The sequence below is a fragment of the Aquisalimonas lutea genome, from assembly GCF_030409225.1.
GTDB lineage: Bacteria > Pseudomonadota > Gammaproteobacteria > Nitrococcales > Aquisalimonadaceae > Aquisalimonas > Aquisalimonas lutea.
This window is the reverse complement of sequence record NZ_JAUFPK010000004.1, coordinates 57,982-284,561: the sequence shown is the minus strand read 5'-3', so window position 1 is coordinate 284,561 and position 226,580 is coordinate 57,982. Positions and strand designations below refer to the sequence as shown.

208 protein-coding genes, 2 tRNA genes and 2 other RNA genes (2 of these 212 only partly in view) are annotated in these 226,580 nt (G+C 68.7%); 82 read left to right on the top strand and 130 right to left on the bottom strand.

Translation table 11 applies throughout. From position 1 onward, the window contains the following. Window positions 1-2,013, top strand: partial view of a carboxy terminal-processing peptidase gene (locus QWY84_RS12440; protein ID WP_290203030.1) — the 3' portion only. It extends 81 nt beyond the left edge of the window; 2,013 of the gene's 2,094 nt are visible here — the last part of the coding sequence; the start codon falls outside the window, past its left edge; the stop codon is at window positions 2,011-2,013. 61 nt (window positions 2,014-2,074) lie between these two features. Here QWY84_RS12440 and QWY84_RS12435 read toward each other — a convergent pair whose 3' ends face one another. The 6 genes from QWY84_RS12435 to alaC form a co-directional block, all read right to left on the bottom strand. Further along, the gene (locus QWY84_RS12435) at window positions 2,075-5,260 is read right to left on the bottom strand and encodes a bifunctional diguanylate cyclase/phosphodiesterase (protein WP_290203029.1); all 3,186 of its coding nucleotides are present in this window, start codon (window positions 5,258-5,260) and stop codon (window positions 2,075-2,077) included. A 149-nt stretch (window positions 5,261-5,409) separates the two neighbouring features. Then, complete coding sequence (recJ, locus tag QWY84_RS12430) at window positions 5,410-7,146, bottom strand: single-stranded-DNA-specific exonuclease RecJ (RefSeq protein WP_290203028.1); 1,737 nt, start codon at window positions 7,144-7,146, stop codon at window positions 5,410-5,412. Then, window positions 7,143-8,189, bottom strand: coding sequence for a hypothetical protein (locus tag QWY84_RS12425; RefSeq protein WP_290203027.1), 1,047 nt, complete (start codon window positions 8,187-8,189; stop codon window positions 7,143-7,145). The genes recJ and QWY84_RS12425 overlap by 4 nt, the downstream gene beginning before the upstream one ends. A 25-nt stretch (window positions 8,190-8,214) precedes the next feature. After that, window positions 8,215-9,351 carry a threonine synthase gene (thrC, locus tag QWY84_RS12420; protein ID WP_290203026.1) on the bottom strand — a complete coding sequence of 379 codons (1,137 nt, stop codon included), beginning with the start codon at window positions 9,349-9,351 and terminating at the stop codon, window positions 8,215-8,217. Between the two features lie 37 nt (window positions 9,352-9,388). Next, window positions 9,389-10,699, bottom strand: coding sequence for a homoserine dehydrogenase (locus tag QWY84_RS12415; RefSeq protein WP_290203025.1), 1,311 nt, complete (start codon window positions 10,697-10,699; stop codon window positions 9,389-9,391). After that, the gene (gene alaC, locus QWY84_RS12410) at window positions 10,696-11,901 is read right to left on the bottom strand and encodes an alanine transaminase (protein WP_290203391.1); all 1,206 of its coding nucleotides are present in this window, start codon (window positions 11,899-11,901) and stop codon (window positions 10,696-10,698) included. The genes QWY84_RS12415 and alaC overlap by 4 nt, the downstream gene beginning before the upstream one ends. Window positions 11,902-12,034: 133 nt before the next feature. Between alaC and QWY84_RS12405 the strand changes: the two genes are divergently transcribed. Then, entirely contained in the window at window positions 12,035-12,418 is a 384-nt protein-coding gene (locus QWY84_RS12405; protein ID WP_290203024.1) for an Mth938-like domain-containing protein, read from the top strand. Between the two features lie 25 nt (window positions 12,419-12,443). Here the strand turns inward: QWY84_RS12405 and rpoS are convergent, their stop codons facing one another. The 5 genes from rpoS to surE all read right to left on the bottom strand — a co-directional run bounded on the left by rpoS (window position 12,444) and on the right by surE (window position 16,519). Further along, window positions 12,444-13,472 carry an RNA polymerase sigma factor RpoS gene (gene rpoS, locus QWY84_RS12400; RefSeq protein WP_290203023.1) on the bottom strand — a complete coding sequence of 343 codons (1,029 nt, stop codon included), beginning with the start codon at window positions 13,470-13,472 and terminating at the stop codon, window positions 12,444-12,446. Window positions 13,473-13,684: 212 nt separating this feature from the next. Next, on the bottom strand, window positions 13,685-14,443 hold the full coding sequence (locus QWY84_RS12395; protein WP_290203022.1) for a peptidoglycan DD-metalloendopeptidase family protein: 759 nt from the start codon (window positions 14,441-14,443) through the stop codon (window positions 13,685-13,687). 80 nt (window positions 14,444-14,523) lie between these two features. Further along, the gene (locus QWY84_RS12390) at window positions 14,524-15,105 is read right to left on the bottom strand and encodes a YqaA family protein (RefSeq protein WP_290203021.1); all 582 of its coding nucleotides are present in this window, start codon (window positions 15,103-15,105) and stop codon (window positions 14,524-14,526) included. After that, window positions 15,102-15,770, bottom strand: a complete 669-nt coding sequence (locus QWY84_RS12385; protein ID WP_290203020.1) for a protein-L-isoaspartate(D-aspartate) O-methyltransferase — start codon at window positions 15,768-15,770, stop codon at window positions 15,102-15,104. Before QWY84_RS12385 ends, QWY84_RS12390 begins: the two co-directional genes overlap by 4 nt. After that, window positions 15,767-16,519, bottom strand: a complete 753-nt coding sequence (gene surE / locus QWY84_RS12380; protein WP_290203019.1) for a 5'/3'-nucleotidase SurE — start codon at window positions 16,517-16,519, stop codon at window positions 15,767-15,769. Before surE ends, QWY84_RS12385 begins: the two co-directional genes overlap by 4 nt. 131 nt (window positions 16,520-16,650) lie before the next feature. Here surE and QWY84_RS12375 point away from each other — a divergent pair, with 131 nt between their 5' ends. Continuing rightward, the gene (locus tag QWY84_RS12375) at window positions 16,651-17,187 is read left to right on the top strand and encodes a Smr/MutS family protein (protein WP_290203018.1); all 537 of its coding nucleotides are present in this window, start codon (window positions 16,651-16,653) and stop codon (window positions 17,185-17,187) included. On the opposite strand, the gene truD is transcribed toward QWY84_RS12375, so the two are convergent. The 10 genes from truD to dnaE all read right to left on the bottom strand — a co-directional run bounded on the left by truD (window position 17,163) and on the right by dnaE (window position 29,787). After that, entirely contained in the window at window positions 17,163-18,227 is a 1,065-nt protein-coding gene (truD, locus tag QWY84_RS12370; protein ID WP_290203017.1) for a tRNA pseudouridine(13) synthase TruD, read from the bottom strand. The two genes, QWY84_RS12375 and truD, sit on opposite strands and share 25 nt — an antisense overlap. Further along, on the bottom strand, window positions 18,224-18,703 hold the full coding sequence (gene ispF, locus QWY84_RS12365; RefSeq protein WP_290203016.1) for a 2-C-methyl-D-erythritol 2,4-cyclodiphosphate synthase: 480 nt from the start codon (window positions 18,701-18,703) through the stop codon (window positions 18,224-18,226). The genes truD and ispF overlap by 4 nt, the downstream gene beginning before the upstream one ends. A 1-nt stretch (window position 18,704) precedes the next feature. After that, the gene (ispD, locus tag QWY84_RS12360) at window positions 18,705-19,430 is read right to left on the bottom strand and encodes a 2-C-methyl-D-erythritol 4-phosphate cytidylyltransferase (RefSeq protein WP_290203015.1); all 726 of its coding nucleotides are present in this window, start codon (window positions 19,428-19,430) and stop codon (window positions 18,705-18,707) included. Next, window positions 19,427-19,699 carry a cell division protein FtsB gene (gene ftsB, locus QWY84_RS12355; protein WP_290203014.1) on the bottom strand — a complete coding sequence of 91 codons (273 nt, stop codon included), beginning with the start codon at window positions 19,697-19,699 and terminating at the stop codon, window positions 19,427-19,429. Before ftsB ends, ispD begins: the two co-directional genes overlap by 4 nt. A gap of 63 nt (window positions 19,700-19,762) precedes the next feature. Continuing rightward, window positions 19,763-21,052, bottom strand: coding sequence for a phosphopyruvate hydratase (eno, locus tag QWY84_RS12350; protein WP_290203013.1), 1,290 nt, complete (start codon window positions 21,050-21,052; stop codon window positions 19,763-19,765). 54 nt (window positions 21,053-21,106) lie between these two features. Continuing rightward, window positions 21,107-21,943 carry a 3-deoxy-8-phosphooctulonate synthase gene (gene kdsA / locus QWY84_RS12345; RefSeq protein WP_290203389.1) on the bottom strand — a complete coding sequence of 279 codons (837 nt, stop codon included), beginning with the start codon at window positions 21,941-21,943 and terminating at the stop codon, window positions 21,107-21,109. Window positions 21,944-21,976: 33 nt separating this feature from the next. Next, window positions 21,977-23,605: a CTP synthase gene (pyrG, locus tag QWY84_RS12340; protein WP_290203012.1), complete on the bottom strand. Its 1,629-nt coding sequence runs from the start codon at window positions 23,603-23,605 to the stop codon at window positions 21,977-21,979. Between the two features lie 201 nt (window positions 23,606-23,806). Beyond that, entirely contained in the window at window positions 23,807-25,117 is a 1,311-nt protein-coding gene (gene tilS / locus QWY84_RS12335; protein WP_290203011.1) for a tRNA lysidine(34) synthetase TilS, read from the bottom strand. A gap of 53 nt (window positions 25,118-25,170) precedes the next feature. Further along, a complete protein-coding gene (gene accA, locus QWY84_RS12330; protein WP_290203388.1) occupies window positions 25,171-26,130 on the bottom strand; it encodes an acetyl-CoA carboxylase carboxyl transferase subunit alpha in 960 nt (319 codons plus the stop codon). 150 nt (window positions 26,131-26,280) lie between these two features. Further along, window positions 26,281-29,787: a DNA polymerase III subunit alpha gene (gene dnaE / locus QWY84_RS12325; RefSeq protein ID WP_290203010.1), complete on the bottom strand. Its 3,507-nt coding sequence runs from the start codon at window positions 29,785-29,787 to the stop codon at window positions 26,281-26,283. 186 nt (window positions 29,788-29,973) lie between these two features. Here dnaE and lpxA (QWY84_RS12320) point away from each other — a divergent pair, with 186 nt between their 5' ends. The 3 genes from lpxA (QWY84_RS12320) to QWY84_RS12310 are packed head-to-tail and all read left to right on the top strand — an operon-like array spanning window position 29,974 to window position 32,834. Next, a complete protein-coding gene (gene lpxA, locus QWY84_RS12320) occupies window positions 29,974-30,747 on the top strand; it encodes an acyl-ACP--UDP-N-acetylglucosamine O-acyltransferase (protein WP_290203009.1) in 774 nt (257 codons plus the stop codon). Further along, a complete protein-coding gene (locus tag QWY84_RS12315; RefSeq protein WP_290203008.1) occupies window positions 30,744-31,709 on the top strand; it encodes a Gfo/Idh/MocA family protein in 966 nt (321 codons plus the stop codon). Before lpxA (QWY84_RS12320) ends, QWY84_RS12315 begins: the two co-directional genes overlap by 4 nt. A 24-nt stretch (window positions 31,710-31,733) precedes the next feature. Continuing rightward, on the top strand, window positions 31,734-32,834 hold the full coding sequence (locus QWY84_RS12310; protein ID WP_290203007.1) for a DegT/DnrJ/EryC1/StrS family aminotransferase: 1,101 nt from the start codon (window positions 31,734-31,736) through the stop codon (window positions 32,832-32,834). A 318-nt stretch (window positions 32,835-33,152) separates the two neighbouring features. On the opposite strand, the gene rnhB is transcribed toward QWY84_RS12310, so the two are convergent. From rnhB to rpsB, 15 genes are all read right to left on the bottom strand, one after another. Beyond that, window positions 33,153-33,764, bottom strand: coding sequence for a ribonuclease HII (gene rnhB / locus QWY84_RS12305; protein WP_290203386.1), 612 nt, complete (start codon window positions 33,762-33,764; stop codon window positions 33,153-33,155). A gap of 20 nt (window positions 33,765-33,784) precedes the next feature. Then, window positions 33,785-34,951: a lipid-A-disaccharide synthase gene (gene lpxB, locus QWY84_RS12300; RefSeq protein WP_290203006.1), complete on the bottom strand. Its 1,167-nt coding sequence runs from the start codon at window positions 34,949-34,951 to the stop codon at window positions 33,785-33,787. A 13-nt stretch (window positions 34,952-34,964) separates the two neighbouring features. Then, a complete protein-coding gene (gene lpxA / locus QWY84_RS12295) occupies window positions 34,965-35,735 on the bottom strand; it encodes an acyl-ACP--UDP-N-acetylglucosamine O-acyltransferase (protein WP_290203005.1) in 771 nt (256 codons plus the stop codon). Continuing rightward, window positions 35,732-36,172 carry a 3-hydroxyacyl-ACP dehydratase FabZ gene (fabZ, locus tag QWY84_RS12290; protein WP_290203004.1) on the bottom strand — a complete coding sequence of 147 codons (441 nt, stop codon included), beginning with the start codon at window positions 36,170-36,172 and terminating at the stop codon, window positions 35,732-35,734. Before fabZ ends, lpxA (QWY84_RS12295) begins: the two co-directional genes overlap by 4 nt. A gap of 17 nt (window positions 36,173-36,189) precedes the next feature. Then, on the bottom strand, window positions 36,190-37,251 hold the full coding sequence (lpxD, locus tag QWY84_RS12285; RefSeq protein WP_290203003.1) for a UDP-3-O-(3-hydroxymyristoyl)glucosamine N-acyltransferase: 1,062 nt from the start codon (window positions 37,249-37,251) through the stop codon (window positions 36,190-36,192). A 295-nt stretch (window positions 37,252-37,546) separates the two neighbouring features. Then, window positions 37,547-38,059 carry an OmpH/Skp family outer membrane protein gene (locus QWY84_RS12280; protein WP_290203002.1) on the bottom strand — a complete coding sequence of 171 codons (513 nt, stop codon included), beginning with the start codon at window positions 38,057-38,059 and terminating at the stop codon, window positions 37,547-37,549. A 63-nt stretch (window positions 38,060-38,122) separates the two neighbouring features. After that, entirely contained in the window at window positions 38,123-40,399 is a 2,277-nt protein-coding gene (gene bamA, locus QWY84_RS12275) for an outer membrane protein assembly factor BamA (RefSeq protein ID WP_290203001.1), read from the bottom strand. A 40-nt stretch (window positions 40,400-40,439) separates the two neighbouring features. Beyond that, window positions 40,440-41,795: an RIP metalloprotease RseP gene (rseP, locus tag QWY84_RS12270; protein WP_290203000.1), complete on the bottom strand. Its 1,356-nt coding sequence runs from the start codon at window positions 41,793-41,795 to the stop codon at window positions 40,440-40,442. Further along, window positions 41,792-42,997, bottom strand: a complete 1,206-nt coding sequence (locus tag QWY84_RS12265; RefSeq protein WP_290202999.1) for a 1-deoxy-D-xylulose-5-phosphate reductoisomerase — start codon at window positions 42,995-42,997, stop codon at window positions 41,792-41,794. The genes rseP and QWY84_RS12265 overlap by 4 nt, the downstream gene beginning before the upstream one ends. After that, on the bottom strand, window positions 42,988-43,806 hold the full coding sequence (locus QWY84_RS12260) for a phosphatidate cytidylyltransferase (protein WP_290202998.1): 819 nt from the start codon (window positions 43,804-43,806) through the stop codon (window positions 42,988-42,990). The genes QWY84_RS12265 and QWY84_RS12260 overlap by 10 nt, the downstream gene beginning before the upstream one ends. Beyond that, window positions 43,799-44,563, bottom strand: coding sequence for an undecaprenyl pyrophosphate synthase (gene uppS / locus QWY84_RS12255; RefSeq protein ID WP_290202997.1), 765 nt, complete (start codon window positions 44,561-44,563; stop codon window positions 43,799-43,801). The genes QWY84_RS12260 and uppS overlap by 8 nt, the downstream gene beginning before the upstream one ends. Before the next feature lie 81 nt (window positions 44,564-44,644). Next, complete coding sequence (gene frr, locus QWY84_RS12250) at window positions 44,645-45,166, bottom strand: ribosome recycling factor (RefSeq protein WP_290203384.1); 522 nt, start codon at window positions 45,164-45,166, stop codon at window positions 44,645-44,647. Between the two features lie 41 nt (window positions 45,167-45,207). Beyond that, complete coding sequence (gene pyrH / locus QWY84_RS12245) at window positions 45,208-45,927, bottom strand: UMP kinase (RefSeq protein ID WP_290202996.1); 720 nt, start codon at window positions 45,925-45,927, stop codon at window positions 45,208-45,210. Window positions 45,928-45,951: 24 nt separating this feature from the next. Continuing rightward, window positions 45,952-46,833, bottom strand: coding sequence for a translation elongation factor Ts (gene tsf, locus QWY84_RS12240; RefSeq protein ID WP_290202995.1), 882 nt, complete (start codon window positions 46,831-46,833; stop codon window positions 45,952-45,954). A gap of 123 nt (window positions 46,834-46,956) precedes the next feature. Then, window positions 46,957-47,730 carry a 30S ribosomal protein S2 gene (rpsB, locus tag QWY84_RS12235; protein WP_290202994.1) on the bottom strand — a complete coding sequence of 258 codons (774 nt, stop codon included), beginning with the start codon at window positions 47,728-47,730 and terminating at the stop codon, window positions 46,957-46,959. Between the two features lie 296 nt (window positions 47,731-48,026). Here rpsB and map point away from each other — a divergent pair, with 296 nt between their 5' ends. The 9 genes from map to QWY84_RS12190 all read left to right on the top strand — a co-directional run bounded on the left by map (window position 48,027) and on the right by QWY84_RS12190 (window position 58,425). Continuing rightward, complete coding sequence (gene map, locus QWY84_RS12230; protein ID WP_290202993.1) at window positions 48,027-48,800, top strand: type I methionyl aminopeptidase; 774 nt, start codon at window positions 48,027-48,029, stop codon at window positions 48,798-48,800. Between the two features lie 9 nt (window positions 48,801-48,809). Beyond that, window positions 48,810-51,512, top strand: coding sequence for a [protein-PII] uridylyltransferase (gene glnD / locus QWY84_RS12225; RefSeq protein ID WP_290202992.1), 2,703 nt, complete (start codon window positions 48,810-48,812; stop codon window positions 51,510-51,512). Window positions 51,513-51,516: 4 nt separating this feature from the next. After that, complete coding sequence (gene dapC / locus QWY84_RS12220; protein ID WP_290202991.1) at window positions 51,517-52,710, top strand: succinyldiaminopimelate transaminase; 1,194 nt, start codon at window positions 51,517-51,519, stop codon at window positions 52,708-52,710. 90 nt (window positions 52,711-52,800) lie between these two features. Further along, window positions 52,801-53,619 (top strand): 2,3,4,5-tetrahydropyridine-2,6-dicarboxylate N-succinyltransferase, encoded by an 819-nt coding sequence (gene dapD / locus QWY84_RS12215; protein ID WP_290202990.1) that lies wholly within the window; start codon window positions 52,801-52,803, stop codon window positions 53,617-53,619. Between the two features lie 3 nt (window positions 53,620-53,622). Next, the gene (locus QWY84_RS12210; RefSeq protein ID WP_290202989.1) at window positions 53,623-53,979 is read left to right on the top strand and encodes a Spx/MgsR family RNA polymerase-binding regulatory protein; all 357 of its coding nucleotides are present in this window, start codon (window positions 53,623-53,625) and stop codon (window positions 53,977-53,979) included. Next, complete coding sequence (dapE, locus tag QWY84_RS12205) at window positions 53,976-55,118, top strand: succinyl-diaminopimelate desuccinylase (RefSeq protein WP_290202988.1); 1,143 nt, start codon at window positions 53,976-53,978, stop codon at window positions 55,116-55,118. The genes QWY84_RS12210 and dapE overlap by 4 nt, the downstream gene beginning before the upstream one ends. 26 nt (window positions 55,119-55,144) lie before the next feature. Further along, window positions 55,145-56,182: an LLM class flavin-dependent oxidoreductase gene (locus QWY84_RS12200; protein ID WP_290202987.1), complete on the top strand. Its 1,038-nt coding sequence runs from the start codon at window positions 55,145-55,147 to the stop codon at window positions 56,180-56,182. A gap of 93 nt (window positions 56,183-56,275) precedes the next feature. Further along, window positions 56,276-57,466, top strand: coding sequence for a YeeE/YedE family protein (locus QWY84_RS12195; protein WP_290202986.1), 1,191 nt, complete (start codon window positions 56,276-56,278; stop codon window positions 57,464-57,466). Between the two features lie 272 nt (window positions 57,467-57,738). Beyond that, entirely contained in the window at window positions 57,739-58,425 is a 687-nt protein-coding gene (locus tag QWY84_RS12190) for a haloacid dehalogenase type II (protein ID WP_290202985.1), read from the top strand. Here QWY84_RS12190 and QWY84_RS12185 read toward each other — a convergent pair. The 7 genes from QWY84_RS12185 to QWY84_RS12155 all read right to left on the bottom strand — a co-directional run bounded on the left by QWY84_RS12185 (window position 58,407) and on the right by QWY84_RS12155 (window position 68,086). Continuing rightward, window positions 58,407-60,632, bottom strand: a complete 2,226-nt coding sequence (locus tag QWY84_RS12185) for a tRNA(Met) cytidine acetyltransferase TmcA (protein WP_290202984.1) — start codon at window positions 60,630-60,632, stop codon at window positions 58,407-58,409. The two genes, QWY84_RS12190 and QWY84_RS12185, sit on opposite strands and share 19 nt — an antisense overlap. Then, entirely contained in the window at window positions 60,629-60,880 is a 252-nt protein-coding gene (locus QWY84_RS12180) for a YkgJ family cysteine cluster protein (RefSeq protein ID WP_290202983.1), read from the bottom strand. Before QWY84_RS12180 ends, QWY84_RS12185 begins: the two co-directional genes overlap by 4 nt. Window positions 60,881-60,954: 74 nt before the next feature. Beyond that, entirely contained in the window at window positions 60,955-61,644 is a 690-nt protein-coding gene (locus tag QWY84_RS12175) for a hypothetical protein (protein ID WP_290202982.1), read from the bottom strand. Continuing rightward, entirely contained in the window at window positions 61,641-62,357 is a 717-nt protein-coding gene (gene tsaA / locus QWY84_RS12170) for a tRNA (N6-threonylcarbamoyladenosine(37)-N6)-methyltransferase TrmO (protein ID WP_290202981.1), read from the bottom strand. The genes QWY84_RS12175 and tsaA overlap by 4 nt, the downstream gene beginning before the upstream one ends. Next, window positions 62,344-64,380, bottom strand: coding sequence for an ATP-dependent helicase (locus tag QWY84_RS12165; protein ID WP_290202980.1), 2,037 nt, complete (start codon window positions 64,378-64,380; stop codon window positions 62,344-62,346). Before QWY84_RS12165 ends, tsaA begins: the two co-directional genes overlap by 14 nt. Before the next feature lie 69 nt (window positions 64,381-64,449). Then, window positions 64,450-65,694 (bottom strand): ribonuclease H-like domain-containing protein, encoded by a 1,245-nt coding sequence (locus QWY84_RS12160; protein WP_290202979.1) that lies wholly within the window; start codon window positions 65,692-65,694, stop codon window positions 64,450-64,452. Next, window positions 65,684-68,086, bottom strand: coding sequence for a DEAD/DEAH box helicase (locus QWY84_RS12155; protein WP_290202978.1), 2,403 nt, complete (start codon window positions 68,084-68,086; stop codon window positions 65,684-65,686). The genes QWY84_RS12160 and QWY84_RS12155 overlap by 11 nt, the downstream gene beginning before the upstream one ends. A gap of 315 nt (window positions 68,087-68,401) precedes the next feature. On the opposite strand from QWY84_RS12155, the gene QWY84_RS12150 reads away from it, so the two are divergent. Together QWY84_RS12150 and QWY84_RS12145 are read left to right on the top strand one after the other, a co-directional pair. Next, on the top strand, window positions 68,402-70,576 hold the full coding sequence (locus tag QWY84_RS12150; RefSeq protein WP_290202977.1) for a malate synthase G: 2,175 nt from the start codon (window positions 68,402-68,404) through the stop codon (window positions 70,574-70,576). Window positions 70,577-70,642: 66 nt separating this feature from the next. Beyond that, window positions 70,643-71,578 (top strand): DMT family transporter, encoded by a 936-nt coding sequence (locus QWY84_RS12145; RefSeq protein ID WP_290202976.1) that lies wholly within the window; start codon window positions 70,643-70,645, stop codon window positions 71,576-71,578. A gap of 202 nt (window positions 71,579-71,780) precedes the next feature. Here the strand turns inward: QWY84_RS12145 and dapB are convergent, their stop codons facing one another. The 5 genes from dapB to hrcA all read right to left on the bottom strand — a co-directional run bounded on the left by dapB (window position 71,781) and on the right by hrcA (window position 77,811). Continuing rightward, a complete protein-coding gene (gene dapB / locus QWY84_RS12140; protein WP_290202975.1) occupies window positions 71,781-72,590 on the bottom strand; it encodes a 4-hydroxy-tetrahydrodipicolinate reductase in 810 nt (269 codons plus the stop codon). A 19-nt stretch (window positions 72,591-72,609) separates the two neighbouring features. Then, entirely contained in the window at window positions 72,610-73,740 is a 1,131-nt protein-coding gene (gene dnaJ, locus QWY84_RS12135) for a molecular chaperone DnaJ (protein ID WP_290202974.1), read from the bottom strand. Window positions 73,741-73,954: 214 nt separating this feature from the next. After that, complete coding sequence (dnaK, locus tag QWY84_RS12130) at window positions 73,955-75,886, bottom strand: molecular chaperone DnaK (RefSeq protein WP_290202973.1); 1,932 nt, start codon at window positions 75,884-75,886, stop codon at window positions 73,955-73,957. A 101-nt stretch (window positions 75,887-75,987) separates the two neighbouring features. Then, a complete protein-coding gene (gene grpE, locus QWY84_RS12125; RefSeq protein WP_290202972.1) occupies window positions 75,988-76,623 on the bottom strand; it encodes a nucleotide exchange factor GrpE in 636 nt (211 codons plus the stop codon). 129 nt (window positions 76,624-76,752) lie between these two features. Next, on the bottom strand, window positions 76,753-77,811 hold the full coding sequence (hrcA, locus tag QWY84_RS12120; RefSeq protein WP_290202971.1) for a heat-inducible transcriptional repressor HrcA: 1,059 nt from the start codon (window positions 77,809-77,811) through the stop codon (window positions 76,753-76,755). A 484-nt stretch (window positions 77,812-78,295) separates the two neighbouring features. On the opposite strand from hrcA, the gene recN reads away from it, so the two are divergent. Both recN and QWY84_RS12110 read left to right on the top strand, forming a co-directional pair. Next, a complete protein-coding gene (gene recN, locus QWY84_RS12115) occupies window positions 78,296-79,972 on the top strand; it encodes a DNA repair protein RecN (protein ID WP_290202970.1) in 1,677 nt (558 codons plus the stop codon). A gap of 54 nt (window positions 79,973-80,026) precedes the next feature. Next, a complete protein-coding gene (locus QWY84_RS12110; protein ID WP_290202969.1) occupies window positions 80,027-80,374 on the top strand; it encodes an outer membrane protein assembly factor BamE in 348 nt (115 codons plus the stop codon). Window positions 80,375-80,395: 21 nt separating this feature from the next. On the opposite strand, the gene QWY84_RS12105 is transcribed toward QWY84_RS12110, so the two are convergent. Genes QWY84_RS12105 through QWY84_RS12095 form a run of 3 tightly spaced genes read right to left on the bottom strand, consistent with a single transcriptional unit; the run spans window position 80,396 to window position 82,547 of the window. Next, a complete protein-coding gene (locus QWY84_RS12105; RefSeq protein WP_290202968.1) occupies window positions 80,396-80,695 on the bottom strand; it encodes an RnfH family protein in 300 nt (99 codons plus the stop codon). Next, entirely contained in the window at window positions 80,676-81,119 is a 444-nt protein-coding gene (locus tag QWY84_RS12100; RefSeq protein WP_290202967.1) for a type II toxin-antitoxin system RatA family toxin, read from the bottom strand. The genes QWY84_RS12105 and QWY84_RS12100 overlap by 20 nt, the downstream gene beginning before the upstream one ends. Before the next feature lie 33 nt (window positions 81,120-81,152). Next, window positions 81,153-82,547 (bottom strand): sodium-dependent transporter, encoded by a 1,395-nt coding sequence (locus QWY84_RS12095; RefSeq protein WP_290202966.1) that lies wholly within the window; start codon window positions 82,545-82,547, stop codon window positions 81,153-81,155. 122 nt (window positions 82,548-82,669) lie between these two features. On the opposite strand from QWY84_RS12095, the gene smpB reads away from it, so the two are divergent. The 3 genes from smpB (at window position 82,670) to QWY84_RS12080 (ending at window position 84,739) form a co-directional block, all read left to right on the top strand. Further along, entirely contained in the window at window positions 82,670-83,167 is a 498-nt protein-coding gene (gene smpB / locus QWY84_RS12090) for an SsrA-binding protein SmpB (protein ID WP_290202965.1), read from the top strand. Between the two features lie 86 nt (window positions 83,168-83,253). Next, window positions 83,254-83,617: a transfer-messenger RNA gene (gene ssrA / locus QWY84_RS12085) on the top strand. Window positions 83,618-84,067: 450 nt separating this feature from the next. Continuing rightward, window positions 84,068-84,739 carry a nucleotide-binding protein gene (locus QWY84_RS12080; RefSeq protein ID WP_290202964.1) on the top strand — a complete coding sequence of 224 codons (672 nt, stop codon included), beginning with the start codon at window positions 84,068-84,070 and terminating at the stop codon, window positions 84,737-84,739. Window positions 84,740-84,779: 40 nt separating this feature from the next. Here the strand turns inward: QWY84_RS12080 and QWY84_RS12075 are convergent, their stop codons facing one another. Beyond that, window positions 84,780-85,721 (bottom strand): peptidoglycan DD-metalloendopeptidase family protein, encoded by a 942-nt coding sequence (locus QWY84_RS12075; RefSeq protein ID WP_290202963.1) that lies wholly within the window; start codon window positions 85,719-85,721, stop codon window positions 84,780-84,782. Window positions 85,722-85,923: 202 nt separating this feature from the next. Here QWY84_RS12075 and QWY84_RS12070 point away from each other — a divergent pair, with 202 nt between their 5' ends. From QWY84_RS12070 to QWY84_RS12055, 4 genes are read left to right on the top strand one after another with little or no spacing between them, the layout of a single operon-like run. Continuing rightward, window positions 85,924-86,724 carry a response regulator gene (locus QWY84_RS12070; protein WP_290202962.1) on the top strand — a complete coding sequence of 267 codons (801 nt, stop codon included), beginning with the start codon at window positions 85,924-85,926 and terminating at the stop codon, window positions 86,722-86,724. A 12-nt stretch (window positions 86,725-86,736) separates the two neighbouring features. Further along, window positions 86,737-87,672 carry an AAA family ATPase gene (locus QWY84_RS12065; RefSeq protein WP_290202961.1) on the top strand — a complete coding sequence of 312 codons (936 nt, stop codon included), beginning with the start codon at window positions 86,737-86,739 and terminating at the stop codon, window positions 87,670-87,672. A 41-nt stretch (window positions 87,673-87,713) separates the two neighbouring features. Further along, the gene (locus QWY84_RS12060) at window positions 87,714-88,625 is read left to right on the top strand and encodes a DUF58 domain-containing protein (RefSeq protein WP_290202960.1); all 912 of its coding nucleotides are present in this window, start codon (window positions 87,714-87,716) and stop codon (window positions 88,623-88,625) included. Then, window positions 88,622-90,640, top strand: a complete 2,019-nt coding sequence (locus tag QWY84_RS12055) for a transglutaminase TgpA family protein (RefSeq protein ID WP_290202959.1) — start codon at window positions 88,622-88,624, stop codon at window positions 90,638-90,640. Before QWY84_RS12060 ends, QWY84_RS12055 begins: the two co-directional genes overlap by 4 nt. 52 nt (window positions 90,641-90,692) lie before the next feature. On the opposite strand, the gene QWY84_RS12050 is transcribed toward QWY84_RS12055, so the two are convergent. Both QWY84_RS12050 and ppsR read right to left on the bottom strand, forming a co-directional pair. Then, a complete protein-coding gene (locus QWY84_RS12050) occupies window positions 90,693-91,196 on the bottom strand; it encodes a DUF1249 domain-containing protein (RefSeq protein WP_290202958.1) in 504 nt (167 codons plus the stop codon). 52 nt (window positions 91,197-91,248) lie between these two features. Next, complete coding sequence (gene ppsR / locus QWY84_RS12045; RefSeq protein WP_290202957.1) at window positions 91,249-92,070, bottom strand: posphoenolpyruvate synthetase regulatory kinase/phosphorylase PpsR; 822 nt, start codon at window positions 92,068-92,070, stop codon at window positions 91,249-91,251. 216 nt (window positions 92,071-92,286) lie between these two features. On the opposite strand from ppsR, the gene ppsA reads away from it, so the two are divergent. From ppsA to QWY84_RS12020, 5 genes are all read left to right on the top strand, one after another. Next, window positions 92,287-94,662: a phosphoenolpyruvate synthase gene (gene ppsA / locus QWY84_RS12040; RefSeq protein WP_290202956.1), complete on the top strand. Its 2,376-nt coding sequence runs from the start codon at window positions 92,287-92,289 to the stop codon at window positions 94,660-94,662. Between the two features lie 173 nt (window positions 94,663-94,835). Further along, complete coding sequence (locus QWY84_RS12035) at window positions 94,836-96,329, top strand: FAD-linked oxidase C-terminal domain-containing protein (protein ID WP_290202955.1); 1,494 nt, start codon at window positions 94,836-94,838, stop codon at window positions 96,327-96,329. A 21-nt stretch (window positions 96,330-96,350) separates the two neighbouring features. Further along, a complete protein-coding gene (gene glcE, locus QWY84_RS12030; RefSeq protein WP_290202954.1) occupies window positions 96,351-97,418 on the top strand; it encodes a glycolate oxidase subunit GlcE in 1,068 nt (355 codons plus the stop codon). A gap of 38 nt (window positions 97,419-97,456) precedes the next feature. Further along, window positions 97,457-98,686, top strand: coding sequence for a glycolate oxidase subunit GlcF (gene glcF, locus QWY84_RS12025; RefSeq protein WP_290202953.1), 1,230 nt, complete (start codon window positions 97,457-97,459; stop codon window positions 98,684-98,686). After that, window positions 98,683-99,507, top strand: a complete 825-nt coding sequence (locus QWY84_RS12020) for a sulfurtransferase (protein WP_290202952.1) — start codon at window positions 98,683-98,685, stop codon at window positions 99,505-99,507. Before glcF ends, QWY84_RS12020 begins: the two co-directional genes overlap by 4 nt. Before the next feature lie 21 nt (window positions 99,508-99,528). Here QWY84_RS12020 and orn read toward each other — a convergent pair whose 3' ends face one another. Continuing rightward, window positions 99,529-100,086 (bottom strand): oligoribonuclease, encoded by a 558-nt coding sequence (gene orn, locus QWY84_RS12015; protein WP_290202951.1) that lies wholly within the window; start codon window positions 100,084-100,086, stop codon window positions 99,529-99,531. Window positions 100,087-100,203: 117 nt separating this feature from the next. Between orn and rsgA the strand changes: the two genes are divergently transcribed. Beyond that, window positions 100,204-101,082 (top strand): ribosome small subunit-dependent GTPase A, encoded by an 879-nt coding sequence (gene rsgA / locus QWY84_RS12010; protein WP_290202950.1) that lies wholly within the window; start codon window positions 100,204-100,206, stop codon window positions 101,080-101,082. A gap of 6 nt (window positions 101,083-101,088) precedes the next feature. Here the strand turns inward: rsgA and recR are convergent, their stop codons facing one another. From recR to dnaX, 3 genes are read right to left on the bottom strand one after another with little or no spacing between them, the layout of a single operon-like run. Further along, window positions 101,089-101,685 (bottom strand): recombination mediator RecR, encoded by a 597-nt coding sequence (recR, locus tag QWY84_RS12005; protein ID WP_290202949.1) that lies wholly within the window; start codon window positions 101,683-101,685, stop codon window positions 101,089-101,091. A gap of 19 nt (window positions 101,686-101,704) precedes the next feature. Next, complete coding sequence (locus tag QWY84_RS12000; protein ID WP_290203382.1) at window positions 101,705-102,037, bottom strand: YbaB/EbfC family nucleoid-associated protein; 333 nt, start codon at window positions 102,035-102,037, stop codon at window positions 101,705-101,707. Window positions 102,038-102,085: 48 nt separating this feature from the next. After that, a complete protein-coding gene (gene dnaX, locus QWY84_RS11995; protein WP_290202948.1) occupies window positions 102,086-103,870 on the bottom strand; it encodes a DNA polymerase III subunit gamma/tau in 1,785 nt (594 codons plus the stop codon). Window positions 103,871-104,041: 171 nt separating this feature from the next. On the opposite strand from dnaX, the gene QWY84_RS11990 reads away from it, so the two are divergent. Continuing rightward, a tRNA-Ser gene (locus tag QWY84_RS11990) sits at window positions 104,042-104,130 on the top strand. A 251-nt stretch (window positions 104,131-104,381) separates the two neighbouring features. Next, window positions 104,382-104,478, top strand: an RNA gene (ffs, locus tag QWY84_RS11985) — signal recognition particle sRNA small type. A 34-nt stretch (window positions 104,479-104,512) separates the two neighbouring features. Here ffs and QWY84_RS11980 read toward each other — a convergent pair. After that, window positions 104,513-104,845: a DUF1820 family protein gene (locus tag QWY84_RS11980; RefSeq protein ID WP_290202947.1), complete on the bottom strand. Its 333-nt coding sequence runs from the start codon at window positions 104,843-104,845 to the stop codon at window positions 104,513-104,515. Window positions 104,846-104,938: 93 nt separating this feature from the next. Here QWY84_RS11980 and QWY84_RS11975 point away from each other — a divergent pair, with 93 nt between their 5' ends. Then, window positions 104,939-105,421 (top strand): hypothetical protein, encoded by a 483-nt coding sequence (locus QWY84_RS11975; protein ID WP_290202946.1) that lies wholly within the window; start codon window positions 104,939-104,941, stop codon window positions 105,419-105,421. Window positions 105,422-105,441: 20 nt separating this feature from the next. On the opposite strand, the gene QWY84_RS11970 is transcribed toward QWY84_RS11975, so the two are convergent. Next, window positions 105,442-108,531: an EAL domain-containing protein gene (locus QWY84_RS11970; RefSeq protein WP_290202945.1), complete on the bottom strand. Its 3,090-nt coding sequence runs from the start codon at window positions 108,529-108,531 to the stop codon at window positions 105,442-105,444. A 152-nt stretch (window positions 108,532-108,683) separates the two neighbouring features. Here QWY84_RS11970 and QWY84_RS11965 point away from each other — a divergent pair, with 152 nt between their 5' ends. Further along, a complete protein-coding gene (locus QWY84_RS11965) occupies window positions 108,684-108,896 on the top strand; it encodes a hypothetical protein (RefSeq protein WP_290202944.1) in 213 nt (70 codons plus the stop codon). Between the two features lie 211 nt (window positions 108,897-109,107). Here QWY84_RS11965 and QWY84_RS11960 read toward each other — a convergent pair whose 3' ends face one another. Beyond that, window positions 109,108-109,485: a gamma-glutamylcyclotransferase family protein gene (locus QWY84_RS11960; protein WP_290202943.1), complete on the bottom strand. Its 378-nt coding sequence runs from the start codon at window positions 109,483-109,485 to the stop codon at window positions 109,108-109,110. Between the two features lie 28 nt (window positions 109,486-109,513). Continuing rightward, entirely contained in the window at window positions 109,514-112,537 is a 3,024-nt protein-coding gene (locus QWY84_RS11955) for a PAS domain S-box protein (RefSeq protein WP_290202942.1), read from the bottom strand. 493 nt (window positions 112,538-113,030) lie between these two features. Between QWY84_RS11955 and QWY84_RS11950 the strand changes: the two genes are divergently transcribed. From QWY84_RS11950 to QWY84_RS11900, 11 genes are all read left to right on the top strand, one after another. Further along, window positions 113,031-114,239 (top strand): tyrosine-type recombinase/integrase, encoded by a 1,209-nt coding sequence (locus QWY84_RS11950; RefSeq protein ID WP_290202941.1) that lies wholly within the window; start codon window positions 113,031-113,033, stop codon window positions 114,237-114,239. Between the two features lie 41 nt (window positions 114,240-114,280). Further along, window positions 114,281-114,880, top strand: a complete 600-nt coding sequence (locus tag QWY84_RS11945) for a hypothetical protein (protein WP_290202940.1) — start codon at window positions 114,281-114,283, stop codon at window positions 114,878-114,880. 75 nt (window positions 114,881-114,955) lie between these two features. Next, complete coding sequence (locus QWY84_RS11940) at window positions 114,956-115,183, top strand: hypothetical protein (RefSeq protein ID WP_290202939.1); 228 nt, start codon at window positions 114,956-114,958, stop codon at window positions 115,181-115,183. Window positions 115,184-115,409: 226 nt separating this feature from the next. Then, window positions 115,410-115,610, top strand: a complete 201-nt coding sequence (locus tag QWY84_RS11935; RefSeq protein WP_290202938.1) for a helix-turn-helix transcriptional regulator — start codon at window positions 115,410-115,412, stop codon at window positions 115,608-115,610. Continuing rightward, complete coding sequence (locus QWY84_RS11930) at window positions 115,607-116,086, top strand: hypothetical protein (RefSeq protein WP_290202937.1); 480 nt, start codon at window positions 115,607-115,609, stop codon at window positions 116,084-116,086. The genes QWY84_RS11935 and QWY84_RS11930 overlap by 4 nt, the downstream gene beginning before the upstream one ends. After that, window positions 116,079-117,221 (top strand): helicase RepA family protein, encoded by a 1,143-nt coding sequence (locus QWY84_RS11925; protein WP_290202936.1) that lies wholly within the window; start codon window positions 116,079-116,081, stop codon window positions 117,219-117,221. Before QWY84_RS11930 ends, QWY84_RS11925 begins: the two co-directional genes overlap by 8 nt. 186 nt (window positions 117,222-117,407) lie before the next feature. Continuing rightward, window positions 117,408-117,626: a hypothetical protein gene (locus QWY84_RS11920; RefSeq protein WP_290202935.1), complete on the top strand. Its 219-nt coding sequence runs from the start codon at window positions 117,408-117,410 to the stop codon at window positions 117,624-117,626. Between the two features lies 1 nt (window position 117,627). Next, entirely contained in the window at window positions 117,628-118,161 is a 534-nt protein-coding gene (locus tag QWY84_RS11915; protein ID WP_290202934.1) for a hypothetical protein, read from the top strand. Between the two features lie 50 nt (window positions 118,162-118,211). After that, the gene (locus QWY84_RS11910; protein ID WP_290202933.1) at window positions 118,212-118,688 is read left to right on the top strand and encodes an AAA family ATPase; all 477 of its coding nucleotides are present in this window, start codon (window positions 118,212-118,214) and stop codon (window positions 118,686-118,688) included. Window positions 118,689-118,708: 20 nt separating this feature from the next. Further along, on the top strand, window positions 118,709-119,233 hold the full coding sequence (locus QWY84_RS11905) for a hypothetical protein (RefSeq protein ID WP_290202932.1): 525 nt from the start codon (window positions 118,709-118,711) through the stop codon (window positions 119,231-119,233). 286 nt (window positions 119,234-119,519) lie between these two features. After that, the gene (locus QWY84_RS11900; RefSeq protein WP_290202931.1) at window positions 119,520-119,657 is read left to right on the top strand and encodes a hypothetical protein; all 138 of its coding nucleotides are present in this window, start codon (window positions 119,520-119,522) and stop codon (window positions 119,655-119,657) included. Window positions 119,658-120,003: 346 nt separating this feature from the next. On the opposite strand, the gene QWY84_RS11895 is transcribed toward QWY84_RS11900, so the two are convergent. From QWY84_RS11895 to QWY84_RS11875, 5 genes are all read right to left on the bottom strand, one after another. Then, window positions 120,004-120,900 carry an invasion associated locus B family protein gene (locus QWY84_RS11895; protein WP_290202930.1) on the bottom strand — a complete coding sequence of 299 codons (897 nt, stop codon included), beginning with the start codon at window positions 120,898-120,900 and terminating at the stop codon, window positions 120,004-120,006. A 190-nt stretch (window positions 120,901-121,090) separates the two neighbouring features. Continuing rightward, window positions 121,091-122,152: a helix-turn-helix domain-containing protein gene (locus tag QWY84_RS11890; RefSeq protein WP_290202929.1), complete on the bottom strand. Its 1,062-nt coding sequence runs from the start codon at window positions 122,150-122,152 to the stop codon at window positions 121,091-121,093. A gap of 211 nt (window positions 122,153-122,363) precedes the next feature. Further along, window positions 122,364-122,966, bottom strand: coding sequence for a hypothetical protein (locus QWY84_RS11885; RefSeq protein WP_290202928.1), 603 nt, complete (start codon window positions 122,964-122,966; stop codon window positions 122,364-122,366). A 127-nt stretch (window positions 122,967-123,093) separates the two neighbouring features. Beyond that, window positions 123,094-123,645: a hypothetical protein gene (locus QWY84_RS11880; protein ID WP_290202927.1), complete on the bottom strand. Its 552-nt coding sequence runs from the start codon at window positions 123,643-123,645 to the stop codon at window positions 123,094-123,096. Between the two features lie 335 nt (window positions 123,646-123,980). Then, window positions 123,981-124,056, bottom strand: a tRNA-Glu gene (locus QWY84_RS11875). A 105-nt stretch (window positions 124,057-124,161) separates the two neighbouring features. On the opposite strand from QWY84_RS11875, the gene QWY84_RS11870 reads away from it, so the two are divergent. Then, window positions 124,162-125,844 (top strand): AAA family ATPase, encoded by a 1,683-nt coding sequence (locus tag QWY84_RS11870; RefSeq protein ID WP_290202926.1) that lies wholly within the window; start codon window positions 124,162-124,164, stop codon window positions 125,842-125,844. 20 nt (window positions 125,845-125,864) lie between these two features. On the opposite strand, the gene QWY84_RS11865 is transcribed toward QWY84_RS11870, so the two are convergent. Then, window positions 125,865-126,773, bottom strand: a complete 909-nt coding sequence (locus QWY84_RS11865) for a GGDEF domain-containing protein (RefSeq protein WP_290202925.1) — start codon at window positions 126,771-126,773, stop codon at window positions 125,865-125,867. Between the two features lie 143 nt (window positions 126,774-126,916). Between QWY84_RS11865 and fliK the strand changes: the two genes are divergently transcribed. Next, a complete protein-coding gene (fliK, locus tag QWY84_RS11860) occupies window positions 126,917-128,107 on the top strand; it encodes a flagellar hook-length control protein FliK (RefSeq protein ID WP_290202924.1) in 1,191 nt (396 codons plus the stop codon). After that, window positions 128,094-128,390: an EscU/YscU/HrcU family type III secretion system export apparatus switch protein gene (locus tag QWY84_RS11855; RefSeq protein ID WP_290202923.1), complete on the top strand. Its 297-nt coding sequence runs from the start codon at window positions 128,094-128,096 to the stop codon at window positions 128,388-128,390. The genes fliK and QWY84_RS11855 overlap by 14 nt, the downstream gene beginning before the upstream one ends. Window positions 128,391-128,433: 43 nt before the next feature. Here QWY84_RS11855 and QWY84_RS11850 read toward each other — a convergent pair whose 3' ends face one another. The 35 genes from QWY84_RS11850 to QWY84_RS11680 all read right to left on the bottom strand — a co-directional run bounded on the left by QWY84_RS11850 (window position 128,434) and on the right by QWY84_RS11680 (window position 164,782). Then, on the bottom strand, window positions 128,434-128,817 hold the full coding sequence (locus tag QWY84_RS11850; RefSeq protein ID WP_290202922.1) for a DUF2802 domain-containing protein: 384 nt from the start codon (window positions 128,815-128,817) through the stop codon (window positions 128,434-128,436). A gap of 7 nt (window positions 128,818-128,824) precedes the next feature. Beyond that, window positions 128,825-129,319, bottom strand: a complete 495-nt coding sequence (locus QWY84_RS11845; protein WP_290202921.1) for a chemotaxis protein CheW — start codon at window positions 129,317-129,319, stop codon at window positions 128,825-128,827. A gap of 82 nt (window positions 129,320-129,401) precedes the next feature. Further along, window positions 129,402-130,172, bottom strand: coding sequence for a chemotaxis protein CheW (locus tag QWY84_RS11840; protein ID WP_290202920.1), 771 nt, complete (start codon window positions 130,170-130,172; stop codon window positions 129,402-129,404). Then, on the bottom strand, window positions 130,165-130,962 hold the full coding sequence (locus QWY84_RS11835; RefSeq protein WP_290202919.1) for a ParA family protein: 798 nt from the start codon (window positions 130,960-130,962) through the stop codon (window positions 130,165-130,167). The genes QWY84_RS11840 and QWY84_RS11835 overlap by 8 nt, the downstream gene beginning before the upstream one ends. Before the next feature lie 15 nt (window positions 130,963-130,977). After that, on the bottom strand, window positions 130,978-132,063 hold the full coding sequence (locus tag QWY84_RS11830; protein ID WP_290202918.1) for a protein-glutamate methylesterase/protein-glutamine glutaminase: 1,086 nt from the start codon (window positions 132,061-132,063) through the stop codon (window positions 130,978-130,980). Window positions 132,064-132,111: 48 nt separating this feature from the next. Further along, window positions 132,112-134,301, bottom strand: a complete 2,190-nt coding sequence (locus QWY84_RS11825) for a chemotaxis protein CheA (RefSeq protein WP_290202917.1) — start codon at window positions 134,299-134,301, stop codon at window positions 132,112-132,114. Between the two features lie 74 nt (window positions 134,302-134,375). Then, window positions 134,376-135,140 carry a protein phosphatase CheZ gene (locus tag QWY84_RS11820; protein ID WP_290202916.1) on the bottom strand — a complete coding sequence of 255 codons (765 nt, stop codon included), beginning with the start codon at window positions 135,138-135,140 and terminating at the stop codon, window positions 134,376-134,378. A 13-nt stretch (window positions 135,141-135,153) separates the two neighbouring features. Continuing rightward, complete coding sequence (cheY, locus tag QWY84_RS11815) at window positions 135,154-135,531, bottom strand: chemotaxis response regulator CheY (protein ID WP_290202915.1); 378 nt, start codon at window positions 135,529-135,531, stop codon at window positions 135,154-135,156. A 157-nt stretch (window positions 135,532-135,688) separates the two neighbouring features. Then, entirely contained in the window at window positions 135,689-136,417 is a 729-nt protein-coding gene (locus QWY84_RS11810; RefSeq protein ID WP_290202914.1) for an RNA polymerase sigma factor FliA, read from the bottom strand. Then, entirely contained in the window at window positions 136,414-137,253 is an 840-nt protein-coding gene (locus QWY84_RS11805; protein WP_290202913.1) for a MinD/ParA family protein, read from the bottom strand. Before QWY84_RS11805 ends, QWY84_RS11810 begins: the two co-directional genes overlap by 4 nt. Window positions 137,254-137,344: 91 nt before the next feature. Then, window positions 137,345-138,763, bottom strand: a complete 1,419-nt coding sequence (gene flhF, locus QWY84_RS11800; RefSeq protein ID WP_290202912.1) for a flagellar biosynthesis GTPase FlhF — start codon at window positions 138,761-138,763, stop codon at window positions 137,345-137,347. A gap of 31 nt (window positions 138,764-138,794) precedes the next feature. Continuing rightward, entirely contained in the window at window positions 138,795-140,951 is a 2,157-nt protein-coding gene (flhA, locus tag QWY84_RS11795; RefSeq protein WP_290202911.1) for a flagellar biosynthesis protein FlhA, read from the bottom strand. Window positions 140,952-141,002: 51 nt separating this feature from the next. Beyond that, window positions 141,003-142,193: a flagellar biosynthesis protein FlhB gene (gene flhB / locus QWY84_RS11790; protein ID WP_290202910.1), complete on the bottom strand. Its 1,191-nt coding sequence runs from the start codon at window positions 142,191-142,193 to the stop codon at window positions 141,003-141,005. 176 nt (window positions 142,194-142,369) lie between these two features. Continuing rightward, a complete protein-coding gene (gene fliR, locus QWY84_RS11785; RefSeq protein WP_290202909.1) occupies window positions 142,370-143,149 on the bottom strand; it encodes a flagellar biosynthetic protein FliR in 780 nt (259 codons plus the stop codon). Window positions 143,150-143,165: 16 nt separating this feature from the next. Continuing rightward, window positions 143,166-143,435, bottom strand: a complete 270-nt coding sequence (gene fliQ / locus QWY84_RS11780; RefSeq protein WP_290202908.1) for a flagellar biosynthesis protein FliQ — start codon at window positions 143,433-143,435, stop codon at window positions 143,166-143,168. A 9-nt stretch (window positions 143,436-143,444) separates the two neighbouring features. Then, the gene (gene fliP / locus QWY84_RS11775; RefSeq protein WP_290202907.1) at window positions 143,445-144,182 is read right to left on the bottom strand and encodes a flagellar type III secretion system pore protein FliP; all 738 of its coding nucleotides are present in this window, start codon (window positions 144,180-144,182) and stop codon (window positions 143,445-143,447) included. Beyond that, window positions 144,179-144,526, bottom strand: a complete 348-nt coding sequence (gene fliO, locus QWY84_RS11770) for a flagellar biosynthetic protein FliO (protein ID WP_290202906.1) — start codon at window positions 144,524-144,526, stop codon at window positions 144,179-144,181. Before fliO ends, fliP begins: the two co-directional genes overlap by 4 nt. 266 nt (window positions 144,527-144,792) lie before the next feature. Beyond that, complete coding sequence (gene fliN, locus QWY84_RS11765) at window positions 144,793-145,251, bottom strand: flagellar motor switch protein FliN (RefSeq protein WP_290202905.1); 459 nt, start codon at window positions 145,249-145,251, stop codon at window positions 144,793-144,795. Further along, entirely contained in the window at window positions 145,223-146,257 is a 1,035-nt protein-coding gene (gene fliM, locus QWY84_RS11760) for a flagellar motor switch protein FliM (RefSeq protein WP_290202904.1), read from the bottom strand. The genes fliN and fliM overlap by 29 nt, the downstream gene beginning before the upstream one ends. Before the next feature lie 2 nt (window positions 146,258-146,259). Continuing rightward, window positions 146,260-146,781: a flagellar basal body-associated FliL family protein gene (locus QWY84_RS11755; protein ID WP_290202903.1), complete on the bottom strand. Its 522-nt coding sequence runs from the start codon at window positions 146,779-146,781 to the stop codon at window positions 146,260-146,262. A 384-nt stretch (window positions 146,782-147,165) separates the two neighbouring features. Next, window positions 147,166-148,224: a flagellar hook-length control protein FliK gene (locus QWY84_RS11750; protein ID WP_290202902.1), complete on the bottom strand. Its 1,059-nt coding sequence runs from the start codon at window positions 148,222-148,224 to the stop codon at window positions 147,166-147,168. A gap of 231 nt (window positions 148,225-148,455) precedes the next feature. Next, window positions 148,456-148,908 carry a flagellar export protein FliJ gene (gene fliJ, locus QWY84_RS11745; RefSeq protein WP_290202901.1) on the bottom strand — a complete coding sequence of 151 codons (453 nt, stop codon included), beginning with the start codon at window positions 148,906-148,908 and terminating at the stop codon, window positions 148,456-148,458. A gap of 36 nt (window positions 148,909-148,944) precedes the next feature. Further along, window positions 148,945-150,300: a flagellar protein export ATPase FliI gene (gene fliI, locus QWY84_RS11740; protein ID WP_290202900.1), complete on the bottom strand. Its 1,356-nt coding sequence runs from the start codon at window positions 150,298-150,300 to the stop codon at window positions 148,945-148,947. Further along, the gene (locus tag QWY84_RS11735) at window positions 150,297-151,259 is read right to left on the bottom strand and encodes a flagellar assembly protein FliH (RefSeq protein ID WP_290202899.1); all 963 of its coding nucleotides are present in this window, start codon (window positions 151,257-151,259) and stop codon (window positions 150,297-150,299) included. Before QWY84_RS11735 ends, fliI begins: the two co-directional genes overlap by 4 nt. Continuing rightward, window positions 151,246-152,268, bottom strand: coding sequence for a flagellar motor switch protein FliG (gene fliG, locus QWY84_RS11730; protein WP_290202898.1), 1,023 nt, complete (start codon window positions 152,266-152,268; stop codon window positions 151,246-151,248). The genes QWY84_RS11735 and fliG overlap by 14 nt, the downstream gene beginning before the upstream one ends. Continuing rightward, window positions 152,261-153,994 (bottom strand): flagellar basal-body MS-ring/collar protein FliF, encoded by a 1,734-nt coding sequence (fliF, locus tag QWY84_RS11725; RefSeq protein WP_290202897.1) that lies wholly within the window; start codon window positions 153,992-153,994, stop codon window positions 152,261-152,263. Before fliF ends, fliG begins: the two co-directional genes overlap by 8 nt. Window positions 153,995-154,011: 17 nt before the next feature. Next, window positions 154,012-154,341, bottom strand: a complete 330-nt coding sequence (gene fliE, locus QWY84_RS11720) for a flagellar hook-basal body complex protein FliE (RefSeq protein ID WP_290202896.1) — start codon at window positions 154,339-154,341, stop codon at window positions 154,012-154,014. 70 nt (window positions 154,342-154,411) lie between these two features. After that, window positions 154,412-155,737 (bottom strand): sigma-54-dependent transcriptional regulator, encoded by a 1,326-nt coding sequence (locus QWY84_RS11715; protein ID WP_290202895.1) that lies wholly within the window; start codon window positions 155,735-155,737, stop codon window positions 154,412-154,414. A 332-nt stretch (window positions 155,738-156,069) separates the two neighbouring features. Further along, complete coding sequence (locus QWY84_RS11710) at window positions 156,070-157,566, bottom strand: sigma-54 dependent transcriptional regulator (protein WP_290202894.1); 1,497 nt, start codon at window positions 157,564-157,566, stop codon at window positions 156,070-156,072. 462 nt (window positions 157,567-158,028) lie between these two features. Further along, complete coding sequence (locus QWY84_RS11705; protein WP_290202893.1) at window positions 158,029-158,349, bottom strand: flagellar protein FliT; 321 nt, start codon at window positions 158,347-158,349, stop codon at window positions 158,029-158,031. Between the two features lie 45 nt (window positions 158,350-158,394). Further along, entirely contained in the window at window positions 158,395-158,838 is a 444-nt protein-coding gene (fliS, locus tag QWY84_RS11700) for a flagellar export chaperone FliS (RefSeq protein WP_290202892.1), read from the bottom strand. Between the two features lie 64 nt (window positions 158,839-158,902). After that, on the bottom strand, window positions 158,903-160,921 hold the full coding sequence (gene fliD / locus QWY84_RS11695) for a flagellar filament capping protein FliD (protein ID WP_290202891.1): 2,019 nt from the start codon (window positions 160,919-160,921) through the stop codon (window positions 158,903-158,905). A 150-nt stretch (window positions 160,922-161,071) separates the two neighbouring features. Continuing rightward, complete coding sequence (locus QWY84_RS11690; protein ID WP_290202890.1) at window positions 161,072-161,470, bottom strand: flagellar protein FlaG; 399 nt, start codon at window positions 161,468-161,470, stop codon at window positions 161,072-161,074. Window positions 161,471-161,556: 86 nt separating this feature from the next. Then, window positions 161,557-162,933 (bottom strand): flagellin N-terminal helical domain-containing protein, encoded by a 1,377-nt coding sequence (locus QWY84_RS11685; protein WP_290202889.1) that lies wholly within the window; start codon window positions 162,931-162,933, stop codon window positions 161,557-161,559. Window positions 162,934-163,105: 172 nt separating this feature from the next. Beyond that, window positions 163,106-164,782 (bottom strand): tetratricopeptide repeat-containing sulfotransferase family protein, encoded by a 1,677-nt coding sequence (locus QWY84_RS11680; protein ID WP_290202888.1) that lies wholly within the window; start codon window positions 164,780-164,782, stop codon window positions 163,106-163,108. Window positions 164,783-165,318: 536 nt separating this feature from the next. Between QWY84_RS11680 and QWY84_RS11675 the strand changes: the two genes are divergently transcribed. From QWY84_RS11675 to QWY84_RS11665, 3 genes are all read left to right on the top strand, one after another. Beyond that, a complete protein-coding gene (locus tag QWY84_RS11675) occupies window positions 165,319-166,599 on the top strand; it encodes a DEAD/DEAH box helicase (protein ID WP_290202887.1) in 1,281 nt (426 codons plus the stop codon). A gap of 57 nt (window positions 166,600-166,656) precedes the next feature. Further along, window positions 166,657-167,235: an acyl carrier protein phosphodiesterase gene (locus QWY84_RS11670; RefSeq protein WP_290202886.1), complete on the top strand. Its 579-nt coding sequence runs from the start codon at window positions 166,657-166,659 to the stop codon at window positions 167,233-167,235. A 105-nt stretch (window positions 167,236-167,340) separates the two neighbouring features. Next, window positions 167,341-167,745 carry a hypothetical protein gene (locus QWY84_RS11665; RefSeq protein WP_290202885.1) on the top strand — a complete coding sequence of 135 codons (405 nt, stop codon included), beginning with the start codon at window positions 167,341-167,343 and terminating at the stop codon, window positions 167,743-167,745. 22 nt (window positions 167,746-167,767) lie between these two features. On the opposite strand, the gene QWY84_RS11660 is transcribed toward QWY84_RS11665, so the two are convergent. The 6 genes from QWY84_RS11660 to QWY84_RS11635 form a co-directional block, all read right to left on the bottom strand. Continuing rightward, the gene (locus QWY84_RS11660) at window positions 167,768-168,988 is read right to left on the bottom strand and encodes an ABC transporter substrate-binding protein (RefSeq protein ID WP_290202884.1); all 1,221 of its coding nucleotides are present in this window, start codon (window positions 168,986-168,988) and stop codon (window positions 167,768-167,770) included. A 79-nt stretch (window positions 168,989-169,067) separates the two neighbouring features. Then, complete coding sequence (locus QWY84_RS11655; RefSeq protein ID WP_290202883.1) at window positions 169,068-169,532, bottom strand: MaoC/PaaZ C-terminal domain-containing protein; 465 nt, start codon at window positions 169,530-169,532, stop codon at window positions 169,068-169,070. Continuing rightward, complete coding sequence (locus QWY84_RS11650; RefSeq protein ID WP_290202882.1) at window positions 169,529-170,161, bottom strand: hotdog family protein; 633 nt, start codon at window positions 170,159-170,161, stop codon at window positions 169,529-169,531. The genes QWY84_RS11655 and QWY84_RS11650 overlap by 4 nt, the downstream gene beginning before the upstream one ends. A 183-nt stretch (window positions 170,162-170,344) precedes the next feature. Further along, window positions 170,345-171,526, bottom strand: a complete 1,182-nt coding sequence (locus QWY84_RS11645; protein WP_290202881.1) for a vWA domain-containing protein — start codon at window positions 171,524-171,526, stop codon at window positions 170,345-170,347. A 34-nt stretch (window positions 171,527-171,560) separates the two neighbouring features. Continuing rightward, a complete protein-coding gene (locus tag QWY84_RS11640; protein ID WP_290202880.1) occupies window positions 171,561-172,409 on the bottom strand; it encodes an AAA family ATPase in 849 nt (282 codons plus the stop codon). Window positions 172,410-172,491: 82 nt separating this feature from the next. Beyond that, on the bottom strand, window positions 172,492-173,091 hold the full coding sequence (locus QWY84_RS11635) for a TetR/AcrR family transcriptional regulator (protein WP_290202879.1): 600 nt from the start codon (window positions 173,089-173,091) through the stop codon (window positions 172,492-172,494). Window positions 173,092-173,361: 270 nt separating this feature from the next. On the opposite strand from QWY84_RS11635, the gene QWY84_RS11630 reads away from it, so the two are divergent. The 5 genes from QWY84_RS11630 to QWY84_RS11610 all read left to right on the top strand — a co-directional run bounded on the left by QWY84_RS11630 (window position 173,362) and on the right by QWY84_RS11610 (window position 179,980). Beyond that, on the top strand, window positions 173,362-174,771 hold the full coding sequence (locus QWY84_RS11630) for a cytochrome ubiquinol oxidase subunit I (protein ID WP_290202878.1): 1,410 nt from the start codon (window positions 173,362-173,364) through the stop codon (window positions 174,769-174,771). Window positions 174,772-174,776: 5 nt separating this feature from the next. Continuing rightward, on the top strand, window positions 174,777-175,787 hold the full coding sequence (gene cydB / locus QWY84_RS11625) for a cytochrome d ubiquinol oxidase subunit II (RefSeq protein WP_290202877.1): 1,011 nt from the start codon (window positions 174,777-174,779) through the stop codon (window positions 175,785-175,787). Window positions 175,788-175,799: 12 nt separating this feature from the next. Further along, the gene (cydD, locus tag QWY84_RS11620; RefSeq protein WP_290202876.1) at window positions 175,800-177,533 is read left to right on the top strand and encodes a thiol reductant ABC exporter subunit CydD; all 1,734 of its coding nucleotides are present in this window, start codon (window positions 175,800-175,802) and stop codon (window positions 177,531-177,533) included. Next, window positions 177,526-179,187 (top strand): thiol reductant ABC exporter subunit CydC, encoded by a 1,662-nt coding sequence (cydC, locus tag QWY84_RS11615; RefSeq protein WP_290202875.1) that lies wholly within the window; start codon window positions 177,526-177,528, stop codon window positions 179,185-179,187. The genes cydD and cydC overlap by 8 nt, the downstream gene beginning before the upstream one ends. Before the next feature lie 85 nt (window positions 179,188-179,272). Continuing rightward, the gene (locus tag QWY84_RS11610; RefSeq protein ID WP_290202874.1) at window positions 179,273-179,980 is read left to right on the top strand and encodes a spermidine synthase; all 708 of its coding nucleotides are present in this window, start codon (window positions 179,273-179,275) and stop codon (window positions 179,978-179,980) included. Here the strand turns inward: QWY84_RS11610 and QWY84_RS11605 are convergent. Next, complete coding sequence (locus tag QWY84_RS11605; RefSeq protein WP_290202873.1) at window positions 179,977-180,279, bottom strand: antibiotic biosynthesis monooxygenase family protein; 303 nt, start codon at window positions 180,277-180,279, stop codon at window positions 179,977-179,979. The two genes, QWY84_RS11610 and QWY84_RS11605, sit on opposite strands and share 4 nt — an antisense overlap. Window positions 180,280-180,421: 142 nt before the next feature. On the opposite strand from QWY84_RS11605, the gene QWY84_RS11600 reads away from it, so the two are divergent. The 4 genes from QWY84_RS11600 to QWY84_RS11585 all read left to right on the top strand — a co-directional run bounded on the left by QWY84_RS11600 (window position 180,422) and on the right by QWY84_RS11585 (window position 186,974). After that, the gene (locus tag QWY84_RS11600) at window positions 180,422-181,831 is read left to right on the top strand and encodes a M20 family metallopeptidase (RefSeq protein WP_290202872.1); all 1,410 of its coding nucleotides are present in this window, start codon (window positions 180,422-180,424) and stop codon (window positions 181,829-181,831) included. 307 nt (window positions 181,832-182,138) lie between these two features. Continuing rightward, window positions 182,139-183,212 (top strand): PA0069 family radical SAM protein, encoded by a 1,074-nt coding sequence (locus QWY84_RS11595; RefSeq protein WP_290202871.1) that lies wholly within the window; start codon window positions 182,139-182,141, stop codon window positions 183,210-183,212. An 81-nt stretch (window positions 183,213-183,293) separates the two neighbouring features. Beyond that, window positions 183,294-184,094: an SIR2 family NAD-dependent protein deacylase gene (locus QWY84_RS11590; protein ID WP_290202870.1), complete on the top strand. Its 801-nt coding sequence runs from the start codon at window positions 183,294-183,296 to the stop codon at window positions 184,092-184,094. A gap of 78 nt (window positions 184,095-184,172) precedes the next feature. Further along, the gene (locus tag QWY84_RS11585; RefSeq protein WP_290202869.1) at window positions 184,173-186,974 is read left to right on the top strand and encodes a hypothetical protein; all 2,802 of its coding nucleotides are present in this window, start codon (window positions 184,173-184,175) and stop codon (window positions 186,972-186,974) included. 16 nt (window positions 186,975-186,990) lie between these two features. Here QWY84_RS11585 and QWY84_RS11580 read toward each other — a convergent pair whose 3' ends face one another. Further along, a complete protein-coding gene (locus QWY84_RS11580; protein ID WP_290202868.1) occupies window positions 186,991-187,371 on the bottom strand; it encodes a DnaJ family domain-containing protein in 381 nt (126 codons plus the stop codon). A 133-nt stretch (window positions 187,372-187,504) separates the two neighbouring features. Here QWY84_RS11580 and QWY84_RS11575 point away from each other — a divergent pair, with 133 nt between their 5' ends. The 4 genes from QWY84_RS11575 (at window position 187,505) to mnmM (ending at window position 190,379) form a co-directional block, all read left to right on the top strand. Further along, window positions 187,505-187,948 carry a MarR family winged helix-turn-helix transcriptional regulator gene (locus QWY84_RS11575; RefSeq protein WP_290202867.1) on the top strand — a complete coding sequence of 148 codons (444 nt, stop codon included), beginning with the start codon at window positions 187,505-187,507 and terminating at the stop codon, window positions 187,946-187,948. Window positions 187,949-188,022: 74 nt separating this feature from the next. Continuing rightward, window positions 188,023-188,631, top strand: a complete 609-nt coding sequence (wrbA, locus tag QWY84_RS11570; protein ID WP_290202866.1) for an NAD(P)H:quinone oxidoreductase — start codon at window positions 188,023-188,025, stop codon at window positions 188,629-188,631. A gap of 99 nt (window positions 188,632-188,730) precedes the next feature. Continuing rightward, entirely contained in the window at window positions 188,731-189,804 is a 1,074-nt protein-coding gene (locus QWY84_RS11565; protein ID WP_290202865.1) for an NAD(P)/FAD-dependent oxidoreductase, read from the top strand. Continuing rightward, window positions 189,801-190,379 carry a tRNA 5-(aminomethyl)-2-thiouridylate-methyltransferase MnmM gene (gene mnmM / locus QWY84_RS11560; RefSeq protein WP_290202864.1) on the top strand — a complete coding sequence of 193 codons (579 nt, stop codon included), beginning with the start codon at window positions 189,801-189,803 and terminating at the stop codon, window positions 190,377-190,379. The genes QWY84_RS11565 and mnmM overlap by 4 nt, the downstream gene beginning before the upstream one ends. 15 nt (window positions 190,380-190,394) lie before the next feature. On the opposite strand, the gene QWY84_RS11555 is transcribed toward mnmM, so the two are convergent. After that, window positions 190,395-190,511: a 30S ribosomal protein THX gene (locus QWY84_RS11555; protein WP_290202863.1), complete on the bottom strand. Its 117-nt coding sequence runs from the start codon at window positions 190,509-190,511 to the stop codon at window positions 190,395-190,397. A 130-nt stretch (window positions 190,512-190,641) separates the two neighbouring features. Here QWY84_RS11555 and QWY84_RS11550 point away from each other — a divergent pair, with 130 nt between their 5' ends. Then, complete coding sequence (locus QWY84_RS11550) at window positions 190,642-191,052, top strand: secondary thiamine-phosphate synthase enzyme YjbQ (protein ID WP_290202862.1); 411 nt, start codon at window positions 190,642-190,644, stop codon at window positions 191,050-191,052. A 59-nt stretch (window positions 191,053-191,111) separates the two neighbouring features. On the opposite strand, the gene trhA is transcribed toward QWY84_RS11550, so the two are convergent. Further along, the gene (trhA, locus tag QWY84_RS11545; protein ID WP_290202861.1) at window positions 191,112-191,795 is read right to left on the bottom strand and encodes a PAQR family membrane homeostasis protein TrhA; all 684 of its coding nucleotides are present in this window, start codon (window positions 191,793-191,795) and stop codon (window positions 191,112-191,114) included. A 172-nt stretch (window positions 191,796-191,967) separates the two neighbouring features. Between trhA and QWY84_RS11540 the strand changes: the two genes are divergently transcribed. From QWY84_RS11540 to QWY84_RS11525, 4 genes are all read left to right on the top strand, one after another. Continuing rightward, window positions 191,968-192,789 (top strand): hypothetical protein, encoded by an 822-nt coding sequence (locus QWY84_RS11540; RefSeq protein ID WP_290202860.1) that lies wholly within the window; start codon window positions 191,968-191,970, stop codon window positions 192,787-192,789. Between the two features lie 48 nt (window positions 192,790-192,837). After that, window positions 192,838-192,984 (top strand): hypothetical protein, encoded by a 147-nt coding sequence (locus tag QWY84_RS11535; protein ID WP_290202859.1) that lies wholly within the window; start codon window positions 192,838-192,840, stop codon window positions 192,982-192,984. A 71-nt stretch (window positions 192,985-193,055) separates the two neighbouring features. Beyond that, complete coding sequence (locus QWY84_RS11530; RefSeq protein WP_290202858.1) at window positions 193,056-193,247, top strand: hypothetical protein; 192 nt, start codon at window positions 193,056-193,058, stop codon at window positions 193,245-193,247. A gap of 190 nt (window positions 193,248-193,437) precedes the next feature. Continuing rightward, window positions 193,438-193,926, top strand: coding sequence for a MarR family winged helix-turn-helix transcriptional regulator (locus tag QWY84_RS11525; protein ID WP_290202857.1), 489 nt, complete (start codon window positions 193,438-193,440; stop codon window positions 193,924-193,926). A gap of 14 nt (window positions 193,927-193,940) precedes the next feature. On the opposite strand, the gene QWY84_RS11520 is transcribed toward QWY84_RS11525, so the two are convergent. Further along, on the bottom strand, window positions 193,941-194,726 hold the full coding sequence (locus tag QWY84_RS11520; RefSeq protein WP_290202855.1) for a helix-turn-helix transcriptional regulator: 786 nt from the start codon (window positions 194,724-194,726) through the stop codon (window positions 193,941-193,943). Window positions 194,727-194,820: 94 nt separating this feature from the next. Between QWY84_RS11520 and QWY84_RS11515 the strand changes: the two genes are divergently transcribed. Both QWY84_RS11515 and QWY84_RS11510 read left to right on the top strand, forming a co-directional pair. Then, entirely contained in the window at window positions 194,821-196,518 is a 1,698-nt protein-coding gene (locus QWY84_RS11515) for an FAD-dependent monooxygenase (protein WP_290202853.1), read from the top strand. Further along, on the top strand, window positions 196,515-196,715 hold the full coding sequence (locus tag QWY84_RS11510) for a DUF2783 domain-containing protein (protein ID WP_290202852.1): 201 nt from the start codon (window positions 196,515-196,517) through the stop codon (window positions 196,713-196,715). Before QWY84_RS11515 ends, QWY84_RS11510 begins: the two co-directional genes overlap by 4 nt. A gap of 21 nt (window positions 196,716-196,736) precedes the next feature. Here QWY84_RS11510 and QWY84_RS11505 read toward each other — a convergent pair whose 3' ends face one another. From QWY84_RS11505 to QWY84_RS11495, 3 genes are all read right to left on the bottom strand, one after another. Continuing rightward, window positions 196,737-198,293, bottom strand: a complete 1,557-nt coding sequence (locus QWY84_RS11505; RefSeq protein ID WP_290202850.1) for an alkaline phosphatase family protein — start codon at window positions 198,291-198,293, stop codon at window positions 196,737-196,739. 105 nt (window positions 198,294-198,398) lie between these two features. Then, the gene (locus tag QWY84_RS11500; RefSeq protein WP_290202848.1) at window positions 198,399-199,436 is read right to left on the bottom strand and encodes a TAXI family TRAP transporter solute-binding subunit; all 1,038 of its coding nucleotides are present in this window, start codon (window positions 199,434-199,436) and stop codon (window positions 198,399-198,401) included. Between the two features lie 90 nt (window positions 199,437-199,526). Beyond that, window positions 199,527-201,401: a TRAP transporter permease gene (locus tag QWY84_RS11495; RefSeq protein ID WP_290202846.1), complete on the bottom strand. Its 1,875-nt coding sequence runs from the start codon at window positions 201,399-201,401 to the stop codon at window positions 199,527-199,529. Window positions 201,402-201,525: 124 nt separating this feature from the next. Here QWY84_RS11495 and QWY84_RS11490 point away from each other — a divergent pair, with 124 nt between their 5' ends. After that, window positions 201,526-202,296 (top strand): helix-turn-helix domain-containing protein, encoded by a 771-nt coding sequence (locus QWY84_RS11490; RefSeq protein ID WP_290202844.1) that lies wholly within the window; start codon window positions 201,526-201,528, stop codon window positions 202,294-202,296. A gap of 51 nt (window positions 202,297-202,347) precedes the next feature. Here QWY84_RS11490 and QWY84_RS11485 read toward each other — a convergent pair whose 3' ends face one another. The 6 genes from QWY84_RS11485 to QWY84_RS11460 all read right to left on the bottom strand — a co-directional run bounded on the left by QWY84_RS11485 (window position 202,348) and on the right by QWY84_RS11460 (window position 208,397). Further along, window positions 202,348-203,298 (bottom strand): MBL fold metallo-hydrolase, encoded by a 951-nt coding sequence (locus QWY84_RS11485; RefSeq protein WP_290202842.1) that lies wholly within the window; start codon window positions 203,296-203,298, stop codon window positions 202,348-202,350. Window positions 203,299-203,336: 38 nt separating this feature from the next. Beyond that, entirely contained in the window at window positions 203,337-204,350 is a 1,014-nt protein-coding gene (locus tag QWY84_RS11480) for a fumarylacetoacetate hydrolase family protein (RefSeq protein ID WP_290202840.1), read from the bottom strand. A gap of 26 nt (window positions 204,351-204,376) precedes the next feature. Continuing rightward, the gene (hmgA, locus tag QWY84_RS11475) at window positions 204,377-205,723 is read right to left on the bottom strand and encodes a homogentisate 1,2-dioxygenase (RefSeq protein ID WP_290202839.1); all 1,347 of its coding nucleotides are present in this window, start codon (window positions 205,721-205,723) and stop codon (window positions 204,377-204,379) included. Window positions 205,724-205,824: 101 nt separating this feature from the next. Beyond that, the gene (gene maiA / locus QWY84_RS11470; RefSeq protein WP_290202838.1) at window positions 205,825-206,466 is read right to left on the bottom strand and encodes a maleylacetoacetate isomerase; all 642 of its coding nucleotides are present in this window, start codon (window positions 206,464-206,466) and stop codon (window positions 205,825-205,827) included. Between the two features lie 22 nt (window positions 206,467-206,488). After that, a complete protein-coding gene (locus tag QWY84_RS11465) occupies window positions 206,489-206,698 on the bottom strand; it encodes a DUF2783 domain-containing protein (RefSeq protein WP_290202837.1) in 210 nt (69 codons plus the stop codon). Next, window positions 206,685-208,397: an FAD-dependent oxidoreductase gene (locus tag QWY84_RS11460; RefSeq protein ID WP_290202836.1), complete on the bottom strand. Its 1,713-nt coding sequence runs from the start codon at window positions 208,395-208,397 to the stop codon at window positions 206,685-206,687. Before QWY84_RS11460 ends, QWY84_RS11465 begins: the two co-directional genes overlap by 14 nt. 340 nt (window positions 208,398-208,737) lie before the next feature. Between QWY84_RS11460 and QWY84_RS11455 the strand changes: the two genes are divergently transcribed. Genes QWY84_RS11455 through QWY84_RS11445 form a run of 3 tightly spaced genes read left to right on the top strand, consistent with a single transcriptional unit; the run spans window position 208,738 to window position 211,671 of the window. Beyond that, complete coding sequence (locus QWY84_RS11455; RefSeq protein ID WP_290202835.1) at window positions 208,738-209,802, top strand: TRAP transporter substrate-binding protein; 1,065 nt, start codon at window positions 208,738-208,740, stop codon at window positions 209,800-209,802. Between the two features lie 11 nt (window positions 209,803-209,813). Beyond that, entirely contained in the window at window positions 209,814-210,380 is a 567-nt protein-coding gene (locus QWY84_RS11450) for a TRAP transporter small permease (RefSeq protein ID WP_290202834.1), read from the top strand. Next, window positions 210,373-211,671, top strand: coding sequence for a TRAP transporter large permease (locus tag QWY84_RS11445; RefSeq protein ID WP_290202832.1), 1,299 nt, complete (start codon window positions 210,373-210,375; stop codon window positions 211,669-211,671). The genes QWY84_RS11450 and QWY84_RS11445 overlap by 8 nt, the downstream gene beginning before the upstream one ends. Window positions 211,672-211,742: 71 nt before the next feature. Here the strand turns inward: QWY84_RS11445 and QWY84_RS11440 are convergent, their stop codons facing one another. Next, on the bottom strand, window positions 211,743-212,423 hold the full coding sequence (locus QWY84_RS11440; RefSeq protein WP_290202830.1) for an IclR family transcriptional regulator: 681 nt from the start codon (window positions 212,421-212,423) through the stop codon (window positions 211,743-211,745). 135 nt (window positions 212,424-212,558) lie between these two features. Between QWY84_RS11440 and QWY84_RS11435 the strand changes: the two genes are divergently transcribed. From QWY84_RS11435 to QWY84_RS11425, 3 genes are all read left to right on the top strand, one after another. Beyond that, window positions 212,559-213,617 (top strand): TRAP transporter substrate-binding protein, encoded by a 1,059-nt coding sequence (locus tag QWY84_RS11435; RefSeq protein WP_290202828.1) that lies wholly within the window; start codon window positions 212,559-212,561, stop codon window positions 213,615-213,617. A gap of 101 nt (window positions 213,618-213,718) precedes the next feature. After that, complete coding sequence (locus tag QWY84_RS11430; RefSeq protein WP_290202827.1) at window positions 213,719-216,040, top strand: cytochrome P450/oxidoreductase; 2,322 nt, start codon at window positions 213,719-213,721, stop codon at window positions 216,038-216,040. 85 nt (window positions 216,041-216,125) lie between these two features. Then, complete coding sequence (locus tag QWY84_RS11425) at window positions 216,126-216,416, top strand: DUF6455 family protein (protein ID WP_290202826.1); 291 nt, start codon at window positions 216,126-216,128, stop codon at window positions 216,414-216,416. A 36-nt stretch (window positions 216,417-216,452) separates the two neighbouring features. Here QWY84_RS11425 and QWY84_RS11420 read toward each other — a convergent pair whose 3' ends face one another. The 4 genes from QWY84_RS11420 to QWY84_RS11405 all read right to left on the bottom strand — a co-directional run bounded on the left by QWY84_RS11420 (window position 216,453) and on the right by QWY84_RS11405 (window position 222,861). Then, entirely contained in the window at window positions 216,453-217,658 is a 1,206-nt protein-coding gene (locus tag QWY84_RS11420; RefSeq protein ID WP_290202825.1) for a multidrug effflux MFS transporter, read from the bottom strand. 228 nt (window positions 217,659-217,886) lie between these two features. After that, complete coding sequence (locus QWY84_RS11415; protein WP_290202824.1) at window positions 217,887-219,293, bottom strand: aldehyde dehydrogenase family protein; 1,407 nt, start codon at window positions 219,291-219,293, stop codon at window positions 217,887-217,889. A gap of 34 nt (window positions 219,294-219,327) precedes the next feature. After that, window positions 219,328-220,698, bottom strand: coding sequence for an alginate export family protein (locus QWY84_RS11410; RefSeq protein ID WP_290202823.1), 1,371 nt, complete (start codon window positions 220,696-220,698; stop codon window positions 219,328-219,330). A gap of 141 nt (window positions 220,699-220,839) precedes the next feature. Next, window positions 220,840-222,861 carry a copper amine oxidase gene (locus tag QWY84_RS11405; RefSeq protein ID WP_290202822.1) on the bottom strand — a complete coding sequence of 674 codons (2,022 nt, stop codon included), beginning with the start codon at window positions 222,859-222,861 and terminating at the stop codon, window positions 220,840-220,842. A 231-nt stretch (window positions 222,862-223,092) separates the two neighbouring features. On the opposite strand from QWY84_RS11405, the gene QWY84_RS11400 reads away from it, so the two are divergent. Both QWY84_RS11400 and QWY84_RS11395 read left to right on the top strand, forming a co-directional pair. Further along, window positions 223,093-224,265 carry an FIST N-terminal domain-containing protein gene (locus QWY84_RS11400; protein ID WP_290202821.1) on the top strand — a complete coding sequence of 391 codons (1,173 nt, stop codon included), beginning with the start codon at window positions 223,093-223,095 and terminating at the stop codon, window positions 224,263-224,265. Continuing rightward, window positions 224,262-225,641 carry an ATP-binding response regulator gene (locus tag QWY84_RS11395; protein ID WP_290202819.1) on the top strand — a complete coding sequence of 460 codons (1,380 nt, stop codon included), beginning with the start codon at window positions 224,262-224,264 and terminating at the stop codon, window positions 225,639-225,641. The genes QWY84_RS11400 and QWY84_RS11395 overlap by 4 nt, the downstream gene beginning before the upstream one ends. Window positions 225,642-225,689: 48 nt before the next feature. On the opposite strand, the gene QWY84_RS11390 is transcribed toward QWY84_RS11395, so the two are convergent. Next, on the bottom strand, window positions 225,690-226,340 hold the full coding sequence (locus tag QWY84_RS11390; protein WP_290202817.1) for a response regulator: 651 nt from the start codon (window positions 226,338-226,340) through the stop codon (window positions 225,690-225,692). A gap of 127 nt (window positions 226,341-226,467) precedes the next feature. After that, window positions 226,468-226,580: the final stretch of a DUF6455 family protein gene (locus QWY84_RS11385; RefSeq protein ID WP_290202814.1), read on the bottom strand. 157 nt of this gene lie beyond the right edge of the window; 113 of the gene's 270 nt are visible here — the last part of the coding sequence; the start codon falls outside the window, past its right edge; the stop codon is at window positions 226,468-226,470.

Here is a 226,580-nt window from a genome sequence, read left to right as displayed (position 1 = left end):
GACTCGGGTTCCGGTGAAACGATACGCCCGGCGGAGGGCCATCCGGAGACGGCACGCCTGATCGCGCGTTTGCTGGCCCACCAGCACTTCCGTGAGCAGCCCATCAATGACGCCCTCTCCGCCCAGGTCCTGGACGCGTATCTCGATGCCCTCGATCCGGACCGTTACTACTTCACGCAACAGGACATCGACGAATTCCACCGCCACGAGCACGAGCTCGACGACATGCTCCTCGACGGCGAGCTGGGGCTTCCCTACAAGATCTTCGACCGCCTGACGCGCCGGGCCGTCGAGCGTGCCGAATTCGCCCAGAACGTCCTCGACCAGGGGCTGGACTTCAACACCGACCAGATGCTGGATCTCGATCGCAGCGAGCAGGAGTGGGCGGCGGACGAGGAGGCGCTGGACCGGCTCTGGCGCAAGCGCATCAAGAACGACGCGCTGACCATGCTGCTGGGCGAGGAGGACGAAGAGCGGACCATGGAGCTGCTGCGCAGCCGCTACGACAACGTGGCCGAGAACATGCAGCGCTCCACCCCCGAGGAGGTCTTCGAGACCTACATGGGCGCCTGGGCGCAGGCCTTCGACCCGCACACCAACTATCTGTCGCCCCGCAACTCCGAGGAATTCGATATCCAGATGCAGCTGTCCCTGGAAGGCATCGGGGCCATGCTGCGCACGGAACGCGATTTCACCGAGATCGTCGAGCTGGTGCCGGGCGGCCCGGCCGACCAGAGCGGCGAGCTATCCCCGGGGGACCGGATCATCGGCGTCGCCGAGGAAGGCGAGGAGATGGTCGACGTCGTCGGCTGGCGTCTTCGCGACGTGGTCGATCGCATTCGCGGCCCGAAGCACTCCAAGGTGCGCCTGCGCATCCTCCCTGGAAGCGATTCCGATGCCGCGCCCCGCACGGTGACACTCACGCGGGACGAGATCGAGCTCGAGGAGCAGGCCGCCCAGCGCGAGGTCAGGGAGATCGAGCGCGACGACGGCGTCCACCGCATCGGCGTCATCCGCATCCCGACCTTCTATACCGATTTCGCCGCCGCCCAGGCGGGCGAAGAGGACTACCGCAGCACGACCCGGGACGTACGGCGGCACATCGAGGCCATGAAGGACGAGGGCGTCGACGGCCTGATCATCGACCTGCGCGGCAACTCCGGCGGATCCCTTCAGGAAGCGGTGGACATGTCCGGCCTCTTTCTCCCGGGCGGCCCGGTGGTGCAGATCCGGCGCAGCGACGGCAAGACCGAGACCATGCGCGATCCGGACGCGGGCACTACCTACGACGGACCGCTCGCCGTCATGGTCGATCGCCGCAGCGCCTCCGCCTCCGAGATCTTTGCCGCTGCCATGCAGGACTACGGGCGCGGCGTCATCCTGGGCGAGCGCACGTTCGGCAAGGGCACCGTCCAGACCATGGTGGACCTGGACCGCTTCCGCAATGACCCCGATTCCGACACCGGCCGCCTCAAGCTGACGGTGGCCAAGTTCTACCGGGTGACGGGCAGCAGCACGCAGAAGCGCGGTGTGGAGCCCGATATCTCGCTACCGTCGGTGGTGAATGAGGATACCGTCGGCGAGAGCGCGGCGGACAATCCCCTGCCCTGGGACGAGATCGAGCCCGTCCACTTCACGCGCATGGACCGGCTGGGCGATATCGTTCCCCTGCTGCGCGAGCGCCACGAGGAGCGCATTGCCGATCACGCGGCGTACAACGCCCTCATGGAAGAGTTCGAGTACCTGCGCGCGATGCGGGACGACTCCGAGGTATCCCTCAACCGCGACACGCGCGAGGCCCAGCGACAGCAACGCAACGAGGAACGCCTGGCCCTTGCCAATGAGCATCGCCGCATCCGCGGTCTCGACCCCCTGGACAGTGTCGACGAGCTCGACCGCGAGGACCGCCCCGACACGCTCCTGGACATCACCGCCCAGGTGGTCACGGACCTGCACCTGTTGCAGCAGGAGCCGCGCATGGCCCAGCGCTGGGGGCTGAACACGGACGACTAGCCTTGCGGAGAAAGGCGCTGCCGAGGGCGGGCGATGCGCCGCCCTCGGCGTACAGAGGACGCTAGCCGGAGGCGTCCATCCGGTCGATGGACTGCGGGGCGGCCAGTCCGGTGCCCTGGCCGTAGTCCACCCCGATGCGCTGCAGCGCCTGCCGCACCGCCTCGGACTCGACGAACTCCGCCACGGTCTGCTTGCCCATCACGTGCCCGATCTCGTTGATCGACTTCACCACCGCGTGGTTGATGGCGTCCGTATGCATGTCGCGCACGAACACGCCGTCGATCTTCACCGAGTCCACGGGCAGATTCTTGAGGTAGGCGAACGACGACAGCCCGCTGCCGAAGTCGTCCAGGGCGAAGCGGCAGCCGAGGGCCCGCAGCCGGTGCATGAACTCGGTCGCCAGGGAGAGATTGCGGATGGCCGCGGTCTCCGTGATCTCCAGGCAGATCTTCTCCGGCGGCACCCGCGCGTCGTCGAGTCGCCGCAGCAGCCAGGTGAGGAACTCCTCGTCACCGACGGACAGCCCCGAGAGGTTGATGCCGCAGGAGCCGAGCTGCTCCAGGTGCGCCGGGCGCGCCTCCAGCCAGGACAGGGTCTGGTCGATCACCCACCGGTCCACCAGCGGGATCAGGTTGAAGCGCTCGGCGGCGGGAAGGAATGCGCTGGGCAGGATCATCTCGCCGTTGCGCCCTTCCATGCGCAGCAGCAGCTCGTAGTGCTGCTTCTGCGCCGTTCCGCTCAGCGGCACGATGGGCTGGTAATAGAGCCGGAAGCGGTTGTCGGACAGTGCCTGACGGATGCCGCTGACCCACTGCATCTCGCCGTGACGCCGGGCCAGCTCCTCGTCATCCTCGCGGTAGACGTGGATGCGGTTGCGGCCCTGGTCCTTGGCGGCGTAGCAGGCCGTGTCCGCCACGCTCATGACGTCGTGCAGGGCGCCGACGGTGCGGTCGATGGGCACCAGGCCGATGCTGACGCCGAGCCCGAACGAGCGCCCGTTCCAGCTGAAGTGGAACTCGCTGATGCTCTCCCGGATCTTCTCCGCCACGTGCAGCGCCGCCTCCGGTGAGCGGTGCTCCAGGAGCACCCCGAACTCGTCGCCGCCCAGACGCGCCAGCAGGTCGCCCTCGCCCACCTGCCCGCGGAGCATGGCGCTGAGCTGGCGCAGGAGCTCGTCGCCGGCCATGTGGCCGCATGTGTCGTTGATGACCTTGAACTGGTCCAGATCCAGGTAGCAGAGCACATGCTCGCTGCCGCGATTGTGCGCCTCCTCCAGGGCCGTGTTCAGGCGGCCCTCGAACTCGCGTCGGTTGAACAGCCCGGTCAGGGCGTCGTGCCGGGCCTGGTAGCTGAGCTCCTCGGCCAGCTTGCGCGCCTCGGAGATGTCCTCGCAGACGATCAGCACCGGCGTTCCGCCCGCGGCGTCCTGCTGTACGCGGGCGCTGATGCGCACGCTGACCACGCCACCGCCCCGGCACCGCAGGGACGAGTCCCAGCGATGAACCTCGCCGGGCGTGCGATAGCACAGCTGCAGGTGTCCGTCGACGGCAGCGGCGGCCTCGCCGTCGTGGAGCACATCGAAGGGCAGCCCGACCAGCTCTTCCACTCCGTAGCCCAGCGATTCCGCGGCGAACCGGTTGGCGGACTGGATGAACCCGGTCTCGTCCACGGTGAAGAACATCGACGGGTTGTCGTCGTACAGCGCGCGGTAACGCTGCTCGCTCTGGCGCAGCGCTTCCGCCGCGCTGGCGCGCTCGTGGTTGATCAGCGCCTGGGCGACCTGATCCGCCATGGCGCTGACGAAGCCGATCTCGTCCACCTCCCACACGCGCCTGGTCTGCGCCTGCTCGGCGCAGACCGCCCCGACCACGCGCCCCGAGACGCGGATCGGGGCATCCAGCATCGAGCGGATCCCCCGCGGCCACAGGTACTCGGCGCGCATCCCCGCGACCCGGGAGTCCGTGGCGGTGTCCTCCACGGCAATGGCCCGCCCGCCGCGGAGGCTCTCGATGTACTCGGCGTTGTCGACGACGGGCAGTTCCTCCACCACCGGTGCGGCCCCCTGCTCCGCATCCGCCAGGCCGTCGCACTGCAGTGCCGAGCCGTCCTCCCCGAACGTCCAGATGCTCGCCCGCGCGACGCCGAGGACCGCCTGCACCGCCTCGCAGACCTCGCGGTACAGGGTCGGCAGGTCGCCGTCCGCCAGGGCCCGGCTGGTCGCGATCTGCCCCAGGCGCAGGTGCTGCTCGCGGGTGCGGCGCAGATAGTCGAGCTGTTCCTCCTCGGCCTTCTTGCGTTCACTGACGTCGAGGATGGACAGGCGGATGCGCCGGCCTTCCGTCTCCGGTAACGGTACCGCCCGGACCTCGCACGGAATGCGATTGCCTTCCGCATCCCGGTAGGTCCAGTCGAATACCAGGCGCTCGCCGCCGAGGCACTTGCGGAAGATCTCCCGTGCCCGCTCCAGGGAGTCACTGCCGTCGGGTTGCCGCGGCGGCAGCACCCATTCGGGCGAGGTGGTCAGGAGCGTGGTCCGGTCGGTACGGAACAGCCGCGCGGTGTTGTCGTTGATGTCGACGATGCGATTGCTGTCCGCATCCAGGACGATGATGGCCTCGACGGAGTTCTCCACGAGATCCCGGTACCGCTGCTGGCTGGCCAGCAGCGATTCGTCCATGCGCTGGCGCTGGAGCACGCCCAGCATCATCTGGCCGGTGAGCGTGAGAAGCAGCCGGACCTCCTGGCTCCAGCGACGCGGGCCGCGCGTCATGTCGAATCCCACGCAGCCGATCCGCTCGCCGTCCACTTCCAGCGGCGCAACCAGCAGCGCCCGAACGTCCCAGCGGTGCAGCACCTCCTGGTCCTTGGCGGCCTCGGCAGGCATCTCGGCGGTATCGGCGAGCTGGATCACCCGCCCGGCATCGAGCTCGGCCCGCACCCAGTCGAAAGCATCGGCGGGCACCGGCTGCAGGCGATTCCTGCGCCCGCTGACACCCGGGGCACACCATTCGTGGGTGCAGTGCAGGTCCTGGCCGCCGTCACGCTGGATGACATAGGCCCGATCCACGTCCGCCAGGGCGCCGATATCCGCCAGGGCCCGGTCCATCTCGCGATTGACCTCGCCGGCCGGGACCCCGATGAACCGGCTGGAAAGGTCCGCGATCAGGCGCAGGAACGCGCTTCGCTCACCCCCTTCGCTGCCAGTGCCATCCGCGGCCAGGCCGTAGACCTCCGGGATCTCGGCCACACTCCTTCCTGAGTCAGTCATGCACCACCCGTGAAACCGGAGCGCTTCCGTCTCCGCATTTCATCGTAACCAAGTGGGATCGGCAGTGAAGCGCCGGACAGCCAATCTGCCAGACAGGTCACATTCTGGCGGCCACGGGCAACGGCGAGTTATTCACGGGACGCAGCAGTCGCCATGGCCTCCACCACGAGCTGCAGGCTCTCGCGCCCCTGCCAGCGGTTGACGTCCAGCCGGTACACCGCGTGAATCCGGGACGGCAACCGCTCGTCCCAGCCCGCGTCGAGGGCGCGGAAGGCGATCGCATCCACGACCGTATCGCCCTCCTCGGGCTGCAGGCGCATCTTGAGATGGCGCTGGCCCACCACGCGGGCCTGCTGGACCCGGAAGCAGCCGTCGAACGACGGCTCGGGAAACCCCTGGCCCCAGGGTCCTGCATCACGGAGGACATGCGCGAGCTCCAGGGTCAGCTCCCCGGGCCGCAGCGGGCCGTCGGTCTCGTGGACCCCATCGCGGTCCTCCGCGGGCAGTGCGGCATCCACCGCCGCGACGAAGGCCTCCCGGAACGCGGCGAAATGATCCGTCCGCAGCGTCAGGCCGGCCGCCCCCGCATGGCCGCCGAATCGCTCGATCAGCCCCGGGTGATCCGTTGCCACCCGCTCCAGGACGTCGCGCATGTGCAGACCCGGCACCGAGCGGGCGGAGCCCTTGAGCTCACCGGCGGCCACGGGCGCGAACGCGACCACGGGGCGGTGGAACCGTTCCTTGAGTCGTGACGCCACGATGCCCACCACCCCCTGATGCCATGTCTCGTCGGTAACGCAGATCCCCGGCGGCGCGCCCCCTTCGGCGAGGGTATCCGTGAGCGCGTTGACGCCGGCCACGGCCTCCTCTTCCATCCGGCTCTCGATGCTGCGGCGCTCGCGATTGAGTGCGTCCAGCCGACCGGCGAGCTCCGCGGCTTCTCCCGGTGAGCCCGCCAGCAGGCACTCGATTCCCACCGCCATGTCGTCCAGCCGTCCCGCTGCATTCAGGCGCGGTGCGGCCGCAAAGGCGAGATCGGTGGCGGTGCAGCAGGACGGGTCGCGCCCCGCGACCTCCAGCAATGCGATGATCCCGGGTCGGCCGCGCCCGGCCCGGATGCGGCGGAGCCCCTGCTCCACCAGGATGCGATTGTTGTGATCCAGGGGCACGAGATCGGCCACCGTCCCCAGGGCCACCAGGTCCAGGAGAGTGCCCAGCTGTGGCGGCGCGGCATCGGCGAACCAGCCCTGCCGCTGCAGCTCCTGCCGCAGCCCCGCCAGGACGTAGAAGATGACCCCGACACCCGCCAGGTGCTTGCTGGGGAAGCCGTCGCCCGGCAGGTTCGGGTTCACGATGGCCCGGGCGTCGGGGAGGTGCTCGGGGGGCAGGTGGTGGTCCGTGACCAGCACTTCCATGCCGTGCGCGTGCGCCGCCGCCACGCCGTCGGCACTGGAGATGCCGTTGTCCACGGTCACCAGGAGGTCCGGCGCGGAACGTGCGGCCTCGGCCACGATCTCGGGACTGAGACCGTAGCCGTACTCGAACCGGTTCGGCACCAGGTAGTCGACGTGCCGCGCGCCCATGCCCCGCAGGGCGAGCAGCGCCAGGGCGCAGCTCGACGCGCCGTCGGCATCGAAGTCGCCGACCACCAGGATGCGCCGATCGCCGATCATGGCGCGGGCCAGGCACCCCACCGCGGCCTCCAGGCCGTGGAGTCCGTCGGTCGGCGCCAGCGCCCCGAGCTCCTGGCGCAGCTCGTCCGGGTGATCGACCCCGCGGCCGGCGTACACGCGCCGGAGAACCGGCGGCAGCCCGGACAGCGCGCTCTCGGCCGCGGGGTCGGGACAGCGGCGCCGGATCCTCATGACGTGGCGAGCAACCGCGTGAACGGGCGCGGACGCCGCCAGAACGCGCGCAGGCTCGCCCGCTGGATCACCCGGCGGCCGGCGCTGCCGGCATCGATGGTCAGCTCGCCCAGGCGCCCCTCGCGCAGGGCGGATTCCAGGGGCTGGGCCCACTGGTCGGCCAGCCGGGCGACGGCCTCTTCCCAGGCCGAGAACGACATGCCGTCCCGGACCACCGGCAGCGTTTCCGTGACCACCAGGGTGGACGGCGGCATCGGGCCGTCCAGCAGGGCGCGCGCGTCCGGCGGCCATGGTCCGGTGTCCACGGACCCGGCCCGCGCCAGCCCGAGGAGCAGCGGGTCATCGCCCAGCACCCGATGCCAGTCCGCGGCAATGGACGGCAGCACGCCCCCGCCCCACGGCCAGATGCCGTTGATCATGGGCTGACCGCGGCTCTCGCGCTCCTGATTCACCGGGTGGTCGTGGAGGAACATCTGGATCTCGTTGAGCCGCGCCCGCCACGCCGGGGCATCCGGTCCGGTGGGCAGGGATTCGTCCACCGTCGCCTCCAGGGCCCGGGCCAGGGGGACGGTGGCGAGCCGCGGCTGCGTCCGGCAGCGCAGGTACCACGGCGCCGCCGTGGGCGCCGCCAGCTCCAGGCCGTCGTCGGCATAGAAGTCGTTGAACGCGGACACCAGCGCGTCCGCCTCGTCCTGCCGGACGTCCAGGGCCTCGGGGCCGAGCAGCCGGAGGCGATCGCGGTCGGCGACCAGGTGCACCGGGTCGGCGCGGAACCAGAAGTCCGGACCCGGATCGCCGCCGTCCCCGAGCAGGCCCAGCGGCCCGGCCGGCAGCGCGTCGTCCGTCCCTCCGGGATGGAACCCCGGCGGCGCCGAGCGAGGGTCCACCGGGGGCAGACGCCGGCCCCGGGAGAGCAGCCGTGCCAGGCGCTCGTGCTCGGGCGTGGACGACACCAGCGACACCGCGTCCGACGGCACCGGCCCCAGAAGCCCGGGCAGGCGCAGGTACAGACGCGCCCGCGTTGTCGATCCGGGTGCGGTCATGGTCGCGCCACCGGCCGCATCGCTGTCACAGGCGATCGAGAATCGCCCGGCGCACGTCGTCCAGCTCCGCGGGGATGGTGCGGATGGCGTTGCCGGACTGGCTGATGGCGATATCCGGGTCCTTGAGGCCGTGCCCCGTCAGGGTGCAGACCACGGTACTGCCCTCGGGGATCCGGCCGCTGCGGATGTCCCGCATGGCTCCGGCCACCGATGCCGCCGAGGCGGGTTCGCAGAACACCCCCTCGCGCGCGGCCAGCCATCGCTGGGCCTCGAGGATCTCCTCGTCCGTGCACTCGTCGAACCAGCCGCCGGACTCCCGGCTTGCGCTCCAGGCGTTGTCCCAGGACTGCGGATGGCCGATGCGGATGGCGGTGGCCACGGTGTCCGGCTCCTCCACCATCGCCCCGCGCAGGAACGGCGCCGAGCCCGTGGACTGGTACCCGACCATGGTGGGCCGGTCGCCGACCACGGCGCTGGTGTAGCGGCAGCTGCCGTGACAGAAGTTGCAGGCGTCCGTCAGGTGGTCGGTGCGGCGGCCGGCGGCCTCGCAATAGCCGATCCAGTGGGCGGTGATGTTGCCGGCGTTGCCCACCGGCAGGCAGTGGAAGTCCGGCGCCCGCTCCAGCTCCTCGACGATCTCGAAGGCAGCGGTCTTCTGGCCCTGCAGGCGGTACGGGTTGATGGAGTTGACGATGGTCACCGGGGCGTGGTCCGCCATCTCCTTGACGATGCGCATGCCGGCGTCGAAGTTGCCGGCAATCTGCAGGACCTCGGCGCCGTGCATGATCGCCTGGGCGAGCTTGCCCATGGCGATCTTGCCGTCGGGGATCAGCACGAACGCCCGCATGCCGGCCCGGGCCGCGTAGGCGGCCGCGGAGGCCGAGGTGTTGCCGGTGGACGCGCAGATCACCGCCTGGCTGCCCTCCTCCCGCGCCCGGGTCACGGCCATGGTCATGCCGCGGTCCTTGAACGAGCCCGTGGGGTTGAGCCCCTCGAACTTCACGTACAGGTCCACGTCGCGGCCGAGATCCCCGGGGATGTGGTTCAGCCGGATCAGCGGCGTGTTGCCCTCGCCCAGGCTCACCGGGCGGGCGTCGTCGCTGACGGGGAGGCGGTCCCGGTACTTGCTGATCAGCCCGGTATAGCGCGGTCGGAATGGCATGGTGTGTGTCCGTTGTCCGTGGCCGGCAAACCGGCGTTTACTGCAACTGTTCCTGGCGAATGCGCGTGATGCGCCCCTGCACGGCCTCCAGGGCCTCCATGCGCTCCTGGGCCTCGTCCATCTGGCGCTCGCGCACCGGGTGGGTGAGCAGGATGACCGGGACGTCCTCGGCCCCGGGTGCCGGCTCCTTCTGCAGGATCGCCTCGATGCTGATCCCCGCCTCGCCCAGGATGCGGGTGATATCCGCCAGCACGCCCGGCTGATCCAGGACCTCCATGCGCAGGTAGTACGCCGTCACGATGGCGGACACCGGCAGCACCGGCGCATCGGACAGCGCCGTCGACTGGAATGCCAGGTACGGCACGCGGTTGACCGGGTCCAGCTCGAACTCCCGCACCACGTCCACCAGGTCCGCCACGACCGCGGAAGCGGTGGCATCGGCGCCGGCCCCGGCACCGTAGTAGAGCGTCGGGCCGACGGCGTCGCCCATGACCATGACCGCGTTCATGACGCCGTCGACGCTGGCCAGGAGCTGCCGCTGGGGCAGCAGCGTGGGATGCACCCGGAGCTCGATGCCCTCGTCGGTCTGCCGGCAGATACCCAGGTGCTTGATGCGGTAGCCGAGCTCCTCGGCGTAGGCCACATCCTCCCGGCTGATGTGGCTGATCCCCTCGACGTGGACCTTGTCGTACTGCAGCGGGATGCCGAAGGCGATGGACGCCAGGATAGTCAGCTTGTGGGCGGCGTCCACGCCCTCCACGTCGAAGGTGGGATCCGCCTCCGCGTAGCCCAGGCGCTGGGCCTCGGCCAGCACGTCGGCGAACTGCCGGCCCTCGTAGTACATCTCCGAGAGGATGAAGTTGGCGGTGCCGTTGATGATCCCGGCCAGCCACTCGATGCGGTTGCCCGCCAGGCCCTCGCGAATGCTCTTGATGATCGGGATGCCGCCGGCCACGGCGGCCTCGAAGGCCACGGTGACGCCGTTGTCCCGCGCGTGGGCGAAGATCTCGTTGCCGTGCAGGGCGATCAGCGCCTTGTTGGCGGTCACCACGTGCTTGCCGTTCTTCAGCGCCCGGATCACCAGCTCCCGCGCCGGCTCGTAGCCGCCCATGAGCTCGACGACGATCTCCGTTTCCGGATCGTTGACCACCTCGAACGGGTCCGTGGTCAGGCGGATCCCCTGGGTGGAGCACCCGCGCGGGCGGTCGAGATTGCGCGCCGCCGCCGCGACCACGTTGATCCCGCGGCCGGCGCGGCGGGCGATCTCGTCGTTGTTCCGCTCCAGGAGATTGATGGTCCCGGCACCCACCGTACCGAGCCCCAGCAGGCCTACTTTCACCGCAGTCACGCACTTACCTCCCCCGCCTCGGCATCCCGCCGGAACATCGCCTTGATGCCCCGGAGCGCCTGACGGGTCCGATGTTCATTTTCGATCAGCCCGAAACGCACGTGATCGTCGCCATAGTCGCCGAAACCGATTCCGGGGGATACCGCCACTTTCGCATCCCGCAGCAGCTTCTTGGAGAACTCCAGCGAGCCCATGTCCCGGTAGGCCTCGGGGATCGGCGCCCAGACGAACATGGTCGCCCGCGGCTTATCCACCGCCCAACCCAGGGCGTTGAGCCCGTCGCACAGGACATCGCGCCGGCGGCGATACATCTCGCGGATCTCGTCCACGCACTCCTGGGGTCCTTCCAGGGCCGAGATCGCGGCCACCTGGATGGGCGTGAACATACCGTAATCCAGGTACGACTTCATGCGCGCCAGCGCCGCGATCAGATCGGGGTTGCCGCAGACGAACCCCACCCGCCAGCCGGGCATGTTGTAGGTCTTCGACAGCGAGTACGATTCCACGGCGATATCCTTGGCGCCGGGGATCTCCAGGATGGACGGCGCACGGTAGCCGTCGAAGGTGATCTCCGCGTAGGCCAGGTCGTGCACCACCCAGATCTCGTGCTCGCGGCAGATGGCCACCACATTCTCGAAGAACTCCCGATCCACGCACTGCCCGGTGGGATTGCCCGGGAAGTTCAGCACCAGCATCTTGGGTCGCGGCCAGCTCTCCCGGATCGCCCGCTCCAGCTCCGCGAAGAAGTCCACTCCCGGGACCAGCGGGACATGCCGGATATCGGCGCCGGCGATGATGACGCCATACGGGTGGATCGGATACGCGGGATTCGGCACCAGCACCGTGTCGCCCGGCCCCAGGGTCGCCAGGGCGAGGTGGGCCAGCCCCTCCTTGGAGCCGATGGTCACGATGGCCTCGCCCTCCGGGTCCAGCGACACGCCGAACCGGTCCGCGTACCAGTTGCACACCGCCCGGCGCAGCCGCGGAATGCCGCGGGAGACGGAATAGCGGTGGGTATCAGGGCGCTGCACCGCCTCGGTGAGCTTGTCGACGATGTGCTGCGGCGTCGGCCGGTCCGGGTTGCCCATGCCGAAATCGACGATGTCCTCCCCGCGCGCACGCGCCTCCGCCTTCAACTGATTGACGATGTTGAACACGTACGGCGGCAGTCGTTTGATTCGGGGAAAGTCGGCGTCCACCAGTCACCATCCGTTGAACCCTGCGGAAGGGCAGCATTGTAAATGATCGGGAGCCGGTTCTGCACGGCCGCCCGGTGGCCGGACCGGGCGGCTCGTCCGATTGATCACCTGCGGACAAACTCGTATCGTTCCCGGTATGAAGCTGACCCTGGAACACACCGGCCAATCCAACCGCATCCGCAGCTACGACACGGGCACGGTCACCGTGAACGAGACGGTGCTGACGCGCACGCTGCTGCTGACGCCGGAGCGCCTCCACGACGACTGGGGTCCCGAGCAGCCGCCGGGGCTGACGGAGGCGCATCTCGACGAGCTGGTCGCCATGCAGCCGGAGATCGTGCTGATCGGGACGGGACGCTACCAGCAGTTCCCGGACCGGCGACTGATGGCGCGCGCCATTCAGGCCGGCGTGGGAATCGAGGTGATGACCACCGAAGCCGCCTGCCGCACGTACAACGTCCTGGCGGCGGAGGAGCGGCACGTGGCCGCGGTGCTGTTCATGATCGAACGCGACACCTGACCGCCGCTGCCCCCGCCCGCCGGCTTCAGCCGAACACGGCGTCCTGGGAGAACCCCTCGCGCTCCATGACCTCGCGCAGCTTGCGCAGCGCATCGATCTGGATCTGCCGGACACGCTCGCGGGTGACCCCGATATCGCGGCCCACGTCCTCCAGCGTGGAACGCTCGTGGCCGTGGAGACCGAAGCGACGCTCCACCACCGCCCGCTGCTTCTCCGTGAGCTGCTCCAGCCAGGAGTCGATGTGGTTGTACACGTCGCCGTCCTGGAGCACGGCCGAGGGGTCGGGATTGTTCTCGTCCGGGATCGCGTCCAGGAGCACCCGGTCCGCGTCCTTGCCGATGGGGGTATCCACCGAGGTGGTTCCCTCGTTGAGCCCCAGCATCCGCTGCACGTCCGCCAGGGGCCGGTCCAGCACCCGGGCGATCTCCTCGGCGGTGGGCTCGTGGTCCAGGGTCTGGGTCAGCCTGCGCGCCGTGCGCAGGCACTGGTTGATCTCCTTGATGACGTGGATCGGCAGGCGAATCGTGCGGGTCTGGTTCATGATGGCCCGCTCGATGGTCTGCCGGATCCACCAGGTGGCATAGGTCGAGAACCGGAAGCCCCGCTCCGGGTCGAACTTCTCCACGGCGCGGATCAGGCCCAGATTGCCCTCCTCGATGAGGTCCAGGAAGGCGAGCCCGCGGTTCATGTAGCGCCGCGCGATCTTGACCACCAGACGCAGGTTGCTCTCGATCATGCGCCGCCGCGAGGCCTCGCATCCGTTCTGCGCCCGGCGGGAATAGTAGACTTCCTCCTCCGCTGTCAGCAGCGGCGAGTAGCCGATCTCGTTGAGGTAGATCTGGGTGGCATCCAGGCTGGCGCCGGAACTCTCGCCGGGAGCGAACTGCGTCTCCTCCGCGTCCACTGCCCCGGCCTCGGGGACCACGACGCTCTCCTCCGGGCCGTCCATGGGCAGCTCGTCCTCCCTGTTCTCCTCCGTAGCCTTGTCTGCAGCGATGCCTGAGGCGTCGTCGAAAGCAACCAGCGTTGCTTCCGCGCTTCGTTTTCTTGTCATGGCTTCCCCTCCACCATACCTGCCGCCCGTCCGGGGAACAGATCCCTGGTACGGGGACCCGAATGGACAACCGAAGGGCGTCCGATTCCCACTATATGCCCCTGTCAATGGGCGTGCAACGCCCATGTTGATGCACCGCAATTTTCTTTTTTTACAGAGAGTTACAAACGTTCGGGAAGGCGAGCACGGGCCACCGGAACGGCGGCCCGTGCTCAGGGCAGGTAGCGCAGCGGATCGACCGGCCGACCGTCGCTGCGGAGCTCGAAGTGCAGCCGCGTGCCGTCCTCGCCGATGGCGGAGCCCATCTCCGCGATGGCCTCCCCGGCGCTGACGCGCTGGCCCTCCTCGACGAGAAGGCGCCGGTTGTAGCCGTAGGCGGTAAGAAAGTTGCCGGAATGCTTGAGAATGACGAGATTGCCGTAGCCGACGAGCCCGGCGCCGCTGTAGACCACCTCGCCGTCGGCGGCGGCCCGGATGGACTGCCCGGCTTCGCCGCCGATGCTGATCCCCTGCTTGCCGTCGGCCTCCGCGGAGAACGACTTGACCACCTCACCCTCGGTGGGCCAGCGCCACTCGTCCGGCCCCGGTCCCGAAGCCGCGCCCTCGGTACCCGCCCCGGAGCCGCGGGAAGACGCGCGTTGTTGCCCGGACGAAGCGCTCGTACCGGAGCTCGCCCGCTGCCGGCTGCTGCTGCCCGTGGTCGGCGGCGGCGACAGCCGCAATCGCTGCCCTGCGTAGATCCGGTCGGGCGAGTCCAGATCGTTCCACCGGGCGAGCTTGCGGTGATCCAGGCCGTGGTCCCAGGCGATGCCGTAGAGGGTATCGCCGCGCCGGACCTCGTAGTAGCCGCTGCCGGCCCCGGCCCCGCCGCGACTGCGCTCCGACACCGGGGCGAGATGGTCGCCCGCGCACCCGGCCGTCAGCAGGGCAGCAACGAGCACAAGCGGTGTCAGCGGATTACCACGATCCATGGCATGAATCCATGCTCGGCGAAGCGGCGATGACGCTCATTCTGCCACGCCCGTCCGGCCGTGTGCGCCGGGAAACGCCCTCAGTGAACGAACACGAAATACGCGGCCACGAGCACCGCCACCGACGCCCAGCCGATCCAGTCCACGTACTGGCGCAGCCACGGCTCCACACGGGCGCCTCCCCAGCCCACCAGCGCGGCCACCAGGAAAAAGCGACTGCCCCGCCCGACCAGGGAGGCAAGGAGGAACGGCAGCAGCGGCAGGGCGAGGCCACCCGCCGCCACGGTGAAGACCTTGTAGGGAATGGGCGAGAACCCGGCCAGCAGCACCACCCAGAAGCCGTGAAGACGGAACCATTCCCGGGCCGTGGCCAGCGCGTGCCCGTACCCCGCCTGCCGGATCCAGGGCTCCACCAGCTCCAGGGCGAAGTAGCCGATGAGGTAGCCCAGCAGGCCGCCCAGCACGGACGCCACCGTGGTCAGCAGGGCGAGGTGCATGGCGCGGGCGGGCCGTGCCAGCGCCATGGGCATGAGCATCACGTCCGGGGGAATGGGGAAAAAGGACGACTCGGCAAAGCTCAGCGCGAACAGCCACCGCGGCGCGTGCCGGTGGGCCGCCAGCCGCAGGGTCCGCGTGTAGAGCCGGGAGAAGATCCCGGTCATTGCGTGCCGCCGACCAGGGGAACGAAATTGACCAGGCCCATGCCGTGCCGGCTCAGCTCGTCGCCGTGCCGGTGGTAGGCGACCAGTTCCTGGGGATGGCCCTGCGGGCCTTCCGGCACCACCAGCCGGCCGCCGTCGGCGAGCTGCGCGAACAGCTCCTGCGGCACTCCCCGCGGCGCCGCCGTGACCAGAATGCCGTCGAAGGGCGCCTCCCCCTCCCAGGCCGTGACCCCGTCGCCGTGGCGCACGCGCACGTTGCGGTAGTCCAGCTCCCGCAGGCGCCGCCGCGCCTGGTCGGCGAGCCGCTGGATCCGCTCCACGGTGAACACTTCCGGAACGAGCTGCGCCAGGATCGCCGCCTGGTAGCCGGATCCGGTTCCCAGCTCCAGGACCCGCTGCGGGATGCCGTCGTCGATCAGCGCCTCGGTCATGCGCGCGACAACGAACGGCTGGGAGATGGTCTGGCCGTCGCCGATGGGCAGGGCCGTATCCTCGTAGGCCCGGCTCGCCAGGGCCTCGTCCACGAACAGGTGCCGCGGTGTACTGCTGACGGCGTTGAGCACCGCCTCGTTGCGGATGCCCTCCTGGCGCAATCGCTGGACCAGGCGTTCGCGGGTCCGCTGGGAGGTCATGCCGATCCCCCGGCGTTCGTTCTCGTCCTTCATCGGTTCAGTCCCGTCACCCAGCCTGCCACCTTCTCCAGGGCCTCGTAGCGCGTGAGATCCACCTGGATCGGCGTCACCGAGACGTAGCCCCGGCGCACGGCATGGAAATCCGTACCCGGCCCGGCGTCCTGCTCCGGCCCCGGCGGCCCGATCCAGTAGATCGGGCGGTTGCGCGGATCCGTCGCCGGAATCAGCGGCTCGGAACGGTGCCGCTCCCCCAGGCGCGTGGCCTCGAAGCCGCACAGCTCCTCCCAGGGCCGATCGGGGACGTTGACGTTGAGAATGGTATCCGCCGGCAGCGGGTCCCGGGTCAGGCGCTCCACCAGCAAGGCGGCCACCCGTGCCGCCGTGGCGTAGTGCTGCGGCTCGTGGCTGACCAGGGAAACGGCGATGGCCGGCAGGCCCAGGAACCGCCCCTCGGTGGCCGCCGCCACGGTGCCGCTGTAGAGCACGTCGTCCCCCATGTTGGCGCCGGCGTTGATGCCGGAGACCACCATGTCCGGATCCTCGTCCAGCAGGCCGGTGACCGCCAGGTGCACGCAGTCGGTGGGCGTGCCTTCCACCCGGTAGCGCCGGGCGCTCACCTCCACCGCCCGGATGGGCAGATCCAGGGTCAGCGAGTTGCTGGCGCCGCTGCGATCCCGGTCCGGCGCCACGACGGTGATGCGGCCCAGGTGCTCCAGCCCCTGTGCCAGGTGCTGGATTCCCTCGGCCTGGTAGCCGTCGTCGTTGCTGATCAGTATGTGCATCCGTAATTCCGTGCAGGATAAATGAGCTGCGCGCTGGGTGTGTAGTATACCGACACCTGCCGCCGACGTCGTCACGCCCCCGGCCGGCGCGCTAGACTCGGGAGAAACGCCAACGCCTGCGGAGACGCACCATGGGCCGGGAAGACGACAACGACGACAGCGCCCTGTTCCGCGCGGCCGTCGAGGACGTGCAGCCGCTGCAGCACAACCGCGTGGAACCGCGGAAGCCCCGGCCCAGCCCCGTGCCCCACCAGCGCCACATGGACGAGCGCCGGGTCATGGAGGAGCTCCTGGACGGCCCCCTGGAACCGGACGAGGTGGAGACCGGCGACGAGCTGGCATTCCTGCGCCCCGGGGTGCAGAAGCGTGCGCTGCGCAAGCTCCGCCGCGGCCAGTACAGCGTCCAGGCCGAGCTGGACCTCCACGGCATGACGGCGGACACCGCGCGGCAGGAGCTGCGCCGGTTCATCAACGACTGCCGGGCGCGGGACCTGCGCTGCCTGCGCATCATCCACGGCAAGGGGCTGCGCTCCCGCAACCGCGGGCCGGTCCTCAAGACGCTGGTCGATCGCTGGCTGCGGCAGCTGGAGGAAGTCCTGGCGTTCGCCTCCGCCCGGCCGGTGGACGGCGGCACCGGTGCCGTCTACGTCCTGCTGCGCTCGCGCTGAGCCACGCACTCCCGGAGCACCGCCGTGGCATAGGCCCCGGCCGGCAGCCAGAAGCCCAGCACCAGCGTGCTGCCCTCGCGATACCAGTAGAGATCGCGCACCGGCAGGCGCAGCGCCCGGCGGGCGGCATCCACGCCCAGGCGCTCCAGTCCCCGGCACGCCCCCGGCCAGCGGCCGAGAACGGCGTCCTCCAGGGCGCCTGCTTCGCCGTCCGGCCCGGTGCCGCCGCGCCCGGGCAGCGGCCCCGTCGGGTGAACATCCCCCGAGGCCAGCCGGGGGTCGCCCGGTGCGAGATCGTCGGCCCGGAACAGGCTGGCGCTGGTGGTGAAGGTCATGACGTCGCCGGGCAGCGGCCGGTCCCAGCTCGCCTGCTCCACGCGCCGCGCCAGGGCGGCGTTGAACAGGAACGAGCGCGCCGCCGACAGGTACAGCCCGCGCCGGTGCCGGCTGCGCAGGCGCGCTCCGTCGAACAGGCGCCAGGCCCCGGCGAGATTGCCGCCGTCGTGGCCGAAGCGCTGCTCGCCGAAGTAGTTGGGTACGCCGAAACCGGCGATGCGCGCCAGCCTTGCGCCCAGGGCCGGCCAGGCCCCCTCGCCGTCACGCAGGGTCAGCTCGAAGGCATTGCCGCGCAGCATGCCCGTGCGCAGCTTGCGCGTGTTCCGGGCCTGCTCCAGGATCTCGATGCCGGCAGGCGCCGTGCCGGCTTCCAGGCCCCCCGTGCGCCCCGGCAGATGCATCCCGAACCACTGCTCGGTGACCGCCCGGCGATCCTTGAGCCCGGCCCAGGTGACGTCCCGCGTCCTGCACGCCGCGGCCTCGGCGAGCCACGCGGCCGCATCCGCGGTGTTCCAGCCCGTCTTGCGCACACGCACCCAGAGATGCTCGCCGGCGCCGTCCGGTGCCACCCCCAGATCCTCCCGGACCCGGAAGTCCGCCGGATCGGCCCGCAGCGTCGCCGTGACCGGCGGCGCGCCGTGGGCCCGCGGCAGCGCGTGCCAGGCCTGTTCCAGGCCCGGGGCGGTGCCGTCGTTCCCGCTCACGGGGACACCAGCAGGACCACGGCTTGGGCGGCGATGCCCTCCTCCCGGCCCATGCTCCCCAGCCGTTCCGTCGTGGTCGCCTTGACGCTGATCCGGTCCGTGTCCACCTCCAGCGCGCCGGCGACGACCCCGCGCATGGCATCGATGTACGGGGCCATGCGCGGCGCCTGGGCAACGATGGTGGCATCCACGTTGTTCACCCGGTATCCCTGGTGCCGGACCCGCTCGTGCACCCGCGCGAGCAGCTCCGCGCTGTCGGCCCCCTGCCATTGCGGCGAATCGTCCGGGAAATGACGGCCGATATCGCCGTCGGCCAGGGCCCCGAGCAGGGCGTCGGCAATGGCGTGGAGCAGGACGTCGCCGTCCGAGTGGGCGATCACGCCGCGGTCCCAGGGAATCGGCACGCCGCCGACGACGAGCGGCCCACCGTCGCCGAAACGGTGGACATCGTAGCCCTGGCCGATGCGCAGGTTCATGTCATTCCCCCGTTTCCCGGCGGGCGCGGAGGATGCCTTCGGCCAGGAGCAGATCCTCCGGGCGGGTAATCTTGAGGTTGCCGGCGTCGCCCTCGACGAGCCTCGGGGCATATCCGACCCGCTCCATGGCCTGGGACTCGTCGGTGACGGGCTCGCCCCGGCCGCGGGCCGCCTCCAGGGCATCCCGCAGTGCCCCCAGCGGGAACAGCTGGGGCGTCTGCGCCTGCCACAGGCAGTCACGGCTGGCGGTGCGCGCCACGGTGCCGTCCGGGCTCGCGTACTTGAGCGTATCCCGCACCGGGATGGCCAGCAGGGCACCCTGCCCGTCGCCGGCCAGGCCGGCATCCAGCAGGTTCTCCACCGCCGCCGGCAGCAGGCACGGCCGCACGGCGTCGTGCACCAGCACCCAGTCCCCCTCGCCGGCGAGCTCGCGGGCGAGGAAGCGCAGTGCCGCAAGCACCGAATCCGCCCGCTCCCGGCCGCCGGTCACCCGGTAGGTCGGCTTGCCGTCCGGGGGCTCCGTGCCCTCCCACCAGCCGTCCTCCGGGCTGACGGCAACCACCGCCGCCGCCACCCGGGGGACTGCCAGCAGGGTCTCCAGGCTCCAGGTAATGACCGGTCGCCCGAGCACGGGCTGATACTGCTTGGGTACATGGCTGGACATGCGGCGACCGACACCTGCGGCCGGCACCACGGCCCAGACCCGCGGGGCCATGCCTTCAGTCATTCATCGGCCACCTGGTAGAACACCTCGTCCTCCCGGATCATGCCCAGCTCATTGCGCGCACGCTCCTCGACGGCGTCCAGGCCGTCCTTGAGGTCCCGGACCTCCGCCTCCAGGGCAGCGTTGCGCTGTCGCAGCTCCTCGTTCTCGGCCTTCTGGTCCGCGATCTCGCGCTGGATCTCCCACACCGACGGCAATCCGCCGCTGGCGGACCACAACTGGGCCTGCAGGACCACGAGCAACAATGCCAGTCCGCCGATTACGATGCGCATACCGCCCGTCCGAGAGCTTCTCTGGCGCAACCATACACGATTGCGCCAGAGACCGTCGCGGGGTCACCAGCCCTTGAGGTTCGGGAAGGCCTTGCGGCCCGCGTAGACGGCCTTCTCGCCCAGGTCCTCCTCGATGCGCAGGAGCTGGTTGTACTTGGCGACCCGGTCCGAGCGGCACAGCGACCCGGTCTTGATCTGCGTGGCGCTGGAGGCGACCGCCAGGTCGGCGATGGTCGTATCCTCGGTCTCCCCGGACCGATGCGAGACCACGGCCGTGTAGCCGGCCCGGTCCGCCATGGCGATGGCGTCCAGGGTCTCGGTCAGCGTGCCGATCTGGTTGAACTTGATGAGGATGGAGTTGGCGACGCCCTGATCGATGCCCTGCTGCAGGATGCGCGTATTGGTGACGAACAGGTCGTCGCCCACCAGCTGACAGCGGTCGCCCAGGCGCCGGGTCAGGGCCTTCCAGCCGTCCCAGTCGCCCTCGTCCATGCCGTCCTCGATGGTAATGATGGGATAGCGATCCACCCAGTCCGCCAGGACCTCGCAGTACTCGGCGGCACTGTAGCGCTTGCCTTCCGAGGCCAGGACGTAGGCACCGTCCTCGTAGAACTCGGAGCTGGCCACGTCCAGGCCCAGCCAGATGTCCTGCCCCAGGGTGTAGCCGGCCCGGGCCACGGCTTCGGCGATGGTCTCCAGGGCCGCCTCGTTGGACGGCAGATCCGGCGCGAAACCGCCCTCGTCCCCCACGGCCGTGCTCAGGCCTTTGGCGGCGAGCACCTTCTTGAGCGCGTGGAAGACTTCCGTTCCGGCCCGCAGCGCTTCACGGAAGCTGTCAAAACCGATGGGCAGGATCATGAATTCCTGGAGATCCACGCTGTTGTCCGCGTGCGCACCGCCGTTGAGGATGTTCATCATGGGCACCGGCAGCAGGTGCTCACCCGCCGGCGCAAGATGCCGGTACAGCGGCAGGCGCCGCTCGTCGGCGGCGGCCCGGGCCACGGCCAGGGACAGCGCCAGCAGGGCGTTGGCCCCCAGGCGGCTCTTGTTGTCGGTGCCGTCCAGGGCCAGCATGCGCTCGTCGATGGCACGCTGGTCGCCGGCATCCATTCCCTGCAGCGCCTCGGCCAGGACGGTATTGGCATTGCTCACCGCCTGGCGCACGCCCTTGCCCAGGTAGCGGTTGCTGTCGCCGTCGCGCAGCTCCACCGCCTCGCGGGTCCCCGTCGACGCCCCGGAGGGCACCGCCGCCCGGCCGAACGCCCCGGTGTCCAGGGTGATGTCCGCCTCCACGGTGGGATTGCCGCGGGAATCCAGGATCTCTCTCGCCTTGACAGTCTCGATGGTCGCCATGGGTTCCATTCCTGTTGCTTCGGATTCGGTCCACGAGCCGCCCGGCAGCGCGGCTCAGGGCAGCGTCCGCTCGGCCAGGCCGTTCGCCTTGACGGTGCGATCCAGCGTCAGCAGCGTCTCCAGCAGCTCTTCCATGCGGCTCAGCGGCCAGGCGTTCGGCCCGTCGGACAGGGCCCGCTCGGGATCCGGGTGCGTTTCCATGAACACCCCCGCCACGCCCGCCGCCACGGCCGCGCGCGCCAGCACCGGCACGAACTCGCGCTGGCCGCCGGAGGCATGGCCCTGGCCGCCCGGCAGCTGCACCGAGTGCGTGGCATCGAATACCACGGGCGCCCCGGTATCGCGCATCACCGCCAGGGAGCGCATGTCGGAAACCAGGTTGTTGTAGCCGAAGGAGACGCCGCGCTCGCACACGAGGATGGCGTCGTTGCCCGCGCCCCGGGCCTTGTCCACGACGTTGCCCATGTCCCAGGGGGCGAGGAACTGGCCCTTCTTGATGTTCACGGGCAGGCCCTGCCGGGCCACGTTCTCGATGAAGTTGGTCTGCCGGCACAGGAACGCCGGCGTCTGCAGCACGTCGACGACGCTGGCCACCTCGGCCAGGGGCGTGTCCTCGTGGACATCGGTGAGCACGGGCACGCCGATGTCCCGGCGGACCGTCTCGAGGACCCGCAGCCCCTCCTCCATGCCCGGCCCGCGGAAACTGCTGCGCGAGGAGCGGTTGGCCTTGTCGAAGGAGGACTTGTAGATGAACGGCACGCCCAGGCGCTCGCTGATGGCGCGCAGCTCGCCGGCGGTATCCAGCGCCAGCTGCTCGGACTCCACGACGCACGGCCCGGCGATCAGGAACAGGGGCTCGTCCAGGCCGGCCCGGAATCCGCACAGATCAATGCTTGCCATGGTCGCGACCTCCCGCCGATGGCGTCACGAGGTGTCACGCTCCCGGGACAGCGCCGCGCGCACGAACCCGCAGAACAACGGGTGGCCGTCCCGCGGCGTGGACGTGAACTCGGGGTGGAACTGACAGCCGAGGAACCACGGGTGGTCCGGCAGCTCCACGACTTCCACCAGGTTGCCGTCGCCGGACCAGCCCGAGATCCGCAGCCCCGCGTTCTGCAGCGGCTCGGCGTAGTGGTTGTTGAACTCGTAGCGGTGCCGGTGGCGCTCCACGATCTCCGTGGCGCCGTAGGCGCGAGCGGCCAGGGAACCCGGCTCGAGATTGCACGGCTGCCCGCCCAGGCGCATGGTGCCGCCGAGATCGTCGTCCGGGCCGCGCTGCTCGATGCGGCCGTCGTCGGTCATCCACTCGGTGATCAGGCCGATCACCGGATGCGGCGTATCGGCCCGGAATTCCGTGCTGTGGGCGTCCTGCAGCCCCGCGACGTGACGCGCGTAGTCGATCACCGCCACCTGCATGCCGAGGCAGATGCCCAGGTACGGGATGTCGTTCTCGCGGGCATAGCGGGCCGCGGCGATCTTGCCTTCCACGCCCCGCTCGCCGAAGCCGCCCGGGACGAGGATCGCGTCCACGTCGGCGAGCTGCTCCGGCCCCAGCCGCTCGATCTCCTCGGAATCCACGGAGCGCACCACCACGCGGGTGCGCGTGTGGATGCCGGCATGGATGAGCGCCTCGGACAGGGACTTGTAGGCATCGGCCAGGTTGACGTACTTGCCCACCATGGCGATGGTCACCTCGCCCTCGAGATGCGAGCGGGCCTCGACCACGCGCTCCCAGTCGGACAGATCCGCCGGCGGCAGCTCCAGGCGCAGCTTGTCGGCGACGATGTCATCCAGTCCCTGGTCGTGCAGCGCCAGCGGGACCTTGTAGATGTCGTCAACGTCCAGCGCCGAGATGACCGCGTCCTGCTCGACGTTGGTGAACAACGCGATCTTGCGCCGCTCGTCATCGGGTATGGGCAGGGTGGACCGGCACATGAGAATGTCCGGCTGGATGCCGATGGAGCGCAGCTCCTTGACCGAGTGCTGCGTGGGCTTGGTCTTCATCTCGCCGCTGGCGTCGATGAACGGCACCAGCGTGAGGTGGATGAACAGGCTCTCGCGGCGATGCTCCACGCCCATCTGGCGGATCGCCTCCAGGAACGGCAGCGACTCGATGTCGCCCACGGTGCCGCCGATCTCCACCAGCGCCACGTCGTGCCCGTCGGCGCCCTCGCGAATGCAGCGCTTGATCTCGTCGGTGATGTGCGGGATGACCTGCACCGTGCCGCCCAGATACTCGCCGCGGCGCTCCTTGCGGATGACGTTCTCGTAGATGCGGCCGGTGGTGTAGTTGTTCACGCGCCCGGTGCGCATGCGCACGTAGCGCTCGTAGTGTCCCAGGTCCAGGTCGGTCTCGGCGCCGTCGTCGGTGACGTAGACCTCGCCGTGCTGGAACGGGCTCATGGTACCCGGATCGACGTTGATGTACGGGTCCAGCTTGATCATGGTCACGCGCAGCCCGCGCGCCTGGAGGATGCTCGCCAGCGAGGCCGAGGCGATGCCCTTGCCCAGGGAGGAGACAACGCCGCCGGTGATGAAGATGTATCGGGTCATAGGTACTCTTTGCTTAAGCACGGCGGATCGCGGCAGCCCGCGCTCGGGAGGCAACGAAGGGCGAGCACCTGCTGACGGGGCCGGCCCCGACCAATGCACGCACGCGCAGCCTGCGGCCGGTGACCGCAGACCGGAATTCGCGCTGCCTGAATCGGCGCTAAAAGTAACAGAACGCCCGCCCCGGCACAACGCGACTCCCGGTCAGTCGGGCTCCCAGAGGACCCGCAGCGCCTCCGGCCCCGCCGGCGCAGCGTAGCCCTCGCACACGCAGATGCCGGGGACGGCAACCACGTCGTCGCCGCGGCACAGAAGCGGCCAGTGATCGCGCTGCCACGGCGGGACGCCGGCCTCCTGGAAGAGCTTCTTCAGCGACCGCCGGGGTCGCCCGAGCGGGCGGCAGCGCTCGCCGTAGCGGCGATACCGGACCCGCACGCCCTCGCTGACGGCCGCGGGGTCCAGGCCGCGGGAATCCTGGACCACGCGCAGCCAGCCGTGCCCGAGGTGCACGTCCCCGGTCAGGTCCCAGACCAGGGCATCCCCGTGCGCGGCGCTGCCGCCGCTGCCGGTGTCCGCGTACAGCCAGTCCCGGTAGCGGCGGACCCGCCCGCCCGGCCAGACCATGGCCGGCGCGCGGTCCGCGCCCGCCTCCAGCAGCATGTGCGCACCGGCCTCCAGGCGGGCTCCTCCCGGCAGCGGCAGCCCCCGCCGCTGCAGCCAGCGCCGCAGCACGCGCCGCCGCGCCGGCGGCGGCATCGGGCGCAGCGCCGCGCAGCGCAGCGCCCCCTGCGGGGACTGCGCATCCGTCAGCAGCGCGTCGGCATAGCGGTCGACCAGCTCCTGCTCCTCGCGCAGCAACGCCCCCGAGGCGGCCATGCTCTTCCACGCCGCCGGCCAGCGCTCCCGCAGCACGGGCAGGACCCGCTGCCGCAGGAAGTTGCGGTCGGCGCGGGTATCGTCGTTGCCGGGATCATGCAGCACCGGCAGCCGGTGCTCGGCGGCGTAGGCCTGGAGAGCCTCCCGGGAGCAATCCAGCAAGGGCCGCCCCACCCGCCCCGCACCGAGGCGCCGCACCGCCGGAATGCCGCCGAGGCCGTCCGCGCCGCTGCCGCGCAGCAGGCGCAGCAGCACCGTCTCCGCCTGGTCGTCCCGGTGATGGGCGGTGACAAGCAGCTCGTCGTCGCCCAGCGCGTCGGCGAACAGCCCGTAGCGCACCTCGCGGGCCCAGGTCTCGCCGGCGCCCGCCGGCGGCGCCTCCGGGGCCTGAGCGACATGGAGGGGCACGTCCAGGGCCCGGCACTGTACCCGGCAGTGCTCCGCCCAGGCGGCCGCATCCGGGTGCAGGCGGTGGTTGACGTGCACGGCCCGCAGCGGCGCGCCCAGTGCCTCGCGGCGCCGGGCCAGGGCGTGCAGGAGAACGTGGGAATCCGGGCCGCCACTGTAGGCGACCACGTAGCCGGCCGCGCCACCCAGGGCCCGGACGCGCTCGACAATGGCGGCATCGGTGATGGTCATCGTCCCTCCCGGACACGGGTTCCGGTCAGGAAGCGCCCGCGGTCGGTGCGGGCTCAGGCCGTGCGGAAGTTGCCGTAGCCCTGGATCTTGCGCTCGCGCTCCGCCAGGAGCGTCTCGAAATCCTTGGCGGCCAGCATGTCCAGCTTCTCGATGAGGACCTCCCGCAGCCGCTGGGCCATGCCCGCCGGATCCCGATGCGCGCCGCCCAGGGGCTCCTGGATCACCTGGTCGATGAGGCCGAGCTCGTGCAGCCGCGATGCCGTGATGCCCATGGCCTCGGCCGCATCCTGGGCGCGGTCGGCGCTCTTCCAAAGGATCGAGGCGCAACCCTCGGGCGAGATCACGGAGTAGGTGCTGTAGCCCAGCATCAGGAGCTGGTCGCCGACGCCGATCCCCAGGGCGCCGCCGGAGCCCCCCTCGCCCACCACCGTGGCGACGATGGGGGTGCGCAGGCGCGACATGGCCATGAGATTCCGGGCGATGGCCTCGCTCTGCCCGCGCTCCTCGGCCCCGACCCCGGGATAGGCCCCGGGGGTGTCGATGAGCGTGATCAGCGGCAGATCGAAGCGCTCCGCCATCTCCATGAGCCGCAGCGCCTTGCGGTAGCCCTCCGGCCGCGGCATGCCGAAGTTGCGCCGCACCTTCTCGCGGGTGTCGCGGCCCTTCTGGTGACCGATGACCATCACCGGGCGTCCGTCCAGGCGGGCCGCGCCGCCGACGATGGCCGGGTCATCGGCGAAGCCCCGATCGCCGTGCATCTCCTCGAACTCGGTGAAGATATGGCCGATATAGTCCAGCGTATGGGGCCGCTGTGGATGACGCGCCAGCTGGGCGATCTGCCATGCCGACAGGTTCGAGAAGATCTGCTCGGTCAGATGGACGCTCTTGTCCTGCAGGCGACGGATCTCCTCGCTGATGTTGAGATCGTTGTCGTCACCCACGTAGCGCAGCTCATCGATCTTGGCCTCGAGCTCCGCGATGGGGCGTTCAAAATCCAGAAAATTCAGGCTCATGACCTCGCGATCCGGTTGCTCGACTTGGTACTCATTCATGGCACAGGGCCCTGCTGGCGTTCATGCCGGTCCACGCCGCAGCGAGGCCACGCCGACGAAGCGCATACCGTATGCCAGTCCCGAGCCGGGTGGCAACCGTTACCAGCCCGGTCAGTATTCGACCCGCACGGAGCCCGCCCCGCCCGAGAGGCTGTCCAGCCGCTTGATGAGCTCGTCCGTGGGGCGCACCCGCCAGTCGTCGGCGAAGCGCAGCACGGCGCGCGCATCGGGCCGATGGTACTCCAGGCAGACCGGGCAATGGCCCTCGCGGAAATGCGACAGTGCCTCCTGGAGATGATCCAGGGCACCGTTGCCGAGGCGGTCGCTGTGCATGCGCACCACCAGCCGCCGTGCGTAGACGTTGCGAATCTCGCCGATGTCGTAGACCTTGTCGGCATTGATCCGCCAGGCGTCACTGAAGTCGTCGTAGCCGAGCGCTCCCTCCACCACCAGCAGCTTGTCCTTGCCCAGCAGCGCGCCGTACTTGCGGTAGGCCTCGGTGAACAGGTTGACCTCGATGCGCCCGGTGCGGTCGTCCAGCACCAGGAAGCCCATCTTGTTGCCGCTCTGGGTGTTGCGCACCCGCAGCGACATGACCAGGCCGGCGGTGACGACGTTCTTCTCGCGCCGGCCGCTGCCGCTGTCGCCGCCGCCGGCGAGCTCGCTGATGCGGCCGGTGACGATCCTCTCCAGCTCCGGCTCGTAGCGCGTGATCGGGTGGCCGGTGAGGAACAGCCCCAGCGTCTCCTTCTCGCCGGCCAGCCGTTCCTCCTCGTCCCACTCCGGCAGATCCGGGGGGCGCTCGCCGCTGTCGGCATCGCCGCCGCCGGCCAGGGTCAGCCCGAACATGTCGGTCTGCCCGGCCTCGGCGTTGCGCACGCTCTGCTCCGCCGCCTTGAGCGCCGGGCCGATCTGCGACAGCAGGGTGGCGCGATTGGCGCCGATGCTGTCCAGGCAGCCCGCCCGCACCAGGGCCTCCAGGACGCGGCGGTTGACCCGGCGCAGGTCCACCCGGCGGCAGAGGTCGTACAGGTCGGCGTATGCGCCGTTGGCGTCGCGCTCGCTGACCAGGGCCTCGATGGCCGACTGCCCGACCCCCTTGATGGCGCCGATGCCGTAGACCACGGTGCGCTCGTCCGCGGCCCGGAACTGGAAATCCGAGCGATTGATGTCCGGCGGCAGGACCTCCAGGCCCATGGCCCGGCACTCGTCGATGAGCGTCACCACCTTGTCGGTGTGATCCATATCCGACGACAGCACCGCCGCCATGAACGGCGCCGGATAGTGCGCCTTGAGCCAGGCGGTCTGGTAGGACAGCAGCGCGTAGGCCGCGGAGTGGGACTTGTTGAAGCCGTAGCCGGCGAACTTCTCCATGAGGTCGAAGATGCCCTCGGCGTGCTGCTCGCTGAGCCCGTTGGCCATGGCCCCCTTGAGGAAGATCTCCCGCTGCTTGGCCATCTCCGAGGGCTTCTTCTTGCCCATGGCCCGCCGGAGGAGGTCCGCCTCCCCCAGGCTGTAGCCGGCGAGCACCTGGGCGATGCGCTGCACCTGCTCCTGGTAGAGGATGACCCCGTAGGTGGGCTTGAGCACCTCGACCAGCTCCGGGTGCTCCAGCTCCGGCGTCGGGTACGCCACCCGCGAGTGGCCGTGCTTGCGGCTGATGAAGTCCTCGACCATGCCCGACTGCAGCGGGCCGGGGCGGAACAGCGCCACCAGGGCGATGATGTCCTCGAAGCTGTCGGGCTGCAGGCGCTTGATCAGGTCCTTCATGCCGCGGGATTCCAGCTGGAACACCGCCGTGGTGGCGCAGCGCTTGAGCAGCTCGAAGGTCGGCGGGTCGTCCAGCGGCACCGTACCGATATCCAGCGGCGTCTCGTTGCGCTCGCCGCGGATGGCGTTCACGGCCCTCACGGTCCAGTCGATGATGGTCAGCGTGCGCAGGCCCAGGAAGTCGAACTTCACCAGGCCCACCGCCTCGACGTCATCCTTGTCGTAGTGGGTCGCCAGCCCCTGGCCGTTGGGCTCGCAGTACAGCGGCGTGAAATCGGTCAGCGGCGACGGCGCGATTACCACGCCGCCGGCGTGCTTGCCGACGTTGCGCGCGATGCCCTCGAGCTTCATGCCCAGGTTGAGCAGCGCCGCGACCTCCTCGTCCTCGTCGTAGCGGGCGCGCAGGTCGGGTTCCTGCTCCAGCGCCTTGTCCAGGGTCATGCCCGGCTCGAAGGGGATCATCTTGGCGATGCGGTCCACGAATCCGTAGCCGTGACCGAGCACGCGGCCGACGTCGCGCACCACCGCCCGGGCGGCCATGGTGCCGTGGGTAGCGATCTGCGAGACCTTCTCGCGGCCGTACTTGTCGGCCACATAGTCGATGACCCGGTCGCGCTTCTCCATGCAGAAGTCCACGTCGAAATCCGGCATGGACACGCGCTCGGGATTGAGAAAGCGCTCGAAGAGAAGGTCGTAACGCAGCGGATCCAGGTCGGTTATCTCCAGCGCGTAGGCCACCAGGGAGCCGGCGCCGGAGCCCCGGCCCGGCCCCACCGGGATGTCCTCGCCCTTGGCCCAGCGGATGAAGTCGGCGACGATCAGGAAGTAGCCCGGAAACCCCATCTGGCTGATGACGCCCAGCTCGCGCTCCAGGCGCTCCTGGTACTGAACGCGCCGCTCGTCCGCCCCCGGCGCCTCGAGATCGAGCAGCCGCGGCAGGCGCTCCTCCAGCCCGCGGCGGGCCTCCTGAGCCAGGTACTCGTCCACCGTGAGCCCCTCGGGGATGGGGAAGTCCGGCAGGTAGTCCTTGTCCAGGGTGAGCTCGAGGTTGCACCGCCGGGCGATCTCCACCGTGTTCTCCAGCGCCTCCGGGAGATCCTCGAACAGCGCCGCCATCTCTTCCGGCGTGCGCAGGTACTGCTCCGGCGCGAAGTCCCGGGGCCGGCGGCTGTCCTCCAGGGTTCGCCCCTCGTGAATGCACACCCGGGCCTCGTGGGCCTCGAAATCATCGCTGTTGACAAAGCGCACGGCGTTGGTGGCGACCACGGGCGCATCCGTCTCCGCCGCCAGGGCCACCGCCTGGTGCAGGTGCTCCTCGTCGCCCGGACGCCCGCACCGGTGCAGCTCCAGGTAATAGTCCTGGCCCAGCAGCTCCTGCCAGAAGGCGAGCTTGCGCCGCGCCTGGGCGTGGTCGCCGTTGACCAGGGCCCGCCCCACGTCGCCCTCGCGCCCGCCGGAGAGGACGATCAGCCCGGCGTTGTCCGTGCGCAGCCAGTCCCGCTGCACCACCGGCCGGTCGCCCTGCTGCCCCTCGAGATAGCTGCGGCTGATGAGCCGCGTGAGGCTGGTGTAGCCGGTGCTGTTACGGCACAGCGCAACGCACCGCGAGCGGCCTTCCGGCGCGTCCGGGTCCTCCACCCAGAGGTCGGCGCCGACAATGGGCTTGACGCCGGCGTCCAGCGCCGCCTTGTAGAACTTGACCATGCCGAAGAGGTTGCCCTGGTCGGTAATCGCCACCGCCGGCATGCCGCTGGCGGCCGCAGCCTCCACCAGGGGCTTGATGCGGACGATGCCGTCCACCAGGGAGAACTCGGTATGGACGTTCAGATGGACATACTGCTGCGTCATGCTCCGGCCGTTCCTGTGCGCTGGGGCGGGTAGGGCCGTATTATGAAGCACTCGCACCGGTACGGAAATGCCGGCTCCCACCCGGCCCGTGGAACCCGGACACGGGCGGCCGGCGGGCGGGGTCTGGCCCGTGCCCGCGGAACGCGGTACGGTACCCGGCCATTCCACACACGGCAGTACGACGCAATGATTCACTCCACCGCGGTGATCCACCCGGACGCGGACATCGGCGAGGACGTGGCCGTGGGCCCGTACGCCTGCATCGAGGCGGGGGTCCGCATCGGGCCCCGCTGCCGCATCGGCGCCCACGCCATCATTGAAGGGCCCACGCAGATGGGGCCGGACAACACCGTCGGCCCCCATGCCGTGGTCGGGACGGCGCCCCAGGATATCGGCTACCGCGATGAGCCCACGCGCCTGGAGATCGGCGCGCGCAATCACATCCGCGAGTTCGCCACCCTGCACCGGGGCAGCCCCAAGGACCGCGGCGTCACCACGGTGGGCGACGACAACCTGTTCATGGCCTATGCCCACGTCGGCCATGACTGCATCGTCGGCAATCATGTCATCATGGCCAACAGTGCCATGCTCGGGGGGCACGTCATCGTGGAGGACGGGGTGAACATGTCGGCCATGTGCGGCATCCACCAGTTCGTGCGCATCGGCGAGTACGCCATGCTGGGCGGCGGTACCATGACCACCATGGACATTCCCCCCTACGCCATGGTCTCGGGCAACCACGCGCGCCTGTACGGGCTCAACCGGCGCGGCCTCAAGCGCGCCGGCTTTCCGCCGGAGCACGTCCAGGCCCTGCGGACGGCCTATCGCATCGTCTTCGGCTCCGGCAAGCGCCTGGCCGAGGCGCTGGCCGAGCTGGAACAGCGCCACGACCTGGACAACCCCCGCGTGCGCCACCTGGCGCAGTTCCTGGGTTCGTCGACACGGGGCATCACGCGATGAAGCCCGTGCGCGCCGCCGTCATCGGAGTCGGCTACCTGGGGCGATTCCACGCCCAGAAGTACGCCGCCTTGGAGTCCGTCGAGCTGGTGGGCGTGGTCGACGCCGACGAGAGCCGCGCGCGGGCGGTCGCCGAGGAGGTGGGCACCACCGCGTTCACCGACCACGGGGCGCTGCTCGACAGCGTGGACGTTGTCAGCATCGTGGTGCCCACCCGCTTCCACCACGCGGTGGCGGCTCAGTGCCTCGACCGCGGCGTGCACGTACTGGTGGAAAAGCCCGTCACCACCACCCTGGAGGAGGCGGACGACCTCATCCGGCTGGCGGCGCAGAACAACCTCGTGCTGCAGGTGGGGCACCTGGAGCGCTTCAACGCCGCCGTCCGCGGTCTCGCCGAGCTGGTGGGCACGCCCATGTTCATCGAGTCGAACCGGCTGGCGCCGTTCAACCCCCGGGGCGCGGATGTCAGCGTGGTGCTGGACCTGATGATCCACGACATCGACATCATCCTGAAGCTGGTGGACCGGCCCGTGAGCCGCATCGACGCCAACGGGGCGCCGGTGATCTCCTCCGACATCGACATCGCCAACGCCCGCATCCAGTTCGACAACGGCTGTGTGGCCAATGTCACCGCCAGCCGGGTCAGCCTCAAGGCCGAGCGCAAGATGCGCCTGTTCCAGCGCAACAGCTACATCGCCCTGGACTTCCAGCAGCGCTCCCTGGACATCCGCTCCCGCATCCACACCGACCGGGACGTGCCGGCCATGGAGGACATCCGCAGCGAGCAGCGCGCCTTCGACGACGGCGACGCCATCCGCGCCGAGATCGCGGATTTCGTCGACTGTGTCGTCCACGGGCGTACGCCGCTGGTGACCGGGGCCGACGGGCGGCAGGCCCTGGCCACGGCCATCGAAATCACGCGGCAGTTGCGGGACAATCCCCTGCCCGACCAGCCATCCCAGTAGGAACCCGAGAGGACACGCCGCGCCATGATCCCCATGGTTGACCTGAAGGCCCAGTACGCCGACCTGCGCTCCGAGATCGAGCAGGGCTTCCGGGAGGTGCTCGACAGCGCACAGTTCATCCTGGGCCCGAACGTCCAGGCCCTGGAGGAGGAGGTCGCGCGCTACCTGGGTACGCCCCACGCCGTCGCCTGCAACTCCGGCACGGACGCCCTGCATCTCGCCCTGGCCGCCCTGGGGATCGGCCCGGGGGACGAGGTGATCACCACGCCGTTCACCTTCATCGCCACCGCCGAGGCCATCCACTACGTGGGCGCCACACCGGTGTTCGTGGACATCGACGACGCCACGTTCAACCTGGACCTGGAGCAGGTAGAGGCGGCGATCACCGAGCGCACCCGCGCCGTACTGCCGGTGCACCTGTTCGGCCAGCCCGTGGACATGCCGGAGCTCATGCGCCTGGCCGACCGCCACGGCGTCCTGGTGGTGGAGGACTGTGCCCAGTCCTTCGGCGCCGCGGTGGGCGGACGCATGACGGGCGCCTTCGGCGCCGCCGGGGCATTCAGCTTCTTTCCCAGCAAGAACCTGGGCGCCTACGGCGACGCCGGGCTGGTCGCCACCAGCGACCCAAAGGTCGCCGAGGAGCTGCGCGTGCTGCGCAACCACGGCAGCCGCGAGCGCTACCACCATCACGTCATCGGCTACAACAGTCGCCTGGACGAGGTCCAGGCCATGATCCTGCGGGCCAAGATGCGCCGCATCGATCAGTACAACGCCTGCCGCCGCCGCGTCGCTCATGCGTACAGGGACCGCCTCTCCGGCGTGCCGGGCATCACCGTGCCCCACGAGGACGGCGTGGGCCGGCACGTCTACCACCAGTACACCGTTCTCGCCAGCGACCGCGACGCCATCGCCGCGGCCCTGCGCTCCGCCGACATCGGCTGCGCCGTCTACTATCCGGTGCCGCTGCACAAGCAGCCCGTGTTCCGGGACACCCACGGCCACGTCCAGCTGCCCATATCCGAGAAGATCGCCCGGCACTGCCTGTCCCTGCCCATCTACCCGGAGCTCGCCGACCAGCAGATCCTCCGGGTCACGGAGACCATCCGGCACGCGGTCAACGGCTGACGGGCTGCAGAGTGCCCGTCGTTTCCTGGCGGTGGGCGAGACGCATCGGGCTCCGGAGCTCCGCTTACGGCCCCTGCTTCGGATGAAGCAGGGGCCTATCCTCCGCTCCGGCCTGGCCGGCTGACAGCACATCCCTGTGCTGACAGCCGGTGGCGGCATCCCTGCCGCCACCCCTTCGGGGCCGGACGGCCTGCGCTCCGGCGCTGCGCAAGTCGCCCGATGCGTCTCGCCCACCGCCAGGAAACGACCCGATCGAAGCCCGCTGCCGGAACGGTACGCAGTAACGGGAATCCCGCGTCGGCATTCCGCCGGGACGCCCTACCCTTCCAGCGGCAGCTCGGGCGCCGTCAGGGCCTCGCGGACGGGCGCGAACGAGCGCCGGTGGGCCGGGCAGGCGCCGAGGCGGCGGAGTGCGGCGACATGGTCCCGGGTGGGGTAGCCCTTGTGCCGGGCGAAGCCGTAGCCGGGCCACTGCTCCTCCAGGGCCACCATGTCCCCGTCCCGGGCGACCTTGGCCAGGATCGAGGCCGCACCGATGGCCGGCTCGCTGCCGTCGCCGCCGACGACGGCCTCCGCCGGGCAGTCCAGCGGCGGACAGCGATTGCCGTCGATCAGGGCGCGCCGGGCGGGCACCGGAAGTGCCGACACGGCGTGCTGCATGGCCCGCATGGTCGCCTGGAGGATGTTCAGCTCGTCGATCTCGTGCGGCTCCGCCCGGACGACCACCCATGCCAGCGCCTGCTCGCGGATCACGCCCGCCAGCATCTCCCGCCGCCGGGCCGTGAGCCGCTTGGAGTCCGCCACGCCGGCAATGGGCCGCGCGGGATCCAGGATCACCGCGCCCACCACCACCGGCCCGGCCAGCGGCCCGCGTCCCGCCTCGTCCACACCCACCACGAGGTCACCGGCCAACCCCCGGCCCGCCCCGATCGTGCCACCGCTCTCGTGCCTCACGCCGTACCCTCCGGCATGCGCGCCTCCGTGTGCCGTTCCAGCAGATCCGCGACAGCCGCCGCGGCCTGGGCGCTGGCATTCTGCCGCAGCCGTCCGTGCAGCTCGCCGAACTCCGCCTCCAGCGCAGCACGCCGCTCGGGGTTGTCCAGCAGATCCAGGGTGGCCGGCCCCAGGTTGCCGGGGACGGCGGCCTCCTGGGCGAACTCCGCGACCATGCGCCGCCCGGCGATCAGGTTCGGCATGGCGATGTGCGGCACCCGCACCAGGCGCCGGGCCAGCCAGCCGGTGATGAACGACACCCGGTACGCCACCACCATGGGCCGCTTGTGCAGCATCGCCTCGAGACTGGCCGTGCCCGATGCCAGCAGCGCCACCGTGGCGGCGGCCAGGCATTCCCGGGAGCGCTCCTGCACCAGGGTCACCGGGATGCCGTCGGTGTGCGCCTCGACCAGCGAGCGCATGTGCGCGCGGATGCGCTCGGTGGCACAGGGCACCACGTAGCGGACATCCGGGCGGTGCCGGTGGAGCCAGGCCACGGTCTCCAGGAAGACCGGCCCCAGGTACTTGACCTCGCTCATGCGGCTGCCCGGGAGAACGGCCACCACGGTGGCATCCTCCGCGAGACCGAGGCTTTCGCGCGCAGCACTGCGGTTCGGGACCATGGCGATCTCGTCCGCCAGGGGATGGCCGACGAACGTCGCCGGCACATCCTGCTCGCGGTAGAAGGCGTCCTCGAAGGGAAAGATGCACAGCATCCGGTCCACGGCCCGGCGGATCTGGTGGATCCTGCCGCGCCGCCAGGCCCAGACCGTGGGGCTGACGTAGTGCACGGTGGGGACGCCTGCCGCCCGCAGGCGCTCTTCCAGGCGCAGGTTGAAATCCGGGGCATCGACGCCGATGAACAGATCCGGCGGCCGCTCACGGAAACGCCGTGCCAGGTCGCGCCGGATGCCGAGCAGCCGCGGCAAGTGCCGCAGCACCTCGACAAGGCCCATGACCGACAGGGCCTCCAGGGGGTACAGGCTGGTCAGCCCCTCCGCCTCCATGCGCGGGCCGCCGATGCCCTCGAACCGGATGTCTGGGAACCGGGCGCGCAGCTCGCGCATCAACCCGGCACCGAGATAGTCGCCCGACATTTCCCCTGCGACGATGCCGACGCGCATGGCGCTCCCCTGCCTAGCGAACGATGCCGCGGTCACTCCCCCGGATGAACGCCGCCAGGCGCTCCACCGGGGCATGATCCCGGGCCAGTGCGTCCACCTTCTCCAGGGCCGGCTCCAGGCGCAGCGACGACTTGTAGACAAGGCGATACGCGCGGCGCAGGGCGAGAATGTCGGCGCGCGCGAACCCCTGGCGGCGAAGCCCTTCGCTGTTGATGCCATGGGGGGCCGCCGGATTGCCGGAAACCGTGACGTAGGGCGGCACGTCCTGCTTGATGCAGCTTCCCATGGAGGAAAAGCAGTAGGCACCGATCCGGCAGAACTGGTGGACCAGGGTAAACCCCCCCAGGATGGCCTGCTCGCCCACCTCCACGTGCCCGGCCAGGGAGGCGCCGTTGGCGAACACGACGCCGTCCGCCACCGTGCAGTCATGGGCAATGTGGACATACGCCATGATCCAGTTGCCGTTGCCGATGCGGGTCACGCCCTTGTCCTGGGCGGTTCCCCGGTTGATGGTGACGAATTCCCGGATGGTGTTGCCGTCGCCGATCTCCAGGCGGGTCTGTTCGCCGGCGTACTTCTTGTCCTGGGGCTCGGCGCCCACGGAGGCGAACTGGAAGATCCGGTTGCCGGCGCCCATGCGGGTCGGCCCGTAGACGGTGGCATGGGGACCGACCTCGCAGTCGTCGCCCAGCTCGACGTCCGGCCCCACCACCGCGTACGCCCCGATGCGCACGTTGCGGCCGAGACGGGCGTCCGGGTCCACTCGCGCGGTCGGGTCGATCAAGATTCCACGTCCCGCATGGTGCACATGACCTCCGCTTCCGCCGCCAGCCGGTCGTCGACGGTGGCCCGGCCCGAGAACACCCAGATCCCGCGCCGCACCCGCAGCAGCGACGTCTCGATGCGAAGCTGGTCGCCGGGCTCCACCGGGTGCTTGAAGCGCGCCTTGTCGAAACCCACCAGGTAGAAGATGGTCTCGCCTTCCGGCGCACGCCCTTCGGTCTCGAACGCCAGCAGGCCGCATGCCTGGGCGATGGCTTCCAGGACCAGAACCCCCGGCATCACGGGCTTCACCGGGAAGTGCCCTTCGAAGAAGGGCTCGTTGATCGTGACGTTCTTGATGCCCACCAGTCGCTCGCCCGGCTCGGTCTCGACCACCTTGTCCACGAGCAGAAACGGGTAGCGATGTGGTAGCAGCTTCTTGATTCGATTGATATCCATAAAGTCCGTGCCCAGTTCTATTTCGTTCCGTGGCCGGGCTGATCCATGGGATCGGTCCCGCCGTGGCCGTCCTCCGCCAGGCGCCGCTCCAGCGCCCGCAGCTTGCGCGCCATGTCGTCCAGCTGATGGAAGCGCGCGGCATTCCGGCGCCAGGTCCGGTTCGACTCCACGCCGGTGCCCGACGAGTACACGCCCGGCTCCGTCAGGCTCTTGGTCACCTGCGTCATGCCCGTGATGTGCACGTGGTCGCCGATGACCAGGTGGCCCGCGATGCCCACCATGCCCGCGATGGTACAGTAACTGCCGATGCGGGTGCTCCCCGACACGCCGACACACGCCGCCATGGCCGTGTGCGCGCCGACATGGACGTTGTGGGCGATCTGCACCAGATTGTCGACCTTGACACCGTCCTCCAGGACGGTGTCGCCGATGGCCCCGCGATCGACGGTCGTGTTCGCGCCGATATCCACGTTGTCGCCGATGACCACGCCGCCGACCTGCGGCACGCGCTCCCACTGCATCCCGTCGCGGGCGTAGCCGAAGCCGTCGGAGCCGATCACGGCTCCGGACTGGACCCGGCACCGGGCGCCCAGACGGCATCCGGACAGCACCGTGGCACCCGGATGCACGATGCAGTCCGCACCGAGAACGACGTCGTCACCGATGACGGCGCCCGCGCGCACCTGCGTCCGTTCACCGAGCTGTGCCCGCGCGCCGACGACGGCCCGGGCGCTGACGGCGACACCGTCGGCCAGGACGGCCGACGGATCCACCTGTGCGGATTCGTGCACACCCGGCGTGGCGACGGCGGGATAGAGCATCTGCGCCGCCCGGGCAAAGGCAAGGTGCGGGTTGTCCGCGATCAGGGCATCGCCCGGCACCGCGGCGGCATCATCCGGTGCCACGATCACCGCCGCCGCGCGGCTGTCCGCCAGGTAGCGGCGGTAGCGGGCATCCGCCAGAAAGGTCAGGGCGTCGGGGCCGGCGCCGGTGAGAGAGCCGATGCGCACCACTTCCTTGTCGGGATCTCCCGCCAGGGTCAGGCCGAGTGCCGAGGCGAGCTCTCCAAGACGTTTCATCGCGTGTTACTCCCTGCGTTCGGTCGGCCCGCAGAATCGAACCGGGCCGGACCCCCGGCGCGCTGGTCCGCGCAGGCGATCCGGCCCTGGATCCGCGAATGCCCCTGTCCGCGGCGCCTCGTGTCGTCTCCCGGGATCGCTCGCCATTCCGGATGCCTGTGCGCGCCCACGGCAAGGCGTGGCGAGCAGCCGTAGTACGGCCTACGGCAAGGAGCCGCGACGCCACCGCGGCTCGGGCAATGGCAAGCTACCTGCGGGATGTCGCGTCCTGTGGGTGACAGGACACCAGCAGGCCCTAGTTGTCTTCGTACTCCTGCTCCAGCCGCTCCAGCACCTGATCCGTCACGTCCACCTGGTCGCTGGCGTAAATAACGCCCTCGCTGACGATCAGATCGTAGCCTTCGGCCTCGGCAAGCTCGTTGATGGTCTCGACGATGCGCCGCTGGAGCCGTCCCAGCTCCTCGTTGCGGCGCATGTTGAAATCTTCCCGGAATGCTTCCTCTTCCCGGCGCAGCTCGCGCTGGCGCGTGACCAGCTCGCGCCGCAGGCGCTGCTGCTCCTCCTCGCTCATGGCCGCGGCATCCTGATTGAGCCGGGTCTCCAGCTCCCGCAGTGCCTGCTGCTCCTCGGTAATCGCCCGGTCCCGGGGCCCGAACTCCTCCTCCAGGCTGCTGCGCGCGGCCTCGGCCTGGGGGGCCTCGGAGGTCACGCGCCCCGCGTTGACGAACCCGATCTTGGTCTCTGCTGCAGCGCTGGCGGTACCGCCGGCAAGAATGAGTACCAGGACGACGCGAAGGAACCTATTCATGCCGGCGGCTTTGCCTCTCGTGTAGTGACTGATGCGGTAGCGACCCGGCGCGACACGCGGGGATCAGAAGAACTGACCAAGGGAGAACTGGAACCGCTCGGTCTCGTCTTCAGGCCCGTCATTTAACGGCTCGGCCAGGCTCATTGTCAATGCGCCCAGCGGCGACATCCAGGTGAACGCCAGCCCCGAGGAATAGCGCAGCTCCCCGGAATCGAAGGTGGTCCGCCGGGTGTCATAGACCTGGCCGGCGTCCACGAAGGTGGAGAACCGCACGGCATCGGAATCGATGAACGGCACCGGGAAGTAGAGCTCGGCATTGGCGATGGTCCGCAGGTTCCCGCCCACCGGATCGCCTTCGACGCGCCGGCCCAGGGAGCTCGACTGGTACCCGCGCACCGAGTTGATGCCGCCGGCGAAGAAGTTCTCGAAGAACGGCAGGCGGCTGGTCTCGCCCAGGCCCTCGCCGTAGCCCACGCGGCCCCGCAGCGACAGCGACAGGTCGTCGCTCAGGGGGAAGAAGCGGTTGTGGCTGTAGCTCGCCTTGTAGTACTCGAGGTCGCTCCCGGGGACGGACACTTCCAGCCCCAGCGACTGCTTGGCGCCGCGGGTGGGGAACACGCGCCGGTCCAGCGTGTTCCGCGTCCAGCTCACCTCGGTCTTGTAGTTCTGGTACTGCTCGCCGAACTCGTCGGTGAAGTCGAACATGAACTGCGGCGCGTCGTCGCCCAGGTTCAGGCGCAGGTCCTGGTAGCCCACGTCCAGGCGCACGGAGTCCTCCTCGTTGAGCGGCACGCTGAAGCCGACATCGAGCTCGCCGGAGCGCACCCCGTAGTCCGACAGCCGCGCCTCGCGCGCGTCCGTCTCCCGCAGGCTGGCATTGAAGTGCCGGGTGAGCCCGTCGACGTTGTAGTAGCGATCGGTATAGGTCAGACGATACAGCGAGCTCACCTCGCTGTTGTTCAGGGCCAGGTTAATGCGATCCCCGGTACCCAGAATGTTGTCCTGGGCGACGGAGAAGTTCAGCAGCAGGCCCTGGCCGCTGCCGTAGCCGATGCCGGCCTGGAGGCTGCCCGAGAGGCCCTCGGTGACGTTGACGTTGACGTCCACCTGGTCGTTCTCCCCCGGCACGCGCGGCGTCTCGATCTCCACGCTGTCGAAGAAGCCGAGCTGGTTCAGTCGCTGCCGGGAGCGGTCGATGTTCTCCGAGGAATACCACCCCCGTTCCATCTGCCGCATCTCCCGCCGGATGACCTCGTCGTCCGTGCGGTAGTTGCCGCTGATGTTGATGCGGCGCACGTACACACGGCTGCCCGGATCGACGTAGTACGTCAGATCGACGGTTCCCGCCTCCCGGTTGATGTCCGGCACCGGGTTGATGTTGGCGAAGGCGTAGCCTTCCTCGCTCAGCCGGTCGCGGATGGTGTTGGAGCCCGCGGTGACCTGCTCCTGGGAGAACATGCTGCCGCTGGCCAGCTCCAGGGACTGGCGCAACTCCTCCCGGTCCACCACGGTCTCGCCGACGATCCGAATGTCGCCGAGCTCGTACTGCCGCCCCTCGTCCACGTTCACCGTGACGTAGATGCCGGAGCGGTCCGGGGTCAGCGAGACCTGGCTCGATGTCAGTGAAAAGTCGGCATAGCCGCGGTTCATGTAGAACGAGCGCAGGCTCTCGAGATCGCCCGACAACGCTTCCCGGGAATACTGGTCGCGGCTGGAGAACGGCAGATACCACGGTCGCGGCCCGAGGCTGAAGACGTCCTCCAGCTCGCTGTCGCTGAACGCCTCGTTGCCCACGAAATGGATGTCCCGGATCCGTGCCGTGCGTCCCTCGTCGATATCGATGCGGATCGCCACCCGGTTGCGCTCCAGGGGGGAGACCGTGGTCTCGATGTCGACATCGTAGCGCCCCTGGGAGAAGTACTGCCGCCGCAGCTCGCGCTCGATACCGTCCAGCAGGGCCCGATTGAACGTCTCGCCCTCGGCGAGCCCGGAATCGCGCATCGCCTGCAGCAGCGGATCGGTGGCGATGGCGTTGTTGCCCTCGATCTCGATCTCGGCCACCGACGGACGCTCGACCAGGTTGACGATGAGCACGTTGCCGTCGCGCTGCAGCTCGACGTCCTGGAAAAAGCCGGTGTCGTACAGTGCCCGCACCGCCTCCGCGGCGAGTTGCTGGTCGACCTGGTCGTTGGTGGTGATGGGCAGATAGTTGAACACCGTCCCCGGTGCGATCCGCCGCAGGCCCTCCAGGCGAATGTCTTCCACCGTGAACGGCTCGAAAGCCTTGACCGGCGCCAGCGCGACGACGAACAGCACCAGGGCAGCAACCAGTTTGCGCATACCAACCTTTCTTGTCGTATCGGATTTGGGTTACAGGACACTAGCCGAGCAACCGGGCAAGATCGTTGTAAAACGCCACCCCCATGAGCAGAACCAGCATGAGGATGCCGATCTGCTGCCCGGCGGCCTGCGCCTGCTCGGAGACCGGACTCCCCTTGATGCCCTCGACGGCGAAATACAGCAAGTGCCCACCGTCGAGAATGGGGATGGGTAACAGATTGATCACCCCGAGGCTGATGCTGATCAGCGCCAGGAACTTGGCGAACGGCACGATCCCGCTCGAGGCCGTGTCTCCTGCATACTGGGCGATATTGATCGGGCCGCTGAGGTTCTTCAGCGACGCCTCACCGATCAGCATCTTGCCCAGGACCTCCAGGGTCAGGATGCCGGTGTCCCAGGTATTCCGCGCCGCTTCCCCCAGCGACGCCACGGGGCCGTAGCGCACCGTGTGGAACATCCCGGCAAAGGCATCCTCGGGCACGTCGGGCCGCACGCCCAGCACCCCCCGATCCGAGCCCTCCGCGTTCAGCGCGACCTGGAACGTCTGCCGGCGGCCGTCGCGCTCCACCGCCACGGTGGTGGTCTCCCCGGCTCGGGCACTCAGGGCATCGACGAGTTCCTGCCACTGATCCACCGCGGTACCCGACACAGCGACAATGCGATCCCCCGCCCGCAGGCCAGCGCGGTCCGCAGGCCCGCCGTCGACGATATCCGCGACCTTCGGCGTTATCTCCGGCTGCCAGGGGCGGAACCCGATGACCTCGAGCAGATCCGGGTTGTCGCCGAGCCGCGGCAGGCCGCCGAGATCCAGCTGCCGCTGCCTCTCCCTGCCGTCTTCCGTGCGCACCCGGACAGCGACCATATCGCCGTCCAGGCCGCTGTCCATGAGCTCCATGAGCACCCGATCCCATGCCGGGGTGCGATGGCCGTTCAGTGCCAGGATCTGCTCGCCTTCCTGGAAGCCCGCCTGCGCCGCCGGGGTTTCGGGCTCGACCTGGCCGATGACCGGGCGCAGCTCCTGGGTGCCGACGGTGAACAGGGCCCAGTAGATCACGATCGCCAGCAGGAAGTTCGCCGCCGGGCCGGCGGCGACGATGAGCGTCCGGCGCCACAGGGCCTGGGTATTGAACGCCCGGTGGCGCTCCTCGGCGGCGACCGGGCCCTCGCGCTCGTCGAGCATCTTCACGTAGCCGCCCAGGGGGATCGCGGAGATGGCGTACTCTGTTTGATCCGCACCCCGACGCCAGACCAGCAGGGGCTTGCCGAAGCCGATGGAATACCGCAGGACCTTGACGCCCAGACGCCGCGCGGTCCAGTAGTGCCCGTACTCGTGGAACGCCACCAGGACGCCGATGGCGACGATGAACGCCAGTATGCTGGTGCCGATGGCGGTCATTGCGGTCTCACCTTCGCCCGGGTCTCAATGACGTCTGCCGCCTCGCGGCGCGCATGGCGGTCCGCGTCCATGAGCTCGGCGACGCTGGAGGCGGAACCCGGCCCGGTGCGTGCCAGGGTCTCCTCGATGACGGGTGCGATGCCCATGAATGGCAGTCTCCCCTCCAGGAAGGCGTGGACGGCTTCCTCGTTGGCTGCGTTCAGCACCGCCCCCGACGTCCCGCCCTGCTCCAGGGCCTGGTAGGCCAGGCCCAGGCACGGGAAGCGGCCGGCATCCGGGGCCTCGAAGTCCAGTCGCCCCAGCGTCGCCAGGTCCAGGGGCGCGACGCCGGAGTCCAGCCGTTCCGGCCAGCCCAGGGCATGCGCGATGGGTACACGCATGTCCGGCTGCCCCAGCTGCGCCAGCATGGAGCCGTCCCGGTACGTGACCAGGGAATGGACAATGCTCTGGGGGTGAATCACCACCTCCAGCTCCTCCGGTGACAGACCGAACAGCCAGGAGGCCTCGATGACCTCCAGCCCCTTGTTCATGAGCGTGGCCGAGTCGACGGAAATCTTCCGCCCCATGCTCCAGTTCGGGTGGGCACAGGCCTGGGCCGGTGTCACCGCCGCCAGATCGCCGTCGCTCCAGCCGCGGAACGGCCCGCCCGATGCCGTGAGCACCACGCGGGTTATGCCGCTATCGACGGGACGTCCCCGGGAAAAGTTCCCCGGCAGGCACTGGAAGATGGCGTTGTGCTCGCTGTCCACCGGCAGCAGCTCGGCACCGCTTTGCGCCACCGCGTCCATGAACAGCGGGCCGGCCATCACCAGCGATTCCTTGTTGGCCAGCAGGATGCGGCCGCCGTGGCCCACGGCGCGCAGCGTCGGAGCGAGCCCCGCCGCCCCGACGATGGCCGCCACCGTGATGTCCGCCGCGCGATCCACCGCGGCTTCCAGGCCCTCGGTGTCGTACTGCACCTCCGTCGCCACGCCTTCGGCGCGCAGCCGGCGGTCGAGATCCGCAGCGGCGGCGGCATCCGCCACCACCGCCAGCCCCGGGCGGAACCGGCGGCACTGCGAGGCCAGCAGCTCGACATTGCGGTGTCCCGTGAGCGCGGCGACCCGGAAACGGTCCGGGTGGGCCGCCATGACCTCCAGGGTACTGGTTCCGATGGAACCGGTACTGCCGAGAACGGTGACGCTGATGGTCTCTACAGCCATAGCAGCCCCGCGGCAAAAACCGGCATCGTGGCGGTCAGGCTGTCCACCCGGTCAAGAATACCCCCGTGTCCGGGCAGCAGGGTGCCGCTGTCCTTCACGCCGCAGCGACGCTTGATCATGCTCTCGAACAGATCCCCCACCACCGATGCGACCACCGTCATGACGACCAGGACGACCAGCCACGGCCCGGACGGCAGCTGGACCGGGAACAGCATCGCCATCAGGCCCCCGACCACGAGGGCCGCGGCGAGCCCCCCGGCCGCACCCTCCCGCGTCTTTCCGGGGCTGATCCGGGGCGCAAGCCGGCGACGCCCCAGCCAGCGGCCCAGGAAATAGGCCCCGGCGTCCGCCGCCCAGGTCAGGACCAGGGCCGTCATCACCAGCCAGGGCCCGCCGTCGGGCCGGCCGTGGAGCCAGCACACGGCAAACCATCCGGGCACTAGGAGCAGGACGCCCAGGAGCATGCCGTAGCCTCCGCGTACGGGGGCATCGGACGAACGTCCCGTCTCGAACGACACCAGCCACAGGCCCAGGATCACCCACACCAGGGCGCCCAGCGCGATCACCAGCGCCGAGGCAGGGGCGTACGGGAGGAATACCGCGCTGGCCAGGGCGACGCCGACCAGCACCAGCGTATAGGCGGCCCGTCCGTTGCGCCCCCGGATACCGATCAGGCGGCTCCACTCCCACCCGGCGAGCGCGACCACCGCCGCCATGACGCCGGCGAACGCCGCCGTGGGGAGCAGGAAGACCGCCCCCAGAACCAGCGGCAGCAGGGCAAGGGCGGTGACGAACCGCCACCTAAGCACGACCGAACCGCCCCACCTGGTCGCCGGTTCGTCCGAAACGGCGTTCCCTGCCGGCGAACACGTCCACCGCGTCGCGCAGATCCTCGGCACCGAAGTCCGGCCAGAGCGTGTCGACGAAATGCAGCTCCGCGTACGCCAGGTGCCACAGGAGGAAGTTGCTGATGCGCTTCTCGCCGCCCGTGCGGATCAGCAGGTCGGCGTCGGGCAGTCCGTTGAGACTCAGGTAGGAGGCGACGTCCTGCTCCTGCAGGGCCTCGGGATCGAGGCGGCCGTCCCGGGCGTCGGCGGCAATCCGGCGGGTGGCCTGGACGATATCCCACCGGCCACCGAAGCTGGCCGCAATCACCAGCGTCATTCCGGTGTTGTCCGCGGTGAGCGCCTCCGCGGCCTCGATCTGCTCACGCAGCCGGGAAGACAGCCGGGTGCGCTCGCCGATCATCCGGATGCGGACGTTGTGCTCGTGCAGCCGGATGGACTCCTTCTCCAGGGTGCGCACGAACAGCTCCATCAGCACCGAGACTTCTTCCTGGGGCCGTGCCCAGTTCTCGCTGCTGAAGGCGAACAGCGTGAGCACCTCCACGCCCATCTGCCCGGCCGCCTCGACCACGCGACGCACCGCCTCCGCGCCGGCGCGGTGACCCGCCTGCCGCGGCATCAGGCGGGCGCGCGCCCAGCGCCCGTTGCCATCCATGACGATGGCGATATGTCGTGGCACGCCCTTTCCGGAGCCATGCCTTTCCGCCGTCTCGTCGCTCATCGCTCCTGCCGCCGTTCGCGTACCGCCCCGGCCCGGCATGGGGCGACGGGGGCGACCATCGGTGGAGAATCACTCCGGCCGTCAGACCGCCATGAGCTCCTGTTCCTTATGTTCCAGCACTTCATCCACCTGCGCCACGAACTGGTCGGTGAGCTTCTGGATCCGCTCCTCGCCCCGCTTCTGGTCGTCCTCGGTGATGTCCTTGTCCTTGACCCGGTTCTTGAGCTCCTGGTTGGCATCCCGCCGCACGTTGCGGATGGCGACCCGGGCCTGCTCGGCCTCGTTGCGCACGACCTTCACCAGCTCCTTGCGGCGCTCCTCGTTCAGCGCCGGCATGGGAACACGCACGACCTCACCCTGGGAAGCCGGGTTGAGTCCCAGGTCGGACTGCATGATGGCCTTCTCGATCTTCGGCGCCATCCCCTTCTCGTACGGGGTGACCAGCAGCGTGCGGGAATCACCGGCGGTGACGTTCGCCACCTGGTTGATGGGCACCTGCATGCCGTAGTACTCGACGGTGACATGGTCCAGCAGGCTGGAGTGCGCCCGTCCGGTGCGGATTTTCACGAGCTCGGTCTTGAGTGCCTCGACCGACTTGCTCATGCGGTCGCTGGCATCCTTTTCAATATCCTCGATCACGGCGATTATCCCCTCTCGACAACAGTGCCTACGTCGCCGCCCAGCACCAGGTCCATCAGCGCGCCGGGCCGTGTCATGTCGAACACCTGGATGGGCAGGCCATGGTCGCGGCACAGCACGATCGCGGTGGCGTCCATGACCGACAGCTTGCGGTCCAGGACCTCGTCGAACGTCAGGCGCCGGTAACGGTGGGCATCACGGTCGTGCACCGGGTCCGCGGAGTACACACCGTCCACCTTCGTGGCCTTGAGCATGATGTCCGCGTCCACCTCCACGGCCCGCAGGCTCGCCGCGGAGTCGGTGGTGAAGAACGGATTGCCGGTGCCCGCGGCGAAGATCACCACGCGCCCCTTCTCCAGGTGACGCACGGCCCGGCGGCGGATGTAGTCCTCGCACACCTGGTTGATCTTGATCGCGGACATCACCCGGGTGAACACGCCCTCGTGCTCCAGGGCGTCCTGCAGCGCCAGGGCGTTCATCACGGTGGCGAGCATGCCCATGTGATCGGCGGTGACCCGGTCCATGCCGGCCGCGGCCAGGCCGGCACCCCGGAAGATATTGCCCCCGCCGATCACCAGTGCGAGCTCCACGCCGGTCTCCCGGACCTCGCGGATCTCCCGCGCCAGCCGGCGGCTCACGGCCGGGTCGATGCCGTAGTCGGCATCGCCCATCAGCCCTTCCCCGCTGATTTTCAGTAGGACGCGACGATAAACGGGCGTGCTCATGAGCCGTCTTCCTCTGTCAGCGACTCAGGAACCACGCACCTGGGCCATGACCTCTTCGGCGAAATTGCCTTCCTGCTTCTCGATGCCTTCGCCGACCTCGTAGCGCGTAAAGCCCTGGATGCTGGCGCCCGCGGCCTTGAGGAGATCGCCCACGCTCTGGTCGGGGTCCTTGACGAACGGCTGCCCGAGCAGCGTGTTCTCCCGCAGGTACTTCTTGACGCGGCCGTCGAGCATCTTCTCGACGATCTCCGGCGGCTTGCCGCTGTCTTCCGCCTGAGCCTTGAGGATGGCGCGCTCCTTGTCGACCACGTCGGCCGGCATGCCGGACTCGTCCACGGCCATGGGGTTGCTGGCGGCGATGTGCATGGCGATATCCCGGCCCAGCTGGGCGTCGCCGCCCTCGATCTGCACCATGACGCCGATCCGCGTGCCGTGCAGGTAATGGGCGATATTGCCGCTGTCGGTGCTGTAGCGCTGGAAGCGGCGCAGCTGGATGTTCTCGCCCACCTTCGCCACGAGCTCCTTGCGCGCCGTGTGGACGTCCCGCTCGCCGTCGAAGGGCAGCTCCAGCAGCGCGTCCTCGCTATCCGGCTGCTTCTCCAGGATGATCCGCGCGATGGCATCGGCGAATTTCGTGAAATCGTCGCCGGCGGAGACGAAATCGGTCTCGCTGTTCATCTCCAGGATGACACCGTGCCGCCCGTCATCGCTGACCTGCGTGATGATTTTGCCCTCGGCGGCCACCCGGTCCGCCTTCTTCTCCGCCTTGGCCAGGCCCTTCTTGCGCATGGCCTCGATAGCCTGGTCGATGTCGCCGTCGGCTTCGACCAGCGCCTTCTTGCATTCCATCATCCCCGAGCCGGTACGCTCGCGGAGCTCCTTTACCTGGGCCGCTGTAATCGCCATGGTCCTGTATCCTCTCGCTGCATTCGTTCAGTCCCCGTTCCCGCGCAGCGCAGTCCGCGCACGCAACGGAATCCGGGAGTCGGGCAGCGGCCGGGCGCACGTCCCTGTGCACCCGCCGGCCGCTCACTCTGCGGGGGCGTCTTCTCCCTCGGCCGCCGCACTGGTCTCCCGTACCTCGACGAAATCGTCGGTCTCACGCGCCCCGGGCTGCACGGACGAGGCCTTGGCGTCCTCGACGGCGTCCGCGACACCGCGGGTGTAGAGCTGGATCGCCCGGATGGCGTCGTCGTTGCCGGGGATCACGTAGTCCACGCCCTGCAGCGGACCATTGGTATCCACCACGCCGACCACCGGAATGTTCAGCTTCTGCGCTTCCTTGATGGCGATGTTCTCGTAGCCCACGTCGATGATGAACATCGCGTCCGGCAGGCGCTCCATGTCCTTGATGCCGGACAGGGACCGCTCCAGCTTCTCCTTCTCGCGGGTCAGCTCCAGCGCCTCCTTCTTGACCAGCTTGCGGAAGGTGCCGTCCTCTTCCTGCTGCTCCAGGTCCTTCAGGCGGCGGATGGACTGCTTCACCGTGCGGAAGTTGGTGAGCATGCCGCCGAGCCAGCGATGGTCCACGTAGGGCATGTTGCAGCGCTTGGCCTCTGCCCGCACCGCTTCCCGCGCCGCACGCTTGGTGCCGACGAACAGGATCTTGCCGCCATTGGCGGCCAGCTTGCCCATGAAGTTCAGGGCTTCCTGGTACAGGGGCAGCGTCTTTTCCAGATTGATGATATGGATCTTGTTGCGCTCGCCGAAGATATACGGCTCCATCTTCGGATTCCAGAAACGGGTCTGGTGGCCGAAATGGACGCCGGCTTCGAGCATCTCGCGCATGGTCACGTTGGCCATGGTGTTGGTCTCCCGTGGGTTTGAGCCTCCCCGCATCCCGGTTCAGGAACCCCTGAGGGGCAACCCCGCTGACCGGTTCCAGCGATGCGGGTGTGAATTCAGTCGCCCGGAGGCGACCGGTTAGTGTGCTCCGGCATTTGCCTGAAGAGCGCGCGCTTTATACCATAATTGGCTTGTTGCGACAATTTGCACCTGCCGCAGAGCGCGCCACCGGCGAAGCTCGCCGGCAGCCTGCCCGCTTCCGGCGACGCCCCGGAATCCCGTTCACGATCATAGTCGGAGATCCCCGCAGACTCATGACGGTTACCATCAAGTCCGCAGAAGAAATCGACAAAATGCGTATCGCCGGCGCGCTGGCCGCCGAGGTGCTCAGCCTGCTGGAAGAGCACGTGCAGCCGGGGGTGACCACGGAAGAGCTCGACCGCATCGCCCACGATTTCATCGTCAACGAGCGCGGCGCGGTGCCGGCGCCGCTGAACTATCGCGGCTTCCCGAAATCGATCTGCACGTCCGTCAATCATGTGGTCTGCCACGGGATCCCCGGGCCGAAGAAGCTGAAGAAGGGCGACATCCTCAATATCGACGTCACCGTCATCAAGGACGGCTACCACGGCGACACCAGCCGCATGTACTTCGTCGGCGAGCCCACCATCAAGGGCCAGCGGCTCAGCGACGTCGCCCACGGCGCCCTGTGGGAAGGCATTCGCGTGGTCGAGCCCGGCGCCCGTCTCGGGGATATCGGCGCCGCCATCCAGCGCTACGCCGAGAGCCACAACTACTCGGTAGTGCGGGAGTACTGCGGCCACGGCATCGGCGCCGAGTTCCACGAGGATCCCCAGGTACTGCACTACGGCAACGCCGGCACCGGCATGGTCCTGGAGGAAGGCATGACCTTTACCATCGAGCCCATGATCAACGCCGGCCGCAAGGAAACGCGTGTGCTCAAGGACGACTGGACCGTGGTCACCAAGGACCACAGCCTGTCCGCGCAGTGGGAGCACACGCTGCTGGTGACCGCCGGCGGCCACGAGGTGCTGACACTGCGCCACGACGAAATCGTTCCCGACTGAGGACGGCCCATGTCCACCGCCACGGCCTACCCCAGCGAAGCGGATGCGGTCCTGTTCGACGCCGACGACCTGGAACGCCGGCTCGCCGCCGGCGAGCCGGCCGTGCGCGTCTTCCGCGACGCCCGCCAGCACGGCGACGCCATCCTCAAGGGGCGCTTCCGCGAGGGCGCTCCGGCCCGCATCCTCGTGCCCCTGCGCGCCTGGCTGGTCGACCAGCTCCTGCAGCGGGCCTGGGACCGGATCATGGACGCCGGCTGCGCCGGGATCGCGCTCGTCGCGGTCGGCGGCTACGGTCGCGGCGAGCTCCACCCGGGCTCGGACATCGACCTCATGCTGCTGCTGGACGACGCCGGCCTGGCGGGCCGCGACCAGTGCATCGAGGCCTTTATCACCTTCCTCTGGGACATCGGCCTGGAGGTCGGCCACAGCGTGCGCACCCTGGCGGACTGCGTGGCGGAGTCCGAGCACGACATCACCGTCGCCACCAATCTCATGGAATCCCGCCTGCTCAAGGGCCCGGAGCCGCTGTACCGGGCCATGCGCGAGGCCACTGGGCCGCAGCAGGTCTGGCCCAGCCGCACGTTCTTCGAGGCCAAGTGGCAGGAGCAGCTCCAGCGCCACGCCAAGTACCACGATACCGCCTACAACCTGGAGCCGAACATCAAGGAGAGCCCCGGCGGCCTGCGGGACATCCACATGGTCGGCTGGGTGGCGAAGCGGCACTTCGGCGCCGAAACCCTGCACGACCTGGTGGACCAGGGGTTTCTCACCGAGCAGGAGCACGACGACCTGATCCAGGGCCAGAACCTGCTTTGGGACATCCGTTTCGCGCTCCACACCCTCGCCGACCGCCGCGAGGACCGCCTGCTGTTCGACCACCAGGCCACCCTCGCCCGGCAGTTCGGGTATACCGACCAGGAACACGCGCTGGGCGTGGAACAGTTCATGCAGCGCTACTTCCGCACGGTCATGGAGCTGAGCCGGCTCAACGAGATGCTGCTCCAGCTCTACCAGGAAGTCATTCTCTACGCCGACGACCGCGAGCCCCCGCAGCTCATCAACAAGCGCTTCCAGTCCCGCAAGGGCTTCATCGAGGTCACCCATCCCAACGTCTTCCGGCGCTACCCGTTCGCGCTTCTGGAGGTATTCCTGCTGCTGCAGCAGTACCCCGGGCTCAAGGGCGTGCGCGCATCCACCATCCGGCTCATCCGCTCGCACCGGCACCTCATCAACGACCGCTTCCGCGCGGACCTGCGCTGCCGCAGCCTGTTCATGGAGATCCTGCGCCAGCCCCGCGGCATCACCCACGAGCTGCGGCGCATGCACCGCTACGGCCTGCTGGGCCGCTACATTCCGGCGTTCGGCGCCATCACCGGGCGCATGCAGTACGACCTGTTCCACGTCTACACCGTGGACTCGCACACCATGTTCGTGGTGCGCAACCTGCGCCGCTTCGCCCTGCCCGAGCACGCCGACGAGCTGCCCTTCTGCCACACCATCATGCAGCGGCTGCCCAAGCCGGAGCTCCTGCTGCTGGCCGCCCTGTTCCACGACATCGCCAAGGGCCGCGGCGGCGACCATTCGGAGCTCGGGGCGGAGGATGCGTTCCATTTCTGCCAGGACCACGGTCTCAGCCAGTACGACTCCCGCCTGGTCGCCTGGCTGGTGCGCCATCACCTGCTGCTGTCCATGACCGCCCAGCGCAAGGACATCTCCGATCCCGACGTGATCAACGAGTTCGCCGACCGCATCGGCGACCGCACGCGGCTGGATTACCTGTACCTGCTCACCGTCGCCGACATCCGGGCCACGAACCCGAGCCTGTGGAACTCCTGGAAGGACGCCCTGCTGCTGGAGCTCTACACGGTGACCAAGCGCGCCCTGCGGCGGGGGCTGGAGCATCCCATCGACAACGACGAGCTGGTACGCGAGACCCAGACCCAGGCGCGCCGGCGGCTCAAGGTCAAGGGCCTGCACCACATGACCGTGAAGTCCGTCTGGCGCCATTTCACCGCCGACTATTTCCTGCGCTACTCCGCCGAGGAGATCGCCTGGCATACGGAGGCCATCGCCAGCAGCCGCACCGGGGATCTGCCGCTGGTCCTGCTGGACGGGCACGGCTCCCGCGGCGGCACCGAGGTCTTTCTCTACACCACGGACAAGGACCACGTGTTCGCGCTGACCGTCTACGCCATGGACCAGCTCAACCTCAACATCCAGGACGCCCGCATCATCACCACGCGCAACGGCTATACCCTGGACAGCTACCTGGTGCTGGAGGACGACGGCGAGCCCGTCCAGGACCCGCGCCGCAAGGAGGAGATCACCCGGCGGCTGCGCGAGGCCCTGAGCCAGGACCGGCTGACCGTGCCGACACGGCGGCCGGTACCCCGCAAGGTGCAGCACTTCAACGTCGACACGCGCATCAGCTTCGTCCAGGACCCGGGCAACGAGCGTACGGTACTGGAGCTCATCACCGCCGACCGGCCCGGCCTGCTGGCCCGGGTGGGATACACCTTCGCCCGCTGCGGCGTGCGGCTGCAAAACGCCAAGATCGCCACCATCGGCGCCAAGGCGGAGGACGTGTTCTTCATCACCGGCCAGGACAACCAGCCGCTGCGGGATCAGCAACAGTTCGACGCCATCCGCCATACGCTCATCGAGCTCCTGGACGAGGACCAGGACCTCGCCGAGCAGGCCACCGGGCTGTAGACCCATGAACCCGCACCTCGGCCACCTGCAGCCCTATCCCTTCGAGCGTCTCCGCGCGCTGCTCGAGGACGTCGAGCCGGCCGCCGCTCCGGCCATCAACCTCGGCATCGGCGAGCCCCGGCACGCGCCGCCGGATTGCATACGGCAGGCCCTGGTCGACGCCCTGGACGGCCTCGGCGCCTACGCGGCCACCGGCGGAACACCCGAGCTCCGGGAAGCCATCGGACACTGGCTGCGACAGCGCTTCGACCTGCCCGCGGCGAGCATCGACCCCGAACACAACGTCCTGCCCGTCGCCGGAACCCGGGAAGCCCTGTTCGCCATCGCCCAGGCCGTCGTCGGCGGGCAGGCGGAGGCGCGCGTCGTGATGCCCAACCCGTGCTACCAGATCTACGAGGGCGCGGCCCTGCTCGCCGGGGCGCGCCCGGTGTATCTGGCCACCACCGCCGAGCACGGCTATGTGCCGGACCTGGACGCCGTCCCGGAGGCCGTGTGGCGCGACTGCGGGCTTGTCTACATATGCTCGCCGGGCAACCCCACCGGGGCCGTTGCGCCGGCGGCCTGGCAGGAGCGCCTGATCCGCCTCGCCGACACCTACGACTTCGTCATCGCTGCCGACGAGTGCTACAGCGAGATCTACCCCGACGAGAGCGCGCCCCCCGCGGGCCTGCTGGCCGTCTGCGCGCGCATGGGGCGGACCGACTACCGGCGCTGCCTGGTGTTCCACAGCCTGTCCAAGCGCTCCAGCGCACCGGGCCTGCGCTCGGGGTTCGTCGCCGGGGACGCCGAGCTCCTGGCCGCCTTCCTGCGCTACCGCACCTACCAGGGCTGTGCCCTGCCCCTGCAGGTGCAGGCCGCCAGCCGCGCGGCCTGGGAGGACGAGGCCCACGTAGTGCATAATCGCGCCCGGTACCGGGCCAAGTTCGCCACCGCAATGGAGATTCTCGCTCCGGTGTTGGACGTGGCGGCGCCGGACGCCGGGTTCTACCTGTGGCCGCGAACGCCCCTGGACGACGAGACCTTCGCCCGGCGCCTGTTCGCCGAGGAGAACGTGCGCGTGCTGCCCGGACGCTACCTGGCCCGGGACCGGGACGGCGGCAACCCCGGCGCCGGGCGCGTACGCATGGCCCTGGTGGCGGAGGAGCACGAGTGCGAGGAGGCGATGTGGCGCATCCGGCGATTCGTGGAGCGGCTTTAGGGCCCGGGCGGGGCCGGGTGGCAACGATCCCCGGGCAGCCTTCGGGCGGTTACACAAGCGTGCAGAAACAAACCAATGAGGCAGATCACCATGGACAACGTTCGCTCCGTCATCGAGGACGCCTTTGAACAACGCGGCGAGATCGGCCCGCGCACCGCGCCCCCGGAGGTGGCCGAGGCCGTCGAGCAGGCGATCATGATGCTCGACCGCGGCGAGGCCCGCGTCGCCGAGAAGCGCGACGGCGACTGGGTGGTCAACGAGTGGCTGAAGAAGGCGGTGCTGCTGTCGTTCCGCCTGCACGACAACGAGGTGATGCGCACCGGCGCCGTGAACTTCTTCGACAAGGTGCCGCTGAAATTCACCGACTACAACAGCCACGATTTCCACGCCGGCGGCGTGCGCGTCGTGCCGCCGGCGGTCGCCCGCCGCGGGTCGTTCATCGCCCCCGGCGCCGTGCTCATGCCTTCCTACGTGAACATCGGCGCCTACGTGGGCGAAGGCACCATGGTGGACACCTGGGCCACCGTGGGCTCGTGTGCGCAGATCGGCAAGGGCGTGCACCTGTCCGGCGGCGCCGGCATCGGCGGCGTCCTGGAGCCGCTGCAGGCCAACCCGGTGATCATCGAGGACAACTGCTTCATCGGCGCCCGCTCCGAGATCGTGGAGGGCGTCATCGTCGAGGAAGGTGCCGTCATCTCCATGGGCGTGTTCATCGGCCAGAGCACCAAGATCTACAACCGCGAGACCGGCGAGGTCACCAGCGGCCGCATTCCCCGGGGAGCGGTGGTGGTTCCCGGCAGCCTGCCGGCCAGCGACGGCACGCACTCCCTGTACTGCGCGGTGATCATCAAGCAGGTGGACCAGAAGACCCGCGAGAAGGTGGGCATCAACGAGCTGCTGCGGCCCTGAACCATGACGACGACGCTCTACGGCATCCGCAACTGCGACACCTGCCGCAAGGCCCTGCGCTGGCTGGAGGCGGCAGGACTGTCGGTGACGTTCCACGACTTCCGGCGCGACGGCGTGCCGGCCGGGCGCCTGCAGGAGTGGCTGCGCACGCTCGGCGTCGACGAGGTCCTCAACCGCCGCAGCGCCACCTGGCGCAAGCTGGATGCGGCACAGAAGCAGCGGGCCGAGGAGGATCCGGCGGCCATGCTCCGCGAGCACCCCAACCTGATCCGACGGCCGGTGCTGGAGCACGGTGACACCCTGTGCACCGGATTCCGCGAGTCGGCCTGGCGCGAGATCCTGGGCAAGGACGCGCCATGAGCGACTCCGCCACCCTGGAGCTGGCGCGGGCGCTGATCGCGCGCGCCTCCGTCACCCCCGCCGACGGCGGCTGCCAAGAGCTCCTCCGCACGCGGCTGGAGCCCCTGGGCTTTCACGGCGAGCCCATGCCCTTCGGCGAGGTGTCCAACCTCTGGAGCCGGCGCGGCGACGCGGGCCCCCTGTTCGTCTTCGCCGGCCATACCGACGTGGTGCCCACCGGCCCGGAGGACGCCTGGTCGTCGCCGCCGTTCGACCCGCGGGTCCGCGACGGCCGCCTGTACGGCCGCGGTGCAGCGGACATGAAAGGCAGCGTGGCCGCGTTCGTGACCGCCTGCGAACGGTTCGTGCACCGCCACCCGGCCCACCGGGGCGCCATCGCCGTGCTGCTCACCAGCGACGAGGAAGGCCCGGCCCGGGACGGCACCAAGCGCGTGGTGGAGGCGCTGCAGGCCCGCGGCGAGCGGATCGACTGGTGCCTGGTGGGCGAGCCCAGCAGCGACGCGCGGGTGGCCGACACGGTCCGCATCGGCCGCCGCGGCTCGCTCAACGGCCAACTGCAGGTCCACGGCATCCAGGGGCATGTTGCCTATCCGGACAAGGCCCGCAATCCAGTGCACGCCGTCGCGCCGGCCCTGGCCGCACTGGCGGCCACGGAGTGGGACCGGGGCAATACCAGCTTCCCGCCTACCACGTTCCAGGTCTCCGGCATCCGGGCGGGCACGGGGGCGACCAACGTCATCCCGGGGGACGCGGACGTGCAGTTCAACTTCCGCTTTTCCCCGGAGAGCACCCCGGAAGCCCTGCAGGAGCGGGTGAAGCGGCTCCTGGATGCACACGGCCTGGACTACACGCTGGAGTGGTCGCTGTCGGCGCAGCCGTTCGCCACCGAATCCGGCCCCCTGCTCAGGGCGACCGTCGAGGCCATCCGCGCGGAAACCGGCCGCGACGCTGCGCTGTCCACCGGGGGAGGCACCTCCGACGGGCGCTTCATCGCGCCCACCGGCGCGCAGGTGCTGGAGCTGGGGCCGCTGAACGCCACCATCCACCAGATCGACGAGAATGTCCCGGTCGCCGACCTGGACACCCTGTCGCGCATCTACGAGCGCATCCTCGAGGGGCTGCTTCTGCCCACGCCATGATCCACGACCACGGGAGCATCGCACCCATGAGCCAACCCGTCTCCGTCCCGGTCTCGGTCCTCGATCTCGCCACCATCGTCCGCGACGGTACCCCCGGGCAGGCATTCGAGCGCACCGTCGCCCACGCCCGCGAGGCGGACCGGCTGGGGTTCAACCGCTTCTGGCTGGCCGAGCACCACAACCTGGACGGCATCGCCAGCGCCGCCACGGCCGTGCTGATCGGTCACGTGGCCGGACGGACGCAGCGCATCCGCGTCGGCTCCGGCGGCGTCATGCTGCCGAACCATGCGCCGCTGATCATTGCCGAGCAGTTCGGCACGCTGGAGACCCTCTACCCGGGCCGCATCGACCTGGGCCTGGGGCGCGCCCCGGGCACCGACCCGGCAACCGCCCGGGCGGTACGCGGCGCCGGGGCGAGCCTGGAGCCCGATTTCGGCGAGCTGCTGGCCGAGCTCCGGGGCTACCTGGCACCGGCCCGCGAGGGCCAGAAGGTGCGCGCCATTCCGGGCCAGGGCCTGGACATCCCCGTCTGGCTGCTCGGCTCCAGTGACTACAGCGCGCGCCTGGCCGGCGAGCTCGGGCTTCCCTTCGCCTTCGCCAGCCATTTCGCGCCCCGCCACCTGCTGGACGCGCTGGCGCTGTACCGGGACGTGTTCCGGCCGTCCGCGGTGCTGGACCGCCCCCATGCCATGGTGGCCGTGAATACCATCGTGGCGGACACCGACGACGAGGCCCAGCGCCTGGCCACCTCCCTCCGGCAGCGTTTCCTGCGCATGTTCCGCAACCAGCGGGGCCAGATGGACCCGCCGGTGGCAACCATGGACGGGCTCTGGTCGCCACAGGAGCAGGCCATGGTCGAGAACACCCTCAGCGTCTCCGCCTTCGGCGCGCCGGAGACCGTCCGGGAGCGGCTCGACACCATCATTCACGCCACCGGCGCCGACGAGCTCATGATCACCAACGACGTCCACGACCCGGAAGCACGCCTGCACTCCCTGCGCCTGCTGGCGGACTGCTGCGGCATCCCGGCCGGCGGACGGACCGCCTCTGCAGGGGCGTTCTAACCATAGGCTGAATCAGCCTTTCCGCCGCGCCCGGCGGGTCGTATACACTCCGCCGCCGTAGACGGTTTGCAGGACCCTGCGGGGAAGGAACACATGGCCATATCACAGACCATCACCGGCAGCCGGCCGGGCGGCATCCATCCCGCCGGCTGGCTGGCCGCGGCACTTCTGGGCATCGGGCTGCTGTACCTGGGCCAGGCCATCAGCCTGACCCAGGCGGCGCTGTTCCTGGTCGGCGGCGCGCTGGGCGTGGTGCTCTATCACGCGGCCTTCGGCTTCACCTCCGCCTGGCGGGTGTTCATCACCGACGCCCGCGGCCGCGGTCTGCGCGCCCAGATGATCATGCTCGCCGTGGCCGTGACGCTGTTCTTCCCGGCCCTGGACGCCGGCAGCATCCTCGGGACCAGCGTCTCCGGTTTCGTCGCGCCCATCGGGGTGGCCGTCGTGGTGGGCTCGTTCCTGTTCGGCGTCGGCATGCAGCTGGGCGGCGGCTGCGCCTCGGGCACCCTGTTCACCGCCGGCGGCGGCAACGTGCGCATGGTGATCACGCTTGCCGGCTTCATCCTGGGCTCGGTCATCGCCACCCACCACGTGGACTGGTGGTGGAGCCAGCCCGCCTTCGACGCCGTGTCCCTGGTCAGCACGTTCGGGCTGGGCGGCGGACTGGCCCTGAGCCTGGCCCTGTTCGCCGGCATCTACGGCCTCACCGTGGCCATCGAGAAGCGGCGGCACGGCGCCCTGGAGAAGGCACCGGCCGGCGAGCGGGCGGGCTGGCAACGATTCCTCCGCGGCCCCTGGCCGCTGATCTGGGGGGCCGTCGGCCTGGCGGTGCTCAACTTCGCCACCCTCGCCCTGGCGGGGCGGCCCTGGGGGATTACCTCGGCGTTCGCGCTGTGGGGGGCGAAGCTGTTCCAGTTCCTGGGCATCGACGTCGGCCAGTGGACCTACTGGCAGTACGCCGGCAACGCCAGCGCCCTGGAAGGCAGCATCTTCGCCGACGTCACCTCGGTGATGAACGTCGGCATCATCCTGGGCGCCCTGGCGGCCGCATCCCTGGCGGGCCGTTTCGCGCCCAGCCTGCGCATCCCGTTCCGGCCCCTGCTGGCCGCCGTTATCGGCGGGCTGCTCCTGGGCTACGGCGCACGCCTGGCCTTCGGCTGCAACATCGGCGCCTATTTCAGCGGCATCGCCTCGGGCAGCCTGCACGGCTGGGCATGGCTGATCTTCGGCTTCCTCGGCAACATGGCCGGCGTGCGCCTGCGTCCGTGGTTCTTCGGGCGGTAGCCCACCGGCACCGGCGGTAACCCGGCGGCGCGATGCCCGCCAGGGGTCGCTGCCACGCATCCCGCGGCCATTCCCCTCCTCCCCCCGACCCCGGCACGGATTGCCGCGCACGAAGGCCTCCGTACGCCCTCCGCGGGCCCGGGAGACATCGGCCTCACCTGCTGCAGGAAAAGGGCTCCACGGCTGCTACCATGCGTCCAGGGTGATTCCACCGGCATGCACCGGCCCGGACACGGGCCGCCGGGCCATTCACGATACAACGGGGATACCGCATGAGCCGCATCATCGTCTTCGACGTCAATGAAACATTGCTGGACCTGGCCGGCCTCGACCCGGTCTTCGAGCAATTGTTCGGCACCGCCGACGCGCGCCGCGAATGGTTCGGCCAGGTCCTGCAGAGCGCCATGACCACCACCATTCTCGGGCAGTACCAGGATTTCACCACCATCGCCGGTCACGCGCTCACCCAGATCGCGGCGCGCCGGGCGGTCCGGCTGACCCAGAAGGACCGCGAGGCGGTGGGCGCCGGCATGCGCTCGCTGCCGCCGCATGCCGACGTCGCACCGGCCCTGGCGCGCCTGCGGGACGCTGGGCTGCGGCTGGTCGCTCTCACCAACTCGCCGTCGGCCACGGCGCGGGCGCAGCTGGACCATGCCGGTCTGAGCGACTACTTCGAGGACATTCTCAGCGTGGACATGGCCCAGACCCTCAAACCGGCGCCGGAGGTCTACAACACCGCCGCGAGGAGCATGCTCGCCGCGGCCCGGGACATGCGCCTGGTCGCCGCCCACGCCTGGGACGTGGCCGGGGCCATGAACGCGGGCTGGGAGGGCGCGTTCGTCGCCCGGCCCGGCCAGGTGCTGGATCCGCTGTTCCCCGAGCCCACCATCGTCGGCGACGACATGGAGCAGGTCGCCACGGCCATCCTGGAGCAGGACGTCTACGACGACGACGTATAGTCCGCCTCGCCGGCGATCCGCGCGGCGAGCCGCCGAACATCCGCCGGCGCCCGGGACGCCGCGAGCCCGCGTACGGCGTCGCGGAGGAGCTCCACCAGGCCCGGCCTGCCCGCCTCCCCGGCCGCGGCGGCGGCATCCGCCCAGGGCCGGTGCTGCAGTACCCGCGCCACCAGCCCGCGGCGCGCGCGCTCGCCGGGCTCCGCCGCGCATGCCGGATCGGCCAGCGCCCACAGGGCGACGCGGTGCAGCCCGGCCATGGAAACCTCGTAGGCGCGGTGGCCGTGGGCGAAGCCCACGGCGTCCAGCCAGTCGGTCTCCGACGGCTCCGGAACGTCCAACCCCCGGAGCAGCATCAGCGCCAGCTCCGGCTCGAGCCGTGCCAGCGGGTCGGCCAGCTGCACCGGATAATCACGCGCCATCCGCCCCCGCGCGCGGTCGACCAGGGCGTCGCCGCGCTCGCTGAGGCCCTGCACCATGAGCGCGGAATGCGTGCCGCTGGCCGCGTCCCGCCGTATGCCCAGCCGCACGGGCCGGAAGCCGGCCTGCTCCCAGAACGCGATCAGGCCCGGGGTGGCGCCGAAACTGGCGCCGGTCAGATCATACCCAGCGTCGCGCGCCCGTTCAGCCAGCTCGCCGAGCAACCGGGTCCCCAGCCCCCGGCGCTGGAGCTCCGGGTGCACGGCAATGCGCATGACCCGCAGCGCCCGGGCGGCGGCGCCGTCGAGCACCCCGACATGACTGGCCAGGGACTGGGGCAGGAGGTGACCGCGGGGCCGGCGCCGGCCCGACCAGATGGCCTGCGCAACATCGCCGGTGAAGCCTCCTTCGTCGGCCGACAGGGCGACGCCGGCGACGCGATCGTCCTGCCGGAGGAGGTCCAGGAACAGGTTCGGGCCGTCGAGAAGATTGCGCAGGTCCATCGGCCGGGTGCGGTAGTGCGCGTGAACCAGCAGGCCGAACAGGTCCCGCAGTAACGGCTCGTCGTCCAGCAGGCGATCGCGGTCCAGGCGCTCCAGGAGCAAGGCCCCCTCGCGACCGCCGCTGCCCGCCGCCGGGAGATCCGCATCCAGCAGGAGCGCGCGGAAGAGCACCGCCTCCACCGGATCCCCCGGACGCCAGCGGATGGGCGTCTCCAGCCGGATCTCCTGCCACCGGGGCGTCTCGGCGTCCAGCACACCCCGGAACCGCAGCGAGAATCCCCGGCCGCTGCCCTCGTAGCCATGCACCGTGGTGGCGAACACGATCCGGCTGTGGCGGCGCAGCAGATCGGCCAGGATGGCCGTGGGCACGGCGGCGGCTTCATCCACCAGCACCAGTGCCGGGGGCGAGTCGCACGCCTGCAGCTCCTCGGGTAGCAGAAAGCGCAGCGAGCCGCCGCCGGGAGCCGCTACCCGCCCGCGATGCACGGTCACGCCCAGGCTTCCGGCGGCGTGGCGCAGTACCGCATCCACCGCGGACCGCCGCGGCCCCGTGACCACGATATCGCCGCCGCGCTCGGCGAGAATCTCCGCCGCGGCAATGCCGAGCGCCGCCGACTTGCCGCGGCCGCGGTCCGCCGTCAATACGCTGGGCCGTCGACGGTGCCCGGTGGCAGTGCGCACGACGGCGGCGACAGCCGCCGCCTGGTCGGCCGTCATGCAGCGCCGGTCACCGGCGGCGGCCGGCGCCGGGCCGTGGGGCAACGCTTGCGCTTCGGCGGGCGTTCCTCCCTCCTCCACGACCACGGTATAGGGATCCTCGGCCAGGATGCGGCGCAGTCTCCGGATGAAGCGCCCGGCGACCGCCTCCGGCGCCCAGCCGTCCACGGTGAGGCGCGCTGACTGGGGGTCGGGATGATCCGGCCAGTCGGCCAGCGGCGGCGCCAGGAGCAGAACCAGCCCGCCGGCCCGGACGGTGCCGAGCCCCGCCCCGAGGCCGTCGGGATCCAGGCCGTCATGGGCGTCCACGATCAGGCACGAGGTCTCGCTGCCCAGGTAGCGCACGAGCCCGTCCGGCGGACAGGACGGAACGCCGTCGGGCACGGCGTGCCCGGCCCACAGCGCCGAGGCGGGATCCGCCGCCGCACGGAGCATGGCCTCCCCGCACCGGTGGGTCCACGGCCGGCTGCCCGCCAGGAGCACCAGGCGCCGGTAGCCGGCGGCATGCGCCTCCGCGGCCAGCCGTGCGGCCCGTTCCCCGAGGCTCGCGGGATCGCTGCCGCCGGTCATGCCGTGTCGACCTCCAGGCGGTGCAGCCGAGCGAACGCGTCCTGGCGGCTGTCGCCGCACAGGCTTTCGGTGGCCTGGAAGCGCTCGCACACCGCGGGACGCTCCGGCCGCCCGAACAGGCCGCAGCGATAGTCCGCGGTAAGGTGGATACACGCTTCACCGGCGGGCTTGCCGTCGGGCATGCCGGGCAGGGGCGACGAGATGGAGGGCACGATACAGCAGGCCCCGCAACCAACCCGGCATTCCATCAGTGATTCCTCCGGAAAGTCATAACCATTTATTTATTGTACGGTGCTTTACATCATTTTCCTGATGTCACGCATCAGGTTTCCAGCCGGCGCCCGCAGCCCTCGAAACGGCGCTGCCCGATGCGGATGCGGACGGGCTCCAGGAGCGGCTGAGCGTCACCCCGCCGGCAGGCGCCCTCCAGGCGCTCCAGGTGTACCGTCTCGCCCTCGCGCTCCGCCTCCAGGCGCCGGCCCGTCATCCACGTGGGACTGTCGGCCCGTACCGGATCATCCCCCCGGCGGCGAAAGACCAGCACCTCCTCGCGCACTTCCAGGAGCCAGCTGCCGTCCCGCGCCGTCGCCCGATAGGTCACCCCGTCCAGGCGGGCCGCCTCCCAGGCGCCCACGCCCGGCGTTTCCCCGCAGCGCGTCCGGGTGCCGCTGCCGTGGGTGTACGTCCCCCGGCCGTTCGCGACCTCCCAGCCCACGCGCCCGTCGCTGTAGGACAGGGCCTGGCCGGACCCGTCCCGGGTCAGGCGACGGCTCTCCCCTTCGCGGTGCAGGCGCACCGACGCGCGTCCCTGGCCTTCGACGACCACGCGCGAGCCATCGGCGCAGTCATACACCGTCATGGCCACACCCGGCGGCTCCGGTGCCGGCTCCCGGGGCGGACGCGACTCCGCCTGCGGCGCCCCATCCGTACCGGCACAGCCGGTGACCAGCGCCGCGGCAAAGACAAGCGCAACCGCTCGCACCATCATTGCACCGCAGTCGAAACCCGTCATGTTGCCTGCTCCACCGCGACGACCCGGACCGTCGCCCCGGACACGCGGAAACGCACATTCCAGCTGCCGATCCGGACCCCGTGCACGCGCCCGCTGTCGTTGTCGCGGCGATAGGCGGGGCGCGGATCCGGCGCCAGCGTCTGCTCCGCCAGGGCGCGCCATTGCGGATCGCCGACCGGCTCCGACTCGGCAAGCCCGGGCGCGAACTCGACCCGCAGCCGCTCGGGTGGCCGGTCGAACGGCTGCGGGGCAACCGCCGCGGGCAGGCAATCGCTGTAGGGAAGGTACGGCTTGATATCCAGCACCGGCGTCCCCTCCACGAGATCGTGATTGCTTATCCGCAGGCCGCACCAGCCCGGGCCGGCATGCACCGCGTCCAGTGTGACCACCGACAGACCGATGGGGTTCGGGCGCACGGGCGAGCGGCTGGCGAACACACCCACACGCCGGTTCCCCCCGAGGCGGGGCGGACGCACCGTCGGCGTCCACTGCGCGCCGGGGTTGGCATGGAAGCGATACAGAAGCCAGACATGGCTGAAGCCGTCCAGGCCCGTCAGCGACTCCGGGACGTCGTAGGGCGGCAGCAGGACGACCTCGGCCCGGGCTGCCGGCACCTGGCCGGGCTGGCGCGGCGTGCCGAAGCGCTCCGGGTAGCCGCCGCGGATGATGCCGACGGCGTCGGTGCTGTGCTCCGACGAATCATGCGCTGCCATCGAGGGTCTTCCGCATGGCCGCCAGCCAGTCCCGGGCCTGGCCCGCGGCCGGTTCCGTCGTGCGCCCCCGGCGCCGGTCCACCCGGGTTACCGCCTCCCCCGGGCCGAGCTCGCCCAGGAAGCGCGACACGGACAGCGGCTCGCTGCCCCGCCCCGTGCCCAGGTCCAGGGCATCGGCATGGTGCAGCGTGACCGCGTCCTGGGCCCGGGTCACGGCCACATAGGCCAGCCGCCGTTCCTCCGCCAGGTTCTCCACCTCGCCGTCGCGCTCCATGGGCATGAGTCCCTCGGAGAAACCGTACAGGTGCACCTCCGGCCACTCCAGCCCCTTGGCGCCGTGGACGGTGCTCAGCGTCACCTTGCCCTCGCCGGCGTCGCCCTCCTCGGTACCCGCGGCGACGACTTCCAGGGCGGCCGCCCACGCGGCCTCCGGCGGCGATCCCGCCGGCAGCGACGCCAGCCGGCGATCCATGGCGCGCTGGACCACGGCCATGCGCCCCAGGGCCGGCCGCAGCGCCTGCTCCACGTCGGCGGCGCCGCCGGCGCGGCCGGCCTGCATGCTGCGCCGGGCCCGCTGCGTGAGCCAGTGCCGGAAGAGCCCGTCCTGCTCGCACCAGGCCAGCAAGCCGCCCGGCCCGTCGCCATGGAGTCGGGCCATGCCCGCGCCCAGGCGCTCCACCGCGGCCGCCGCCCGCGGCGCCAGCCGCGCCGCGCGCTGGAGGGGATCGCCGCTGCCCTCGGTCAGGCGCGCGACGCCGCGGGCCCCCAGGCCGGGAATCATGTCCGCCACCCGGGACAGCGCCCGGATGTCATGGCGATTGCTGGCCAGCCGGCCGACGGCGAGCATCATGCGGACGTCGGCATAGCCCAGCAGGTCCGTGCCGGCCTTGATGCGATACGGAATGCCCCGCCGCAGCAGCGCCGCCTCCATGCCGCGGGCCAGGCGGTTCTTGCGGTACAGCACGGCCAGGTCCTCCGGGCCGCGATCGCGGGCCAGGGCCGCCGACAGACGGTCCGCGACGCCCTCGGCCATGGCCTCGCCGTCGTCGTACTCCACCAACGTCAGGGGCGCGTCCTCCCCCGAGCGCACGGCGAACGGGGTCTTCTCCAGCCGCTCCGTGTTGTTGCGCACCAGGGTGGCGCCCCCGGAGACGATCGCGGCGGTGGAGCGGTAGTTGCGCTCCAGCCGGTAGACCGTGGCGCCGTACTGGTCGATGAAGTCGCGCATGTTCTCGGGCCGGGCATGACGCCACTCGTAGATGGCCTGGTCGTCGTCGCCCACGAGCACCACGGTCCGGCTCTCCGGGGCGATCAGCTGCAGCAGCCGGAACTGCCCGGCGTCGGTATCCTGGGCCTCGTCCACGGTGACATCGCGCAGCTCCGCGCGCAGCCGCGCCGCGAGCGCCGGGTCCTGGCGCAGCAGGCGGATCGGCAGCAGGATCAGGTCGGCGAAATCCAGCACGGCCGCGCGCCGCTTCTCTTCCTCGTAGCGGCGCAGCCCCTCCCGGAAGCGCCGGCCGGCGGTGCGGTCCAGGCCGTCGGCCTCGCACAGGCTCATGATCTCCGGGACGTCCGCCTCGTGGGTGACATCCAGGCCGCGCGCGGTGATCTTCTCGCGCAGGCGCAGCAGCTCCTGGCGGTGTCCCTTGTCCGGGAACGGCCGGGCCAGCAGCGCATCGAGCATGCGGGTGGCGTCGTCGGCGTCCATGAGCGTGGCCCGGCGCGGGATGCCGATGGCTTCGCCGTGCTGCCGCAACAGGCCGTTGCCGAAGCTGTGGAAGGTGCTGATCCACGGCAGCGTGTACTCCGCCGGCAGCCGCGCCCGGAGCCGCTCCCGCATCTCCGTGGCGGCCTTGTTGGTAAAGGTGAGCAGCACCATGCCGGCCCCGGGGACGCCCGCCTCCGTCAGGCGGCGGGCCGCCCGTTCGGTGGTGCAGCGCGTCTTGCCCGACCCGGCGCCGGCGAGTACGGCGGCCGGCCCGTCCTCGTGGGCAACGACACGTGCCTGGTCGTCATCGAGCATCGGCGGCATCCCGGTTGGCATGGCCAGGGACCCGGCGCGGGATCCGTGCCGGGCGGAGAAGCGGGCATTCTACGGAGCGTGGGACGGGTCTTCCAGCTCCAGGGGCAGTGTCGCCGCCGCGGGAAGGCGGCGACGCAGCCGCTGGCGCCGGCGTTCGTGCCCGGCACCCTCGGGAAGTCGTTCGGCCAGGGACAGCGCCGCCTGCGGGTCGCGCCGGAAATGCTCGTGGAACTTGGCCAGCTGCTCCAGCGCCCGGGGACAGCCGCACTCGGCCAGGCGCTGCCACAGCGCTGCGGCCTCCTCCAGCCGCCCGGCGCGCCGGTACAGGCGCGCCAGCTCGTGCTGCCCGGCCCGGTCCAGTGCCGGCGCCGCCTCCAGGACCTGCAACGCCCGCGCTTCCTCGCCCTGCTGCAACCACGCGCGCGCCGCCCCCAGCGCGTCCGCACCGAAGGCGCCCGGGTCCCGGAATGCCGCCCCGAGCCGCGGCAGAAGCGCCAGCAACGACAGGATGTCCTGGCGGTTGTGGGCGAGCACGTCGCCCATGCGCGCGCCGTCGCCGCGGTGCAGCCAGTCGAACCACACGCCGGGCACCTGGCTGCCCGGGAGATCGCCGTCCCGGGCCACCCCGAGCAGCAATGCCTCGGCGGTGGCCAGCCGGCAATCCGGCCAGTGAGGCCGGAACAGCCGCCGCACCGGGTGCAGCAGATCCACGTGCTGCGCGGGCAGGGGCGCTGCAGCGGTGCCGTGCAGGCGGTAGCGATCCCGCAGCAGGGGCAGGTCGAAGCTGCCGCCGTTGTAGGTCGCCAGGGCCGCCAGCCCGGCGACATCGGCGGCCAGGGCCTCGAGCATCGCCGCCTCCCCGGCGAAGCCGGTGATGACGTACTGGCGCGCCTGCCAGGCATCTCCCACGCGCCGGACCAGGCCGATGTTGAACGCCACCGTGCCCGTGCCCCCGGCCAGGCCACTGGTCTCGGTGTCCAGGAAGCCCAGCGAGCCCAGGGTGGCATCCGGCATGCCCGGCAGCCCCGCGCGCTCCTCCGGTGCGGGCAGGCGGGCGCCCGCACACACCGCGCCATCGCCGTACTGGTGATCCACGCACAACAGCCCCGGGGCCAGCTCGCGGGCACCGAGCGCGCGTGCCAGGGCCGCGACGTCATGCTCCCGCGTCGGGGCCGCGCGGGCACGGCCCGGCCCGTCACCGACCCGCATCCGGGCCAGCCGCTGCCGCAGGTCGGGCGCGGCGGCGGCCCGCTCCGGGCCCGCCGTCACGCCCGCCTGGCTGCGCAATGTCTGCAGTCGCTGCTTAACCGCCATCGCCCGCGAGCACCTCCAGCACCTGCAGCGCGGCCTGCCGCGGCGAGAACCCGCGCTGCTCGTCGGAGGCCAGGATGGGCCCGACACAGCCCGGGCAGCCGGACTGGCAGCCGCACTCGGCCACCAGCGTCCGGGCGCCGGCCACCACGGCCCGCCGCTGCTCGAACAGTGGCGAGGACAGGCCCACGCCGCCGGGATAATTGTCGTAGAGGAACACCGCCGGCCGGAAGCGCTGCTCCTGCTCCGGGTCCATGGTCCCGTTCTCGAAGCTGCGGATCTGCCCCCGGCCCGCCGGCCCCACGGTGGAGAACCAGCGGGCGTTGCCGTCGCCCACCGCGCGCCCGAGATCCGCCGGCTCGGACATCACCCGCAGCGCCGCCACGTGGTGCATGGCGTGGGCCGCGCCCAGGAAGCCGTCCAGCGCCTCCTGGCGGCTCGGGAACGCGCGCGCCAGCTCGTCCGGGTGGATCTCCCACCAGACCGCGGTGGTGTGCATCTCCTGGTCCGGGAGATTGATGTTGCCGTAGCCGACGTTCTCGTGGGTGTAGTAGCGGATCTTCTTGAACCCGGGGATCCGCCGCACCAAATGCACCTCGCCATTGGCGCACTCGCTGCGCCCGCCCCGGTCGCTGTCGAAGCTCTCCAGGATCTTCAGCCGCGTGTAGTCGATGGCGTCGGTATAGTAGTCCGCGCGCGTCTGGCGCACCCACGCCTTGCGGCCTTCCCAGTCCAGGGTCTCCACCTGGTACGGCTGCGCCTGCACCAGGTAGATGGCGCCCTCGTAGAGCGTCTCCGCGGCGCTGGAGTAGTCCACCTCGGCCACCACCTGCTGGCCGCCCTCGGTGATATCGATGACGACGAAGTTGCCCTCGGCCATCGAGCGCAGGCTGACACTGTTGGCCGGGTAGCTGTCCTCGGTCCAGTGCCACTGGTCTTCCTCCCGGTGCAGCACACCCTGCTCCTCCAGGTACGCGAGCAGCTCCTCCAGATCCTCGCCGCCGAAGCGCTCGCCCTTGCGGAACGGCAGCTCGAAGGCCGCGCAGCGCACGTGATCCAGCAGGATGAGCAACTGGTCCGGGTCGATGCGGGCATGCTCCGGCGAGGCCCCCAGGAAGAACTCCGGATTGCGGACGATGTACTGGTCCAGGGGCTGGCTCGACGCCACCAGCACGCCCAGCGCCGCCCGTTCCCGCCGTCCGGCGCGCCCCAGGCGCTGCCAGGTGGCGGCGATGGTGCCGGGATAGCCGTCCAGCACGCAGACATCCATGGAGCCGATGTCCACGCCCAGCTCCAGCGCCGAGGTGGCCACCACGCAGTCCACCTCACCGCCGCGCAGGGCCTTCTCGGTGTCACGGCGCTCCCCCGGCAGGTAGCCGCCCCGATACGCCGCCACCCGTGCGGGCTTGCGGGGATCGCTGTCGAAGACATCCTTCAGGTACTTGGTGATGACCTCCACCATCAGCCGGCTGCGGGCGAAGACGATGGACTTCAGGCCGGCACGCACCGCCATGCGCGTTATGCGGGTGCTCTGGGACCGGGACGAGGCGCGGATGCCCAGGTCGGCGTTGATCACCGGCGGGTTCCACAGCAGCAGCTGCTTCTGTCCCGCCGGTGCACCGCTTTCCGTGATGGCCGCCACCTCCTCCCCCACCAGCCCTGCGGCCAGCTCCGCCGGGTTGGCAATGGTCGCCGACGACAGGATGAACACCGGGTCGCTGCCGTAGAACCGGCAGATGCGGCGCAGCCGCCGCATGACATTGGCCATGTGCGAGCCGAACACGCCCCGGTAGGTGTGGGTCTCGTCGATGACCACGTAGCGCAGCCCCTCGAAGAACTGCGCCCACTTGGTGTGATGGGGCAGCACCCCCTTATGCAGCATGTCCGGGTTGGTGACCACCACGTCGCCGCGGGTGCGCACCGCCTTGCGGGCATCGCCCGGGGTGTCGCCGTCGAAGGTGTACGCGCGGATGCCCAGCTCCCCGGCGCGATTGAGCTCGGTGAGCTCCGCTACCTGATCCTGGGACAGGGCCTTGGTCGGGAACAGGTACAGGGCCTTGCTGCCCTCGGTGAGCGCGGAATGCAGCACGGGCAGGTTGTAGCACAGCGTCTTGCCCGAGGCCGTGGGGGTGACGACGACGGTATGGCGGCCGGCACTGATGCTGTCCCAGGCCCGGCGCTGATGGCTGTAGAGCCGCCGGATGCCGCGCTCGCCCAGGGCGGCCCGCAGGCGCGGTTCCAGCTCCGCGGGCATGTCGGCAAAGGTCGCCTCCCGCGCCGGCGTGACCAGCTGGCCCGTGATGCGGCCGCCGTACTTGCGCTGCAGGCGCTGCGCCAGGCGGCTGACCGGATCCCGGGATTCCCCCTCAATAGCGTGCTCGGCGGCTGTCGCCATGGTATTGCCCCGCATGGTATCCCCCGACGGTACGATAACACTGTATATAATGCCAGTCTTCGTTGCGTATGCGTGCCGCCGGCACAACGACGACCCGCTGCCGAGAACGGACAACCGGAGGCTGCAGGCTTCCCTTCACGATCCCGTCCTGTTCACCTCAGGCAAAAATCCCGGCGAGGCATGAACGAAAACCACGGATGCGTTATCCTGTCCGCCTTTTCCGGCTGCGGAAGAAACCACCGTTCCCGGCCGCCGCCCGGGATACGGGCACACGGGCGCGGCCAAGGCAAAGACATGGCAACGAGGAGTCAGAGCATGACCGAACGAGTGCAGGAGGGAGGACTTCAGGTCGCAAGGGAGCTGCACGAGCTGGTCGCCAACGAGCTGACCGCGGGCACCGGCGTCAGTCCGGCCACCGTATGGAGCACGCTGGAGTCCCTGGTCACCGACCTCGGGCCGCGCAACCGCGAGCTGCTGGACAAGCGCGACCGCTTCCAGGAGCAGCTGGACAACTGGCACCGGGAGCGCAAGGGCCAGCCCCACGACCACGCGGCCTACAAGCAGTTCCTCAAGGATATCGGCTACCTCCTGCCGGAAGGCGACGACTTCCAGGTGACCACCAGCGACGTGGACCCGGAGATCGCCGAAGTGGCGGGCCCGCAGCTGGTCGTGCCCATCAGCAACGCGCGCTTCGCCCTCAATGCCGGCAACGCCCGCTGGGGCAGCCTCTACGACGCCTTCTACGGCTCGGATATCATTCCCGAGGACAACGGCCTCGAGAAGGGCACCAGCTACAACCCCAGGCGCGGTGCCGAGGTGGTCCGTCACGCCGCGCAGGTGCTCGACGCCGCGGCGCCGCTGACCGGCGGCAGCCACGCCGACGCCACCGGCTACGCCGTTCGCGACGGCAAGCTGGTGGTCCGCACCGCCGCCGGCGAGCAGACCCTCCAGGATCCGGCCCAGTTCGCCGGCTACCAGGGCGCCGCCGAGGCGCCCTCCGCCGTGCTGCTGCGCCGTCACGGCCTGCACCTGGAAATCCAGATCGACAGCAGCAACCCCATCGGCAAGGACCACGCCGCCGGCGTCAAGGACGTGGTCATCGAGTCCGCCATGACCGCCATCATGGACTGCGAGGACTCCGTCGCCGCCGTGGACGGCGAGGACAAGACCCTGGTGTACCGCAACTGGCTCGGCCTCATGCGCGGTGAGCTGGAGGAGACGGTGGCCAAGGGCGACAGCACGTTCACCCGCAGGCTCCATGCCGACCGCGAGTACACGGCCCCCGACGGCTCGCCGCTGAAGCTCCACGGCCGGGCGCTGATGCTGGTGCGCAACGTCGGTCACCTGATGACCACCCCGGCGGTGCTGGACCGCGAGGGCAACGAGATTCCCGAGGGCATGCTGGACGCGGTCATGACCACACTGGGCTTTGTCCACGACCTCAAGGGGCTGGGGCGGTTGACCAACTCCCGCGCCGGCAGCATGTACATCGTCAAGCCGAAGATGCACGGCCCGGACGAGGTGGCCTTCGGCTGCGAGATCCTCAACCGCGTCGAGGACGCCTTCGGGCTCCGGCGCTGCACGCTGAAGATCGGCGTCATGGACGAGGAGCGCCGGACCACGGTGAACCTCAAGGAATGCCTGCGCCAGGCCAGCGACCGGGTGATCTTCATCAACACCGGCTTCCTGGACCGCACCGGCGACGAGATCCACACGTCCATGGAGATGGGACCGTTCAAGCGCAAGGACGACATCAAGGGCGAGCCCTGGATCAAGGCCTACGAGGACTGGAACGTGGACATCGGCCTGGAATGCGGTCTCAAGGGCCATGCCCAGATCGGCAAGGGCATGTGGCCCAAGCCGGACAAGATGAAGGACATGCTCGAGGCCAAGATCGGGCACCCGAAGGCCGGCGCCAACACCGCCTGGGTCCCCTCGCCGACCGCGGCGACGCTGCATGCGACCCACTACCACCAGGTGGACGTGCACGCCGTCCAGGCGGAGCTCAAGAGCCGGCCGCGCGCCAGCCTGGACGACCTGCTCACGGTGCCGGTGGAGCCGAACCCGGCGTGGTCCGCGGAGGAGATCCAGCAGGAGCTGGACAACAACGCGCAGGGCATCCTCGGCTACGTGGTGCGCTGGATCGACCAGGGCGTGGGCTGCTCCAAGGTGCCGGACATCAACGACGTCGGCCTCATGGAGGACCGGGCCACGCTGCGCATCTCCAGCCAGCACATCGCCAACTGGCTCTACCACGGCATCGTCTCCGAAGGCCAGGTGATGGACACCATGAAGCGCATGGCGGAGGTCGTCGACCGGCAGAACGCCGGCGATCCCCACTACCGCAACATGGCGGCGGACTTCGATGGCAGTGTCGCCTTCCGCGCCGCCTGCGACCTTGTTTTCAAGGGGCGGGAGCAGCCCAACGGCTACACCGAGCCGGTCCTGCACCGGCGGCGCCAGGAAGCCAAGGCGAAGTACGGTCAGTAAGGACGCGCACGGCATCACCGAGGCAAGCCCGGCCGCCGCGCCGGGCTTCCTCGTATGGATCGGATGATGAACGCGAAGCCCTTCCGCTCGCCGGGCTCCCTGGTGCTGGTCCTGGCCGGTGCCGTGCTCTGGGGCACGGCCGGCCCGGCGTCACAGTTCCTCTACGACGGCACGTCCACCACGCCCATGGCCGTGGCCATGCTGCGCATGACCCTGGCCGCGCCGCTGCTCCTGCTGATCGCCGCCGACGGGCTGCGCCGGGATTTCCGGGCCCTGCGGGCGCGGACCCCGCTGGTGCTCATCGGTGGCGCCAGCATCGCGCTCTACCAGGTTTTCTACTTCCAGGCGGTGGCCGTCTCCGGGGTGACGCTGGCCACGCTGACGGCGCTGTGCCCCGTCCCCGTGCTGGTGGCGGTCCTCGCGCGGGGCATCCTGGGCGAGCGCGCCACCCCGATTCCCTGGCTGGGGATCGCCCTCGCCAGCGCCGGCACGCTGCTGCTCGTGGGCGCGCCGGAGACGGACGCCCCCGCTGCCGACCTCGCACTGGGCGCGGCACTGGGCCTGCTGGCCAGCCTGTCGTTCGCCGGCATCGCCCTCAGCGGCCGCGCCCTGGGCGATCACCATCCGCCACTGGCCGTGACGGCGACGCTGTTCACGGTGGGCGGCGTGATCCTCCTGCCGGTCCTGCTCATCCAGCCCCGGGCCGTCGGCGCTGCCTTCGGCGGCTGGCCGCTGATCGCGTTCCTGGTGGTGGTTCCCACCGTGCTGGCCTACGCGCTGTTCTACAGCGGCGTCGGCCGGACACCGGCAGCGGTTACGGGGGTCGTCATCGTCGCGGAACCGCTCACCGCGTCGACCCTCGGCTGGGCACTGCTCGACGAGACGCTGGCGCCGGTGCAGCTCGCCGGCGCGGCGCTGCTGTGTGCGGCCATGGTGCGGGCGGCGTGGCAGGAGAACGAGAGGAAGACGGCACCAGGCACACAGATTGGCGGTCGGGGCTGAAGCCCCTCCCACAGGCGAATTCCCCTGGGCGCGAGTCTGTAGCCGGGAGGCGCCGTCGACCGATGTGGGAGCGGCTTCAGCCGCGACCTTTCAGGAAACCCCAACGGGAGGGTCGGGGCTGAAGCCCCTCCCACACGGGGTTCCGGAAGCCCTCTCCGGATCATTCAGGGAGAACCGGCCGGAATGCCGCCGTACCGGGGCGCTACGCCTTCAGCCCCAGAACGTCCTCCATGTCGTACAGCCCGGGCGGCTGCTCGCGGACCCACAGCGCGCTGCGGACGGCGCCGCGGGCGAACGTCATGCGGCTGCTGGCGCGGTGGGTGATCTCCAGGCGCTCGCCCAGCCCCAGGAACATGACCGTGTGGTCGCCGACCACGTCGCCGCCCCGGATGGTCTCGAAGCCGATGGTGCGATGGTCCCGCTCACCGGTATGCCCCTGTCGCCCGTAGACGGCGTTGTCGTCCAGGTCGCGGCCGAGGCTGTCGGCGATCACCCGGCCCATGCGCAGCGCCGTTCCCGACGGCGCATCCACCTTGTGGCGATGATGGGCCTCGACCACCTCCACGTCGTAGTCGTCTCCCAGCGCCCGGGCCGCGGTGGCGAGCAGCTGCAGCGCCAGGGTGACGCCGGCGCTGTAGTTGGCGGCGTGCACCACCGGGATGCTGCCGGCGGCCCGGCGAATGCGGTCCGCACCGGCGTCGTCCAGGCCCGTGGTGCCGATCACCATGGGCACCCCCGCCGCTGCGCAGGCATCCACGTTGGCGGCGGTGGCTTCCGGCAGGGTGAAATCGATGAGCACGTCGACCCGCGACAGAGCCGCTTCCAGGTCCGTCTCCACGGCCACGCCCATCGCCCCCTGACCGGCGAGCTCGCCCACGTCGACCCCGGCCAGGGAGGACCCCGGCCGTACCAGGGCCGCGGTCAGCTCCAGCGCCTGGCGCTCCGCCACGGCCGCCACGAGGTTCCGCCCCATGCGGCCGCCGGCGCCGCAGATGCCGATACGAATGGCCATGTCCCCGTTTCCCCGCTGGTCAGAACTTCAGCTCGTCGAAGAACCGCCGGGCCTTGTCCAGCCAGGAGCTACCCTCCGGCGTGTGCTTGCGCCCGCCCTGCTCCAGGGTCTCGCCGAACCTCTCCAGCAGCTCCTTCTGCTCCCGGGTCAGGTTCACCGGTGTCTCAACGTTCACGCGGCACAGGAGATCGCCCTGGGCCCCGCCGCGCACGGGCTTGACGCCCTTGCCGCGGATGCGGAAGGTCTTGCCCGACTGCGTGCCCGGCGGGATGCGCAGCTGCACCCGGCCCTCCAGCGTGGGCACCTCCAGCTCGCCGCCCAGGGCGGCGGTGACCATGTTGATGGGCACGTCGCAGCGCAGGTTGGCGCCGTCCCGCGTGAAGATGGGGTGCTCCTTGACCAGCACCTGCACGTACAGGTCCCCGGGCGGGCCGCCGCGCTCACCCGGCTCGCCCTCGCCCGAGAGGCGGATGCGGTCGCCGGTATCCACGCCGGCGGGGATCTTGACGTTGAGCTCCTTGGTCTCCTCCACGCGGCCGTCGCCGCCGCAGCTGCCGCAGGGGTCGGTGACCATGACGCCGGTTCCGCCGCAGCGCGGGCAGGTCTGCTGGATGGAGAAGAACCCCTGCTGCACGCGCACGTCGCCGTGTCCGCGGCAGGTGGTGCAGACATCCGGCTCGCGCCCGCCGGCCTGGCCCTTGCCGTCGCAATCGTCGCAGCGGCTCCAGGTCGGGATGTCCAGGGTCTTCTCCACCCCGAACACCGCCTCTTCCAGGGACAGCTCCAGGTTGTAGCGCAGGTCGGCGCCGCGGAACATGCGGCTGCCGCCGCGGCCACCGCCGCCGAAGATGTCGCCGAAGACGTCCGAGAAGATGTCCGAGAAGCTGGCCCCGCCGCCGGCACCGGGACCGCCGCCCATGCCGCCTTCCACGCCGGCATGGCCGAACTGGTCGTAGGCCGCCCGCTTCTGGGGATCGGTCAGGACCTCATAGGCGTTCTTGACTTCCTTGAACAGGACTTCCGCTTCCTCGTCCCCCGGGTTGCGGTCCGGGTGGTACTTCATGGCGAGTTTCCGGTACGCCTTCTTGATCTCGTCATCCGAGGCGTTCTTCTGCAGCCCCAGGAGCTCGTAGTAGTCGCGCTTCGCCATGATCGCGTCGTCCCCCCGCTCGATTTACCCGTGCCTCGTGCCCTCTCGCGACGCGGCACGCGGCACTATCGCTTGATGTCCATGGCGCCGGCCGCAGCCGGCACACCGTTCACTTCCGGGCGGCCGTGGCAGCGCCGCCCGTTGGCACGCACAACGGGCGCAGGGTTGCCCGTGCGCCCGTTGTCGTCACGTCAGGCCACAAAGGCCGGACCGGTCACTTCTTGTTGTTGCTGTCGTCCTCGTTGACCTCCTCGAACTCCGCGTCGACCACGTCGTCCGAGCTGCCCTGGCCCTGGCTCGCATCACCGCTCTCGGTGCCGGCCTCGCCCTGCTGGCCGTACATCTTCTCGGCCAGCTTGCCGGAGACCTCGCCCAGCTTCTGGGTCTTGGCCTCGATGTCGGCCTTGTCGTCGCCCTTGTTGGCCTCTTCCAGCTCGCTGATGGCGTTCTCGATCTCCTGCTTCTCGTCGGCGCCGACCTGATCACCCATCTCGTCCAGCGACTTGCGCGTGGCGTGGATGAGGTTCTCGGCCTGGTTGCGCGCCTCGACGAGCTCGCGCATCTTGCGGTCTTCCTCGGCATGGGCCTCGGCATCCTGCACCATGCGCTCGATCTCGTCCTCGCTCAGGCCGCTGGAGGCCCGGATCTGGATCGACTGCTCCTTGCCGGTACCCTTGTCCTTGGCGGAGACGTTGAGGATGCCGTTGGCGTCGATGTCGAAGTTGACCTCGATCTGCGGCACGCCCCGCGGCGCCGGCGGAATGTCCGAGAGATCGAACCGGCCCAGGGACTTGTTGTCCTTGGCCATGTCGCGCTCGCCCTGGAGGACGTGGACCGTCACCGCGGTCTGGTTGTCCTCGGCGGTGGAGAACACCTGGCTCGCCTTGGTCGGGATGGTGGTGTTCTTCTCGATGAGCTTGGTCATCACGCCGCCCATGGTCTCGATCCCCAGGGACAGGGGCGTGACGTCGAGCAGGAGCACGTCCTTGACGTCGCCGCCGAGCACGCCGGCCTGGATGGCGGCGCCGATGGCCACGGCCTCGTCCGGGTTCACGTCCTTGCGCGGATCCTTGCCGAAGAAGTCCTTCACGGCCTCCTGGACCTTGGGCATGCGCGTCTGGCCGCCGACGAGGATGACCTCGTTGACGTCCGAGGCGCTGAGCCCGGCGTCCTTGAGCGCCGTCTTGCAGGGATCGATGGTGCGCTTGACCAGGTCCTCGACCATGGACTCGAACTTCGCCCGGGTGACCTTGATGGCCAGGTGCTTGGGCCCGTTCTGGTCCGCCGTGATGTAGGGCAGGTTGACCTCGGTCTGCTGGCCGGAGGACAGCTCGATCTTCGCCTTCTCGGCGGCCTCGCGCAGCCGCTGCATGGCCAGCCGGTCACCGCCCAGGTCGATGCCCTGCTCCTTCTTAAACTCGGCGATCAGGTAATCGATGATCGCCCGGTCGAAGTCCTCGCCGCCCAGGAACGTGTCGCCGTTGGTGGCCATGACCTCGAACTGGTGCTCGCCGTCGACCTCGGCGATCTCGATGATGGAGATATCGAACGTGCCGCCGCCGAGGTCGTAGACCGCCACCTTGCGGTCACCGCCCTTCTTGTCCAGGCCGTAGGCCAGCGCCGCCGCCGTGGGCTCGTTGATGATGCGCTTGACCTCGAGCCCGGCGATCTTGCCGGCATCCTTGGTGGCCTGGCGCTGGCTGTCATTGAAGTACGCCGGCACGGTGATGACCGCCTCGGTGACCTCCTCGCCGAGATAGTCCTCCGCGGTCTGCTTCATCTTCTGCAGCACGCGGGCGGAGATCTCCGGCGGCGCCATCTTCTTGTCGCGAACGGAAACCCAGGCATCGCCGTTGTCGGCCTCGACGATGTGGTACGGCATCTCGCGCACGTCGCGCTGCACCACCTCTTCCTTGAACTGCCGGCCGATCAGGCGCTTGACCGCGTGCAGGGTGTTCTCCGGGTTGGTGACCGCCTGGCGCTTGGCCGGCGCACCAACCATGATCTCGCCGTCTTCGGCGAAAGCCACGACCGAGGGCGTGGTGCGGTCACCCTCGCTGTTCTCGATGACTCGGGCCTGTCCGCCCTCCATGACGGCCACACAGGAGTTCGTGGTGCCCAGGTCGATACCGATGATCTTGCCCATTACAATGCTCCCCTAAACGTCGCTGCCAATTTCATTTTCCGGCAAATCTTTCCGCTGATCCCCTAGATTTGGGCGTTTGCGGCTTTTTCAAGCCGCCGGGATCAGGCCTGCTCGTCGATGTGACCGCCCTGCTGCTGATCGGCCTCCTTGGAGACGATCACCATGGCCGGACGCAGAAGCCGGTCATCCAGCATGTAGCCCTTCTGGACCACGTGGATCACGGTGTTCGGCTCATGCTCCGCGGACGGCTGCGTCGCCATGGCCTCGTGCCGCTCCGGGTCGAACTTCTGGCCCATGGGATCGACTTCCGTGATCTCGAACTTCTCCATGGCCTGGCTGAGCATCTTCAGCGTCAGCTCCGTGCCCTCGGTCAGCTTGGCCACGTCCGCATTCGATTCCTGCGCCGCCGCAAGCCCCATCTCCAGGCTGTCCTTGACGGGCAGCAGCTCGCCGGCGAGCTTCTCCAGCCCCTGGCGCCGCGCCTGGTCCACGTCCTTCTGGGCGCGCCGGCGGGCATTCTCCATCTCGGCGCGGGCCCGCAGGAACTGGTTCCAGTTGTCCTCGGCCCGTGCCTCGGCCTCGCGGAGCTTCTCCTCGAGCTCCTGCACGCGGGCGTCCTCCTCCGACTCCGCCGGGACTTCCTGTGCCTCGCCCTGCTCGGACGCGGCCGCCTGCTCCTCGTGCTGGTCCCGCTTGTCCGCCTCGTCCGCTCGCGCGTCGCGATCCTTCTCAGCCATTCGTTCTCTCCATTCCGGTGTTGTCGGAAGCGGACCCGAGCTCCGCCGGGCGGGTCCGCGCGAGATTAAAGCGTTCCGTGATTCGGCCCGCCGCAGCGGGCCGATTCTCCTACCAGCGGGACATGGGGATTAATGGGACTGATTCAAGGCGGACCCGAGCAATTTCGCCGTCATGTCCACGATGGGAATGACCCGGTCGTACTCCATCCGCGTCGGGCCGATGACGCCGAGCACGCCCAGCACCTCGCCCTCGGCGGAGTACGGCGAAGTAACCAGGCTGCAGCCGTCAAAGACCCGGTAGCCGGATTCCTCGCCGATGAAGATCTGCACGCCGTCCGCCGCCAGGCACCGGTCCAGCACATGGAGGATGTCCCGCTTCTCCGTGAACGCCTCGAACAGGCTGCGGAGCTTGTCCACGTTGGACAGCTCCTGGAACTCCATCAGATTGGTCTGGCCGGCGACCACGTAGTCTTCGTGCTCGGCCTCGGCGTCGCTGTCGAAGACCTTGCCGCCGAGCTCGATCACCGACGCCATGAGCGCATTCATGCGCTCCTTGTCCTGCTCCATGCTGCGGAGCAGCTCCTCCCGCACCTGGTCCACGCCGCGTCCGGCGAACTCGCCGTTGAGGAAGTTGGCGACCTGCTGGAGCTCCGCCTGGGTATAGTCGCGGTCGGTATGCACGATGCGGTTCTCCACCTCGTGCTCGTTGAGCACCAGGATCGCCAGCACGCGCCGGTCCGACAGCGGCAGGAACTCGACGTGCCGCAGCGACCGGGTTACGTGCCGGGGCAGCGTGACGACGCCGGCAAGCCGGGTCAGGCCCGACAGCAGATTGGACGCCGAGTCCACCAGGGCATCGGGACTCTGCCCGCCCGTGAGCTGCAGATCCGACTTGCGCACCGCCTCGGCATCGAGGCCCTGGACCGTCAGCAGACTGTCGACGAAGAACCGGTAACCCTTGTCCGTGGGGACACGCCCTGCCGACGTGTGCGGCGACCATACAGAGCCGAGCTCCTCGAGATCCGCCATGACGTTGCGGATCGTCGCCGGGCTGACGTCGAGGCCCGATTCCCGGGTCAGCGTGCGGGAACCGAGGGGCTGACCATCCCGTATATAGCGCCGCACCATCACCTTGAGCAGGTGCTGTGCCCGCTCGTTCAGCTCTGCGTCGGGATTGTGTCTGCTCATGGGTCGATCCGCACTCGCTGGTTGCATGACGCACGCTCATCCGTGCCCCGGCCACAGCCAGGCATCACCCCGCCTCACGGCGTACACGTCGAACGAGGGAATGCGGAACGGGCATCGCCAGGCCGTAGCGGCCAATGGTCTGTCCCTCCCGTACTGGCTGGCGCCGGGACCCGCGCTCCGGCGACGTGCCGGATTTCCCGCGCCACTTAGCACTCGCGCGCACGAGTGCTAGAGTCAAACTACCAACGGCACCCCGGCGAGTCAAACGGGCCCGCACCGCTGCACCGTCCGGGGCCGGGCTGCCGATCCGCAGCCGGCTGGGCCCGTTCGACCGCATCGGCGGTGCCGCGCAACACGGCACGCCTTGTCCGCGGATCCCCGGGCTCGATCCGGAAGCACGCGGGAATGGTTCAGCGTTTCCTGTTTCCTTAACTGCATGAGCGCCCTCCGTTACACTCCTTCCTTCGCGAGGGGAAGGATACCGATGCTCATACACCTGCACGTGCGTGATTTCACCATCGTCGACGAGCTGGAACTCGACTTCCACTCGGGGATGACCACGCTGACCGGCGAGACCGGCGCCGGCAAGTCCATTCTCCTGGATGCCCTGGGCCTGGCGCTGGGCGACCGCGCCTCCGCCGATGTCGTCCGGCCGCAGGCCGACCGTACCGAGATCAGCGCGACCTTCGATGTCGACACGCTGCCGGACTGCGTCGCATGGCTGGAGGAGCAGGATCTCGCCGACGACAGCGACTGCATCCTCCGGCGCGTGGTGCAGAGCAACGGGCGCTCCAAGGCGTTCATCAACGGCCGCCCGGTGCCGCTGCAGCAGCTGCGGGAGCTGGGTGCCTTCCTGGTGGACATCCACGGCCAGCACGAGCACCAGTCGCTCATGCGCCGGGATGTCCAGCGCGCCATCGTCGACGCCCACGCGGGCAACGCGACCCTGCTCCAGGAGGTCCAGCGCCTGCACCAGGAGATCGGCGAATGCGAGCGGGCCAGGGAGGCATTGCGCGGCGGCTTCGAGGACCAGGAAAGCCGCCGGGAGATCCTCGCCTACCAGACCAGCGAGCTGGAAGCCCTGGACCTCACCCCCGAGGGACTCGACGCACTCAACGCGGAGCATCGCCGCCTGGCCAACGCCGGCACCCTGCTGGAGTCGGGGCAGCGGCTCCTGCAGATGCTCTACGAGGACGACCAGGCGGCGCAGTCCGTGCTGGGCCAGGCGCTGCGCGAGCTGGACGACCTGCTCGACAAGGAGCCGGCGCTGGAGGCCGTCCACGAGCAGATCAGCGGCGCCCAGGCCCAGCTCCAGGAAGGCGTCAGCGTGCTGCGCAACTACCTCGACGGCCTGGAGATCGACCCCGCGCGGCTGGCGGAGCTGGAGGAGCGCATCGGCACGCTCAGTGACCTGGCGCGCAAGCACCAGGTTGCCGAGGAAGAGCTCGCCGACGTCCACGAGCGCCTTGCCGCCGAGCTCCGGGAGCTGGACAACAGCGGCGAGCGCCTGGCGGAGCTGGAGCAGCAGCACCGGGCCCTGCTGGAGGACTACCATCGCCGCGCGGCGGAATTGCGCGAGCGCCGCCAGGCTGCCGCGGCGGATCTGGCCGAGGGCGTCACGGGGCAGCTCGCGGAGCTCGGCATGGCCGGCGCCGCGTTCAGCATCCAGGTCAGCCCCAGGGACGAAGGCCGGCCGTCGCCTCACGGCCTCGACGATATCAGCTTCCAGGTTCGCACCAACGCGGGCCAGCCGTACGGCCCCCTGAACCGGATCGCCTCGGGAGGCGAGCTCTCGCGCCTGAGCCTGGCGATCCAGGTGGCGGCCACCGGCAGCACGCGGATTCCCACGCTCATTTTCGACGAGGCGGACGCCGGCATCGGCGGCGGCATCGCCGAGGTCGTCGGCCGGCAGCTGCGTTCCCTGGCCGGGCACCATCAGGTACTGTGTGTCACCCATCTGCCCCAGGTCGCCTCCCAGGCGCACCACCATCTGCAGGTGTACAAGCGCAGCGAAGACGAGCGCACGGCCACGACCGTCGCACCACTGGACCGCGACCAGCGCATCCAGGAAGTCGCCCGCATGCTCGGCGGGATGGAGCTGACACGGGCGACCATGGATCATGCCGCCGAGATGCTCGAGAAGGCGGAATCTACCGCCTAACGGCGTGTCCAACGGAACTCATACGCACCCCGGAACGGAGACAACGGCATCACCATGCGATCCCCGGTTACCAGTACGCTGCTCTTCGCCGCCGCGCTCGCGGTGGGCGGCTGTTCCTACAGCCACATCCCGTTCGCCTACGAAGTACCGGTGCAACAGGGCAACATCATTACCGACGAGATGATCCAGGAACTGGAGCCGGGCATGACCCGGGAGCAGGTCGAGTACGTGCTCGGCTCACCGGCCATCCAGGACATCTTCCGCAACAACCGCTGGGACTACGTCCACACCAAGGCTCCCGGCGGCGGCGGTGAGCCGGACCGGCTGACCGTGTACTTCGAGGGCAACCGGCTGACGCGACTGGAAGGGAATCTGGCACCCGAGGATTTCGGCGACTCGTAAGCCCGACCGCCTCCGGCTCGGTCAGGAGCGCTTCGCCCGCGCCCGCTGGCGGCGTGCCTCGCGGGGGTCGATGACCAGGGGCCGGTACACCTCGACCCGGTCGCCGTCCCGCAGCACGTGCCCGTCCTCCACGTGCCGGCCGTAGATGCCCAGCGGCGCCCGGTCCGGATCGATTTCCGGGAACTCGGCCGCCAGCCCCGAGCGCTGCACCGCCTCGCGCGCCGTGGTCCCGGCCGGCAGCTCGAGCGACCGGATGCGCTGCTTCTCCGGCCGCGCACAGGCCACCTGGATCCGGATGGGGTTATCCGGACTTGCGCCCATAGACAGCATCCGCACGCGTCACGAACGAGTCCACCAGGCGATTGGCGACCTGCTCGAACACCCGGCCGAAAGCCATGCGCACGATGGAGTTGCTGAACTCGAACTCGAGGTCCAGCGCCACCTTGCTGGCATCCTCGCGCAACGCCTGGAAGCGCCAGTAGCCGTCCAGGCGCCGGAACGGGCCCTCGACCAGCCGGACCTCGATCATCTTGCCCGGCTGCGCCCGGTTGCGGGTCGTGAACGAGCGGGAGACCCCGCCCTTGCTGATGGTCACGTAGGCCCGGGTCTCGTCGCCGCTGCGCTCGATCACGCCGCTGTCGCTGCACCACGGCAGAAATTCCTTGTAGCGATCCACGTCGTCGACGAGATCGAACATGGCCTGAGCGGAATGCGGTACCAGGGCGCTGCGCGAGATCGTAGTCATGGGCCGGCTATCGTCTCCAGGGTCATTCAGTGCTCACGACGGCAACAGGCCCGCAACTCTCGCCAAAAGGCCCGCCAGAATCAAGGGGGCGACGTAGCGCAGCATCGGGACCCACAGGTCGAACCGCCAGTCTTCGCGCAGCCGCAGCGCGCCTCGTAGCGTCTCGGGAGGCATGCACCAGCCCCCGAACACCAGCAGCAGCAATCCGATTACCGGGATCAGCCCCCAGAACGCCGCTTCCGTCACCGATACCACGGCGGTCAAGGCGAGGGCCGCATGCCCCGGGGCGATCGCGTCCGCGTGCAGCCACCAGCCGAGTGCACCCGCCAGGAACAGGCCCGCCAGCCAGACGACACCGCCGACGAGCGCGGTTGCCCCGGCGCGGCGCACGCGCCCCTGCTCCACGACGGCGCTGACCACCACTTCCAGGAAGGCCACGGCCGTCGTCGCCACCGCCATCAGGAGCATGGCGAACAACGCCAGCAGCGCCATCCGGCCGCCCGGCAAGCCGGCCATCGCCTGCGGCAGGGAGTGGAACAGCAGAACCGCGCCACCGGGCACTCCGCCCTCCCCGCCCTCCGGCAGCAGCGCCGTGAATACGAACAGCGCCCCCGCCACCGCCGCCACGACCTGCAGGGCCAGCGCCGCTCCCGCCGTGCTCAGGGTGGGGTAGCGGTCCGGCAGGGCGGCCCCGAATGCCGCCGCCACCCCCAGGCCCGTTGCCGTCGAGAAGACGGCATACTCGCCCGCCGCGTGCACGCCCTGCCACGTCAACGACTCCAGGCGAACCGCGAACAGGCGCTGCCAGGCGCCGGCGAGGTCCCCGGCCGAGGCCGCCCAGAATACCAGGGCGACAAGAACGAGCAGCAGGCCCGGCACCATGCACCGCATCAGCGGCTGAATACCCGCGGCCACGCCCCGGCCGACGACCAGGCACACCGCCGCCACCAGCAGGGTGTGCCACAACAGGAAGCGCTCGGCCTCCGCCCAGACCGCGGCGAACAGGGCCGACGTCGTTACCGCGTCGAATTCCAGCTCGGGCTCGATCACCACCGCATGCAGCCACGCACCGATCCAGCCGCCCGCCACGGTCTGTACGAGCAGCACGACGCCGGCCAGGCCGACCGCCAGCCAGCCCAGCGCGGACCAGGAGCGTACGCCGCCCTGCTCCCGGGCGATACGGCGGAGACCGTCCGGCAGCGAGCGGCGCATGGTGCGGCCGACGCCGATCTCGGCGAGCCACAGCGGCAGCACCAGCGCGGCCAGGAAGGCACCGTAGAGCAGCAGGAACGTACCGCCGCCATGGCGGGCGGCCAGCGACGGGAAGGACCAGAGATTGGCCAGGCCGATGGAGGCCCCCGCCAGGGCCAACACGAAGCCGAACGGTCCGGTCCACTCGCCGTGTAACCAGCGCTTCGGTACGCTCACTGATCCCCCGAACCCCGTGGGGTCCCCCCTGCGACGGCCAGGCCGACGGTCCCGGCATTGTCACCAACCCCTCGCACGACGGCAAGGCATACCGGTAGCGACTTGGGCCCGGCGCCGTTACAATGCGCGCCGTGAGCAAGAAGGCATCCAAGAAAAAGACCGGCGACAGCAACGTTATTGCGGTCAACCGTAAGGCGCGGCACGAGTTCTTCATCGAGGAGACCTTCGAAGCCGGCATCGCCCTGGAAGGCTGGGAGGTCAAGAGCCTGCGGGCCGGCCGCGCCAACGTCCAGGAAGCCTACGTGGTCATCCGGCGGCGCCAGGCCTGGCTCATCGGCGCCAACTTCCCGCCGCTGCCTTCCGCCTCGACGCACGTCAGGCCGGAGCCGACGCGCACGCGCAAGCTCCTGCTGCACCGGCGCGAGCTGGCACGCCTGATCGGGGCGACCGAGCGCCAGGGCTATACCCTGATCCCGCTGCAGCTCTACTGGAAGCGCGGCCTCGCCAAGCTCGCCATCGGCCTGGCCAAGGGCAAGCAGAAGCAGGACAAGCGCGAGACCAAGAAGCAGCAGGACTGGCAGCGCCAGAAAGAACGGCTGCTCAAGCACAAGGTGCAGTAACGCCCCTGCGTGGCCCGATCGCCGAGACAGGGCCTTGAGTTTCCCGTATACTGACGCCAGGTTCCGGAATGGAACCGGACCGCTTCGGGGGTGACATGGTCTCGACGCGGGAAGTGAAACCTTAGGTGCATGCCGAGGACGTCATCTCACCTCGTAAAACATGATGGCCAACTTAAAATAGTTGCCAACGACGAAGACTACGCTCTAGCGGCCTAAATCCCGCTAGCCTCTGATCGGCAAGTGCCTGTGCTTCCGTCTCAGGGGTCGTAGATCACAGGACCGCAGCGATCGGGTTCCGCCTGGACCTGGCGCTGTTAAATCAATCAGGCTAGTCGGGCGTGTTCCACTGTCTGCCGGGAAGCGTCCGGCGAATGCAATAGGCGGGCTAAGCATGTAGATCCGAGGGTGGATCTCCCGCGGACGGGGGTTCGAATCCCCCCACCTCCACCAAACACCATGCAGAATCAGGAAGCTGGGAGGGCAAGCAAGCCCCTCCCAGCATTCCTGCACCATCCCTGATACCTGTCGGCCTTTCCGTTTCCGCCCCATTCAACGGGGAGCGTCGACCACTGGTTACAGTGTCTGCATCCCCGGCATGATGGTCGCGACGCTGCCGGTGACTTCGGTATGCTGATGGAAGGGTGGCCGGACCCTCGCGTTGATGGCCCTCGCACGCGCTGAACGGAAAGGCCCCGGCTCCCGGTGGAAGGGGTGCCGGGCGTTGGCCCCGCGGGATACCTTCTGCCAACCAGTTCCTATGGCTTGCCCGGGACCGGCGCTATGCTCATAGCGGCCATGGATCAGGAAACCACCATTCCAAAATCATCGCGGGATGCCGCACGAGGGACTGGCTCTGCCGGAAGCGCGCCGGCTGGAACCCGGCGGGATGTCCAGCGCATCGTGGTCATCAACGGCAAGGGTGGTTGCGGCAAGACGACCGTGTCCACGAACCTCGCCGTGTGGTATGCCCACGAAGGCTATGCCCCTGCACTGTTCGATCATGATCCCCAGACCTCCAGCACCCGCTGGCTGCAGGGGCGCCCGGCGGATCTTCCGGCCATTCACGGGGTTTCCGTCCAGGAGCGGCAGAGCCTCGGCGTGACCCGGAGCTGGCAGCTGCGCGTGCCGCCCGAGACCCGCCGGATCATCGACGATACGCCAGCGGGCCTGGCCGGGCTCGATATCGCCGATCACGTCCAGGGCGCCGACATCGTGCTGATTCCCGTGCTGCCCTCGTCCATCGACATCGGCGCGGGCGCGGACTTCATTCGCGACCTCCTGCTGAAGTCCGGCATCCGCCGGGACCGTCACGGCGCACGCGTGGGCATCATTGCCAATCGGATCAAGGAGCACACGGTGGCGCTGCAATCGCTGGAGCGCTTCCTGCAGTCGCTGCGGATCCCGGTGGTCGCGCGCCTGCGCGACACCCAGAGTTACCTGCACGCGGCGGAACAGGGTCAGGGCATCAACGAGCTGCGCACGCGCAGCCGGGCGGTCGAGCGGGAGCTGCGCGCCTGGCGCAGCCTGGTGAACTGGCTGGACAAGGAATCCGACGACCCGGCACGCCCATAGCCTGCCGGCAGAAAGCGCCGCACAAGGTCCGGAGTCTTGGCTAGCGGACGGTTTCCGAGGCTTCGGTGAGCTCGCTCTGGCGCATGGTGAGCCGGTGCACCGGTGCGTTGAGACGCATGCGCACTGCCTGCAGAAGGCCGTCCCACTTCACCCGGTTGATCTCCTCGAAGATGCTCTTGTAGTCACCCAGACTCCAGTCGAGAAACGGCGTGGGGTCCAGGCGCCTCTGGATATGCATCACCTCGTAGTGCAGATGGGGCCCCTCGGCCAGCCCGCTCTGACCGCTCTGGGCGATCACCTCGCCCTTGCGGACGAAATCGCCGATGTCCACTTCGGCGGCCTTGAGATGGGCGTAGTAGGTGCGGAAGCCGAAGTTGTGGCTGATGATGACCAGGTTGCCGAAGCCGCTGTCCTGGTGCGGCCCGGCGTACTCCACCACGCCGTCGGCCGTGGCCAGGACGGGGGTTCCCACCGGGGCCCGGAGGTCGATTCCGCGGTGGAAGCGCCGGTCCCCGTGCACCGGGTGTGTCCGCCAGCCGTAGTCGCTGGTCACGCCGCGATCCCGCATGGGATAGCCGCTGGGCACGTTCTGCAGGAAGGTGGTGCGTTCCAGGGCGGTGTGACTGGCCGTGTCGAGCCGGGCGGCGATGTCCTGGCTGTCCGTCTGCTCCAGGCCGATCATGCTCTCGATCTGTCCCAGCTCCGTGGTGACCCGGTCAAGCTGGCTGTCCTTGCGCGCTACCGCCTCCTGCAGCGCGCCGTTGCGTTCCTGCAGGCGGGCGTACTCCTCCATGGCCTCGTCGCGCCGGTCCTCCAGCGCGGTGACCTGCTCCTGGAGCCAGAGGATCAGCGCGAAACCGACACCAAGGATGACGACCAGCCCCAGGGCGAAGACCAGCGCGAACGTGCGCACGAGCTGGTGCAGCGAGTACTGCCTCGAGCCGCGGAAATCGGTGATGGTGACCGTCAGTTTCTGCCGCATCCGGAGAGACCCTGGATTGCACCCGACTGGCCGGCCCATCCCTGTCCGGTTCGTTCGTTGTTGTACGTCGCCCGCACCGCGGCGACGCGATGACTTGCCCGAATGCTAACCGACGATCGCACCCCGTGACGCCAACCGGTTCGCATTCCGGGCAGGCGACCATCAGGTATGCTGCCAGAAAATCGCGCGCACCGGGAGCATCATGGAACAAGGCATCGGCATCGAAGATCTGACCATTCTTCTGGTGGAGCCGTCGGGCGCCCAGCGGCGCATCATTGTCAATCACCTGCAGAGCATGGGCATTTCCAAGGTGGACGGTGCCGCCTCGGGGCAGGAAGCGCTTGAGCGCATGCAGCGCCATCCGCCCGACCTGGTCGCCAGTGCCATGTACTTCGAGGACATGACCGGCTCCGACCTAGTGGTGCGCATGCGCGAGGCGGAGGGACTGGCCGATATTCCCTTCATGCTGGTATCCAGCGAGCAGCACCCGCACAATCTCGAGCCCGTCCGTCAGGCGGGCGTGATCGCCATGCTGCCCAAGCCGTTCCACGTCGACGCGCTGCGCACGGCCCTGGAGAACACCATCGGCCTCATCGAGCCGCAGCGCCTGGAGCTGAGCTTCAGCGACGTCGAGGACCTGGAGATCCTGCTGGTCGACGACAGCCCCCTGTCGCGGCGGTTTCTCCGGAGCACGTTCGCGCAAATGGGGGTGGAGCGCATTACCGAGGCGGCCACGGGCACGGAGGCGGTCCAGCACCTGTCCGAGCAGACCTTCGACGCCGTGGTAACCGACTACAACATGCCGGAGATGGACGGGCGCGCGCTGGTGGAGTACATCCGCCAGGAAAGCTCCCACGCCAACGTGCCGGTGCTCATGGTGACCTGCGAGCAGGATGCCGCACGCCTGGCCAACGTCCGCCAGGCCGGCGTTTCCGCGCTGTGCGACAAACCCTTCAACATGGATACCGTGCGGGAGCACCTCGCACGCCTGATCGACGGCTGACGGGGAGCCACCATGTCCGCGCACGCTTCTGTGTCCCGCGCCGGCACGCCGGAGACGGACCGCATCCTCCGGGAAGCCGAGCGCGTCATCCTGGGCAAGCCCCGCACCCTGCGCCTGGCGCTGGCCTGCCTGCTCGCGCGCGGCCACCTGCTCATCGAGGACCGGCCCGGCGTGGGCAAGACCACGCTGGCGCTGGTGCTCGCCCGCCTGTTCGGCCTGGACTTCCGGCGCATCCAGTTCACCAGCGACCTGCTCCCCGCCGACGTCATCGGGGCAACCATCTACGAAAGACAGGCCGAGCGTTTCCGGTTCCAGCCGGGGCCGATCTTCACCCAGGTGGTCCTGGCCGATGAGGTCAATCGCGCCACGCCCAAGGCCCAGAGCGCGCTGCTGGAGGCCATGGAGGAACGTCAGGTCACCACCGACGGCACCACGCGCGCACTGCCCGAGCCGTTTTTCGTCATCGCCACGCAGAACCCGGGCGACCAGCTGGGGACGTTCCCGCTGCCGGAATCCCAGCTGGACCGGTTTCTCATGCGCGTCGACATCGGCGATCCCGACCCGGCGGCGGAGCGGGAGCTGCTGCGCGGCCGGGACCGTCGCGAGCTCATCCGGGAAGCGCCCCCGGCCAGCACGCCCGACGCCCTGGCCGGGCTGCAGCGGGCCGTAGGCCGGGTACACGCCTCGGACGCCCTGATTGCCTACGTCCAGGCGCTGCTGGCGCAGACGCGCCGCACACCCGGACTCGTACACGGCCTGTCGCCGCGAGCCGGCCAGGCCCTGCTGCACGCGGCCCGGGCGTGGGCGCTTCTGGACGGCCGTGAAGCCGTCCTCCCCGAGGACGTGCAGGCGGTGTTCACGGCCGTCGCCGCCCACCGCCTGCAGGGACGCGACCACGACCGGGCCCCGACCGCCGAGTCGCTGCTGTCCGCGGTCGCCATCCCGTAGCCGTCATGCGCGTGCGCCCGGGCCACCTGTTGCGACAGTGGATGGATCGCCGCGCTGTCCGCGGCGCACGGGTCGCGCTGGTCTACCGCACCATCTTCATCCTGCCCACGCGCACCGGGCTGCTGTTCACGGCCGTGGTGATCGCCGTCTGGCTGGGTGCCGTGAACTACAACAACAACATGGCGTTCCTGCTCTGCTTCCTGCTGGCCGGCTTCGCCCTGACATCCATGGTCCACACCTTTCGCAACCTGCTGGGCCTGCGCTTGACCGCCGGCAACGCGGAGCCGGTCTTCGCCGGAGACACAGCCGCCTTTCCCGTCCACGTGGAAAACCCGGCGGCGCGGGTGCGCACCGGGGTCGCGGTCGGGACGACACCGCCGGATTCCGCGACCATGAACCTGCCCGCCGCAGATGCAACGACCTGCATGGTCGAGGTGCCCGCCGGGGCGCGGGGCATCCTGCCTCTGCCCGTGCTGGTGGTGGCCACAGCGTTTCCCGGCGGCCTTTTCCGCGCCTGGGCACGGGTCCGCCTGGAGGCCGAATGCCTGGTCCGGCCCGCCCCGGAGCCGGCCCCGGTTCCCGAGCCGCCCGGCACGCCCTCGCCCGGCAGCGGCTCGTCCAACCGGCCCGGCGAGGACGATTTCGGCGGCCTGCGCCCGTACCAGCCGGGCGACCCTCTCCGCCGGGTCGCCTGGCACACGCTGGCCCGGGGCGACGGCCTGCAGACCAAGCAGTTCACCGGCGAGGCCCCCGACCGGACCTGGCTGGACGACGAGGCGCTCCTCGACCTGCCGGTGGAGCCGCGTCTCGCGCGGCTGTGCCGCTGGATCCTGGACGCCGAGAACGCCGGGTACGCATACGGCCTGCGCCTGCGCGGCCGCACGATCCCCCCGGGGAACGGGTCACGACACGCAGCGCGCTGCCTGGACGCCCTGGCGAGGTTCCCGCAATGACGGCGACCGCAACGGCTGCGGCGCCGAACCTGCGGCGCAGCCTGCCCTGGCTCGCGGCCGGACTGGGCCTGGTCATTGCGCCTCATGCCTTCCACCTCCCGCCCTGGGTAACCGCCGTGGTGGTCGCCTGCGCGGGCGCGCGCCTGCTCCTCGCCCGGCAAGGCAGGCGGCCTCCGGGCCGCTGGCTGCGGGCCCTGGCCGTGGTCACGGGTGTGTCCGGGATCTACCTGGGCTACGACACTCTGCTGGGCCTGCACGCCGGGGTCGCCCTGCTGTGCCTGCTCATGGGCCTGAAGCTGCTGGAGCTCAGGGGCAGCCGCGACATCGTCGTCCTCGTCGTCTTCGGCTACTTCCTGACCGCGACCCAGTTCCTGTTCAACGACAGCCTGCTGATGGCCGCCTACATGCTGGCCGCCGTGTGGGCCCTGACAGCCCTCCTCATCGCCCTTCAGGACCGGACCGCCGCGGACCGCCCGTGGCGATACGGACGGCTGGCGGCGGCCATGCTGGGCCAGTCGCTGCCGGTCATGCTGATCCTGTTCGTCCTGTTCCCGCGGATCCCCGGCCCGCTGTGGGGCATGCCCGATGACGCCTACGCCGGCATGACGGGGCTGAGTGACGAGATGACGCCCGGCGCCATCAGCCAGTTGGGCCGGTCCGACGAGGTCGCCCTGCGCGTCGAGTTCGACGACGCGCCGCCGGCCTATCCCCGGCGCTACTGGCGCGGTCCCGTGCTGGCCCGCTACGACGGCCGCTCCTGGCGCCGCGCCGGCGACAGCGCGCCGGCGGCCGGCGATGCATCGCGGCTGGTGTCCACCCGGGCGCCCACGGACTATACGGTCACCCTGGAGCCCCACAACCAGCGCTGGCTTCTGGCGCTGGACATGCCCGTCGAGGCCGGGCGCGGCAGCCGCGCCCCGCGGGGCGGTTACCTGCAGGCCAGCGGCCCGGTCCGCGAGCGCATCCGCTACGACGCCTCCTCGGTCATCGCATATCGCCTCGGGACCGGACTGACGCGGAAGCAACAGGCGTACTACACGGACCTCCCCGACGGCGCCCATCCGCGAACCCGGCAGCTCGCGTCGCGGTGGCGGGCGCAAACCGGATCCGACCGGGCGCTGGTCGAGCACGGCCTCCGCCACTTCCGCCGGGAACCCTTCCATTACACCCTGCAGCCGCCCCGCCTGGACGGTGACACCACCGATGCCTTCCTGTTCGACACGCGGTCGGGTTTCTGCGAGCACTACGCCGGCGCCTTCGCCGTGCTCATGCGGGCCGCCGGCATTCCCGCCCGGGTGGTCACCGGCTACATGGGCGGGCGCATGAACCCGGCCGGCGACTACATGATCGTCCGCCAGTCGGACGCCCACGCCTGGGTGGAGGTCTGGCTGGACGACCGGGGCTGGCTGCGGGTGGATCCCACCGCCTACGTGGCGCCGGAGCGCGTGGAGCGGGGCCTGGCCGGTGCCCTCCCGGACGGCGAGGCCGGACCCGGTGCCGCCGTCGGCGCCGGCGGGTTGCTGCAGCGGCTCCACCTGCAGTGGGATGCCGTCAACGCCTACTGGCACCGCTGGGTGCTCGCCTATGGGCCCAGCCTGCAACAGCAGCTGCTGCAGCAGCTGCGACTGGACAGCTGGCCGCGCCTGGCCCTTGCCCTGGCGGCCGGCATAGCGCTGACCCTCGCCGCCCTGACCTTCTCCCTGCTCCGCCGCGACCGGCCGCTGCCGCCCGATCCGGCGGCAGCGGCCTGGGGCGAGTTCTGCCGGCTGCTTGCCCGCCGGGGCCTGCCGCGCGCCCCGGACGAAGGACCCCGCGACTACGCCCGCCGGGCCGCCCGTCGCTGGCCCCGGGACGCCGACGCCATCGACACCGTCGCAACCCGCTACGAGATCGCCCGCTACGGGCGCGGCGGCGTCGGCGCCGCGGAGGTACGGGCATTGCGGCAGGCGGTACGGGCGTTCCGGAGCAACAGCCCGGTTTCACGGAAAGGCCGGAGCTCGTCCGGCAAACGCTGAACGATTTCCTGGCGGTACCGGCCTTCGCAGACGTTCGGCCGAGCCTCGGGGATCAGTCGGTGCTCCCCCGGCACGCGGCGCCGCCGGATTCCGCGGCGACGCATCCGCCGGCGAAGCCGTGGCCCTCGCTGAGGCAGTAACGCAGCCAGCGGTTGAGGAAGCGGTTCAGCTCCCAGCGCCACTCCAGGGTCTTGTACGGCGGATGCGGCCCTTTCCAGAGATCGAAGTGGCTCACGTCGGTGTCCGGCAGCACCTCGCCGGCGCGGGCATCGTGGTAGACGCGCAGTCGCAGGTCCGGCTGGGCCGTGCGCGGATTCGGCTGCCGGAAGTAGTGCGTGAGCACCGCCGACGATGTATACGGCGTCTGCTCCAGGATCCGCAGGTGCAGATCGACGCTGCCCGGCACGCGCGAGACGTGGTCCCCGTCCATGTCCTGCAGGTGCGGGGCGAGCCGACGCAGGAGGATGTAGTTGTTCTCGTAGAGCTCCATGAGCGTCGCGAACGTCCGCGCCGGGACCGTCTCCAGGAGCCTGTGCTGGCGGGTATCAGTGAACATTGCGGGAGCATAACACAGGCCCGGGCCGCGCCTGCCAGGCCCCGCAGCCGCCCTAGTAGAGCCGCCGCTTGAGGCCGATATCCAGGATCATGGTGGTGGCGATCTCCTCGATGGAGATGGAGGTCGTCTTCACGAACGGGATGGACTCCCGCCGGAACAGCCCCTCGGCGCGGGCAACCTCCATCTGGCACTGCTGCAGGGACGCGTAGTGGCTGTTCGGGCGCCGTTCGTGGCGGATCTCGCGCAGGCGCTCCGCCTGGATGCTGAAGCCGTAGAGCTTCTTGCGATAGGGCCGCAGTGCCGCCGGCAGCCGCCCGCTGAGCAGGTCCTCGTCGGTCAGCGGATAATTGGCCGCATAAATGCCATACTGAAGCGCAAGGTAGATGGACACCGGCGTCTTGCCCGTGCGTGATACGCCGACGATGATGACGTCGGCATCACTGTAGTGCCGCGTGGAAGCGCCGTCGTCATTGTTGAGGGCGAAATTCATGGCGTCGATGCGCACGTCGTAGAGGCGATCGTCGCCACGACCGTGCGCCTGCCCGATGGCGTGGGACGACGGCACGCCGAGCTCGCGCTCCAGCGGCGAGACAAAGGTCTCGAAGAAGTCGAAGAAGGTGGCGTGACACTGCCGCAGGTGGTCACGCACCTCCGTTTTCACTACGGTACTGAACACGATGGGACGCGCTCCGGACTCCGTGGCCACCTGATTGATCTGCTCCACGGCCCGTTGCGCCCGGTTGACGTCATCCACGAACGGCAGCGTGACCTGCTCCAGCTCCACGTCGAACTGGGTCAGCAGGCTGTGACCCAGCGTCTCGGCGGTGATGCCGGTGCGGTCGGAGATGAAGAACACCGTGCGCATTTCGCTCATGGCCCGCTGGCGGCTCCGTAGGTGGCGCGAAACGGCTTGATGGTAGCAGTCGTCCACGCCCGCGTCCCGGGCGCCGTATTCGTTTTTGCGGTCACGGGGGTTACGCTGGCGCCCTGGTTTTCGTAGGATACGCCACGTTTTGCGGTGCAGCGGCGGTGATCGCGTCCCGGTGGGCGCACCAGCCATCCGCGCTGCCAGCAACAGGGGGAAACCGACTTGAAGGATTACGTACTCTGGTTCGAATCGCTGGGCATGAACGACGTCGACCGGGTAGGCGGCAAGAACGCCTCCCTCGGCGAGATGATCAGCAACCTCGCCGCCGCCGGCGTGCAAGTGCCGGGCGGCTTCGCCACCACCGCCGCGGCCTACTGGGATTTCCTCGATGACAGCGGCCTGCGCCGCCGCATCGAGGAGGCGCTGGAAGGGCTCGACGTCAACGACGTCGACGCGCTCACCGACACGGGCGCCCGCATTCGCCAGATGGTCATCGACACGCCCTTCACGCAACGCCTCCACGACGAGATCGTCACCGCCTACCAGAAGATCGAGGACGAGGCCCCCGGCGAGGCGTCGTTCGCCATCCGCTCGTCGGCCACCGCCGAGGACCTCCCGGACGCTTCCTTCGCCGGCCAGCAGGAGACGTTTCTCAACGTCCGCGGCCTGGACAACGTCCTGCAGGCGATCAAGCACGTGTTCGCCTCGCTGTTCAACGACCGGGCCATCTCCTACCGCGTCCACCACGGCTTCGAGCACGGCCAGGTGGCCCTGTCCGCCGGCGTCCAGCGCATGGTGCGCTCCGACATCGGCGCCGCCGGCGTCATGTTCACCATGGACACCGAGTCCGGTTTCCGCGACGTGGTCTTCATCACCTCGTCCTACGGGCTCGGCGAGACGGTGGTCCAGGGGTCGGTCAACCCGGACGAGTTCTATGTCCACAAGCCGACCCTCGAGGCCGGCCGTCCCGCCGTTCTCCGGCGCACCCTGGGGAGCAAGGCCATCAAGATGGTCTACAGCGACGAGCACGGCCACGGCAAGTCCGTGCGCACGGTGGACGTCGACCAGGCCGACAGCCTGCGCTTCTCGCTCACCGACGACGAGGTGCAGGACCTCGCGCGGCAGGCGCTGATCATCGAGAAGCACTACGGCCGCCCCATGGATATCGAATGGGGCAAGGACGGCCAGGACGGCAGGCTCTACATCCTCCAGGCCCGCCCGGAGACGGTGAAAAGCCGCGACAGCACCCAGACGCTGGAGCGCTACCATCTCAAGGACAAGGGTGACGTGGTGGCCACGGGCCGCGCCATCGGGCAGCGCATCGGCGCCGGCAAGGCCCGCGTGGTGGGCGACATCGGCGAGATGAGCCGCATCGAGGCCGGCGACGTCCTGATTACCGACATGACCGACCCCGACTGGGAGCCGATCATGAAGCGCGCCTCGGCCATCGTCACCAACCGGGGCGGACGCACCTGCCACGCCGCCATCATCGCCCGGGAGCTGGGCATCCCCGCGGTGGTGGGCTGCGGCGATGCCACGGAGCGGGTGAAGGACGGCACCGAGGTGACCGTCTCCTGCGCCGAGGGCGACACCGGCTACATCTACGGCGGGCGGCAGGACTTCGAGGTCCGCGAGATCAGCCTGGAGAACATGCCGGAGCTGCCGTTCAAGCTCATGATGAACGTCGGCAACCCCGACCGGGCGTTCGACTTCGCCAATCTGCCCAACGCCGGCGTGGGCCTGGCGCGCCTGGAGTTCATCATCAACCGCATGATCGGCATCCACCCCAAGGCGTTGCTGAACTTCGACGCGCAGTCCGAGGAGCTGCAGACCATCATCCGCACCCAGACCGCGGGCTACGAGGATCCCGTCCAGTTCTACATCGACCGGCTCGCCGAAGGCATCTCGACGCTGGCCGCAGCGTTCTGGCCCAAGCCGGTCATCGTGCGCATGTCGGACTTCAAGACCAACGAGTACGCCAACCTCATCGGCGGCGCCGAGTACGAGCCGGACGAAGAGAACCCGATGCTCGGCTACCGCGGGGCCGCGCGGTACATCTCCGAGAACTTCCGCGACTGCTTCGAGCTGGAGGTCAAGGCCCTCAAGAAAGTGCGCAACGAAATGGGCCTGACCAACGCCTGGGTGATGATTCCCTTCGTGCGCACGCCCTCCGAAGCCGAGGGCGTGGTCAATCTCCTGGCCAAGCACGGGATCGAGCGCGGGCGTGACGACCTCAAGCTCATCATGATGTGCGAGCTGCCCTCCAACGCCCTGCTGGCGGACCAGTTCCTGGAGTACTTCGACGGCTTCTCCATCGGCTCCAACGACCTGACCCAGCTCACCCTGGGCCTGGACCGCGACTCCGGGCTGATCGCCCATCTGTTCGACGAGCGCGACGAGGCCGTCAAGGCGCTGCTGCACATGGCCATCCAGGCCTGCCGGCGCCAGGGCAAGTACGTGGGCATCTGCGGCCAGGGGCCGTCGGATCACCCGGAGCTCGCCCGGTGGCTCATGGACGAGGGCATCGAGAGCGTCTCCCTGAACCCGGACACCGTTGTCGAGACCTGGCTGTACCTGGCGGGCCAGGAGGTCGGCTAGGCGGCCGCGGTCGAAAAACCGGGTTCCCCCGGCAATCAGCGGGCTGCGGGCGCCTCCGGGTCCACCGGAGTCGTTCTGCGGAAAAAATGGTCTGTTGTTTGTGACCGGAGAATGTGTAACTTGGGAAACCCATTCGTCGAACGGCCGCCGCACGGCCCCGGGAGGTAGAAGCAATGGCCTCGGTCTACCGGACGGAAGACTGCCAGTACACCGTGGACAGGGAGGCCCTTGTGCAGCGCCTGGCCGAGGCGCTGCAGGGGGACAGCCTGCTCGTCGATGACGAGGCCATGCGCCCCTACGAGTGCGACGGTCTCGCCGGCTACCGCCAGATGCCCCAGGTGGTCACCATCCCCGAGACCATCGAGCAGGTGCGTCACGTCCTGCGGGTGTGTCATGACATGAACCTCCCCGTGGTGGCGCGCGGCGCCGGCACCAGCCTCTCGGCCGGCGCCCTGCCCCATCCCCAGGGCGTGCTCCTGAGCCTGGCGCGCTTCAACAAGATCCTCGAGATCGACCACGAGCGGCGCATGGCGCGGCTGCAGCCCGGGGTGCGGAACCTGGCCATCTCGGAAGCGGCGGCACCCTACGGGCTGTACTACGCTCCGGATCCCTCGTCCCAGATCACCTGCTCCATCGGCGGCAACGTCGCCGAGAACGCCGGCGGCGTGCACTGCCTGAAGTACGGCCTGACCGTGCACAACATCCTCGAGGTGACCATGATCACCATGGCGGGCGAGGAGGTCACCCTGGGTTCCGAGGCCCTGGACAGCGCCGGCTACGACCTCCTGGCCGCGGTCACCGGCTCCGAGGGCATGCTCGGGGTCATCGTCGAGATCAAGGTCAAGCTGCTGCCCCAGCCGCCCGCCAAGGACGTGCTGCTGGCCTCGTTCGCCGACGTGGAGACGGCCGGCAACGCCGTGGCCGGCATCATCGGCGCGGGCATCGTCCCGGGCGGGCTGGAGATGATGGACAAGCTGGCCATCCAGGCCGCCGAGGATTTCGTCCAGGCGGGCTACCCCACCGACGCGGCGGCGATTCTCATCTGCGAGCTCGACGGCAGCCCGGACGACGTCAGGGCCCAGCGCGAGCGCGTGTGCCAGCTCCTGGACGAATACGGCGCCGCCGAGATCCGCGTGGCCGGCGACGAGGACGAGAAGGCGCGCTTCTGGGCCGGGCGCAAGGCCGCCTTCCCGGCCGTGGGGCGCATCTCCCCGGACTACTACTGCATCGACGGCACCATCCCGCGCAAGCACCTGGCCTACGTGCTCCAGCGCATGCAGGAGCTCAGCGACGAGTACGGGCTGCGCGTGGCCAACGTCTTCCACGCCGGCGACGGCAACCTGCATCCGCTGGTGCTCTACGACGGCAACGTGCCGGGCGAGTTCGAGCGCACGGAGGAGCTCGGCGGCCGCATCCTGGAGCTGTGCGTGGAGGTCGGCGGCACGGTCACCGGCGAGCACGGCGTCGGCATGGAGAAGATCAACCAGATGTGCGTGCAGTTCGGCTCGCCCGACCTGGAGCAGTTCCGCGCCCTGAAGTACGCCTTCGACCCCAGCGGGCTGCTGAATCCGGGCAAGGCCATCCCGACGCTCAACCGCTGCGCCGAGTTCGGCGCCATGCACGTCCACCACGGGGAGCTGCCGCACCCCGACATCCCACGTTACTGACTTTCGACGGACCCGGCTTCCATGAGTGAGCACGATCAGGCCGAAGACCTCGCGCAGCGGATCGCCGAGGCGGCACGGGAGGGAACGCCCCTGCGGCTGCAGGGCGGTGGCACCCGCGGCTTCCTGGGCCGGGAAACCGGCGGGACCCCGCTGGAGCTGTCCGGCCACCGGGGCATCGTCAATTACGAGCCCACGGAGCTGATCCTCACGGCCCGGGCCGGGACGCCCCTGGACGAGATCGAGGCGGCCCTGGCGGAACAGGGGCAGATGATGCCCTTCGAGCCGCCGCGCTTCGGCGACGGCACGACCCTGGGCGGCGCCATCGCCACCGGCCTGTCCGGGCCGCGCCGACCGTGGGCCGGCGCGGCCCGGGACCTGGTCCTGGGCACCCGGGTCGTCAACGGCAAAGGCGAGTACATGCGCTTCGGCGGCGAGGTCATGAAGAACGTCGCCGGCTACGACGTCTCGCGGCTGGTCACCGGGAGCTACGGCACCCTGGGGGCCATCCTGGAGGTCTCCATGAAGGTGCTGCCTCTGCCCGAGGCCGAAGCCTCCCTGACCCTGGCCACGGGCGAGGACGAAGGCTTCCGCGCGGTGGAGGCCTCCTATCGCGATGGCGTGCCCGTCTCCGGGGCCGCGCACGACGGCAGCGCCCTGCACGTGCGCCTGTCCGGCACCCGCCTCGCCGTCGACGCCGGGCTCCAGCGGCTCGGCGGCGACCGCGACGAGGATCCGGCCGCCTTCTGGCACGCCCTGCGCGATCACCGGCTGGCGTTCTTCACCGCCGACGGGCCGCCCCTGTGGCGGCTGTCCGTGCCCATGCTGAAGGGCGTCCCGGAGCTGCCCGGCGAACGCCTCGCGGACTGGAACGGTCAACTGCACTGGGTGCGCACCGATGCGCCGGCGGCGGACGTCTTCCGGGAGGCCGCCCGGCTCGGCGGCCACGCCACGCTGTTCCGCGGCGGCGACGGGCACGACGAGGTGTTCCAGCCGCTGCCGGCCCCGATCCGGCGGCTGCACGAGCAGGTCAAGGCGGCCTTCGACCCCGACGGCATTCTCAACCCCGGCCGGCTGTACGCGGGTCTCTGACCCCGGCCGTATCGACAGCAAGCGATCCGGAGCCCTCTATGCAGACCTGGCTGACCGACGCCATACGGAACACCCCTGAAGGCCAGGAAGCGGACGCCATCCTGCGCAAGTGCACGCACTGCGGCTTCTGCCTGGCCACCTGCCCCACCTATCAGCTCGTGGGCAACGAGCTGGACAGCCCCCGCGGGCGCATCTACCTGATGAAGCAGGTGCTGGAAGGCCAGCCCGCCACGGAGACCACGCAGATCCACCTGGACCGCTGCCTGACCTGCCGCAACTGCGAGACCACCTGCCCCTCGGGGGTGGAGTACGGGCGCCTGGTGGACATCGGCCGGTCCCTGGTGGAGCAGCAGGTCCCCCGTTCCCGCGGCGATGCCTTCATGCGCGAGGCACTGCGCACGGTGCTCCCCCGCCGCCGCCTGTTCACCGCCCTGCTGCGCACGGGCCAGGTGTTCCGGCCGCTGGTGCCGGGGCGCCTGCGCGGCAAGATCCCGCAGGCCCGAGCGGCCCCGGCATGGCCCCGGGAGGCACGGCACAGCCGGCAGGTCCTGCTGCTCGAGGGATGCGTCCAGCCGGCGCTGGAGCCTCCCATCAATCCGGTCACCGCGCGGCTACTGGACCGCCTGGGCATCGGCGTGGTCCGTACGCCGGAGAGTGTGTGCTGCGGGGCCATCGATCAGCACCTGGGGCATCCCGAGACGGCGAAGCAGCACGTGCGCGCCAACATCGATGCCTGGTGGCCGCACATCGAGGCCGGGGCGGAAGCCGTCGTGGTCAACGCCAGCGGCTGCGGTGTCCAGGTCAAGGACTACGGCCACATTCTCGGCGACGACCCGGACTATGCCGACAGGGCGCAACGGGTCGCCGAGCTTGCGGTGGACCCGGTGGAGCTGCTGCTCGACGAGGAGGCGCGCCTGGCCCCCGCCGCGGAGGCACCGCGCAAGATCGCGTTCCAGTCCCCCTGCACGCTGCAGCACGGCCAGAAGCTCGGCGGCCGCGTGGAGTCGATGCTGCGGCGCCTGGGCTTCGAGCTCACGCCGGTACCGGAAGCGCACCTGTGCTGCGGCTCCGCCGGCACCTACTCGGTGCTGCAGCCGGAATGGGCCAAGGAGCTGCGCAGCAACAAGCTGGACAATCTCCAGTCGGGCAAGCCGGAGCTCATCGCCACGGCCAACATCGGCTGCCTTACGCACCTGAACGAGGCGTCCGAGGTACCCGTGCGCCACTGGCTGGAGCTGCTGGACGCCAAGGAGGACCACGCGCGATGAACCAACCCGCACTGCCGCTGCTGGTGGAACCCGAGCAGCTTCGCGAGCGGCTGGACGACCCGCGCCTGCGGATCGTGGATCTCAGTGACGCGGCCGCCTACAGCCAGCGGCACATCCCCGGGGCCGTGCACCTGACCTACGCCTGGCTGGTGCGCAAGACACCCCCGGCCCTGGGCCTGCTGCCGGACGAGCAGGCGCTGTCCGCGGTCTTCGCCGAGATCGGCCTCACCCCGGAGCACCACGTGGTCGCCTACGACAACGAGGGTAACGGCCGGGCCAGCCGCCTGCTGTGGACCCTGGACGTCTGCGGTCACCGGGCATGGTCCCTGCTCAACGGCGGCAGCCACGCCTGGTTCAACGAAGGGCACCCCGGCGAGACGGGCATGAATACGCCGGAGCCCGGGCACTACCCCGTGTCCCTGCCTGCGGAGCCGCCGGCGCTGGCCGACCGCGACTGGCTGATGCGCCATCTCGACGACCCGGGCGTGGCCGTCCTGGACGCCCGCTCGCCGGCGGAGTTCGACGGCATCGACGTGCGCGCCGCCCGCGGCGGCCACATCCCCGGCGCAGTGAACCTGGAATGGACCCGCGTGCTGGACCGGGAGCGGAACCTGCGCCTGCTGCCGGACGGCCAGCTCCAGGCATTGCTGTCGGAGCGGGGCATTCACCCGGACCAGGAGGTGGTCACGCACTGCCAGACCCACCACCGTTCGGCGCTGAGCTACGTGGTGCTGCGCTACCTGGGCTACGACCGGGTCCGCGGCTATGCGGGCTCCTGGTCCGAGTGGGGCAACGACCCGCAAACGCCGGTGGAGGCCTGAGCCGGAGCGGCGCGCGAGGCCTCAGAGGGCCTGGGGGAGATTGAACAGGCGCTCCCGGTAGAAGCGCAGCTCGCGGATGGATTCCTTGACGTCGTCCATGGCCAGGTGCGCGCCGGACTTGCGGAACTCCTTCACCAGGTCCGGGTTCCAGCGCTGGGCCAGCTCCTTGAGCGTGCTGACATCCACGTGCCGATAGTGGAAGTAGCTCTCCAGCTCCGGCATGCAGCGGTGGAGGAAACGCCGGTCCTGGCAGATGCTGTTGCCGCACATGGGTGACCTGCCCGCCGGCACCCACTGCTCGAGAAACGCCAGGGTCTCGCGTTCCGCCGCGGCCTCGTCGTAGTCGCTGCGCCGTACCCGGTCGACCAGCCCGCTCTGGCCGTGCTGCCGGGTGTTCCAGTCGTCCATGCCCTGCAGCACCTGATCGGGCTGGTGGATCGCGATCATGGGCCCCTCCGCCAGGATGGTCAGCTGACTGTCCGTCACCACCGTGGCGATCTCGATGATGCGATCCCGATCGGTATCCAGGCCGGTCATTTCCAGATCGATCCAGATCAGGTTCTCGGCGCTCTGGGGCATAGGGGAGAAATCCTTGCTTGCGGGTGTGATTGCGGCCGATTCTACCAGAAGCTATGCTCGCGTGCCGGAGCCGCCTGCCGCGGCAGGACCGGCAAGCGTCGTGTCACTGGAGATTGCATGGATCAGGGCCGGGTGCTCGTCACATACGGCACCGAGAGCGTGGTGGAGACCGCCGACGGTACGCTGGTACGTTGCCTGACCCGGCGCCGGACGGGCCGGCCCGTGTGCGGCGACCGGGTGGACTGGAGCGGGCGCCCGCCCGGGGAGTGCGTCATCCAGGCCATTCACCCGCGACGGAACACCCTGATCCGTACCGACTATCGCGGCCACGAGAAGCCGCTGGCGGCGAACCTGGACCAGCTGCTGTTCATGTGCGCGCCGGAACCGGCCCCGGATGCACGCCTCATGGACCGGTACCTGGTCCTCGCCGAGAGCCTGGGGATCACGCCGCTGATTGCGGTCAACAAGCAGGATCTCGCGGCGGATCCCGCACTGGCCATGCCGGGGATGGTGACGGACGCCGCCTCGCGCCACGGGTTCGCGGTCCACGCCGTAAGCGCGGCCTCCGGCCAGGGCCTGGAGGCGCTGGCACAGGCACTGACCGGGATGACCACCCTGCTCGCCGGCCAGTCCGGCGTCGGCAAGTCGTCGCTGATCAATGCGCTCGTGCCGGATCGGCACGTCCGCACCCAGGAGATCTCCGCGACCAGCGGCCAGGGGCGGCACACCACCACTGCCACGACGCTGTACTCGCTGCCGGACGGGGGCGCCATCGTGGACGCCCCCGGGGTGCGCACGCTGCGGCTGGGACACCTGTCGCGCGCGAGCATCCAGCAGGGCTTCCCGGAGATCGCGGCGCTCGCCGCGCACTGCACCTACCGCGACTGCGAGCACGGTGACGAGCCGGGGTGCGCGGTCCGCTCCGCGGCCGCCGAGCAGCGGATCAGCGCCACGCGCCTGCGGAACTTCCGCGAGCTCCTGGCCGAGCGCTCCTGAGAGAATTCAATAGCCGCGACGGCCAGCAAAGGCGTGGGAGAGCGTGCCGCTGTCCACCGTCTCGAGCTCGCCGCCCATGGGCACGCCATGGGCAATGCGGCTGCAGGTCGCACCATTGGCCCGTGCCAGCTCGGCCACGTACTGGGACGTGGCCTCGCCTTCCACGGTCGGGCTGGTGGCCAGGATCACCTCCCGGACCTCGCCGGCGCGCAGCCGCTCCTCCAGCCGGTCGAGCCCGAGCTCGGCCGGCCCGATACCGTCGAGAGGCGACAGCCGGCCGCCCAGCACGAAGTAGCGGCCCTGGTAGTCGGTGGCCTGCTCCAGCGCGAACACGTCCGCCGGGCTCTCCACCAGGCACAGCAGCGCCGGATCCCGCCGGTCGCTGGCGCAGATCGGGCACTGCTCGTCCTCGGTGGGCAGATGGCAGTCCCGGCACTCGCCGACGCGCTCCATGGCCGCAGCCAGGACGTCGGCTAGCGCCGCGCCGCCGCGGCGGTCCCGCAGCAACAGATGGAACGCCATGCGCTGCGCGCTCTTGGGGCCGACGCCGGGCAGGGCGCGCAGGCTGTCGATCAGCTGCTCGATCAGGGGCGAATACGCCATCAGCCGCGATCCGCCCCGCTCAGAACGGCAGCTTCATGCCGGGCGGCAGGCCCATGCCTTCCGTCATCCCCTGCATGCGCTCCTGGGTCGCCTCCTGGACCTTGCGCGCGGCGTCGTTGAACGCGGCGGCGACCAGATCGGCAATCATCTCGCGATCATCGTCGTCACCGAACAGGCTGGGGTCGATCTCCACCCGCTTGCACTCGTGCTTGCCGTTGAGCACCACGGACACCATGCCGCCACCGGCCTGACCGGTGACCTCCATCTGCGCAATCTCTTCCTGCGCCTTCTGCATGTCCGCCTGCATCTTCTGGGCCTGCTTCATCAGATTGCCCATGCCGCCTTTCATGATGTCGTCCTCGCTGTGTCGTGTCCCGATGAAACCGGAATGGCTGACCGTTCAGATCTCCGTGGGCTGGATGGAATCCGGTACCACCTCGGCGCCGAACCGGTGCTGCATCTCCGCCACCGCCGGGTCCTGGCGGATGGCCGCCTCGGCCGCCTCCTGCCGCTCCCGGCGTGCCTCCTCCGCCCTTCCGGCCGGCGTATCCAGCGTCTCCCCGGCCTCGCGCCGGATACGGATCCGCAGCTGCACGGCGCCGCCGAGATGGCTTGCCAGTGCTGTTTCGATACGCTCCTCCAGCTGCTTGTTCCGCAGTGAAGCATGCTGGCCGGCCAGCTCGAGCGTAACGGTACCCTGCTCGAAACCACCCCAGCTGCACTGCATGGCCAGGGCCCGGGCCATGCCCGTGAGGCCGAGCTCGCCGATGAGCTCGTGCCAGGGAGGCAGGTCATCCGTACCACCCCGAGAGGACGCGCCGGCCGCCGGCACGGCAGCCGGCACCGGCTCGGCCACGGCGGTCTCCGCCTCCGGGGCCGCAGCCGGACCCGGGGGCCCCTCCTCGGCCAGCGGCACACCGGGTTCCGGTACGTCGTCCGCCGGCGGTTGCTCCTCGGCTTCGGCGGTCGATGCCGTCGCAGATACCGACGGCCCTGCCTCCGGCGTTGCCGTTGCCGCGGCGCTCCCGGCGGACGCCGAGGCCCGCGCCGGAGCCGTTTGCGCCCAGCCACCGCCGGTGCTCGCGTCTCTGCCAGGGTCGTCGTCGGGCCGGAACGCGAGCATGCGCAGCAGCACCATCTCGAAGCCCATGCGCGGCTCCGGCGCCAGCGGCAGGTCCCGGCGGCCGGTCAGGCCGATCTGGTAGAACAGCTGCACGTCTTCCGGCGGCAGCGCCGCGGCCAGGGCCTCCAGGCGGTCCCGGTCCGGGTGCTCCGGGTCCAGGGCGTCCGGCACCGTCTGCAGCAGGCTCAGGGCGTGGAGCTGGGTCAGGATGGCCGCCAGGACGTCGGCGAAGTCCGGGCTGCGCTCCGACAGGCGTTCCACGATGGCCATCAGCTCCGTGCCGTCCCGGGCGGCGAGCGCCTCGAGGATCTCCAGTACGCTGTGATCCTCGATGCTGCCCAGCATGCCGCGCACGCCGTCGTCGCTGATCTGCCCGCCGCCGAACGCCAGCGCCTGGTCGGTCAGGCTCAGCGCGTCGCGCATGCTGCCGTCGGCAGCCCGGGCGAGCCGCGCCAGCGCCGCGGATTCCGCTTGCACGCCTTCCTGCTCCAGGATCCCCCGGAGGTAGTCGCCGATCAGGCTCGCCGGCAGGCGCTTGAGATTGAACTGGAGGCAGCGCGAGAGAATGGTCACCGGGACCTTCTGCGGGTCGGTGGTGGCCAGCAGGAACTTCACGTGCGGCGGCGGCTCCTCCAGGGTCTTGAGGAGCGCGTTGAAGCTGTGGGTGGACAGCATGTGCACTTCGTCCACCAGGTAGATCTTGTAGCGGCCGTGAGTGGGCGCGTACTGGACGTTGTCCAGCAGCTCGCGGGTGTCCTCCACCCGCGTGCGCGAGGCGGCGTCGACCTCGATGAGATCGACGAAGCGGCCGTCATCGATGGCCGTACAGGCCGAGCAGGCCCCGCACGGCTCGCTGCCCACTCCCTGCTCGCAGTTCAGGCACTTGGCCAGCACCCGCGCCAGCGTCGTCTTGCCCACGCCCCGGGTGCCTGTGAACAGGTAGGCGTGATGGAGCCGGTCATGGTCCAGGCCGTTGACCAGCGCCTGCAGCACGTGCTCCTGCCCCGCCATGGTGGCGAACGAACGCGGCCTGTACTTGCGCGCGAGTACCTGGTAACTCATGAGACCCCGGGCATCCGATTTTGGTATCGCCGAATGGACGCGATTGTAACACCTCGGAGACCACCCGCATCCGCCGGCGACGGAATACGCTGCGGCGCCGGTCTCATTGCACCGGCCGGCGTTGTGGTTTACTCTTGCCGCCTTCGATGGCCACGGGCCATCAGCGCATCCGGAGAGGTGTCCGAGCGGTCGAAGGAGCGCGCCTGGAAAGCGCGTGTACCCAAGCGGTACCGAGGGTTCGAATCCCTCCCTCTCCGCCATCTTTCCTGAGCGGGGCCGCAGGTCCCGCTCAGGAAAGATCGAAGGACCCGGGGATTCGAACCCTCGGTAATGGACAATTCGGGTTCGACTACGCAGCGAAGCGGAGTAGCCCGTTGCCGCGCAGCGGCAACAGCCCGGAGGGCGAGGCGCGTGAGCGCCGCAGCAATCCCTCCCTCTCCGCCATCTTTCCTGAGCGGGGCCGCAGGTCCCGCTCAGGAAAGATCGACGGACCACCAGTCAATGGCGGCCGTGCCGGTCCCCCCGCGACGATACACTGTGAACCCGGTCAGGCCCGGAAGGGAGCAGCCGCAGCAGTGGACTCGGGCGCCGGGGTGTGGCTGGTACGCGTCGCCTCCATCTTGCGTCAGCGGGCGGCGGCGGCTACTCGCTGCCGCCGCCGGGTCCGTACCCGGGCGGGTTCGGGAACGGCATCACCTTGCCGCTGGCATCGGTGACCTTGCTGGCACCGACGCGCTCGACCTCGTCGATGCGCACCACCGAATGCATGGGGATGTACGTCCGGCGAACACCCTCGAACTCGGACTGCAGCCGTTCCTCGGCCGGATCCACGACCACCCGGGTGCGCTCGCCGAAGCTCAGGGACTCCACCTCCACGAACCCCATCATGGCGCCCTGCTGCACGCTGCGGGCATAGATCTCGTAGACTTGCCCCTGGTTGAAGAAGATGATGCGGTAGATACGTTCTTCCGCCATGCTGCCGCTCCAGGCTCTGAATGAACGAGCGGCGGAGGGTACCATACCCGGCGACCGCCGTTGGCACGTCCACACTCCGAGGAGCAGCACAACGTGTTTCCGTGGGAAGGCCGGGACATCGACGACATCGAGGCCCTCATGGGCGAGCGGGATCCGCGCCGCTACCGCCTGGGCGTGCTCACGGTCAGCGAGGTGAGCGCGGGCCCGCCGGCGGCGATGATGTGGTTCCCGGGACGCAGCGAGATGGGACAGTACCTGGCCCGGGTGGAGCCACGCCGCCACGGGCTGGAAGGCATCGGGGCCATCGAGCTGCGGGACGCCCTGCAGAACCTGCTTGCCGGGCTGGAGATCCGCGGCCCTGCGGACACGCTCCGGGTGGCCGCCAATGAGGCCGCCGCCGGCGTATTCCGCGTGCAGTGGTGGGGTACGCTGGAGGAGCTCCGCGAGGGCCGGGACGCGGTCGGCCGCGAGCTCCTGGCCGCGCTCAGCCCGCCGGCGCAGCCGCCCCTGCCGGCCAAGCGCACGGAGGAGCTCATCGAGCTGATACGGGGCCGCTATCCCGTCGCCTCCGCCTAGCGTCCTGTAACCCGGGTTCGCTAGGGCCGCCGGCGCCGGCCCGGACCCGTCCCGGCGCCGGGCCAATCGGCGACGGCTCGCGCCACCACCTGCCGGACCGCCTCCTTCGTCAGGACGCGGGTGAGGAAATGCTGAACCGCCCGTTCCTCGCCGACCTGGGCACCAAGCAGGACATCGCTGGTCTCACCGATGAGGGCCCGGCGCGTCGCCGGGTAGAGAAGGCTGCTGCGGCGGGCGAACTCCAGGGCGTCCATGCTCTCCAGCCCGCGGTCCACCAGTACCGCCGCCATGTCCCGCCGGGCCAGGGTCTCGAAACCGGCCTCCGCCGAGGCAGCCGTGTACAGCTCCGGCGCCGGATCGGGCAGGACATCCCGGACCTCGCCGGCGAGCGAATCGTCGGCGCTCACGACCAGAACGGCCGGGGCCTCGCCCTCCCCCGTCACGCTGACCAGGCAGCCGCCCGCCCCGCCGAGGAGATCGCCGAACCGGGCAGCATCCACCGGTTCGCTGACATAGTAGCCCTGCATCCATTCGCACTGCTGCCGGCGCAGGAAGCGCACCTGGCCGGCGGTCTCCACCCCTTCGGCCACGAGCTGGCATCCCAGGCTGTGCCCCATGGCGATGATGGCGCGAACGATCTCGGCGGTGTCCGGATCGCTGGTCACTTCGGCGATGAACGCCTTGTCGATCTTGATGGTGTCCACGGGGAAACGCCGGAAGTAGCTGAGGCTGGAATAGCCGGTACCGAAGTCGTCCACGGCCAGGCTGATCCCCAGCCCCTTGAGTGCTTCCAGGGTATCGGCTGCCCGTGACGGATCCTGCACCAGCGAGCTCTCCGTGATCTCGAGCTCCATGGACCGCGGGTTCGCCCCGGTGTGCAAGAGGATGCCACGGATGCGCTCGACCAGTCCCGGGTCGTCCAGCTGGCGGGCCGAGAGATTCACGGATACCCGCAGGTCGCGCCCGAGCTCGTGGCGCCAGTAGCGCTGCATCTCGCAGGCGCGCCGGAACACCCACTCGCCGGCATCGAGAATGAGATCGCTTTCCTCCAGCAGCGGAATGAATTCCGCCGGCATCACCAGGCCGCGTTCCGGATGCCGCCACCGCAGCAGGGCCTCGGTACCGCGCAGAACGCCGTCGGCGAGATCCACCTGGGGCTGGAAGTAGACCTCGAACTCCCCGCGCCGCAGCGCGTGGCGCAGGTCCGTCTCCAGTGCCAGGCGCTGGCGCGCCTGCTCGTTCAGGCCGGGCGCATAGTACTGATAGCTGCCCGCCCCGGCCGACTTGGCGGCCTCCAGGGCGCTGGCCGCCTTGCGCAGCAGCTCCTCGGCGGCCTCGCCGTCGTCGGGGTAGACGGCGATACCGGCGCTGGCGCTGACGAAGAACTCCTGCCCCTTGACGCGGAACGGCTCGCCCACGGCGTCGAACAGTGCCCGCACCGCCGGCGGCAGCGCGGCCGTGCCCGACAGCCCGGAGAAGCCGACCACGAACTCGTCGCCGCCGACCCGCGCCACGGCGTCGCTGTCGGCCACGTGCTCGGACAGCCGCTCCCCCACCGCCCGCAGGAGCCGGTCACCCAGCTCGTGGCCGTAGCTGTCGTTGTAGATCTGGAAGCGGGTGAGATTGAGATACACCACCGCAAGCACGCCGCCCACGGCCCCGGCACGGTCGATCCTGTCCGCGAGGGTGGCCAGGAAAAGGTCCCGATTGGGCAGGCCGGTCAGCGCGTCGTAGGCCGCCAGGTATTCCAGCCGCCCCTCGGCATGGACCTTCTCGGTAATATCCGTGAAGAACGACAGGATCGCGTCGTCCCCTTCCCAGAGGATGGTGCCGGCCTTTCCCTCCACCCAGCGGACCCCGCCCGACAGTGTCAGGAAGCGGAACCGGATGGTACCGCTCCGGGGCGCATCGTCCCTCACCGCCCGGTACCAGTCGCGAACCCGGTCCCGGTCCTCCGGATGCACGAAACGCATGGAGGAGCCGCCGATGTACTCCTGCAGGTCGAATCCGAGCATCTCCGAGAGCCGGGGATTGACGTAGCGCACCAATCCCTGCCGGGCCACGGCCAGGCCGTCGTGGGTATTCTCCACCAGCGAGCGGTACTGCTCGCGGGAGGTGCGCAGCGCCTGGTCCATGGCCTTGCGCTCGCTGATATCCCGGGCAATGGTCGAGAGGTAGTCCAGCCGCCCGCGCTCGTCCCGGTGGGCGATAACGACCTGGGAGACCGGAATCTCCCGGCCGCTGGTGCTGATCAGGGCCGTCTCCCCGCTCCACGTGCCCCGCTCCGTGGCTTCCGGGATCGCGCGCTCGGTCACCAGCCGGTTCGCCCAGGCCGGCATGAACGATCCCAGGGCCCGACCGTATCCGCCGTCAGCCTCCTCCAGCCCCAGCAGCCGCTGGCCCGCCCGGTTGAGGTAGTTGATCGCACCCGCGGTATCCGTGGTGGCCACGAGATCCGGCGTCGCCTCCAGCACGGTGGCCAACCTGCGGCTCTGCTGCGCCGCCCGCGCCCAGGCGGTGATCTCCGTCGCCACCAGGGTAAGCCGCCCGGGCACCTGGTCCGCGGGGTGCACGGACCAGTCCACGCGCAGCTCCCGGTCCGCATCACCGGTGCGTGCGAGCCGGGCCCGGAACTGCCCCCGGGCCTGCTCCCCGACTGCCAGGCAACGCAGGGCGCGATCCAGCCTCTGATGGGCTTCCAGGCCGGCGATGCACTCGGCGAAAGGCGTGCCCAGGAGCTCTTCGCGGGCATCCGCGAACAGCAACCGGGCGGCGGGATTGCAGAAGCGCACGCATCCGTGCGCATCCGTTTCCAGGTAGGCATGGTCCAGGTCGTCAAGCCGCTCCCGGTAGCGGCGCTCGGCGGCCACCAGCTGATCAAGGGCCCGCTGCTGACCGGAGACGGCGCGGCGCAACACGCCGTAGACAACCAGGCCGGTCAGCACGACGAAGATCAGGCCCTTGGCGATGCTCAACCACCCGCTCGTGTACGGGGTGTCACCGAGCCGGAACAGGAACACGTCAGTGGCGACGATCCACGCTGCCGCTGCCCCGGCGTACGTCAGGGCCACTCGCGCCGGCAGACCGGCCAGTGATCGCTTCTTCAGCATACGCGTGTCGGCGCCTCGGATCTCCGCCGAACCAGTTGTGACACGGCGGTTGCAGGGAAGCAACCGCAGCCCGATCACCTATCGACGCGACACCCGCGGACGGGCTAGTGTGTTTTCCGTAGCAGGCACAAACCATGACAGGAGGAAGCAGCATGGCCCTGTGGCGGTGCCGGGTTCCCGCCGGCGAACAGATGATCGACGCGGAGGAGTCCGGCGTCGTGGTGGAAGCAGAGTCCATGGAAGAGGCCCAGACACTGGCCAAGCGGGAAATGGAATTCGAGGAGGTTCTGGTGGACGACCAGGGCCGCACCATCCGCTTCGAGATCAAGGACATCGTCTGCGAGCCCATCCAGGACGAGACCTGACCCTGCCGTCCCGCCGGGGCGCCCCGGCGGGACGTCCCTGCCCGCGAGCCGAAGGTGAGTAATAGCCGCCGGACGACCAATCGGCGTCGCGGCGGCCGGTCGACAAAGAGGGAGGAGCGGGCGCTCCTCCAAGTGCCGGTTGTCGGCGCAGACCTGACACCCGTACCCCCGTATATAGCAGAAAGGCGGGCGCTACGCCGCCCCCCGAACGTCAGTCCGCACCCGTGCGCCGCAGAGGCGAGCGGCGCAGCCAGTCGCCGCCGGGGATCTCCGGCAACCGCTGCCCACGCGGCCGGTAGAGGTACATCCAGGCCTCGCCCCAGGGCGTCGCGATCTTCCGCCGGGTATAGCTCCGGGGATAGTCTTCCAGGGCATCCAGCCGGCGGAACCCATCCGGGGTCACCTCGTAGACCTCGCCCCGGATGGCCGTATCACCACCGCTAACGACGCCCGGGTACGGGCCGACATCCAGCATGCGGTAGAGCGGCTCGGTGACGTGATCGCCCAGCCGCCGGGCGCCGGTGAGCACGTGATGGTTGCTCCCTCCCGTGCGCAGAGTGCCGTAGACGAACACACGCTCCCGAAGCACGCTCTCCCCCCTGTCGCCGAACGGCACATCACCCGTCGTTGCGGAAATCATCACGGGAAGCGCCGTCGGCTTCCCGGAAGACCACGACCTGGCCATCGTGCCAGCGTCCTTCCGCCAGACGCGAGACCTGCAGCACGAGCGCCACGGTGGAGCCGTCGTACCTCGTTACCACGGTGCGCCAGGTATCCGCCGCCGTGCCCGGCACCCCGGAGACCGGTTCCGCATGCCCCAGCAGGGCCGCCAGCCGCTGTCCGCGGATCGCGTCGCTGTCCTGCCCGAGCAACCAGGCGCCATGCGGATTGACGTACTCGACGTAGCCGTGGGCATCCACGGCCAGAATGCCTTCGGCGACACTGCGCGTGACGGTGGTGAGAAACTCCAGCTGCTCGCGGTATTCCGCTTCCGCCCGGCGCATGCGGTCCAGCGCATCCGCCTTGTCGAGCACCGCCCCGGCGAGCTGTGCCAGCTGCACGGCCACGGCCTCGTCATCCGGCGTGAATTCCCCGGTATAGCGGTCGGCGAACTCGAGCATGCCCATGGAACTGCCGTCGTGCCGCGACAACGGAACCGCCAGCCACGCCCCGAGGGGCGCGAGGGCCGGGGCGTGCTCGGCGAGCTCCGCCTGCGTCAGCCGGTACGCATCGCCGGTACGTTGCGCCCGGGTGCGCAGCGCCTCCGGCGCCCTCGGCACCGCCCTCGCCTCGTCGGCATACTTCTCCGACCGCGAGACAATCGTCTCGCCGCCCGGCAGCCCCTCGCGCTCGTCGATGGACACCCGGCACAGATGGGCCTCCACCAGGTGGCGCCCGTCATTGACCAGCGTCTCCAGTGTCCGCTGCCGGCTCCGCTGCGTATTCAGGGCCAGCGATATCCGGGCCAGCTCGCGCAGCCGCGCGGCGTGGCTCTGCGCGCGCGCCAGGGCGTCCTGGAGCTCCTGCTCGAAACGGAAGCGGTCGGAGACATCCAGCACGAACAGCAGCATCCCCAGGGCGCGGCCGGACTCGTTGCGGGTCAGCGACAGCGAGACCCGCGCCATGAACCGGCGGCCGTGGCGATCCTCCAGCTCGATCTGGGCATCGTGGGCACCGTTGCGCAACACGGGGTCGATCAGCTGCTGTCGCAGCGAGAGATACTCCGGGCCCGGCCGCAGCATGCGCAGGGGCTGGTTCCGCGCCTCATCCGCGGCATAGCCGAACAGGCGCTCGGCTCCCCGGTTCCAGAAGTTGATCGCTCCGCCGAGATCCGCACCGATGACCGCATCGTGGATCTGCTCCAGCACCTGGCCCTGGAACAACAGCTGATCCCGGCTGCGCTTGGTCTCGGAGATATCCCGGAACCAGACGGCCAGCCCGTCGAGCACCGGATAGGCCCGGACATCGATCCACCGATTGAAGGCCACATCGAAGATCTCGCGATCACGCGCCTGGCCGTCGGCGCGTACCGCTTCGTAGAGATCACCATAGACATCGCGGTTTTCCGGAAACAGGTTCCACAGGTACTGGCCCCCGAGGTAGTCCCGGTCCATCCCCACCGCACGGGCCGCCGCCCGGTTCACGTAGGTGATACGGTCGTCGTTGTCCAGCGTGAAGAACCCGTCCGCCAGATGATCCAGGGTCTCTTCCAGCCTTCGGGCCGTGGCCCGTCGCTCCGCCTCGAGGCGCTCGCGTTCCTCGATCTCGTGGTGCAGTGCCGTCGCCTGGCGAGCAGCCAACAACGCACGACCCCGGGCCACGAGGGTCAGCCTCATGACCAGCAATCCTGCCAGCGCCAGGGAGACTCCCCCGAGGGCGACGGCATCCGGCAGGCCCCCGCGCTCGCTGCGCAGCAGTGTCGTACCCGGCCACGCCGCTACCCGCCAGCGTGCGCCGAGAACGGCGACCTCCTGCTCCGCGGCATAAGGGCGGTCGTCATCGACCGCCGGCGGCCCGAACATGCGGTCCCCCTTGCCGTCGATCACCTGGAAGACGTAACCGGGCGCCGTTCCGCCCCTTGCGAACCGGAACAGCCCGGAAAGGCGCCGCACGGACAGCAGGAACCCGGTGACTTCGCCATCGCCGTACAGGGGAATCACCAGGTAGACGTGCGCCGTATCGCTTGCGGGTTGGACGGGTGACGTCATGCGCGTCTGCCCCGTCTCCCGGGCGGCCTCGAGGACCGGTTGTACGCGGGGATGCGCAGCGAAGCCCTCCGGCCTGGCCGTGTCCATCCACAGCCGACCCTGCAGCCAGCGGATACCCCCATCCGCCCACAGGACCGCGATTCCCTCCAGACCCTGGAAATCGCTCAGGTAGCCGGCCGCGTCCTGTCGCCACGCCCGCTCCCCCGTTCCTCCGGTGTGTTCCCAGCGGTGAGCCATGCGTTCCAGTGCATCGACACGTACGCCGAGATCGTGCTCGATCTGCCGGTAGAACCGCTCGACGATACCCTCGGAACGATGGACCCAGGCTTCACGCGCCTGCCGGGCCGCTCCCTGCCAGAGAGCAAGGGTCGCGGAGACGATCACCAGGAATACCGCCAGGGGGATCACCAGGCTCTGGGTGATCCCGGGCGCGTCCATGTCGTCGGGGTGATCCGCCTCCGGGAGAGCCAACGGTCCGGCCACCAGCAGGGCCACGGCCAGCACGGGCTCGTCGAGCCAGAACAGGACTCCCGCAGCAACCGCGAGCAGCGGCAGCAGCACCCGAACCGGTACCGGCTGCCGGTGACCGCGCGCCTGCAGCACGAGCGGGATGGCGATCAGGATGACAACGACCGTGGCCACGATCCCACCCTGGCCCTGTCCTGCCGCCGGTGCCGCCACGGCCGCCGCCAGCCCGGCGATGGCGGCCGACAGCGCAAGCACCGGGCGGGCGCAGATCAGGGCCGCATAACCGGCCGCCACCAGGAACAGCGCCGCGCCGGTGAGCGCCGGTACGTGCAGAATCCACACGTCGATCAGCGAGACGGCGGGCTGCCCCGCCCCGAGGGCGCCGCCCACGGCGACCATGCCGCCGAGCGCAAGCAATGCCGCCGCAAGCACCAGGCGTAGCGTATTGAACCCTCGGGTGGCCAACGGCTGCTCCTTGGTCGAGGTCTCCGGCCGCCTCCGGCGCCCGCAACGGTTCCCGTTATGGTTGTATCATCCACTTCCCGGAGACACGTAATCTGCACGCGGCGAAAGCCGCCAGGGCACATTCGATGCACCCGGATTGCATTGGCACGCAAGCCGGAACCGGGCACGCGTCAAAACACCGACGATTGTCGGGAGCCGCGCTGTTCGGTGATTGTCGTTGCGGACGGAGAGGAGCTGCAGCGGCGTGGGCGCTGGCGGTCCCGGAAGAAATGGCGTCCCCAAGGGGATTCGAACCCCTGTTACCGCCGTGAAAGAGCCTACAACCCGTCTCCCGCCGTCCATGAGCGTTTTCGTAACGTCCTGTTTCATAGGATATTAATCTAGGTACGTCCGTAGTTGTCTATCCGAATCCACACCGGTATATTACCCCCAATTACCCCCGACCACAACCGCTGTGCAAGATCGCAACACCGGGGGTAAACGGGGGTAATAGATGGCCAGAGCACCACGCGACGCACGACTGGAAACCCGCGAGGCCCGCGGTCGATTGTCGGCACGACACGAGCCTTACTGGCGGCAGATTCACGACGGCCTGTTCCTGGGCTACCGCAAGACCAAGGGGGGCGGCTCGTGGCACGTGCGCACCTATGAAGGCGGCAAATACCGCAAGCGCAAGCTCGCCCTCGCCGACGACAATGCCGACGCTGACGGCGTGTCCGTGCTCAGCTATCGCCAGGCCATGGAGAAGGCCATGGAGGGCATCGCCCCGGAGCGCGTCTACGGCTACACCGTAGGCCAGGCCCTGGACGATTATCTCACTGAGATCGAGGCCCGCTCGAAGTCCTACGCCGAGACCAAGCAAAAGGCCGAACAGCATATCCGCGAGCCCCTGGCGGCCCTGGAGGTGGGCAGGCTTACAGCAGCTCGCATACGCAAGTGGCTGAACGGTGTGGCCGCCACCGACAGCGACGATCCGGAGGACAAGCGCAAGCGCAAGGCTACGGCAAACCGCGTGCTGACGGTCCTGAAAGCCGCGCTGAACCACGCTTACCGCGACGGGAAGGTAGACAGCGATAGCGCCTGGCGCCGCGTCCAGCCCTTCCAGAACGTAGACCAGCCGCGCATACGGTACCTCACGCACGACGAGGCCCGGCGGCTCGTCAACGCCGCTGTGCCAGAGTTCCGCCCCCTACTCCGAGCCGCCCTGCTCACCGGCTGCCGGTACGGCGAACTCGCGGCCATGGTGGCGGCTGACTACGATCCCGACGCGGGCACCGTGCGCGTGCGCGAGGCCAAGGGCGGACCTGGTCGGCATGTCCACCTCACCGACGAGGGCCGGCAGCTATTCGACCGGCTCACGGCCGGCAAAAAGCGCGGTGACCGGATGTTCACGCGCGACGGCGGCGGCGTCTGGGGGAAGTCGCATCAGCACCGATTCATGCGTGACGCCTGTTCGCAGGCGGGCATTGACCCGCCCATCGGATTCCACGTGCTGCGCCACACCTACGGCTCGATGCTCGCGGCCAAGGGCGTCCCCCTCCAGGTGATCGCCCGCGCCCTGGGCCATGCCGACACGCGCATGACCGAGCGCCACTATGCGCACCTGCAACCGGACTACGTGGCCGAGCAGGTCCGCGCCCACCTGCCAGAGTTCGGTGGTGGGGATGATGATGGTGTGGTTTCGATGCGGGGGCAGCCATAAAATCGCCCCCGCATCATGTCCCGACGGAACGCCTGGCGTACTTGGAGAACCCAGGGCAGCTTCTTGAAGAACTGCAGCGTCAATGTCTTACGTTGGCAGCGGCAGACGGCATCGACTGGCACGGCATAATTAACGCTTACAACGTGCGGATTGTCGACGACCGCTACCTCGTTTTCGAAGATGGGCCGATGCCGTTGCGGAACGTCCGCCACGTAACGGTCCTAGCCGTGCACTTGGCCCTGGTCGCCGACACCCTGCGGCACCATTCCCCACACAGTGAAGCGGCCGCGACTTGCCGCGCTGAGATTAACCGCCTTCAAGGTGAGCTTGAATTGACTATCGGATTTCCCGCAGCGGAAGACCAGGGTGTCGGTGCCCTCGTCAATGATACTGGAACCGCCCTCGCGCTCGCATACCGCCGACGCCAACAACAACGCGGGTTCGCTGAGATCCCAAACGCGGAGCGGCACAAGGACGCTGAAGCCCGTAAGCGCGAATGGCGCGAGGCCGACGAACAGATCCGCAGTGAGTCCCCGCACCTGACCACAAAAACCGACCGCGCCCGGGCTATTCAGAAACGCCTTGGTGAAACTGCCACCATCGACACGATCACGCGCGCCCTGCCCCACCTTGAAAATTAGTTCGGGAGGCGCCTCGGCCTCCCGATTTCTCACCGCATAGCCTTCACGTGTCCATCAGACAACGTGGAGGTTTCCATGAACAGGAACACCATCAAGCTAGCCGATCGCGAGTCGTGGACGGTCGAGGAACGGGCCGCTCTACGGGGATACTCGCGCTCGTTTGCCTACAAGATGCTCGCCGCTGGAAAGGGCCCGGAGCTACTGCGTATTGAGCGCACGGCCCGGATAACGCGGAAGGCCGACCGCGAGTGGGAAGAGAGGATGCGGAAGCAACCTGATTCCGCAGCGGCGGAGGTGCAGTAATGGCCTCGGAGCAGCCGCCGGTGGGGGCCGGCGGCCGAGGCCAGAAGGGAGACAGCGCCGAGTATAACGCCTGCCACCAGGGGCGGGCTATGCGCTGGCGCGCCGCGATCAATCGTGCACGCCTGATCCGCCACCAGCCGCCCGGCCCGGACAAGTCGGCGGCGGTAGTGCAGTGGCGCGATGCGGTCCTGGTAGCCCTCGACGCCGACGGCGGGAGGGCAGCCCTATGACCAGCAACCGCCTATTGAACCTCCACCAGGTCGCACGTCGCCACGGGATCGCGCCCAGCGTGATGAACCAGATGGTGCTGGCGGGGAAAGGCCCGCCCATGCACCTGGTCAACGGCACGGCCGTGGTCACCGAAAACGAGGCCGACGCGTGGGCAGCAAGGCAGCCGCTCGCCCGCAAGCGGGAGGGGAACCAATGAAGAACAGAGAACAAGGCGCCCCCGCGCAGGCATCCGCCGACGCCGATGCGACCCCAGTAAACGAGCTGCTGCGGCGGCTGGAGTCGGTGAAGGCCACCGGGCCGAGCCGTTGGGCGGCGCGGTGCCCGGCGCACGACGACCGATCCCCGTCATTGTCGGTTCGGGAGTGCGGCGACGGCACGGTACTCCTGCATTGCTTCGCGGGCTGTCCCGCAGGTGATGTGCTGGCGGCCGTGGGCCTAGACCTTGCGGATCTATTCCCGAACAAGTCATTGGGGCGCGGCCCGATGCGTCAAGGGGAACGGTGGATCCCGCGCGACGTGTTGGCGGCCATCGCATCTGAAGCGGTCGTTGTGCTGGTGGCTGCGGACACCATCCGGCGGGGCGAGGCGCTGACGGATGACGACGTGGAGCGCGTCGCCGTCGCAGCTGCCCGGCTGCGGAATGCGGCCAGGGAGGGCGGCGCAAATGTCTGACGTAAAAGAATTTCCGGACGGTGCCGCGCGCGGCGCGAACTGGCTAGACGAGAAGGCCGCCGAGCTGGCCGGGGATGGTGCCGACAAGCCGCCGGCGCGGTTCGAGCTGGTGAAGGCGGCGGACATCGAACCGAAAGCCCCGTCCTGGCTGATTCGTGACTACCTGGAGGCCGACACGCTCGCGCTGGTGTTCGGAGATCCCGGCTGCGGAAAGTCGTTTCTCGCGGTTGATTGGGCGTGCAGTGTCGCAACCGGGAAGGACTACCAGGGGCAGCGCGTCAAACATGGGCCCGTCGTCTACCTGGCAGGTGAGGGCCTGAACGGACTGGCCCGGCGCAGGAAGGCATGGACCATCCGCCACCAGCAGTCGCTGGAAGACGCCCCGCTGTACGTAAGCAAGGGGCCGGCCGCGTTGTGCGACTGGGAATCCGCGCTTGCTGTGCAGAAGGCGGTGGACGACCTCGCGGAAGCCGAGGGCAGCCCGGCGCTCATCGTCGTGGACACGCTGGCCCGGAACTTTGGCAGCGGCGACGAGAACTCCACACAGGACATGAATATCGCGGTCCAAGTCATGGACGCACTCCGTACCGCCCACCGCGCTACCGTCCTGGTCATTCATCACACCGGTCACGGGGACAAGTCGCGCGGCCGGGGAGCCATGGCTCTGAAGGGAGCGTTGGACGCTGAGTATCGGATGGATAAGGACGAACAAGGGGTCGTCCGCCTGGAAGCTACAAAGATGAAAGACGCGCCAGAACCGGAGCCGTGGGCCTTCCGCATTCGCTCGGTGGAACTCGGATTCCAGGATGAGGACGGCCATGAAGTCACCAGCGCCGTGCTCGACTCCACGGACTACACGCCGCCACAGCATGGTCAGCCCGCGCGAGGCAAGAACCAGCGTATCGCCTTGGCGCTTCTGGAACGTTTGGAGGCAGAGCACCGCGCCAACGTGGAGGCGGACGGACGCGACCCCGACACCGCCAGGGTATCGGTTGATGCCTGGCGTTCGGCCTGCGTCGCCGAGGGAATGGACCGTCGGCGCTTCCATCAGGTCAAGGACTCCCTGAATGACCATCACGCCGTTGTCATGGATCACGGCTTTGTCCGTTCCGCTGTCCGTCCGTCCGCCCCCTAAGGGGGCGGCGGACGGACGGACAGGCTAGCGAGGGGCGAATGCGGACAAATGGGACGGAAAACGGACGCAAAGCGGACACCGGCGGACGCGCGGCGCGGAACCAGATAGGGGGAATGAAATGAAACCATCGTCCGACTACCTGTCGTTCGCCGCGATCCGAGCGGCAACGTGGCTGGAGGGCCTGGCATGACGACTTCTGCAGCGAAGCGCAGAGCGATGGTGATACAGAACAAGGCCCGCGACCACGGGAGGGTGGTGCTGGTCCAGGACGACACCGGCCACGTCCACATACTCACTGGCCGTGCCGAGCTGGTCGGCGCGTACGACGACCGCGCCGGCCTGGACGAGATCGCAGCCGATTTGAAGTTCCTGGCGGACAGCGTCCGCGGGGAGCCGAGGGACTGACATGGCCACCCGCGCCGCCAGCTCCGGGGACGACACCGCGGCCGCGGATCCCGTCCAGGCCCTGCGGTCGCTGGCGGCCGTGCGCCAGGCCCTGGAGGGCGGGGAGCTGCCGCGGGCGGAGCTGGTGGGGTTCCTGGTGGAGGCGCTGGCGGCCATCGAGTCTGGCGAGGATCCGGCGCACGCCCTGGGCCTGGCGCTGGCGGCCGGGCAGGAGCATCCCGCACGCACGCTGGCCCGGGAAAGGCGCGATGCCTGGCTCGCCGCGGCGCTGGAGGCGACGGACGGAGCTACCACCTGGGCCCGGGCCCGGGCACTGGCGGCCGCCGTTGGCGAGTTCCAGGCGCGGCGCTGGCCACGGTGGCGGGCCTGGGCGGAGCCCCCTGGGCACGCCACGGACCAACAGCGCGCGCTGTTCCAGGCCGCTCGCGTCGCCGAGGCCGCGGGCCTGCAGCTACCCACCAGCGCAAAGGCGCTGGCCGCCCTGTCTCCACATGGAAGTGAAATGCGGGTTTTTCCTTCCACGCCAGCGCGGTGAACTGTCCCGGACGATCAGGTAGAACAGCAGACCACGTGAGGTAATCAGCGATGGCTAAATTTAAGGTCCCCGCCGGCTTGCGCGTTAGTCCCGAAGAAATGGAAAAGGCCCTGCAGCCCCCGGAGCGGGTAGACTCGGTTCGCCCGGCCTTCGATGAAACAAAGCTTCTCCGCATCCTGGACGATGCGGACGCCTTGAGCGCTGCGCATGAGCAGCTTACCAAGCGGCGCGAGACCGCACTCCAACGCGTCCGGGAGATCGAGCGGAATCTATCTATGTTCCGCCAGCGGGGCGCGGCGCTCGGCAATAACAACGCCGCGACGAAAGAAAATGAAAGGCAAATCAATAAGCTGGAGACAGACTTGCAGCGGGCGCAACAGGAATTCCAGCGCCTGGACGATCAATGGCAAACCCAGCGCCAGCGCCTGCACACCACCCGGGAGTTAGCGAACCGCCTGGAAAAGTACGCCCGGGACGAACTCGCTTGGCGCCGCCCTGGCGAACCGGAAACCAACGTAACCACCTGAATGGACGGGAGAACAGAACCATGGCGAGCAACAGCAACGACCCCCGCCAAGCCGTCCAGAGCGTGCGGGAACAGATCCAGACGACCCGGCGGGAGCGCGAGCGCCTGGCGGAAGCGCCGCTGACTAAGGACGAAGTAGCCGAGCGCGTGGATAGTTGGCTGACTGAACAGGCGAGCCGGGCCCGCATCGATCTACTTGCCAGCGACTTCGCGGCTCCCGGGCGGCGGGAAGGAAACCCCTTCCGCCTGCCGGTACGGCGTGGCGATCAGAGCAGCGTTGACGTGGGGCCGCTGATGGCATCCCTGTTCCGGGACCAGGTGCGGGAAGCAATCCTGCAGGAGCTGCCGGAGGATGACGGCGCCGTGGCTATGGCTGAACGGCCCGGCAAGCTGGCGGAGCTGGAGAAGAAAATCCGGGAGCTGGAGCGCCACGAAGAAAACCTGATCGTGGAGGCGGAGGCCGCCGGCGTCGAGATCCAGCGCCGCCCGGACGCCAGCCCCGACGTCATTCTAAATGTCGAGTGGCCCGCGGCCGCGGAGGCGTAACGACCGGGGGCACCTTTAGGGGCGCCCCATTCACCTGGAGGTAGAAGCAATGACGGCACGAACGAGTTACCGAAACATACTCCCGTCAGGGGCCCGGCAGCGCCCGGGAGCGGCGACGGACGACACCAGTCCCGGCCAGGGCGAGGCAAGCGGCGGCTTGTCGGCTCTGGCCGGCCGTACTTACCAGCAACGGCGGAGCTTCCACGAGAAAGCCGTACACGCGCCAGGAGCCTCGCCGGAACTCGGTTCGGCAGCGGACGATGATGCTACCGCGTGGCAGAACCTGGTGACGCGAGCGTACCAGCGCCGCCACGCCGACCAGGCGACCTTCCAGGAACGCGCCGCGGAACAGGCGTTCATCGTCGCCACGGATCGAGCCGAGGACGCCCCAGGTGCGGGGGACCCTGGGGCTCCCAGGGGGTGATGCGGGGCCCTGAGACACATGATTCACCAAAAATCAGGGTCTCGAAAAGGGGCAACATCCAGGTTAATCAGTGACTTATGAATTCCCCTGAATTCTGGAAATTGCCGAAATTAGCTCCGGAAATGGAATCGTGAAAATTTGGGTTTGTTGCACACCTCTGTTGCACAGGGGCGGAGCGTGCAACACGACAGAGCAAGCATGAAGCGGGGCCATAACGACGGTGGCCGGCCCCGGCGTCCCGCTCTTGGGCGTTACCTCTCGGCTACCGATTTGGCGCGTTGGTCTCCGCTGTCGCGCCCCTTCGCCCGGTCCCCATGCCGGGCTTCCTTTTTCTAGAGGTCTTCTCTTAACGATCCTCGAAAGCGGTATCTAGCCCACGCTCTGTGGCATTATTGCCGTTAAGGCCAGTGCCTTCCCAGAATACGTAGCCCATACCCAGCGGGCGCTTCGCGTTGTTGGTGACGCTGATCGTCGGGCCGTTCAGCGCGACAGGTTGCCCGGACTTCACGAACCACACGAAGAACCGGTCATATTCCGCAATCTGCACCTTTGGTATATATACGAAAGTGCCTACACCGTACGGGTTGCGCCTAGTGCGCAGATGCCGTTCCTCGATTCCGTAGCGATTACCTGCCAGAACGTGCGCAACGGCCGCTACTGGATCTTCAGAAGATTCGCTGGCCGAGTCGGGCCCAGTTTCCGTGTTGGATCCGCGTGCACTGTATGCCGCGGAGAACCCCATCAGGGAAAACGTGATCGACTGCTTAGCACAGCCCGGTGCAGCACAAAATCCGGTACCGCGTAACACAGCGTCCCGCCCGGACCGGAACGCCTGCAGTGTGGTCTCGGTCAGTGTGCCAGCCATATGTCCGCCGTCCTTGGTCTCCACGGACAGGACCTCTTCCCCATCTACCGAGATCGTCGCTGGCGAGTCGCCAAAGAACTGCCGTGCAGCGACGTATTCTCTTCCGTTTCGCCGTAATTCGGTCGGCGGGTCAAAGGTATAATATTCCTCGTATTCCTGCCGGCTGAGCAGTGCAGATACGACTAGGCGATCATCTTCATCAATCTCTAGAAGGACGCGGAACGGCTCTCCCCCATCATCCCATTTGTGGACCTCTTCGATAGTGAAGGTGCGACAGCCCGGGTCGCACTCGGTATACCAGGCATCGAATGTTTCGGCCGCTGCAATACTTGATACGCCTGCTGCGAAAACTGCCAGTGCTGCTATGGATCGACGCATAGGGCTCTCCCCTTATCATTCTGGAGGGTTGGGAGGGACGGCTCAGGCCACCCGCTGTAACAGGTCGGGATCGTTATTCTCCGGCGAGTTCACCCGCGTGCTGACGGGGTAGGCGTCGCAGCGGGCCATGCCCGTAAAGTGCCGTAGCCGATTGCGAGCCAAGCTGTCGTCGGTTCGCACGGGGTACTTGTTAGCTCTTCACCAAACGCAATCCGCCTTTCTCTTGAATATGATAGAACTGGTTCATATCCGCGCCATGGACGTGGAGTATCGAGCCAAGTTCGTCAATGGAATATCCCAGTTCATCCATGTGAAGACGCAGCAACTCGGGGAACACGGTTGGCTTTTCGGGTGCAAAGTCCAATTGTGCTGGTTCACGCTTACGATATGGTCCCATCTGTCTCCATAGATAAGAACTCTGGTTGGGGCTGACCTTTCCAAGGGTTTTCGCTCTCATCAACAGAGCTGCCATGGATACCTTCCAAACTCGTTTGAGCGAAGCCAACTTCGCCAGGGTAGTCCGGTTCAGTTGTGGGCCTATATCAGAGGCAGGCATAAGCAATGCCGATGCAAATGCATTCGCCTCATCTTCCATCGTCGGCGTCGGTATTCTATGCATTATCAAATGCCCAAGCTCATGTGCCAACGTAAATCGTCGCCGGTCTGCTGGCCTATCGGAGTTCAGGAAAATGCATGGAGGCAATCCGGGGACTGCCAACGTCACTCCGTCGATGTCCGATCCACTGAAGTTATTGTCTATTACCAGAACCCCTGCTTGTTCAACGTAGTCCGTTAAATTGTCAATGGGCCCGCGAGGGATTAGCCAAGTACGCCGAACCAAGCCCGCGATTTCTTCCGGGTCTCCGTGGTACTCATCTACGTCAAACTCCGGCAGAGGGAGGGAAGCCTCAAGGTCGACTGCCTTGATCAATCTCCGAATATGCATTATTCGGACATTCAACTCCGCTTGGATTGCATCCAGTGTTTTTACGCCAACCTTGCTCTTTTTGCGAAACATGGGGTGAACGCTGACAGGCAAACCGTAAACACGGTCCGGCTGCTCGAAGAAACTCTCTGGCAAACCGAGCGCATCAGCCAGTCGGGTTACAGTGTCGTCATCAGGCTCTTTAACACCCTGTTCGATCTTTGACAGAAAGCCTTGGGTGATGCTTGCCTGTCGGGCCAGCTCGGTCTGGCTCATTTTCCTGAGTTGACGGCCAACTTGGATCAATTCGCGATTGATACCACTCATAGCACTATTTCTCCGCGCAGTTCACAGTTGGCGGACTATTGTTCTCGGTGTTCTCGCTGCCAAAGTCAGCGACCATGCCGACGCCGTCACTTAAAGAGCGAAAAGCAGCCCTCCATAACTGGAGGGCTGCTGCGTTACAAAGAGGCTGGACGATGCCCCTAAAGCAATTCCGCTGACATGCTCCGAGTCACCTGTTGGAGTCTGGTGCTTCCTAACCGTCGTCGCCCGACTCCTCATTTCGCTCGCTGCCGGCATTGTCATCTTTAAGCCGTATGACACGGCGCGCGTCATGCTGCGGCGTGGGCTGTTCGACCGGCAGGTCGATAACATCGGCCGCAGCCATCTCTGTAAGGTCGTATGCCCAGGCCACTTGGTCCCCGTTTCGGGCGACTACCAGCACTTGGGAAAGCTCGGATTCGGTACGGTCCAGACCGTAAACAACTTCAACCTTATCCGGCGTTCCAAACAGGTCGCTATCAGGTTCGTGGAAATCCAGCGCCGTCTGTGTTGGGTAGTTCCTGCTCAGGCCTGCTTCGTCCCCTTTCTTGAAGCGCAGTCCAACCTGATCGTCGATGAGGAAGTAGTATGTTTGAAAGCGACTCACCACGACGACGCGAGGGTCATCGTCGAAGGCATCCAGCGCACGGTCTATCATCGCATCCCAAACTACGCACGCCCTGGTTCGGCTGCTGGCCGGTGGCAAATCAAGCTCTGCAGATTGCCATTTTGCCCATGCCCCAGAGACTATGTTCAGGAGTGTCGAGTGATATGGCTCAAGGACCTTCTGGACGTGGCTTTTCTGGGGGATCGCCATAGGGCCGGCACCTATCATCACAAGGAATTTACAAAATATTCCCAAAAATATTCCCAAGTGTCAACCCGGCTTGGCGAACAGTGAGCGCTGTATACGCTGTGCCTTCACGGACCGCCTCGTCGAATCGTCACCGATCACGCGCATGTTCGGAGACAAGTTTGTCGGCCAAGTGCAAAGCACTTTCGAGAAACTGCCAGTTCTCCCGAAACCCTGATGGACCAGCGGTACCCTCGTGGAGCGGCCCACCAGGGATGACATCCTGGATTACACTTTCCAGAAGCTGATATGTCTGGATGATGCGTGCCGCCTCTGCGGCATCGAGAAGACCGAGCTTATCGACGTTCGCTCTAAACACCCGAAAATAGTCGGCGGGAACATTAATTTGCAGTTTTTCCCTAGTGCCTTCTGCGCCTTCTTTCAGATCTTGCACGTAGCCTCGCGCACGAATAATCGAGGCGGCAGACGCAAGCTCGGCCATCAAAGAGGAGCGCAACGTCTTCACTGCTCTCTTTTCCCGCCGATGCTCCAGCCAAGCGGTGGGAACGATGGCGGCGAGGAAGCCCACAATGGCGGTAATGATTGGCGGCAGTACGATGACCCAAACCGATCGTGTGCTCTCGACCGCAGCGCGCAGCTCTCCCATCTGGCTGAGCAACTGACTTGCGAGTTCTGGATCCATCAATTGACTCCTGAGTCGACAGATATCAAGTTGCACCTGAATGTTCGGTAGGCTGCTAGCAGGAAGCAATGTCCCGCGTATAAGGGGCGCCAACGCGCACGTGACCGTTCGCGGATTCGGGACACGGCAACGCCTCACGGCATACGTTCAACTTTTAGTCGACGGTGGCCGTGTTCCAGCAACTACCAGAAGAAGCGGCTAAGTGCCTGACAGCGGCGTGACGCTTCGGGGGAATGCTTGGGTAGCGTCATGGCTTACCCCTCCCTTGTTTTGCCCCTGAATTACCCCCGGGCAGGGGAATCAAGGTGGGAGATTACGTAAGCGCTTGAAATGAGTGGCGTCCCCAAGGGGATTCGAACCCCTGTTACCGCCGTGAAAGGGCGGTGTCCTAGGCCTCTAGACGATGGGGACGCTGACCCGGCCTAACCAGGATGGCGCGCATGATACGAAGGCCCCCCGGGGGTGTCAACTGTTACACTGCGTTCCGCATCCGGGCGGTCAACCGAGGAACCAGGCATGTCGGAGCGCAGCGAGACTGCCGCCCCTTCCGGAACACTCCAGGGGCGTTTCCATTACAGCGACGGCGAGCGGGAAACGCGGACCAACCTGCTGCTGCAGCATCTGCAGCTCGGCGAGCAGGTCGTCATCCTGGAGGGCGATCCCGGCAGCGGGCGAACGCACCTCCTGCGCCATGTCCTGGCTCGCCGGGACCACGGCCTGCAGATCTACGCCGTTCATGCCGAACCCGGCCTGACCCTGACGGAGCTGCTGGTCGGCATGCTCGAGCACCTCCAGTTGCCGCCGGCACCGTCCGAGGCGCCCGACCGGGTGCGCCGGCATGCCGTGGAACGCATCGCCGCCATGACCCGCAACGGAGAAATGCCGGTTCTGGCGCTGGACGATGCCGACAGCACCGACGATGATTTGCTCGCCGGCCTGCTCGCCTTCCGCGAGGAGACCCGGGCCGAAGGCGCTCACGCGCTGGGCCTGCTCCTGGCGGGATCCCCCCGCCTGGCCCTTCGGGTCGACGAGCACGCCGGAACCGGCGAAGGAACCGCCGTCACGGTGCCTCTGCACGGCCTGGAGCGGGCCGGAACACGGGCCTTCCTGGAGCAGGCCCTGAAGGCGGACGGCGACGGCCAGGGGCACCTTCTGGGGACCCTGGACGTGGAGGCCATTCATGCGGCCAGCGGCGGCCGACCGGGGCTGATCCTCCAGGCGGCGCGCAAGCAGCTCGCCGGGGAGCAAGCCGCCGCGTCCGCCCGCAGGCGCCCGCCCACCGCCCTGGATCGCCTTGGCTCGCGGCGCAGCATTACCTTGGTGTCCGCCGCCATGGCCGCCCTGGTCGCCGCCCTTCTGATCCTGGCCTGGCTGGGTGGCGACGAACCCCAGGAGCCGGAGACGGTAACCATCGAAGACCGGGAGATCGCCGCGGCCGACGACGCATCGGGCGACGGCACGTCGGGCGATGGCGCGGCGGACGACAGCAGCATGGCGGACGGCGACGCCGATGAGGCGCGCCCCGCCCCGGCCGACGACGGCTCCGCCGGCGACGACGCGGTGGACCGGATCGGCAACTCCGACGACTTCGCCTTCACGGACCCGGGCACGGAGGAAAGCGCCGCCGGCACACCTGCAGACGGGGAGCAGGACGCCGAAGAGGCGCCTTCGACAGCGGCCCAGGACCCGGACGACACAGCCACGGGCGGCGGCGAATCCGGGGAGGCCGCGCAGGACAGTGGCCCCGAGGACCGCAACGGCGGCGAGCCCGCCGGGTCGACGCCGGAGGCCGGGACCACGACGCAGTCCGCCGAGGCACCGGCCGAGGAATCAGACGGGGAATCCGCGGCGGAAACAACCGACGAGCCCCGGCGGGACGACCGGGAAGCGACCTCGCCGCTGGCACGCGCGCTCGCCGAGGGTCGCCGCTGGCGGGAGGCGCAACCGGGCGAGGCCTGGACCATCCAGCTGGTGGGGGCATACAGCGGGGAGACGGTCCTCGACTGGCTGCAGGCACGGGAGACCGACCGGGACCTCCACCTTCTGCGCACGCAACGCGACGGCCGCGACTGGTACATCGTGGTCACCGGCGCCGAGGCGGAGCGGCAGCAGGCCCGGGCGAGCCGGGACAACCTGCCGGAGGCATTGCGCGAGAACGACCCCTGGATCCGGCGGATCCAGGGCCTCGACGGGGGCTAGAGCGCTGCGCGCTACCCGGTTCAGACGAACACGACCTGGTCACGCCCGGCATTCTTGGCGCTGTACAGCGCACCGTCCACCCGCCGCAGCATTCCGTCCACGGTGTCGCCCGGCTGCAGTGCCGTCACGCCGACACTGACGTGTACCGGCAACACTTCGCCGTCGTGCGTGAACGACGTACGGCTGACGGCGCGCCGGATCCGCTCCGCCAGCAGCCTCGCCCCCGCCAGGCTGGTGTGGCTCAGCGCGACCATGAACTCGTCGCCGCCGACCCGGAACAGCAGATCGCTCTCCCGGGCACAGCGGCCCAGCAGCGCGGCCACGTCCTGGAGAACGGTGTCGCCGGCGGCATGCCCGTAGGTATCGTTGACGGCCTTGAAATCATCCAGGTCCAGGGAAAGGATGCAGAAGGACTCGTCGTGCCGGCGCGCGAGCCGTACTTCCCGCGCCAGGCTCTCGTGCATGGTGGTGCGGTTCAGCAGCCCCGACAACGGGTCCGTCCGGGCCTGCCGCAGCGCCGCCTCGTATCGCAGCGCATTGCGCAGCGGCGTAACCAGCAGGCCGATGCACTGCTCCACCCGCGCCAGGTCGCCGGCCCCGAGGGGCCGGTGCGCATGCAGTGTCAGCACGCCCAGGTGATCATCACTGGTACGCAGGCCGTACTGGGCCTGGTGGTCGGCGAGATCGCCGCACACGATCGCGTCGCCGCCGTCATCGTCCGGAGGCGTATAGGAGACCCCTGCGCAGTCGAAGAGCTGGCCAGCAACCTCGCGGAACGTCGCGATCAGTGACTCCAGCTCGAGACACCCCATGAGACGGGACACCACCTGCCACGCCTGATCCACCGGCATCTTCTGATCGGTGCCCAGGGGAATCACCGTCGCGGAGGGATCGGAGCCGTTCGCCACGGAACCGTGCTGCTGTGCCATCGTCTTGCCGCCTCCTGTCAGTGTCACCGCACTCCCGGCATGCGAAAGGCGTGCCAGGCAAACCCTGCCCCGCACGGCACGTCGCCTGCTATGCTCGGCATACATGCACATGCCACGTGGCGCGCAGCGCTGATGACTCCGACATGCTGACCCCCGCAAATACTCCCGCGGCCGCCCTGCTCCGCGTCACGGACGCGCCGGCGGCGGCCACGCGCAACTTCGAGGCCGGCCAGGTGCTGGAGGCGGTTGCACGCACGGGGGTCCGCAGCGACGGCCGGCTCAGCCTGCAGATCGGACAGCAGGTCCTGCAGGCCCGCACGGAGCAGCCGGTGCAGGCCGGGGACCGATTACAGGTGCAGGTGCTGCGTCAGGATTCCGGCACCCTCACCCTGCGCATTCTCTCGCCGGAGCGTGGCAATCCGGCGACAGATGCCATGCGCGAGCACATCGGCCGGCAGGGCAACAGCGCCGGTCTCCTCGCCAATGTTTCTTACGCCGCCAACCGGACCGACGGCATGCCGACGCTGCCCGAGCCGGTCCACAAGGCGCTGCGCCAGATCTGGCAGGCCCTGCCGGACCGCGCCCAGGTGAGCCAGCCCGAAGGCCTGCGGCAAGCCGTTGCCGACAGCGGCTTGCGGCTGGAGCGTCGCCTTGCCGCCGTTGCCGCGGGCAACGAGCCGCCCGGGGTGATCCGGTCCGATCACAAGGCCCAACTGGCCAACCTCCTCAAGCACGTCTTCCAGGCGCTGGACGCGCGGCCGCGGCCGTCGGGGGGCGACAGCATGCCGCCGCCGGGCGCACAGACCCGCGCCAGCCCGCCGCCACCGCCCCAGCTGCCGACCCTGGCCGGCGGCGGCACCATGGCCGAGGCCCTGGCCGACCTGGCCCGCCAGGGGGACAGCAGCCTGGCGCGCCTTCAGCTCAACCAGCTGGCGCTGCTTGCCGGCGACGCACTGCCGTTGTTCTTCGAGCTGCCCGTGCGCGACGAGCAACAGGTGGACCTGCTGCAGTTCCGCATGGAGGAGCAGGAAGGCACGGAGGGTGACGACGACGGCGAGCGCACCTGGCGGGTCATGGTGAGCTTCAACTTCGACCGGCTGGGGCCGATGCACGCCGTCATCCACCTGTCCCCCGAGGCCGTATCGGCCACCTGGTGGGCCGAGCAGCCCGGCACCGCCCGTTTCCTGGAGCGGCACCTGGAGACCCTCGGCGAGCGGCTGGAGGCCCTGGGCCTGCGCGTGGCCAGCCTGTCCTGCGCCGAGGGGCAGCCCCCCGCCCCGGAGCAGCCGGCGGCACCTACCCCGTGGCAGGGCGTGGTCGATGAGCAGGCATGACGATCCCCGCCGCCGCCTGGCCATCGCGCTGGAATACGACGGCGAAGGCGCGCCGACGGTCAGTGCCAAGGGAGCCGACGCCCTCGCCGAGGAGATCATCGCCCTGGCCCGGGAGCACGACGTGCCGCTGCACGAGGACCGGACCCTGGCGCGGATTCTCTCGCAGCTGGAAGTGGATGAAGAGATTCCGGAACGGCTGTACCGGGTGGTGGCCGAGGTGATCGCCTTCGCCTACCTGCTCAAGGGCAAGGCGCCGGGCGACACGGACGGGACATCGCCGTAGCCGGTGGCGCGCTCCGGCGGGGCATGCGGATCGGCCGATAGCCTCAGCCGCCGCCTTCCTGGTGGATCAGGACCACCAGGTCCGCCTCGACCCTGCTGAGCCCGCAGGCCTCGGCGATCTCCTCCGCCGGCTGCCCCTTGCGGGCCATGCGGATGGCCTGCTCGAAGGCCTCGCTGCCGCTCTCCCTAGAGCCCAGCATGCTCAGTCGCTCCTTGAGACGGCGCAGCTCCTGCTCCACCCGGGCGATGCGCTCGCCCTGGGACACGGCCCCGGACGACAGCCCCTCCACGGCCTCCATGAGCCGCCGCCGCTCGTCCCGCAGCCCGGTCAGGCGGGCCTCGATGCGGCGCACGTGCCGCAGGGCCAGGGCGGCGGCGCCCACGGCCACGACGAGTGCGGCGACGGCGACAAGCAGGGGCAGCGTCATATCGGGGCTACAGCGAGCTCACCTCTTCCCATTCATCACGGCTGAGGAGCTTGTTCACGTCCACGAGGATGAGCAGCTCATCGCCGCGGCTGACGACCCCGTAAATGTAGCGGGAGGAGTCCTCGTTGCCCACATTGGGCGCGGTATCCACCTCGTCCTCGCGGACGTTGATGACCTCGGCGACGCTGTCCACCAGGATGCCCGCGACCTGGTCGCCGGTCTCGATGACCACGATGCGGCTGGCGTTGTCCGTCTCCCGCGGCGGCAGGCCGAAACGCATGCGGGTGTCGATGACGGTGACCACGTTGCCGCGCAGATTGATGATGCCCAGCACGTAGGGCGGCGCTCCGGGCACCGGCGCGATCTCGCTCATGGGCAGCACTTCCTGCACCCGCATGACGTCGATGCCGTAGGTCTCGTCCTCCAGGGAGAACGTCACCCACTGCGTCAGCGCCCCCTGGTACTCCTGCTGCTGTTCTGCCTGCGCGTATTGCTGCGCCATGACGGGCCTCCGCTTGCGTTATCCATCTCTGTGCCTGTATCGGCAGGGTTGCCCGGGGCATGAGCCTGAACCGGGCGGGTCGTCACCGGGACGTCTCGCTGTCCAGCATGCGCGCGAACGCGCTGGTGTCGATCACGGCACTCAGGTGATTGATCACCGTTCCCGCCAGCCACGGCCGGGCGCTGCCGCGCCGGCGCCACTTGACCTCGTCGGCGCCCAGCCGCACGACATCGCCGATGTCGTGGCAGGCGAGGCCCCAGCTGCCGTCGCCCACCACCAGGATGTGCCGCGGCTCGGCCCGCGCCTCGTCGGTATTGCGCTTGTCCGGCGGCAGGACCATGGTCGCGGTGTCGATCACCCGGACGTTGCGGCCGCGATAGCGCATCAGGCCCCAGTGCCAGTCCGGCTGTCGCGGCATGGGGGTGACGTCCACCTCCGTCCAGGGTACGACGCTGTGCAGCTCCGTCAGCGGCACCGCCAGGCGCAGGCCGCCGACGTCGAAGAACAGCGCCTGCATGGCCTCCGGCTCGCGCTCGGGCCCTTCGCGAACCTCCTCGGGCGGGGGCATGTCCGCCGGCCCCGGTTGCTCCTCCGCCGCCGGCTGCCGGATCTCCGCTTCCGGTGCAGCCACCGCGGTCGGTTCCGGCGCGTCCTCGGCCGGCTCCGGTGCCGTCGCCGGGGGCGGCGATGGCACCGCCTCTTCCGGGGCCGGGACGGGCTCCGCCGGGGCAGCCGGCTCGTCCGCCTCCGGCATGTCCTCGGGGATGTCCTGCAGGAGCGCATCCAGGTAGTCCCGGATGGCGTCCTGCTGCTCCACGAGGGTCTCCTGCCTGCGTGCCGTGCTGTCAATCATGGCCCACTGCCTCCGCGGTCGCCGCCGCCTCCTCCTCGAGGAGGGACTCCAGCAGCCTGCGGTATGCCTGGCTGCCCCGGGACCAGGGCTGCGCCACCGTCAGGGGCACACCGTTGCGGCTTGCCTCGCGGAAGCGCGTATCCACGGGAATGGCACCTTCCCAGACGGCGTCGCCGTATTGCTCGCGCAGCTCCCGGAGCGCCCCCACGGACTCCCGGGTACGGCGGTCGAACAGGGTCGGCACCACCCGGTAGGGCAGCTCCGCCTTGCGGGAGCGCTGGATCATCTCCAGCGTGCGGATCATCCGCTCCAGCCCCTTGAGGGCCAGGAACTCCGTCTGCACGGGCACCAGCAGCTCGTCACAGGCGGCCAGGGCGTTGACCATGAGCACGCCCAGCATGGGCGGACAATCGATGCACACGGTGTCGAACCGGTCCGCCAGTGCCCGGACGGTATTGCGGATCACCAGCCCCTTGCCGTGGCGCGTCCCCAGCTGTCGGTCCAGCGTCGCCAGGGCGGTGCTGGCCGGCAGCAGGCGGATGCGCTCGACCCCCGTGTCCCGCAGGAGCATGGGAATCTCCCCCGGGTCCAGCGTGTCATGGAAAAGGTCGTAGACACTGGGCGAGATGTCGTCGGGGTCATAGCCGAAATGAGCCGTCATGGACCCGTGGGGGTCGAGATCCACCAGCAGCACGGACTCGCCGCGGTTGCTCAGCAGCCCCGCCAGGCTCACCGCCGTGGTGGTCTTGCCCACCCCGCCCTTCTGATTGGAAACCGCCCAGGTACGCATGCTCATCAACCTTGATTACGACAGGCGCGCCAGCGCCTCGCCGATCTCGCTCACGGGCAGCTCGCGATCCGTGAGCCCGGCCCGCGCCACCGCGCCGGGCATACCGTAAATCACGCTGGTCGCCTCGTCCTGGGACCAGATGTACCCCTTCTGGCGCTTGAGCTCCCGGGCGCCCTCGCAGCCGTCGGCCCCCATGCCGGTCAGGATCACCCCGAGCACCCGCCCGCCGCAGGCACGAGTGGCCTCCCGCAGGGCGACGTCCACGCTGGGCTTGTAGAACTCGCCCTCGCGGGGCTCCACCGTGTACACCGCCAGGTTGCCGCCACGCCGGCGCACGCCCATGTGCATGCCGCCGGGCGCGAGCAGCGCCGTGCCGGCCACCAGGGCATCACCGTCGGCGGCCTCGCGCACGTTCAGCCGCGACATGCTGTCCACGCGCTGCGCGAATGCGGTGGTGAAGTTCGCCGGCATGTGCTGCACCAGCAGGATCGGCAGGGGAAAGCCCGCCGGCAGCGCTGCCAGGACGCGCTGCAGGGCGACCGGCCCGCCGGTGGAGGCGCCGATGACCACCAGATCCAGATCGCGCACCGCGGGACCGGCGGGAGCGCGCCGGGCCGGGGCCGTGGTCTCGCGCCGCGCCGGCGCGCCGGTCTCCGGCGGCGCGCTCGCCGGCCGCGCCCGGGGCCCGGCCGGGCTCGGCCTCGCCCCGCGCGCCACCGTGCGCACGCGGTCCTGCAGTTGCTTGCGGGCCGTCTCGGCATTGGAGGAGATGTCCGAGAAGCGCTTGGGCAGGAAGTCCACCGCCCCTGCTTCCAGGGCGTCCAGCGTCGCCCGCGCGCCCTCGAATGTCAGCGACGAGAACATCAGCACCGGCGTCGGCTGGCGCTGCATGATCTCCCGCACGGCGGAGATGCCGTCCAGCACCGGCATCTCGATGTCCATGGTGATCACGTCCGGCTTCAGGCGGACGGCCTCCTCCACCGCCTGACGGCCGTCCGCGGCCTCGCCCACCACTTCCAGGCCGCGATCCGCGGACAGCATTTCCTTGATTCGTCTCCGGAAGAATCCGGAGTCATCAACGATCAATACGCGTTTCGCCACGCATCTCTCCTGGGATCTGCCGAGCCTCTCCGGCCCCGGGCTGCGAGCCTACATGCTGGAGCCGAATGTCTTGACCAGGCTCGGGATATCGATGATCAGGGCAATGCTGCCGTCCCCGGTGATGGTGGAGCCGGCAAGCCCGGGCAGGCCCTGGAGCATGCTGCCCAGCGGCTTGATCACCACCTCCTCCAGGCCGATGACGTCGTCCACCACGAACCCGACGGTCTGGTTGCCCACGTTCACGGTCACCACCTGCTGCTCCTCGCGGGCGGCGTTGGGATCCTTGGTCTCCAGGCTGCCGATGGAGTCGATCCAGCGTTCCAGGAAGAACAGCGGCATGGCCTTGCGCCGCACCATGACCACGCGGCGGTTGTCCACCACCTTGGTCTTGTTCATCTCCAGCTCGAAGATCTCGCTGACCACGGACATGGGCAGCGCGAACTTGCGCCCGCGCATGCGCACCATGAGGGTGGGCAGGATGGCCAGGGTCAGCGGCACCTTAACGCGCAGCGTGGTCCCGCGGCCCGGCGCCGAGTCGATATCCACGGTGCCGTTGAGCTGGGAGATCTTGGTCTTGACCACGTCCATGCCCACGCCCCGGCCGGAGACATCGGAGATCTCGGCCTTGGTGGAAAACCCGGGCATGAAGATGAGATTGAAGCAGTCCTTCTCGTCCAGGCGGTTGGCCGACTCGCGGTCCATCAGCCCCTTCTCCACCACCTTGCTCCGCAGCGCCTCGGGGTCCATGCCCTTGCCGTCGTCGGCGATCACCAGCAGGATGTGGTCGCCTTCCTGCTCGGCGGACAGGCGCAGCACGCCCTGGCTGGGCTTGCCCGCCGCGCGGCGGTCCTCCGGTGGCTCGATGCCGTGATCGACGGAGTTGCGCACCAAGTGGACCAGCGGGTCCGCCAGGGCCTCCACGAGATTCTTGTCCAGGTCGGTCTCCTCGCCGGACATCTGCAGGTCCACTTCCTTGCCCAGGCTGCGCGCGAGATCCCGCACCTGCCGCGGGAAACGCCCGAAGACCTTCTTGATGGGCTGCATGCGGGTCTTCATGACCGCACTCTGGAGATCGGAGGTGACCAGCTCCAGGTCGGCCACGGCCTGTCCCATGCGCTCGTCTTCGTACTGGGAGCGGATGGTGCTCAGGCGGTTGCGCACCAGCACCAGCTCCCCCACCAGGTTCATGATGTCGTCGAGCTTGCTGGTGTCCACGCGTACGGAGGTATCGCCGCCACCCTTGGCGCCGCCGCCACCGCCGCCACCGGCGTTGCCGCCGCCGTCCTGGTTACCGCCGCCGCCACCGCCCGAGCCGGCGGCAGGCTTCGCCGAGGACGGCTTGTCCCCGGCCGCCGCGCCGGAATCCGCTGCACGGGCCGGGGCCTCCGCCGGCTGCGTACCCGCAGCCGCCGACTGGGCCGACGCGCTGCCGGCGGCTCCGCCGGCGGCGTTGGTCGGTGCCTGGCCGGGACCGTAGAGCTGGTCGAGGACCTTCTCGAACTCCTCTTCGGTAATCTCGTCATCGCCGTCACCCTGGGAGCGGGACGGTGCCGGCGGGTCACCCGCCTCCGGCACGCCCTGGTGCTTGCCCGGCCCGTGCAGCTGGTCCAGCACCTTCTCGAATTCGTCCTCGGTGATGTCGTCGCCGTCTTCCGCGCCGGCCGCGCCGCCGTCGTCCGTCGAAGGCGCTGCCGGTTCCTGCTTGTCCTCGTCCATGGCATCCAGCAGGGCCTCGAACTCCTCCTCGGTGATGTCGTCGCCGCCTTGCGCCGGTGCGTCGCTGGCCGCCGGCTGCGCGCCAGCGGCCGGCGCAGTTTCCGCGCCGCCGGAGTCGCCGTCGCCCAGATGCTCCTCTTCCTGCAGCCGCTCCAGGGCGCGCAGGAGATCCTCCGGGGCCGACCGCGGATCGTCACCGTTCTCGAGATCGGCGAACTGGTTGTTGACCACGTCCAGCGCGCGCAGCACGTAGTCCATGAGCTCCGGGGTGACCTGGCGCTCGCCGTTGCGCAGGAGGTTGAAGAGATCCTCCGTGCGGTGGCAGATATCCACCAGTGGATCGAATCCCAGGAAGCCGGCCCCGCCCTTGATGGTGTGGAAGCCGCGGAACACCGCGTGCAGCAGATCCTGCTGCTCCGGCTTGCGCTCCAGCTGCACCAGCTGCTCGCCCAGCTCATCCAGGATTTCCCTGGACTCCACCAGGAAGTCGCGCACGATCTCGTCTTGCGTGTCAGTTGCCATACCGCCCCCAACCGATTCCGGAACCCGATCGCCGCCGTTCCGGAGCCGTCGTCAAACCGCTGCTGTCACCGTCCTCAGAAGCCGAGGCTGGAGAGGAGGTCATCCACCTCGTCCTGCCCGCTGACCGCGGTGTCGGACTCGTGCCCGGGGACCTGCGGCCCCTCCAGGGTTGTACCGTCGCCAGTCCCTTCACCGGTCTTGTTATCGGCAGCTTTCCGCTCTTCCGTACCCCGCTGCGGCGCCGAAAGGGAGATGAGCGAGACCAGTCCGTCCTCGACTTCCTTCACGAGCTTCATCACCCGCCGGATGATCTGTCCGGTGAGGTCCTGGTAGTCCTGCGCCATGAGGGCGTCCGTGAGCTTGCCGTGGACCTCGTCGCTCTCGCGCTGGAGGCGCTCGAAGAAGTCGTCCATGCGCTTGCTGAGCTCGCGGAACTCCGGCGCCGCCATCTCGCGCTGGCGAAAGCGCTGCCACTCCGCGGCCAGCTCCCGGCCTTCGCTGCCGATGCCCGAGAGCGTCTCCAGGGATTCCTCAAGGGCCGTCAGCGTCCGGTGCGCCGCGTTCTCCGTGAGCTCGATGACATGATTGAGCCGGTCCTGGGCGTCCGGGATCTCGGTGGCTACCAGATCGCCCAGGCGATTGTCCGTGCGGAACGTCTTCAGCGCCTCGTGGAGCTCCCGGGTGAGCTTGCCCACCTCCCGGAACAGCTCGGTCTCGCGCAAGCGGGTGAGCTCATCGAGGCGCTGCCCGACCTCTTCCCTGTCGCCCGCCTCGATGGCGGTGAGCAGCTCGCGCGCCTTGTCGGCGTACTGCTCGAGATCCATGGTTTCGGTGCTCATTCACGGCTCCTTGTCAGGCCGACTCGATGCGCTCGAAGATCTTGTCGATCTTCTCCTTCAGCGTGGCGGCGGTGAACGGCTTGACGATGTAGCCGTTGACCCCGGCCTGAGCGGCCTCGATGATCTGCTCGCGCTTCGACTCCGCCGTGACCATCAGCACCGGCAGGGTCTTGAGATCCTCCTCGGCGCGCACGTTCTTGAGCAGCTGCAGGCCGTCCATGCCCGGCATGTTCCAGTCGGTAACGAGGAAATCGAACCCGCCCTTCTTGAGCATCGGCAGCGCCGTGTTGCCGTCGTCCGCCTCGGCCGTGTTGTTGTAGCCGAGATCGCGCAGCAGGTTCTTGATGATGCGCCGCATCGTGGAGAAGTCGTCCACGATGAGGATCTTCATGTTCTTGTCCTGACTCACTGTCACTCACCTTTGCGTTGATCGAGTCACCGGGTGTGCTGCTGGGGCAGATGAACGCCATGCTGCCCGCGATAACCCGTGTCGTCTGCCAACCACGGCGCAGTTCCGGCACCCGGGCGCCGGCTCACCCACGGATCTCCTACCCCGTCCAATCGGCAAGACGGTCCTTCAACTTGAGCATGATCCGCCCGTGGATCTGGCTGATCCGCGATTCCGTGACGCCGAGCACTTCGCCGATCTCCCGCAGATTCAGCTCCTGCTCGTAGTACAGCGACATCACCAGCTGCTCGCGCTCCGGCAGTCCGGCAATGGCCTCGGCCAGGGCCTGGCGGAATCCTGCATCCTCGAGCCGGCGGGCCGGGCCGTCGTCGTCGCTTTCCGGCTCCCGGGCCTCGCCGGTACTCGGCGAGGCCTCGTCGAGGCTGAAAAGCCGCGCCGTGGAGACGTCGTGGAGCACCTGGTAGTAGTCGTCGGCAGTCATTCCCAGCGCTTCCATGATCTCGCTGTCCCGGGCATCCCGGCCGGTACGGTTCTCGATCTCCCGGGCGGCCTGGGCCACCTCCCGGCCCCGCCGGTGGACCGAGCGCGGCGTCCAGTCCAGCCGGCGGATCTCGTCGAGCATGGCGCCCCGGATGCGGATGCCGGCGTAGGTAGTGAAGCTAGCGCCCTGGGAGGAGTCGAACTGGCGCGCCGCCTCCAGCAGCCCAATCATGCCGGACTGGATGAGGTCCTCCAGCTGCACGCTGTCCGGCAGGCGCGCGAGCATGTGGTGGGCGATCCGCTTGACCAGCGGTGCGTGCTGCACCAGCAGGTCGTTCTCGCTGTTCTGCGCCTGGATTTCGGAGTACAGGGCCGCCCGCGGTTTCATTGCACCACCTCCCCGCCCTGGGCGTTGTACTGCACCAGCCGTTCCACGAAGAATTCCAGGTGGCCCTCCACCCGGCCCGGCAGAGGCAGCTTCTCGACGCGCTTCGCCATCTCCCTGTAGGCGCGCCCCGCCGGGCTGCCGGGATAGGCCGTCACCACCGCCTGCTGCCGCTGGACCGCCTTGCGCATGGCGTCATCCCGCGGAATCGCTCCCATGTAGGCCACGGTGAGATCGAGATAGCGCTCGCACACGCGCGCCAGCTTGCCGTGAAGCTCCTGGCCCTCGGACGCGCTGGAGACCATGTTCGCCACCATGTGCACCCGCTCGACACCGTAGTCGCGATGCAGCACCTTGATCAGGGCGTAGGCGTCCGTGATGGACGACGGCTCGTCGCAGGCCACCACCAGCACTTCCCGGGCGGCCCGCGCGAAGCTGATGACGCTGTCGGCGATCCCGGCGGCGGTGTCGATGACCAGGTAGTCCCAGTCGCCGCTGAGCTCGCTGAAGCTGCGGATGAGCCCGGCGTTCTCCGCCGGCCCGAGCTCCGCCATGCGCTTGGTGCCGGACGAGGCAGGAATGATCTGGATGCCTCCCGGCCCCTCGACCAGGATCTCCTCCAGCTCCGCCTCGCCGTCGAGGACGTGGCCCAGGTTGTACCGCGGGCTGAGGCCCAGCAGCACATCCACGTTCGCCAGCCCCAGGTCCGCGTCCATGAGCAGCACCCGGTTGCCCGCCGTCGCCAGGGCCACGGCCAGGTTCACGGATACGCTGCTCTTGCCGACGCCTCCCTTGCCGCTGGCCACCGCGATAACCTTTACCGGTTTCGGGTTGCTCATTCGCCTCAGCCCCGCTGCCTGATCCATGAGTCGTTGATTCTCTTCGCTATTGTCATGTCGTGGCGGGACGCCCCGCTGCGCCCCGCCACGGCTAGGCACTGCCGGCGGAAGTCTGCGCGCCGAACGCCACCGCCATCTGGTCGTCGTCCACGCTGCGGCCGTACTCGCGCACCAGCCGCACGGCCTCGTGGACGAGCTTATCACCCCGGGCCGGGGTCAGATCCTCGGGCACCCGCTGGCCGTTGCCGATGAAGCTCACCGGCACGCGCTGCTGGAGCAGCACGGTGATCGCCGCCCCCAGGCTGGTGGCCTCGTCCGTCTTGGTCAGGATGCAGCCCGCGGGCTTTGCCCGCGCATAGGCCTTGACCGTCTCGTTGAGCGTCGCCAGCTGGGTGTTCGCGGACAGTACCAGGTAGCTGCGGATGCGGTCGCCCAGCGCCTTGAGAGTGTTGAACTGCTCCGCCAATCGCATATCCCGCTGACTCATGCCCGCCGTATCCACCAGTACCAGCCGCTTGTCGGCAAGATCGCCGAGCACCGTCTCCAGCTCCGGCGCGTTGCCCGCCGTGTGCACCGGCACCCCCAGGATGCGGGCGAAATTCCGCAGCTGGTCCTGGGCGCCGATACGGAAATTGTCCGTGCTCACCAGGGCCACCGTGTGGCGCCCGTGGCGAAGCGCGAAACGCGCCGCCAGCTTGGCCACCGTGGTGGTCTTGCCCACGCCGGTGGGCCCGACCACCGCCACGACGCCGCCCCGGTCCAGCAGCTCGTCGCGCTTGACCGGCAGGTGGCGCGCCACCGTGTGCAGCGCCTGCCGCAGCGCGACCGCGGGCTCCAGCGAGGCGTCGGCGCGATCCGCCAGCTTGCGGCATACCTCCGGGCCCAGGCCCAGCTCCGTGAGCTGACGCAGCAGCGTGGTGCGCGTGGGATTGCTGCGGCCCTGCTCCTGCCACTGCATCACGGACAGCTGGTTCTCGAACAGGGTCCGCAGGGTCTTCAGCTCGCTGCGCATGGCCTGGACCGAGGGCTCCTCCGCCCGGGCCGATGCCGGCGCGCTTCGCTGCCGCTCCCTGTCTCTTCCCGAAGATGCCCGTTCAGTCTGGGGTTCCCGCGCCGGGCTGTCTGCGAACCCCATCGCATCCAGATCGTCCTGCGTCAGAGGATCGTCTACCTGGACGTCAATCCGCTGGCGTTGTTCTCCGGGGCCCCGGTCGCCGCCGTCCGTACCGCCCGTGCGCCCCGCCTGCTGCAGCAGTGCGGCGAAATCCGCCGGCTCGGCCAGCGACCCGTGGCCCGGGCCGTCCTCCGGCTCTTCGGCAGGGGCGACGCGCCGCTCGTCGCGGCGCGCCTGCTCGCGGACCGATTCCTCGTCGAAATCCAGCGCCGCGATGACCTCCACCCCGTCCTGGACTTCGCGGGAGGAGAGAATCACTGCCTGGGGGCCGATCTCGTCGCGCACGCGCCGGATCCCCTGCCGCATGGTCTTCGCCTGAATCCGCCTGATCTTCATGATCCCACCCCGTTATTCCCGGTTAACCGCCCTAGCTTCCCTGGGCGACCTGTTGCTGGCCGATGGAGGCCACGATCTTCACCTGCTTCTCGTCCGGAACCTCGTTGTACGAGAGGACGTTGAGCCCCTGCACGCTGTGCCGCGTCAGCCGCGACAACCAGCCGCGCAGCTGCGGCGCCGTCAGCAGCACCGCGGGCTGATTCGCCATCTCCTGGCGCTGGGCCGTCTCCGCCAGGGAGCGCTGGAGACGGTCGGCCAGGCCGGGCTCGAACCCGGCGGCACCGTCGCCGCCGCCCTGGACGGTATTGAGCAATAACTGTTCCAGCTGCGGATCGAGCGTGATCACCGGCACCTCCCGGGCCATGCCCGCAACGTTCTGCACGATCATGCGCCCGAGCGCCTCGCGCACCGCAGCCGTGAGGCTGGCGGGGTCCTTGTTTGCCTGGCCATACTCCGCCAGCGTCTCGACGACGGTGCGCATGTCGCGAATGGGGATGCGCTCTTCCAGCAGGTTCTGCAGCACCCGCACCACCGTCGACAGCGGCAGGGTGTTCGGGACCAGCTCCTCGACCAGCTTCGGCTGGTTGCGCGCGAGCATGTCCAGGAGCTTCTGCACCTCCTCGTGGCCGAGCAGCTCGTGGGCATGGGTCTGGATGATCTGGCTCAGGTGCGTCGCCGCCACGGTGCTGGCGTCCACCACCGTGTACCCCATGGTCTGGGCATAATCCCGCTGGGACGGGTCGATCCACACCGCCTCCAGGCCGAAGGCCGGATCGCGTGTGGCCTGGCCCTTGATCTCGCCCTGAACCGTTCCGGGGTTGATGGCCATCTCCTTGCTGGGCTGGAGCTCCGCCTCGCCCATGGGCACGCCCAGGACGCTGATCCGGTAGGTATTGGGGCCCAGATCCAGGTTGTCGCGGATGTGGACGGTGGGAATCAGGAATCCGAGGTCCTGGGAGACCTTCTTGCGCACGCCCTTGATACGGCTGAGAAGCTGCCCGCCCTGGTTCTTGTCCACCAGGGGGATCAGGCCGTAGCCCACCTCCAGGCCGATGGTGTCCACCGGCGGCACGTCCTCCCAGGTGAGTTCCTGGGACTCGCCCGACCGGGCCGGGGCCTGCTGTCCCTGCCCCTGGGCGTCCCGGGCCGTGGTCGCCGCGGCGCGCTGCTGCTCGGCGGCGGTCTCCACCTCCGGCGTGACCGCCTGGTTGCGGTGGATCCGCCACGCAGCGAAGCCCGCGATCCCCGCCAGCGACAGGAACGCCAGGTTCGGCATGCCGGGGATCAGCCCCATGATGCCCAGCACCACCGCGCTCACCCCCAGGGCCCGGGGCTTGCCCAGGAGGGTGCGCATGACCTCGCCGGCCATGTCCTGGGACGAAGAGACCCGCGTGACCAGAATGGCGGCGCCGGTGGACAGCACCAGGGAGGGGATCTGCGCCACCAGGCCGTCGCCGATGGTCAGCAGCGTGTAGTTGTTGATGGCGTGCTGGAAAGCCATGCCGTGCTGCAGGATGCCGATGAACAGCCCGCCGATGATGTTGATGAACAGGATCAGGATGCCGGCGATGGCGTCGCCGCGGACGAACTTGCTGGCACCGTCCATGGAGCCGTAGAAGTCCGCCTCCTGGGAAACCTCGGCGCGACGGGTCCGGGCGGTGTCCTGGTCGATGAGCCCGGCGTTGAGATCGGCGTCGATGGCCATCTGCTTGCCCGGCAGGGCATCCAGGGTGAAGCGCGCGGTGACCTCGGAGATGCGCCCCGCTCCCTTGGTTACCACCACGAAGTTGATGATCACCAGGATGGCGAAGACCACCAGGCCGACCGCGTAGTTGCCGCCCACCACGAACTCGCCGAACGCGCGGATGACGTCGCCGGCGGCGTCGGTGCCGGTATGGCCGTTGAGAAGGATGACCCGGGTCGAGGCGACGTTCAGCGCCAGGCGCAGCAGCGTGGCCAGCAGCAGCACCGTGGGGAAGACCGCGAACTCCAGGGGGCGCGGCGTATACACCGCCACCAGCATGACCACCAGCGACAGGGTGATATTGAAGGTGAACAGCATGTCCAGGGCCAGGGGCGGCAGGGGCACGACCATCATGGCCAGCAACGCCATGAGCAGCAGCGGCGTCCCCAGCCCGTTCCTGCTGTACTGCCGGATGTTGCTGAAAACCCCTGCGGCCGTTGCCATGGTGCGTCCTGTACTCCCCGGCGCTTGCGCGCCTGGCTGAATTCACCGACGTCAGAATTCTGTCGCCGGTCTCCCGTTCGTCGGATTGTCGTCGGCCTCCGGCGGCCGCGCGTATTCCTTGAACTCCTCCGGCACCGTGGGCCGGGGCCGCTCCGGTTGCTGGCCGCCCGTCCGCCGTGCCGCCTGCAGCTGGTAGATGTAGGCCAGGACCTGGGCCACCGAGAGGTACAGTCCCGCCGGGATCTCCTGCTCCAGCTCCGTGGTGTGATACAAGGCCCGTGCCAACGGCGGTGCCTCGAACAGCGGAATGCCGTTGTCGTCGGCGATCTCGCGGATGCGCGCGGCCAGCACGTCGGTGCCCTTGGCCACCACCTGCGGCGCCCTCATGCGGCTCTGGTCGTAGCGCAGCGCAATGGCGTAACGGGTCGGGTTGGTCACGACCACGTCGGCCTTGGGCACGTTCTCCATCATGCGGCCCTGGGCGATCTGGTTCTGGAGCTGCCGGATCTTGCTCTTCACCTCGGGCTTGCCCTGGGTCTCCTTGTTCTCGTCCTTGACCTCCTGGTGGGTCATTTTCAGCTTCTGGGTGTGGTCCCAGATCTGGTACGGGATATCCACCGCGGCGACGATGATCAGCGCCGCCGCCAGCGCAAAGAAGGCCCAGAAGAACAGCGTCGCCCCGTGCATGAGGCCCTGCTGGAGCGACTCGCGGGTCATCGCCGCGATGCGGTCCTGCATGGCCCAGAACAGCAGCATCGCCACGCCGAAGACCACCAGCACCTTGGCGATGGACTTGCCGAGCTCCACCAGCGCATTGACGCCGAACATGCGCTTGAGGCCCTTCAGCGGGCTCATCTTCTCCAGCTTCGGCGCCATGCCGCTGGCGGTGAACGTCCAGCCCCCCATGAGTGCCGGCGTCAGCAGGGCCGCCACCAGCATCACCAGGGCGAACGGCGCGACCGCCTTGATCCCGATCCAGAACGCTTCGTGCAGCATGTGGAACGGTGCATCGGGGTCGAAGGCGTCCTGGCGGTCCATGCCGAAGGTGACGTGAAAGAGCTCGTTGATCTGTCCGACCATGTAGTTGCCGAACACCAGCAGGCCGCCGGCGCCCAGCACCATGACCATGGTGGTATTGAGCTCCTTGGACCGCGGAACCTGCCCCTTCTCCTTGGCATCCTGTTGCCGTTTGGGGGTAGGCTCTTCGGTTTTCTCCTGCCCGTCCTCGCTCGACTCGGCCACGACAGTTCTCCGGCGCTTTCATCCCGTGCCGGGCATGCAGAGCAAGAACTGGACCATGGTCCGGGCGCGGGAGCGAGGTCACGCCGAATGGTCAGGCGTTTCCCTATGCCGGAATGTCGGGGCTGAAGCCCCTCCTACACCGGATGCCAGCGAGCGGGGCCCTAGCCCCGACAGGCTCAGTTCATGCCCAGAAGGGCGCCGATACCGTTGAATGCTTCGCTCCACAGGGCGGCCATGCGGCCCGGGAGCGAGGGCAGGACCAGCGTCATCAGGGCGAGATAGCCCACGAGCATGGTCACGGGAAAGCCCACGGAGAAGATGTTCATCTGCGGCGCGGCACGGGTCATCACGCCCAGGGCCAGGTAGACCAGCAGCAACAGCACCACCGCCGGCAGCGCGATCAGCACCGCGCCGGCGTACATCTGCGCCCCCCAGCCGGCGATGGTGCGGAACTCCTGGCTCGCCAGCCCCTCGGTGCCGACGGGCACCACGCGGAAGCTCTCGGCGAGCAGCTCGATGAGCATGAGATGACCGCCCATGGTGAGAAACAGCAGAGTGGCGGTGACGATCAGGAACTGCGAGACCACGGGCGTGGATTGCCCCGTCACCGGATCGACCATGTTGGCGAATCCCAGCCCCATGGACAGGGCCACGATCTCGCCGGCAATGCTCGCGCTCTGCAGTGCCATACCTGCCAGGAGCCCCATGGCCATGCCGATGACCACCTGCTGCAGGCTGATCATCAAGCCTTCCGCGGACAGGGGCGCCACTTCCGGCGCCAGCCCTGCAGCGGGCATGACGCCGATGGTCAGCGCCACGGCGACGAGCAGCCGGATCCGCACCGACACCTGCTGATCGCCCAGCACCGGCGCCGCCAGCATCATGGCGCCGACGCGCATGAACGGCCAGAAGAACGCCCCCAGCCAGGTCATGATCTCGGCGGTGGTCACCGTCATGACCGGATCTCCGCGGTCAGCCCACCCAGGAGGGGACGTTGAGGAACAGCGAGCGGGTGAAATCCAGCAGCACGTTGAGCATCCAGGGCGATGCCACGAACAGCGTGATCACCAGCGTGCCCAGCTTGGGTACGAAGCTCAGGGTCTGCTCGTTGATCTGGGTGGCCGCCTGGAACATGCCGATGACCAGCCCCGTGATCAGCGCCACCAGCAGGATGGGCCCGGCCAGCAGAACGGCTACCCAGAGCGCCTCCATGCCCAGCTCGATTGCGAAATCCTCGGTCATGCCGCCTCCCTAGAAAAAGCTCGATGCCAGCGTGCCCATGATCAGCGACCAGCCGTCCACCAGCACGAACAGCATGATCTTGAACGGCAGCGAGATGATCATGGGCGAGAGCATGAGCATGCCCATGGACATGAGCGTGCTCGACACCACCAGGTCCACCACCAGGAACGGCAGGTAGAGAATGAAGCCGATCTGGAAGGCCGTCTTGAGCTCGCTGGTCAGGAATGCAGGCACCAGGACCATGAACGGCACTTGCTCCACGGACTCCACCGGATCGTTGTCCGAGATGCGCATGAACATGGCCAGATCCTCCTCGCGGGTCTGGCTGGCCATGAAATCGCGAATGGGCGCCCGGGCCGTCTGCAGCGCCTCCTCGGCGCTCATCTCCTCGGACAGGTACGGATCCACCGCCTCGGTATAGATGCTCTCCAGCACCGGGGTCATGATGAACAGCGTCAGGAAGAAGGCGAGCCCCACCAGGACCTGGTTGGAGGGGGTCTGCGCCGTGCCGATGGCCTGCCGGAGAATTCCCAGGACGATGACGATGCGGGTGAACGAAGTCATCGTCAGCAGGATGGCGGGCAGCAGCGTGAGGACGGTCATGAACAGCAGAGCCTGGAGGCTCACGCTGTAGCTCTGGCCGTTGTCACCGTCCTGGACCGTAACTGCCTCGAGCCCGCCCATCTGCGCGCCGGCAAGTGCCGGGGCAAGCAATAACGGCAGGAGAATCAGTATACTGCGAATCATTGCTGACGCTTCTCGTCGGGCTGCATCATCTGACGCAGACGTTGCGCAAACGGGTGTCCCTGCTCCGCCGGGCCGCCTTCGCGTCCCGGTGTGCCGGCACCCCCTTCCAGGGGCTTATCCAGCACATGCAAGGTCTGTACCCGTCCGGGCGCAACCCCGACGAGAAGCTGTTGCTCGCCCACCTGGACGAGCACGATGCGCTCGCGCGTACCCACGGACACGCCGCCGAGTACGCGCAACCGCCCGGAGGCCGGGCTGGAGAACTTGCCCATCCGCCGCATGACCCAGCCCAGCGCCACGATGAGCACCAGCACCACGACCAGCCCGACCACCAGCCGGATCAAGGCGCTGGCATCGACGCCCGGCGACGTCTCGCCGGCGCTTTCCGCCAGCGCCGCCGCCGGTGCCAGAAAATTGGCACAGGCCAGCGTCGCGCCGGTGACGAGGCGCCGGATGCGGCCGGCTTGGTGGCTCGGATTGCGGATGGCGGTTTCCTGCTACGGTTAGTGCGATCCGGAGACCTTTGTGGGAGGGGCTTCAGCCCCGATTCCTCACGGCTCCGGGGCCGTCGGGGCTGAAGCCCCTCCTACAACCCGGTGTCCGGGAGGCTTCACTTCAGCTTCTTCACCCGCTCCTGCGGGCTGATCACGTCCGTGAGGCGGATACCGAAGCGCTCGTTGACCACCACCACCTCGCCGTGGGCGATCAGCGTCCCGTTGACCAGCACGTCCAGCGGCTCGCCGGCGAGACGGTCCAGCTCCACCACGGAGCCCTGGTTGAGCTGCAGCAGGTGACGGATGCTGATCTTGGTGCGCCCGATCTCCATGGCGAGCGTGACGGGAATGTCCAGGATCACGTCCAGGTTGACGTTCTCGTCCTGCTCGAGCTCGCCTTCGTCCTGGAGAGCGCTCATGGCGGCACGCTGCACTCCGGCGTCCTGCCCCGACCCGGAAGCCGCGCCGCCGGCATCATCCTGGCCGGCCGGCTCTTCCTCGCCCTGCTCCTGGAGCGCCGCCTCCCAGTCCGCCGCGGCGTCCTCTTCAGTCTTCCCGTTTTCCTCGCTCATCATTCACTCTCCTTGCCGGCCACGGGACCTCGGGATCCGACGAGCGGATCTGGCCGTGCACCTTGATCCCCACGTGGCCGTTGGATATGCCATAGGTCCCCCGCAGAACCGGGATGCCCTCCGCCTCGACCACCACTTCCTCGGGAATCTCGCACGGGATGACGTCGCCGGGCTTGAGATTGCGCAGGTCCCTGAGGGTGATCTGGACCTCAGTGAGCTTGCTGCTGAGCTCCACCTCGGCGCTTTTCATCTCTTCACGCAGGGACCGCGTCCAGCGCTCGTCCACCTCGTTGCGGTCGCTCTGCACCCCGGCGTTGAGCTGGTCGCGGATCGGCTCGATATTGGTGTACGGAATGGTCAGGTGGAACTCGCCGGCACCGCCGTCGAGCTCGACGTTGAAGCGGCAGACCACGACCACCTCGGACGGGCTGACGATATTGGCGAACTGCGGGTTCACCTCCGAGTTCATATACTCGAACTCCACCGGCAGCACCGGCGCCCAGGCTTCCTGGAGGTCCTCGAAGGCCTGGTTCAGGACCATGCGGATCACCCGCCACTCGGTGCTGGTGAACTCCCGCCCCTCGATCTTGGTGTAGTAGCGGCCGTCGCCGCCGAAGAAGTTGTCCACCACCACGAACACCAGCTTCGGATCCACCACGCACAGCGTCATGCCCCGCAAGGGGTGCATGCGCACGATGTTCAGGCTGGTGGGCACGAACAGGGTGTGGACGTACTCGCCGAACTTCATCATGTCCACGCCCTGCACGGAGACCTCCGGCGTGCGGCGCAGCATGTTGAACAGTCCGATGCGGAACAGCCGGGCGAAGCGCTCGTTGATCATCTCCAGGGTCGGCATGCGCCCGCGGACGATGCGCTCCTGGTGCTGGAAATCGAACTGCCGCGGCTCGCTGCTGGGGCCCTCATCGGACTCCGAGTCCACGTCGCCGCCATCGACGCCGTGGAGCAGCGCGTCGATCTCGTCCTGGCTGAGTATGTCCTCTTGTGCCATGGCTACTGCGTTACCAGCCGCGTGAAATACACCGCCTCGATCCGCGAGTCCACGCCCTGTTCCTCGAGAACGGCATTGATCTCGTCGCGCGCCTCCTGCCGCAGGGCGTTCTTGCCCTCGCTGGAGGCGACCGACTCGTAGCTCTGGTCCCCGAACAGGGAGATCAGGTTGTTCCGGATGACGGGCATGTGGCTCTCGATCGCGGAAAACGCCTTCTCGTCGCGCGCCATCACCTGGACCTGGGCCTGGAGAATGGCGCGGCGTCCGTTGTCGCGCTGGATATTGACGGTAATGGCGTCCTCCAGCTCCATGTACTGGGCCGGCCCCTGGGGGGCGGCGTCTTCGCCGTCGCCCTCGGTCTGCTCCTCCGCGACCTCGTCATCGCCATCGCCCGAGCCGACGATCCCCGTCAGGTACAGCGCCGCCGCCGTCCCGACCGCCAGCAGCACGACGATCAACCCGATCAGAAGAATCACGACAAGCTTGCTGGACCCCCGCTGACCGGCCTTTCCGCTGACGTGCATGCCCTCTCCCCTGTATTGCCATGGACGCCTCAGGCGCTGTCCCGACCCTGTGCGCCTGCCCATGGTATCGGCAGGAAAGCCCGGCACAAGACCCCCGTGAGCAACGTGCGGACTGCGTCTCATGTGGTCGCGACTTACGTCGCTCCTACGGCGGGCCGGGAGAAGGACTTTCCAGAAACCCGCCGTAGGAGCGACGTAAGTCGCGACCTTCCATAGCGTGGCTCCGCCCAGCCGGTCGGGGCTGAAGCCCCTCCCAAAGCATCGCCTCCGGCGCCTTTCACTCCGCCCACCGTAGGAGCGGCTTCAGCCGCGACCTTCCAGAGAGTCAGACCAGTCAGAGGGTCGCGACCGAAGCCGCTCCCCCATGGCCAGCAGGCCGACCCGTCATGCGTAATGGTCGATCAGGCTCCGCGCCTCGCCGTCGCCGCCGGCGTCGCCGCCGGGACCGGACAGCCCGTCACTCCCCGACCGTCCGTCCTGGGTATCACCCCGGGCGAATCCTTCCCGCCGCTCGCCGTCCTGGTTCTCCGGTGACGCATCACCGTGATCGACGCTGACTTCCGCGTCCTCGATGCCGTTGTCGCTGAGCATCATGCGCAGCCGCGGCAGCTCGGCGTCCAGGGCCTCGCGGGTCACGGCGCTCTGGGCCTGGAAGACGATGCTGGTCTTGTCGTCCGCAGTGCGGATGCGCACATCCAGCGGGCCCAGCTCCGGCGGATTGATCTGCACCCGCGCCTGCTGGACGTTCTGATTGGCCATCATGACCACGCGCTCGCCCAGGGCCTGGCCCCACCCGGACTGGTCCATGGACTGGGGCACGGTGTAGGTGGGCGTCCCCGTCGGCTGGGGCATGGCATTGTGGAGCGTCTGCTGGAAGTGCGCCTGCACGGCCCGGCCTGCGTCCGCCTGGCTCGTCTCGCCGCCCGGCGAGCCGCGGCCCTGGGCCTCGGCCAGCGCCTGCTGGGACTGCAGCTGCCGCGCCCGCGCCACCAGCTGCATCAGCGTCTGCTCGCCCGCGCCGTCGTCACTGCCCGGGCTCCCCGCCATCGGACCCTTGCCGTTCTGACCACCCATGCCGCCCATGGCCAGCAGATCGTACAGGACCGCCTCATCCTGCTGCTCGGCGCCGCCGCGCAGCGCCCTCCGGGCCGCGGCATCCGCCGGCAGGGCGTCATCGTTCTGCCCGCGGGCCAACCCCTCGGCCACCGGCCGCTGACCGTCCGCCAACGGCAACTCCTGGCCGCCCAGCGGAAGCCCCTTGCCGCCCTGGCTGGCGAGCCAGGCTTCCAGGTCCTCCAGGGTGAGCCCGCTGTCCTTGAGCGCATCCGTCTCCAGCAGCGCTTCCAGAAACGCCCGGTTCTCGGGGGCATCAGGCCGGGAGGGGTCGAGCTTGCCCCCCTCCATGTTCCTGAGCGCGGACTCGATCAGTTGCAGCCCCTGCATGTCAGTCTCCCGAATGTAACTGGTTCCGCGGGGATACCTAGCAAAAGAGGGGCCAGGTTGGAGCGGGCGGCGTTCCGGCCACAGGAGGAGCGGCTTCGGCCGCGACTGCTGCAACATCGGCCGGTCTGTCCATGCCACTGTGGGAGGGGCTTTAGCCCCGACTCCGGGAATGCAATGCTCTGGAAAGTCGCGGCTGAAGCCGCTCCCACTCCACACGGACAACGGCAGAGTCTACCGACGCCCCTTGTTGCGGTGGGCGAACATGCGCTGGGCGAGCTCGTCGGCCTGGGTCTGCTCGCGCTTGCGCTCCTGGCGCTGCTCGGCGTCGCGCTCGCGCGCGACCACCTTGCCCATGGCCTCGGCGCGGGTGCGCTCGTGCTCCCAGTGCTCCCGGGCGCGCTGGAACTGGCGCTCGGCGGCGCGGATCTGCTCGTTCTGCTGCTCGATGGCGGCGTCGATGCGGGCGATGAAGGCGTTGAAGTCGCGCAGGCGGAAGGCATCCATGGTGGCGCCGCCGTCACCGGTGAGCCGCCCCTGGTACTCGGCGCGGAACTGCTGCAGCTGCTCCAGGCGCTGCCGCTCGTTGTCCAGCTGCTGTTGCGCTTCGCCGAATTCGCGGGCGGCCCGCTCGGCCTTGTCGTCCATGACGCCCTCGACGGTCTCCAGGCGCTTCAGGCGCGACATGATCTCGTGTCCTGTAACTCGCGTCCCGCTTCATGATTACGCGCCGCCCCCCGGCAGCACGCCCGCCAGCTTGTCGATGCTGTCGTCCAGCGTTTCCGCATAGTGCAAGTCCTGCTGCAGGAACTCCAGTAGCCGCGGCCGCACCTCGATGGCCTCGTCGACCCGCGGGTCGGTGCCGCGCTGGTACGCCCCCACGTTGATGAGATCCCGGTTCTGCTGCCACACCCCGTAGATCTGCTGGAAGCGCTGCGCCAGCTCCCGGTGGCGGCCGTCGACGATGTTCGGCATGGCCCGGCTCACGGAGGCCTCGATGTCGATGGCCGGGTAATGCCCCGCGTCGGCGAGCTCCCGGCTGAGCACCACGTGTCCGTCCAGTATGGCACGAGCCGCGTCGGCGATGGGATCGTTCTGGTCGTCCCCCTCGGCCAGCACCGTGTAGAACGCGGTGATGGAGCCGCCGCCCACGGGCCCGTTGCCCGCGCGCTCCACCAACCGCGGCAAGCGCGCGAACACCGACGGCGGGTAGCCCTTGGTGGTCGGCGGCTCGCCGATGGACAGGCCGATCTCCCGCTGGGCCTGGGCATAGCGGGTGAGCGAGTCCATGAGCAGCAGCACCTGCTTGCCCTGGTCGCGGAAATGCTCGGCCACCGCCGTCGCCTGCATGGCGCCGTGCAGGCGCATGAGCGGCGATGCGTCCGCCGGGGCGGCCACCACCACCGAGCGCTGCAGGCCTTCCTCGCCGAGAATGTCCTCGATGAACTCCTTCACCTCACGGCCGCGCTCGCCGATGAGCCCGACCACCACGACATCGGCGTTGGTATAGCGGGTCATCATGCCCAGCAGCACGCTCTTGCCCACGCCGCTGCCGGCGAACAGGCCCATGCGCTGGCCCCGGCCCACGGTGAGCAGGCCGTTGATGGCACGCACGCCGGTATCCAGGGGCTGTCGGATGGGCGCGCGGGACAGCGGATTGACCGCCTCGCCCAGCAGGGGCTTGCGCTGGGTGGTCTGCAGGGGCCCGGCGCCGTCGATGGGCCGGCCGGAGCCGTCGAGCACCCGGCCCAGGAGGCTTTCTCCAACCTCCGCCTCGTAGATGCCCTCCAGCGGCGTAACCCGCGCGTTGGGCGTCAGGCCGTAGAGATCCCCGGTGGGCATGAGATACAGGCTGTCATCGCCGAAGCCGACCACCTCCGCCTCGACCTCGGTGCCGTCGGGCGTGGTGATCAGGCAGCGGGCACCCACCGGCGCCTCGCAGCCCTGGGCCTCCAGGGTGAGCCCGACCATGCGGCGGAGTACCCCTGTGGGCACCGGGCGCGGCGGCTCCACGCGCTCCTCCAGGCCGCGCAGGCGCTCCAGCCAGGCGCCCCGCCGTTGCGCCGTCGGCTCGCTCATGTCGCCTCCGGCGCATCGGGGTCTGCGTCGCCGCGGCCCTCCCCGGCGTCTTCGTCCCCGCCGGCGGAGCCGGCGGGATTACGCGCCGCTCCACTTTCGGGAGCCGGCTCGGCCGCCGCAGGGGCTTCGTGATCGGCCGGCCCGGCGCCCTCGTCGACGGCGTCGGCGCGCCCTCCGGATGCCGCCGGCGGATCAGGCTCTCCGGCACCGGACGCCGCCTCGTCGTTGCCGGGACCGTCGGCCCGCACCAGCTCGTCCCGGAGATCCTCCTCGCGGCCGCCCAGGAGCTGGCTCGCCAGCTGCGCCAGGCGTCGCTCCAGGGTCGCATCCACCTCGGAGCGCTCCGCCTCCACGCGGCAGCCGCCCCGGCTCAGCGCCGGATCGTCGACGAGGCGCCAGGCGCGATCGCTGTCGTCCTCCCCCAGCAGCTCGTTGAGAAAGCGGTGGTCGTCGGGATGCACGTGCACGCGCACGTCGCGGGCGGCCATGGGCAGCAGGCCCACGGCCTCGCGAATGACCGCCAGGATCTCGCCCGGCTGCGTCTGCAGCTCGCGGCGAATGACCTGGCGCGCCAGGGTCAGCACCAGCCGCACCAGCTGCTCGTGAACTTCATCGTCCAGCTGCTCCAGCGGCTGCGCCTGGGCCTGGACGAGGTTCTCCAGGATCCGCAGCTTGTCTTTCTGCTCGTCCTGGAGCTTGCCGATCTCCTCTTCACCGGCCTTGTAGCCGGCGTCGTGGCCCTCCCGATAGCCGGCCTCGCGGCCCTCGGCATGGCCTTCCTCCCGGGCGCGGCGGCGGATGTCCTCCAGCTCCTCCGCAGTGGGCGGCCGCAGCGGTGCCTCTTCGGTGTCCCGGGCCTGCTCCTGGGCGGCGCTGCGGCCGTCGCCATCGACGCTGGGAAGCTCCCAGCGCTCCATGGACTCGGCCTCGGTGCCGCGCAGGACCCTAGACAAACTCATCGCCGCCCCCGCCCAGGGAGATCTGGCCCTCATCCGCCAGCCGCTTGGCGATGCTCAGCACCTCCTTCTGCGCCTGCTCGACCTCGCTGAGCCGTACCGGGCCCTTGGCATCCAGGTCGTCCTGGAGCATCTCGGCGGCCCGGCGGGAGAGGTTGCGGAACAGCTTGTCCTTGACGTTCTCCTCCGCACCCTTGAGGGCGAGCACGAGATTGTCCGAGGTGACCTCGCGCAGCAGCGTCTGCACGCTGCGGTCGTCCAGGTTGCCCAGATCGTTGAACACGAACATGAGGTCCTGGATGCGGCCGCCCAGCTCCTCGTCCACGTCGCTGATGGCCTCCATGACCGCGCCCTCGGTGTTGGTATCCATGAAGTTGAGGATGTTGGCGGCCGCCTGCAGCCCGCCGATGGACGAGGACTTGAGGCGCTGCTTGCCGGAGAACTGCTTTTCCATCATTTCGTCGAGCTCCTGGAGCGCCGCCGGCTGTACCCCGTCCAGGGTGGCGATGCGCATGACGATGTCGTGGCGCATGCGCTCGGGAATCTCGGCCAGCACCTCGGCGGCATGGTCGGAGTCCAGGTACGAGAGCACGATGGCGGTGATCTGTGGGTGTTCCAGTCGCAGCATTTCCGCCACGGTCCGTCCGTCCAGCCACTTGAGCTGCTCCAGACCGCGGGTATTGCCGCCCATGAGAATCCGGTCGATGATGCCGCCGGCCTTGTCCTCGCCCAGCGCCTTCACCATGACCGACCGGATGTAGTCCGTGTTGCCGATGCCCAGCGATGTCTGCTGGCCCACGGTGACCACGAATTCCTCCATGACGCCGCCGACCTGCTCGCGGCTGACGTTGGTCAGGCTGGTCATGGTGGTGCCGAGCACCTGGACCTCCCGCGGCCCCAGGTGCTGCAGCACCGAGGCGGCATCATCCTCGCCCAGGCTCATCAGGAAGATGGCGGCGCGCTCGGCGCCGCTGAGCTTGCGTACCGCCTGTTTCTCGTCACCGTTACTCATCTTCGTTCAACCAGTTCTTGATGACGTTGGCCGCCAGCGCCGGATCGCTGTTGACCATCTCGCGGGCCGCGTCGACCCGCTCCTGGCTGTGGTCCGGGCCCGTCTCGGCGGCCCGCTGGGCGATGGAGCCGCTCTCCACGTCCGGGCCGGTGAGGCGCTGCTGATCCGCCGCCGCGGCCTCGCCGGCGGGCGGCAGGCCCTGCCCGTCGCCTTCGCCGCGCCGGGCCGGCCCGGCGTCGGCGCGTCCGACCAGGGCCTTGATCAGGGGCCGCACCACGAACAGGATCAGCGCCAGGGCCACGAGGCCGGCGATGGCCCAGCGCATGAGCTCCTGGGCCCACGGCTGCTCCCACAGGGCGGGCTGGGGCATCTCGGACTGCTGGGCGACGTCCTGGAACGCCGCGTCGACCACGTTGACGCGGTCGCCGCGATCGGCATCGAAGCCCACGGCATCCTGCACCAGGGCGGTAATGCGCTCGATCTGCTCGGCGCTCATGGCCTCGCGGACCGTCTCGCCCTCTTCCTCGCCCGCAACCCGGGGCTGGTCCACCAGCACGGCCACGGTAAGCCGCTCCACGGTACCCGCCGGGTTCTGGACGTGGCGCATGGTGCGGCCCACCTCGTAGTTCCGGGTGGTGCTGCTGGAGGTATCCTGCGGCTGCGGCGTGAAACCGCCGTTGCCGCCCTCGCCCTCGCCATCCTCGCCGATCTGGCCGGCGCCCGGGGGCTGGTTGGTCAGCGCGCCGGGGATGCCCTGGGCCAGCTCGGTACCGCCGCCGCGCTCCTCGCTGGTCTGCTCGCTGCGGATCACGGTGCCGTCGGGGTTGAACATCTCCTCGGTCACCTCCTCCCGGGAGAAGTCCAGGTCCACGTTGACCTTGGCCTTCACCCGACCCTCGCCCACCATGGGCGTGAGCAGGTCCTCGATCCGCCGCTGGTAGTCGCGCTCCAGGCGCTCGCGCATCTCGAACTGGCTGCCGGACATGCCGTCGCCGCTGTCCTCGTCGCGGGTCAGCAGCGTGCCGTCCTGGTCCACCACCGAGACGTTGTCCTCGGTCATCTCCGGCACGCTGCTGGAGATCATGTGGACAATCGCCTGCACTTCCCGATCGCTCAGGCTGCGGCCGCCGTGAAGGCGCGTGGTGACCGACGCGGTGGGCTCGCTGGTGTCGCGGATGAACGCCGACTGCTCCGGCACGGCGATGTGCACGCGCGCGCTCTGCACCGGGCTGAGGCTGCTCACCGTGCGGGCGAGCTCGGTCTCCAGGGCCCGCCGGAACCGCGCCGTCTCCATGAACTCGCTGGTGCCGAAGCGCTGGTCCTCCTGGAGCATCTCGAAGCCGGTGCCCTGGCCTTCGGGCAGGCCCTGGCCGGCCAGGTGGATGCGCGCCTCGTGGACATTCCCTTGCGGCACCTCCACGGCACCGGTGTCGCTGTTAACGCGCACGCCCATTTCCGTCTCGCGCAGCGCCTCCACCACCTGGGCGCGGTCCGCCTCGCTGAGGCCCGCGTAGAGCGTCTGGTAGCTGGGCTGCTGGGCCCAGAAGAACAGCCCCACGCCCAGCCCGATGGCGCCCAGGATTCCGGCGATCAGCCCCATCTGGCGCAGGTCCGGCGCGCTGCGGAAAAAGCGCTGCCACGGCTGCCCGCCGGCGGCCCCGCTTTCCCCGGAGTCGGCGGCGAGATCCTGGGCTTCCCGCGGGCTCAGTGCCTGTGATTCGGCCATGATGCATCCACCTCAGGTCAGACCGGCATGTTGTAGATGTCGCGATAGGCTTCCACCAGGCGCGTGCGCACCTGCTTGGTAGCCTCGAAGGCGACCCGGGACTTCTGCATGGACACCATCACTTCCGTCAGATCCACATCCTCGCCGCGGACGAAGGCCTCCTGCATGTCGCCGGACGTCTGCTGCGCCTCGTTCACCGCCTCCAGGGCATTCTTCATGGCGTCCACGAACTGCGGACCGTCCTGGCTCGGGCCCTGCTGCGGCGCCTGCGTTCCGCCGGCCTGCTCGGCCATGGCCCGCATCTGCTGGAGCAGTTGCTCGGCACCGTTGTTGTTCACCGGATTCATAGCACGCCTCCGTTGTTCTCACCCATGAACCGGCCCGCAAAATCGGACTCCGGCTCCACGGTCTTCCCGTTCATCCCGTCTGCGCCTGCATGCCGCTGCTGTCCGGCACCGCCACACCGTTGTCGCGCATGCGGGCGATCTTGTAGCGCAGCGTGCGCACGCTGATGCCCAGTCGATCCGCGGTGTTCTTGCGGCTGCCGTTGGTCTGTCGCAGGGTGTCAAGAATCAGTCGGTGCTCGCTGTCGCGCAGGCTGTCGTCCAGCGACGCCTCGCCGGCTTCCTCGGCCTGGGGCGCGGCCATCGGCGCCATCTCGAAATGCAGGTCGTCGGCGTCCACGTGCTCGCCGTCGGCAAGGATCAGGGCCCGCTGGATCACGTTCTCCAGCTCGCGGACATTGCCCGGCCAGTCATGGTCGAGCAGCCGCCGCCGGGCCGCCGGCGACAGCGTCGCGCCGCCGTCCCCCAGGCGGCGCAGAAAGCCCTCGGCCAGCGGCAGGACGTCGTCGCGACGCTCCCGCAGGGGCGGCAGCTGGATGGGGAACACGCACAGGCGGTAGTAGAGGTCCTCACGGAACGCGCCGCTGGCCACCGCCTCGCGCAGATCCCGGTTGGTGGTGGCCACCACGCGCGTGTCCACCGGCACGGGGTGGCTGCCGCACAGGCGCTCCACCTCGCGCTCCTGGAGCACGCGCAACAGCTTGGCCTGGAGCCCGGCATCGATCTCGGAGATCTCGTCCAGCAGGAGCGTGCCCCCGGAGGCCTGCTCGAACTTGCCGGCGTGGCTGCGGGTGGCGCCGGTAAAGGCGCCCTTCTCGTAGCCGAACAGCAGCGCCTCGAGCATGTTCTCGGGAATGGCTGCGCAGTTGACGGCGACGAACGGACCGTCGGCGCGCTCCGAGTGGGTGTGCAGATAGCGGGCGAAGACCTCCTTGCCGGTGCCGCTTTCGCCGTTGAGCAGCACCGTCACCGGCTTGGAGGCAACCCGGCGGGCCAGGTCCAGGACGGCGCGCGTGCGCTCGTCCGACGCCACGAGGCCGTCACCGCCGGCCGGAACCGCGTGGCGCCGGACTATGGACAGCACGGCGGCCGGGTCGTCCGGCGCCGACAGAAAATCGACGGCGCCGTAGCGGATGGCCCGCACGGCCCGGGGCACGTCCGCCCCCGCCTCCATCACCACCACCGGGGGTGCGCCGGGCCGGCGCCGCAGGCGACGCCAGTCGCCCACGCTCGTCCCGTGCACCAGCGCAAGCCCCACCGGGCCCGCCGCCACGGCCTCGCAGGCCGTCTCCACCGAGGCCGCCGGCACGGGTTCGTAGCCGGCCGCCGTCAGGGCACGGCAGGGCTCCGCCCGCAGGCCTTCATCAGCGGCCACCACCAGTATTCGGGTATTCGACACGGCGCACCCTCCTGCTTGCAGCCGTCGGCGTCAGAGCACCGACGGTCCGGAATCCGTGCAGCAGGGCGGTTGCAGCATCCGTGCCAGGCAGGAGAATCAGGCACCAGCGCGATACCAAAGGGATTGTAGGAGCGGCTTCAGCCGCGACCTTCCAGGGAATCGGCCCTCCGGACATGGTCGGGGCTGAAGCCCCTCCCACGGAATTCTGCAGCAAGCTTCACCGAAGCCGTGTAGGAGTGGCTTCAGCCGCGACTGTTGCAGAGCACTCGTTCTCTGGAAGGTCGCGACTCACGTCGCTCCTAAGGCGGGTTCAATCGGGGTTCAACCCGACCTCAGGCCTCTTCCGGCCGCTGGATATCGTACTTGCGCAGCTTCTCCACCAGGGTCGTGCGGCGCAGGTGGAGGAGCTTGGCGGCCTGGGCCACCACGCCGTCGGACTCCTGCAGCGCCTCGCGGATCAGCCGCTGCTCGAGGTCGCCGAGGTATTCGCGCAGATCGATGCCGCCGGAGGACCACTCCACCATGCGCCCGTCCCGGCCGGCGACGGCGTGGCCGTTGAGCCCGGGCGGCCCCGCCGCACGGATTCCGGCGCCGTGGACGCCGTTGTCCGGGGCCGGCTGGTCGGCGGCATCGGCCTCGATGCCGCCCGGCAGGTCCGCCTGTTCATCCTCGGCTCCCACTTCCCGGAGGATCTTCTCGGGCAGCTCCTCCACCACCACCTCACCGTAGGGGCAGATGATGGCCAGGCGCTCGACGAGATTGGCCAGCTCGCGGACGTTCCCGGGCCACTCGTAGCGGGTCAGCGCCGAAAGCGTGGCCGGCGACAGGCTGACCGCGCCGCGCCCCTCGTCCTCCACCCGCTGGGTGAGCTCCTCCACCAGCACCGGGATATCCCCCGGACGATCGCGCAGCGGCGGCATCTCGATGGGGAAGACATTGAGGCGGTAGAACAGGTCCTCGCGGAAGTCGCCATCGCGAATCCGTGCCTCCAGGTCCCGGTGGGTGGCGGCGAGCACCCGCACATCCGCCTCGATGGACTTGTTGCTGCCGACCCGCTCGAAGGTGCGCTCCTGCAGCACCCGCAAGAGCTTTACCTGCATGTTGGGACTCATGTCCCCGATCTCGTCCAGGAAGATGGTGCCGCCCTGGGCCATCTCGAAGCGGCCCTGGCGCGCCGTGATGGCGCCGGTGAAGGCGCCCTTCTCGTGCCCGAACAGCTCGCTCTCCAGCAGCTCGGCCGGGATGGCGCCGCAATTGATGGGCACGAACGGTCCGTTGCGCCGCTCCGAGAGGGCATGGATGTTCTGGGCGACGACTTCCTTGCCGGTACCGGATTCCCCGGTGATGAGAACGCTGGCGTCCGTACCCGCGACCTGCTCGATGAGCTTCTGCACGCGCTTCATGGGCCGGCTCTGCCCCACCAGGCGCGGCGTGCCCGTCCTGCGCGCCATGCGCTCGCGTCGCTGGGCATTGTGGCTCAGGGCCTGCTTCAGGGCTGCGGCGAACTGCGCCTGCCGCAGGGGCAGATCCAGCGTGCCCAGCACGTTCGCGGTGAGGCTCTCGGCAGCGACCCGCCCTGCTCCCTGGGGCGTCAACAGGAACACCGGCAGGTTCTCGGCGAGCCGGTTGATGCGCTCCAGCGCCGCACGCCAGCCGGCCTCCTGCGGGTCGCCGGCAAGCAGGGCAAGCGCCGGCTCCCCCCGCCCGAACGCGCGTTCCAGCTCATCCGGTCCCGCACAGCGACAGGTCTCGTGGTCCTGGAAACGCAGCACCGCCTCGACCGCCGAAGCCCGTTCGCGGTCTTCGTCGTAGATCACCACACTGACCACACGCACCCCCGATGGATGTTCTTCTTGATTCGTCGTCCGCTTCTGGCTCTGGTTGTTGCCGCGTGACGTCAATAACCCGACGGTAGTCGCCGGCCAACAACAGTGTCAACGAACCGTCGCCCGGAATGGGAAGTGCGTCACGGGACCATGCAGGTCGGGCGGCAACGCCCTTTATGGTAGGACTCAGACGGAGTCAGGATCCATGCACCCGCTCGTCAGCGCACGGAAGGAAGAACGGAATAATCCGGCCGAAGGAGCGACGTGAGTCGCGACCGTTGCAGAGCGCATCAACCGGACGGCTGCCGGGGCTGAAGCCCCTCCCACAGGGTTCGCTGGAGAGCCTTTGCAATAGGCTGTAGGAGGGGCTTCAGCCCCGATCATCCCGGAGGGCCGATTCACTGGAAAGTCGCGACTGACGTCGCTCCTACAGCTGATATGGCAGGAGACGGCCGCAGATGCGACCTATCGCGAATACCGCCGGTACTCGGACAGGGCGGCCTTGCCGGTCTGGGTCTTGCGCACGGCGTCGCCGGCCTCGTCCCGGGCGGCGACGGCCAGGCGCTGGAGCTCGGGATCGATTTCCAGCAGCTCGCGGATGCAGTACTGCACGGTCTCTACGGCCTCGGTGGGGATGGGGTCGGCGAACAGGGCCTCGCTCAGCTCGCGGCGCTGCCCTTCCTTGGCGGCCACGGCGGGCCAGTCACCCTGGCGGGCGGCACGCAGCATCTCCTCGGTGAGCCCGAGGAGGCGCCGCGCTGCCTGCTTCTTCTCGTCTGCCGTCATGGTCTGGCCCCGGTGCTGCGCGTCCTGCGCGGGGTGGATCGGCGCTCAGCCGGTGACGCTGACCCGCTGCGGCTCGCCGGAGCCGTCGGAAGGCTCATTGCCCATGCGGACGGCCTCTGCGCGGATGTCGTCCCAGCCGGACTTCAGCTCCTGCATGAGCTCCATGGCCTCATCCAGCCCTGCCGGATCATTCGTCCGGTGCGCCTCCTGTACACGCCGCAGCATGTAGAAATACATGGAGGAGAGATTGCCGGCAACCTCCGGGCCCTTGTCGAAATCCAGGGAGTCCAGCAGGCCTTCGAGAATCCGGCAGGCCTTGTTCACGGCGACCCCCTTGGCCTCGGTCTCGCCGCGCTGCATGGCGCCCTTCGCCTCCGCCGTGCGGGTCACGAAGCCCTCCATGAGCATCTGGATGAGCCGGTGCGGATCGGCGAACTCCGCCGAGTGCGTGTTCACCTGCTGGTACGCCTTGATGTTGTCGTAGGTCATGCTGCTCGCTCCTTGCCCCGTGCTCTCCGCTCAACGGCGGGCTTGTCGATCATGGATCCGGCGGCTACGGCATCATGCCGCCACTGCCCAGCTGCTGCTGGAGGAAGTTCCCGGTCCGCTGCAACTCGGCGACCAGAGAGTCCATGGATGAGAACTGCCTGGTATAGCGCTCCTCGACCCGGGCCATCCGGTCGTCGAGATCTGCGCGGTCTTCTTCCAGGCCGTCGAGCCGGTTGTTGAGGCTGCTCGTGCGGCTGTCCAGGCTGCCGTCGGCACCGATCAGGTCGTCGAGCCGGCTGTCCAGGGCCGACATGATGCCCCGGGAGAAAAGCACCGAGCCGAGCTCGCCCGTCTGCCCGCCGTCGACCTGGACCTTCAGGCCTTCCGCGGGGCCGCTCTGCGCCGTCAGGTACTGCCCGAAGCCCTCTGCTGCCGCTCCGTCGATGGACCCCTGGACATCGGTCCCCGCGGTGCCGTCGGCGACGGACAGCCCCAGGTCGTTGGCCACGCCTGCATCCGCCGCGACGATGTTCACGGTGGATTCCGAGCCGTAGCGCTGGGAACGGATATCGAAGCGGTTTGCGCCGGCGTTGTAGTCGACGAACACCTCACGGTCGTTGTCCACGAGGTTGTCGTCGCCGTTGATCACCGACTGGATTTCCCGGGCCAGCTCGTCACCGTTGTCGTAGGTGCCGGGGCGGATGCTGATGGTCTCCGACCGCGTCCCGTCGACGCTGATCTCGAACGTATTGTCGCCGTCCTGGACTTCCACGGGATTGGCGGAGAAGTCCCCCGGCAGAACGCCGTCGCCCTGGTACACCCCGCGTGTCGCCAGGCTATCCACCTGGATGGCGTACTCGCCGGGCTCGGTGGTGCTGCGACTGCTCTCGAACGAGAAGCCATCCCCTTCGACAATGCCCTTGGCCGAGAACAGGGCCGTGACCGCCTCGGGGTCCTGCTCCAGGGCGCTGTCCAGGCGATCGGAATCCAGCTCCAGGGAGCCGTCCCTCTTCGTGAGCACACCGATATCCGCCATGGCCCGAACCGGCCGCCCTTCCAGCACCTCCACCCGGGAGGTCAGCTCGTTGCGCAGGGAATCGATGATGCCGCGAACGGCCGAGTCGCCGTTCAGCGGCCCTGCCTGCTCGGTCTCGGCGTTGTACCCGGTGAGCTTCGCGATCTGGCCCTGCAGCGTGTTGAACGCCTCCACGAAACCCTCGACCTGGGACCGTGCCTGGTCGCTGTCGCGGCTGATCGAGATCTCCGCGTCGCTGGTGGTCGTCTCCTGGAGATCCAGGGTCACGCCCTGGAAGAGGTCGTCGATGCTGTTGCTGGAGCGCGTGATGGCCAGGCCGTCCACGCTCAGCTGCGCGTCCAGGCCTTCGCGCGTTTGCTCCAGCTCGGCATTGGTCTCGTTGAAGGCGAGCCGGCTCAGATCGCTGGTGGAATCATCGGCGTCCACATCGACAAGAAAGCCGTTGTCCTTGCCGGTCTCGGCGGACGAGAACACCAGGCGGTCGCCGCTGCCGTCATCGACAATGGAGGCGCGGATGCCGATGTCGGCATCGTTCACCGCGTCCCGGATGCCGGAGAGGGTATTGCTGGAAGTGTCGATCTCCACCGAGCGCGTACCGCGATCGGCGTTCTGCGTGAAATCCGTGACGTTGCCGTCGGCATCCGTGGTGACGTCGCCGAAGCGGAACGTCAGCGTGCCGGTTCCCACGACATTGTCGCGATCCGCGAAGGCACCGGTCGCCGCGCTCTGGGCGGCCGCGAGCTGGCTCACGCCCACCGCGTACGTGCCCTCTTCCGCGCTGCTGTCCGCGGAGACGGAAATGGCGTCGCTGCTGGAGGTGGCCTTGTTGCTGATGAACGAGTCGGCCTGGCGCAGCTCGGAGACCGTGCTCTGGAACTCGGACAGCGCGCTCTTGACCTTGCCGTAGGCGGAGACCTCCGCCTCCAGGCGCTGCTGCTGGTTGTCGATCCGTGTCTGCGCGGGCGCCCGTTCCGCCTGGACGAGCTGCTGCACGATGGACTTGATATCGAGCCCCGAACCGACGCCGAGCGAGCTGATCGTAGACATATTCCGAACCTCCGACGGCAACGTGTTGCCGATCTGACGGCAATCGGGCGCCGCGGCACCCGGACCGTTGCGCCCCGCAGGGGCGCTGTATCAGGGCCTTGCAGGCCCCGGGCGGTGATCGCGATCACCGTTTCACCTTTCGTGCCAGGCTCAGGCCTCGTCACTGAAGAGCATGCCGCGCATCTCTTCCAGGTTCTCGGCGATGGCCAGGATCTCTTCCGCCGGGATCTGCCGGATCACCTCGTCCGAGCGCGCATCCAGCACCTTGACCACGGCCTTGCCGGTCTCGTCGTCGACGCTGAACTCCAGGTCGCGGCGCACCACCTGAACCGCATCGTTGATCTGCTGCACCGCCTGGCCGAGCTCGTCGCGCCCCTCGTGCTTCTGGGCACGGGCGCCCCTCTCGATGGCCTCGACCGCCCGCTCCAGCGGCCGCGCCTGTTGCTTGTTCGCTGTCTGCTGCACCGCGTTCCCTGTGCGGTCCCGTTCCACTTCAGCAGCCCTTTGCAGCCCGGAAAACGGCTGAAGACTTCCAATGGAATCACTCATGACCCTTCTCCCTGCGATCCGCCTGCGGCGGACCCGTCAACGGGCCCGGGGCAGCTCCCCGGGCCCGCTCCTTCCAGGCGTGAGCCTTACTGCAGCAGAGACAGCGTGTTCTGCGGCAGCTGGTTCGCCTGGGCCAGCACCGAGGTGCCGGCCTGCTGCAGGATCTGGCCCTTGGTCAAGGCCGCCGTCTCGGCAGCGAAGTCGGCGTCCTGGATGCGGCTGCGGGCCGCCTGCAGGTTCTCGGAGCCGATCTCCAGGTTGGCGATGGTGGACTCGAAGCGCGTCTGCACCGCACCCAGCTCGGCGCGCAGGCCGTTGACCTGCTGCAGGGCCGCGTCCATGGTCTGGATCGCCGTATTGGCGTCCTCGCGGGTCAGGACGTTGGTGGTGTTGACGGTGTTGTCCTCACCGCTACCGTTGGCGGCCGACTGGATATTGAGTGTTACCGAGTCACCCGTGGCACTGGTGGTGATATCCTCGCCCACGGGCCCTTCCAGCACGATACCGGCATCGACGTTAATGCCCGTCGCAGTCTGCGACAGAACGCCGTCGGCGTCATCAAGATCGAAGGAAGAGGACGAGCTCGTCAACCGGATGTTGGTGCCGTCGTTGGTTGCCGTGACGCCCGTCTGGCTGCTGGCATCGTTGATGGCAGCGGTCGCCGTATCGATGGTGGCACCGGAGGCGATACCGATCTCGACGTCATTGATGGAGACCGACTCACCGGTCCCGGTGGGAGCGGCGTAGGTGAACGCAGCGGTCGTCTCCGAGGCCTGTCGGGCGGTCACTTCCGAGTCCGAAGAAACGTTATTGATGGCGGAGATCACGTCATTGACATCGGAATTGGCATCAATCCCGCTCAGGTCGACGGAAACACCGTTGATGGACAAGTCATCCGTAAGATCAGCGTCGTAGTCCACTCCGACCAGACCTTCACCTTCCGCCACGCGCGCACCGAGCTGCGTACCGCGCGCGTCCACACCGTCCACGGAGATGGTCTGGTTCGCGTTGGCGCCGACCTGGAACACCAGGTCCTCAAGGGTACCGTCGAGGATGTTCTGCCCGTTGAACTGGGCGGAGTCGGAGATCCGGTTCACCTCATCGACCAGCTCCTGCACCTCGTTGTTCAGGGCCTGGCGGTCGGTGGCGGAGTTGGTGTCATTGGCCGACTGCACCGACAGCTCGCGGATCCGCTGCAGGGCATTGCCGATCTCGCCCAGGGCACCCTCGGCGGTCTGCGCGAAGGAGATGCCATCGTTGGCGTTCCGCGTCGCCTGGTCCATGCCGCGAATCTGGGCGGTGAACCGCTCGGCGATGGCCAGGCCGGCGGCATCGTCCTTGGCGCTGTTGATCCGCAGACCGGAGGACAGCCGTTCCAGCGCTGTATTCAGGTTGTCCTGCGAGTTGGACAGATTGCGCTGCGCGTTCAGCGACGCAATGTTGGTGTTGATTACCTGGGACATGATTGCACTCCTGCGTTAACCCGGTTTTGCCTACACTTGACGTGCCCGGCATGCAGCGGGACGAAGTGTCGACTCACGTGAGTTAACGGCCGGGCGTGCGAGGACTTGAGAGCGGGGCGGCAATTTTTTGTGATCCATGTCGCAAAAACAAGGTTGCGCCCGCGAACGAATCTCATTCCGGCACGGGAACCCCTTCGGCAACAAGCTTCCGGCGCAAGGGCTCCAGCGCCTCGCCGTAGGCACGCCAGCGCTGCACGGACGAGGTGCTGATGGGCTGGGTGACCTGGTAGGCGCTCGCGGTCCGCACGGACCGCCGGTTCTCGTGGGGGCGCAGGCATGCCGGATCGAAGGACAGCCCGGCCCGCTCCAGCAATCGCGGGATCTCGACGTCCGGCCGGGACGCGAGCTGCGCGTGCTCGACCTCGATAAGCCGTTCCCCCAGCAGCGCCCGCCAGTGCTCCATGAGCCGGTAGTAGGCGCCGTAGTACGCAGCCAGCTCTTCCAGGTCGTGCGTATACGGGTGGGGGCTGCCGAAGTTGTGCTGGAAGTTGGACAGGCACACGTCCATGGGGTCGCGTCGGCAATGGATGATGGTGGCCCGCGGGAAGGCCGCCGCGATGAGGCCGACGAACCGGAAGTTGTGCGGCATCTTGTCCGTGACCCGCTGTGCTTCCGGCGCCAGCGACCGCACATGGTCGACATATTCCTGCGCAAGCGCGGCCATGTCCGCGCTGGGCAACTCCGCCAACGCGTCGGGAAGGGGGCGCGGCACCAGGTCACCGAGCGTACTCAGCTCCCCGGCGCCGTGCACGGCCGGGTGCGCCGACAGGATCTGCTCCACCAGCGTCGTCCCCGAGCGGGGCATACCGACGATGAAGATGGGGACGGGGTCGTCGATGCCCGCTGTCTGCCGATCCCGTATCCACTCGGCGGTTATGATGCTCTCAACACGCTCCAGGAAACGCTGATGGTTGGCAACGGCCTCGTCGGAGTAGACCTCCCGTTCCTGGCGGTTGCCCTCCTCCATGCATCGGAACGCGTCCTGGTGACGGCCCGCCTGGTCGAGCGCCTTCGCCCAGGCGAAAAAGAACCCGATCCGCTGTTTACGGGTCCACGAGGAGGCCCCTTTCGCGGCCTTCGGGAAGTACGGTAACCAAGGATCGTCCGCCTGGAACTCGCGGACATGCGCCAGCGCCGTTATGGCATCCACCCCGAAGGGATCGATGTCCAGTGCCTTCCTGAACCACCCCACGGCATCGTCCATGCTACTCCGGGCCCGGGCGAGCAACCCCCGGTTCAACGCAAGGTAGTATCCTTGCGCACCGCGCGCCTCGGCGCGGTCATACGCAGCTTCAGATTCATCAAAACGATCCTGATGTCGCAGCGCACTTCCCAGATTCATCCAGCCGCGATGGGAGGTGGGATCCAGCTCGACGGCTTTGCGCGCTTCTCGCTCGGCGTCTTCCGATCGCACCGGTTCAATCCCCAGGTATGCGCCGGCCAGGTTGACGCGTATGTCCACGCGGCGGGGATAGCGTCGACGCAACGGCTCCATGAGCTCGAGCGCTTCCCTCGCTCGTTGCGCCTTCAACAGTGCAAAGGCGTAGTGGCGCTCTATATCGCCGTCGTGGGGCTTCAGGGACCGTGCTTTCTCCAGAAGCTGCAGGGCCTGCGGGACCTTGCCGCGTTCCAGGGCGATGATGCCCATGCCCTGGATGGCGCCGGCCTCCTCGATGGAAACGGCCAGGGCCTGGCGGAAATGCCTCTCCGCCGTGTCCAGCTCGTTCTTCTTGAGCGCCTTCCAGCCGCGGTCGCTTTCCTGGCTTGCCTTGTTCAATACAGTTGCCATCGTGTCGGTGATCCAGCCGCCTAGTAGTGTGCGATGCGAAGCAAGAACCGTTCCGTTTTCGTTCCCGCGCGCGCCTTCGATACCGCCGTTCGCCGGACGGAGGCGCATTCCTGTTAACGACTGTACACCGGCGGGCTTGAGGGCGTCAGGGGGTTCCCTGTGACGGGGTCGGCAGGCTGGGCGATTCGGTACAACTCCTGGCTCGCCGCTGCCGGAACGTCGGGGCTGAAGCCCCTCCCACGGGCATCGCGCCGGCGGCCATAGGGGAGCCGTAGGAGCGACATGCGTCGCGACCGTTGCAGATGACCTTGTTCTCTGGAAGGTCGCGGCTGAAGCCGCTCCTACACGGCTCCGGTTAAGCCTGGTGCAGAATCTCGTGGGAGGGGCTTCAGCCCCGACATGCCAGCAAGCATCGTCATCTGCAATGGTCGCGACGCACGTCGCTCCTACGGCTCCTACGGCCAGCGCGGTGGGCACCGGGGGGATGTGGAGGAAACGGACGACATTCGACGCGTTTTTCGTTATGATCCGCGCCCATGGAAAACGACCTCACGACCGACGTAACGTTCAAGTCCCTGGGGCTCACCGGGAGCCTGCAGGACGGCCTCGACGAGGCCGGCTTCACCCATTGCACGCCCATCCAGGCGGCCACCCTGCCGCTGGCGCTGCAGGGACGCGACGTGGCGGGCCAGGCGCAGACGGGCACGGGCAAGTCCGCGGCCTTCCTGCTGGCGACCATGCACTACCTCATGGAAACGCCGGTGGAAGAGGACAAGCGCGGCCCGTGGGCCATCATGCTGGCGCCCACCCGCGAGCTGGCGCTGCAGATCCACAAGGACGCCGAGCAGCTCGGCCGCTTCACGGGGCTGAAGTGCGTGGCCGTCTACGGCGGCACCGGCTACGACAAGCAGCGCAAGGCCCTGGAGGACGAGGCGGACATCATCATCGGCACGCCCGGGCGGATCATCGACTTCTACAAGCAGAAGGTGTTCAGCCTGCGCAACATCGAGGTGGTGGTGCTCGACGAGGCCGACCGCATGTTCGACCTCGGCTTCATCGACGACATCCGCTACCTGCTGCGCCGGATGCCGCCGCCGGATAGGCGCATCAACATGCTCTACTCGGCTACTCTCTCCCACCGGGTCATGGAGCTCGCCTACGAGCACATGAACGACCCGGAGACGGTGCGCATCGAGACGGACCACGTCACCGCCGAGAACGTCACCCAGAAGCTCTACCACGTGCCCAAGGAGGACAAGATCCCCCTGCTGCTGGGCCTGTTCCGCAAGCACACGCCGGATCGCACCATCGTGTTCGTCAACACCAAGCGCGCCGCCGACAACGTGATGGGCTACCTCCAGGGCAACGACTACGACGCCGAGGTCATCTCCGGGGACATCCCGCAGCACAAGCGCGAGAAGCTGCTGAAGCGCTTCCAGGACGGCGACCTGCCGATCCTCGTGGCGACGGACGTCGCCGCCCGCGGGCTGCACATCCCGTCGGTGAGCCACGTGATCAACTTCGACCTGCCCCAGGAGGCCGAGGACTACGTCCACCGCATCGGCCGCACGGCGCGTGTGGGCGAATCCGGCGACGCCATCACCCTGGCCTGCGACCAGTACGTGTACTCGCTGCCGGACATCGAGGCCTACATCGGCGAGAAGATCCCGGCCGAGGTGGTGGAATCCGACATGCTGGTGGAGCCCAAGCCGCCGAAGCGGCCCAAGCGTCCCGCGAACGCCAAGGGTGGCCCGCGCAAGTCGGGCAGCGGCGGCGGCCGACGGCCGCCGCGCAACCGCAACGCGGCCAACGGCTGACAGCTGCCCCGATCGCCGCGCGGACGCCGGCGGCACTGGCCCACGGGAGCCGGCGGCATGAACTACCTGGCCCACCTGTACCTCGCCGACCCCGATGACGGCCACCGGCTGGGCAACCTGGCCGGCGACTGGATTAAGGGACGGCTGGAAGGCCAGGCGTACCCGCAGCGCGTCCTCGACGGGGTGCGCCGCCACCGGTTCGTGGACAGCTGTTCCGACCGCCATCCGGCCGCCCTGGTCGCCCGCCGACGGCTCGGGCCGGACCGGCGCAGGGCCTCCGGGATCATCCTGGACATGGTCAACGACCACTTCCTGGTCCGGCACTGGCCCGCCTACGCGACCACCCCCCTGCCCCGGTTCCTCCGGGACAGCTACGCCAGCGTGGAGCGGATGCGGCCCTACTGGCCGGACCACGGCGTCCGGGTCATGGACCGCATCATCACCGACGACTGGCTGAGCCGCTACGAGGATCTCGACGTCATCGCCCTGGCGCTGGAGCGCATCGCCGGGCGCATGCGGCGGGACCCGGGGCTTTCCGGGACGCTTCCCCTGCTGCGGCGCGAATACACGGCACTGGAGGAGCAGTTCCACGTCCTGATGGACGACCTGTGCCGCGCCTGCGCGTCGCCGGAGTAACCTCCGCGGCGTACGTTGCGCCCCGCTCGGGGAATGGTCGATACTCCGGGCACGGGCACCGGCGCTGACAGCGATGATCCCGTTCGCCGATTGCGAGGTGCAGCCATGCCTTTCCGCCGCCGGTTCACCGCAGTCCCCGCCATCGGACTGCTGCTGCTCGCCGCCGCGTGTGGCGATGACGCGCCCCAGGCCAGCGGCGCCGCCGATGCCTACGAGTCGTTCTTCCGCACCCTCAGCGAGGGCGAGCGGCAGACGGCGCTGGAGGACATCGCGCCCGACGGCGCGCTGGGCGACACGTTCCGGGGCGGGGCCTATTTCACCTATGCCGATGCCATCGAGGCCCGCCTGGAGCGCCACGGCGGCCTCGACGAGGTGGTCGTCGACGGCACCAGCGACGTCCGGGAGGGCGCCGTCCGGGTGGACGGGCGCCTCCGTTTCGCCGACGGCACCGAGCTGGAGCGCTCCATCACCTTCGAGCGCGAGAACGACGAGTGGGTCGGGAAGCTGTAGTCCCGGCCCATCCAACCCCTGGCTAGTTATTCACCAGGTCGCACTCGCTCTGGTCCAGCGGGCGATAGGCGCGCTCGCCGGGAATGGTCTCGAGCACGCGGAGGTAGTCGCTACGGTAGGCGGACTCCCCCGGCCCCTTGACCTCCACCAGCAGCATGTCGTGCACCATCCGGCCATCCTCGCGCAGGGTGCCGTTCTGGGCGAAGAAGTCGTCGATGGGAACGGAGCGCATGGCCTCCATGACGGCATCGGATTCGTCGGTGCCCGCCTCCTCGATCGCCTTCAGGTAATGCAGCACGGCCGAGTAGGTCCCCGCCTGGAGCATGTTCGGGATACGGCCGTGGCGCCGCCGGAAGCGCTCCGACCACGCCCGGGTGGCTTCGTTCTGGTCCCAGTAGAATGCAGTGGTGAAGATCAGCCCCTCCGCCGCGTAGAGCCCCAGCGACTGCACGTTGTTGATGGCGGTGAGCAGGGCGACGACGTCCTGGTCCCCCTGCAGGATCTCGTACTCGTAGGCCTGGCGGACGCTGGTGCGGTGATCACCGCCGGCGTTGGCCAGGGCGATGACGTCGGCCCCGGAGGCCTGGGCGTCCAGCAGCGCCGGCGACATGTCATCCGTGCGGAACTCCGTCAGGCTCCGGCCCAGCACCTCGCCGCCGCCTTCCTCGATGATCGCGCGGGCGTCCGCCTCCAGGGTGTGCCCGAAGGAGTAGTCGACGGTCACGAAGTAGAAGCTCTCGGCCCCCCGCTGGAGCATGCCCGCGGCGGTACCCGCGGACAGCGCATGGGTGTCGTAGGCCCAGTGGACGCCATAGGGCGAGCAGTGCTCGTTGGTGAGACTGGAGCTCGCCGTGCCGGTATGCAGGGCGACGATCTCGTGCTCTTCCGCGTACTTCTGCAGGGGCACCGCTACCTGCGTGCCCACCATCTCGGCGAAGGCGTCGACGTTGTGCTCGGTGCGCAGCCGCTCCGCCTCCTCCAGGGCCACGTCCTTGTCCAGCTGGTGATCCACGGCGATGATCTCGACGGGATGCCCCAGGATCTCGCCGCCCATGTCCTCCACCGCGAGCTGCGCGGCGATCAGGCTGCCCTGCCCGGCACTGTCCGCGTACACGCTGCTGAAGTCGGTCAGGAATCCGATGCGGATCGCGTCATCGGAGACCTGTGCCAGTGCATTCCCTGCCGTCATGGCGGCCGCCACGACCAACCCGGCGCCGGTCCACCCCTTCACTGCCTTGTGCATGCTGCTTTCTCCCGGTTTCCGAAGGTTCGAATCAGCTCAAGAGGGTGCCAGACCGGAAGGGGCGCTATCCGGAACCCTTTCACGATCCGCGCGGGCCGGAATGCGCGCGGCGGGCCAGCCAGGGGAGCCATTCCATGCTCATGACCACCGTGTCGTCCTGGCTGACCACCTCCACAATCACCCGCAGCTCACCGAAGCGCTGGTCGGGGGTATCGTTGGCGGCGGCCACCTCGTAGCGGCACGACAGCCGGTCACCCGGGTACACCGGCCGCCGCCAGCGCAGCTCGTCGAAGCCGGCCGCACCCGCCACCGCCGCGTCCTGCAGCCAGCCGTGGACCAGCAGGCGGTTGGCCAGCGACAGGGTATGCCAGCCCGACGCCGCGAGACCGCCGAACAGGCTCTCCCGGGCGGCGTCATGGTCCAGGTGGAAGGGCTGCGGGTCGTACTGCTCGGCAAAGCCGATGATGCCTTCCTCGGTGACCTCGCAGTCACCGGTGGTGCCCGCCTCGCCGACGGTGAAATCCTCGAACCAGCGCCGGGTCACTGCTGCTCTCCTGTTGCCGGGGCCGCCGCACGGCGGCGGAACATGCCGGACGACTCCATGTACATCACCACCCTGCCGTCCTGGTTCAGGACCTCCGTGCGGTTGCGGGTAAAGCCCACGTCCGGCCGCCGCGGGTGCGGCTGCTTGCCGAGCAGGCACTGACGCACGGTGAGGGTATCGCCGGCGTGCACCGTGTTGAGCCAGCGCAGCTGGTGGATGCCCGGCGAGCCCAGGGAGCTGCTGGTGCGCAGGACGTGGTCGACCATCATGCGCATGCACAGGCAGGCGACGTGGAGCTCGCTGGCGGCAGGGCGGGCGCCGTGGCTCGAACCCGGGGTGTCGCACGGATCATCTGTGGGAGGGGCTTCAGCCCCGACTTTCCCAGGGCCAAGACCGTCAGCAGGGTCGGGGCTGAAGCCCCTCCCACAGAGGTCTTGATCACAAGAATCCTCATCCATAGCCGGGGTCCGGGCGGTGCTGATCTCCGGCCACTCCGCCGGCTCGCCCAGGGTCGCGGGCCGGGCGTCGAACTCGCGGGCGAACGCCCGCATCTGCTCTTCGTCGACGGTGACCCCGCCGAACGTGTGCACGCTGCCGATGATCTGGTCTTCCCAGTAGGTTTCGCTCATCCAACGCTCCCCGTCGCTGCCGCCGTGTTTCTTGAACCGGCCGTAGGAGCGACGTCAGTCGCGACTTCCCGGACAACCCAATGCCCTGGAAAGTCGCGGCTGAAGCCGCTCCCACACCGCTCCGCTGGCGCCTGCTGCAGAATCCTCTGTGGGAGGGGCTTCCTGCATCCTCCGTCCCGCTACCTACTTGGTCAGGTACTCGATGGCCTGATCCAGGCCCTCCAGCGTGAGCGGGTACATGCGCTCGCCCATGATCTCGCGGGTGATCTTGATGGAGGCGGTGTAGTCCCAGCGGCTTTCCGGTTCCGGGTTGAGCCACACGGCCTTCGGGAAGGTCTCCAGGACCCGCTGCATCCAGGTGGCGCCGGCCTCCTCGTTCCAGTGCTCGACACTCGCTCCCGGATAGAGGATCTCGTACGGGCTCATGGTGGCATCGCCCACGAAGATGACCTTGTAATCCGACGGATAGGTATGGAGCAGGTCCCAGGTGGCGGTCACCTCGCTGAAGCGCCGGCGGCTGTCCTTCCACACGCCCTCGTAGAGGAAATTGTGGAAGTAGAAGTACTCCAGGTGCTTGAACTCCATCTGGGCCGCGGAGAACAGCTCCTCGCACACGCGGATGTGGTCGTCCATGGAGCCGCCGACGTCGAAGAACAGCAGCACCTTGGCGGCGTTGTGCCGCTCCGGGACCATCTTCAGGTCCAGGTAGCCGCCGTTGCGCGCCGTCGAGCGGATGGTATCGTCCATGTCCAGCTCTTCCTCGGCGCCTTCCCGGGCGAACCGGCGCAGCCGGCGCAGGGCCATCTTGATGGTGCGCGTGCCCAGCTCCCGGGAGCCGTCCAGGTTGCGGTAGTTGCGCTGGTCCCAGACCTTCACGGCGCGGCGATGGCGGGACTTCTCCTGGCCGATGCGGATACCCTCCGGGTTGTAGCCGTGGGCGCCGAAGGGGGACGTGCCGCCGGTTCCGATCCATTTGCTGCCGCCCTGGTGGCGGTCCGTCTGCTCTTCCAGGCGCTTCTTCAGCGTCTCCATGAGCTTGTCCCAGCCGCCCAGGGACTCGATCTCGGCCTTCTCCTCCTCGGTGAGCATGCGCTCGGCCATGGCCCGCAGCCACTCCTCGGGGATCTCGCCTTCGACTTCCTCGGCAAAAATGTTCTCTATACCATTGAAATAATTGCCGAATACTTGATCGAAACGGTCGAACAGGGTTTCATCCTTGACCAGGATGCCCCGGGCGAGGAAGTAGAAGTCGTCCACGCTGCACACGGCCAGGCGCTTGTCCAGCGCCTCCATGAGGGTGAGATACTCGGTCAGCGTGACCTTCAGGCCCGCCTTGCGCAGCTCGAAGAAAAAATCGATCAGCATGGGGACCTCCCCGGCGTCGCGCGCGGACGCCGGTTCAGTTGGACTTGTTGCGCCGGGACATGAACATCAGGCGCTCGAACAGGTGCACGTCCTGCTCGTTCTTGAGCAGCGCGCCGTACAGCGGCGGCATCATCTTGTGCTTGGTGTTCTCGCGCAGGGCCTCCGGATCCACGTCCTCGGCCATGAGGAGCTTGAGCCAGTCCAGCAGCTCGGAGGTGGAGGGCTTTTTCTTGAGCCCGGGCACGTCGCGGAGCTCGAAGAACAGCTCCATGGCCTCCCGCAGCAGCTCCTTCTTCAGCCCCGGGAAGTGCACCTCCACGATCTGCTGCATGGTCTCCTTGTCCGGGAAATTGATGTAGTGGAAGAAGCAGCGGCGCAGGAACGCGTCGGGCAGCTCCTTCTCGTTGTTGCTGGTGATCACGATGATGGGCCGGTGCTTGGCCCGCACCATCTGCTGCGTCTCGTAGACGTAGAACTCCATGCGGTCGAGCTCGCGCAGCAGGTCGTTGGGGAACTCGATGTCCGCCTTGTCGATCTCGTCGATGAGCAGCACCGGCTGGACATCGGACTCGAAGCAGTGCCACAGCGGGCCCTTGACGATGTAGTTGGCAATGTCGTGGACGCGGTCGTCGCCGAGCTGCGAATCCCGCAGGCGGGAGACGGCGTCGTACTCGTACAGGCCCTGCTGCGCCTTGGTGGTGGACTTGATGTGCCATTCGAAGAACGGCAGTCCCAGCCCTTGGGCCACCTCCTCGGCCAGCAGGGTCTTGCCGGTGCCCGGCTCGCCCTTGATGAGCAGCGGCCGCTGCAGCGTGGCCGCGGCATTCACCGCCATGTTCAGGTCATCGGTGGCAACGTATGTCTCGGTACCCTTGAATTGCATGATGTCCTTCCTGATCGCGGGCCCGCCCGCGGTCGTGTGTTCTGTCGCAAACGGGGACGAGGGTAACACGTTTCGGCGCCGTTCAAGGCCGCAGCAGCAGCCCGACCACCTCCGTGGCGCGGTCCAGGTCCGGCTCGTTGTGCAGGGCGATGAGCGGGTAGAGGTAGGATTCGCCGATGCACACGATGACGTAGGCCAGGGTGTCCGTGTCCATCTGCAGGGGCCGGCCGGTGTCGCGGATCTCCTCTTCCAGCAGCTCCTTCAGCGCCGCCATCAGGCGCACGCGGGTGATGCCGTCGGGCCGGGTGAGCAGGCGCAGGGCGAAGCTGGATTCCTCCCGCAGGAAATGCAGGAACGGACCGGAGCTGCCCAGGTACTGGTTGAAGCGCCGGTAGGTGGCCAGAAAGCCCGGCTCGCCCGCCTCCTCGGCGTCGCGGCGGGCGCGCTCCAGGGTGTCGCGGCTCAGGGACCACAGCACCTCCGCGACCAGCTGCTCACGGTTGCCCATGTGCCGGTACACGGTAATGCGGCTGACGCCCAGGCGCACCGCGATCTCGCCCACGTCCAGCCTCTCGCAGTCGAAGAACATCCGCCGCGCGACGTGCAGGATATCGTCGCTGCGGTTGCCCGCGTCGTCGTTGTCGTGCCGTCGGGCGGACGCCGCCGTGTTGTCTGCTGCCATGGTTCCCCCCGTTACGGAAACGCTGAACCACTCCCGCGCGCAGAAACGCGCGGGAGTGGTTCAGCGTTTCCTTAGCAACGGAACGATACCAGATCGGCCGGTAGCCGCCACGCACCACTCCGCCACGGATGGTGTCGGCCGGGATTCACCCGGCGCTTCGCTTACGCTGCCGAACCATGCGCTGTTAGCGTAGACTGCGTTGCGGGAGCCGCTGCCCTGCTGCACAGTAGGGCAGACGTCCCGCGCAGCACCAACCACCGGGAGTTCGCCATGGATCTCGATCCGCTGCTGCTGTCCCGCATCCAGTTCGCCTTCGTCATCTCCTGGCACATCATCTTCCCGGCATTCACCATCGGGCTGGCCTCCTACATCGCCGTGCTCGAGGGGCTGTACTTCAAGACCAACAACCCCACCTACCTGCGCCTGTCGAAGTTCTGGATCAAGATCTTCGCCGTGTCGTTCGGCATGGGCGTGGTCTCGGGGATCGTCATGTCGTTCCAGTTCGGCACCAACTGGAGCGAGTTCGCGTACGCCTCGGCGAACTTCATGGGGCCGGTGCTGAGCTACGAGGTGGTCACGGCGTTCTTCCTGGAGGCCACCTTCCTCGGCGTGCTGCTGTTCGGCCGCGACAAGGTGCCCCAGGGCGCCCACCTGCTCGCCGCCATCATGGTCGCGGTGGGCACGTTCATCTCGTCATTCTGGATTCTCGCCGCCAACAGCTGGATGCAGACCCCGGCCGGCGTGGAGATGGTCGACGGCGTCTTCCGCGTCACCAGCTGGATCGAGGCGATCTTCAACCCCTCCTTCCCGTACCGGCTGGTGCACATGGTCATGGCCGCCTTCCTGACCACGGGCTTCTTCGTGGTCGGCGTCAGCGCCTGGTACCTGCTCAAGGGCCGGGCCACGGAATCCGCCCGGGTAATGCTTTCCATGACCTTGTGGCTGCTTCTGGTCCTGGCCCCGGCCCAGGTGTTCGTCGGCGACATGCACGGGCTCAACACGCTGGAGCACCAGCCGCAGAAGGTGGCGGCAATGGAGGGCAACTGGGAGACCCAGAGCCACGCGCCTCTGCTGCTGTTCGCCATCCCGGACTCCGAGGCGGAGACCAATCACTTCGAGATCGGCATCCCGAGCCTGGCCAGCATCATCCTCAAGCACCACGCCGACGGCGTGGTGCCGGGCCTCAAGGACTGGGCGCCGGAAGACCGCCCCGTGGTCGGCGTGACCTTCTGGTCCTTCCGCGTCATGGTGGGCATCGGCTTTCTCATGGTCGCGGTGGTGCTCATCGGGCTGGTCCTGCGGCTGCGCGGCCGGCTGTTCGACGCCGCCTGGTTCCACCGCGTGTGCGTGGGCATGCTGCCGCTGAGCTTCGTGGCCGTGCTCGCCGGCTGGCTGACCACCGAGACGGGCCGCTTCCCCTGGGTGGTGCACGGGCTCATGCGCGTGGAGGATGCCGTCACCCCGGCGCTCACCGGCGGCGTGGTCCTGGCCTCGCTGCTGGTCTACATCGCCGTCTACGCGGTGGTCTTCCTGGCCGGGGCCTACTACATCGTCAAGATCATCCAGGCCGGTCCGGACCGCGAGGACGTACCCGCCGGTGAAGACACCCAGGAGGAGCTGCGCCGCCGGCCCTCGCGTCCCCTGTCCGCGGTGGATCAAACCTTCGATACGCCGGAGTAGCCGCCATGGAAACCATCGACCTGACACTGATCTGGGCGCTCATCATCGCACTGGGCGTGTTCATGTACGTGCTCATGGACGGCTTCGACCTGGGCGTCGGCATTCTCTTCCCCTACGCGCCGGGGGACACGGCCCGGGACATCATGATGAACACCGTCGCACCCGTCTGGGACGGCAACGAGACCTGGCTGGTGCTCGGCGGCGCCGGCCTCCTCGGCGCCTTCCCCATGGTCTACTCCATCCTCCTGCCCGCCATGTACCTGCCGGTGCTGGTGATGCTGGTGGCGCTGATATTCCGGGGGGTTGCCTTCGAGTTCCGCTTCAAGGCCAAGCAGTCCAAGTGGCTCTGGGACGTGTCCTTCACCGTCGGCTCGACCCTGGCGGCGTTCTCCCAGGGGGTCATCCTGGGTGCATTCATCCAGGGCTTCGAGGTGGTGGACGGCGCCTACGCCGGCGGCATGTTCGACTGGCTGTCGCCGTTCAGCATCATGACCGGCCTGGGCCTGGTAGCGGGCTACGCCCTGGTGGGCTGCGCCTGGATCATCATGAAAACCACCGGCGACGTGCGCGAATGGGCCTACAGCATCGCCCACCGACTGCTGTACGTGACCCTGTTCGCGATCGTCGTGGTCAGTGTCTGGACACCGCTGATGCACGATGCCATCGCCCAGCGCTGGTTCTCGCTGCCCAACTTCTTCTATTTCATGCCGGTGCCCGTCATCACCGCCGGGCTCGCGGTGGTGTTCTACCGGGCCCTGCTCCAGCGGCGGGACTACCTGCCCTTCTTCTGCGCGCTGGGGCTGTACATCCTCAGCTACACCGGGCTCGCCATCAGCCTGTGGCCGCACGTCATCCAGCCGGACATTACCCTGTGGGAAGCGGCCTCGGCACCGGAGTCGCAGCTGTTCCTGCTGCTGGGGGTGCTGTTCACGCTGCCCATCATCCTCGGCTACACCACCTGGACCTACTGGGTCTTCCGGGGCAAGGTGACGGAACACTCCGCCGGATACCACTAGGGCCGGCTGCGGATGGAGGAAGCATCCGGAGTCGGTGCAGGAGCCGGGGACACGGGCAACGAGGCGGACCGCTCCTGGCTGCGGGCACGTGCCCGTGCCGCCGGGAGCTGGACCCGCGTGGTCACCGTCGCGGGGCTCCTGGCCGGCTGGCTGGTCATCGCCCAGGCGGCGCTCCTGGCGTCACTGGTCCAGCGCGTGGCCGCGGACGGTGCCGGCCTCCGGGAGCTGGGCGGGCTGCTCGCCGGCCTGCTGGTGGTCCTGCTGCTGCGGGCCGGCTGCACGGCCGTCCAGGAATGGGCAGCGGCGGAAACCGCCCATCGCGTCCACCGCGCCGCCAGGGAGCGCCTCTACCAGCATCTCCTGGCCCTGGGGCCGGCGGGCATCGCGCGCCACGCCCCCGGTGGCCTGGCATCCGCCGTGGTCGAACAGGTGGCCGCGCTGGGCCCGTACGTGGCGCGCTACCAGCCCCAGATGGTGATCACCGTGCTGGTGCCGCTGGCGATTGTCGTCGCCGTCGCCCTGGTGGACTGGCTGGCGGCGCTGCTGCTGTTGCTGGCGGCGCCGCTGATCCCGGCGTTCATGGCCCTGGTGGGCATGGGCGCCGAGGCGGTCAGCCGCACCCAGCACCAGGCCCTGGCGCGGCTGGGCGGCTATTTCCTGGACCGGCTCCAGGGCCTGGACCTGCTGCGCCACCTGGGCCGCGCGGATGACGAGGCGCGGACGCTGGAATCCGTGGGCGAGGCGTACCGGCGCCGCTCCATGGCGGTGCTGCGGGTCGCCTTCCTGTCGTCCGCGGTGCTGGAATTCTTCAGCTCCGTGGCCATTGCCCTGGTGGCCGTCTACATCGGCATGGGCCTGCTCGGCTATCTCGCCCTGGGGCCGGCGCCCGAGCTCACCCTGTTCAGCGGCCTGTTCGTGCTGCTGCTGGCCCCGGAGTTCTTCCAGCCGCTGCGGCAGCTCGCCCAGCACTACCACGACCGGGCCGCGGCGCTCGGCGCCGCCGCCGAGCTCCGGCGCCTGGAGGAGACGCCCTCGCCCATGCCGCCGGGCGGTGACGAGCAACCGCCCGGCGCGGCGCCCGCCATCGAGCTCAGCGGGGTCACCGTCGCCGGCGACACCGGAGCACCGATTCTCGCGGATCTGGCCTTGAGCATTCCAGCCGGGCAGGCCGTCCTGGTGACCGGCGCCTCGGGCAGCGGCAAGACCACGCTGCTGCACGTCGTCGCCGCCTTCCGCGAGCCCGATCGCGGCGAGGTCCGCATCGACGGCACCTCCCTGGGGACACTGGATCGGGCGGCCTGGCAGCAGCGCCTCGGCTGGCTGGCCCAGGTCCCCCACCTGTTCCCGGCGTCCGTGCGCAGCAACCTGGATCCGGGTGATCACGGCGTGGACACGGGCACGCTGGAGCATGCCCTGGAGCGCGCGGGCGCCCGGGCGTTCACCGCGCGGCTGGCCCAGGGCCTGGATACCCCCCTGGACGAGCGCGGCGGCGGCCTCTCCGGCGGCGAAGGCCAGCGGCTGGCCCTGGCCCGGGCGCTGGTGCGCCGGGCCCCGGTATTGCTGGTGGACGAGCCCACCGCCAGCCTGGACCCGGAGACGGCGGATCACGTCAGCGAGACGCTGCGTGCGGAAGCCGCCCGCGGGGCGACCGTCATCATCGCCAGCCATGCCGCCGAGCAGTTCCCGTGGGTGAATCGCGTGATCACGCTCACCGGCGGCCGCATCACGGGGGATCGCCATGCGTGAGCTCTGGCTGCTGTGGCGCATGCACCTGCCCCGCTGGCGGTGGCTGGCCGCCGGCGCCGCGCTCATGCTGGCGGCCACCCTGGCGAACTTCGGGCTGCTGGCCCTGTCGGGCTGGTTCATCACGGCGACCGGACTGGCCGGGCTCGCCGGCACGGCCCTGGATATCTACCGCCCCGGCGCCGGCATTCGGTTCTTCGCCGTGGGGCGGGCGGCGAGCCGCTACGGCGAGCGTCTGGTCACCCACGAGGCGGTATTGCGCCTGCTCGCCGACCTGCGGGTGCGGGTGTTCCGGCGGCTCATGGGCCTGGATCCGGCCCGCCTGGCGGCCCTGCGCAGCGGTGACACGCTGACGCGCCTCACCGCGGACGTGGACCGGCTGGATCAGTTCTACCTGCGGGTGCTCGCGCCCACGGCCGTGGCCGTCGTCGGGCTGGCGATGGCCGGCCTCGTGCTGGCGCTGTTCGCACCCGCCCCGTCGCTGGTCGTGGTCGCCCTGGTCGCCGCCGTCGCCGTGGCCGCCGCGTGGACGACCGGCCGCCTGGCCCGCCGGCCGGGGCGCGAGCAGGTCCGGCTCGGCAGCCGCCTGCGGGAGCACCTGGTCGGCAGCCTCGACGGGCTGGCGGAGATGCACATCCACGGCGGCGTTCCCCTCGCACGCGCCCGGTTCCGGGCTCTGGCCGACGGCTACGAGGGTGCCGAGCGTACCCTGAGCCGGCTGGCGGGGCTGACCCAGGCGCTGGCCAGCTCGGGCACGCTGCTCGCCCTGTGGCTGGCGGCCGTTAGCGCCATCCCGCTCGTCCGGGCGGACACGCTGTCCGGCCCCGGGTTCGCCCTGATCCTCGTCGGCACACTGGCGCTGACGGAATTCCTGATGCCATTGCCGCTGGCCGTCCAGGCCCTGAGCCGCACCCGCAGCGCCGCCCGGCGGGTGCTCACCACTGCGCCGCGGGAACACCCGTCACCCGCCTCGTCCACCGCCGGGCCCGGTGACGGCACGCTGGCCTTCCACGAGGCGGTGTATCGCTACACGGAAGACGGCCGGCCGGTGGTCGACCAGGTATCCCTCGCCCTGGAGCCCGGGACCCACGTCGCCATCACCGGGGGCAGCGGAAGCGGCAAGAGCACCCTGCTGGCACTGGCAGCAGGCATCCGGACGCCGCAGGCGGGCAGCGTATGGCTCGGGGGGGACCCGGTCAGCTCGCTGTCGCCGGAAGCTGTCGGCCGCCGGGCCGCCTGGCTGCCCCAGCGCACCATTGTCTTCGGCGACACGGTGGCCGGGAACCTGCGCCTGGCGGCCCCGGACGCACCCGAGGAGATGCTGTGGCAGGCCCTGCGCACCGCGGCCCTGGAGGACACCGTGGCCGCCCTGCCCGACGGGCTGGAGACGTGGGTGGGCGTCGGCGGGCGGGCGCTGTCCGGCGGCGAGGCGCGCCGCCTGTGCCTGGCCCGGACACTGCTCCAGCCCGCTCCGGTGCTGCTGCTCGACGAGCCCACCCGCGGCCTGGAGGCGGAGACGGCGGAAGCCGTACTCCGGCAACTGCTGGAACACGCCCGGGAACGCGCCGTGCTGATCGTCACCCACGATCCGGACCGCCTTCCCACCACGGTCGCGCGCCGCCGGCTGCGGGCGGGTCGGCTCCTTGCAGCGATCTGATACAATCCCGCGCGTTGGATGCACCGGGCCCTCGGGCGAGGGCGGCGGGGGCCAGGCACACGATCAGCGATTCAGGAGGACGGCGGTGTCAAGCCAGCGACCCGGTACGCCGGAGTATGTCACCCGCGGCCAGCAGATCGTCGAGGAGCTGGAGTCCGACTACCAGCGCATCGTGATCGCGTATGACCCGGCTTATGGTCATGTGCTGTACCTGGACGACGATCTGCAGATCGCCGAGTCCGACCACGCCTACAACCAGGCCATGATCGAGCCCATCGCTCAGGCGGGACTGCTGGACCGGGTCCTCATCCTCGGCGGCGGCGACGGCGGCGTGCTCAAGGCGGCCGTGCGCGGCCAGGCCCGGGAGGCGACCCTGGTGGATATCGACGGCAGGGTGGTGGAACTGGCCCGCCAGTACTTCCCCGGCCTGTGCGAAGACGCTTTCGACGCCCCCAACGCCCGGGTCATCATCGGGGACGCCTTTACCTGGCTGGACGAGGCGGCCGGCTACGACGCCATCGTCTACGATCTCACCATGGAACCGGTCCGGGAGCACCAGACGCGGCTGGAGTTCATCGAGGAGATCGTCGGGCGCATCGCCGCCAGCCTCAAGCCCGAGGGCATGCTCACCATGCAGTGCTGCAGCGAGCACCAGCCCGAGCTGCGCAGCGAGATCCACGACGCCCTCAGCCGGCATTTCACCGCGGTGTCCGACCACCCCGTGGAAGTGCCCTCCTACCACGAGCGCTGGATCTTCGCGAACGCGCGCTACCCGGTGCGGCGGGAAGGTTAGTCTGCGGAAACCACCACGGAATGGCGCTCCATCTCGCTGCTGCCGGCGAACGCCTCCGGCGGCAGCGGATCGGCGTGGGCCGCACGGAAGTCCTCGCTGCCCACCCAGGCGTCGAACGCCTCCTTGCTCTGCCACACGCTCTGGACCAGATACGGCAGTCCCTCCGCCTCCGGGCGCAGCACCTCCATGCGCACGAAGCCCGGGTTGCGCTCGATGCGCCCCGCGCGCCGGCGGAAACGCTCCTCGAACGCCTCCTCCCAGCCCGCGGCGACGTAGACACGGTTGGTTACCTGGTACACGGGTATCTCCTCCTGCCGGCCCATCGACCGGCGCTGCCTCGCCGCGCCAGTGTCTCCGCCGGCAAGCTTGTTTACAATCGGGGGATCGAACCCGATCCGGGCATCGGGTTCCCGGCCGCTGACGGAAACAGGAGGCATCCTTTTGGATACCAAGGCACTGCAGGACTACGTCGACCGCACCTGGCAGGACGAGATACTCGGGGAACTGGAGGGATTCATCCGGATCCCCGCCAAGTCACCGGCCTTCGATGCCGAGTGGGCCGAGCACGGCCACCTGGACGAGGCCGTGGCCCATGCCGAGCGCTGGTGCCGGGAAACCGCGCCGGCGGATGCCAGCGTCGAGGTGGTTCGCCTCCCCGGGCGCACGCCGCTGCTGCTGGTGGATGTTCCCGGCACCCGCGAGGGCACCATCCTGCTCTACGGCCACCTGGACAAGCAGCCGGAAGTCAGCGGCTGGAGCGAAGGCCTGGGGCCCTGGCAGCCCGTCCTGCGGGATGATCGCCTCTACGGCCGCGGCAGCGCCGATGACGGCTACGCCGTCTACGCCTCGCTGGCGTCGGTCCGTGCGGTCCACGACCAGGGCATCCCCCACGGCCGTTGCCTGCTGCTCATCGAGACCTGCGAGGAAAGCGGCAGCTTCGATCTGCCCCACTACATCGACCACCTGCGCGAGCGCATCGGCCAGCCGGATCTCGTCCTGTGCCTGGACTCCGGCTGCGGCAACTACGAGCAGATGTGGTGCACCACCTCCCTGCGGGGCATGGCCGCGGGCACCCTGCGCGTGGAGACCCTCACCCAGGGCGTGCACTCCGGCGATGCCGGCGGCGTGGTACCGTCGTCGTTCCGCATCGTGCGCCATCGCCTGGAGCGCCTGGAGGACTCCGCGGACGGCCGCATCACCCCGGGAGCGTTCAACACCAGCATCCCGGACGACCGCCGCACCCAGGCCGGGGAGGCCGCCGCGGTGGTCGGCACCACGCTGCGTGACCGGTTCCCGTTCGCGGGCAGCACCCGGGCCGAGGAGCAGGACCTCACCGAGCTGGTGCTCAACCGCAGCTGGCGGCCGGCCCTGGAAATCACGGGCGCCGACGGCCTGCCGCCCATCGCCGAGGCAGGCAACGTGCTGCGGGCATCCACCTCGGTGAAGCTGGCCCTGCGCCTGCCGCCCACGGTGGACGGCCATGAGGCCTCGCAGCACCTCAAGGAGCTGCTGGAGGCGGATCCGCCCCACGACGCCCGGGTCACCTTCACCCCGGAGCAGGCAGCCACGGGCTGGCACGCGCCGCCGCTGAGCCCGTGGCTGGCGGAAACCATGGATGCCGCCTCCCGCGACGCCTTCGGCGCCAAGGCGATGTTCATGGGTGAAGGCGGCACCATCCCGTTCATGGCGCTGCTGAGCAATGCCTTCCCGAAGGCGCAGTTCGTCATCACCGGCGTTCTCGGGCCGCAGTCCAACGCCCACGGCCCGGACGAGTTCCTGCACGTGCCCACCGCCCGCCGGCTCACCACCTGCGTGGCCCGCATCATCGCGGCACACGGGCAGCAGACGTAGCACGTGCGCATGCCCGCCGTAGGAGCGACGTGAGTCGCGACTTTCCAGAGAACCCGATGCCCTGGAAAGTCGGGGCTCAAGCCCCTCCCACAGGATCCCGGAGCAGGGTTCATCGAAGCCGTGTAGGAGCGGCTTCAGCCGCGACCTTGCAGTGCTTCAGACTCCCTGGAAAGTCGCGACTGACGTCGCTCCTACGGGAGATGCGGCAGCCGTCGGCGGCATTGGCACAGGGACCGGGAGCACTGTTTATTTATACAGCTTTCTCGTCCATACTTGCCCCGGAGCGTCCCCGAGCCGGAGAGCCGTCATGTACAAGGGCCGTGGCACCGATCAGAGCTTGCCCGGGCGGTTCGCCCGGCAGACGCGGGAGGACGTGGACGACGGCTGGCCGGAGACGCCCGCCGTCGAGGACACGGCGCCGCGCACGGTGGTGGAGCCGGAGAGCGCACGCTCGGTGATCAGCCGCAACAGCTCGCCGGATGTCCCCTTCGGCCAGTCCCTGAACCCGTATCGCGGCTGCGAGCACGGCTGCATCTACTGCTTCGCCCGGCCGACCCACGCCTACCTCGACCTCTCTCCCGGGCTGGACTTCGAGACCCGGCTCACCGCCAAGACCAACGCCGCGGAGCGCCTGCGTGCCGAGCTCGGCAAGCCGTCGTACCGCTGCTCGCCCATCGTGCTGGGCACCAGCACGGACCCCTATCAGCCGGTGGAGCGCACCTGGCGCATCACCCGGCAGGTCCTGGAGGTGCTGGCGGAGACCCGTCACCCGGTGAGCATCATCACCAAGGGCAGCGGCATCCTGCGGGACCTGGATCTGCTCGGCTCCATGGCGCGGGACGGCCTGGTGTCGGTCATGGTGAGCCTGACCTCCCTGGATGCGGAGCTCAAGCGCAAGCTCGAGCCCCGGGCGGCGTCACCGGAGCGACGCCTGCGGGTCATGCAGGCGCTCCGGGACGACGGCGTGCCCGTGGGCACCCTCATCGCACCGGTGATCCCGGCGCTCACCGACCACGAGCTGGAGGACCTGGTCGCGGCCGCTGCGGACGCCGGCGCCACCCAGGCGGGCTACGTGCTCCTGCGGCTGCCCTGGGAGGTACGGCCCCTGTTCCGCGACTGGCTGCAACACCACTACCCGCAGCGGGCGGAGCACGTGCTCAGCCTGCTGCGCCAGATGCGCGAGGGCCGCGAGAACGACCCGCGCTTCGGCAGCCGCATGCGCGGCAGGGGCCCCTGGGCGGACCTGCTCGAGCAGCGCTTTCACCGCGCACTGCGCGCAAACGGCCTGGACAAGCGCCACCAGCGCGAGCTCCGCACCGACCTCTTCCGCCCACCGGGGCGCTCGTCCCAGCTCTCCCTGTTCGACGACGGCCGCGGCTGAGCGGCCGGTCACCGCCTGGCCCGGGCCCGGCGGTGACCGCTATGCTGGGTGTACGTGCAGGCGAAGCCACGGAGGGGTGGCATGACGGAGGCACCCTACACCGACGACATCATGACGCGGATCGACGCCGTCGCCCAGCGGCTGGCGACGGCCAGCCGCGTTCTGTTCATCACCGGCGCGGGGCTGTCGGCGGACTCCGGGCTGCCCACCTACCGCGGCATCGGCGGCATCTACGACGACGGCGTCACGGACGAGGGCATCCCCTTCGAGGTCGCCCTGTCCGGGGACATGTTCCGGCGCAACCCCGAGCTGACCTGGAAGCACATCGCGCGCATCGAGTCCGCCACCCGGGGCGCCCGGCACAACCCGGGCCACGAGGTGCTGGCGGACCTGGAAGATCAGCTGCCCCACGCCTGCGTGCTGACCCAGAACGTCGACGGCTTCCACCACCAGGCCGGCAGCCGCAACGTCATCGAGGTCCACGGCAACGTCCACCACCTGCGTTGCACCAGCTGCGACCGCGAGAAGCAGGTGGACGACTTCTCCGGGCTGCCCATTCCCCCGGTGTGCCTGCGTTGCGGCGGCATGCTGAGGCCGGACGTGGTGCTGTTCGGCGAGATGCTCCCCTTCCCGGCCATGAACCACCTGGCAGCGGAAACCGCGGAAGGATTCGACGTGGTCATGAGCATCGGCACCACCAGCGTGTTTCCCTACATCACGGAGCCCGTTCTGACCGCCCGCGACCAGGGCGCCACCACCGTGGAAATCAACCCGGATACCACCGAGATCTCGGGCCTGGTGGACTATCGGCTGCCCGACCGGGCTGCTGCCATGCTGAACGCGCTCTGGGAGCGATTCCGCTCCGCCCACGGACACGGATGACCCTGTGAGCCAGTTCCTGGGCGCACGGCCCGGCACCTGCTACCTTGCGCAGCAATAACACGAACGACAAGGACAACGATGGCACCCGCTGAACCGACGGACGGCGCCGCCGGCACTTCGCTGCTGGACGAGCTTGAACGCCTGGAGACCGTGCCCTGCCTGGAGCCCGAGCAGCTGGACCGGCTGCTGTTCCTGTTCCGCGCCTCGGATCCGGGCGTCTATCAGCCCGCGGCCGCGGCCCTCGGGCGCCGCGCCGTCAACGACGATGCCGCCGACCGGGCGCTCTACGAGTACGCCCGCATGCGCCGCATTGACGCCGACCGGCCGTTGCAGCTCAACGGCCAGCGCAGCACGCGGCGTGTCCTGCTGGCGCGGACCAGCACCTGGGTGCACGCATCCGGCGATCTGCGCGGGCCGCCGCCGATCACCCCGGAGCAGGTCGCCGCAGGACGCCCGGACAACACCGCCGACACCGCGGTGCTGCTGGATGTCGTCGGCCAGCTGCTGGCGACCCGTGCCGTGGACGGCCTGGCGGAAGCGGCGGAGACGCTGCTCAACGATCTCCCCGATCACGGTGCCGGCCGCATGGTGTGGCGGCGCTGGACCGAGCTGCTGTTCGCCATCCGCGCCCACGGCCTGCCCATGCAGGTCCCCGGCTGCACGGGCGCATGGCGCGATGCCCTGCACCACCTGGTGATCACCGGGCGCGACGAGACCCCCGTGGCGGACGGTACCCGACGCCTCATTGCCCTGGACGAGCTCTTTCGCGTCGCCGGCCGGCACCCGGACGCACTGCAGGAGCTCAGCTCGGCCTGGCCGCATACGGTCACCGAGGCGGATCGCCGGTGGTGCCGGCTGCGTTTCGCCACCTGGTGCCGCCGCCATCATCCCGGGCGCGCCGCGCTGCTCAACGTCGAGCCCCGGGACTACGCCGGCCTGGCCCGGCAGGCGGCGGAGCTCGAGCGCGCCTGGCAGGAGCGCCCCGGTCACATCGGCGCGTCGCCGGTGGAAGCCCGCGAGCAGGAGCTGCTGGACACGCTCGCCGGGCTGGTGGCGGCACCGGAGGGCTGGCGTCGCCAGCCGGCCCGCGAGCGGGCCCTGGCGCTTTTCCTCATCGTCGATCTCGACACCGCGATCGCGGTGGAGCCGGAACGCGCCGCGGCCCTTCCGGGTGTCGGTCGGGGCGGCAGCGGGCTGACCGTCCCCTGGGTCCTGCGGGTGGCCGAATGGGAAGCCATCGCCCCCGAGACGCTGCTGGATGCCCGGACCCTGCACGGCATCCGCGACGTCACCCTGCAGGAGCAGCTCGTCCGTCGCGACGCCACCGGTGCCGGTGAGCTCGCCGACGTGTTCGAGCACCGCTTCCGGGAGCTGCTCCATCAGCCCCGGCAATGGGATCCGCGCCGCTTCCTTCTCCGGCTGCATGGCCGGCAACCGGCGCCGGCGCTGTTCCGGCGCATGCGCAGTGTCGTCGGCGACCGCGAGTACGTGGATGCCTCCGGCCACAACGTCCCCCTGGCGCAGTGGTGCCGCGCCCTCGCCGACGAGGACGAGAGCACACGCCAGCCCGGTCTCGACTCCGTGGACGGCCACCGGAGCCCGGTCCTCGACGCGCTGCACGCCCTGTCCCGGGAGCCCGGCGTTCCGGCGGACGCCGTGCACGATCTCATCACGCTGATCGGCAAGGCGGGCACCACGGTGGGGGCGCCGCCGGGCACCATCGTCGGCCTGCTGCGCTACCTGGGCCCCCCGGCGGGTGTGCACCAGCTCCCGGAGCGCGAGCTGGACGACATCCAGCACGAGCTCCTGAGCCTGGCGGGACTCCTCGGTGCCGGCGGCTGGCAGGAACCGCTGCGCACGCGGGAGGCGGCCGCGGGACTGGACCACCAGCTGCGCCGCCTCGAGGAGACTCTCGGGCCTTTGCTGCCCTATCCGGAGGCGGCCGCACTGCAGGCCGGCTGCGGCGCGGTCCGCCGCTATACACGGGCGTGGCTCCAGGGCCTGGAGGCGGTCGCCGCCGCCACCACGGAACCCGCCGAAGACGATCCGCAGGAGTGGTCGGCCGCACTGGCCCAGGTGCCCGCCGAGCTGCCCACGTCACTGCGAGGCCCGCTCTTGCTGGAGGTCTGGAATCGCCTGCGCAGCACCGCGGCGCAGCCCGTCGCCCTCCTGCGCTGGGCGACGGGGCGGCTGGATGAGCAGTCACTGCCCACCGTGGTGGACGCCCTGGCCGCATACTGGCGCGAGCAGCTGCACGCGGCCATGGCCGCGGGCGCCACCGCCGACGTGCGCATGCTGGTCAAGGATCCGGTTTTCACGCCCCTGCGCGAGCGCATCCGCGACCCGGAGCTGGGATACGCCCTGCGCACCTGGCACTTCGACCGCCTGCGCCCGATGACGGGCATCACGGCGGGACGCCGCCTGGGCGGGCCGGCCAATCCCTTTCGCGGGCTCGGTGCCTTCCTGGGCAATTTCGCCGCTGTCTGGATCGGCCTGCTGGTAGGGGCCATTCTCATGCTCGACTTCGGGGATGCCTGGCGCGCCATGGCCGAAGATGGAGACGTCCCCGGCATCGCCGTGACATTCCTGCTGGGGGCCGGCGGCACGGCGGCGTACCTGCTGGCCAACCTGCGCACCAAGGTGCGCCGCACCGCCGGCGAGGCCGCGGCGGGTTTCTGGCTCGGGGAGCTCGGCCGCGTGCTCGTCTTCCTGGTGCTGTGCCTGGCCTATACGCTCGCCGCCACGAGCGGATTGTGGCTCCTGCTGTCGGGAACCGGGGAGGTCGTCCACGGCCCCATGGCGGCCGGTCATATCGTGGTCTGGGCCGGCTTCGCGCTGTTCGCCGGGACCTTCTTCGGCCTGGTGGCCAAGGAAGTATGATGCCGCGGGCCGCCGGTCACTCCCGGTCCAGGCGCTCGATCAGGCGCTGCTGGTAGGCGGTATCCGTCCACAACGGCGTCTGTTTCCGGCCACGCTTCTCGCTGAGCTGCAGGCGCAGCACCTCCAGCCGCCGCCGGGCCCGGTCGCGACCCGCCTCGTCGTCCACGGGCAGCTCCGCCAGCAAGTCCTCGACCTTCTCGATCTCCCGGCGCACCTGCACCTCCGGCGGAATGTAGCCGGCATTCTTCAGCATCCGGTAGGCCGGGCGCAGGTGCTCCGGGATGAATGAATCGTCATCGAGCTGCTGCCGCCGGCCGGCACCCGGCAGATCGTCCAGCTCCCCGCGATCCCGCGCCTCGGCGATGCACTGCTCGGCGATCTGGTCCAGCAACCACATGAACGCATCCTCCAGCCCTCTGCGCCGAGTGTGCCACATGCGCCGGATGCCCGGATAACCGGCGCGGGCTGTCGGCACCTCTTGATATTGTCCGATATTGGACTATCATGTTTCGTAGATTCCGGAGGTACTCATGGCGCAGGAAACCGGCCGCGGGAAACCGCGATACATGCAGCTCCTGCGGGAGCTCGTCGAGGCCTACCAGGCGTTCGAGGCCTACTCGGCCCCCCATATCAAGAGCTGGGGGCTGACGCCGGCGCAGTTCGACGTCCTGGCGACCCTGGGCAACACCGAAGGCATGACCTTCCGCGAGCTGGGGCACCGCACACTCATCTACAAGACCACGCTGACCAGCATCGTGGACCGGCTGCAGGAGCACGGTCTCGTGGAACGCCATCCCTCGCCCCGGGATCGGCGAAGCACCATTGCCGCCCTGACCGACAAGGGCGATGCCCTGTTCCAGGAGGTCTTCCCGGAGCATACGGAGCACCTGCGCAAGCGCCTGGAGCAGCTGCCGCCCGACGAGATGGACGAGGCCATCGCTGCGCTCCGGCGCGTACGGAACGTATTCCAGTAAGGCGGGCGGTCGCTGGAGCCGCGGACGTCCGCGTAAATCGTCCGACATCGGACTAAAACCCAAGGAGGTCGTCAATGAAAGTCCTGGTTCTCTACTACAGCACCTTCGGCAACATCTTCGACATGGCCCGCCTGGTGGCGGAAGGCGTGGAAAGCGTCGACGGCGCCGAGCCGGTTCTGCGTACCGTGCCGGAGCTCATGCCCGAGGAGGTCATCAACGGCAACGAGGGCATGAAAGCCGGCCGCGAACGGCAGAAGGATATCCCGCTGGTCACCGACGACGACTTCCGCGAGGCGGGCGCCTTCGCCTTCGGCACGCCGACGCGTTTCGGCAACATGGCCGCCCAGCTGAAGAACCGCATCGACCAGGTCAGCGCCCTGTGGATGGAAGGCGTCTTCGAGGACAAGCCGGCGGGGATGTTCGTCTCCACCGCGAGCCTGCACGGCGGCCAGGAGGCCACCATCAGCTCCAGCCTGGGCCCGCTGATGCACCTGGGGATGATTCCCGTCGGCCTGCCCTACTCCAACCAGGAGCTGTTCACCACCCAGGGCGGCGGCTCTCCGTACGGCCCCGGACACGTGGCCGGCGGCAACAACGACCGCCCCATCGACGACGAGGAAGCCGCCCTGTGCCGGGCCCTGGGGACCCGGCTGGCCCGTATCGGGCTAAAGCTCAGCGCCTGAGCAGCGGCGCCGGCGCGGCCCCGCCGGCCGCGCCGCGCGCTATGGTTGCGGGCCGGTTCCCGGTATCATACCGGCTTCAGACCACCTCGAAGGATCCCCATGGCAGCACGCCTGGATGCCCTGATTGCCGGCCAGGGCCTGACCGGTTCACTGCTGGCGTACCGCATGCATTCCCTGGGACTGGAGATCCGGATTGCCGACCCGGGTACCGAAGGCAGCGCCTCCCGGGCGGCCGCCGGCATCCTGAGCCCGTTCACCGGGCCGCGCTATCAGGCACCGATGCGCCTTGCGGCCCTGCTGGACGAGGCGGAACGCACCTATGCCGAGCTCGCGTCCGTCACCGGCCATCGACTGTTCCGGCCCATGCCCGTATGGCGCTTGCTCCAGGATGACGGTGAGCGTGAGCGCATCGCCCGGCGGCATGCCGACCACCCGGATCTGATCCCGGCGCAACCGGTGCCGGGGCGCGAGGCACCGGCCGGGACCCGTGCCCCCCTGGGGGCCGTGCCCATGCGCGGCGGCGGCCACGTGGACCTGGGACGCCTCCTCGACGGGCTCCGCGGCTGGTTCCGCGACCGGGGCCTGCTCATCGAGGAGCGTCTCGGGCCGGGGACTGTGGCGCTTCCATCGGGGGAGCCGGCGCGATGGCACGGCGCCACGGCGCAGCACGTGATCTTCTGCGAAGGTGCCGGGGCGTTCACCAATCCCTGGTGGCAATCCCTGCCGTGGCGGCGATCCCGCGGGGAGACGCTGACGCTGCGCTGTGAGCGACCCGGCGACCTGCCGCAGGCCGTCGTCACCGGGGGAGAATCCCTGGTCCCGCTGGGCGGCGATCGGTATCGCCTGGGGGCCACCTACGAACGGGGTGACGAGGTGGGCGGCCCGACCGCGGAGGCGCGGGAGAAGCTCCTGGCCGCCCTGCCCCGTCTGCTGGAGTCGCCACCCGCCGTCCGCGTCGAGGCGGGACACGCCGGCCTTCGGCCCGGCTCGCGACCCGGGCCGCCGTTCATCGGCCTGCACCCGGAGGACCCGCGTATCGGCATCGTCAACGGGTTCGGGTCACGGGGTACGCTGCTCGCCCCCTGGTACACCCGGCGCCTGGCCGACCACCTCGCCTCGGGGGCTCCCCTGCCCCGGGAGGCGGACGTACGCCAGCGAACGGACCTGCAATGAAGCCGCGCCCCCTCACCGACCTGGTCCACGAGCTGCTGGCCGCCGTCATCGAACCCGGCGAGACCGCAATCGACGCCACCGCCGGCAACGGCCACGACACGCTGTTCCTGGCCCAGGCCGTGGGTGAATCCGGGCAGGTCTACGCGCTGGACATCCAGGAGGGCGCCCTGGAGCACACGCGGGTGCGCCTGGAAACGGCCGGCGTTCAGGCGCGCGTGCGGCTCCGGGTCGCCGACCATGCGGACCTGCTGTCGGTGGTCGGCTACGAGCTGCAGGGGAAGGTGCGGGCGGTCACGTTCAACCTGGGCTATCTGCCGGGCGGCGACCGCAGCGTTGTCACCTCCCCGGCGACGACCATCCCGGCCCTGCGCACCGGCTCGACCCTGCTGGCGCCCGGAGGGCGCATGACCATTCTCGCCTACACGGGCCACGACGGCGGACGCCGCGAGACCCGTGCAGTGGAAGAGTGGTGCAACGCGCTGGGATCACCGTTCACCGTGCGGGAGGTGCGCCCGCCCGGCACCCCCGAGCGGGCACCGCGGCTGTTCCTGGTGGATCGCCGCGAGAGCCGCTAGAAAGGGTATGCGGGCTTACTTGCCCGCCGCCTCGCGCCGGGCGCGCCGGATGTTGGCGTTCTTCGGGCGCGTCTTGCCGTTGGAGCCCCGCGCGATCTTGCCCCGGCGGGACCGCTGATCACCTCGTGCCATGTAGCCTCCTGTCGAATGGGTGAATACGCTGTCGCGTAACGGATGGTACTAGCCGTGACGCGGGTATTGCCATGACCCGAAGGCATTGAAAGACTACCGGTTTCCCGGAACCGATGACCTGAGAACGCCGATGCAGCAACAAACCCTGACCGTGCCGACCGGCGGCCGCGCCCTGGTGGAGATCACCGGCGACCTGACCCGGGTACTGACCCACAGCGGCTGCCGCCAGGGGCTGTGCCACGTGTTCGTGCACCACACCAGCGCATCACTGCTGATCCAGGAGAACGCCGACCCGTCGGTGCAACGGGATCTGGAGCGCTTTCTCGCCCGGCTCGTACCGGACGGTGACCCGCTGTTCGAGCACGCCATGGAAGGCCCGGACGACATGCCCGCGCACGTGCGCAGCGCCCTGACCCAGACGGAGCTCACCATTCCGGTCACCGACGGCCGGCTGGGACTGGGAACGTGGCAAGGCGTCTACCTGTGGGAGCAGCGGCATCGTCCCCACCAGCGCCGCCTGACGGTGACCGTGCAGATGTAGCGCCGGACGCCGCGGTACCGGGCCGCTCCGGGCCGGGCCGAGTCGTGCAAGACCGGGGATCAGCTGCTCGCCGTCGCCCCGCCGGCGAGGGCGACACCGATGAGCACGGCGGCATAGTGGCAGGCGGCCGCCGACAGCACGAAGGCGTGCCAGATGGCGCGATGAAACGGCAAGCGCCGCCAGAGAAAGAAGGGCACGCCCAGGCTGTAGAGCAGTCCGCCCAGCAGGACCAGGATCAGCACGGACAGCGAGGCGGACGAGATCAGCGGCTTGAGCGCGAATACGCCGCTCCACCCCAGCAACAGATACAGTGCCACCGAGCTGCGCGGCTGCAGCGGACGGCGCCGGAACAGCCGCAGGGCCATGCCGGTACCGGCCACCAGCCAGATGAACAGGCACAGCAGCCAGCCCGTGGTGCCGCCGACCACGTGCAGCGTCAGCGGCGTATAGGTGGCCGCGATCATCAGCAGGATGCCGGCGTGATCCAGCCGCTGATACAGCCCCGCCCAGCGGGAGCGCTCGGCGAAATCGTGATTGCTGAGGGTGGAGCAGACCAGCATGCCGATGAGCCCCAGGCCGTACACCAGCAGGCTCGCCCACAGCGAAGGCGATCCCTCCGCCATGTATCCGGCAACGATGAGCAGCGCCACCAGGGCGACAATCGCCCCGCTCAACCCGATCCAGTGGACCACGCGGTCCACCCACTGCTCCGCCCGGGTGTATGCACGTACGAGCCGGCTCAACCGTATCTCCCAAGGCCTGTCGACGTCTTGACTCGGCGGATCACGTTACCACGCCTTCGTTCACGGCCCCAGCACCCCGGAGCCAATGCAATGCCGCACCGTTTTCGGCTACAGTGAAGCCGGGAGCGCTTGCGGCGCCTGGACGGTGCGGCGCGAAAGCCGGGGAGTCCTGTTGAGCGACGGTACGGTGGACACGACCTACTGGCAGCGCCTGGAAGCAATCGCGGCCGGCCACGGCGACGCGATCGCCCGGGCATTTCGTCTCCGCCCCGGTTTCCTGGAGGCGGAGGAGCTGGCCATCGTCCTCAACTTTGCCCTGGGCGGCCGGCTCGAGCGGGAGCATGGCGAGGCGTCCCCGCTTGCCGTCGAGACCGTGCTGGAGGGCCTGGCCGCCATGCCCGCGGAGCAGTGCCATCCCCGCACGGCCGTGGAGGCCCTGGCCTGGTACGACCGCGGCACCACCCAGGGCCGACGGATCCCCGACGTGCTGCGCCAGGGTGCGCTGTTCCAGCCCGCCATCGAACGGGCCTTCCGCGGTCGCCGCCGGGAACGCACGCAACGGAGCATGCGCCAGCTCATCGAGAACAACCGTAAGCTGGCCGACGCCGTGGACGAGCTGGTGGACGCCCTGGGCGAGCCCGGCAGCGGCCGGGCATCGCATGCCGCGGTACGCAGTACCATCAAGCGGATCCAGGCCATTCTGCGCTCCAGTGAATGGCACTGCCGCGCCGCCGCGGCGTGGTCCGTGAAGAACGGCTTCGCCGTGGACGGCGTCGGCCAGGCCGTCCACCGCCTGCTGCTGCAGCCGCTGCGCCGGATGGCGCGGCTCATGGAGGAGCTCGAGGAGCACCTGGAGTTGCCGCAGCGGCAGCGGTGCTCGCCGCAGATCCGGCGCATCTGCCGCCGCGTCCTGCTGGAGCTCATGGACGCCGCGGCCGTGGAGTGGGAGCGGACTCCCCCGGGTTGCAATCGCGCCCACGGCAGCACAGGATAACCGCGCAATGGACACCGGATCCCGTTAGCATCAGCGAGAGAAGCCATCATGGAGCAGGATACCCCGGCGCCCCAGGATCACCCGCTGCTTCGCGAGCTGGAGGCCGCCGCCGACGAGCTCAACAATGCCCTGAACCGGCTCGAGGACTGGCTTACCGGCTACCCCGCCGCGAGCGCCGTCGCCGGCCAGTCGTAACCCAACCATCCTCCCCGCGCCTGCTACGCTTTCAATGGAGAGCCATAGCGGTTCGGCAAGGAGGACGCACCATGACGCAGTACACGTGCACCATCGAGTTCCGGGACTGCCAATCCGGCGCCGTGCGCCATTTCGTCGAGGAGATCGACGCCGACGACCCGGATACCGCCAGCCGGACGACGGAGCGCCACTTCCACGAGCGGCATGACGGCGAGAGCGGTCCCTACGAAATCGAGCGCGTCGTGTGCATGGTGGCGCACTGACGCCGGCGGCTTGATCCAGCTCAATTGACCTGCCCCGCCCCCGCGGTATATTTCCTCCCGTGGGCGGCATCGGCTTGCGTATAACGGTTGCACGCGAGAGCATCTTGTGCCCACGCTGGTACAGGGATTCGCCCGGCGCCGACGGTGCGATACGATGCCGCACGCAGAGATTCACGAGGAGAGCGGGGCCATGGACCAACCCGTCAAGGCGGAACTCGATCTGTCACAGTTCCTGCCCTACCGGCTCAATCACCTCGCCGAGCGCATCAGCGAGGCCCTGTCCGCGATCTACGAGCAGCAGTTCGATATCGGCATCGCCGAATGGCGGGTTCTGGCCTGGCTCAGCTTCCAGGACGTGCTCACCGCCAAGCAGATCTGCGAGCACGCGCACATGGACAAGGCCCGCGTCTCGCGCGCCGTCCGGCGGCTGGAGGAGCGGGGCATTCTCTATCGCACCACCTCCGAGGAGGACCAGCGCGTGCAGTTCCTGCGGCTCACCGACCAAGGCGAGGCGCTGGTGGGCGACCTCGTCCCGGCGGCACGGTCGTGGGAGGCGCAGCTGGTGGAGACGCTCACCGCCAGGGAGTACCGGGACCTGTTCATGATCATGGGCAAGCTGGAGCGCCAGCTCAAGCGCATGGACGCCGACGACACGGACACCATGGACCAGGCCGGGTAGCGGGACGGCCCCGCTCAGTGACGGCAAAGGGCGATCAGCCGCGCCCGCGACGGGACGCCGAGCTTGGCGTAGGCACGCTTGCGATAGGTCTCCACGGTCGAGGCAGCGACATCCAGCTCCCGCGCCGCCGTCTTCACGGTGTGCCCCCGCAGAAGACACAGGCATACCTGCTGCTCGCGCTCCGACAGGTGCGCCAGCACCGCCATCTCCTCCGGTGACGCCTGCCCGCGGTCCGCGGCCACGGGCGCATAGTGGCGGCGAACCAGGCTGGCCAGCAGCGGCGCCACTTCGTTCAGCGAGGCGATGTCCGCATCGCTGAACGGCCCGTCGTCACTTCCCCGGTAGAGGTTCAGGTAGTAGACGGTCTCCGGCCCGGGGACACTCAGGGACACCTTGTCCACGAGGTCGGGGAAGGAGAAGAAGTGCGAACGGTAATCCGGCGCCATGGCCTCGGTCGCCATGCGCCGCGGCCGCACCGACGGCTCGCCGGCATGCAGCTGGCCGCGCAGCAGCGCGTAATTCGGGTCACGCCGGAAGGCACCGTCGACGTACCGCCGGGCAAGGACGTCCGCCAGGCCGGGGTCGCGCTCGTTCGCCGCCAGCAGGCACGCCACGCGGTCGTCCTCGGTGTAGGCGAAGATCATGCACTGCTCGCTGGCCGCGACGCGGCGCAACAGCGCCAGGAGGCGCTCCTCGAAGCCGGGCTCGCGCAGCGCGTCGATGCAGTGGGCGACCGCTGCCAGGAAGCCCTCCCTGCCACCGGGCGGTGCAGACGGCACTGCATCGTCGGCATTGTTCACTCCGACACCTCCTGTCCCCGCTTTTGCGGGACAGACGAACGACGCCGCGCGGATGTAGGGTACAGGCTCGATGATACGCCCGGAGGAGACGACCATGCGACCACAGGGCCGCGCCGCGTACGAGTCGCTGTATTTCGACTATCCCCACTACCCGTTCGTGCACCCGCCCGAGCTGGACGGGACCCGGGTGCAGCACCGCGTCGCCATCGCCGGTGCCGGCCCGGTCGGGGTCACTGCGGCGCTGGAGCTTGCGCGCCAGGGCATCGCGTCCGTGGTCCTGGACGACAAGAGCACGGTCAACGACGGCAGCCGGGCGATCTGCATCTCCCGCCACAGCCTGGAGATCCTGCAGCAGCTGGGCGTCTCGGGGCGCTTCACCGGCAAGGCACTGGGCTGGCAGTACGGGCGCACCTATTTCCGCGACCGGCAGATCTTCCGCCTGGCGATGGCGCACTCGGAGAACGAGCGGTTCATGCCGATGTACAACCTGCAGCAGCAGTACATCGAGCTGTTCCTCATCGAGCGCGCCATGGCCACCGGCCTCGTCGACATCCGCTGGCAGAGCGAGGTGACGGGCGTGTCGACGGGCCCCGGCGGCGTGGCACTGGAGGTGAGCACGCCGGAAGGCGCCTATACCCTCGACAGCGAGTACCTCCTGGCCGCCGACGGCGCGCGCAGCATCGTCCGCCGCTCCCTCGGGCTGGGCCTCCACGGCGAGGCCTACGAGGGCCGATACGTGATCGCCGACGTACGCATGCAGTCGGACTTCCCCACGGAGCGGCGGGCGTTCTTCAACCCCCCGGCCCTGCCGGACACCACCGTGCTCGTGCACAAGCAGCCGGACGCCATCTGGCGCATCGACTACCAGCTGTCACCGGGCGAGGACCCGGACGACGCCGTGCGGGAAGACCGCATCCGCGAGCGCGTGGGCGCCATCATCGCCATGCTCGGCGAAGCGGATACCTGGGAGCTCGAATGGTGGAGCCTCTACAAGGCGTACACCCTGGCGCTGGACGACTACCGCCACGGACAGGTGCTGTTCATCGGCGACGCCGCCCATCTGGTGCCCATTTTCGGCGTACGCGGGCTGAACAACGGCCTGGCCGATGCCGTCGATGCCGGGTGGAAGCTCGCCTGGGTACTGCACGGCTGGGCCGAAGACGGGCTCCTGGACAGCTATTCGCCGGAGCGGCGCGGGGCGACCATGGACGTCTTCGCCAACGCCGGCCGCAGCACCCGGTTCATGACGCCGCCGAGCCGCGGCTACCGGCTCATGCGCGACGCCGCCCTGTCCCTGGCGCTGAGCTGCGACTGGGCGGGCGGCTTCGCCAACCCGCGCCAGGTCACTCCGTATACCTACGCGGACAGCCCCATTACCAGCCACCGGCAGCGCGACGACGCGTTCCCGGCAGGACCGATCGCCGGCGCGCCCCTGGTGAACCGCAGGCTCGGCGCCGACGACTACCTGCTCGACCACCTGGGGAACGGCCTCAACGGCCTCTATTTCACCGCCGACGGTGACGTGCCGGACAACCACCGGGAACTCCTGGAGGAGCTCGCCGGTGCCGCGATGCCCTTCCGGTGCCTGACCATCAGCCGCGCATCCTGTGATGCGACACCCGGCCCGACGCTGGTGGATCCCGACGGCAGCGTGTTCCATGCCTACGGCGCCGTTTCCGGAACGTTCTACCTGGTCCGGCCCGACCGCCATATCGCCGCCCGGTGGCGCGAGCTGGCGCCCGCGGAAGTCCGGGACGCACTGGCCACCCTGAAAGGAGGGAACAAGCAATGAGCGAAACCCCTGCAACCCTGCCCTTCGCCGACCTGGAAACGGCCTACGAGACCATCGCGGAGACCATCGACGCCCTGCCCGAGGACCGGGAACGGCTGTTCCTGGCCAAGCTCTGCCTGGCGCTGGCCCATCGGGTGGGCGATCCGGCGCAGGTCGACGCGGCGATCAGCGAGGCGAGGGAGAACCTCGAGGCGTGATACCTGGTGCTCGCGGCACGGTCACCACGCCCCGAAGATATAGCCCCGCTCCCGGGCCTTGCCCGTGAGACTCGCCACGCGCTCGTTGGAGACGGTGATGCGGGTACGCCGTCGCTCCATCCAGGAGAACAGGCGATCCGCCATGTCCCGGAGAATGCCGGAGTATTCCGGTTCATTCGCGAGGTCCCGGTGCTCCCCCGGATCGTTGTGGAGATCGAAAAGCTGCGGCCGGAAGCCGCGGTAATGCACATACTTCCACTGCTCCGTGCGCAGCATCGTCGTGCGCGCCGCATCCGGCTCGACGCCGAGGGTGTTCCTGGCATGCCGCCAGGCATAGTCCATTTCCGACACCACGGCATCACGCCAGTTGTCGCCGGGATCCTCGCCGCGCAGCAGGGGGGCGAGAGAGCGGCCTTCCAGAACATGGTCCAGGTTGGGGCCACCGGCCAGGTCCACGAACGTCGGCGCCAGATCGATGGCTTCCACCAGGGCATCGCTCTGCCCCCGGACACCGCCGGGCATGCGAATCAGCAGGGGAATGCGCTCGGCCTCCTCGTACATCAGGTCCTTCTCGCCGAGCCAGTGATCGCCCAGGAAATCCCCGTGATCACTGGTGAGGACAATCACGGTGTTCTCCATCAGCCCCTTTTCCCGGAGGTATGCGAACAGCCTCGCAAGCTCGTCATCGAGCTGCGTGATCATGCCCATGTAGGTCGGTATGACCCGTTCGCGCACGGAGTCATCGGAGAAGTTCCGGCTCTCCTCGTGCTGCCGGAAGGCCGCCACCACCGGGTGCTCGTTTTTCCTCTCCATCTCGCTGCGGTTGGGCGGCTTGATGTCTTCCGGCCCGTACATGTCGTGATAAGGGGCCGGCGCCATATACGGCCAGTGCGGCTTGATGTAGCTGAGGTGCAGACACCAGGGCTGATCGCCGGCTTCGCTGATGAAATCCATGGCGCGGTCGGTCATGTAGGCCGTCTCGGAGTCTTCCGCGGGCACGCGGGCCGGACGATGCGCATTGCGCAGGTACCAGCCGCTGGCGACGTCGCCGCTCCCATCGTCCGCGGCGTTGGCGTAGTCGTGCCATGGATTGTCGCCTTCGTAGCCCTTCGCGCGCAGATAGCGGTTGTAGGCGAGATCCGGATCCGCCGACTGATCCGGGTGCAGTCCGTCGTCCCGCTCATAGGGCTCGAAGCCGCACTCCGCCGCCAGCACGCCGCGGCTCGACCCGGGATCCACCCCGAGCCGTTCCATGCCCTCGATATCGGCACGCATGTGCGTCTTGCCGACCAGCGCGACCCGGTAGCCGAGCGGACGCAGATGATCCCCCAGCGTCGGCTCCCCGACCCGCAGCGGCACATTATTATAGGTGGCGCCATGGTTGATCACGTACCGTCCGGTGTAGAAGGACATGCGCGACGGGCCGCAAACCGGGGCCTGAACGAAAGCACGGTTGAACTGCATGCCCTCGGATGCAAACCCGTCGATGGTGGGCGTCCTGATCGTCGGGTGTCCGGTGCAGCCGAGGTAATCGGCCCGCAGCTGATCCGCCATAATGAAGAGAAAGTTCGGTTTCATCGCGTCAACTCCTGCGCCGGGAGAAGGCCCGGCGCATACTCGTTCGTTCGATCGACCAGTCGCCCTCCCAAAGGCGGGCGAGGACGACCGGCAACCGCCGTGGCTTCACTCCGCCTTCGCGGCCTCGGGAATCTCCAGGCCGCGCTCCTCGTAATACCGCTGAGCACCGGGATGCAGCGGGGTATTGATATCAATCAACGCCCGCTCGAGGGTGATGTTCTGTAGAAGCGGCAGATTCTCGGCGCGCGCATCAATGTTCTCCCAGAAGGCCCTGGTCATCTCGTAGATTGCTTCCTCCGGCATATCGGCGTTGGTCACGACCCCCACGGTAACGGCCAGGGTCAGAATATCGCCCGCCGCGACCTGGCCCTCGCCGTAGCTGCCGGCCGGGATCTCGCCGAGCCGGAACCCGGCCCGGGCGACCGCCGGCCCGAGCGCCTCGGCCGTACCCATCTCCTGCGGAATACCCAGCAGCCGGATGTCATTGGTCATCGCGATCTGCTCGATGACAGGACTGGGTGGCAAGGTCGGATTGAAGTAGACATCGATATGGCCGTCCTGGAAGCTCTGGGCGGCCGCGTCCCATCCGAGACTCACCACCTCGTAGTCCTCATCGCGCTGGTATCCGGTAATCGCCTCGATGAGCAGGCTGGTGGACTGCTGCGCCGCGCCGCCCGGAGGTCCCAGGAAGACACGCTTGCCCTTGATATCGTCGTACGACTCGATTCCCGAGTCGGCAAAGGTAACGGCGTGGTAGAAGCCCATGGGGAAGTTGAAGACCGTGCGCAGGTTCTCCGCGAGCCGGCCGACACCCTGCATCCCCTCGTACGGGCCGGTCTCGGTCGCCATCATGTGGTAGAGGTTCGGGGACGACATGAAGAAGTGGGTGTCGCCGCGCGCGGTCTGCACCGCGTGCCGGGTTGCGGCCCCGGTGGCATTGACCTGGATGTCGTAGTCCTCCACCTCCGCGTTGACGATGTTCGCGAACGTGTTCATGACGATGTACGGGGACGTGCCCGGTCCGAGCGTGGATAGACGCAGGTCCTGGGCGGCACCCGCCGCGGTGGCACAGGCGATCGTGGACGCCGCCAGGGCGGCGACCGCGCCGCGGCGGACACCTTTGGCAAGAATTGAATGGATCATGGTTCTCCTCCAGCAGTCGTTGCGTTGTGTTGGTCGCCGTCCGTAGCCGGTACTTCCCTTCCCGTTCGGTGGCGCCAGGGCCACTCCGGATCACAGCCCCCGGACCGCCCTACGGGCAGATCGACGGCGAATGAGCCAGACCGCCTCCAGACCGGCGATCAATAGCAGCACGGCCACGTGGAGCGGCCAGACGGGCATGACCAGCGCGATGGCACCGCCCGCGCCGAAGAACGCCCACCAGGGCCCCCTGGCGCCAAAGAAGGCGAGCAGCCACGCCGCCACGCCCAGCCGCGCCAGAACCCAGATCAGCTCCAGCCACGAGAAATCGCTGATGAGCAGCAGCGACGGGCTGTAGGCAAAGGCAAAGGGGACCAGGAAGCCGACCAGCGCGAGCCGCGCGGCGGTGAAACTGATTCCCATGGGATTGGCGTCGGCGATGGGTGCGGCCGCATAGGCCGCCAGGGCGACCGGGGGTGTGATGGCCGACATGACCGCGAAATACACCACGAACATGTGCGCCGCGATGGTTGGCACGCCCAGAGCCTCCACGGCCGGCCCCATCACCAGGATGATAATCAGGTAGGCAGGCACGGTCGGCATGCCCATTCCCAGAATCAGGCAACTGAGCGCCATCAGCAGGAGCGAAAGGAACAGCGAGCCGTCCGCCAGGGACTGCGCCGCCGAGGCGAAACGCAGGCCGAGGCCCGTGGCATTCATTACGCCGACGATCACCCCCACCGCGGCAACGGCCACCAGAATCGTGGCACCGGCACCGGCGGCACGGTTGACCGCTCCGGTCAAAGCGGCCAGCGAGCGCGCCTTCGGGTTCAGTACCAATCCCATGGCCAATGCAACGCCAATGGCGAGAAAGCCGGAGCGGGCCGGCGAGAAGCCGGCAACCAGCATGCCGATGATCACCGCCAGGGGGATCACGAACACCAGCGACATCACCCAGTCACCCGCGGTAAGGGCAGGCAGGTCCCTGCGGTCCGGGCGCTCGATTCCGGCGCGGCGCGCCTCCACGCTGATGCACGCCAGCAGGCTGCCGTAGTACAGAAGCGCCGGGAGCAGAGCGGCGACGCAGATATACAGGTACGGCACTCCGGTAAGGTCGGCCATGATGAACGCCACCGCGCCCATGATGGGTGGCATGATTTGGCCGCCACTCGAGGCCGCGGTTTCCACCGCTCCGGCGAAGCGCCCGGAAAAGCCCGAGCGCTTGATCATGGGGATGGTGACGACCCCGGTACCCACGACATTGGCGACGGCGCTCCCGGAGACCGAGCCGAACAGGGCGCTGGCAAGCACTGCCGCGTGCGCGGCGCCGCCACGCAACCAGCCCAGGCCCCGGAGAGCCAGTTTCAGCAGGACATCCCCCACCCCGAGCGCCTCGAGCAGGGCCCCGAAGATGATGAACACCAGGATGGTTCCCACGACCACCGCCAGGGGACGCCCGAATACCCCGTCAAAGCTGTACCACAGGGTCAGCGTCAGGTCGTCGAGCGTAACCCCGGCATGGCTGAGCATGCCCCCGACAGAGTCGCCGAAGAGCGCATAGATCAGGGCGATCACGCAGATCAGAACCAGCGGCAGGCCGACCGCCCGGCGCGCCATCTCCAGCAGGACGAGGACGGCACCGACGCCGAAGACCACATCGATGGGCACAAGGAAATACAGCCCCACCTGGAGCTGCTCGGCAATCATTGCGTAACGCACCATGGCAGCGACGAACACCGCCATGAGGACCCAGTCGGTGACCCGCTTCGCCGGATGTTCGCGCTCACGGGGCTGGACGAGCAGCAACAGCACACCCAGGGCGAGCCCACCGACGCGGACCAGGGTATCGTCGTAGACACCGAAGCGTGCCGTGTAGAGGGCACCAGCGATCAACGCCAGCGCCAGTGCCAGATAGGCGGCGTGGCGGACATGCCCCATGGCCCACGGAATCCAGTTCGCGCTGGGCATATCTGCTTCTCCTCCGGCCCTTGCTGCAGGGCGAATATAATTGTCCCTGCAACTTTCCGCGGATGATCTGTCGCTGTACAGTCGAGTGGTTCACCTGGTGAACCACTCGAGGGGGTGATCGGATATGGTCAAGAGCATCCGGGCCGTTGCGCGCGGGCTGGCGATCCTCGAGGTGCTTGCCGAGGCCGATTCCCTGTCCCTGCAGGAAATCCAGGGATATACCGGTCTGGCAAAGGCGACCACGCTCCGCCTGCTGGTGACCCTCACGGAACAGGGATGGGTCTATCGCGGTCTCGGAGACGGTCGCTACCGGCTCCGCGCCGAGCTAACCATCCGCACCCGGGTTCCCGCTTCGTTCGAGCGCATGGGCGAGATCGCCGGACCCTTGCTGGCCGGCATCCAGAAGCAGACCGGCTGGCCCTCGGACATCGCGGTCCGCGAAGACAACCGCATGCGCATCCTGGAGACGAGCCGCGGGGTCAGTTTCGTCCTGAACTACCGGGTGGTTGGCTTTCGCCCGCACATGCTCTGGTCCGCCCTGGGAAGGGCGTACCTCGCCTACTGTCCGAGCGACGAGCGCGAGGAGCTGGTAGCACGGCTGTCGCGCTCGGAAGACAAGCAGGACCGAACAGCCGGACTCACGGGCTGGGTCGACAAGCTGGTCGCATCCATACGCAACCAGGGATATGCGCACCGCGAACCGGGCTACTGGGGTCACGCAGCCCCGGTCCCCGAAGCCCCGCTCGCCATCGCGGTGCCGGTGATGCGGGACGGACGTGTTCTGGCGACGATCAATATCGTCTGGCCGCCAGCGGCCATGACGGTGGCAACCGCCGCCAGCCAGTACCTGGGGCTGCTCCTGGAAACGGCGGAGGCTCTCGGCGAGCGCCTCTAGGGAAACGCTGAACGATTCCCGGGACCGCGGGACGGCCCCGGGTGTACTCGCTCACGACTGCAGCGCCGCCCATACCTCGCGGTCCCGCTCGGCGGTCCACACGCGCGGCGTATCGATCTCCAGCGCCTCGTCGTAGGCGCGGGCCACGTTGAACGGCAGGCAGTGCTCGTAGATGGCGTAATCCTTGAAGCGGTCGTCGCACGCCTTGCGGCAGGCCGCCATGGCCTCCTTCAGGGTGCCGCCGCGATGCGCCACCTCGGCCACCGGCTCGTAGGTCCGGGTGAGGAAATCCCGGGTCAGGCTGACGGCCTCCTGGACCTTGTCCTCGCCCACGAGGGCGTCGCCCCGGCCCGGCACCAGGGCCCGCGGCCGGTAGCCGGCGATACGGTCCAGCGTCGCCGGCCAGTCCTTGAAGTGGGCGTCGCCGCAATAGCAGGCGGAGTAGTACTCGACGATATCACCGGAGAACATCACCCCGGAGTCGGGGACGTGGACGACGACATCACCGGCGGTATGCGCCCGGCCCAGGTGCATCAGGTCCACGCGGCGGCTGCCCAGGTACACGGTCATGTGCTCCCGGAAGGTCATGGTGGGCCAGGTCAGCCCGGGAATGCTGTCCGCCCCCTGGAACAGGCGCGGGAAGCGACCGAACTCGCTGTCCCAGTCCTCCTTGCCCCGCTCGGCGATCATGCCGCGGCACTTGGCCGAGGTGATGATCTCGCCGGCGTCGTAGGCGGACGCTCCCAGCACGCGCACGGCGTGATAGTGCGACAGGACCACGTACTTGATGGGCTTGTCCGTGACGCTGCGGACCCGCTCGATGACCTTCTGGGCCATCGCCGGCGTCGCCTGGGCGTCGACGATCATGACGCTGTCGTCGCCGATGATGACCCCGGTATTGGGATCGCCCTCGGCGGTGAAGGCATACAGGCCCTCGCCGATTTCCTTGAAGGAGATGGTCTTTTCCTTGGTGTCGCCTTGCGACGCGAATGTCTTGCTCATTGCTCTTTCGCCATGGGTCGAAGGTGCATGAATCAGCGTCAGCCCCGATAGGGCTCGACGGTCTGGTCGATGGCGCCGAAAACGGAGCGCCCGCTGCGGTCGTTCATCTCCATGCGCACGCGGTCGCCGTACTGCAGGAAGCCGGTCTTCGGCTCGCCGTGCTCGATGGTCTCGATCATGCGGAGCTCGGCGATGCACGAGTACCCTACTCCGCCCTTCGTGATGGGCTTGCCGGGAGCGTCGTCGAGCTTGTTGGACACGGTGCCGGAGCCCACGATGCTGCCCGCCGAAAGCTGCCGCGTGCGGGCCGCATGGGCGATGAGCGTGGGGAAGTCGAAGGTCATGTCGATACCGGCCTCGGCACGGCCGAAGGGCTCGCCGTTGAGATCGACACTGAGCGGCAGATGGACCTTGCCGCCGTCCCAGGCGTCGCCGAGGGCATCCGGGGTGACGGCCACCGGCGAGAAGGCGGACGAGGGCTTGGACTGGAAGAAACCGAAGCCCTTGCCCAGCTCGCCGGGAATGAGGCCGCGCAGGGAGACGTCGTTGACCAGCATTACCAGCCGGATGGCGTCCCGGGCCTGCTCGTAGCTGGCCCCCATGGGGACGTCGTCGACGACAACGGCGACCTCGCCCTCCATGTCGATCCCCCAGGCGGTATCCGCCATGCGGATGGGCGCACGGGGCGCCAGGAAGCTGTCCGAGCCGCCCTGGTACATCAGGGGATCGGTCCAGAAGCTCTGGGGCATCTCGGCGCCCCGGGCCTTGCGCACCAGCTCCACGTGGTTCACGTACGCCGAGCCGTCGGCCCACTGGTACGCCCGCGGCAGCGGGGAATGCATGGCCTGCTCCGAGAACGGCTCCGAGTCGATGCTGCCGTCCTCCAGCGCCCGGTAGCGCTCCCGCAGCCTGCCTTCCAGGCTCGCCCAGTCATCCAGGGCCGCCTGCAGCGTCGGCGCAATGTCGGCAACGCGGGTCTGCCGCTGGAGCGCACTGTCCACGAGAACCAGGGCACCGTCACGGCTGCCGTCGTTCAGTGTTGCGAGTTTCATGCAGAACTCCTTGCTCGCTGTATCGATTACTTGATGCCCGGGGTGCCGTCGAACTTGCGCTCGAGACCACGCCAGCAATCGGCGTAGTTGTCCTGCCGGACCTCAAGATTAGCAGCGTACCGGGTGACATGCTGCGGGAAGCGGGTCTCGAACATGAACGCCATGGTGTTCTCGAGCTTCTCCGGCTTCAGCTCGGCGTTGCTGGCGTGCTCGAACGCGTCGCGATCCGGCCCGTGGGGCAGCATGCAGTTGTGCAGGCTCATGCCCCCCGGCTTGAAGCCCTCGGGCTTGGCATCGTAGACGCCCAGGATCAGCCCCATGAACTCCGACATGATGTTGCGGTGATACCAGGGCGGGCGGAAGGTGTTCTCCGCCACCAGCCAGCGGTCCGGGAACAGGATGAAGTCCACGTTGGCGGTGCCCGGCGTCTCGGACGGCGCGGTGAGCACGGTGAAAATGGACGGGTCCGGATGGTCGAACAGGATTGCGCCCACCGGCGAGAACGTCCGCAGGTCGTAGGCATACGGCACGTAGTTGCCGTGCCAGGCCACCACGTCCAGGGGCGAATGATCGATGGCCGCCTGGTGGAAGCTGCCGCCCCATTTGATGACAATGCGCCCGTCGATGCCCTCGCGATCCTCGTAGGCGGCCACCGGCGTCTTGAAGTCGCGCGGGTTCGCCAGGCAGTTGGCGCCGATGGGACCGCGGTCCGGCAGGGTGAACGTGCCGCCGTAGTTCTCGCACACGTAGCCGCGGGCCGCGGCGTCGATCAACTCGACCTTGAACATCATGCCCCGGGGAATCACGGCGATGTCCCCCGGACCGATTTCCATCCGGCCCATCTCGGTGAAGATCCGGATGGCGCCCTCCTGCGGGACGATCAGCATCTCGGCGTCGGCATTGTTGAAATAGTCCGTGTCCATGGACCGGTTCACCAGGTAGACGTGACTGGCCATGCCGGCCTGCCCGTCACTGTCGCCGCACGTGGTGATGGTGCGCATGCCGGTGATGAAATCCAGGGGGCCCTCCGGAATCGGGATCGGGTCCCAGCGCAGCTGTTGCAGCGGCAGCTCGGAGTCGTCCTTGCACGGCGCCGAGCGCCAGTACGGCATGTCGATACGCTGAAACTTGGTTGCGTGGCGCACGGACGGCCGCATCCGGTAGAGCCAGGAACGCTCGTTCTCCGTTCGCGGAGCCGTGAACGGGGAGCCGGACAGCTGCTCGGCGTACAGCCCGTAGTCGCATTTCTGCGGCGAGTTCATGCCCTGCGGCAGGGCGCCCGGCAGGGCCTCGGTCTCGAAATCGTTGCCGAAGCCCGGCATGTAGGTGAGGGTCTCTGCGCTCTCGGTGAGCACGCGGCGTTGTGCAGACATCGGTTCCTCCACTTCTTGTCGCAGCCGCAGTGACGCGGGTTGCATTCGATCCGGATCTGATATTAGTTTCACGTGCAACTAATGTCAATCAACCGCCCGCGTCACTCCGCATCCGGCTGCCGCTCCGGCGCCGCTTCCCGGAACGCATCCAGCTCGTTGCAGCGCCCGTCCAGTGCCACCGCTGCGGGGCACTGCGACAGGTCGCACTGGAAGCGCCGTGCGTTGTAGACCTGGGGCACCAGGCACGCCTCGAGATACCCGGGTCGGTCACCGAGGGAGAAGTCGCCGGGGAGCCGGGCAAGGTGGGATTCCACCACGGCGAGTCCCTGCTCCACCCAGTGCCGGTACCAGCCCAGCTTGGCATCCTCCGAGGCCCCCAGCTCCGTGACCAGGTACTTCAGCACCCGCAGGTTGTTGAGAGGATGGATCTCGCAGGCGATGGTCTGGGCGACGGCGCGTACCCACGCTCGATCGAAGGCGGAGTCCGGCAGCAGGGAAGGCTCCGGGTGCCGTTCCTCCAGGAACTCGAGGATAGCGAGCGACTGCGTCAGGTCCCGGTCGTCCGCCCGGAGCACCGGCACCAGGCCGTGGGGGTTGCGGGCCCGGAACGACGCCTGGTGCTGCTCGCCGCCGTCGCGAACGAGATGAACGACTTCCTGGTCGTACGGAACCCCTTTCAGGTTCAGCGCGATGCGCAGGCGATACGAGGCGCTGGAGCGCCAGTAGCCGAACAGCGTATACATGCTTCCTCCCTTCCGGCCCGCGTCAGCGGGCATCGTCGTCCCCGGTATCGGCGGCGATGCGCAGCGCCTCCTGGAGGACCTCCTGGTCGCCGATGTGGTTGGCAAGAATCAGGATCAGCCGTGCATTGATCCGCTGGCTGGTCTTTTCGTCGCGGTCGCGGTGAATCCCGGCCAGCGCGGCGTAGAACCCGTCCGGGTCGGTGAAGTTCGACTCCAGCTCAAGCTCCGACATGGTGGACCTCCTCCGCGGTTGTCGTGGCGCGCCCCAGTGCCCGCTCGACGGCCGGGAGCACCTCGACCGCGCGGAGCGTGCGCCAGCGTCCGGCAACGTGCTGATCCGGGCGGAACAGGTACGCGGTGCCCGGCTGCAGGTCGTGACGGGCGCTCAGATACCCCTGCTCGTCCTCGACCACGACGCCGCGCGGGATGTCCGCGAGCGCGGCCGGCACCGGGCCGACGATACGCAGCCCCAACTCCGGCACCTGCTCCACGAGTGCCTCCAGCTCACCGGCCAGCCGTTCCGCTTCCGTGGTCGACACCCGCCCGTCGACAAGTACGTGGAACGTGTCGCCCAGCAGGTGGAGCCACCAGGTGGCGGCGCCATCGGCTTTCACGGGCGCGTCCTGCGGCGGCGAGCCGGGCCTGAGCAGGGGCTGGAAGCCGTCCCGATCCTCCGTGTTCAGGGGCGAGCCGTCATATACGCACGGCCGCGACAGGCGACCGCTGTTCACCAGCGAGCGGGCGAAGGGATAGTGCTCGGACAGCTCCAGCGCGGCATCCCGGAACGCGCGGATGGTCGGGGTCCGGGGCGTAATGAAGTCCGTCGCCCGGGTGGAGTGACCGACGTTCTCGGCCGCCCCGCGCTGGCGCTCGACGTCATAGCTCTCCAGCAGCGCCGGCGGCGCGGCACCGTCGATCACCCGCGCCAGCTTCCAGCACAGGTTCTCGACGCCCTGGAGCCCGCCGTTCGCGCCCCGCGCCCCGAAGGGGGAGACCTGGCAGGCGGCGTCGCCCATGAACAGCACGCGATTGTGGATGAAGCGGTCCATCTTGCGGCAGCGGAAGGTGTAGACGCTCGACCACTCCAGCTCGAAGTCCACGTCGTCGCCGAGCATGGCCTGGACCCGGGGCCGGACGTTCTCTTCCTTCTTCTCCTCGTCCGGATCCGCGTCGGCACCCAGCTGGAAGTCGAGCCGCCAGACGTCGTCGGGCTGCTTGTGGAGCAGCACCGACTGGTTGGGGTGGAACGGCGGGTCGAACCAGAACCAGCGCTCCGTGGGAAAATCCGCCTTCATGATGATATCGGCGATGAGAAAGCGGTCGTGGAATACCTGGCCGGCGCACTCCAGGCCGAGCATCTCGCGGATGCCGCTGCTGGCGCCGTCGGCCGCCAGGAGATAGTCGCACCGCAGGCGATACGACCCGTCCGGCGTGGCGACGGTGAGCTCCGTGCCCTCGGGCTGGCTGTCCACCGCCGTTACCTCGTTCTTCCAGCGCAGGTCCACGAACGCGGAGAGCTCGCGCGCCCGATTCACGAGATATTCCTCGCAGTAGTACTGCTGCAGGTTGATGAACGCCGGCATGCGGTGGCCCTCTTCCGGCAGGAGGTTGAACTCGTAGACCTGGCGCTCGCGGAAGAAGACCTTGCCCAGCTGCCATGTCACGCCCTTGTCCAGCATGGACTGGCCGCACCCCAGGCGATCCATGTACTCCAGGGTGCGCTTGGCAAAGCAGATGGCGCGCGAGCCGACGCTGACGGTGTTGTTGTCATCCAGCACCACCGTGGGCACGCCCTGGCGCGCGAGGTCGATGGCGGCCGCCAGCCCGGTGGGCCCGCCGCCGGCGATGACCACCGGATGATGGCCGAAGCCGCTGTCCAGCTCCGGTGGCGGGGCGTAGGGATAGACGGGATTCTGATACGTCTTGGGCATAAGCTCTCCTCCTCGCCGCACCGGCATGACGGAACCCGGTACGGCGGCTTACGTCTGCGGCGCTTCGCCCCATTGCCGCGGGCACGACCTGCACGTCGTGCTTGATCATCCGGAGCGCGCCCTATATTGTTTCGTCCGCAACTAAATAACAGGAAACCACACACGCCGGTAGCGAGCAACCTCGGGTGCATTCGCGCCGGAGGCGCCTGTCTCGCCGGTGCCGTTGCGCACTGCAGGACCTGTGGGGCCTGTTTGAATTTCCCGGCAACGTCGATAAAGTTGCATGGAAAAGTAAACACGAGCGGGCGAGCGAGCCCGCCTAACCGGAGGAGAACGACCCATGCGTTCAATGACCGCAGCACTGGTAGTGAGCACCGCAATGCTGGCCGCCACGACCGGGACCTCAGTCGCCCAGACCACGATCACCGTCAGCACCTGGGGCTCGCCGAACCACGGCATCAACACCATCGTGTGGCCCACCTGGAACGAATGGATCGAAGAAGCAACGGATGGCCGGGTCACCCTGGACGTGGTCTACGACCTGGGTCCGCCCCAGTCGCAGATGGATCTGGTCGCCGACGGCGTTGCGGACGCCAGCTGGATCTTCCACGGGCACATGCCCGGCCGGTTCCAGCTGACGAAGCTGCCGGAATTCCCGGTCTTCGAGGCCTTCTCCTCCGAGACGGCATCGGCCGCCTACTGGCGGGTCCACGAGGAGTACCTGGCGCAGGCCAACGAGCACCGCGGCCTCGAGGTGCTCGGTGTCGGCGTCCACGGCCCGGGGCAGCTGTTCACCAAGGAGCGGATCACCTCGCTGGACCAGCTGGAAGGGCTGGGCACCCGCGTCGGCGGCGGGGTCATGAGCGACGTGGCGACGGCCCTGGACATCAAGGGTGTGGCCATTCCTCCTACCGAGACCTACGAGGCCCTGGCCCAGGGCGTTGTCGATGCGGCGTTCTTCACCCCGGAGGCACTGCGCTCGTTCCGGGTGGGTGAGGTGACGGACCACACGGTGTACGTGCCGGGCGGATTCTACCGCGGCAGTTTCGCCATCATCGTCAACCCGAACACCTGGTCGGAGATCTCGGCCGAGGATCGCGAGGCCATCAGGGAGGTCTCCGGGGAACGGCTGTCGCGCCTGTTCGGCTACATGATGGATTACTCCGACAAGCGCGGCTACGAGTTCAGCGAGGAGCTGGGCCGCACCCGGCACGAGCTCGATGACGCCCAGATCGCGGAGCTGCAGGAGCGTGTCGAGCACCTGCCGGAGGAATGGAAGCAGAACGTCAGCAATGAATTCGGCATCGACGGCGAGGCGGCACTGGACGCCTTCTACGAGCACCTGGACGAGCTGGCCGACACGCCCTCCATTGAGCCCGAGACCGTACGGCAGACAGAGAACTAGCCGGAGGCCCGATGGCAGATCGGACCGCACCTGTGGCAAAGGTCGGCAACGCCCTCGAGATGATCCTCGAGGGCCTTGCCGGCATCGCCCTGCTGCTGATGATGCTCATTACGGCAGTGGATGTTATCGGACGGTACTTCTTCGGCCTGTCCCTGACCGGCTCCGTCGAGCTGACCCAGATCATGCTGGCCACCGTCGTCTTCCTGGCCTTCCCGCTGGTGTGCTGGCGCGAGGAGCACGTGTCCATCGACCTGCTGGACACCGTTTTCCCGCGCGGCCTGGTATGGCTCCGGCAATGCGCCATCAACCTGCTGTGCACCGCCGCCCTGTGGATCATGACACCCACGATCTGGGGGCTCGCCGAGCGCGCCTTCCAGTGGGGTGACACCACGGAGTACCTGCGCATCCCCACGGGCTATCTCATCGGGGTCATCGCCGTCATGACCGGCGTTGCCGCACTGCTCACCCTGGTGCGCGCCCTTCTCTATCTGCTCGAGGGCATGGGCCTGATTCGAGCCGGCGGCCCCCTGTCGGAGGCCCAGGTCCACGACCCGGAGGATTTCCAGGCCAATGTTTGAAGCGCTGATTGGCTTCGCCGTCCTTCTCGTCCTTCTCTTCCTCCGCGTGCCGCTGCCGTTCGCCATGGGGACGGTAGGGTTCTTCGGCTATTACTACCTCCTGGGAGGGAACTGGGGCGCCGCCGAGTCCATGGCGGCCCGGCGCATCGTGGATACCGCCCAGAGCTACACGCTGTCGGTCATTCCCCTGTTCATCCTTATGGGCAACCTGGTGGCGCGGGCCGGCCTGTCGGACCGGCTCTTCCGCGCCTCCCACGCGTTCCTGGGGCATCGCCAGGGCGGCCAGTCCATGGCCACCATCCTGGCCTCGGGCGGCTTCAGCGCCATCTGCGGCTCCAGCCTGGCCACGGCCGCGACCATGGCCAAGGTCGCCATGCCGCAAATGCGCAAGTACGGCTATGCCGATTCCCTGGCATCCGCATCCATCGCCGCCGGGGCGACCCTCGGCATCCTCATCCCGCCGAGCGTGATGCTGGTGCTGTACGGGATCATCACCGAGACCAGCATCCGCTCGCTGTTCGCCGCCGGCTTCGTTCCCGGCTTCATCGGCATCGTGCTGTATATCGGCGCCGTGCAGTGGGTGATGTACACCAACCCCGGCGCCGGGCCGTCGGCCGAGAGGACCTCCTGGGCCGGCCGGCTCCGTGCGCTGAGCGCCGTGGGCGACACGGTGGCGCTGTTCGTCCTGGTGATCGGCGGCATCTATATCGGCGTTTTCACGCCCACGGAAGCAGCGGGGATCGGGGCGACGGGCGCATTCATCATTGCCCTCGCGCGCCGCGCCCTCACGGTACGCGTGCTGTATGACGTGCTGGTCGACACCGTGCGCATGACGGCCATGCTGTTCGCCATCGTCCTGAGCGCGCTGATCTTCGCCAACTTCATCAACCGGGCGGGACTGCCCGACGAGCTGCTGGCGTTCATCAACAACCTGGACGTCGCGCCGTGGCTGGTCGTGCTCGCCATCATCGGCATCTACATCGCACTGGGATGCGTGCTCGAGAGCATGTCCATGCTCATGCTCACCGTGCCGGTGTTCTTCCCGGTGGTCGCCGGCATGGGGCTGGACCTGGTCTGGTTCGGCATTCTCGTGGTGATCGTCATCGAGATCAGCCTGATCACGCCGCCGGTGGGCATGAACGTCTTCGTCCTCAGGGCCGTTCTGCCGGACGTGAGCACCGCCACCATATTCCGGGGCGTCACCCCCTTCTGGGTCGCGGGCATCATTCGCGTGCTGATCGTGCTTGCACTGCCGGGCGTGGCGCTGTTCCTGCCGAACCTTCTTTATTGACGCCAGCTTCCTCGGGGCCCACCGTCAATGGCCGCGGAGGACAGCACGCCAGCCCCGATGCACGCGCCTGGTCACTGCATCCCCAGGCGGTGCGCGATCGTGCGGGCCGTTGTCTTGACCGCCCCGATGGCCACCTCGGTATCCAGGTCGTTCATGGCCACGACACCGACGCACGCCTCCAACCCGCCCGTGCGCTGCCCATCCGCGAGCGGACTCGCAACACCGACCGCTCCTTCCTGCAGCTGGCCCCGGGTCAGGCTGTAGCCATCCGCGCGCGCCTGGCGAACCGCCTCGGGTTCGTCGGCCTGCGGCGGACGCCCGGCCAGGATCGCGATTCCCGCCGCACCCAGTGACAGCGGGTGGCGGCTGCCAACCCGGTACCCGACCCGCAGCAGGCCGATTTCCGGTTCAGCGACATGCACGACGACGCACTCGCTGCCCTGGGCAACGGAGATGAACGCGGTTGCCCGGGATGTATCGGCCAGCGACTGCAGCAGCGGCATCGCCACCTCGCGCAACTGCGGCTCGAAGCCCGCGGCCAGCCGGGCGATGCCGGCCCCGAGACGAATCGTTCCTTCCCCGGTGCGGCTCACCAGCCCGTGCGCCTGCAGTGTGGCCACGATCCGGTAGGCGATCGCCCGGTGGACATCGAGCTCCTCGGCAAGATCCGCAACCGACACGCCTCCGGACCGCCGCCCGATCATCTCCAGGGCCTGAAGCCCGCGGTCCAGAGTCTGGAGCGTTGTCGCCATGGTACTTCCCCCTTCCCGCAGCGCGTCACCGATGCACGGTTTGACGGCAGCGCTGCGCTGGCCTATCTTTCGGTCACTATACTAATAATAATACATAATGTGCGATATTAGTAACAAATAACGAGGAGAACACGAATGAGAAAGTGGATAACCAGTGTTGCGTTCGCCCTGGCGGGCACTGCCATGCTCGGCAGCCAGGCACACGCAGAAGCACGGACGACGCTGACGGTCAGCTCCTGGAGCTCACCGCAGCACGGTGTCAACACCATCGTATGGCCCACCTACAGGAAATGGATCGAGGAAGCGACGGATGGCCGCGTGACCCTGGAAGTGGTTTACGACCTGGCAGCCCCGCCTGCCCAGATGGACGCCGTATACGACGGTATCGCCGACATCACCTGGATCTTCCACGGGCTGACTCCGGGCCGATTCACCATGACCAAGCTCCCGGAATTCCCGTACTTTGAATCCGTCCCCTCGGAAGTCGCCGCCGCCGCATACTGGCGAACCCACCAGGAACACCTGGACCAGGTCGGTGAGCACCGGGGCCTGAAGCTCCTCGGGCTGGGCATGCATGGTCCCGGCCTGATCTACACCCGCGAGCCGGCCGATTCGCTGGACGACCTGCAGGACATGCGCATTCGCGTAGGCGGCGGCGTCATGGGTGACATCATCGACGGGCTCGGCATCAGGGGGGTCAACCTGCCTCCGACCGAGGTGTACGAGGCGGCCTCGCAGGGTGTCATCGACGGCATCCTGCTCAACCCGGAGGCCCTGCGCAGCTTCCGTGTCGCGGAGGTCGCGCCCCATGTCCTCCGGGTCCCGGGCGGCATGTACCGGGGCAGCTTCTCCCTGATCATGAATCGCAGCACCTGGGAGTCACTGAGCCCGGAAGACCAGGAAGCGATCGAGTCGGTCTCCGGCGAGCGCCTGTCGCGATTGTTCGGGTACATGATGGATATCGAGGACGAGCGCGGCTACGAGTTCGGCGAAGAGCACGATGTGACCATCACCGAGGCTCCTGAGGAATTCGTTCAGGCCGTACGGGATGTCTCCGCGGACCTCGAGGCGGAATGGCAGGAACAGGCTGAGGCCGAAGGGGTGGACGGCGAAGCCGCCATGGCGATGTACGAGCGGCTGATCAACCGCCTGGAGACGGATTCCGGCATCCACGAGGCGACGATCACGCCGTGACCTTGCCCGGGCTGGCGTGCAGGACCGCCCGCCAGCCCGGATGTATGCACAAGTAATGCAGAACGTGCGTTATTGGTAACCGCTGCGAGGGGAGCATGACAATGGAAGGCAAGCTGCAAGGCGCCCACTGCCCGTTCGAAGGCGCAGTGTCTCCGACAGGCTGCCCGGTATCCGCCGAGGCCGCGTCTTTCGACCCGTTCGAGGCCCCCTACCAGGTGGACCCCGCCGAAGCCCTGCGTTGGTCCCGCAACGAGGAGCCGGTTTTCTACAGCCCCAAGCTGGGATACTGGGTGGTCAGCCGCTACGACGACGTCAAGCACGTCTTCCGGGACAACAAGGTCTTCTCGCCCTCCATCGCCCTGGAGAAGATCACGCCGGTCTCCCAGGAGGCGGAAGACACGCTCAAGCGCTACAACTTCGCCCTCAACCGCACACTGGTGAATGAGGACGAACCGGTCCACATGGAGCGCCGCCGGGCACTCATGGAATCCTTCGAGCCCGAGGAGCTGGCCAAGCACGAACCCATGGTGCGGCGACTGACCCGGCAATACGTCAACCGGTTCATTGACCAGGGCGAGGTGGATCTCGTCGATGAAATGCTCTGGGAGATCCCGTTGACCGTGGCCCTGCACTTTCTGGGTGTGCCCGAGGACGACATGGACACCCTGCGCGAGTATTCCATCGCCCATACGGTGAACACCTGGGGCCGGCCTTCGCCCGAGGAGCAGGTAGCGGTCGCCGAGGCGGTCGGCAAGTTCTGGCAGTACGCCGGGAAGGTCCTGGAGAAGATGCGCGAGGACCCCTCCGGCCACGGCTGGATGCGCTACGCTATTCGCCGGCAGAAGGAGCTTCCGGACGTGGTCACGGACTCCTACCTGCACTCGATGATGATGGCCGGCATCGTCGCCGCCCACGAGACCACGGCGCACGCGATCGCCAACGCGCTGCGTCTTCTCCTGGATAACCGGGAGACCTGGGAAGAGGTCTGCGAGGAGCCGTCCCTGATCCCCAACGCCGTGGAGGAATGCCTGCGCTATTCCGGCTCCGTGGTCGCTTGGCGCCGCATCGCCATGCAGGACACCACCGTGGGCGGCGTCGACATCCCCGAGGGCGCGAAGCTGCTCATCGTAAGCGCGTCCGCGAACCACGACGAGCGGCACTTCGAGAACCCGGACGAGCTTGATATCTACCGCGACAACACCGCCGACCACCTGACGTTCGGCTACGGCAGCCACCAGTGCCTGGGCAAGAACCTGGCCCGAATGGAAATGCGCATCTTCCTGGAGGAGTTCACCAAGCGGCTGCCGCACATGGAGCTGGTGCCCGACCAGACCTTCACCTTCGTGCCCAACACCTCCTTCCGGGGCCCTGAGCACCTGTGGGTACGGTGGGATCCTGCCCGCAATCCGGAGCGAAGCGATCCGGGTATCCTCGACACGGAGATGCCCATGCCCATCGGCGCGCCATCCAAGCAGGACATCGCCCGCCAGGTCCGCGTCAGCGGCGCGGAACGCGCGGCCGACGATGTTCTGCGCCTGACACTGACCGATCCGCGGGGTCGGCGCCTTCCCGGATGGACTCCCGGTGCACACGTCGATCTGCTGGTCGGTGACTACATCCGCAAGTACTCCCTGTGCGGCGATCCAGCCGATCCCTATTCCCTGCAGGTGGCCGTTCTGCGGGAGCCGGAGGGGCGCGGCGGCTCGACGTATATCCACGACACCATCGACAAGGGCATGACCGTGCGCCTGCGTGGGCCCCGGAACCATTTCCGGCTGAACGAGGACGCGGCCGGCTACGTCCTGATCGCCGGCGGTATCGGCATCACACCCATCATCGCCATGGCGGACCGTTTGCGGGCATTGGGCAAACCCTACCGCATTCACTACGCCGGGCGCTCAAAGGAAACCATGGCCTTTCTGGAACGACTGCAACGGGACCACGGCGACCGGCTCACGACCTACCTGAAGGCCGACGGCCAGCGCATGGACCTGGCCAGCGTCCTGGCGGACTGCGGAGCCAACGAGCAAGTCTACGCCTGCGGTCCGGAGCGGCTGCTCGACGAGCTGGAGACGGTCACCGCCGACTGGCCGGAGGGCATCCTCCACGTCGAGCACTTCAGCTCGGCAAGCACCCACCTCGATCCATCGCAGGAAATCGGCTTCGACGTGGAATTGACCGACTCCGATCTGACGGTCCACGTCCCCCCGGACCAGACGCTGCTCCAGGCCCTGCGGGCGTCCAGCGTCGACGTGCCCAGCGACTGCGAGGAGGGCCTGTGCGGCACCTGCGAGGTGAGCGTCCGGGAGGGCGACGTCGATCACCGGGACAAGGTGCTCACGGAAACGGAACGCCGCGAAAGCGGCCGCATGATGAGCTGCTGCTCCCGTGCCCGGCGCGGCCGGCTGGTGCTCGCGCTGTAGTGCACGGCAGCTGATTGACCTGCATCAAGGCACCAGGGCGAGCAGGCATTTAGTTTTGTGTGAAACCGTCTACGGAGGGGGTCTCATGAAACGCCTGTTCGCGTCCCTGCTCGCCCGCCAGGATCATCCCGCCTACCTGCTGGGCAGGATGGCCGAACACCTCGATGTGGATCTGGCCGAGGTGGGCCGGAGCCAGCTCGGCACCCGCCTGGTCCGGATGGCCGGCACCTGCCGCGCCTGCCCGAACCAGCGCCTGTGCCGGCGCTTCCTCGAATGCGGCGACACCGCGCGGGGGCCTGCGGAGTTCTGCCCCAACGCCGCGAACTTCCGCGCATTCCGGCAACGCGGGGGCTCGCCTGCAGCGCGTCCGTCCTGACATGGCGTGCGCGGTCCGCCTTGGGGGTCCGCAGGTTCAGGTGTGAGCCGGCTTTTCCGCCGCACGGCGGGCCGGGCGGACGAGAAAGACATAGCTCGCGAGAGCGCCGAGCCCCGCCACGGCGATGGTCAGGGCCATGGTGCGCGAGGTGCCGTCGTGCAGCTGGCCGACCGCCGCCCCCGTCAGGGCGGCTGCGGTCATCTGGATGAACCCGAACAGCGACGAGGCGGACCCGGCGCACTGCGGAAACGGCGCAATGGCACCGGCCATGGTCTGGGGCATGACCACGCCCACGCCGGCGAGGAAAATCGCGTGCGACGGGATCACCGCCAGTACATGGTAGACGCCGGCGACGGCGAGAACCGCCATGGAGCCGCCGCCCAGCAGGCACAGGCCGACCCCCAGCGGCACCACGCGATGGCTTCCCATGCCGCTGAGACGGCCGCTCAGCAGGGTCCCGCTCAGGAATCCGCCGACCACCACGGCGAAAAGCACGCCGTACATGGTGGGCGAGACCCCCAGGAACTCGATGAGAACGAACGACGAGCCCGAGAGAAAGGCGAACAGCCCGGAGAACGCCGAGGCATTGGTGAGCGTGTAGCCCACGAACGACCGCTGCACGATCAGCATACGGAAGTTGCCGAGGATCACCCCGGGATGGATCGACTGCCGGCGCTCGACGGGCAGAGGCTCCGGCCACAGCCACGCGATCACCACCAGCATGACGGCCGCGTACGCCGTGAGCAGCACGAAGATGGACGGCCAGCCGAACGCCACCAGCAGCCCGCCGCCGATCACCGGTGCCGCCGCCGGTGCCACCGCCATGACGCTCGCCATGTAGGACAGGATGCGGCCGGCGTGCTCGGGCTCGTGGATATCGCGGACCATCGCCCGGCCGAGCACCGGCCCGACAGCCCCACCCAGCGCCTGAAGGAAGCGTCCCGCCAGGAGCACCTCGATCCCGGACGCCATGGCGCAGACCACGCTGGCGATCAGGAACAGCCCGAATCCGCCGAGGAGAACCGGCTTGCGGCCGTAGCTGTCCGACAGCGGGCCGCACACGAGCTGGGTCACCGCGAAGCCCAGCAGGTAGACACTCAGGGTCAGCTGCACCTGTCCGGCCGTGGCATCCAGCGACTCCGCCATGGCGGGCAGGGCCGGCAGGTACATGTCCGTGGCCAGAGGCCCCAGCGCCGTCATGGCCGCGAGAACCAGAACGGCCAACGGGGATGTCAGCTTCAACAAGGTGGACTCCAGCGACGAACCGGCCTTGCAGGCGGGCCGGGGCCGGCTCGCTGTTCATGCGCTCGTTATTCGTTGCCCATGAAACTATCAGGTGGCCACGCAAACGACAAGTGGCGGCTCCCCGGCGCTCCACCTGAACCACGAGCCGTATCGTTCGCCGGACGTGCCGCTGGTCCTTGCCTGTCATGAGGTCTGCGGCGCGGCCCCGGCCACGCCGCAGCGGATTCAGCTCAGGACCACCTGGATGTCGGTATACTCGGCCAGCCCTTCCTCGCCGAACTCGACACCCAGGCCCGACTGCTTGACGCCGCCGAACGGTGCGTTCGGCTGGATGGCGCCGTGCTTGTTGATCCACACCGAGCCGCACTCCAGCCGGAGCGCCATCCGGCGCGCGCTCTCGACGTCCGCGCTCCACAGCGATCCGCCCAGTCCGTTGGGGCTGTCATTCGCCGCGGCAACGGCATCCTCGACCTCGCTGTAGCGGATCACCGGAAGGACGGGGCCGAACTGCTCCTCGTCGACCAGCGGATCGCCGTTGGCGAGCCCGGAGACAATGGTCGGCGGAAAGAACAGCCCGTCACCGGGCGCACCACCGAGAAGCACGCGGCCGCGGGACCCGGCATCCTCCACCAGCCGCTTGACCTTGTCGAACTGCATGCGGTTCTGGATCGGTCCCAGAATGCTGCCCTCGTCCAGGCCTGGGCCCACGGGAACGTTCCGGGCAACCTCCACCAGGGCGTCGCAGACATCGTCGTGGATGCTGTCGTGGACGTACAGCCGCTTCATCGCGGCGCAGGTCTGGCCGTTGTTGATGAAGGCACCCCAGAACAGGTCTTCCGCGATTGCCCCGGGATCGGCATCGGGCAGGACGATGCCCGCATCATTGCCGCCCAGCTCCAGGGTCAGGCGCTTCATGGTCTCGGCGGCGCTGCGCATGACCGCCTTGCCGGTGGCGCACGAACCGGTAAAGACGATCTTGCGGATTCCCGCATGGGCGGACATCGCCGCACCCAGGCTGTCCATGCCGTCGTCCCCGGTCACGATGTTGACGACTCCGGCCGGCAGGACCTCGTTCATGAGCTCCACGAGCCGCGTGGTCGCCAGCGGGGTGTACGGGGACGGCTTGATCACCACGGTGTTGCCGGTGCGCAGCGCCGGCAGCATGTGCCAGACCGCGATCAGCACCGGGAAATTCCAGGGCGTGATGGAACCGACCACGCCGAGCGGTCGGCGATACAGCTCGACACGCCCGTCGTCGTCGTCCTGCAGCACCCGCGGCGGCAACGCCAGGCCCGCCGTATGCTCGGCCCAGGCGGCTGCCGCCCCGATTTCCCAGCGCGAGCCGGGACCGTTGAGCGGCTTGCCCTGCTCCAGCGTGACGAGCCGGGCGAGCTCCTCGGTGTTGTCGTTGATCTGCCCGGCGACCGCCGTACACGCCGCCCGGAGTTCTTCATCGGGTTTCCGCGACCAGCCCGGGAAGGCATCGCGCGCCGCAGCCACGGCCCGGTCGAGCTCCGCACGGCCGGCATTGGATGCATAGCCGGCGATGCTGCCGTCGCCCGGATTGATCACGGCGAACCGGTCCGCCGTCCGCATTGCTTCGCCATTGATGGTAAGCGCTTCATCTCGCATTGTTGACTCCGCTCCTCGTCGGTAGCCGCGATGGCTAGAAAGACAGCACGCCGATCACCTGCGCGTAGTGGTTGGTCCGGTCGCTTGCCAGCGTCTGCTCGCCGCCGTCGCCCGGCACGAACACGGAGTACACGGGAGACACGAACAGGTTCTCGGTAACCGGGACTTCCACGAAGAGATCGAGCTCGCGGCCGAAATCGCTGCTCACCCCCGACGCCGGCTCGCGGGTGGTGAAATCGAAGAACAGCACCCCCGCGCGAATGGTCTCCGTGGGATGCACATGCAGCCCCACGTGGTGCACGTCCGCGTTGGTGTTGAACGGCCCCGTGTAGTTGCCGGCCACCTCGCCCTGGTACCAGGTGCCGTAGCCGCGGGTGAAACCGTAGAAAAGCGGGTCGAATGCCTCCATGTCGCCGGAGCCCGCCTCGTCGCCGGAGAACGAGCTGAAACGGTAGGTGAGCTGCGGCGCCAGCGGCAGCCCGACGAACTGGTAGCCGGCCTCGACGTACCATGCCCGGGCGTCGACATCGCGGTCGTCGCCGGGCACGTCCGGACTTCCCTGCTGAAGGGTCGCCTCGAAGGCGAACGAGGCGTTGTCGACGCCGAGGGAGCCTCGCCCGCGGACCCCGTAGCTGGCCAGATCGTCGCGATAGGCAAAGGCGCCGCCCAGGCGATCCGAATCGACGTCGAGGACCTCCAGGTAATAGGCGCCGAAGGTGCCCAGCCGCGATTGCATCCATTCCAGGGACAGGCCGGCAAGCTCCGTGTCGCCCTGGGCCGGGTTGTCGGATCCCAGGTAGAACGCATCCCCCCGCAGCGGGCCGGGGACATCGACGCCGGCGGTCGCCGTCCGGCGAAACGCCCGACGCGGCGCCAGCCAGTAGGCCCCGCCGCGGTCCAGATCGTCACCGAGGCCCTCGCCGAAGCTCAGCGCATCACCGCCGATCAGCCAGCCGTCCCCCAGGGTGAAGGAGCGGCTGCCGATGGCCAGATCGACAGCGTCCTCGATGCCCCACAGGCGATTCCCGGAGCGCCAGCCGAGATACAGGTCCTCGAGCTCGACACGGCTCTCGTCGCCGGTGGTGAATCCGGCGGCGTCACCGTCGCCGCCGGTCGCCGAGGCGACGCCGCTGACGGCGCCATAGACGGTGCCGCCGTCCGTCAGATCCCGGCTGCCGGACACGCCCAGCTTGGCGTAGCTCTCCGTCCAGGTGACGTCGTCGCGCCCCGCCCCCGAATAGTCCTCCGAACTGGAGAACACCCCGGCGCCGGCCTCCAGGTCCAGCAAAAGGCGTTCGCCGTTGTCGTCGCTGAGCTCGTAGGCGCACACCGGCGCCGCCAGCAGGCAGGCCGCCAGGCCGGCGCCCAGTCGATGGGCCGTCGTGCATTGCTTGCGGATATCCATTGTTCTCCTCGCCTTCATGGTTGTTGTCGACGAACACGCTGCCGCTGCGCACCGGGTGCTGTTGCCGTTTCCCGGGCACGAGCCGCCCCGGGGCAGCACCAGGGCTGCCCGTCGGGGGGTGTGGCAGAGGCTGGCCCGGACCTAGTCGCGGAAGTCGCGGCGCAGGTCGAGACTGGGATTGCGGTCGAAGAAGTTCATGGGCCGGAGACTGAAGCTCTGCCAGTGCATGGGCATGATGGGCCAGTCTTCCGTTCGGGTGACGTGGCGCATGCCCATGGTGTACCAGAGCACCACGTCGCGGTTGCGGATGCTGCGCTCATCCTCCGTCCAGGCCGGTAGGCCGTCACCGCCCGGGTGCTGATTGGGATAGTTGCCGGCGGCGTACCGCTCGTCGTCGTCGAAGGGCGTGACCCAGATGTGGTGGTCGGTGAAGCCGGCCCGCATCTGGGGCGGATCATCGTCCAGCAGCAGCTTGCTCACGTTCTTGCGGGGCAACAGCATGTACCCCGGATTGTGGCCCAGGGCCGTTTCCTCGTTCTCGTTCACCATGAGATACATGGCGGGGTTGCGGTAGCTCAGCTGGTAACGGGCCTCCGTATCGGTTTCCGGAATTTCCTGCACCGGATGCCACACGCTGCGGCGTACACGATCATCCGGCAACTCGCGCACCTCGTACGGCATGCGGATGAAGGTGTTGGCGCCGCCGTCCACCTCGGTGTCCAGCCGGAAGCTGTAGAAATGATCGTGGTAGGGAGCCCCGAGATTCGGCGCCACCAGCGTGCCGTAGCGGGTGTCCTCGGCGGCGGAGGCATCATCCATGTGCTCGGTGTCCAGGCCCTTGGTGATCACGATGCCGGCGGCGCCCACGTCCATGCGGATTTCCCCGGACTGGGTGAAGACCCAGTCGAAGAAGTAATCGTAGTTGCCGATGGCCGTGGCCATGCGCACCACGAGCTCCACGCCGGGACGGCTCTCCAGGGTCTCGTTGACCCATTCCGCGTGCCGCCACTCCGGCGAGCCGGTGTTGCGCTCGAACACGCACATCACGTTCTCCAGGGTGATCGGGGAGCCGTCCTCCATCATCACCGTGGCGTCCAGGTAGCTGGCGCCGGCGGGGCAGTCGCGGCCGCGGTCCAGGGGCGACGCCAGGAGGCCGGCGCCGTACTCCCCGGCATCCACGTACGTCCGGTAGGCCCAGGCGTCGTCGGGGTCCACGTAGGGCACGAAGATCTCGGACAGATGCCCCTCGTAGAGAATCGGCCGTCGCTCGTCACCGTCCTTGTAGGAAACCCGGGAGATGATGGTGCCGACGCGCTGATCCAGCCGGTAGTGGAAACGCCAGTTCTGCCACTCGATGAAATGGCCTTCGATCTCGTAGTTGGCGCCGTCGGGATAGTGCTGCACGACCGGCCGCAGAGGATCCCGCAGGCCATGCTCCTCCGCCACCGACTCCTCGTCGTAGTTGTGATCGTCCGTGGACATGGCGACGGGGCCGGAATCCTCCACCGAGATGACTTCCTCATTGTTGAGATCCACCGTGGCGTACAGCCCCTCGATGGGGTGGCCGTAGAGGTTGCTCACGGACTGCGAGGTGTCGAAGCAGGGAACCTTGAGCAGCCGCAGGCCCTCCTCTTCCGGATCCCCGAAATTGCCCGCGGAAAGCGGCGTACAGAAGATGTCCTCGGTGCTCTCCAGGCCGCGCTTCTCCAGGGCGGCCTGGAAATCCGGGTGATTGATCACCAGCTCCTGCGCCATCATCCACTCGCCGAGCATGATGCTGGGCTCGACATCGGGCTTGTGACTCCATTCGTCAACGGCCTCGTCCTGCAGGTCGACCACGGCCTCGTAGACAGCCCCCTCCTCCATGACCACGACGAACGCGGAGCGACGCAGCGCATCCCCCTCGGAGAAGCCGCGCACGTAATCCTTGTCGGGGTTGTCCAGATTGATGAAGGGAAACTGCGCCGCTTCCGGATCGATCCTCCCGGAATCACGAATCACCGACACCGCGGACTCCATCTCCTCCGGGGTCAGCGGGTCCAGCGGGTGCTGCGGATTCGCGTGCGCTTCCAGTGCCAGGCAGCCCAACAGGCCGATCGCCGTGGCGGCCACCCGGATGCTCCCGTGGCCGCCGCGTGCACTCTGCGTAGAAATGCGATTCATGCTGTCTCCTCCTCGCCGTTTTATCGTTGTTCATCGGGGCTGTCGCCGCAGCCTCATGTGCATCTCTGTCTGTTGTAGGCCATTTTTGCGCCGCGGCCTATTGCCGCAACGGGCTAGCCGGACGCGAGGCCGGCGGCACGACACCACCATCGGGCTAGCCCGATGGTGGTGTATGGACCACCGGGCCGGGCCGCCTTATAGTCGCCGGACGGGGCCAACCAGGAGAACGACATGAGAGCCTCCGCAGCGCCCTTGGTCGCGCCCGGCGCCGGGCAGGCCGTACACCAGGCGGTCTCGGAGGCCGGATCGCCCCGGCAGGCCGCTGCCGAGCTGCGTCGGCAGCTGGCCGGGTCCTCCGCAGCCGCGCTGGTGGTGTTCTGCTCCAGCGAGTATGCGGGTCCGGAATTCGGACGTGCCCTGCGGCGCTGTTTCCCCGATATTCCGTTGCTGGGGTGCACCGGCTCGGCACTGCTGACACCCCGGGGCTATATCGGCCACGGCGTGATGGCACTGGCCCTGGACGCCCGCTGGTTCCGCGTGCGCACGCAGCTCATATGCCGCGCATCGACGTCCAGCCTTTCCGCGATCCAGGAGCAGGTCGCGCCGTTGCTGGAGATCGGAGCGCATGCCCGGGGCCGCTTCGGCCTTCTCTTCGTGGACGGCCTCTGCCTCGCCGAGGAGCGTCTGGCCAGCGCGCTGGGGGCGGCCCTGGGCGCGATCCCCATGATCGGTGGTTCGGCGGGCGATGACTTCGAGTTCCGCGATGGCCATGTCCTCAACGCAACCCGGTGGCACCGGGATGCGGCGGTGGTCGCGGTGGTGGAATGCGACCTGCCGTTCCAGACCTTCAGCAACCATCACTTTCTCCCCGGCGAGGACCGGTTACTGGTCACCGACGCCGACCCCGACCACCGCACCGTGACCGAGCTCAACGGCGAGCCCGCAGCCGCGGCCTATGCCCGCGCCCTCGGCCTGCGCCAGGAGCAGCTCGATCTCGATGTTTTCGCCCACAACCCCCTGGTGGTCCGCATCGGCCAGAGCATCTACGTGCGCTCCATCCAGCAGGTATGCGGCACGCCGTCAGGCGCTCTGCGGCTCACCTCGGCGATCGATACCGGTGTCGTGTTGCGGCTGGGCAAGCGCGACGACCTGCTGCGCATGCTGGAGCAGGAGCTCGCCCGGGTAGAGGCCGAGCTGGGCCCGCTCGACGTGGTCATCGGCTGCGACTGCGCCCTGCGCTTCGAGGAGCTGCTGATGGACGACCGGCTGCCGGCGGCCAGGGACCTGATCCGGCGCTTTCGTATCGGCGGCCTGAGCACGCTGGGAGAGCAATTGCACATGATGCACCTGAACCAGACGTTCACCGGCATCGCCATCGGCCGTCCCGACCGCGCCACGCCATGACCAGGCACACCTCGAATCCGCCGCCGTACATGCCCGATCCGCAGGAAGAGAACCGTCGCCTGCGGCGCGTCGTGGAGACGCTGATGGATCGCGCCGAGGCCATCCAGGGCCAGGGCGTCGTCTCCGCCTACGACCTGTTCCGCCAGGCAGCCAGCCTGGAGGAGACCGTGCGCGCACGCACCGCCGAGCTGGAAACCACCAACCAGCAGCTCTCGGAGGAGGTCACCCGCCGGCGGGATGCCGAGCAGGCCATGCTGCAGGCCAAGGCCGAGGCCGAGCAGGCCAACGAGAACAAGACCCGCTTCCTGACTGCGGTCAGCCATGATCTGCAGCAACCGCTGACGGCCGCCCGGCTGCTGCTGCACACCCTGGTCGAGAACTCCACGGACGACGAGGCCCAGGATCTGGCGGCGGGTGCCGACGCCACGCTGAAGACCATGGAAGACCTGCTGCTGAGCCTGGTCGACATCTCGCGGCTGGAAACCGGGGCGTTCCACTGCCAGCCCGCGCCGTTTCCCCTGCAGCCGATGCTGGAGCGACTGGCCACCGAGTATCACGTGCGCGCCGAGGTCGAGGGGCTGTCGTTCCGGCACATGCCGTGCAGCGCCGTCGTGCACGCCGACCCGGTCCTCGTCGACCGCGTGCTTCACAACCTCCTCAGCAACGCCCTGCGGTACACGGAAAGCGGACGCATCGTCCTCGGCTGCCGGCGCCGGCCCTCGGGTGTGGATGTGCTGGTACTGGATACCGGGGTCGGCGTTCCGGCGGATCAGCGCGAGCGGATCTTCCGCGAGTTCAGTCAGCTGGACGCCCGGCCGGGAGGACGGGAGAAAGGCCTGGGTCTCGGGCTTGCCATCGTCGAGCGGATTGCGGCGCTGATGGCAACGCCGCTCATCTTCCACTCCCGCCCCGGTCACGGCTCCACCTTCGGCATCCACCTGCCCTACGGCCGGGCCGAGCCGGAACAGCCGGCCCCCGCCGGGCCGGGCCGATCCACGCCGGGCCGTCTCAGCGGGCGGCACCTGGCGGTGGTGGACAACGACCCGGCGGTTCTCACCGCCCTGGAGAACCTGCTGCGCAGCTGGGGCAGCAGCGTGACCCCTTGCCTCGACAGGGAAGAGCTTCTAGGCGCGATGGAACAGCCACCCGTGCCGGAGCTCGTTCTGCTCGACTACCATCTCGATGACGGCGTGCTCGCGGACGCCGTGCTCGATACCCTGGAATCCGGGCGAAGCGTCCCCGTCATCATCATGACCAGTCATCCCGAGCCGGGCATGCGACAGAGAATGGCCGAACGCGGCGCCAGGGTTCTGGCCAAGCCGCTGGATCCGGACAAGCTGCGCGATGCCCTCGCGGCGGCACTGCCGCGGACCTGAGCCCGCGTCGCGACACCGACCACCGATCGCCGCGTCGCCCGGGCCCGGTTACCGGCGTCCCGCCGCCGCAACAACGGCCTCGACCCGGGTGCTCACGCCGAGCTTGCGCAGGATGGCACTGACATGGGCTTTCACCGTCCACTCGCTGACCCCGAGCTCACGGGCAATATGCTTGTTGGACAGGCCCTGCCCCATGAGATCCAGAACCGTGCGCTGGCGCCCCGTGAGCGTCACGTTGCCGGCTCCCGCCGAGGCTCTCGGTGCCGCGGCAAGATGCCCGGACGGTACTTCCCCGGTTTGCAACGCGAGATTGGGCGGCAGATAGACGCCGCCGGAGAGGACCAGCTGCAACGCCGCCAGCATCACCGCCCGGGATTCCGACTTGGGCACGAAGCCGGCCGCGCCCAGCCGAATCACCTCGCGGACGGTGTCCAGGTCTTCGACATGGGAGATGACCACCACCGGGGGGCCCGGACAGCGGGCGCGCAGGTCTTCCAGAACGGTGGCGTCGTCACTGCCCGGTAGGCAGAGGTCCAGGAGAATCAGGTCCGGGGTCGCCGACGCCAGCTGCGGCAACGCCGTCGCCAGCGATTCCGCTTCCATGAAGTGCAGCTCGCCGAACAGCTCGTGGGCGATATGCCGCAACGCGTCCCGCATGATGGGGTGATCATCGATGACAAGAACGGTTCCGACACTCACACCTTGGGGCCTCCGACCGGCCATGACCTTTCAACACTACAGCCGGAACACCGCCACCGAAACCCGGTGGTGCCCGGAAGCGCCGGGCGGGACGCCCCCGTCCGGCGACGGCCACCCGGGCCGGGCGCTATCCCTTGACCAGGGCCATTCGCCGGAACAGCCCGGCATTGGGACAGAAATCCCGGTAACCCAATTCCCGTCTGTGTCCATCCAGCCAGCGCCGGCACGTATCCGCGGCAT

What these genes read in the sequence shown, in the direction of transcription:
- frr (WP_290203384.1), bottom strand. Translation starts at nt 45,166, where the DNA reads ATGAGCAAGTCGGTCGAGGCACTCAAGACCGAGCTCGTGAAAATCCGC.
- fliM (WP_290202904.1), bottom strand. Translation starts at nt 146,257, where the DNA reads ATGGCACAAGAGGACATACTCAGCCAGGACGAGATCGACGCGCTGCTC.
- QWY84_RS11755 (WP_290202903.1), bottom strand. Translation starts at nt 146,781, where the DNA reads ATGCACGTCAGCGGAAAGGCCGGTCAGCGGGGGTCCAGCAAGCTTGTC.
- fliJ (WP_290202901.1), bottom strand. Translation starts at nt 148,908, where the DNA reads ATGTCGCGCCTGAAGCGCCTGGAGACCGTCGAGGGCGTCATGGACGAC.
- QWY84_RS11405 (WP_290202822.1), bottom strand. Translation starts at nt 222,861, where the DNA reads ATGAATCGCATTTCTACGCAGAGTGCACGCGGCGGCCACGGGAGCATC.
- QWY84_RS11940 (WP_290202939.1), top strand. Translation starts at nt 114,956, where the DNA reads ATGAACAGGAACACCATCAAGCTAGCCGATCGCGAGTCGTGGACGGTC.
- pyrG (WP_290203012.1), bottom strand. Translation starts at nt 23,605, where the DNA reads ATGACCCGATACATCTTCATCACCGGCGGCGTTGTCTCCTCCCTGGGC.
- QWY84_RS11555 (WP_290202863.1), bottom strand. Translation starts at nt 190,511, where the DNA reads ATGGCACGAGGTGATCAGCGGTCCCGCCGGGGCAAGATCGCGCGGGGC.
- QWY84_RS11410 (WP_290202823.1), bottom strand. Translation starts at nt 220,698, where the DNA reads ATGGATATCCGCAAGCAATGCACGACGGCCCATCGACTGGGCGCCGGC.
- QWY84_RS11735 (WP_290202899.1), bottom strand. Translation starts at nt 151,259, where the DNA reads ATGAGTTTGTCTAGGGTCCTGCGCGGCACCGAGGCCGAGTCCATGGAG.
- QWY84_RS12100 (WP_290202967.1), bottom strand. Translation starts at nt 81,119, where the DNA reads ATGACTACGATCTCGCGCAGCGCCCTGGTACCGCATTCCGCTCAGGCC.
- bamA (WP_290203001.1), bottom strand. Translation starts at nt 40,399, where the DNA reads ATGCGCAAACTGGTTGCTGCCCTGGTGCTGTTCGTCGTCGCGCTGGCG.
- QWY84_RS11690 (WP_290202890.1), bottom strand. Translation starts at nt 161,470, where the DNA reads ATGAGTGATTCCATTGGAAGTCTTCAGCCGTTTTCCGGGCTGCAAAGG.
- grpE (WP_290202972.1), bottom strand. Translation starts at nt 76,623, where the DNA reads ATGGCTGAGAAGGATCGCGACGCGCGAGCGGACGAGGCGGACAAGCGG.
- recN (WP_290202970.1), top strand. Translation starts at nt 78,296, where the DNA reads ATGCTCATACACCTGCACGTGCGTGATTTCACCATCGTCGACGAGCTG.
- QWY84_RS11445 (WP_290202832.1), top strand. Translation starts at nt 210,373, where the DNA reads ATGTTTGAAGCGCTGATTGGCTTCGCCGTCCTTCTCGTCCTTCTCTTC.
- QWY84_RS11930 (WP_290202937.1), top strand. Translation starts at nt 115,607, where the DNA reads ATGAAGAACAGAGAACAAGGCGCCCCCGCGCAGGCATCCGCCGACGCC.
- QWY84_RS12105 (WP_290202968.1), bottom strand. Translation starts at nt 80,695, where the DNA reads ATGGGCGCAAGTCCGGATAACCCCATCCGGATCCAGGTGGCCTGTGCG.
- QWY84_RS11895 (WP_290202930.1), bottom strand. Translation starts at nt 120,900, where the DNA reads ATGCGTCGATCCATAGCAGCACTGGCAGTTTTCGCAGCAGGCGTATCA.
- QWY84_RS11805 (WP_290202913.1), bottom strand. Translation starts at nt 137,253, where the DNA reads ATGAGCAACCCGAAACCGGTAAAGGTTATCGCGGTGGCCAGCGGCAAG.
- QWY84_RS11515 (WP_290202853.1), top strand. Translation starts at nt 194,821, where the DNA reads ATGCGACCACAGGGCCGCGCCGCGTACGAGTCGCTGTATTTCGACTAT.
- QWY84_RS12185 (WP_290202984.1), bottom strand. Translation starts at nt 60,632, where the DNA reads ATGACCGGCGGCAGCGATCCCGCGAGCCTCGGGGAACGGGCCGCACGG.
- QWY84_RS12280 (WP_290203002.1), bottom strand. Translation starts at nt 38,059, where the DNA reads ATGAATAGGTTCCTTCGCGTCGTCCTGGTACTCATTCTTGCCGGCGGT.
- fliG (WP_290202898.1), bottom strand. Translation starts at nt 152,268, where the DNA reads ATGAGTAACGGTGACGAGAAACAGGCGGTACGCAAGCTCAGCGGCGCC.
- QWY84_RS11500 (WP_290202848.1), bottom strand. Translation starts at nt 199,436, where the DNA reads ATGATCCATTCAATTCTTGCCAAAGGTGTCCGCCGCGGCGCGGTCGCC.
- QWY84_RS11595 (WP_290202871.1), top strand. Translation starts at nt 182,139, where the DNA reads ATGTACAAGGGCCGTGGCACCGATCAGAGCTTGCCCGGGCGGTTCGCC.
- QWY84_RS12210 (WP_290202989.1), top strand. Translation starts at nt 53,623, where the DNA reads ATGACGACGACGCTCTACGGCATCCGCAACTGCGACACCTGCCGCAAG.
- fabZ (WP_290203004.1), bottom strand. Translation starts at nt 36,172, where the DNA reads ATGGATATCAATCGAATCAAGAAGCTGCTACCACATCGCTACCCGTTT.
- QWY84_RS11450 (WP_290202834.1), top strand. Translation starts at nt 209,814, where the DNA reads ATGGCAGATCGGACCGCACCTGTGGCAAAGGTCGGCAACGCCCTCGAG.
- dapD (WP_290202990.1), top strand. Translation starts at nt 52,801, where the DNA reads ATGGACAACGTTCGCTCCGTCATCGAGGACGCCTTTGAACAACGCGGC.
- tsaA (WP_290202981.1), bottom strand. Translation starts at nt 62,357, where the DNA reads ATGGCAGCGCATGATTCGTCGGAGCACAGCACCGACGCCGTCGGCATC.
- QWY84_RS12050 (WP_290202958.1), bottom strand. Translation starts at nt 91,196, where the DNA reads ATGTTCACTGATACCCGCCAGCACAGGCTCCTGGAGACGGTCCCGGCG.
- lpxA (WP_290203009.1), top strand. Translation starts at nt 29,974, where the DNA reads ATGATTCACTCCACCGCGGTGATCCACCCGGACGCGGACATCGGCGAG.
- dnaX (WP_290202948.1), bottom strand. Translation starts at nt 103,870, where the DNA reads ATGAGTTACCAGGTACTCGCGCGCAAGTACAGGCCGCGTTCGTTCGCC.
- hrcA (WP_290202971.1), bottom strand. Translation starts at nt 77,811, where the DNA reads ATGAGCAGACACAATCCCGACGCAGAGCTGAACGAGCGGGCACAGCAC.
- QWY84_RS11885 (WP_290202928.1), bottom strand. Translation starts at nt 122,966, where the DNA reads ATGGCGATCCCCCAGAAAAGCCACGTCCAGAAGGTCCTTGAGCCATAT.
- QWY84_RS11530 (WP_290202858.1), top strand. Translation starts at nt 193,056, where the DNA reads ATGACGCAGTACACGTGCACCATCGAGTTCCGGGACTGCCAATCCGGC.
- fliN (WP_290202905.1), bottom strand. Translation starts at nt 145,251, where the DNA reads ATGATGAGCGAGGAAAACGGGAAGACTGAAGAGGACGCCGCGGCGGAC.
- cydC (WP_290202875.1), top strand. Translation starts at nt 177,526, where the DNA reads ATGCGTGAGCTCTGGCTGCTGTGGCGCATGCACCTGCCCCGCTGGCGG.
- cheY (WP_290202915.1), bottom strand. Translation starts at nt 135,531, where the DNA reads ATGAAGATCCTCATCGTGGACGACTTCTCCACGATGCGGCGCATCATC.
- QWY84_RS11680 (WP_290202888.1), bottom strand. Translation starts at nt 164,782, where the DNA reads ATGGCAACTGTATTGAACAAGGCAAGCCAGGAAAGCGACCGCGGCTGG.
- QWY84_RS12405 (WP_290203024.1), top strand. Translation starts at nt 12,035, where the DNA reads ATGAAGCTGACCCTGGAACACACCGGCCAATCCAACCGCATCCGCAGC.
- ppsR (WP_290202957.1), bottom strand. Translation starts at nt 92,070, where the DNA reads ATGAGCGAAATGCGCACGGTGTTCTTCATCTCCGACCGCACCGGCATC.
- QWY84_RS12145 (WP_290202976.1), top strand. Translation starts at nt 70,643, where the DNA reads ATGAACGCGAAGCCCTTCCGCTCGCCGGGCTCCCTGGTGCTGGTCCTG.
- QWY84_RS12035 (WP_290202955.1), top strand. Translation starts at nt 94,836, where the DNA reads ATGGCCTCGGTCTACCGGACGGAAGACTGCCAGTACACCGTGGACAGG.
- lpxD (WP_290203003.1), bottom strand. Translation starts at nt 37,251, where the DNA reads ATGAAACGTCTTGGAGAGCTCGCCTCGGCACTCGGCCTGACCCTGGCG.
- QWY84_RS11970 (WP_290202945.1), bottom strand. Translation starts at nt 108,531, where the DNA reads ATGCTGAAGAAGCGATCACTGGCCGGTCTGCCGGCGCGAGTGGCCCTG.
- QWY84_RS11565 (WP_290202865.1), top strand. Translation starts at nt 188,731, where the DNA reads ATGGCAGCACGCCTGGATGCCCTGATTGCCGGCCAGGGCCTGACCGGT.
- hmgA (WP_290202839.1), bottom strand. Translation starts at nt 205,723, where the DNA reads ATGTCTGCACAACGCCGCGTGCTCACCGAGAGCGCAGAGACCCTCACC.
- QWY84_RS11440 (WP_290202830.1), bottom strand. Translation starts at nt 212,423, where the DNA reads ATGGCGACAACGCTCCAGACTCTGGACCGCGGGCTTCAGGCCCTGGAG.
- uppS (WP_290202997.1), bottom strand. Translation starts at nt 44,563, where the DNA reads ATGAGCGACGAGACGGCGGAAAGGCATGGCTCCGGAAAGGGCGTGCCA.
- tilS (WP_290203011.1), bottom strand. Translation starts at nt 25,117, where the DNA reads ATGACCATCACCGATGCCGCCATTGTCGAGCGCGTCCGGGCCCTGGGT.
- QWY84_RS11965 (WP_290202944.1), top strand. Translation starts at nt 108,684, where the DNA reads ATGGCCCTGTGGCGGTGCCGGGTTCCCGCCGGCGAACAGATGATCGAC.
- flhA (WP_290202911.1), bottom strand. Translation starts at nt 140,951, where the DNA reads ATGGCAACGGCCGCAGGGGTTTTCAGCAACATCCGGCAGTACAGCAGG.
- pyrH (WP_290202996.1), bottom strand. Translation starts at nt 45,927, where the DNA reads ATGAGCACGCCCGTTTATCGTCGCGTCCTACTGAAAATCAGCGGGGAA.
- fliE (WP_290202896.1), bottom strand. Translation starts at nt 154,341, where the DNA reads ATGAATCCGGTGAACAACAACGGTGCCGAGCAACTGCTCCAGCAGATG.
- QWY84_RS11585 (WP_290202869.1), top strand. Translation starts at nt 184,173, where the DNA reads ATGGCACCCGCTGAACCGACGGACGGCGCCGCCGGCACTTCGCTGCTG.
- fliI (WP_290202900.1), bottom strand. Translation starts at nt 150,300, where the DNA reads ATGAGCGAGCCGACGGCGCAACGGCGGGGCGCCTGGCTGGAGCGCCTG.
- glcE (WP_290202954.1), top strand. Translation starts at nt 96,351, where the DNA reads ATGAGTGAGCACGATCAGGCCGAAGACCTCGCGCAGCGGATCGCCGAG.
- QWY84_RS11910 (WP_290202933.1), top strand. Translation starts at nt 118,212, where the DNA reads ATGGCTAAATTTAAGGTCCCCGCCGGCTTGCGCGTTAGTCCCGAAGAA.
- QWY84_RS11980 (WP_290202947.1), bottom strand. Translation starts at nt 104,845, where the DNA reads ATGGCGGAAGAACGTATCTACCGCATCATCTTCTTCAACCAGGGGCAA.
- glcF (WP_290202953.1), top strand. Translation starts at nt 97,457, where the DNA reads ATGCAGACCTGGCTGACCGACGCCATACGGAACACCCCTGAAGGCCAG.
- QWY84_RS11890 (WP_290202929.1), bottom strand. Translation starts at nt 122,152, where the DNA reads ATGAGTGGTATCAATCGCGAATTGATCCAAGTTGGCCGTCAACTCAGG.
- QWY84_RS11645 (WP_290202881.1), bottom strand. Translation starts at nt 171,526, where the DNA reads ATGCTGATCGATTTTTTCTTCGAGCTGCGCAAGGCGGGCCTGAAGGTC.
- smpB (WP_290202965.1), top strand. Translation starts at nt 82,670, where the DNA reads ATGCGCGCCGTGAGCAAGAAGGCATCCAAGAAAAAGACCGGCGACAGC.
- QWY84_RS11415 (WP_290202824.1), bottom strand. Translation starts at nt 219,293, where the DNA reads ATGCGAGATGAAGCGCTTACCATCAATGGCGAAGCAATGCGGACGGCG.
- rseP (WP_290203000.1), bottom strand. Translation starts at nt 41,795, where the DNA reads ATGACCGCCATCGGCACCAGCATACTGGCGTTCATCGTCGCCATCGGC.
- QWY84_RS11535 (WP_290202859.1), top strand. Translation starts at nt 192,838, where the DNA reads ATGGAGCAGGATACCCCGGCGCCCCAGGATCACCCGCTGCTTCGCGAG.
- QWY84_RS11525 (WP_290202857.1), top strand. Translation starts at nt 193,438, where the DNA reads ATGGACCAACCCGTCAAGGCGGAACTCGATCTGTCACAGTTCCTGCCC.
- dapC (WP_290202991.1), top strand. Translation starts at nt 51,517, where the DNA reads ATGAACCCGCACCTCGGCCACCTGCAGCCCTATCCCTTCGAGCGTCTC.
- QWY84_RS11635 (WP_290202879.1), bottom strand. Translation starts at nt 173,091, where the DNA reads ATGGCAGCAGACAACACGGCGGCGTCCGCCCGACGGCACGACAACGAC.
- maiA (WP_290202838.1), bottom strand. Translation starts at nt 206,466, where the DNA reads ATGTATACGCTGTTCGGCTACTGGCGCTCCAGCGCCTCGTATCGCCTG.
- dnaJ (WP_290202974.1), bottom strand. Translation starts at nt 73,740, where the DNA reads ATGGCGAAGCGCGACTACTACGAGCTCCTGGGGCTGCAGAAGAACGCC.
- QWY84_RS11575 (WP_290202867.1), top strand. Translation starts at nt 187,505, where the DNA reads ATGGCGCAGGAAACCGGCCGCGGGAAACCGCGATACATGCAGCTCCTG.
- QWY84_RS12070 (WP_290202962.1), top strand. Translation starts at nt 85,924, where the DNA reads ATGGAACAAGGCATCGGCATCGAAGATCTGACCATTCTTCTGGTGGAG.
- QWY84_RS11490 (WP_290202844.1), top strand. Translation starts at nt 201,526, where the DNA reads ATGGTCAAGAGCATCCGGGCCGTTGCGCGCGGGCTGGCGATCCTCGAG.
- QWY84_RS11630 (WP_290202878.1), top strand. Translation starts at nt 173,362, where the DNA reads ATGGATCTCGATCCGCTGCTGCTGTCCCGCATCCAGTTCGCCTTCGTC.
- QWY84_RS12150 (WP_290202977.1), top strand. Translation starts at nt 68,402, where the DNA reads ATGACCGAACGAGTGCAGGAGGGAGGACTTCAGGTCGCAAGGGAGCTG.
- rpoS (WP_290203023.1), bottom strand. Translation starts at nt 13,472, where the DNA reads ATGACAAGAAAACGAAGCGCGGAAGCAACGCTGGTTGCTTTCGACGAC.
- QWY84_RS12160 (WP_290202979.1), bottom strand. Translation starts at nt 65,694, where the DNA reads ATGGCGGTTAAGCAGCGACTGCAGACATTGCGCAGCCAGGCGGGCGTG.
- QWY84_RS12425 (WP_290203027.1), bottom strand. Translation starts at nt 8,189, where the DNA reads ATGACCGCACCCGGATCGACAACGCGGGCGCGTCTGTACCTGCGCCTG.
- QWY84_RS12075 (WP_290202963.1), bottom strand. Translation starts at nt 85,721, where the DNA reads ATGCGGCAGAAACTGACGGTCACCATCACCGATTTCCGCGGCTCGAGG.
- QWY84_RS11425 (WP_290202826.1), top strand. Translation starts at nt 216,126, where the DNA reads ATGAAACGCCTGTTCGCGTCCCTGCTCGCCCGCCAGGATCATCCCGCC.
- QWY84_RS11480 (WP_290202840.1), bottom strand. Translation starts at nt 204,350, where the DNA reads ATGAAACTCGCAACACTGAACGACGGCAGCCGTGACGGTGCCCTGGTT.
- ispD (WP_290203015.1), bottom strand. Translation starts at nt 19,430, where the DNA reads ATGACTGAAGGCATGGCCCCGCGGGTCTGGGCCGTGGTGCCGGCCGCA.
- QWY84_RS12110 (WP_290202969.1), top strand. Translation starts at nt 80,027, where the DNA reads ATGCGATCCCCGGTTACCAGTACGCTGCTCTTCGCCGCCGCGCTCGCG.
- orn (WP_290202951.1), bottom strand. Translation starts at nt 100,086, where the DNA reads ATGCCCCAGAGCGCCGAGAACCTGATCTGGATCGATCTGGAAATGACC.
- QWY84_RS11685 (WP_290202889.1), bottom strand. Translation starts at nt 162,933, where the DNA reads ATGTCCCAGGTAATCAACACCAACATTGCGTCGCTGAACGCGCAGCGC.
- fliD (WP_290202891.1), bottom strand. Translation starts at nt 160,921, where the DNA reads ATGTCTACGATCAGCTCGCTCGGCGTCGGTTCGGGGCTCGATATCAAG.
- fliS (WP_290202892.1), bottom strand. Translation starts at nt 158,838, where the DNA reads ATGACCTACGACAACATCAAGGCGTACCAGCAGGTGAACACGCACTCG.
- QWY84_RS11670 (WP_290202886.1), top strand. Translation starts at nt 166,657, where the DNA reads ATGAACTACCTGGCCCACCTGTACCTCGCCGACCCCGATGACGGCCAC.
- QWY84_RS11400 (WP_290202821.1), top strand. Translation starts at nt 223,093, where the DNA reads ATGAGAGCCTCCGCAGCGCCCTTGGTCGCGCCCGGCGCCGGGCAGGCC.
- QWY84_RS11495 (WP_290202846.1), bottom strand. Translation starts at nt 201,401, where the DNA reads ATGCCCAGCGCGAACTGGATTCCGTGGGCCATGGGGCATGTCCGCCAC.
- fliQ (WP_290202908.1), bottom strand. Translation starts at nt 143,435, where the DNA reads ATGACCGAGGATTTCGCAATCGAGCTGGGCATGGAGGCGCTCTGGGTA.
- cydB (WP_290202877.1), top strand. Translation starts at nt 174,777, where the DNA reads ATGGAAACCATCGACCTGACACTGATCTGGGCGCTCATCATCGCACTG.
- QWY84_RS11650 (WP_290202882.1), bottom strand. Translation starts at nt 170,161, where the DNA reads ATGAGCGAAACCTACTGGGAAGACCAGATCATCGGCAGCGTGCACACG.
- QWY84_RS12395 (WP_290203022.1), bottom strand. Translation starts at nt 14,443, where the DNA reads ATGGATCGTGGTAATCCGCTGACACCGCTTGTGCTCGTTGCTGCCCTG.
- dnaE (WP_290203010.1), bottom strand. Translation starts at nt 29,787, where the DNA reads ATGACGCAGCAGTATGTCCATCTGAACGTCCATACCGAGTTCTCCCTG.
- ispF (WP_290203016.1), bottom strand. Translation starts at nt 18,703, where the DNA reads ATGAACCTGCGCATCGGCCAGGGCTACGATGTCCACCGTTTCGGCGAC.
- QWY84_RS11835 (WP_290202919.1), bottom strand. Translation starts at nt 130,962, where the DNA reads ATGCGTACCTGGGCGGTTTCCAATCAGAAGGGCGGGGTGGGCAAGACC.
- mnmM (WP_290202864.1), top strand. Translation starts at nt 189,801, where the DNA reads ATGAAGCCGCGCCCCCTCACCGACCTGGTCCACGAGCTGCTGGCCGCC.
- QWY84_RS11845 (WP_290202921.1), bottom strand. Translation starts at nt 129,319, where the DNA reads ATGGCGCAGCAATACGCGCAGGCAGAACAGCAGCAGGAGTACCAGGGG.
- flhF (WP_290202912.1), bottom strand. Translation starts at nt 138,763, where the DNA reads ATGAAGATCAGGCGGATTCAGGCGAAGACCATGCGGCAGGGGATCCGG.
- QWY84_RS11865 (WP_290202925.1), bottom strand. Translation starts at nt 126,773, where the DNA reads ATGGCACAGCAGCACGGTTCCGTGGCGAACGGCTCCGATCCCTCCGCG.
- fliP (WP_290202907.1), bottom strand. Translation starts at nt 144,182, where the DNA reads ATGATTCGCAGTATACTGATTCTCCTGCCGTTATTGCTTGCCCCGGCA.
- QWY84_RS11660 (WP_290202884.1), bottom strand. Translation starts at nt 168,988, where the DNA reads ATGCACAAGGCAGTGAAGGGGTGGACCGGCGCCGGGTTGGTCGTGGCG.
- surE (WP_290203019.1), bottom strand. Translation starts at nt 16,519, where the DNA reads ATGCACATACTGATCAGCAACGACGACGGCTACCAGGCCGAGGGAATC.
- QWY84_RS12190 (WP_290202985.1), top strand. Translation starts at nt 57,739, where the DNA reads ATGAGCCGCATCATCGTCTTCGACGTCAATGAAACATTGCTGGACCTG.
- recR (WP_290202949.1), bottom strand. Translation starts at nt 101,685, where the DNA reads ATGGCGTATTCGCCCCTGATCGAGCAGCTGATCGACAGCCTGCGCGCC.
- QWY84_RS11905 (WP_290202932.1), top strand. Translation starts at nt 118,709, where the DNA reads ATGGCGAGCAACAGCAACGACCCCCGCCAAGCCGTCCAGAGCGTGCGG.
- QWY84_RS11665 (WP_290202885.1), top strand. Translation starts at nt 167,341, where the DNA reads ATGCCTTTCCGCCGCCGGTTCACCGCAGTCCCCGCCATCGGACTGCTG.
- dnaK (WP_290202973.1), bottom strand. Translation starts at nt 75,886, where the DNA reads ATGGGCAAGATCATCGGTATCGACCTGGGCACCACGAACTCCTGTGTG.
- ftsB (WP_290203014.1), bottom strand. Translation starts at nt 19,699, where the DNA reads ATGCGCATCGTAATCGGCGGACTGGCATTGTTGCTCGTGGTCCTGCAG.
- QWY84_RS11505 (WP_290202850.1), bottom strand. Translation starts at nt 198,293, where the DNA reads ATGAAACCGAACTTTCTCTTCATTATGGCGGATCAGCTGCGGGCCGAT.
- QWY84_RS12195 (WP_290202986.1), top strand. Translation starts at nt 56,276, where the DNA reads ATGGCCATATCACAGACCATCACCGGCAGCCGGCCGGGCGGCATCCAT.
- QWY84_RS11925 (WP_290202936.1), top strand. Translation starts at nt 116,079, where the DNA reads ATGTCTGACGTAAAAGAATTTCCGGACGGTGCCGCGCGCGGCGCGAAC.
- QWY84_RS11880 (WP_290202927.1), bottom strand. Translation starts at nt 123,645, where the DNA reads ATGGATCCAGAACTCGCAAGTCAGTTGCTCAGCCAGATGGGAGAGCTG.
- QWY84_RS11750 (WP_290202902.1), bottom strand. Translation starts at nt 148,224, where the DNA reads ATGCAGGGGCTGCAACTGATCGAGTCCGCGCTCAGGAACATGGAGGGG.
- accA (WP_290203388.1), bottom strand. Translation starts at nt 26,130, where the DNA reads ATGAGCCTGAATTTTCTGGATTTTGAACGCCCCATCGCGGAGCTCGAG.
- QWY84_RS11825 (WP_290202917.1), bottom strand. Translation starts at nt 134,301, where the DNA reads ATGGCAACTGACACGCAAGACGAGATCGTGCGCGACTTCCTGGTGGAG.
- wrbA (WP_290202866.1), top strand. Translation starts at nt 188,023, where the DNA reads ATGAAAGTCCTGGTTCTCTACTACAGCACCTTCGGCAACATCTTCGAC.
- QWY84_RS12175 (WP_290202982.1), bottom strand. Translation starts at nt 61,644, where the DNA reads ATGACGGGTTTCGACTGCGGTGCAATGATGGTGCGAGCGGTTGCGCTT.
- QWY84_RS11850 (WP_290202922.1), bottom strand. Translation starts at nt 128,817, where the DNA reads ATGACGCTGCCCCTGCTTGTCGCCGTCGCCGCACTCGTCGTGGCCGTG.
- map (WP_290202993.1), top strand. Translation starts at nt 48,027, where the DNA reads ATGACGGTTACCATCAAGTCCGCAGAAGAAATCGACAAAATGCGTATC.
- fliF (WP_290202897.1), bottom strand. Translation starts at nt 153,994, where the DNA reads ATGGCCGAATCACAGGCACTGAGCCCGCGGGAAGCCCAGGATCTCGCC.
- tsf (WP_290202995.1), bottom strand. Translation starts at nt 46,833, where the DNA reads ATGGCGATTACAGCGGCCCAGGTAAAGGAGCTCCGCGAGCGTACCGGC.
- QWY84_RS12060 (WP_290202960.1), top strand. Translation starts at nt 87,714, where the DNA reads ATGGATCGCCGCGCTGTCCGCGGCGCACGGGTCGCGCTGGTCTACCGC.
- lpxB (WP_290203006.1), bottom strand. Translation starts at nt 34,951, where the DNA reads ATGCGCGTCGGCATCGTCGCAGGGGAAATGTCGGGCGACTATCTCGGT.
- QWY84_RS11580 (WP_290202868.1), bottom strand. Translation starts at nt 187,371, where the DNA reads ATGTGGTTGCTGGACCAGATCGCCGAGCAGTGCATCGCCGAGGCGCGG.
- fliK (WP_290202924.1), top strand. Translation starts at nt 126,917, where the DNA reads ATGCTGACCCCCGCAAATACTCCCGCGGCCGCCCTGCTCCGCGTCACG.
- rsgA (WP_290202950.1), top strand. Translation starts at nt 100,204, where the DNA reads ATGGATCAGGGCCGGGTGCTCGTCACATACGGCACCGAGAGCGTGGTG.
- QWY84_RS11915 (WP_290202934.1), top strand. Translation starts at nt 117,628, where the DNA reads ATGGCCACCCGCGCCGCCAGCTCCGGGGACGACACCGCGGCCGCGGAT.
- QWY84_RS12065 (WP_290202961.1), top strand. Translation starts at nt 86,737, where the DNA reads ATGTCCGCGCACGCTTCTGTGTCCCGCGCCGGCACGCCGGAGACGGAC.
- QWY84_RS11920 (WP_290202935.1), top strand. Translation starts at nt 117,408, where the DNA reads ATGACGACTTCTGCAGCGAAGCGCAGAGCGATGGTGATACAGAACAAG.
- QWY84_RS11395 (WP_290202819.1), top strand. Translation starts at nt 224,262, where the DNA reads ATGACCAGGCACACCTCGAATCCGCCGCCGTACATGCCCGATCCGCAG.
- QWY84_RS12385 (WP_290203020.1), bottom strand. Translation starts at nt 15,770, where the DNA reads ATGAAGGACGAGAACGAACGCCGGGGGATCGGCATGACCTCCCAGCGG.
- QWY84_RS11950 (WP_290202941.1), top strand. Translation starts at nt 113,031, where the DNA reads ATGGCCAGAGCACCACGCGACGCACGACTGGAAACCCGCGAGGCCCGC.
- eno (WP_290203013.1), bottom strand. Translation starts at nt 21,052, where the DNA reads ATGGCGACCATCGAGACTGTCAAGGCGAGAGAGATCCTGGATTCCCGC.
- rpsB (WP_290202994.1), bottom strand. Translation starts at nt 47,730, where the DNA reads ATGGCCAACGTGACCATGCGCGAGATGCTCGAAGCCGGCGTCCATTTC.
- thrC (WP_290203026.1), bottom strand. Translation starts at nt 9,351, where the DNA reads ATGCCATTCCGACCGCGCTATACCGGGCTGATCAGCAAGTACCGGGAC.
- QWY84_RS12180 (WP_290202983.1), bottom strand. Translation starts at nt 60,880, where the DNA reads ATGGAATGCCGGGTTGGTTGCGGGGCCTGCTGTATCGTGCCCTCCATC.
- QWY84_RS12390 (WP_290203021.1), bottom strand. Translation starts at nt 15,105, where the DNA reads ATGACCGGGATCTTCTCCCGGCTCTACACGCGGACCCTGCGGCTGGCG.
- QWY84_RS12310 (WP_290203007.1), top strand. Translation starts at nt 31,734, where the DNA reads ATGATCCCCATGGTTGACCTGAAGGCCCAGTACGCCGACCTGCGCTCC.
- QWY84_RS11935 (WP_290202938.1), top strand. Translation starts at nt 115,410, where the DNA reads ATGACCAGCAACCGCCTATTGAACCTCCACCAGGTCGCACGTCGCCAC.
- QWY84_RS11840 (WP_290202920.1), bottom strand. Translation starts at nt 130,172, where the DNA reads ATGATTGACAGCACGGCACGCAGGCAGGAGACCCTCGTGGAGCAGCAG.
- QWY84_RS11465 (WP_290202837.1), bottom strand. Translation starts at nt 206,698, where the DNA reads ATGTCGGAGCTTGAGCTGGAGTCGAACTTCACCGACCCGGACGGGTTC.
- QWY84_RS11455 (WP_290202835.1), top strand. Translation starts at nt 208,738, where the DNA reads ATGCGTTCAATGACCGCAGCACTGGTAGTGAGCACCGCAATGCTGGCC.
- dapE (WP_290202988.1), top strand. Translation starts at nt 53,976, where the DNA reads ATGAGCGACTCCGCCACCCTGGAGCTGGCGCGGGCGCTGATCGCGCGC.
- QWY84_RS11460 (WP_290202836.1), bottom strand. Translation starts at nt 208,397, where the DNA reads ATGCCCAAGACGTATCAGAATCCCGTCTATCCCTACGCCCCGCCACCG.
- QWY84_RS12165 (WP_290202980.1), bottom strand. Translation starts at nt 64,380, where the DNA reads ATGCTCGATGACGACCAGGCACGTGTCGTTGCCCACGAGGACGGGCCG.
- QWY84_RS11675 (WP_290202887.1), top strand. Translation starts at nt 165,319, where the DNA reads ATGGAAAACGACCTCACGACCGACGTAACGTTCAAGTCCCTGGGGCTC.
- QWY84_RS12200 (WP_290202987.1), top strand. Translation starts at nt 55,145, where the DNA reads ATGAGCCAACCCGTCTCCGTCCCGGTCTCGGTCCTCGATCTCGCCACC.
- QWY84_RS12265 (WP_290202999.1), bottom strand. Translation starts at nt 42,997, where the DNA reads ATGGCTGTAGAGACCATCAGCGTCACCGTTCTCGGCAGTACCGGTTCC.
- QWY84_RS11435 (WP_290202828.1), top strand. Translation starts at nt 212,559, where the DNA reads ATGAGAAAGTGGATAACCAGTGTTGCGTTCGCCCTGGCGGGCACTGCC.
- dapB (WP_290202975.1), bottom strand. Translation starts at nt 72,590, where the DNA reads ATGGCCATTCGTATCGGCATCTGCGGCGCCGGCGGCCGCATGGGGCGG.
- QWY84_RS11870 (WP_290202926.1), top strand. Translation starts at nt 124,162, where the DNA reads ATGTCGGAGCGCAGCGAGACTGCCGCCCCTTCCGGAACACTCCAGGGG.
- QWY84_RS11590 (WP_290202870.1), top strand. Translation starts at nt 183,294, where the DNA reads ATGACGGAGGCACCCTACACCGACGACATCATGACGCGGATCGACGCC.
- QWY84_RS11810 (WP_290202914.1), bottom strand. Translation starts at nt 136,417, where the DNA reads ATGAAACCGCGGGCGGCCCTGTACTCCGAAATCCAGGCGCAGAACAGC.
- QWY84_RS11705 (WP_290202893.1), bottom strand. Translation starts at nt 158,349, where the DNA reads ATGACGGCAGACGAGAAGAAGCAGGCAGCGCGGCGCCTCCTCGGGCTC.
- QWY84_RS11640 (WP_290202880.1), bottom strand. Translation starts at nt 172,409, where the DNA reads ATGCAATTCAAGGGTACCGAGACATACGTTGCCACCGATGACCTGAAC.
- QWY84_RS12155 (WP_290202978.1), bottom strand. Translation starts at nt 68,086, where the DNA reads ATGGCGACAGCCGCCGAGCACGCTATTGAGGGGGAATCCCGGGATCCG.
- QWY84_RS11485 (WP_290202842.1), bottom strand. Translation starts at nt 203,298, where the DNA reads ATGAGCAAGACATTCGCGTCGCAAGGCGACACCAAGGAAAAGACCATC.
- cydD (WP_290202876.1), top strand. Translation starts at nt 175,800, where the DNA reads ATGGAGGAAGCATCCGGAGTCGGTGCAGGAGCCGGGGACACGGGCAAC.
- QWY84_RS11430 (WP_290202827.1), top strand. Translation starts at nt 213,719, where the DNA reads ATGGAAGGCAAGCTGCAAGGCGCCCACTGCCCGTTCGAAGGCGCAGTG.
- QWY84_RS11820 (WP_290202916.1), bottom strand. Translation starts at nt 135,140, where the DNA reads ATGAGCACCGAAACCATGGATCTCGAGCAGTACGCCGACAAGGCGCGC.
- QWY84_RS12055 (WP_290202959.1), top strand. Translation starts at nt 88,622, where the DNA reads ATGACGGCGACCGCAACGGCTGCGGCGCCGAACCTGCGGCGCAGCCTG.
- fliR (WP_290202909.1), bottom strand. Translation starts at nt 143,149, where the DNA reads ATGACGGTGACCACCGCCGAGATCATGACCTGGCTGGGGGCGTTCTTC.
- QWY84_RS12315 (WP_290203008.1), top strand. Translation starts at nt 30,744, where the DNA reads ATGAAGCCCGTGCGCGCCGCCGTCATCGGAGTCGGCTACCTGGGGCGA.
- recJ (WP_290203028.1), bottom strand. Translation starts at nt 7,146, where the DNA reads ATGAGGATCCGGCGCCGCTGTCCCGACCCCGCGGCCGAGAGCGCGCTG.
- QWY84_RS12375 (WP_290203018.1), top strand. Translation starts at nt 16,651, where the DNA reads ATGGGCCGGGAAGACGACAACGACGACAGCGCCCTGTTCCGCGCGGCC.
- glnD (WP_290202992.1), top strand. Translation starts at nt 48,810, where the DNA reads ATGTCCACCGCCACGGCCTACCCCAGCGAAGCGGATGCGGTCCTGTTC.
- QWY84_RS11510 (WP_290202852.1), top strand. Translation starts at nt 196,515, where the DNA reads ATGAGCGAAACCCCTGCAACCCTGCCCTTCGCCGACCTGGAAACGGCC.
- QWY84_RS12020 (WP_290202952.1), top strand. Translation starts at nt 98,683, where the DNA reads ATGAACCAACCCGCACTGCCGCTGCTGGTGGAACCCGAGCAGCTTCGC.
- QWY84_RS11855 (WP_290202923.1), top strand. Translation starts at nt 128,094, where the DNA reads ATGAGCAGGCATGACGATCCCCGCCGCCGCCTGGCCATCGCGCTGGAA.
- QWY84_RS11550 (WP_290202862.1), top strand. Translation starts at nt 190,642, where the DNA reads ATGCAGCAACAAACCCTGACCGTGCCGACCGGCGGCCGCGCCCTGGTG.